Raw genomic sequence first — 229293 nt, 5'->3', positions numbered from 1 at the left:
GAAATCGACCGTCACGTCGACCTGCAGCCCGGGATGGCGCAGCGCGAGCGCGGCGAGCAGATTGGGCAGGATGCGGGCGGCGAAGCTGTCGGCGGCGCCGATCCTGAGCGGCCCCAGATCCGGCAGCGCGCCCTTGGAGCGGCGCTGGACATGTTCGGCATGGGTCAGCAGCCGTTCGACATCGGTGTAGATCGCCGCCCCGAGCGCGGTCCGGACCGGCCGGTAGCCCGATCGGTCGAACAGGTCGCCGCCGAGGATCCGCTCCAGCTCCTTGACGCGCAGGCTGACGGTCGGTTGCGACAGGTTGAGATGCTGGGCCGCGGCGCGAAAGCCGCCGAGCCGGGCGACCCAGTAGAAGGCTTCGGCCTGCCCGAACGAGTAGCGCATTCCAACATGATAGTGGATCGCTATCATGTTTCAATGAGAACTCATTTTCACGCTGGCGAGGGCGGTGTTAGCGTTTTGGTCATGAGGCCGGGCGAGGCATCCGGATCGGGTGTCGCGACGCGACGGAGGGAGCCGACCATGACGGAATTCACGTTGGATCGCCGCAAGTTCCTCGCCGGCGGCGCGGCCGGCGGCCTCGCCGCCCTGCTGCCGATCGATCTGCTGCACGCCCAGCCGAACAACGGCAAGACGCTCACCGTCGTGCTGCCGAGCAATCCGATCACGGTCGATCCGATCAACCAGCTTAATCATGATGCCATGGTGCTCGGGCAGACGGTGTTCGAGAACCTGGTCGAGTACGACATCGACGGCGTCCTGAAGCCGCAGCTCGCCAAGGCGCTGCCGACCATCTCGGCCGACAAGAAGACCTACGTCTTCGAACTGCGCGACGACGTCACGTTCCAGAACGGCAAGAAGATGACTGCCGAGGACGTGAAATACAGCTTCGACTATCTGCTCGATGCCAACAACAAGGCGGCGCGGCGCTCGCTGTTCACGCGCATCACCAAGGTCACGGTGCTGGAGCCCTACCGGGTCCAGTTCGACCTGTCCGAGCCCTATGGGCCGTGGCTCTACTTCCTGACCAAGTATATGGGCATCTTCCCCGTAGGCTCCCGGCAAGAGCACGGCGACGCCTATTTCAAGTCGAGCCCGAAGGGCGTGGGCACCGGTTTCGGCATCTTCGAGGACTGGAAGCCCAACGATTCCATCACCTTCGTCAAGAATCCGAACTACTGGCGCAAGGGCCTGCCGCATTGGGACCGGCTGGTCGTCAAGATGATCCCCGAGGATGCGACCCGGGTCGCCTATCTGCTCACCGGCCAGGTCGACGTGATCTCCGCGCCGCCGCCACGCGAGTTCAACAAGCTGAAGACCCTGCCGGGCGTGACCGGCGCCTCGCGTCCGACGCTCGGCGGCGCGCTTCTGATGTACACCAACACCCTGAAGCCGCCGCTCGACGACGTGAACTTCCGCAAGGCGATCTCTTGCGCGATCGACCGCAAGACCATCGGCGACAAGGTCTATTACGGCCTGCTCGATCCGTCCTCGGTGCCCGCACCGCCGCGCGGCTGGTGGTACAACGCCGAGGCCGACAAGGAGCTCGGCTACGACCTCGAGCGCGCCAAGGCCTATCTGGCCAAGTCGAAATATCCGACCGGCGCGGAGATCGACCTGTCCATCCAGGCCGAGCCCTACCTGCTCGACACCAAGGATGCGGCCATCTTCGTGCAGGCCCAACTCGCCAAGATCGGCATCAAGGTCAATCTGAAGGTCTACGAATTCTCGGTTCTGATCCAGCAGGCGATCCGCGGCGAGCACCAGATGGCCCTGCAGGTGTTCATGTCGCCGGGCGAGCCGAGCTACATCCTGCAGGTCTGCCTGACGCCCGACCAGGTCCTGTCCAAGAGCACCGGCTACAACAATCCGGAGCTCAACGGCCTGCTCGCCAAGGCCTTCGCGGAGACCGACCAGGACAAGCTCAAGGAAATCTACGGCGCGATCCAGACGATCGTCGCCCGCGATGCGCCGATCGGGGTGCTCGGCTATGTCCACGCCGCCAATCTGTGGCGGCCGTCGGTCGAGAACTTCAAGGTCAACCAGGGCCTGACCATTTCGGTCGGCGAGGTGAAGGTCTGACCGGCGCGATGGCCCTCCTTCGTGCCGTCGCCGGCCGCATCCTGGCCTCGCTCGGGACGCTCCTGATCGTCGGCCTCGCCCTCTTCGTGCTGACCCGGTCCGGCCCCAGTTCGCCGGCCCGGATCGTGCTCGGGGTCGATGCGACGGGCGACCAGATCCGCGATTTCGAGCGGACCAACGGTCTCGACCGGTCGCTCCTCGCCCAGTATGGCGATTGGCTGGCCCAGGTGGGGCGCGGCGAATTCGGCCGCTCCTTCGTGACCGGCCGGGACGTGGCGGCGGAGATCGTCAATGCGCTGCCGGTGACGCTGTCGATCGTGCTGACCGCCTTTGCGATCGCGGTCCTGTTCGGGGTCGCGCTCGGCACCGTGGCGGCACTGCGGCCGGGCGGGGTGGTCGACCGGCTGACCCGCTTCGGCACCGTGATCGGTCTGTCGATCCCGGCCTTCTGGCTCTCGATCCTGATGATCCGTGTCTTCGCCGTCGACCTGCGCTGGCTGCCGCCCGGCGGCTATGCGCCACTTTCGGCCGGGCTCGGCACCCATCTCCAGTTCGTCGTCATGCCGGCCCTGTCGCTCGCCGTCTATTACGTCGCGGTGCTCGCCCGCATGACCCAGGCGAGCCTGCAGGAGACCCTGCGCAGCGATTATGTCCGCACGGCCCGGGCCATGGGCCTGCCGCGCCGCAAGGTCGTCGTCTACGCGCTCGTCAACGCGCTGCCGCCCGTCGTCAATCTCGCCGCCCTGTCGTTCGGCTACATGTTCGGTTGGGCGCTGATCATCGAACAGGTCTTCAACGTGCCCGGTCTGTCGCGCGCCCTCCTCAACGCCATTTCGCAGCGCGATTTCCTGCTGCTGCAGGGCATCGTCTTCCTGTTCACGGCCGTCTTCATCCTCGCCAACCTGGCCGCCGACCTCATCAACCGCCTGCTCGATCCCCGCCAGAGGACCGCCGCATGACGAAGCTCCGCCAGGCGCTCGCGATCGTCGACTGGTCCGGCTGGCTCGGCGCCGTCATCGTGGTCGCCATGGTCGGCGCCGCCATCCTGGCGCCGTGGATCGCGCCCTTCGACCCGGTCGCGGTCAATATCGAGGACCGGCTGACCGCCCCCGACGCAGTGCATTGGCTCGGCACCGACCAGGCCGGCCGCGATGTCTTCAGCCGCATCGTCTACGGCGCGCGCGCCTCGCTTGCCGTCGGCATCGGCGCGGTGCTGATCGGCGGGCTGATCGGCGTCTCGGCCGGCATCTTCGCCGCCTACAAGGGCGGCCTCGCCGAACTGGCGGTGATGCGCATCGTCGACGCCGTCGCGTCGATCCCGCTCCTGGTCTGGGCGATCGCCATCGTCGGCGTGCTCGGCGTCGGGCCGGTCCAGGTCGGGCCGCTCCTCTTGCCCAACGAGGCCAAGATCATTCTGCTGGTCGGCTGCCTGTTCTCGCCGGTCTTCGCCCGCGTCACCCATGCGGTCGCCAAGCGGGTGGTGACGGCCGATTTCGTCAAGGCGCGCTGGCTGCAGGGCGCCGGCCACTGGACGATCGTCACCGGCGACGTGCTGCCGAACTGCCTGTCGCCGATCATCGTCCAGGCGACGCTGTTGGTCGCGATCGGCATCGTCGTGGAGGCCTCGGTCAGCTTCGTCGGGCTCGGCGTGCAACCGCCCGCGGCGAGTTGGGGCACCATGCTGTCGGATGCGCGCAACGCGATCTATTCGGGCGAATGGTGGCTGCCGGTGTTTCCGGGTCTCGCCATCTCGATCACGGTGATCGGCTTCAACCTCCTCGGCGATGCGGTGCGCGACCTGTTTGATCCGCGCAGCGAGGCAAGGACCCTGGTGGCATGACCGCGCCCCTGCTCGACATCCAGGATCTGCGGGTCGGCTTCCGGGCCGGCGGGCGGCGCATGATCGAGGCCGTGCGCGGCGTCAGCCTGGCGGTTCGGCCCGGCGAGGCGGTCGGCATCGTCGGCGAGAGCGGCTCGGGCAAGAGCCTCGGCATGCTGGCGGTGATGCGGCTCCTGGCCGGCGGCGCCCGCATCACCGGCGGCCGCATCCTGTTCGACGGCGAGGATCTCGCCGCCGCGCCGGAACGCCGGATGGCGGCGCTGCGCGGTCGCGACATCGCCATGGTGTTCCAGGACCCGCAAAGCTCGCTCAACCCGGCGCTCAGCATCGGCCGCCAGATCGTCGACGTGGTCGTCGCACACCAGGCCGTGTCGCGCTCCCGGGCGGCCGAGATCGCCGTCGATGCGCTCGAGCGCGTCGGCATCCGCGACGCCTCCGCGCGGCTCGGCGCCTTTCCGCACGAATTCTCCGGCGGCATGCGCCAGCGCGTGCTGATCGCCATGGCGATCGCCTGCCGGCCGCGCCTGCTGATCGCCGACGAGCCGACCACCGCGCTCGATGTCACCGTGCAGGCCCAGATCGTCGACCTGATCGCCGAGCTCCGGCGCGATCTCGGGCTGGCGGTCGTGTTCATCTCGCACAATCTGCAGCTGGTCGCCGAGATCGTCGACCGGGTCGTGGTCATGTATGGCGGCAAGCTGGTCGAGGATGCCGATATCTTCGCGATCGAGGACGCGCCGCGCCATCCCTATACGCGGCTGCTCAAGGCCTGCGTGCCGACCCTGACGGCCCCGCCCGGGCCGCTCTTCGCCATCGAGGGCGCGCCGCCGCGGCTCGGCGCCATGCCGCCCGGCTGCCCCTTCGCCCCGCGCTGCCCGCGCGCTCTGCCCCGCTGCGCCGCCGAGATGCCGCCGTTGGAGGCCGAATTGCCGCCGCCGACGGCCAAGGACGGGCGCCGACTCGCCTGCTGGAACCCGCAATGAGCGCGCCGATCCTCAGCCTGTCCGGCGTGACCAAGAGCTATCCGCGCGGCGGCATGCTCGGCTCCCTGTTCGGCGCGCGCGAGCCGGTGCTGGCGCTCGACGACGTGTCGCTCGACGTGATGGCCGGCGACGTTGTCGGCATCGTCGGCGAAAGCGGCTCGGGCAAGTCGACGCTGGCGCAGCTCGCCGTCGGGCTGACCCGGCCGACGGCCGGCACGATCCGGCTCGGCGGCGAGGATCTCGGGCTCCTGATGCGCGACCATGCCGGTCCCTGGCGGCGTCGCATCCAGATGGCGTTCCAGGATTCCTCCAGCGCGCTCAATCCGCGCAAGTCGGTCGGCCGCTGCCTCGACGAGACGCTGGCGCTGGCCGGCGTCGACAGGGCGGCGAGGACCGGGGAGGCGGCGGCGCTACTCGGCCGGGTCGGTCTCGGCGCCGAGATGCTGCCGCGCCTGCCGCACGAGCTGTCCGGCGGCCAGCGCCAGCGCGTCGGCCTCGCCCGCGCCCTGGCCATGAAACCCGACGTGCTGATCGCCGACGAGCCGGTCTCCGCGCTCGACGTGTCGCTGCAGGCCCAGGTGATCAACCTGCTCGGCCGGCTGACCGGCGAACTCGGCCTGACGCTGCTCTTCATCAGCCACGACCTCGCCCTCGTCCGCGCCCTGTGCCGCCGCGTGATCGTCATGCGCAAGGGCCGGATCGTCGAGGAGGGGCCGTGCCTGCAGGTGCTCGAAGCCCCCCGCCACGACTATACGCGGCTGCTCCTGTCCGCGGTGCCCAAGGGCATCGAGGGACGGCGCCGGCCGCCGGACCGAACCTCGAACCCCGAGTTCCCCCGCCCATGAGCCAGCCCCAACCCAGCGCGCACCGCTACCGGATCGGCATCGATATCGGCGGCACCTTCACGGATGTGGTGGTCGCCCGCGACGACGGCCTGATCGAGACCCGCAAGGTGCCGTCGACCCCCGACGACTACAGCCGCGGCATCGCGGTGGCGCTGGCGCGCCTGATCGACGATCTGGCCACCACGCCGGACCGGATCGTCGGCATCGTCCATGCGACCACGGTCGCCACCAACGCCATCCTGGAGTTCAAGGGCGCCCGCACCGGCCTCCTGACCACGGCCGGATTCCGCGATGTGCTGGAGATGCGCCGCCTGCGCATCCCCGTGCTCTACGACCTGCAATATGACAAGCCGAAGCCGCTCGTGCCGCGTCATCTGCGGCTCGAAGTGCCGGAGCGCATGGCGGCGGACGGCAGCGTCCGCGTGCCGCTCGACCGGGCCGCCGTGCTGGCCGCCGCGGAGCGGTTCCGCGCGGAAGGCGTCGAGGCGGTCGCGGTCAGCTTCCTGCACGCGCACACCAACCCGGCCCACGAGATCGAGGCCGAGGCGATCCTGCGCGAGGCACTCGGCGCCGGCGTCTATCTCTGCCGCGGCTCGGAAATTCTCCCCGAAATCCGCGAATACGAGCGTACCAGCACGGTGGTGGTGAACGCCTATATCGGGCCGGTGGTGCACAACTACGCGGTCGCCCTGACGGCCCGGCTGGCCTCGATCGGCATCCATTGCCCGATCGAGATGATGCATTCCGGCGGCGGCATCATGCGGCTGGAATCGGCGGTCCGGCGCGCGGCTTCGCTGGTCGAATCCGGACCGGCGGCGGGCGTCGTCGCCTGCGCCCGGCTCGGCTCGCGCAACGCGGAAAGCCTGATCAGCTTCGACATGGGCGGCACCACCGCCAAGGCGGCGCTGATCGAGGACGGCGAGCCGGCGCGCACGACCGAATACGAGGTCGGCGCGGGCATCAACCTCTCCTCCAAGCTGGTCAAGGGCGGCGGCTATCCGATCAAGATGCCGTTCATCGACGTGTCGGAGATCGGCGCCGGCGGCGGCAGCCTGGTCCGGCTCGACCGCATGAACCAGGTGACCGTCGGTCCGCAGAGCGCGGGCGCCTATCCGGGCCCGGTCTGCTACGGGCTCGGCGGCCGCGAGGCGACGCTGACCGACGCCTTCGTCACGCTCGGCTACATAAACGACGTGGCGCTGGCCGGCGGCAGCTTCCCGATCGATGCGGAGGCCGGCCGGGCCGCACTCGCTGACCAGATCGCCCGGCCGCTCGGGCTCGATCTCGTCCGCACGGCGCGCGGCGTCCTGACCCTGGCGGTGACCACCATGACCCGGGCCGTCAAGGCGGTCTCGACCTATCGCGGCCGCGATCCGCGTCAGGCGACGCTGGTCGCCTTCGGCGGCAACGGGCCGGTGGTCGCCACCGAGGTGGCGCGCGCGCTCGGCATCCGCCGCGTGATCGTGCCGCGCGCCGCCGGCGTGTTCAGCGCGCTCGGCCTGCTGCGCTCCGATGTCGAGCAGGAATTCGTCCGCCCCTCCGGCCGCCGGCCGGGCGAGATGGATGCGGCGGGGCTTGCCGACCTCTTCGCAACGCTCGCCGCCGATGCCGAACGGCAACTCCGGGCCGAGGGCTACGACCTGACCGGCGCGGTCGTCCGCCGCTTCGCCGATCTGCGCTACGTCGGGCAGGCCTACGAACTGACCGTGCCGGCCGACCATCTCGATCTCGCCGGCCTCGCCGAACGGTTCCACCAGGAGCACGAGCGCACCTACGGTCATCGCTCGATGCGCGACCCGGTCCATCTGGTCAACGCCCGGCTGATGATCCGCCTGCCGCTGCGCGCGGCTCGCGGCTGGTTCGCCGCGCCCGGCCCCGTCGCGCATGCCGACCGGCGCATCGCCTTCGCGGATCCGGGCGGCGGGGCGGGGGCCTCGGAGCCGGGCCTCGTCGCCGTGATCGGCCGTTCCGATCTCGACGAGGCGCCGCGCGCCGGTCCCTTCGTGGTCGAGGATTATGACTGCACCTGCGTCGTGGCGCCCGGGCAGACCGCCCGGCTCGACGCGGTCGGCAATATCGAGATCGCCCTGGAGGCCGCATGAGTGCCGCATCGATCGACCCGATCACCCTGGAGGTGATCCGCAACGCGCTCGCCTCGACCGCCGACGAGATGGCGCTGATCGTGATGCGCAGCGCCTATTCGCCCGTGGTGCGCGACATCATGGATTATTCGACCGCGCTCTGCGATGCGCAGGGCCGCGTCATCGCGCAAGGTTTGACCCTGCCGATCCAGCTCTGCTCCTTCCCGCGCATCATGCGCTACGTGCAGGAGCGCTTCGGCGCGGATCTCCATCCCGGCGACATCCTGATCGCCAACGATCCCTACGGCTCCGGCGGCCAGCATCTGCCCGACATCTACATCCTGAAGCCGATCTTCGTCGACGGTGCGCTGGCCGGCTTCGCCGCAACGGTCGCCCACCACACCGACATCGGCGGCATCGTGCCCGGCTCGGTCGCGATCTATGCGACTGAGATCCAGCAGGAAGGCCTGCGCCTGCCGCTGGTCAAGATCTACGAGAAGGGCCGGCCCGTCGACGCGGTCATGCGCATCCTGGAGGCCAATACGCGCTCGCCGGTCGAGGTGCTCGGCGACATCCGCGCCCAGATCGCCGCCTGCCACGTCGCCGAGGAGGGGCTGACGGCGCTGGTCCGACGCTACGGCGCGGGCCCGCTCGCCGCCTATATCGAGGCTCTGCACGACCACGCCGAGGCGCTGATGCGCGAAACCATCCGCGCCCTGCCGGACGGGGTCTATCGCGCCGTCGACTATATCGACGGCTTCGGCGAGACGCCCGTGCCGCTGCCGATCGCCGTCACCGTGACGGTGGCGGGCGACCGGCTCGACATCGACTTCACCGGCACCGCCGACCAGGTCGCGGCGGCCATCAACTGCCCGATCTCGCTGCCGGAATCGGCGAGCTTCTGCGCGGTGCGCTGCCTGTCGCGCCAGGACATCCCGAATTGCGAGGGCTACCTGCGTCCGATCACGGTCAGCGCGCCGGAGGGCTGCCTGGTCAATCCGCGCTACCCGGCCGCCTGCGGCGCGCGCGGCGTGGTCGGCTACCGGGTCTTCGACGCGATCATGCAGGCGCTGGCGCAGGTGGTGCCCGAGCGGGCGATCGGCGGATCGGAGGGCGGGCCCTATCTGCTCGCCGCCGGCGGCATCCATCACGGCCGGCCCTATGTGCTGAACGAGATGGTGGTCGGCACCTGGGGGGCGCGCGCCGGCAAGGACGGCATCGAGGGCATCTCGAACCCGGCGGCGAACATCTCCAACCAGCCGGTCGAAATGATCGAGACCGACATGCCGGTCGAGGTGCTGGGCTACGGACTGGTGGCGGATTCCGGCGGGCCGGGCGAGTTCCGCGGCGGTCTCGCCTTCGTGCGCGAATTCCGCTTCCTGGCCGATACCCGCTTCACGCTGCGCGGCGACCGGCGCGACCATCCGCCCTACGGGCTGGAGGGCGGCGCGGCGGGTGCGCCCTCGGCCCATATCCTGGTCCGCCCCGACGGCGGCGAACGCAGCCTGCCGACCATGCCGATGGAGAGCTTTCCGGCGCGCGCCGGCGATATCTTCCGCCTCGTCGGGGCCGGTGGCGGCGGCTATGGCGATCCCTTGCGGCGTGCGCCCGAGCGCGTCGCCGACGACCTGCGCGAGGGCAAGGTCTCGCGTGCCGGGGCCGAACGGGACTACGGTGTCGTCTTCTGCGCCGACGGCGCGACGGTCGATCCGGCCGCCACCCGCGCCCGGCGCGACCAACTGGCCGGGAGCCGCGCGTGACCCCATCGGTATCCGACACCATGATCGGCGCGGCTGCGCTCAACCGTGACCTCGTCGATGTCGCCGGCGGCCGGACCCGGCTGGAGACGCCGGCGGCCGTGCTCGACCTCGACCTGTTCGAGGCCAACATGGCGCGCATGGGCGCGGCCTGCGCGGCGGCGGGCGTGGCGCTTCGGCCGCATGCCAAGTCGCACAAATGCGCCGAAATCGCCCGCCGCCAGATCGCCGCCGGCGCGCTCGGTGTCTGCTGCGCCAAGCCCGGCGAACTGCTCGCCTTGCACGCGGCCGGCATCGACGACCTGCTCCTGTCCGCTCCGGTCGCCAGTGCCCGCAAGATCGATGCGCTCGCCCGTGCGGCAGCGGCCGGCGCCCGCATCGACCTCGTCGTCGAGCGGCCGGACCTCGCCCAGGCTTATGCCGCAGCGGCCCGCCGCCACGGCACTCGCTTCGGCGCGCTGGTCGACCTCGATACCGGGCTGAAGCGCAGCGGCGTCGCCGATCCGGCGGCCGCGGTAGCGATCGCGACCGCGATCGCCGCGGAGGACACGCTGGTCTACCGCGGCGTGCAGGCCTATCACGGCCGGATGCAGCATATCGACGGCTTCGCCGAACGGCGCGCGGTCGGCACGGACGTGAACGGCGTGCTGGCGGCGCTGATCGAGGCGCTGGCCGCGGCCGGCTTCGCGCCGCCCATCGTCAGCGGCGGCGGCACGGGAAGTTTCGCCATCGACGGGGCGGCCGGCATCCTGACCGAGATCCAGGCCGGGTCCTATGTGTTCATGGACGAGGGCTATGCCTCGGTCGACAGCACCGGCGCGGGCCGTTCGGATTTCGCGCCGGCCCTGCGCATCGCCGTGACGGTGATCGGCCATTCCTCCGCCGGCTTCGCCATCACGGACGGCGGCAGCAAGAGCTTCGCGCTCGACGGGCCGGCGCCGCGCGTGTTCCTCGACGGCCGCGAGATCGGCCGGATCGAATGGTGCGGCGACGAGTTCGGCCGCATCCTGCCGGCGAACAGCGGCGCGCCGCTTGCCGTCGGCACCGTGGTCGAGTGCACCGTCCCGCATTGCGACCCGACCATCAACCTGCACGACTGGCTGCATGTCTGCCAGGGCGACCGGCTCGTCGCGCAGTGGCCGGTCGAGGCGCGCGGCCGCTCGGACTGACATCTCTTGGTCAGACATCGTCAGGCGTAGACCGGCAGGGCACGCAGGCGCGGCACGGCGAAATCGACGAAAGCGCGCACCTTGGCGGCGACGAGCCGCGCCTCGGGATAGATCAGGTGGACAGGCAGGGGCGGCGGCTCGAAACTCTCCAGGAGCAAAGTCAGCCGGCCGTCGCGAAGGGCGTCGGCGATCTGATAGGAGAGCACGGCGGTCACCCCTCGGCCGTCGATGGCCGACTCGATGGCGGCCTCCGCGCCGTTCACCGTCAGCCGGGGCTGAACCGGGACCGTGATCGCGCCGGCCGGCGTCGCGAAGCTCCATCCCCGGGCGTCGTGGATCTGCCCGAAATGGATCACCGGGAGCGCGGCGAGATCCTCGGGATGACGGATCGGCGGATGCGCGGCCAGAAAGGCCGGGCTGGCGCAGAGCACGCGGCGGATATGTCCGATCCGCGTCGTGATCAGGCTCGAATCCGGCAGATGCCCGATCCGGATCGCGGCATCGACGCCTTCGTCGATCAGATTGACGACCCGGTCGAGCAGCATCAGCCGGCCCTGCACGGTCGGATGCAGGTCCAGGAAGGCATCCAGGACCGGCCGCACGTGGCGGCGCCCGAACACCAGAGGACCCGTCACGGTCAGCACGCCGCGCGGAACCGCCCGCTCGCCGGCGGCCAGAGCCGTGGCTTCGTCGAAATCCGCCAGGATCCGCCGGCAGCTGTCGAGGAAGCGTTCGCCGGCTTCGGTCGGGCCTGAACTGCGCGTGGTCCGCCGGATGAGACGGGCGCCGACCTCCTCCTCCAGAAAGGCGATGGCCCGCGTCACCGCGGCCGGAGATCGGCCGAGACGGCGCGCCGCGGCGGCCAATCCGCCGTCGTCGACCGTTCGCACAAAGGCCCGCATGGCATCGATCCGGTCCATCGGAACTCCATTATTGCAGAATTCGGTGCGTCATCTTCCATATTATGCCCATTCTACGCAATACCGGTCCGAACTATCTCTGGGCCACGGGCGTCCCGCCGGACCCCGATATCCCTGGAGACCTGCCATGAATGCCGTTGTCCCCCTCGATCCCCAGTCCGCCGACGGCAAGGTCGCCGATCTGCTGGGCGCCGTTGCCAAGAGCCTCGGTGCTGTGCCGAACCTGTTCCGCGTCGCCGCGCAGTCGCCGGCCGCGCTCGAGGGTCTGCTCGCGCTGTCGACGGCCCTGCGCACCGGCCGGCTGTCCGGCCGCACCCGCGAGGCGCTCGCCCTGACGGTCGCGGAACTGAACGGCTGCGACTACTGCCTGTCCGCGCATGCGCTGCTCGGCAAGGGAGCCGGCTTGACCGATACCGACATCGACGCGGCCCGTCACGGCCGGTCCTCCGATGCCGAACGGCAGGCCGCGCTCGACCTCGCTGCCGCGGTGGTGCGGACGCGTGGCCGCGTCGCCGAAGCCGACCTGTCGCGTGCCCGTCAGGCCGGGCTGGATGACGGCCGCATCGTCGAGATCGTCGCTCAGGTCGCGCTCAACACCTTCACCAACTACCTGAACCTGGTCGCCCGCACCGAGATCGACTTCCCGGTCGTGAAGACGCTGCCCCGGCAGGCGGCCTGATCCCCCGATCCGCCGCCGCATCCGGCAAGGCCGCTCCGGCGGCGGATCGCAACAGCGGAGGATGCTCCATGATCCCGTCAACCTGCGATGTGGCCTTCACCCCGTCGGTCAAGGCCGAACAGGCGCGCCGCGGCTCGCGCCGGCACTATGCGGACTACGAGGCGCGCGGCGGCTTCGAGGCCGATCTGTCGAGCTTTCCGTGCGCCTTCCTGGAGCGGATCGACACCGCCTTCCTCGGCACCGTCAACGCCGACGGCCAGCCCTATATTCAGCATCGCGGCGGGCCGCGCGGCTTCATCCGCATCCTCGACGATGCGACCTTGGCCTTCGCCGAACGGCGCGGGAACCGGCAATATATCTCGACCGGCAATCTCGCCGACAATCCGAAGGCCTTCCTGTTCCTGATCGACTACGAGACGCGTTCGCGCATCAAGGTCTGGGGGCGGGCGCGCTTCACCGACGACATCGCCGCGCATGCGCAGGCGCTCGGCATCGATCCGGACGATTTGGATATCGAACGGGTCCTGATCTTCGAGGTCGTCGCCTGGGAGGCGAATTGCCCGAAGTATATTCCCCGCAAGCTGGACGCCGGGGCGGTGATGACCGCCGTCGAGGCGCTGCGGGCGCGGATCGGCACGCTGGAGGCGGAGAACCGGCACCTGGCCAGCCTGCTGGCGCTGCAATCGTGATCCGGGCGCGCGCTTACCGGGCGCCCGGCGACGGTCAGTGGGCGGGCGCCTGGAGGGTCGCCAGGACATAGGCGAGATAGACGGCCACCAGCAGGCCGCCCCGCCAGCGGTCGAGCATGTTGGAGCGGGGCGGAAAGACGAGCGCCAGCGAGACCATGCCGAGCCCGAGCGGGATCGCGGCCGATGCCGGCGATACGGTGATCGGGGCGATGCCGGCCGCCACACCGACGACGAACAGCCCGTTGAAGATGTTGCTGCCGAGGATCGTGCCGAGGCCGACCTCGTCATGCCCGCGCAGGCGGGAGATGATCGCCGTGGCCAGTTCGGGGACGGAGGTGCCGATGGCCACGATGGTGGCCCCGATGACGAACTCGCTGAGACCGAAGGTCGCCGCGATGCCTGTCGCCCCGTAGACGATCAACCGGCCGGCCAGGATCAGAAGGCCGAGACCGACGGCGCTTTCGACGACCGCGCGTCCAAGCTTGGTTTCGCCAAGGACCTGCGGGGCGGCGGATCGTGCCTTGCGCACTTCGAACAGGACGGCGACCAGCCAGGCGAAGAAGGCGAGCAGCAGGAAGGCGGCGTCGAGGCGCGAGAGCGTGCCGTCATAAAGCAGGGCGCCGATCAGCACCGACACGGTCAGCGCCGCCGGAAAATCCCGCTTGAGGACCGATCGGTCGACCCGCAGGGGTGCGATCAGAATGGCGAGCGCGAGGATCAGGGCGACGTTCACGACATTGCTGCCGAGGGCGTCGCCCAGTGAGATCTCCGGCGTCCCGTCCAGGGCTGAGGCGATGGCGACCGTCAGTTCCGGGCTCGATGTGGCAAAGGCCGCGATGGTCGCCGCCACGATGCCCGGCGGGATGCGCGCCGCGATCGAGAGCCCGACCGTGCCGCGCACGAACAGTTCGCCTCCCAGGCCGGCGCAGATCAATCCCGCCAGCAGAGCACCGTAAGTGAGCATCGTTCCTCCTGATCTGTCCTTCGGCGCCGGACCCGTCCGGCTGGAAAAGGAAAGCGCGCCTGCGGCCGCCGATCACGCGATGACCCGCCCGGATTGGCGCATCGCGTGCCGATCGGGCCGGCGGCGGACCTCTCCCGGTCGAACCGGCCTTGGGGCGGATGCGGGATGCGTGGCCCGGCCGGCCGGCGGCACGTCCGTGTTCCGGGCGGTCTGCGCGCTCAACTGTCGGCCTTTGCTTCGGCGGTCGGGTCCGCGTCCTCGGACCCGTCGCGGGTCGGGCCGAGATAGCGGCCGAAGATCCAGCCCTGGCGTGTGCCGCCCGCCTCCTGCACGAAGGCCCAGGTGCCGCGCCGGCGAAGCACCATCACCTCCGCCCCGCGATCGAAGCGCAGCAGGACCTGGCCCCGGAGGCTCGGCGCGGTCCGCAGCGCGACCCGGTCGGCGGTCACGGAGTGTGCGCCTTGACGGCCGCCGCCGTCGTTCTCGGCTGCGGCGGGGCGGCGCTCGGCCGTTGCGACGGCGACCGGTCGGTGCGCCATGCGCCAGGGACCCGGCACATAGTCCGGATCCACCTCGACGGTGCTCCAGTCGAAGCCGGACAGTTCGGTTTCCGCGGCGCGCGGGGGCGGCGGGTCGGCCGTCTGCAGGGCGGATGCCAATCCGGCGACCAGTCCGATCGCGCAAAGCGCGCGCAACCATCCCCAATCCATGCCGCCCGCCTCCTCGCAATGCCGGCCCGGACGCCTGAGCCGACCGGCCGTCGATCATCCGTTCCGCCCATCCAGGCGGACGCCGATTCTGTGGTCGCCATGGTGGCATGGTGCCCGTCAGGAATCAGTCATGAACTTGCCGACGGCCGGCCGCGAGGCGCATCGCGGTTTCCAGGAACGCCCCTGAGCGAAAGTCGGCCGGAAAGCGAAAATACGGGATTTCCCTGGCGGGAGACTGGCGCTAGCATGCCGGCACGATGCAGCGATACTCAATATATTCACTGGTACGCAACGCGCTGACCCACCATGAGGAGTGGCAGCGCGCGTGGCGCAGCCCGCCGCTGAAGCCGTGCTACCAGATCGTCATCGTCGGCGCCGGCGGTCACGGTCTGTCGACCGCCTACCATCTCGCCAAGGAACATGGGCTGACCGATGTCGCCGTGCTCGAAAAGGGCTGGCTCGGCGGCGGCAACACGGCGCGCAATACCCACACGATCCGCTCGAACTACATCCGCGACGTCAGCATCCGCTTCCACGATGTCTCGGTGAAGCTCTACGAGCAGATGTCGCGCGAACTGAACTTCAACATCCTGTTCAGCCAGCGCAGCATGATCGACCTGATCCAGAGCTTCGGCAAGCTGCGCGACCTGCGCCGGCGCTCGCTCGCCATGGCACTGCACGGGCCGCGATATCAGCTGATCTCGGTCGACGAGCTGCAGCGGCGCATTCCCGCCATGGGCTCGCTCGACCGCGTCCGCCTGCCGCCGCTCGCCGGCATGGTGCATCCGGAAGCCGCCATGGCGCGGCATGATGCGGTCGCGTGGTCCTATGCGCGCGCCGCCGATGCGCGCGGCGTCGAGATCCACCAGCATACCGAGGTGACCGGCTTCACCCGCGGCCCCGACGGCGCCGTCACCGGGGTCGAGACCAACCGCGGCACGGTCCGCGCCGACATCGTTGCGCTCGCCACCGCCGGCAGCACCAGCGACGTGGCCCGGCGTGCAGGCCTGTCGCTGCCGCTGGTCACCCGCAACCTCCAGGCCTTCGTGTCCGAGCCGGTCAAGCCGCTGATCGACGTGATCGTCAACTGCCCGGATGTCGGCCTCTATCTGATGCAGTCCGACAAGGGCGAGATCGTCATCGGCGGCGGCACGGATCCCTATCCGTCCTATCGGCAGGGCAGCCACTTCGCCACCTTCGAGGACACGGTGGCCTCGCTGGTCGAGCTGTTCCCGCGCTTCAAGGCCTTGAAGATGCTGCGCCAATGGGGCGGGGCGATCGAGTTCGCCTATGACGCCAGCCCGATCATCTCGAAGACCGACCTGCCCGGGCTCCTGGTCAGCACCGGCTGGTATGGCGGCTTCAAGTCGATCCCGGTCGGCGGCCTGACCTTCGCGCATCTGATCGCCACCGGCACCCCCCATCCGCTGGCCGAAGCCTTCGGGCTCGACCGCTTCACCGGCCTGAAGTTCCTGCTCGAGGCGGGAACCGTGGCGCAACGCTGATCCGGAGGCCGGCCGATGCTGCTCATCCCCTGTCCCTGGTGCGGCCCGCGGCCGGAGGGCGAATTCGTCAATCTCGGCGAGGCCGTGCCGCCGCGCCCCGCCGACCCTGCAGCGCTCGCCGACGGCGAGTGGGTCGACACGCTGGTCATGCGCGCCAATCTGCGCGGGCCGCATGCCGAGCGCTGGTGGCACCAGCGCAGCTGCGGGCGCATCTTCGCCATCGAGCGTGACACGCTGACCCACGCCCTCCACCCGCTCGATCCGGAGGCCCGCCCGTGACGGCGACGCGCCTTCCCGCCGGCGGGCTGATCGACCGTTCGCGTCCGATCGCCTTCCGCTTCGACGGCATGGCCCTGTCCGGCTATGCGGGCGATACGCTCGCCGCCGCGCTGCTTGCCAGCGATGTCGCCGTGGTCGGCCGGAGCTTCAAGCTGCACCGGCCGCGCGGCGTCTTCGGCGCCGGCATCGACGATCCCAACACCACCGTCAGCCGACTCGCCCCGCGCCCCGCCACCAACCTGCGCGCCACCACCACGCCGATCGAGGAAGGCGCCGCGTATCGCAGCGTCGGCACCTGGCCGAATGCGCGCCGCGATCTCGGCGCGGTCGCGGGTGCCTTCGGCCGCCTGCTGCCGGCCGGCTTCTACTACAAGACCTTCATGGCGCCGAACTGGCACCTGTTCGAGCCCTTCATCCGCGCCGCAGCCGGGCTCGGCCGCGTGCCGGAAGACGCCTGGGAGCCGGTCTCGGAAAGCCGCTTCGGGGATTGCGACCTGCTCGTGGTCGGCGCCGGCCCGGCCGGCCTCGCCGCGGCGCTGGCCGGTGCGCGCGCCGGGCTCCGCACCATCCTGGCCGACGACGGCGAGTGGCCCGGCGGCAGGCTCCTGGACGAAGGCCCGGCGGCGCGCGCCTGGATCGACGCGACGGTCGCGGAACTCGACAGCCTCCACACTCTGCGCCGGATGCCGCGATCGACCGTCTGGGGCCATCACGAGCAGGGCTTCGTCTCGCTCCTGGAGCGCGCGCCGGCCGACGCGCCGGATCTCGACTTCCGCCACTGGAAGCTGCGCGCCGGCGCGATCGTGGTCGCCGCCGGCGCCTTCGAGCGGTCGATCGCCTTCGCCGACAACGATCGCCCCGGCGTGATGCTGGCCTCGGCCGCAGCGCACTATCTCGGCCGATACGCGGTGCGGCCGGGCGCCGACGTCCTGGTCTTCGCCAACAACGATGCCGGCTACGGCCCGGCCTTCGCCCTGGCCGCGGCCGGTGCGAAGGTCCGCATCGCGGACGCACGCGACACGATCGACGCGACGCTCGCCCGCTCGGCGGCTTCGGCGGGGATCGATCTCAGAGCCGGCAGCGCGGTCGAACGCGCGCTCGGACGATCCCGCGTCGCCGGCGCCATCCTGAAGGGACCGGGCGGCCGGATCGAGCAGGTCGCCTGCGATCTGATCGCGGTTGCCGGTGGCTGGAATCCGGCCTTCCATCTTGCCTCGCACTCCCGGCGCGTGCGCTCGGTCTGGAACGAGGCGCTGGCGACCTTCACGGCCGGGGACTGCCCCTCCGACATCGTCGTCGTCGGCGCCGCGCGCGGCAGCTTCGCGACGGAAGATTGCGTGCGCGAGGGCTGGCAGGCCGCGGCCGCCATCGCCGCCGGTCTCGGCCGCACGGCCGGCCCCGTCGCCCCGCCGGAGGGCATGGAGGCGCCGGTGGCGCGTGCGGTCGCACCGCTGTTCTTGGTGCCGCCGGCGAAGCCCGGCGCCAAGCTGTTCGTCGATCTCGCCAACGACGTGACCACGGCCGATCTCGGCCTCGCTCTGCGCGAGGGCTACCGGTCGATCGAACTGGTCAAGCGCTACACCACCGCCGGCATGGGCATCGACCAGGGCAAGACCGGCAATGTCTCGGTCATCGCCGTGGTCGGCGCCCTGACCGGGGCGGCGCCCGGCGATGTCGGCACCACCACCTTCCGCCCGCCCTATGCGCCGGTCGAGTTCGGCGCCATCGCGGGCGCACGCGCCGAGGCGCGGCTCTATCCCTGGCGCAACACGCCGCTCGCCGACTGGCATCTCGCCGCCGGCGCGGTCATGTACGAGGCCGGCCTGCGCTGGCAGCGGCCGGGCTACTATCCGCGCGCCGGGGAGGACTACCGCGCTGCCGCCGCGCGCGAGGCCCGCGTGGTGCGCGAGGCGGTCGGCGTCTATGACGGCACCCCGCTCGGCCGCTTCCGCCTCAAGGGCCCGGACGTGCCGGCCCTGCTCGATCTCGTCTATGTCAACGACTTCGCCAGCCTCGCGCCCGGCCGCGGCCGCTACGGCATCATGCTGACCGACGACGGGCTGATCCTCGACGACGGCGTCACGTTCCGGCTCGACGAAACCCACTGGCTGCTGCATTCCTCGACCGGCGCGGCCGACCGGGTGCATCTGCATCTCGAACAGATCCTGCAGGTTCACCGGCCGGACTGGCGCGTGTCGCTGATCCCGGTCCCCTCGCAATGGGCCAATGCCACGCTGTGCGGGCCGCGCGCCCGCGACGTGCTGGCCGCCCTGCAGCCGGATTTCGACATCGCCCCCGCCGCGCTGCCCTTCATGGCGACCGTCGAGGGCCGCGTCGGCGGGCTGCCGGTGCGCGTCTGCCGGGTCAGTTGGACCGGCGAACTGAGTTTCGAGCTGAACACCCCGGCCCGCCACGCCGTCGAACTCTGGCAGCGGATCATGGCCGCGGGGGCGCCTTTCGGCATCACGCCGGTCGGCTCGGAGGCGAACCACATCCTGCGCGTCGAGGCCGGCTACATCTCGACCGGCCACGAGGTCGACGGCACCGCGGACGTGATCGATCTCGGCCTCGGCGGCATGGTCTCGAAACGCAAGACGGACTTCATCGGCAAGCGCTCGATGGAGCTGCGCCGCCGGCTCGATCCGGAGCGCTTCGAACTGGTCGGGCTGCTGCCGGCCGATCCGGCCCGGCTGGTGCCGGAGGGCGCGCCGCTGACGCCCGGCGGCGCGAAGACCGACCAGGAGGGTTTCGTCTCCGCCTGCGTCGCGAGCGTCGCGCTCGGCCGCGTCGTCGGGCTCGGGCTCCTGAAGCGCGGGCGCGCGCGGCTCGGCGAGACGGTTCATGTCCGCGTCCGCGACGAGATCGTGCCGCTGACGGTTGTGCCGCCTGTGTTCCACGATGCCGACCGGGCGAGGGTCAAGTCATGAACGGCCTGCGTTATCCGGTCACGATCGAACGCCTGCCGCCGCTGGCCGTCTTCGAGGCGCGCGGGCCGGAGGCCGAACTGTCCGCGGCGGTTGCGGCGGCCGGTCTGCCCTGGCCGGCGGCGCTGCATGAATACACGCTCGGCGCGGACGGGCTCGACCTCGTCCGCCTGGGCCCGACGCGCTGTCTGGTGATCGGCCCGTCGCAGGCGCAGGCCGCCGGCGTCGCGCGCCTCGCCGCTGCCTTCGACGACCAGCCGACCGCCGACGCGGTCGATGTCTCCGACATGCTGACCGGCCTCGCGGTGACCGGGTCGGGCGCCGAGGACGTGCTGCGCCAGGGCGCGCCGCTCGATCTGGATGCGACCCGGTTTCCGGCCCGCCGGATGACCGGAACCGAGCTCTGGGGCGTGACGGTCCTTCTCGGTCGCCTGCCCCTGCCGGCCGGCGGGTTCCGCATTCTGGTCGACATCGCCTTCGCGGCCTTCATCGAGGAATGGCTGTCGGTCGCCTCCGGCGCGCCGTCGGTCCACCGACCCGGGACCATGGCGCGGCCGCCGGCCCGCCTCCGGCCCAGCCCCTGAGCCTGCCCCCGAGCGTGAAGGACCCCGGCATGCGCGCGATCGACATGCACTCCCACTATTACGGCGGCCTGGTCGACGACCTCCTGAAGCGCGACCGCCGGCCCTTCGTGTCGCGCAACGCGGCCGGCCGGCTGGTGCTCAACGCCATGACCGCCTCGACCGAGATGTCGGACGGCTATACCGACATCCCCGCGCGCCTCGCCTGGATGGACCGGAACCGTATCGCCAAGCAGCTGATGACCTTTCCGGGCGCGCTCGGCGTCGATGTCATGCCGGCGGCCGAGATCGCACCGGCGATCCTGTCCTACAACGATCACCTGGCCGGGCTCTGCGCCGGCTCCGGCGGGCGCTTCGCGGGCCTCGCCGGCCTGCCGCTCGACGACATGGCTGAGGCCGCCGCTGAGATGCGCCGCATCCGGCACGAGCTGCGCCTGCCGGGCGTGATCCTGCCGGGGAACTATTTCCTGTCGATCGAGGCCGTCCGCCGCCTCGCGCCGGTCTTCGATGCGGCCGCCGGGACCGGCGCGCTGGTCATGATCCATCCGGGCCTGATGCCCGGCGAGGCGCCGCCGGAACCCTATCCGGACACCAGCGTCTACCGCGCCTCCGTCCTGAACCTGCAGGCGAGCCTCGCCCAGATGGGCATGACGGTGCTGGCCGGCAAGCTCGCCGAGGCCTGGCCGTCGATCACCTTCCATCTGGTCAATCTCGGCGGCACGCTGCCCTTCGTGCTGGAGCGCCTGGAGGCCGTCGCGCTGTCGCGCCCGCCGCACGAACCCTTCCCGCGCGAGAGCCTGCGTGGCATGGTCTACGATTGCGCGTCGCTCGGCCCGCGCGCGCTGGAACTGGCCGTCCGCACCTTCGGCGCCGACCGCGTCATGCTCGGCACCGACTACCCGATCTTCTCGCCCGACCAGGTCGCCGACACGGTCGAGGCCGCCCATCTGACTGACGCCGAGAAGGACATGATCCTCGCCGGCACGGCGTCCCGCATCCTCGATCGCTTGCGCTGACGGCCGAAGCGCCGGCATGTCGATCATCGCCCGCGGTTCGGATGGCCGCGGTCACCCCCGCCAGGCCCCGGCATCGGCCGGATCGAACCGTTCGATCGGGTCGGCCGTCCGGCATCGGCCGGGACGGGCCTCCCGCGGGACCTCGAGCGTGGCGATTGGGGGATTTTCGAAACGAACCGGAAACGAAACCTCTGCTTTCGAAAAAAGTTGAACCGGTTGTCAGATTCTCCTTGCATTGCTGCGGCGCACCATTACATTAGCGCTTGTCAGGGCCTTGCCCTGGCAGCCCTCCTTGGGCGTTTCCTCCCTAGACTTGGGCCGCTGACCTCCGTCAGCGGCCTTTTTTCTTGTGCAGTGCACGGTTTCGAATTTGGCGCTGCACCCGGCCCTGCGCGAAGGTCAACGTCGTCTGGAGCCCATGGCAGCCGCCGGGTCGACGATCCTGCCGGCGCGGTCACCGATTTGCGGTTCGCAGCGTCGGCGTCTTGATCAGCACGGTCGTCCGGTTTTCGGGATCGTGGCGGGCGATGGTCACCGACGGGGCCTTGGGGGCCGCGATGCGCTTCAGGCATTCGGCCGGGATATAGGGCCAGGTCGAGCGGCCGCAGCGGTCGTCGAGGCGGGCCTGCTTGATGCCGCGGGTCGGCGCTTCGATCGGCATCGGCTCGGCAGCCGGGGCGGGGCTCGCGGCCGGGGTTGCCGGTACCGGGTCGGCCGCCGTGCGGGTGATGGCCATGCCGACGGCGGCACCGGCGAGAAGCGAGACGAGGGCAATGGCGGCAAAGCGGGCGGCGGACATCGGCGAGGCTCCTGGACTCCGTCGCGAGGCGGTCCGGCTCAGGACCTTCGGGAGCGTGGCTCTTGCCCCCGTCGCGACGTGACCCTTATGCCCAACCGGCATTTCCGGCTGACCACGCGGCACGCGAATCGTGTTTCGTTTCGTTTTCGCCGCGCGCGCGGCACGAAACACAAAGGACGCCGCGTTTCAGAACGCGGCGTCCTCGAAATCCATCATGGTGCGGGCCCCGGCCATGATCTGCGCCGACAGGGCGCCGGTGCGCGGCAGGATGCGCTCCATGAAGAAGCGCGCGGTCGCCACCTTGGCGCGATAGTAGCCGTCCGGATCGGTCTCGCCCAGATGCGGCAGGCTGACCTCGGCGGTTCGCGCCCACAGATAGGCGAGGGCGGTCAGGCCGAACAGGTGCAGATATTCGCTCGCCGCGGCGCCGGCCTCCTCCGGCCGGGACAGGCCGCGCCGGGCGATGGTGGCGGTCGCCTGCTGCAGCCGGCCGAAGGCCTTGGCGAGCGGGCCGACGAAGGCGGCGAGCTCCGGATCGGCAGCGTGGGCGTCGATATAGTCGGCGACCGGGTGGAAAAAGCGGCGCAGATAGCGGCCGGCATGGGCCGGCATCTTGCGGCCGACCAGATCCAGCGCCTGGATGCCGTTGGTGCCCTCGTAGATCTGCGCGATCCGGGCATCGCGGACATGCTGCTCCTGGCCGTGCTCGCGGATATAGCCGTGACCGCCGAAGACCTGGACGCCGAGATTGGTCGTCTCGAAACCGAGATCGGTGAGCAAGGCCTTGACGACCGGTGTGACCAACTGGACGAAATCGTCCGCCGCCCGGCGTTCCGACGGGTCGGGGTGGTGCCTGGCATCGTCGAGTGCGCGCGCGGCCCACAGCGCCAGCGCGCGGCAGCCCTCGACATGGGCGCGCGCCGTCAGGAGCATGCGCCGCACGTCGGGATGCACCAGGATCGGGTCGGCCGGCCGCTCGGGCGCCTTGGCGCCGGCGAGCGAACGGCCCTGCAGACGGTCGCGCGCATAGGCGACGGCATTCTGGTAGGAGACCTCGCCGAGCCCGAGCCCCTGCACGCCGACCGCCAGCCGTTCGGCATTCATCATGGCGAACATGGCGCGCATGCCCTTGTGCGGCTCGCCGACCAGCCAGCCGGTGGCGCCGTCGAAATTCATCAGGCAGGTCGACGAGGCGCGGATGCCCATCTTGTGCTCGATCGACCCGCAGGCGACCGCGTTGCGCAGGCCCGGACGCCCGTCCTCGGCCGGCAGGTATTTCGGCACCACGAACAGGCTGATCCCGGCCGTGCCCTTCGGCGCACCGGGCAGGCGCGCCAGCACCAGGTGGACGATATTCTCGGTCAGGTCGTGCTCGCCGGCCGAGATGAAGATCTTGGTGCCGAAGAGCGCATGGGAGCCGTCCTCGCGCGGTTCCGCGGAGGTCCGGATCAGGCCGAGATCGGTGCCGCAATGCGGCTCGGTCAGGCACATGGTGCCCGACCAGGTGCCGTCGACCAGCTTCGGCAGGTAGCGCGCCTTGATCTCTTCGGAGGCATATCCGTGCAGGGCCACATAGGCGCCGTGGCTCAGGCCCGGATAGGTGCCGAAGGAGAGATTGGCCGAGCACATCATCTCCTGGAACAGGGTCGCGACGGTCGCCGGCGCGCCCTGGCCGCCATAGGCCGGATCGCAGGCGAGCGAGGTCCAGCCGCCGTCGCGGAAGAGGCGATAGGCCTCGGCGAAGCCGTCGGGGGTGGCGACCGTGCCGTTCTCGAACCGGCAGCCCTCTTCGTCGCCGGACCGGTTGAGCGGGAACAGCACCGTCTCGCAGAGCCGCGCCGCCTCGTCCAGTATGGCGTCGGTCAAGGTGCGGTCGAAGGTCTCCAGGCCGGGCAGCGCGGCGAGGCCGTCGCCGTCCATCAGTTCGTAGAGCACGAAGCGCATGTCGCGCAGCGGCGCCTTGTAGATCGGCATCGCGGGTCCCTTCCGTCAGTTCCGGAGCGGCTTGCCGGTCTCCAGCATGTGTTCGACGCGGGCCAGCGTGCCCGGCGTCCTGAGCAGGCGCATGAAGACGCGGCGCTCCAGGGCGAGCACGTCGTCCTCGCCGAGCGGCTGCAGGAGGTCGGTCTCGCCGCCGGACAGCACCTCCGCGAGCCCTCCGGCGACCACGATGTCATGCGGCGTCGCCTTGCCGAGCCGGGCGAACTGGGCGACCGCCATCTCCATCGCCGTGCGGCCGGTGGGGCCGGGCAGGATGTAGTCCGGCGGCACCGGCGTGGCGAAATCCTCGGCGAGCCGCAGCGCCATCGCCTTGGCGTCGGCGAGCAGGCGGTAGCGGTTCATGGTGATGCCGTCGCGCGGCCTGAGATAAAGCAGGTCGCCGGCGTCGGCCGCGGACTTCGAGACGGTCGCGGTGGAGACGATCTCGAACACCTTCATCGGCCCGGGCATCGGCCCGCGCGGCTGCTTCGGCGTCGCCTGCCAGCGGGCCAGCATCTCCTTGCAGCCGCCCCAGCCCGGCACCACGCCCACGCCGGCCTCGACGAGGCCCATATAGGTCTCGGCATGGGCCTGGACGGCGTGGCAATGCAGTAGGATCTCGCAGCCGCCGCCGAGCGCCATGCCGGAGGGCGCGCCGACGACCGGGAAGGGCGCATATTTCAACGCCTTGAAGGCCTCCTGTCCGGCCGCGACCAGCTTTTCGATCTCGCCCCAGGCCGCGATGTTGGCGGCGAACAGGGCGAGGCCGAGATTGGCGCCGACCGAGAAGTTGCTGCCCTCGTTGTAGATGACCAGGGCGCGGAACCGCTCGGCTACCACCGGCACGGCCTGGACGATCAGGTCCATCACGTCCGGATCGAGCGTGTTCATCTTGGCGGTGAATTCCAGGCAGGCGACGCCGTCGCCGACATCCCAGAGCGCGGCCGAGCCGTTCTTCAGGACCGGTTCGCCGGCGCGCTTCACGTCGGCCAGCATGATCACGCCGGCGGGGCGGGCCAGGTCGCGATACTGCCCGTCGAGCCCGAGCACCTGGCGGATGCCGCCCTCGACCCGGTAGAAGCTGCGGCCGGCGGCGATCCTCAGGATCGGGGCGACCGGCAGCCCGTCCTCCGCGATCAGGGCCGCGAAGCGGTCGACGCCGATGCGGTCGATCAGCTCGAACGGGCCTTCCTTCCAGTTGTAGCCGAGCCGCATGGCCTCGTCGATCGCGTCGACCTCGTCGGAGGCGTCGCCGACGAGAAGCGCCGCATAGGCGAGCGTCGAAGCCATCACGGCGCGGGCGTAACGGCCGTGCTGGCCGGGATGGCGCATCAGCGCTTCCATCGAGCGGCCGGCTTCCTCGATCGCCGGCACGCGCGCGGGCCGTTCGGGTCGGTAATCGCCGGTGGCGAGGTCGACCGCCTCCTTGACCTTGCCGCGCTCGCGGTTGAGCCGGTAGAAGCCGCCCTTGCCCTTGCGGCCGGTATAGCCGGCGCGGATCATCGCCTCGACAGTGGCGACCGGGCGGTTGACCCTATGGAACAGGTCGTCGGGGGCGAGCGCGCCGGCCATCGAGCCGATGACATGCGGCATCAGGTCGAGGCCGACGAGATCGATCAGGGCGAAGATGCCGGTCTTCGGAATGCCGAAGGGCCGGCCGATCAGCGCGTCGGCATCCTCGACCGCAAGCCCGCGCTCGGCCGCCTCGGCGACCCCGACGGCGAGCCAGAAGATGCCGAGCCGGTTGGCGATGAAGCCCGGACGGTCCTTGCAGCGGACCACGCTCTTGCCGAGCACCAGGTCGGCGAAGGCGGTGACGGCGTCGAGCGCGTCGGGGCGGGTATCGGCCCCGCCGACCACTTCGAGCAGGCGCATGTAGCGCGGCGGGTTGAAGAAATGGGTGATGACGAAGTCGCGCCGGAAGGCGGCCGACTGGCTCTCGACCAGGCGCGCCAGCGGGATCGTCGAGGTGTTCGAGGAGACGAGGCTGGTCGGCTTGCGCAGCGCGTCGATCCGCTCGTAGAGCGCCTGCTTCACGTCGAGCCGCTCGACCACGGCCTCGATGATCAGGTCGCAATCGGCGATCAGGCCGAGATCGTCGTCGATATTGCCGGCCGTCACCAGCTTGGCCGCGGCCTTGGACATGAACGGCGCCGGCTCGGTCTTCAGCATGCGGTCGATGGCGCCGCGCGCGATGGCGCTGCGGTCATCCCCATCCTTGGCGACGATGTCGAGCAGGACCACCGGCAGACCGGCATTGGCGACATGGGCGGCGATCGACGCGCCCATGACGCCGGCGCCGATCACGGCGACACGGCGGATGTCCTCGATCATCACAGCGCCTCCAGGACCGTGGCGATGCCCTGGCCGCCGCCGACGCATTGGGTGGCGAGCGCATAGCGGCCGCCCTCGCGCTTCATGAGCGCCGCCGCCTTGCCGACGATGCGCGCACCGGTCGCCCCGAGCGGATGGCCGAGCGCGATGGCCCCGCCGTCGATATTGACCTTGTGCGTCTCCAGGCCGAGATCGGCGATGCAGGCGAGCGCCTGGCTGGCGAAGGCTTCGTTGAGCTCGACCACGTCCATGTCGCGCACCGTCAGGCCGGCGCGCTGCAGCGCCTTGCGGGTCGCCTCTACCGGCCCCATGCCCATGATCTCGGGCGCGCAACCCGACACCGCGACCGCGCGGATCGCCGCCAATGGGGTCAGCCCGTGCCGGAGGGCGAAATCCTCCGTGGTGACCAGCACGGCGGCGGCGCCGTCGGTCAGCGGCGAGGAGGTGCCGGCGGTGACCGAACCGCTCTGGTCGAAGGCCGGCTTCAGGGCGGCGAGCGTGTCCGGCGTCGTCTCCGGGCGGATACAGCCGTCCTCGGCGATCTGGCCGTCGCGCGTGTCGATCGCCGCGATCTCGTCGTCGAAGCGGCCGGCGGCCTGGGCCTGGCCGGCGCGGCGGTGCGACAGGACCGCGAAGGTCTCCTGCATGGCGCGCGGGATCTGCCAGCGGCGGGCGACATTCTCGGCCGTCTCGCCCATGCTCATGTAGAGGCCGGGCACATCGCGGGCGAGCGCCGGGTTGGGCATCGGGTTGAAGCCCATGATCGGCACGCGCGACATGCTCTCCACGCCGCCGCAGACGAAAGCCTCGCCGGCGCCGAGCGCGATCGCGCCGGCCGCGGAATGGACCGACTGCATCGACGAGCCGCAGAAGCGGTTGATGGTCGCGCCGGCGACCGAGACCGGCAGGCCGGCCATCACGGCAACGATGCGGGCGATGTTCAGCCCCTGCTCGGCCTCCGGGAAGGCGCAGCCGACCAGCACGTCCTCGACCGCGTCGGCCGGAATGCCGGTCCGCTCGATCAGCGCGCGGATCACCGCCGCCATCAGGTCGTCGGCGCGCACGGAGGCGAGCGCCCCGCGCCGGGCCGGCGTGAAGGGCGACCGCACATAGCCGGCGATCACTGCTCTCGTCATGTCCTGGTCTCCCCGCGGCCGGGCGCTGCGTCGCGACGGCCGTCTGTCTCAACCCCGCCGCCGGCGGCCAGACGGGCATCCGCCTTGGCCTGTTCCTCGGCGACCAGTTCCTTCTTGGAGAGCTTGCCGATCATGGTCTTCGGCAGGCTCGCCCGGATTTCGATCTCGCGCGGCAGTTCGATGCGCGAGAGATAGTCGGTCAGGAATTCGGCCAGTTCGGCGGGCGTCGCCGCAGCGCCGTCCTTCAGCTTGACGAAGGCCTTCGGGGCCTGGCCGCGATAGCCGTCGGGGATGCCGATCGCGATCGCCTCGGCGACGGCGGGATGCTGGTAGAGCGCCTCTTCGATGGCGCGCGGATAGACGTTGAACCCCGAACACAGGATCACGTCCTTGATGCGGTCGACGATGAAGGTGTAGCCGTCCTCGTCCATGTAGCCGATGTCGCCGGTCCTGAGCGCCCGGCCGTGGAACACGTCCTTGGTCTCGTCGGGTCGCTGCCAGTAGCCGGCCATCACCTGCGGGCCGATCACGCAGATCTCGCCCTTCTCGCCGACCGGCAGCGGCCGGCCGTCCTCCGGCGCGCGGATCTCGATCCGGGTGCCTTCCAGCGGCAGGCCGATCGAGCCGGGCTTGCCGGGCAGGTCGAGCGGGTTGACGGCGACCACCGGCGAGGCCTCGGTCAGGCCGTAACCCTCGACCAGCCGGCAGCCGGACAGGTGCTCGAATTCGCGCATCACCTCGGCGGGCAGCGGCGCGCCGCCGGAGATGCAGTAGCGCAGGCTGCCGAAATCGACATGGCCCTTGGCGGCGGCGGCGTTCAGGGCCGTGTAGATGGTCGGCACGCCGGGGAACAGCGTCGGCTTCTTCTTGCGGATCGTGGCGATGACTTGGGCGAGGTCGAAGCGCGGCAGGAGGATCATCTCGCAGCCGATCCGGACCGCCAGCAGCATGCCGACCGCCATCGCGAAGCAATGGAACAGCGGCAGCGCCATCAGCATCCGCTCCTCGCCGGGCCGGGCCCCGGGCACGACGCGGCGCAGCTGCTCGGTCTGCGCGGACAGATTGGCGTGGGTCAGCATGGCGCCCTTCGGGACGCCCGTGGTACCGCCCGTATATTGCAGCACCGCGACATCCGCACCCGGATCGATGGTCACCGGCGCGGCGCCGGGCGAGGCGATCAGCCGCTCGAACGGGACGTGGTCGGCATCCTGCGGCGGATGCGCGATCTCCTTGCGCTTGACGATCGGGAACAGCAGGCGCTGCGGAAAGGGCAAGGCGGCGGCCAGCCGGCAGACGACGATCTTTTCCAGCCCGCCCGGTCCGAGCAGGGCGGCGACCTTAGGATAGATCAGGTTCAGGTCGACCGTCACCATGATGGTGGTGCCCGAATCGACGACCTGGTGCTTCAGCTCGCGCTCGACATAGAGCGGATTGAAATTGACCACCGTGCCGCCGGCCTTGAGGACCGCGAAATAGCAGACGACCGAGTAGGGGGTGTTGGGCAGGCACAAGCCGACGCGCACGCCGCGCCGGACGCCCAGAGCCTGGAAGCCGCGCGTGGCCCGGTCGACCAGCGCGCCGATTTCCGCGAAACTCCAGCGCCGGCCGAGAAAATCCACCGCCGGCCGCGGCCCGAACCGGGCGACCGCCTCGTCAAGAGCCGCCTGCACCGGACCGGGTTCGATGCCGAGATCGTCGAACCCCCGTCCCGCGCCGGATTGCATGCCGCCTCCCTCGTTCATGGTCCCAAGTCCGCCGTCTGCCGGGCGGTTCACCTGACCATGGAACGTGAGCCCCGTCCGGGCAAGACCTTTGACCGGTTGACGTTTCGTCATCTGGGGACGGAGGCGCCCGTGATGCGGGCAGAGGGGCATGGCGGCGCCCGCGCCGGGCGCCCCGCAAGCCGTCTCAGTGCTCGGCGGCCGCCAGCACGGCCTCGACGCGGATTTCCTCGGTCAGGCGGGCCTTGAGGGCGGAGAATTCCGGGCTGGTCTTCACCGTGTAATGGCGCGGATGCGGCAGGTCGACCTTGATGTCGGCCTTGATGCGGCCGGGGCGGGCGCTCATCACGATGACGCGCGAGGCGAGGAAGATCGCCTCCTCGATGTCGTGGGTGACGAACATCACGGTTTTCTGCTCGCGCTCCCAAATGCCGAGCAGCAATTCCTGCATCAGCCCGCGGGTCTGGTTGTCGAGCGCGCCGAAGGGCTCGTCCAGGAGCAGGATCTCCGGATCGTTGGCGAGCGCGCGGGCGATGGCCGTGCGCTGCTGCATGCCGCCCGACAGTTGCTTCGGATAGTGGTGCTCGAAGCCGCGCAGGCCGACCTTCTCGACATATTCGGCGACGATTCGGGCCTGCTCGGTCTTGGCGACGCGCTTCTCCTCCAGCCCGAAGGCGATGTTCTCGGCGACCGTCAGCCACGGGAACAGCGTGTAGGACTGGAACACCATGCCGCGATCGGGGCCCGGCCGGGTGACGGCGCGGCCGTCGAGCAGCACGCGGCCCGAGGTCGGATGGTCGAGGCCCGCCACGATCCGCAGCAGGGTCGACTTGCCGCAACCCGACGGTCCGAGCACGGTGATGAAGTCGTTCGGCGCCACCGCCAGGGTCGTCGGCTGCAGGGCGGTGACCGGCTTGCCGCCGCGCACGCCGGGGAAGACGCGCCCGACGCCCTCGATGCTGAGCTTGCTCATGCGAATTTCCACGGGAAGAGGGTGCGGTTGACCGCCTTGAACAGGAAGTCGGACACCAGCCCAATCAGGCCGATCACGATGATGCCGAAGATGATCTGGCCGGTGGCGAGCAGCGACTGGCTGTCGACGATCATGTGGCCGATGCCCGAGGACGAGCCGATCAGCTCGGCCACGATCACGTAGGTCCAGGCCCAGCCGAGCACCAGCCGCAGGATCTCGGCGATCTCGGGCGCATTGGCGGGCATCATGACGCGCCGGACGATGCCGGCATCGCGGGCGCCGAGCGTATAGGCGGCCTCGACCAGGTCGCGCCGGGTCGAGCCGACCGCGACGGCGACCATCAGGACGATCTGGAACACCGAGCCGATGAAGATGACCAGGAGCTTCTGCAGCTCGCCGATGCCGGCCCACAGGATCAGGAGCGGGATGAAGGCCGAGGCCGGAAGGTAGCGGGCGAAGGAGACGAAGGGCTCGAAGAAGGCCTCGACCGGCTTGTAGGCACCCATCAGGATGCCGAGCGGCACGGCGACCAGCGCGGCCAGGATGAAGCCGCCGACGACCCGCCAGATGGTCATGCCGATATCGGTCATGAAGCCGAACTTGGCGATCAGGGTCCAGCCGTCGTTCACCATGGTCAGCGGATCGGCCAGGAAGGTCTTCGAGACGAAACCGCCGAAGGTCGCGAAGGACCAGCCGGCGACGAAGACGACGAAGAAGGCGATGCCGAGCACGATCCGGAGCCAGGGGGAGACGGGTTCGAGCGGTCTCATTCAGCACCCATGGTGGAGGCGGGAGGGGGCGGTTCGGACGAACGGCCCGGGTTCGGGAAAGCACGGCGGCCCGGCTCGGGCGGCCGTATTTGGTCAGGTGTCCGCGGCCAGAATGTCGCGCGCCAGTGCCGCCCAGGGTGCGGGCGACCAGGCCGCCCGTGCCGCTCCGGAGGTCGATGGCAGGACATGCACGACGGCGCCGGCGATCCGCCCCGTCTGCCGCCCGTAGATGAGCCGTTCGGACGGACAATCGAGTGCGGCGGCGGCCGCGCGCTTGCCGTTGAAGGCCAGCCGGGCCGGCGCGGCCTCCCCGATGGCCTCGACGAGGCCCGCCACGTCGAAGTCGCCGGCCCGGATACTGGCATCGGGGCCGGCGGTGGTCTTGCAGAGGTCGGTCAGGCCGATGCCGTACCGCCAGACCGTCTCGAACCGAAGCGGGTCGAAATCCGGCGGCACCAGGCCGAGGCCGGCCAGCATCGGCCAGAAGCGGTTGCCCGGGCCGGCATAGTAGGCGCCGGCCGCGGCCGATCGCGTGCCCGGGCGGGTGCCGCAGAACACGACCTTCAGGCCGGGCCGCAGCACATCGGCGAGCACCGCCACCGGATCGACCCTGCCCGTATCACTGGATGAAGCGGGTATCGATGATCGTCTTGATGTCCGGCTTGGACTTGATGATACCGACTTCGAGCAGCAGGTTGGCAGCTTCTTCCGAGAAGGTCAGGATGTCGCCGGAGAAGAACTTCTGGTTGGCGGCCTTGTCCTGCCAGCGCAGGTATTTGGCAGACGAGGCGAACTGGTCGCCGGTCTGCTTCACGTCCGCGCCCATGATTTCATAGGACTTGGCCGGCTCCTTCTCGATCATGGCGACCGCTTCGAAGTAGCTGTCTGCCAGCGCCTTGGCGACCTTCTGGTTGTCGTCCAGGAATTTCGGCGTGCAGCCGAAGGTGTCCATGATCATCGGATAGTCGAGCGTGGTGGCGATGATCTTGCCGGCGTCGGGCTTGCCGCGGACACTGGAGAGATAGGGCTCGTAGGTCATCGCGGCATCGTTCTGGCCGGCCAGGAAGGCCTGCGCGGCCGGGCCAGGCTCGAGATTGACGACGGTCACGTCTTTTACACTGAGGCCGTTCTTCTTGAGGAACCAGGCCAGCGTGAAATAGGGCGCGGTGCCGGGGGCGGACGCGGCGACGGTCTTGCCCTTGAGCTCCTTGATCGAGCCGATCGCATTGCGCACGACCATGCCGTCGGCGCCGTAGGACTTGTCGAGCTGGAAGATCTGCTTGGCGGCGACGCCGGCGGCGTTCCACACGATCCAGGTCTCGACCGTGGTGGCGGCGCACTGGATCGCCCCGGAGGCGAGCGCCAGATGGCGGTCCTTCTGCGGGATCTTGGTCAGCGTGACATCGAGGCCGTTCTTCTTGAAGATGCCGGCCTCCTTGGCCAGCGTCAGCGGCGCGAAGCCGGTCCAGCCGCTGAAGCCGATCGCCACCTTGGTCTCCTGGGCGGAAACGGGTGCGGCGGGACCGAGAAGGGCGGCGCCGAGAGCGGCGACGGCCGAGAAGGCGAGCGCGAATTTCATGGGGGAACCTCCCGAGAGGAATGGCTGCCCGGATATCACCACGCCGTGATGCGTCCTGTCAAATGTATAGACATAATCATCCTGCCCGGATTGCAGGCAGGATGCGCGGGACGGCAGATCTGTCCACAGGTGCGACAGCGCGAACGGACCCGCCGCCCCGGTCGCCCGTCAGCCGTTGGCGGCGTTGACGATGCCGGCGGAGAGCTCCGGCCGCTTGTTGAGGGTCTGGAACACGACGCAATAGCGCTCGGTCAGCTTCAGGAGCGTGTCGATCTTCTCCTGCGGCGCGTCGGTATCGACCTCGAAGGTGAGCCGGATCGCCTCGAAGCCGACCGGGGCGTCCTTGGCGACGCCGAGCGTGCCGCGGAAATCGAGATCGCCCTCGGCGACCACCTGCGCGGAGCGCAGCGGGATTTCGAGCGCGGTGGCGACCGCCTTCAGCGTCACGCCGGCGCAGGCGACCAGCGCCTCCAGGAGCATGTCGCCGGAGCACAGCTCCTGGCCGGAGCCGCCGGTCGCCGGATGCAGTCCGGCGATGGCCAGCGCGCGGCCGGTCTCGACCTTGCAGGCGAGATGCTGGTCGTCGACCGAGCCCCGCGCCTTCAGGGTGATGCGGGCATCGCCCGGCTCGGACTTGTAGCGGTCCTTGATCGGGGCCTGCATGGCCCTCAGTTCGTTGGCGTCCATGGTTTCCTCCTCGGGTTCTCAAATGGCGGCGGCCGGCGCGATCTCCTCGCCGCGCGGGCGCGTCGACAGGGTGTCGTCGAGCGAGCGCAGGATGCGCCGCTTGGCCTCTTCGAATTCGGGCGCCAGCCGGTCGCGCGGGCGGGGCAGGGCGACGCGCGTCTCCGCGGCGATGCGGCCGGGCTTCGGCTGCATCACCACGATCCGGTCGGCCAGCACCAGCGCCTCCTCGATGTCGTGGGTGACCAGCACCATGGTCGGCCGGCTTTCCGCCCAGAGGTCCAGGAGATGGTCCTGCAGGTCGGCGCGCGTGAAGGCGTCGAGCGCCGAGAAGGGCTCGTCGAGCAGGAGCACGCTCGGCCGGGCGACCAGCGCGCGGGCAATGGCGACGCGCTGCGCCTGGCCGCCGGACAGTTCGCGCGGCCAGCGCCGGGCGTAGTCGGCGAGGCCGACCTTGGCCAGCACGGCGGCGATCCGGGCCTCGCGCTCGGCACGCGGCAGATGGACGATGCCGAAGCCGACATTGTCGGCGACATCGAGCCAGGGCAGCAGGCGCGGCTCCTGGAAGATGATGCCGACGGCAGGATGCGGCTCGGCGATCGCCGCGCCGTCGACCAGAATGCGGCCTTCGCTCGCCCGGTCGAGCCCGGAGACGAGGCGCAGCAGCGTGCTCTTGCCGCAGCCCGAGCCGCCGACCACGGCCAGAATCTCGCCAGCCTCCAGGGTCAGCCCGATCCGCTCCAGTGCGCGCGTGCCGTTGGGATAGACCCGGCCGACGCCGTCGATGGTCAGCATGGCTCAGTCCTCCCGGCGGAAATTGTCCTGCCAGCGCAGGAAGGGGGCGGAGCCGGCGGCGACCAGGCCGTCGGTGATCTTGCCGAGAATGGCGAAGCACAGGATGGCGGCGACGATCTGGTCCGGCTTGCCGAGCTGCTGGCCATCGACCAGGAGATAGCCGAGCCCCTCCGAGGCGCCCATGAATTCGGCCGCCACGACGAACATCCAGCCGAGGCCGAGGCCCGAGCGCAGCGCCAGCACATAGGCGGGCAGGATCGCGGGCAGCAGGATGCGCCGGACCAGCGCCGGCCCGGTGAGGCGGAACACGCGCCCGACCTCGACGATCTTGCGGTCGACCGACAGGATCGCGCCCATCACGCCGAGATAGACGGGGAAGAACACGCCGACCGCGATCAGCGCGACCTTGGATTCCTCGAAGATGCCGAGCCAGAGGATGAACAGCGGCACCCAGGCGATCGACGGGATCGAGCGCAGGCCCTGCAGCGTCGGGTCGATCAGCCGGCGCACCAGCGTCGAATAGCCCGCGATCGCGCCGGCGAGCGTGCCCGCCGCCACGCCGAGGCCGAAGCCGGCCGCAACCCGCAGGCTGGTCACGGCGACGTGGCGGGAGAGTTCGCCGGAGGCGGCCAATTCCCAGAGCGTGGCGAAGACGCGCGACGGCGGCGGCATCAGCCGGCCGGTGGCGAAGCCGAACCGGACCGCGGCCTCCCAGCCGATGGCGAGCAGGATCGGCAGGATCAAGCCGATCACGAAGCGTGGCGCCGGTATGAGGCGCGGTCCGCCGTCGCTCGCCGGCGCCACCGTGGTCTCCACCGCACTCATTCCCGCTCCCCCCTCGCGAGCGCGGGGCGCGCCTCCCGGTCCTCCCCGGCAGGCACGCCCCGCAGCATGATTCCGACGTTTCCGGACTTACTGACCGAACTGGCCGAAGCGTTCGTCGATCAGGTCGGCGACGACCTTCTTCACATCCACATCGGCCTTTATGACGCCCGCCTCCTGAAGGGCAAGCCCCGCGGCGAGGATCGAGTCGCGCTGCGGCGCGCCGATGCGCGAATGGGTCAGTTCCGTACGCTCCAGCTGTTTGGCGATCACTGCGTCGGGCAGCTTGGTGGCGGCCACCAGGCTGGCGGTCAGGGTCGCCTTGTCGGCGAGTGCGATGGCGCGCGCCTTCTCATAGGCCGCGAGCACGCGGGCGACGATCTGCGGATGGGCCTGGGCGAAGTCCTCGCGGGTGTTGAGGATGCCCCAGGTGTTGGCTTCCGGCTTGCGGAAGAACAGCTTCGCGCCGGCTTCGACCTCCGCGGAGGCCATGATCGGGTCGAGGCCCGCCCAGGCGTCGACATCGCCGCGCAGCAGCGCCAGCTTGCCGTCGGCATGCTGCAGCAGGACGAGCTTCACGTCCTTCTCGGTCAGGCCGGCTTCGGCGAGCGCGCGGACCAGGAAGATGTGCGGGTCGGTGCCGCGGGTGACGGCGACGGCCTTGCCCTTGAGGTCGGCCGGCTTGGCGATCGTGCTGTCGGCGCGGGCGACCAGGGCGGTCCATTCCGGGCGCGAATAGACGTAGATGGATTTCACCGGATTGCCGTTGATCCGGGCCAGGAGCGCGGCGGCGCCGGCGGTCGAGCCGAAATCGAGCGAGCCGGCATTGAGGAATTCCAGCGCCTTGTTGGATCCGGCCGACTGCACCCAGCGGATCGCGATGCCGTCCTTCTCGAATTCCTGCTCCAGGATCTTCTTGTCCTTGAGGATCAGCGAGACCGGGTTGTAGGTCGCCCAGTCGATCCGGATCTCCTTCGGCGCATCGGCCGCGGCGGCCGGGCCGGCGGTGGCGAGGCCGAGGGCCAGGGCGACGCCGAGAAGGGCGCGGCGGGTGAGGGTCATGGTCGTTCGCTCCCGAAACTGTGAGGGCGCGATCCTCACCGGCCGGAAGCGTTCCGTCGAGGCAAACGGCTACTGGCGTCAGGGCCGGCGTTGGAAAATTCCACCGCGACCGGCCGTCCGCACGAAACGGAGCCGGCGTCAGGGGATTTCGACGCAAAATCCGGACGCCGCAGAGCGGGTGCCCGGAATGCGTTTGCGTCTCGGCGCGGGCGCGGCCGGCCCGGCTCAGAGCTTTTCGAGCACCGCCTCGAAGGTCATCAGGACCGGGTTGTCGCCGCGGACATAGCGTCCTTCGGCGAGTGCGCCGGTATAGTCGATCAGTGCCACATCGATCGCCGCCACCGGTCGTCCATCCGGACCCGGCGCGACCTGGCCATCGACCACGAAGACTTCCGTGGCGAAGTTGTCGACCCGGCCGCCGCCCTCGAAGCGAGCGCCGATCGTGGAGGCGACGCCGCCGCGGATGCGTGCCCGCGCCCAGCCGCGCGCGCCGGCGAGGGTCTCGAAGGTCGTTGCGACATCCTCGTGCGGACGGATGCGGATCGCGATCGCGGGCGTCCCCGTCGCCGTGGGCGGCGGTTCGACCGAAACCGGGCCGAAGATCTGGAAATTGGTCTCCGGATCGTGCTCGGCGACGAAGGCGGCACCGGCAAGGCAGAGCGCGCGCGCCCGGATCGGTTCGGCGACCACGGTCTCCTGCGGGATGACATGGCCGCCGGTCAGCGTGCCGTCGACCGTCCAGAAGCCGTGGCAATGGAACCAGGGCTCGCCGTCCTTGGTCCCGAAGGTCATCCGGCCGAGCGACAGCGGCGTCGCACCGGCCGGCCGGCGGAACTCGGAATAGAAGGCGGCGTGCTTCGGCGTCTCGGACAGGGCCGGGATGACATAGGTGAACGGCCCGAAGGCGCCGCCCTCCAGGTCGACCGTGGCACTTGAGAAGCCGGCGCCCTGGACGGCGCGGCGCACGCCCTCGAGCAGGTTGACGCCGGGCTCCAGCGTGAAGGCGATCTCGGTGCCGAGGCAATCGACGGCCAGCACGCGCGGCTCCGGAGCCGGGCCGGGCTGGACGATGCGGCGGGGCGTGGTCTCCGGTGCGCTCACGACTTCGTCTCCGGGGCCTTCGGGGCCGCCTGGTCATGCGCCGAGGCGGCCTTCGGCATCAGGCCGCGGGCGGCGAGCTCATCCTTGACCATGCGCTTCGGCACCTTGCCGTAGCCGGATTTCGGCAGTGCGTCCCAGAAGAAGAAGCGCTTCGGCATCTTGTACTTGGACACCTTGGCGGCGAGGAAGTCGGCGATCTCGGCCTCGCCGACGCTCATGCCCGGGCGGGCGACGCAGACCGCATAGCCGATTTCGCCCCAGAGCGGATCGGGCACGCCGACGATCGCCACCTCGGCGATGGCCGGATGGGTCAGGAGCTTCTCCTCGATCTCGCGCGGATAGATGTTCGAGCCGCCCGAGATGAACATGTCGGAGGCCCGTCCGGTGATGTAGACGAAGCCTTCGCGGTCCATGTGGCCGAGGTCGCCGGTGCGGAACCAGCCGTTTCGGAAGGCCTTCGCATTGGCGTCCGGATTGTCGTAGTAGCCCGGGAACACGGCCGGCCCGATGACGCAGATCTCGCCGGTCTCGAAGGGCTCCAGTTCCTTGCCGTCGTCGTCCTGGATCGAGACCTGCATGCCGGTGCGCTCGAAGCCGCAGGTGCCGATGCGCGCGGTCGGGCCGTCCTCCTCCTCGTGCAGGGCCGGCGGCAGCACGGTGATGTTGCCGGTGACCTCGCCGAGGCCGAAATACTGCACGATCACCTTGCCGAGCTTCCGGAGCGCGGTCTTCTGGTCCTCGCGATACATCGGCGCGCCGGCATAGATGACGTAGCGCAGCGAGGAATGGTCGTGCGTGTCGACCGCCGGATGCTCGACCAGCATCTTGAGGATGGTCGGCACGGTGAAGAGGTTGGTCACCCGGTACTTCGCGATCAGCCGGTAGGCCTCGTCGATGTCGAAGCGCTCGGTCGGCAGCAGGATGGTCGGTACGGCGCGGTTCGCCTGGACCAGCTGGTGCACGCCGGCGCCGTGGCTGAGCGGGGCGACGACCAGCGAGGCGTCGGCCTCGGTCGTGCCGGGGATCAGGTCGCAGAGATGGTTGGTGATGACGAAGGCCATCTGGCCGTGGGTCAGCACCGAGGCCTTGGAGCGGCCCGTCGTGCCGGAGGTGAAGAAGAACCAGCAGGGATCGTCATACTCGACGACCGCGTCCTTGACGACCGTGCCGGCATGGGCGGCGATCTCGTCGGCCGCGGCGCAGTCGCCGAGCGTGCCGGGGCCGAGCCGCATGGTGAAGGTCAGGCCACGCGGGCGCATATGGGCCTCGACGGCGGCGGCATGCTCGGGGAAGTCGCCGTGGCACAGGAAGGCCTTGGCGCCGGCATAGTCGGCCAGATCGGCGACCTCGGCGGCCATCAGGCGGAAGTTGGTCGGCACCCAGACGGCGCCGAGCCGGAAGGTCGCGAACATCGAGAAGAACATCTCCTCGCAATTCTTGGAATGCACGAGGATGCGATCGCCCTTGCCGATGCCGCGCGCGGCGAGCGCGGCCGCGAAGGCCGACACACTGGCCTCGATCTCGGCCCAGCTCCAGCTGCGGTCGGCCCAGACGAAGCCGGGCCGGTCGGGGAAGCGGCGGGCATTCTGGACCAGGATGTGGGCGAGGTTCATCACCCGGCGGGACGAGGGCGCGACGCCCCCGCGCGGAGCCGTTGCAGTCACGGGATCGGTTCCTCTCCAAGGACATGCCGGCGGCTCGTCTCGGCCGCCGGTCGGTTCGGGTGGTTTCGAAAGTGCGATCGTCTCAACGTGCAGAGGTCGGGCGGCTCACTTCAGCCGTTCGAGGATCGACACATAGTTGGCGACCGCCGCGCCGCCCATATTGAAGACGCCGGCCAGCGCCGCGCCGTCGAGCTGCATCTCGCCGGCCTCGCCCATCAGCTGCATCGCCGCCATGACGTGCTGCGAGACGCCGGTCGCGCCGATCGGATGGCCGCGCGACTTGAGGCCGCCGGAGAGATTGACCGGCAGCCGGCCGCCGCGGCTGGTCTGGCCCTCGCGGGCCACGCGCCAGCCCTCGCCGGGCGCGGCGAGGCCCATCGCCTCGTATTCGATCATCTCGGCGACGGTGAAGCAGTCATGGGTCTCGACCAGATCGAGATCGTCGATCGAGATTCCGGCATCCTCGCGCGCCTTGGTCCAGGCGCGGCGGGCGCCCTCGAAGGCGATCGGATCGCGGCGCGACAGCGGCAGGAAGTCGTTGACCTGCCGGCGCGCCCGGAAGCCGACCGCGCGGGCGAGGCTCATCGCGGTCTCCTCGTCGGCGATCACCAGGGCTGCGGCGCCGTCGGAGACCAGCGAGCAGTCCGTCCGGCGCAGCGGGCCGGCGACGCGCGGGTTCTTGTCGGACACGGTGTTGCAGAAGTCGAAGCCGAAATCCTTGCGCATATGGGCGAGCGGATTGGCCAGGCCATGGCGGTGGTTCTTGGCCGCGATCATGGCGAGTTCCTCGGAGCGATCGCCGTGACGCTGGAAATAGTGCTGCGCGATGCGCCCGAAGATGCCGGCGAAGCCGGCGTCGACCTCAGCCTCCTCCTTGCGGTAGCAGGCGGTCAGCAGGATGTCGCCGACCTCCGCGGTCGGGGTGGCGGTCATCTTCTCGGCACCGATGACCAGGGCGATCCGGCCGCGGCCGCTCTCGACGAAATCGAGCGCCGAATAGAGCGCGGCCGAGCCGGTCGCGCAGGCATTCTCCAGATGCGTCGCGGGCGTATAGGCCAGCTCCGGCACGTTCATCGCCACCAACGCGGCTTCGAAGCCCTGGCGGGCGAAGCCGTTGTTGTAGACGCCGACCGTGATCGCATCGACATCGGCCGGGGTGACGCCGGCATGGACCAGCGCATCGGCGGCGACGCGGCCGATCAGGCTCTCGACATCCGGATCTTCCAGCTTGCCGAAGGGGGAGTGGGCCCAGCCCACGATGGCGGCACGGCTCATGGTCATCTCCTCTCGCCGACTTTGCGGCGTTGTGCCCCGGCCGTCGCCGGAGCCCTGTCATCCTGGGAAAGGCCGGTTTCGGCGATGCGCGCTTCGACGCGGCGCACCTCCTCCCGGAGCAGTTCGGCAAGCTGGGCCTGTCGGTCCGGCTGCATGCGGCTCTCGATGGCGGCGAGCGACAGGCACGCATTCGGCCGGCCGCGCTCGTCGCGCACGACCATGCCCATGCCCCAGGAGCCGGGGAACAGCAGGCCGCGATTGAGCCCGTAGCCGAGCTGGCGCGCTTCGGCGACGAGATCACGCATCAGCGGCCGGTTGAGCATCGGATAGCGGGCCGCGAGAAGTGCGTCGTTGGCCTCGAACGAGGCTTCGATCTCGGCATCCGGCATCGCCGCCGCGAGCGTGATGCCGCCGGCGCCGCAGCCGATCGGATGACGGTCGCCGGCGGCGAGCACATGCGAGCGGATCGGGAAGTCGCCGTCCTCGCGCTGCAGGCAGACGACCGACCAGTCGCGCCGGACCTGCAGGAAGGCGGCGTCGCCGGTCTCGCGGGCAAGCCGGGTGACGCTGTCAGCGGCGAGCCGGTGCAGGCCGAAGCGGTCGGCCGCCACCGTGCCGAGCACATAGGCCTCGGGGCCGAGAAAATAGCGCCGCGTGATCGGGTCCTGTTCGGCGAGGCCGGCCTCGATCAGGGCGAGCAGGATGCGCCGGCAGGTCGGCTTGGCGAGACCCGATGCCTCGACCAGTTCCGACAGCCCGGCGCCGCGATTGCGGGTGGCGGCGAGCTGGCGCAGCAGGCCGACGGCGCGGCCGATGCTCTGCGTGCCGGACGGCTCGCCGCTCTCCGCACGGGACGGATCGAAACGGTCCGCGTCGCTGCGCGCCGTGGCGCGGGGCAGCGTGCCGGAAATTTCCGTCTCGATCAATTCCACCATGTGGACCCAGCCAATCGCCGATTTGTCGTTGACAAGTGGGATATACCCGGCCATTCGTCAACCTGAAAAACGATTTGATCAATCAGTTCCACATTGTGGACTGATTGGCAATCCGGAGGCGGGTCGGGAGCTCGACCTTCGGTCCCCAGGGAGGAACTTGCGATGTCCGGAATCACCCGCCGCAGCTTCACGGTCGGCGCCGCCGCCCTCGGCGTTACGACCTTCAACATCGGCCGTGCCCGCGCGGCCGAGTTCAGCTACAAGTTCGCCAACAACCTCGCCCTGTCGCATCCGCTGAACAAGCGCGCGGCCGAGGCGGCGGCGAAGATCAAGGAAGAGACCGGCGGCCGCTTCGAGCTGCAGATCTTCCCGTCCAGCCAGCTCGGCTCCGACACCGACACGCTCGGCCAGATCCGCTCCGGCGCGGTCGACTTCTTCACCCTGTCGGGCCTGATCCTGTCGACCTTCGTCCCGGCCGCCTCGATCAACGGCGTCGGTTTCGCCTTCAAGGACTACGACACCGTTTGGAAGGCGATGGACGGCAAGCTCGGCGACTTCATCCGCGCCGAGATCGCCAAGTCGCGCACGATCTTCGCCTTCGACAAGCAGTGGGACAACGGCTTCCGCCAGACCACGACCTCGACCAAGCCGATCACCTCGCCGGCGGATCTCGCCAACCTGAAGATCCGGGTGCCCCCGGCGCCGCTGTGGACCTCGATGTTCAAGGCCTTCGGCTCCGCGCCGGCGACCATCAACTTCAACGAAGTCTACAGCGCCCTGCAGTCCAAGGTCGTCGACGCGCAGGAGAACCCGCTCGCCATCATCGAGACCGCCAAGCTCTACGAAGTGCAGGGCTATTGCTCGATGACCAATCACATGTGGGACGGCTTCCACTTCCTCGCCAACCGGGCGAGCTGGGAAGCCCTGCCGAAGGACATCCAGGCCGTGGTGTCGAAGCACATCAACGCCGCGGCGATCGCCGAGCGCGCCGATGTCGCCGACCTGACCAAGGGCCTGCAGGAGACGCTGGCCTCCAAGGGCATGAAGTTCAACACCGTCGACCAGGGCCCGTTCCGCGACAAGCTGAAGGCGGCCGGCTTCTATTCCGAATGGAAGGGCAAGTACGGCGATGCGGCCTGGGCGGTGCTGGAAGGCGCCGTCGGCTCGCTCGGCTGATCCACGATGGGTGCCGTCTCCGAATTCGCGCCCCCGCACGCCTCGCGGGTGGTGAGGCCGGATTCCGCTCTGGCGACGGCCGAGCGGATTCTCGGTGCTCTGGTCGAGATCCCGGCGGCGGTACTGGTCGTCGCCGAGATCGTCGTCCTGTTCTCCGGCATCGTTGCCCGCTACGTGCTGCACCAGCCGCTGGTCTGGTCGGACGAACTGGCCTCGATCCTGTTCCTCTGGCTCGCCATGCTGGGGGCCGCCGTGGCGCTCCGGCGCGGCGAGCACATGCGCATGACCGCGCTCGTCGCCCGGCTGCCGCCGGCGGCGCGCGGCTTCGTCGACGCGCTCGCCGTCACGGCGGGCCTCGCCTTCCTGGTGCTGATCATCATCCCGGCCTATCACTGGGCCTATGAGGAGAGCTTCATCACCACGCCGGCGATGGAGATCGCCAATGCCTGGCGGGCGGCGGCCTTCCCGGTCGGCGTCGTGCTGATGATCGTCTTCTCGCTTCTGCGCCTGGCGCTCCGCGCGAGCCTCGCCTCCGCGCTCGGCGCGGCGCTCCTGACGGCCGCCGTGGTGGCGGCCTTCTGGTTTGCCGGTCCGACCCTGAAGCCGCTCGGCAACTGGAATCTGGTCATCTTCTTCGTCGGCGTGGTCGGCATCTGCGTCTTCTCGGGCGTGCCGATCGTGTTCTCCTTCGCGCTCGCCACGCTCGGCTATCTGGCGCTGACCACCCGCGTGCCGCTCGGCACGCTGGTCGGCCGGATGGACGAGGGCATGAGCCATCTGATCCTCCTGGCCGTGCCGCTCTTCGTCTTCCTCGGCCTCCTGATCGAAATGGCCGGCATGGCCAAGGCGATGGTGCGCTTCCTGGCGAGCCTGCTCGGCCATGTCCGCGGCGGCCTGTCCTATGTGCTGATCGGGGCGATGTATCTGGTCTCCGGCATCTCCGGCTCGAAGGCCGCCGACATGGCGGCGGTTGCCCCGGCGCTGTTTCCGGAGATGAAGGCGCGCGGCGCCAAGCCGGGCGATCTGGTCGCACTGCTCTCCGCCACCGGCGCGCAGACCGAGACCATCCCGCCCTCGATCGTGCTGATCACCATCGGCTCGGTCACCGGCGTCTCGATTGCGGCGCTGTTCACCGGCGGCCTGCTGCCCGGCGTCGTCCTGGCGGTCGGGCTGTGCTTCGTGGTCGCGCGGCGCTACCGTACCGACGACCTGTCGCATGTCCGCCGCGCCACCGGCGGCGAGATCCTCAAGGCCTTCCTGATCGCCTTCCCGGCGCTGGCGCTGCCCTTCGTGATCCGCGCCGCGGTGGTCGAGGGCGTCGCCACCGCCACCGAAGTCTCGACCATCGGCATCGTCTATTCGCTCGTCGTCGGTCTGGTCTTCTACCGGCAGATCGACTGGCGGCGCATGGGGACCATCCTGGTCGAGACGGCGGCCCTGTCGGGCGCGATCCTGATCATCATCGGCGCGGCCTCCGCGATGGCCTGGGGGCTGACCCAGTCGGGCTTCTCGCGCACGCTCGCCCAGGCGATGACGCAATTGCCCGGCGGTGCCTTCGGCTTCATGACGGTGTCGGTGGTCGCCTTCATCATCCTCGGCTCGGTGCTCGAAGGCATCCCGGCCATCGTGCTGTTCGGGCCGCTCCTGTTCCCGATCGCGCGCGCGGTCGGCATCCACGAGGTCCACTACGCCATGGTGGTCGTGCTCGCGATGGGGCTCGGCCTGTTCGCTCCGCCCTTCGGCGTCGGCTACTACGCCGCCTGCGCCATCGGCAAGGTCAACCCGGACGAGGGCATCGGGCCGATCTGGGCCTACATGCTGGCGCTGCTGGTCGGCCTGATCGTGGTCGCGGCCGTGCCGTGGATCTCGATCGGCTTCCTGTGAGCCGGGCATGGCCGTGCCGATGTCGCCCGTGGCGGGCTGCGATTGCAGCCTTCGAGCCGCCGCGCCGGTCCCGGTCCCGGCCGTATGCGGGCGAGAGTCCGGTTCGTCCCCGCGTGAGCGCGTCGCGCGGGGACGAATTCCAGGACCGTGCCGGCGTCCGGAACCGGTGCGTCCGGCATCCGCCCGCCGGCAAAGGCTCACTTCAGGTTCATGCAGTTGGCATAGTAGGTGACCGTCGCGGGCCAGTCGGAGAAGATGCCGACGATGCCGATATCCTTGGACAGAACGTCAAGCAGTTCGTAGATATAGCCGTCGTTGTCGACGATCTTGTTGATCGTTTTGTAGTAGTAGCCGCCGCCCTTCTGCAGCGGCCCGGAACGCTCCAGCGACCAGGTGATGATGTTGAGGCCGGCGGCCTTGGCTTCCTTGGCATAGGCCGACGGAACGATCTTGCCGTTCTCGACGGTGACCAGAAGGGGCAGCGAAGGGGCGATGTAGTTGACGCCCATCGCCTTCAGTTCCTTCATGGACGGCTTGAAGGTGGCCGCGTCGTTGGAATCGAAGCCCTTGACGGTCTCGTCGCGCTCGTCGAGGAACACAGCCTGCTTGCCGAAGTCCGGTTCCGCCTTGATCCAGTAGAGGATGTCGGCGAGGTTGAAGGACTGCGCGAACACATCCGAGGCCGGCACGCCGGCGGCCTTATATTCGTCGATCATCGCCTGGGCATAGTGCTCCTGCGTCCAGCCGTCATACGGCATGGTCACCGACGGGCTCTTCAGCTCCGGGGTGAACTTCAGGCCTTGCGCCTTGACGAGGGCGATATATTCCGCGTGAGTCATCAGATCGCCGCCGGCCGCCGCATAGAGATCGGTGCGCCAGTTGGCCGTTCCCTTCATATAGGCTTCGACGGTCGTCGCCTTGGTGTTGGCGGCGTCCATCTTGCCGGTCAGGGTCTTGAATTCGGCCAGCGTGATGTCCGAGGTGCGGCATTCGGCCGAGGCCGGCTTGTCGCCTTCGGCCGGGACGAAGCCTTTCGTGCATTTCTTGGCGAGGTCGCTGCCGAGGATATTCGTGGTCGTGTGCAGGTCGTTCTGCGCGTGACGGCAGACGAGCTTCTTGTCCTTGGTGAAGGTCACGTCGCATTCCTGGATGCCGACGCCCATGCGCCAGGCGGCCTTGTAGGACTGGACCGTGTGCTCGGGGAACTGAAGCGGTGCGCCGCGATGGGCGATCGAGAAGAGCTTGCGCTCCTGCGTCTTGCCGGCACAGGCTTCGAGACGGGCCTTCAGTTCCGGATTGCGGACCTGGTCGATCAGGAAATAGGGCCGAACGCCAACTTCCACGTCGGCAGCGGACGCCGGACCGGCGAGCATGCCAAGGGCGGCGAGCGAAAGGGCGGCGGCGGCGGCCGACGGAAACGATTTGCGCATGGAGTGACTCCGCAAGGGGTTGCGCCGGTCCGTTACCGCGCCCGGATCACGCTCGTGTTGCGGTCCTGTAAACGTTCCGCTTCAGTCCGGCTTTCCCGGCCTGACCCGGGGTTGGCCAGGGCCGCGGCCCGATGTCGCCGCCGCGACGACGCACCTTCCCGCATTCTTCCTCTTCTTGCCCGCGAGGCCTGACTGATGAAACTCCGAAATCGCGTCGCCATCGTGTTCGGGGCCGGCTCGTCCGGTCCCGGCTGGGGCAACGGCAAGGCGGCTGCGGTCGCCTATGCGCGCGAGGGCGCGCGGGTCGCCTGTATCGACGTGGCCGAGGCGGCGGCGGCCGAGACGGCCGAGATCATCCGCTCGGAAGGCGGCCAGGCCATCGCGCTGGCCGCGGACGTGACCGACCTCGCCTCCGTGGAGGCGACTGCGGCGGCCACGGCGGAACGCTTCGGCAGCATCGACATCCTGCACAACAATGTCGGCGTGGTCGTCCATGGCGGGCCGACCGAACTCGACGAGGAGACCTTCCGGCGCAATCTCGACGTGAATGTCGGCTCCGTCTACCGCACCGCCAAGGCGGTGCTGCCGCATTTCCTCGCCCGCGGCTCGGGCGTGATCGTCAACATCTCCTCGCTCGCCGCCATCCGCTGGACCGGCTATCCCTATTTCGCCTACTACGCCGCCAAGGGTGCGGTGAACCAGGCCACCGTCGGGCTCGCCATGCAGTATGCCCGGCACGGCATCCGGGCCAATGCAATCATGCCCGGCCTGATCGATACACCATTGATCTACAAGCAGATTTCGTCCCAGTACGGGAGCGTCGAGGAAATGGTCGAGGCGCGCAACCGGCTGGTTCCGCTCGGCCATATGGGCACCGCCTGGGATGTCGCGGCGGCGGCCGTGTTCCTGGCCTCCGACGATGCGCGCTTCATCACCGGCGTGCTGCTGCCGGTCGACGGCGGCCAAAGCTGCGGCGTGTCGGCCTGAGACGGGCCCGTCCTTTTCACGACCGTCATTTCCCTGACCTGACGCGTCAGATCAGCGTCAGTGCAGCCGAGTAGTGTGCTCTCCAACGGCAAGACGATGCCGCCGGATGGAGATTGCCCTGATGCAGAAATTTCTTCTTTCCGCTGCCGCCTTCGCGTTTGTCGCGACCGCGTCGGGCGTCGCCATGGCCGGCCCGGCCTGCACCAAGGAACCGCGCGACAAGTGGCTTTCGGAAGAGGCCATGAAGACCAAGGTCGCGGAACTCGGCTTCAAGGTGAAGACGTTCAAGATCTCCGGTCCCTGCTATGAAATCTACGGCTGGAACAAGGACGGCAGGAAGGCCGAGGTCTACTTCAACCCGACCAATGGCGAGATCGTGAAGGCTGAGATCGGCGGCTGACGCCGTCGAGCGGCTGCCTCGGCCCGGGTTCCGTCCAACCCGGTCGATGCGGTCGGGCGGGGCCGGCACGTCCGCAAGATCCGCCGGCTCCCCGATTCGGATGGGTTGCCGAATGAGGCACAAGACCCATCCGAATACGAGCGTCCTGCCGGCCGTCCCCGGTGGGACGCTCGGCCCGTATGGCCGAACGCCTGCGCGATCCGCGACGCGCTCCGGCATCGGGCCGCACCGTCGCCAGCCTTCGATGCCGAAGGCCTTGCCGCCCCGCAATCAGAACAAGGACCTCGGCCGCCATGTCGCTTGACCGGGAAGGCTTTGTCGCGCCTCGGACCCTGATGGTCTGGGATCCGGTCGTCCGCCTGTTTCACTGGACGGTGGTCGCCGGCTGCGCGGTGAACAGTTTCGTTTTCGAGGACGGCAAGACGGCGCATCGCTATGTCGGCTATGTCGTCGCCGCGGCGCTGGCGATCCGCATTCTGTGGGGCTTCGTCGGCACCGCGCATGCGCGTTTTGCCGATTTCGTGCCCGGCCCGACACGCCTGATCGACTATCTCAAAGCCATGCTGGCCGGCCGGGAGCCGCGCCATGTCGGCCACAACCCGGCCGCCGCAGTGATGATCCTGACCCTGATGGCGCTGCTCGCCGCGGTCTCGGTGACCGGTTGGATGCTGACGCTCGACGCCTATTTCGGCGAGGAATGGCTGGAGGACCTGCACGAGTTGATCGCCGACGCAATCCTGGGCCTTGCGGTGATCCACGTCCTGGCGGCGATCTATGAGAGCATGCGGCACCGAGAGAATCTGATTCTCGCCATGATCACCGGCCGAAAGCGTCTATGAGAGCCCTGCTGATCGAGGACAACGACCGGCTGGCCGCCCATGTGGCGGCCGGTCTTGCGTCGGCGGGCTTCGCGGTCGATCGCGCCGGCTCGGCCGCCGAGGCCGACGCGATGCTGGATCCGGCGGCCCACGACATCGTGCTGCTCGACCTCGGCCTGCCGGACGGCGACGGCCTTGCGTGGCTGAAGCGCCGGCGTGCCGGCGGACTGGCCCTGCCGGTGATCGCCGTCACCGCCCGCGGCCAGCTCGGCGACCGCGTGCAGGGCCTCGACAGCGGCGCCGACGACTATCTGGTCAAGCCCTTCGAGATGGCGGAACTCACCGCCCGCTGCCGCGCCCTGCTGCGCCGGCCCGGCGCCACGCTCGGCACGGTGCTGACCGCCGGCGCCGTCAGCCTCGATACCGCGGCCCGCGAGGCGAGCGTCGGCGGACGCGCCATCGACATGCCGCGCCGGGAGATCGACTGTCTGGAGGTGCTGCTGCGCCGCGCCGGTCAGGTGGTGCCGCGCTCGGCGCTGGAAGAGCGGCTCTACGCCTTCGACGACGAGGTGACGCCGAACGCCCTGGAGGCGGTCATCTCGCGCCTGCGCCGACGTCTGGCGGATGCCCGGTCGGGGCTCGACATCCACACCGTCCGCGGCATCGGCTATCTGGCCCGCGAGAAGGCGCCGGACCGGGAGGGGCGATGACGCTCGCCGGCCTGGTCACCCGACGCCTGACCCTGGCGGTCGCACTCGCCTTCGCGGTGCAGATCGTGCTGGTCGGCTGGGAATACGGCAGCGATATCGAGGAACTCGCGAAGGCATCGGCCGAACGCGAGATCGCCGCGATCACCAAGCGGCTGACGGTCGGCAAGGATCGGCTCTCCTTCGAGATGCCGCCGGATTTCGAGGAGCGCTACGAGCGGTTCCCCAAGTCCTACGGTCTGCAGATCATCGACAGCGAAGGCGAAGTCCTCCTGGAGCGCAACGCCGCGCTGTTCGTCGGCGAACCGCACGATCCGAAGTCGCGCCTCGATCTCGCCTGGAAGGTCGAGCCGGGTCCCGATCACGTCGTGCGCATCATGGCGCGGCGGGTGGAAGGCGGTCCGGAACCCTACGTGGTCCGCTTCGTCGCGGTGGACGACCCGGCGAGACTGTACTGGTCGGTCCTGTTCCACGAGACGATCGACCACGTCATCCTGCCCATGGTCCCGCTCGGCCTCGTGCTGATCCTGGTCGGTGCCGCTGTCGTGCGCCGCAGCCTGACGCCGCTCAGCGCAGCGGCCGAGGCGGCTCGGCGGGTCGATCCGGCGCGCACGCGCTTCCGTATCGGCAGCAACGGACTGCCGGCGGAGGTCGCCAGCCTGGTCGAAGCCGTCGACCGCCTGCTCGGCCGCCTCGACGACATGGTTGCCGCACGCGGCGCCTTCGCCGGCATGGTGGCGCACGAACTGCGCACGCCGCTCACTCTCCTGAAGCTCGATCTCGACCGATTGACGGGGCCGGATGCCGAGCGGGCCCAGCAGGACGTTCAATCCATGGCGCGGCTGGTCGACCAGCTGCTCGGCATGGCGCGGCTCGAAACCATGCCGGCCGACCGGATGCCGAGGATCGACCTTGCGGAAATCGCCCGCGACGTGGTTGCCCGCCTCGCTCCGATCGCGATCGAGGCCGGGCGCGAACTGGCCTTCGCCGACCAGGGCGGCGCGATGGCGCTCGGCGAGGCGGAGGCGATCTCGGCGGCCCTGCGCAATCTCGTCGAGAATGCCCTCCGGGTCACGCCGGCTGGCGGGACCGTGCTGGTCGAGGCCGGTCCGGGGCCGGAGCTTCTGGTCGCCGACGAAGGCCCCGGACTGCCGGCCGAAGGGGTCGCCACGCTGTTCGAGCGCTGGCGCCAGGGCGACACAACGACGCGCGGCCGGGCCGGTCTCGGCCTCGCCATCGTGGCGCGTACCATGGAGATCCATGGCGGGCGGGTGACCTGCGGCAACGGGCTGGAGACCGGCGCCTGGTTCCGGCTCGCGTTTCGGGCGGAATGAGCGCGCAGAGGTCGCGAGGCCCGCGGGCGCTCGCCTTCGAGGCCGATCCGTAGCTTCCCTGAGTTCGGTCTTGACAGTTTCGTGAAACGGCGTTGTGATCGTTCGTATACGAATGATCGGGCGGGCGACGGCTCCTGCCGGCATTCCGGGAGGGCGCGGATGTTCTGGCAGCCGACCTCGTTGCAGGAAGCGGTCCGCCTTCTCGCGGACGAAGGCGGCATGCTGGTTGCCGGCGGGACGGATGTCTTTCCGGCCCTGGTCGACCGGCCGGCGCCGGCATCCCTGATCGATCTCACCCGTTGCGCCGAACTGCAAGGCATCGCATTCGGGGCTGATACCATCCGGATCGGCGCGGGAAGCCGCTGGAGCGAGATCGCCCGAGCGTCCTTGCCGCGTGGGTTCGCGGCCCTGCAGGCGGCCGCACGCGAGGTCGGCTCGATCCAGATTCAGAATTCCGGCACCATCGGCGGCAATCTGTGCAATGCCTCGCCGGCCGCCGACGGCGTGCCGCCGCTGCTGGCGCTCGATGCTTCGGTCGAGCTCTCCGGCCCGAACGGTGTGCGCCGCCTGTCCATCGGCGATTTCGTGCTCGGCAACCGCCGCACCGCGCGGGCGCGCGACGAGATCCTGTCGGCCGTATTGATCCCGCGCACACTGGAGGCGGGCGGGTCCGCCTTCCTGAAGCTCGGCGCGCGGCGCTACATGGTCATTTCCATCGTCATGGTCGCGGTCGTGCTGGCGCCCGGCCCGGACGGCCGCATCGCCGCCGCGCGGGTCGCAGTCGGGGCCGCCTCGGCGGCCGCAATGCGGCTCGGCGGGCTCGAGGCGCGCCTGATCGGCATGGATCCGGTCGGCCATGTTCCGGCCGATCTGGTCGCGGCGGCCGATCTCAACGGGCTGTCGCCGATCGACGACGTGCGCGCCAGCGCCGCGTACCGCCTCGACGCCGCCCGCGAACTGGTCGGCCGCGCCATCCTGCAGGCCTGGGAGGCCGCCCGTGCTTGATCAGCCCGCCGCCCTCGCCCTGACGCTCAACGGCGAGCCCTGCCGCATCGCCGCCGATCCGGGCGCGCGGCTCTCCGCCGTGCTGCGCGACCAGGTCGGTTGCGAGGGCACCAAGATCGGCTGCAATGCCGGCGATTGCGGCGCCTGCACGGTCCTCGTCGACGGCGAACCGGTCTGTGCCTGCCTGACCGCCTTCGGCCAGGTGGCCGGCCGCGCGGTGGTGACGGTCGAGGGCATCGAGGCCGGCACGCGCTCGGGCGCGGCGCTGAAGGCCGCGATGCTGGCGAGGGGCGCGGCCCAATGCGGCATCTGCACGCCCGGCATGCTGGTCGCCGCCGCCGCCTATTTGGACCGGACTCCGGTGCCCGATGCAGACGGCGTACGCGACGCGCTCGGCGGCGTGCTCTGTCGCTGTACCGGCTACGGCAAGATCGTCGAGGCGGTGCTGGCCGCCGCCAGGCCGGAAAGCGCGGAGCCGACCGCGTTCGACGGCGGCATCGTCGGCCGGCGCGTGCCGCGGCTCGACGGCGCGCCGAAGGTCGACGGCACCGAGCGCTACGGCGCGGATGGCTGGCCGGCCGGCACGCTGCTCCTGCGCGCGATCCGCTCGCCGCACCATCGCGCCCGCTTCACGCTCGGCGATCTCGACGCTTGGCGTGCGGCGCATCCGGGCGTCGTTGCCGTGCTGACCGCCGTCGACGTGCCCGGCCGCAATCTCTATGGCGTGATCCCGGCTTTTGCCGACCAGCCGGTCTTCGCCACCGGCGAGGTCCGCTTCCGCGGCGAGGCGGTCGCGGCCGTGGTCGGCGACCGGGCGGCGATCGAGGCGCTCGATCTTGCCGGCTTTCCGGTCGCCTGGGAGCCTCTCGACGCGCTGATCGGCCTCGATGCCGCGCTCGCCGAGGGCGCGGCCCTGGTCCAGGCCAACCGGCCCGGCAATGTGCTGGTGCGCGGGCGCGTCGCCAAGGGCGATGTCGCGGCCGGGCTGGCCACGGCCGATCTGACCGTCTCCGGAAGCTTCACGACCGGTTTCGTCGAGCATGCCTATATCGAGCCGGAGGCCGGATTCGCCCGCCGGGTCGGCGACCGCATCGAGATCGCCGCCTGCACCCAGGCGCCCTATATGGACCGCGACGATGTCGCGCTGATCCTCGGCATCGCGCCCGAACAGGTGCGCATCCTGCCGACTGCGGTCGGCGGCGGCTTCGGTTCCAAGCTCGATCTCTCGGTGCAGCCCTTCATCGCGGTCGCGGCCTGGCGGCTCGGCCGGCCGGTCGGCATGGTCTATTCCCGCCCGGAATCGATCATGACCACCACCAAGCGCCATCCGGGCCGGCTCGCCGTGACGGTCGGCGCGACCCGCGACGGGCGACTGACCGCGATCGACTTTTCGGGCGATTTCGACACCGGCGCCTATGCGTCCTGGGGGCCGACGGTCGCCAACCGCGTGCCCGTGCATGCCTCCGGCCCCTATTTCGTGCCGGCCTACCGGGCCGAGGCGCGGGCGATCCTGACCCATTCGGTGCCGGCCGGCGCCTTCCGCGGATTCGGCGTGCCGCAGATGGCGGTGGCGCAGGAGCAGCTGTTCGACGATCTCGCGCTCGGCCTCGGCCTCGACCCGCTCGAGTTCCGCATCCTCAACGCGCTGACCGCCAAAACGCCGACCGCGACCGGCCAGGTGCTCGGCGCCGGCGCCGGCATGCGCGCCTGCCTGGAGGCGCTGCGGCCCGATTGGGCACGGGCGCGCGCGGCGGCCGAGGCCTTCAATGCGGCGGCGACCGGCACGCTGCGGCGCGGCGCGGGCGTCGCCGGCATGTGGTACGGCTGCGGCAACACCTCGATGTCGAACCCCTCGACCATCCGCATCGGCCTCAAGCCGGACGGCCGCATCGCGCTGCATCAGGGCGCGGTCGATATCGGCCAGGGCTCCAACACGGTGATCGCCCAGATCGCCGCGGAGGCGCTCGGCGTCGACTTGGCGGCGCTCGACCTCGTCTCCGCCGACACCGACCTGACGCCCGATTGCGGCAAGACCTCGGCCTCGCGCCAGACCTTCGTCACCGGGAAGGCGGCCGAACAGGCCGGCCGGGCTCTGCGCGCCGCGATCCTGCGCCTCGCCAATGCCGGGCCGGAAGCCGCCATCGTGTGCGGCGCCGGCCGGGTGACTGTCGAAGACGGCGAGGCGCGGCGCGAGATCGATCTCGCCGGTCTCGCCGTCGACCGCCACGGCTACGTGCTGGCGGCGGAGGAAACCTTCGACCCGCCGACCAGCCCGCTCGACGCGAACGGGCAGGGCGACCCCTATGCGGTCTACGGCTTCGGCGCCCATCTCGCCGAGATCGAGATCGACGTGGCGCTCGGCACCGTCCGGGTGCTGCATGTCACCGCCGCCCATGATGTCGGCCGCGCGGTCAACCCGCTGCTGATCGAGGGCCAGGTCGAGGGCGGCATCGCGCAAGGCATCGGCCTCGCCCTGATGGAGGAGTTCGTCCCCGGGCGCGGCGAGAACCTGCACGACTACCTGATCCCGACCGTCGGCGACGTGCCGCCGGTGACCACCATACTGATCGAGGACGGCGCCCCGGCCGGTCCCTACGGCGCCAAGGGCGTCGGCGAGCAGGCGCTGATCCCGACCGCGCCGGCGATCCTGAACGCCATCCACCACGCGACCGGCCTGCGCGTCACCCGCGTGCCGGCGACACCCGACCGCATCCGGGCCGGTCTCGCCCGTCTGGGAGGGGAAGCATGAGCGTCGTGGCGAGCGAGACCGCCGAGACGGCCGGCGGCAAGGCGGCGGCGGCGGGCGAGGCGGGCAAGATCCGCTGCGACGCCTGTCCGGTGATGTGCATCATCAAGGACGGCATGACCGGCGCCTGCGACCGCTACGCCAATGCGGCCGGCGAGCTGATCCGCGTCGATCCCCATGTCCTGATCGACCGGACCCTGTCGGCCGGCGGGGAGTTCGTGCCCTTCCTCGGCCGCGAGGCGGAGTGGGACGGGCGCCTGCTCGGCGAGGCGACGACCTTCGTCACCGCCATCGGCGCCGGCACCACCTATCCGGACTACAAGCCCGCGCCGTTCATCGTCGCCTCCGAGGTCGACGGCGTCGACATGGTCACGGTCGTGACCGAGGGCATCTTCAGCTATTGCGGCGTCAAGGTGAAGATCGACACCGACCGCTGGCTCGGCCCCGAACAGGCGATGGTCCGCGCCGACGGCGAGGCGATCGGCCATGTCACCACCGGCGAATACGGCTCTCAGATGCTGTCGCTCGGCGGCGTCCACCACCTGACCGGCGGCTCCAAGCGCGAGGGCAAGGTCACCTGCGACGCGCTCCTGACGCTGAGCAATGGCTTGCCTGTCGAGCTCGCCATCGACGGCGGTTCGACCGTGATCGTGGAGGCCGGCAAGGCGCCGATCGTCAACGGCGTGCCGGAGACGCGCATGCGGGTCGGCTGCGGCTCGGCCACGATCGGCATGTTCGCCAAGCAATGGCTCGGCCTCGCGGACGAGGTGGTGGTGGTCGACGACCACATCACCGGCGTCCTGTCCGAGCATCAGGCCGGCAAGCTGCTCGGCATCCCCGATACCGGCATCCGCATGAAGGGCCGGCGTTCGACGCCCGGGCGCTATTTTCAGGTCGCCGAGCCCGGCACCGGCTGGGGCGGCACCAATCTCGACGATCCGCTCGCGATCCTCGGCGCCTTCGACCCGAAGAAGGGCGCGCGGCCCGGCCTGACCCTGTTCATGGTCTCGACCACCGGCGAGCATGCCGCCTATTTCGTGCTCGACGAGGCGCTGCGCCCGATCGAGCACGCGATCCCGGCCCCGCTCGCCGCCGTCGCCGAGCGCATCGCGGAGAATTGCGAGCCGGCCCTGTCGACGGTCCTGTTCATGGGCGGTGCCGGCGGCTCGCTGCGCTCCGGCGTCACCGAGAATCCGGTCCGCCTGACCCATTCGGTCAAGCAGGCGCTGACCCGCGTCACCTGCGGCGGGGCGCCGGCCTATGTCTGGCCCGGCGGCGGCATCACCTTCATGGTCGACGTGACCCGGATGCCGTCGAATGCCTTCGGCTACGTGCCGACGCCGGCCCTGGTCGCGCCGATCGAATTCACCATGACGCTCGCCGACTATCAGGCACTCGGCGGCCACATGGACCATGTCCGCCGCCTGGCGCAAGCCGACACGCCGCAAGGCCGTCGCCTGGTCGCGCCGATCTCCGACAATCCCTGGCCGTTCGGGCCGTCGGGCGGCGGGGGCACTTCATGAGCGCCGTCTCCGCGATCCGACAGCCTGCGTCGCATCCGCCCGCAACGGCGTCCCGTCCGCGGATGGTCGCGCGGCTGCTGCCGGACGGGCGTCGGCTGCATCTGCAGGACGGGCCGATCGATCTCGTGATCGGCGCGGACGGCGCGCGCGAGGCGGTCGCTGCGGCCTACCGGGCGTCGGCGGCGCGCTTCGAAGGCCTCCTCGACGAACTTTGCGCCGAACTCGCTCTCCTCCGCGCCGCGGCCGCGCCGGACCGGCCGCCGGACGGCGTCGTGGCGCGGCGCATGTGGGCGGCGGTACTGCCGCATGCGGCGCATGCCTTCATCACCCCGATGGCGGCGGTGGCCGGCGCGGTGGCCGAGGAAATCCTCGCCGCCATGACGGCCGCGGCCCCGCTCGACCGCGCCCATGTCAACAATGGCGGCGACATCGCCCTGCATCTGGCGCCGGGCACGCACCTCGCCGCCGGCCTGATCGACCGCCCCGATCGCCCGACCCTGGTCGGATCGGCGACCATCCGGGCGGCGGATCCGGCGCGCGGCATCGCCACCTCCGGCTGGCGCGGGCGCTCCTTCTCGCTCGGCATCTCCGATGCGGTCACCATCCTGGCCGGCACGGCGGCGGCGGCGGATGCGGCCGCGACCGTCGTGGCCAATGCGGTCGACCTGCCCGGCCACGGCGCGATCGCCCGCCGCCGGGCCCGCGACCTGCAGCCCGACAGCGATCTCGGCGACCGGCTGGTGACGGTCGCGGTCGGACCTCTCGAAGCGGCCGAGATCGAGCGGGCGCTGGCGGCCGGACGGCGGGAGGCCGACCGGCTGATCGGCGACGGGCTGATCGTCGGGGCGGCGCTGCAGCTGGCCGGACGGGTGCGGGTGGCGGGCGAATTCGGCGTCCTGCCGGCGCAGGATGCCGGGCATGCGCCGGTGACGGCCATTCCGGGGATTGACAAAATGCTGTCGGGACATGCCGTCTGGACCGGACGGCGCCCTAGTGGTCAATTCAATCTGACATTTGCGTCCCGCAAATGTCAGATTGAATTGACCACGTCGTCAAAGAGTTAGTGGTTTGGATTCACGAGACGGATGGGTACCATCCGTCTCGATCAAACCACTAGGCCCGTGGAGGAAGGACCCCGATGACCGGGATCGAATTGCGCAAGCGTGTGCTGACCGTGGAAGAGATTTTCCACGAGGGCGGACCGGTGGCGGCAGAACCGCCGAAGCGTGCCGCCGCCCTGTCGGTGATCCGCAACCCCTTCGCCGGGCGCTATCACGAGGACATCGCCTTCTTCATGGAGGTGCTGAACCCGCTCGGCATCGACATGGCCGAGCGGCTGGTCGCGGCACTGGGCGGCGATCCGAAGGCGATCCAGGGCTATGGCAAGGGTGCCATCGTCGGCCAGGCCGGCGAGCTGGAGCATGGCGCGCTGTGGCACGTGCCGGGCGGCTATGCCATGCGGGCGGTGCTCGGCGACGCCAAGGCGATCGTGCCGTCGACCAAGAAGGTCGGCGGCCCCGGCACGCGGCTCGACATTCCGGTCACGCATATCAACGCCTCCTATGTGCGCAGCCATTTCGACGCCATGGAGGTCGGTCTGGCCGACGGCCCGCGCGCCGACGAACTGGTGCTCGCGCTGGTCATGACCACCGGCGCACGGGTCCATGCCCGCGTCGGCGGCCTCAAGGCCTCCGACATCAAGGGCGAGGACGGCCTCCGATGAGCGCGAAGATCCGCAAGCTGGTGGTCCAGCTCGACGAGACGCTGACCGAGATGGGCCGGGACGTCTCGCCGCCGGTTCGCCGCGCGGTGGCGGCGGCGGTGATCGAGAATCCCTTTGCGGGCGTCTATCAGGAGGATCTGTCCGAGCTGATCGCCATCGGCGAGGAGCTCGGCGGGCTGCTGGCGGCGCGGTGCGTCGCCGCGCTCGGCATTCCGGGCGACCAGGCGGAGGGTTACGGCAAGGCCGCCTGCGTCGGCGAGGACGGCGAACTGGAACATGCCGCGGCCCTGCTGCATCCGAAGATGGGCACGCCGGTGCGCAAGGTGCTCGGCAAGGGCGCCGCACTGATCCCCTCGTCGAAGAAGCGCGGCGGGCCGGGCACGGTGCTGGACGTGCCGCTCGGCCACAAGGACGCCGCCTATGTGCGCAGCCATTTCGACGGCGTCGAGATCCGCATCGCCGACGCGCCGCGCGCCCGCGAGATCGTCGTCGCCGTGGCGGTGACCGACGGCGGCCGGCCGCTGCCGCGGGTCGGCGGCCTGACCAAACACGAGATCAAGGGCGAGGACGGCCTGCGTTGACGCGCCTATGGGCGTGACGACACGGGGCGTTCGGCGCCTGGACGGACCGGGATCAGTCAACAGGGAGTGCTCGATCATGCAGACGGGAATCGGACGCAGAATGGTCCTCGCGGGCGCCCTCGGCGGTGCCTTCATGGCCGCCACCGCCTCCTTTGCGGCGGCGCAGACGATCAAGATCGGCGAGATCAACAGCTATTCGGGTCTGCCGGCCTTCACCGAGCCCTATCGCAAGGGCTGGCAGCTCGCCGTCGAGGAGATCAACGCCGCCGGCGGCGTGCTCGGCAAGAAGTTCGAGGTCGTCTCCAAGGACGACGGCGGCAAGCCCGCCGACGCCGTGACGGCCGCCAACGAACTGGTCTCCTCCGACCAGGTGGTCATGCTGACCGGCACCTTCTTCTCCCATATCGGCCTGGCCGTCTCCGACTTCGCCAAGCAGAAGAAGGTGCTGTTCCTGGCCGCCGAGCCGCTGACCGACGCGGTGACGCTGGCCAAGGGCCACAAATACGTCCTGCGCCTGCGTCCGCAGAACTATGCGCAGGCGGCGATGCTGGCCGAGGAGGCCGCCAAGCTGCCGGCCAAGAAATGGGCCACCATCGCGCCCAACTACGAATACGGCCAGTCCGCCGTCGCGGTCTTCAAGGACCTCCTGTCCAAGAAGCGTCCGGACATCCAGTGGGTTGCCGAGCAGTGGCCGACCCAGGGCAAGATCGAGGCCGGCGCCGTCGTGCAGGCGATCGCCGCCGCCGAGCCGGAGGCGATCCTCAACGTCACCTTCGGTCCGGACCTGGTCAAGCTGGTGCGCGAGGGCAATACCCGCGGCCTGTTCGAGAAGCGCGCCGTGGTCAGCTTCCTCACCGGTGAGCCTGAATATATCGACCCGCTCAAGGACGAGACCCCGGCCGGCTGGATCGTCACCGGCTATCCCTGGTACGACGTGAAGATGCCCGAGCATGCGGCCTTCCTGAAGGCCTATCAGGCCAAGTACAACGACTATCCGCGCCTCGGCTCCCTGGTCGGCTACATGACCATGAAATCCGCCGCCGCGATCATCGCCAAGGCCGGCTCGACCGATACCGACAAGATGGTCGCCGCCGCCAAGGGCCTCGAGGTTCCGAGCCCCTTCGGCAAGATCGTCTTCCGCGCCTCCGACGGGCAGTCGACCCTCGGTGCCTTCGTCGGCAAGACGGCGGTCAAGGACGGCAAGGGCGTCATGGTCGACAGCGTCTATCGCGACGGCGCCGCCTACATGCCGAGCGAGGACATGGTCAAGGCGCTGCGCCCGGCCGACTGAGCCTGCCCGAACCCGATCGGGGCCGGCCATCGGGCCGGTCCCTGTTACCCCGCCGATCCAAGCCTTGTCAGACGCCCGCCGCGGGCGCCATCGGGAGACGTATGCGTTGGCCTTCCTGATCGTCCAGGCCCTGACCGGGCTCGCCAGCGCCGCTTCGCTGTTCCTGATCGCCAGCGGGCTGTCGATCATCTTCGGCGTCACCCGCATCGTGAATTTCGCCCATGGCGCCTTCACGATGATCGGCGCCTATCTGGCCTATAGCCTGACCGAACGGCTCGGCGGCGCCTTCGGCTTCTGGTTCGGGCTGTTCGCCGCCGCCGTCGCCGTGGCGGCGATCGGCGCGGCGACCGAGATCCTGCTCTTGCGCCGCATCTACAAGGCGCCGGAGCTGTTCCAGCTGCTCGCCACCTTCGGCGTCACGCTGATGGTGCAGGATCTGGTCATTCTCGGCTGGGGTCCGGAAGACCTGCTCGGCCGCCGCGCGCCCGGCTTCACCGGTGCGGTCACCATTCTCGGCCAGCGCGTGCCGGCCTACGACCTGTTCCTGGTCGCCGCCGGCCCGGTTGTGCTCGGCGGGCTCTGGCTCCTGTTCAACCGCACCCGCTGGGGCATCCTGGTGCGCGCCGCGACCCAGGACCGCGACATGGTCGCCGCCCTCGGCGTCGACCAGAAATGGCTGTTCACCTCGGTCTTCGCCCTCGGCGTCTTCCTGGCCGGGCTCGGCGGCGCGCTGCAGATCCCGCGCGAGGCGGTCAGCCACTCGATGGATCTCCGCGTCATCGTCGAGGTCTTCGTGGTCGTCGTGATCGGCGGGCTCGGCAGCGTGCCGGGCGCCTTCCTGGCCGCCGTGATCGTCTCGGAGATCAACGCCTTCGGCATCCTGATCTTCCCGAAGATCTCGATCGTGGTGGTGTTCCTGGTCATGGCCGTGGTGCTGGTGGTCAGGCCTTTCGGCCTGTTCGGCCGGCCGGAGGCGGCGCGGCGCACGACGCCCGGCGCGACCATCCGGCCCTGGCAGCCGCTGGGCAGCACGAGTCGGATCGCGGTCGCGCTCCTGGTCTGCGCACTGGCGGCGGCACCGGCCTTCGCCGGCCCCTACCTGCTCTCGGTCGGGGCCGAAATCCTGCTCTTTGTCGTGTTCGCGGCCAGCCTGCAGTTCCTGATGTCGGTCGGCGGGCTCGCCTCTTTCGGACACGCCGCCTATTTCGGGCTCGGCTCCTACGGCTCGGCACTGGCTGTGAAATGGCTCGGCGCGCCGATGGAGGCCGCCATCCTGGCCGGCCCGGTCCTGGCCGGGCTCGGCGGCATCCTGTTCGGCTGGTTCTGCGTTCGCCTGTCGGGCGTCTATTTCGCCATGCTGACGCTTGCCTTCGCGCAGATCGCCTGGTCGATCGCCTTCCAGTGGGTGGCGGTGACGGGCGGCGACAACGGCATCCTCGGCGTCTGGCCATCGGCCTGGGCGTCGAAGCCGGCGGCCTTCTACTGGCTGTCGCTTGCCGTGGCGACCGTCTCGGTCGCGGCCCTGCGCATCATCGCCTTCTCGCCCTTCGGCTACCGGCTGCGCGCCGTGCGTGATTCGACGCTGCGCGCCGAGGCGATCGGCATCGACCGCCTGTCGACGCAATGGATCGCCTTCGCGGTCGCCGGCGCGGTGGCGGGGCTCGCCGGCGCGCTCTACGCCTTCCTGAAGGGCAACGTCTTCCCCGACGCGCTGGCCATCCCGACCTCCGTCGACGGGCTGGTCATGGTGCTGCTCGGCGGGCTGGAGACGGTGTCGGGCGCGGCGATCGGGGCGGTCGCCTTCAAGGCGCTGTCGATCTGGCTGATGAGCCAGACCGACTATTCCAAGCTCGTGCTCGGCGCGATCATCGTGGTGCTGGTCGTCTTCCTGCCCAAGGGTCTCGGCGGCCTCGCCGATCTCGTCCGCCCGGCCGGCGCACGCCGCGACGGCACTTCCGGATCGTCAACCACGGAGGCCGCGCGATGACGGTGGTGGTCGATGTCGAAGGCATCCACAAATCCTATGGCGGCGTGCATGCGGTGCGCGGCGTCAGCTTCCGGCTCGCGGCCGGCGAGATGCTGGCGCTGATCGGCCCGAACGGCGCCGGCAAGAGCACCTGCTTCAACATGCTGCACGGCCAGATCAAGCCCGATCGCGGCCGGATCACCATCCTGGGGCGCGACACGACCCGGCTCGACCCGCGCCGCATCTGGGCGCTCGGCGTCGGCCGCACCTTCCAGATCACCGCCACCTTCGGCTCGATGACGGTGATCGAGAATGTCCAGGTGGCGCTGGTCTCCGCCGATGCCGCGCTGGCCTGGCGCCCCGGCGCGCTCGGGGCCTTGAAGCGGAGCGAGGCGGAGCGGCTCCTCGCGCTGGTCGGCCTCGCCGATCAGGCCGGGCGGCCCGGCGGCGAACTCGCCTATGGCGACCTGAAGCGGCTGGAATTGGCGGTCGCGCTCTCCAACGACCCCAAGGTTCTGCTGATGGACGAGCCGACCGCCGGCATGGCGCCGGCCGAGCGCATCGACCTGATGCGGCTGACGGCCGAGATCGCGCGCGAGCGCGGGCTGGGCGTCCTCTTCACCGAGCATGACATGGACGTGGTCTTCGAACATGCCGACCGGATCATGGTGCTCGACCGCGGCAGCTTGATCGCCGAGGGCTCCCCGGCCGCCGTGCGGCACGATCCCAAGGTGCGCGAGGTCTATCTCGGCGGCGGCTCGACCTTCTCGGCCGAAACCGAGGCTGCGGCCCCGGCTGCGGGAGGCGAGGCATGAGCGTGCTCTCCGTCGCCGATCTGGACGCCTGGTACGGCCCGGCGCAGATCCTCGATCACGTCGCGCTGGACCTCGGCCGCGGCGAGGTGGTCGCGCTGCTCGGCCGCAACGGGGCCGGCAAGTCGACCACCTTCCGCGCCCTGGTCGGGCTGGTGCCGCGCCGCTCCGGCCGCATCGGCTTCGAGGGGCAGGAGATCGGCCGCATGGCGACCCACGAGATCGCCCGCCTCGGCCTCGGCTTCGTGCCCGAGGACCGGCGCATCTTCACCGATTTGACGGTGGAGGAGAATCTCGAGGTCGGCCGCCGGCCGGCGCGGCCGGGCCTGACGCCCTGGACGCCGGAACGGCTGTTCGCGCTGTTCCCCAATCTCGGCGAGATGCGCCGCCGGCCGGGCGGCCGGATGAGCGGCGGCGAACAGCAGATGCTGACCATCGCCCGCACCCTGATGGGCAATCCCACCGCGGTCCTGCTCGACGAACCCTCCGAGGGGCTTGCCCCGCGCATCGTCGAGGACATGGCCGCCGCCATCGTGCGCCTCAAGCACGAGGGCCTGTCGATCCTGGTTTCCGAGCAGAATCTCCATTTCGCCCGGCTGATCTCCGACCGCGCCTATATCATCGAACGCGGCCGCATCCGCTTCGGCGGCACCATGGCGGAGCTGGAGGCGCGCCCGGACATCCGCGACGCCTATCTGGCGGTGTAGCGGATTGACCAAAACTGAGGAGTCCGACATAGGATTCCATTTGAGGGCACCATGACAGGCTTTTGCGCCCACGCACCGGGGGGCGCTGGCCCGGATTTCTCACCGGTCTCCGGCGACCGCCAATGTTTTCGGCTTGTTCGGCAAGTTTGCGCGCCGGGCCGTGGCGCGAGTTGCGCGGATCGATCGGGATTGATGGGGACGGCGGTGTTGTGGTCCCGGTGGGCCGGAGGGCGTTGCTGCGGGTGGTTTCGCGCCGCAGTGATCGCGTGTCATGCGGGTGAGGCGCGGGCGGCGGCGTGGATGCGTGTCGCAGCGAGGCGCCAGGCGTTGGCGGCCGGCGCGGTGGAGGCCCTGGCGATCTTGATCCTGCGGGCGGAGATGCGGACGAGGGCGCCGATCTTGAGGAGCCTCAGACGGATCGTGCCGCAGGTGGCGGTGGCGAGTTCGGTATGGGCGAGGCCGATGCGGCGCAGGGTGGCGACGAGCACATAGGCCATGGAGGCGAACCACAGGCGCAGCTGGTTGGCGCGCATGGTCGCGGTCGATCTGCGGTCGGCGAAGAGGTTGGCCTGACACTCCTTGATCCGGTTCTCCATCTCGCCCCGGGCGCAGTAGATGTCCTCGTAGAGGGGCCGCGCCATGGCGTCGTCGTCGGCGAGGGAGGTGACGAGGAAACGCGGATTGGCCTCGCCGCGGGTCCATTCGGCCTTGGCGATCACCCGGCGCTGGCGCGACCAGCTGTCCTTGGTGGTCCACAGGAAGTCGCGGAACACGTGGGCGGGTGCGCCGCCGCGGGTCTGCGACAGCCGGCGGGCCTCGTCGAGAGCCCCGGCGATACGCGCCTCGAGCCGGGCGTTGCGGGCGAGCCCGAAGACGTAGTCGACGCGGTTCTGCTCGCACCACAGCATCAGCGTCTCGCGGGCGAAGCCGGAATCGGCCCGCAGCAGGATGCTCACCCGCGGCCAGCGGGCGCGAATCCCGGCCACGATCCGGGCGATCTCGGTCTCTGCACCGGCGCTGGCGTTGATGTTGGAGCGGCGCAGCTTGGCGGCGAGAAGATGCCGGCCGCAGAAGACGTAGAGGGGCAGATAGCAGTAGCCGTCGTAGTGGCCGTGGAAGAAGCGCCCCTCCTGGTGCCCGTGCAGAGGGCCGTCGGTGGCGTCGAGATAGAGCACGATCCGGCGCGGCGGCTGATTGCCGAAGGCATCGAGGAAGAGATCGACCAACAGGGCCTCGATCGCCGCACCGTCATGGCGAATCTTGTGGTAGCGCGTGTCCAACCCGCCGGCCGGCGCATGCTCGAGGCGGTTGGGCGTGCTCTTGCCCGCCAACGGCTTCGGGCCGCTCCCTGTCACCCCCGACGCGCCGCCGATCGGCTTGCCCAGGACGGCGCCGAGCACGGGGTCGCGGCGTAGATCGTCGTGGTCGATCAGGTCCTCGTATCCCAGCGCCGGACCGAAGACCCGCTGCCCGACGATGCTCGTCAGCGAATGCTCGACCAGGTTCGGATCGCGGCTGTCGCGGAAGCTGGCCGCGAAGCTCTCGACGAGCCGGATCGCCCGGTCCGTCGCCCCAAGCAGCAGCGCTCCGGCGTCCGATGTCACCAGCCCGCCGTCGAAGGCGGCGACCACGGCCCGACCGCTCGCTCTTCCGAAATCCATCTCGTCCGAGCTACACTGCGTGGACATCGGGGAGCAACCTCCCGATGGTTCTAACTTGTTCTCGCAAAATAAGTTTTACCTCAATCGAGGCCCCGATGCAGCCGGACCGGTGAGAAATCCGGGCTAGCGGGGGTCCGGCAATGAGGCCCCCGGGGGCTGGCCGCCGACATTGAAATTTCCCGACGTATCAGTTGGACACCGCCACAATGCGTCCGTTACGGCGCGCGTAGAGCTGCGGTGAAAGCAGGTTGAAGCCGTCGTCGATCGTCAACTTGATCAGACGGCGCGCAACCTCTTCATTTTTCGAGGCGCCGGCTTCGTCGAAAATGAACAGTTGATCCCTGCGCGGGATCGCAAAAAGCACGTCGCCCGGGAAACGGTCCGCGATCGATGTCCAGAACTCGTCCAACAGCAGGAGACTCGGCGAGAGCATGGTGTTGCCATTGACGTAATAGAGAATCCCGACGCCTAAACTGCGGTCAGCAATGAGATGGGGGAGCCACTTCCGGACATTCTCTAATGACACGACCCTCAAGTCTCTCAGGGGTTTATGAGGGTCCTTGGCATCCAGGGGCGACATGGAGTCGGGCTTATCGGCCATGTAGACGACGAACAGATCGGCACCAATCGGTTCATGGAGCACACTCAGTCCCAACCGCTTGGTTTCTTCCACATAGCCGCGCGTGCGAATGATCGCCACGATACTGTCGTCTTTGATCGGCGCCTTCTGGCAGGTCAGAATCGCCCTTACAAACCGTGCGATCGCCTCATCCGCATTCTCATCGGGGTAAGCTGAAAGATAACCAAAGAGGTTGGTGACGTCAGACACGCACGTCTCACCGTTGACCACGGCGGTGAACTTTGCGCGATCGTTTGGATCGGCGAGGACCTTGCCGATGCCTTGTGTCGCCATGGACGACACCATCACAGCCGCTCGCAACTCGCCCACATCCTTGAACGCGCGGCCTTTTGCCAGTGCTGAGGCCAACCACGCAATCATGGAGCTTAGAAGTCCCGCGACAAACAACCTCCGCCGTGCGATCTGCATCAAGCGTCTCCGAGTGATTGCGCGATCCTATTCTGCCTCCAGTTGATGTACCAGAGCGAGGGCGAGGAGGGCGGTGCGCAGCTTAGCAGGCTGTTGAAAAAGCAACTGCAGGCATCGTTCGGCAGGAACGCATTCCCTGATGAAGCGATACTGGGAACCAAGTTTCGTCTGACGAGCGAAATCCCGTTCCAGTTTGCGCGCCAAATGGAAAACAGTCCGGCCTGAAAGCCTTTTTCAACAACCTGTTAGGCCCCCGACGCGCGCCGCGCCGTTGTCGCCACGGCTTCGGCGGTCCAGCCACCGAAAGGGCGGCGGTGCCCCCGCGGTGGCGGTATGATCCCCGCGACGACGGGGCTGTGGCGGCCGGCGCGCCGAGCGGCTAACCTCCGGGCGACAGACAAGAAGACTCGCGGAGGAATGCCCCATGAGCGATCCGGCGGAGGCTGTTCCGGAGGCAGCCGCCGAGGCGGCGACGCCGGCCTATCGGCTCGACGACCAGGTCGGTTTCGTGCTCCGGCAGGTCAGCCAGCGGCATACCACGATCTTCGCCGAGCGCATGATCGAAGGCCTGACGCCAACCCAGTGGGCCGCCATGGCCAAGCTCGCCGAAAAGGGGCCGCTGTCGCAGAACCTGCTCGGCCGGCACACGGCCATGGATGCGGCGACCATCAAGGGCGTCGTCGACCGTCTCGCCGCCCGCGGCCTGGTTAGAGGCGAGCCCGACCCGGGCGATGCCCGCCGCCTGGTCATCGGCCTGACCGAGGACGGCCGCCGCCTCGCCGAGCGCGCTGCCCCGGTCGCCACCGCCATCACCGAGGAGACGCTGGCGCACCTGACCGCACAGGAGCGCAAGACCCTGCTGCGCCTGCTCGTGAAGATGTTGTAGAAGCTTGCCGAATTGGAGTCCGGCCCGCTGCGTGCCGTGTCCCGCGCCCATTTTGCGAGCCGTCTTTCATGTCCTCTATCGATCCTGCCGCCCGTCCCGTCCTGGTCATCCTGCGCGCCGGAGACCGATCCCTGCATCCCGGCTGGCTCGAGGGCGCCCCGCCCGAGACGCGCAATTGGGACCTGCATCTGAGCTATTTCGGCGACAGGCCGGACCCGTTTCCGGATCGCCCTGCCGATGTGACGGTCTCCTTCGATAAGGGCAGCAAGGCGACCGGCACGGTCGCGTGCCTCGCCGGTCTCGGCGCTCGCCTCGACCGCTACCGCTTCATCTGGCTGCCCGACGACGATCTCGCCGCCGACCTGCCGACCCTCAACCGCTTCTTCGCGATCGTCGCCGAATACGATCTCGACATCGCCCAGCCGGCGCTCGGCCCGGGGTCCTTCGTCAACCACCGCATCACCAGCCAGCGCCCCGAATACCGCCTGCGCTTCACCGACTTCGCCGAGATCATGGCGCTCGGCCTGTCGCAGCGCGCCTTCCGCATCTGCCGGCCCTATTTCGACCGCAGCGTCTCGTCCTGGGGCCTCGATTTCCTGTTCCCGAAGCTGATCGGCTATCCGGACCGCAAGATCGCCATCGTCGACGAGACCCCGGTCGTCCACACCCGCCCCGGCGGCAAGGGCCCGAACATCGCCCTGGTCCGCGGCGAGGGCGTCACGCCGGGCGAGGAACTCCGCCGGATCGAACAGGATTTCGGCATCGTCCGCAGCCGCAAGAACCTCGCCGCCATCCCGCAAGGCGGCGGCGCCCCGATCGTCTTCGCGCGGGCCAAGGCCTGATCCGGCCCGGATCGGGGGCGGTCGATCCCGCTTCGACCGTCACCGCCGCTTCGGCTTTGGCTGGGCGTCGCGCCAGGCGGTTTCGAGGGCGAGGGCGAGCTCGGCTTCGGTCAGGTGGGCGAGGGTCGCGGTGGTCCAGCCCATGCGGCCCCAGCCGCCCGGGACCGGCGCGAAGGCCTCGGGGGCGACCAGGCATTTGAGGGCCTGGTCTTCCGGCGTGAACTTGAAATTGGCCGTCAGGGCGTCGGGGTGAAGCGTCACGTAGATGCGCGCGACGCGGAAGGCGCGCCGGTCGACATGCGGGGCCTCCACCGTGCCGGGCAGTGCCAGTGCGAGGCGCCGCAGGTCTTCGCCCGTTGCCATGCCGGACCCTCCGCATTGGCCCCATGGAGGCGATCGGGACGCCCGGATGGCGTCCGTCTCAGGCTCCAGCGGTGCTCGCGCCCGAACGGCGCAAGCGTCCTGCGTTAGAGCAGGGTCCGAATAGAGCGACCCGCTCTGATCGGAGAAGGCTTGCGCAAACAAATACATGCAGAGCATCATCCGACCCCTTCAGATCGGATGATGCTCTGCACGGCTGGCTTCGCCGCTCAGCCGTGCACCACCTCGGGCACCAGCGTGGCCGGCGGGGTGTTGCGGCTGCGGCCGGCGCGGACGAGGCCGTCGATGACCACCATGCCGATGCCGGGCAGGTCGCCGAGCTGGACGGCTTCCAGGAGGCTCTTGCCGGCGGAATGCTGCGGCCGGTCGAGGAACACGAAATCGGCGGTGCGGCCGACCTCGATGATGCCGCAGTCGAGCTTGCGCATGCGCGCGGTGTTGCCGGTCGCAAAGCAGAAGGCGAGTTCGGCGGGCACGTCGCCGAGCGCGGACAGCATCGAGACCATGCGCAAGATGCCGAGCGGCTGTACGCCCGAGCCGGCCGGCCCGTCCGTTCCGAGGATGACGCGCTCCAGCTGGCCCATGTCGCGGGCGGTGCGCAGCGTGTAGAGCGCCGAGCGCTCGTTGCCGTTATGGACCAGTTCGAGGCCGCGGCGGCAGCCTTCGCAGATGCAGCGGATCTGGTCGTCCGGCAGCGCGGTATGGCCGCCGTTGATGTGGCCGACGATGTCGGCATCGCATTCCAGCACCACGTCCTTGTCGATCAGGCCGGAGCCCGGGATCGACGGGCCGCCGGTGTGGATGGTGCTTTGGATGCCGTATTTGCGCGCCCACTCGACCATCTTGCGGCCGGTCGGGCCGTCCTTGACGCCGCCGAGGCCGATCTCGCCGAGGAGCGAGACGCCGGCATCGGCGAGATCCTTGAAATCGGCCTCGGTCATGCCGTGCTCGATCACCGGCGCGCCGGCATGCAGCTTCACGCCGCCCGGGCGAAAGGACGAGTAGATGCGCTGCGCGGTGATCGCCATGGCCTTCAGGCCGACAATGTCGCGCGGCCGGCCGGGCATGTGCACCTCGCCGGCCGAGATCATGGTGGTGACGCCGCCATGCATCGAACTGTCGATCCAGTTGAGCTGGCTCTGGCGCGGCGTCCAGTCGCCGGCGACCGGATGCACATGGCTGTCGATCAGACCCGGCGCGACCGGCGAGCCATGCGCGTCGATGACCGTGGTCGCGCCGTCGGTGTCGCAGTCCTTGGCGCGGCCGATCGCCGTGATGCGACCGTTTGTCGCAACGATCGTGTCGGCATCAAGGATCGGTTCTTCCAAACGGCCCGACAGGAGCATGCCGATATTGCGGATGACCAGCTTGGTAGGACCGGATGGTCCCCCGGGTGCGTCATGTGCCAAAGCGTCCTCCCGACGAAAGTCTGTCCAGGCTCTACCGAACTTGCCCTTCGGCGGTGCAGCACGTATCTGCACGCATCGACAGGGCGCGAAACCCGCGCTATATCGTTAGTATACGAACGAATTCGCGACCCGCAAGCGGCCCCTTGCGGGCTGTGCGCACGGAGCCGAAAGATGAGCGCCTTCAACGAAGAACAGGTCCTCTCCGTCCACCATTGGACCGACACTCTGTTCTCGTTCACCACCACGCGCAACCCTTCCTTCCGGTTCCGCAACGGCGAGTTCACGATGATCGGCATTCCGGTCAACGGCAAGCCGCTGATGCGGGCCTATTCGGTTGTCAGCCCGAACTATTCCGACACGCTGGAATTCTTTTCCATCAAGGTGCCGAACGGTCCGCTGACCTCGCGCCTGCGCGATCTTTCGGTCGGCGACCAGATCCTGGTCAGCCGCAAGGCGACCGGCACGCTGGTGATCGACAACCTGCTGCCGGGCAAGAACCTCTATCTGCTCGGCACCGGCACTGGGCTGGCGCCGTTCATGAGCATCATCCGCGATCCGGATACCTACGAGCGCTTCGAGAAGGTCGTGCTGGTGCACGGCTGCCGGCAGGTCGCCGAGCTCGCCTATGGCGAGACGATCACGCAGGATCTGCCGAACGACGAGCTGATCGGCGAATTCGTCAGCCAGCAGCTGGTCTACTATCCGACCGTTACGCGCGAACCGTTCCGCAACCGCGGCCGGATCACCGACCTGCTCGCCTCCGGCAAGCTCGGCGAGGATGTCGGCCTGCCGCCCCTGTCGCTCGAGAACGATCGCGTCATGCTGTGCGGCAGCCCGGAGATGATCACCGACGCCCGCACCATGCTGACCGGCCTCGGTTTCGTCGAAGGCAACCAGGGCGAAGCCGGCCACTATGTGATCGAGAAGGCCTTCGTCGAGAAGTGACGGAGGCGGTCCGGGCGGCCCGACCGGCGACGCCCGGACTTGCAATCACCCGGAGATCCGACACCCTGATATCCGATCTTGGCGCCGCCGACGGGACAAGACGGTCCGGATCGGCGGCGTTTTGCGTTCTGCCGCAGGCTCGGACGGGCGATCCGGCCTATCCTCTCGCCTCCGGCCCGCCCCGATCCTCGACCCCGTCTTCCGGCGCCTGGCTCGCCCAGGCGCCGCCCTCGCGCGGCGCGGGTAGGGTGGCGGGGTCGATCTCCAGCAGATGGACCTTGGCGATCATCTGTGCGGAGACCGGGGCGGTCAGGAACAGGAACAGCGCGATCGCCAACTCGTGCCAGGACGGATCGGCCCGCACCAGGCCGGAGTCCAGCATCGAGGCGATCAGGATCGCGCCGAGGCCGACCGTGGCGGCGAGCGTCGGGGCATGCAGGCGGCGCAGCGGGTCGCGGAGCCTGGCGAGCGCGGTGGATCCGAGCAGCAGGAAGGCGCCCCCGACGAGGATCAGGGCGGCGGCGAACGCTTCGGCGACGAGGGTCATCGGCATCCTCCGCTCATTCGATGATGTTGCCGCGCAGCAGGTAGCGGCAGAAGGCGACCGTGGTCAGGAAGCCGACCATGGCGAACAGGAGCGCGGCCTCGAAATAGAGCTTGGTGCCGTAGGCGAGGCCGAGCAGCAGCACCAGCGCGATGGCGTTCACCGTCATGGTGTCGAGCGCCAGGATGCGGTCGGCCGCGCCGGGACCGCGGATCAGGCGCCAGAGATTGAGCCCGAGCCCGAGCCCGGCGGCGGCGGCGGCGATCAGGGCGGCGGTCGCGATCATGGGAAGATCTCCAGGAGCCGGCGCTCGTAGCGCGTCTTGATGGCGGCGACGGTCGCGTCCGGATCGTCGGTGTGGAAGACATGGACCAGCAATGAGCGGCCGTCGGCGGAGAGGTCGGCGCTGAGCGTGCCGGGCGTCATGGTGATGGTCGAGGCGAGCAGCGCGATCGCCTCCGGGGCGGTCACGGCGAGCGGCACGGTGACGAAGCGGGATTTGAGCTCGCCCTCCGGCCGGGTCAGGATCAGACGCGCCACCTCGACATTCGAGACCAGGATGTCCCACAGCACGATCAGCCCATAGGCGGCGAGGCCGGGCAGGTTGGCGAGGCGCGGCCGGTCCGGCCACCAGCTCCGGGTGAAGGGCGGCAGGACGAGGCCGAGGACGACGCCGAGCAGGACCGTGCCGGCCGTGAGCCGGTTCTCCAGGAGGATCCAGAAGCAGGCTACCGCGAGGGACAGCAGCGGATGGGGGATCAGCCGCGCGATCATCGGGCCGTCTCCCGGCCGCGTCCGCCCGGCTCGCCGAGCACGGCCTCGACGGTGCCGGCGCGGTCGGCCATCTGGCGTGCGGTCGCACCGAGGTGACCGGTGATCGGGCCGGCCAGAACGGTCAGCCCTGCGAGGGCCGCCACCAGAAGCGCGACGGTAGCGAGCCCGGTCCGGCCGGGCGGTTCGACCCGGGCCGGGCCGGTTGCGGCGGGCTCGACGCCCTCCGCCCCGGCGGTCTTCCAGAAGAGGGTGCTGCCCGCGCGTGCGAAACCGATCATGACCGGCAGGCCGGACCCGATCAGCAGGCTCCAGATCGCCACCCGATGCGGATCGCCGGCGGTCGCCTGCAGGATCATCACCTTGCCGAGGAAGCCGGACAGCGGCGGCAGGCCGGTGAAGCCGATCGCCGCCAGGAGAAACAGGAGCGCCGGCCCGGTGCCGAGCGGCGGGCCGCCGGGAACCAGCCGGTCGGCGAGGCTGCCGCGCGCGGCGGCGACAAGGCCGGCGAGCAGGAACAGCGCGGCGCCGGCGAGCGTCGAATGGACCGCATAGTAGAGGACGGCGGTGCCGGCGGCGACCCCGGACCCGGTCATGGTGCCCGCGGAATCCACGGCGCTCGCGGCGCCCATGACGGCCAGCGCGACCAGCAGGCCGCCCATCGACCAGACCACCCCGTAGGCGACGAGTTCGGCGAGCCGGCGGGCGGCCAGCGCGCCGATGGCTCCGATCGCCAGCCCCAGCAGGCCCGCGGCGGTGAGCCAGGGGGCGGCGAGATCCGGGAAGGCGAGGCCGTGGACGCGGATCAGCGCATAGATGCCGACCTTGGTCATGACCATGAACAGGGCCGCGGCCGGCGCGCTCGCGGCCGGATAGGCGGCCGGCAGCCACCAGTGCAGCGGCACGGCGGCGGCCTTCAGCGCGAACACCATGGCGAGCAGCGCGGCGCCGACCGTCAGCAGGGCGCGGTCCCCGGCCGGCACCTGGGTCGCCTTGACGGCGAGATCGGCGATGTTGAGCGTCCCGGTGACCGCATAGAGGAGCCCGACCGCGAACAGGAACAGGGTCGAGGCGACCAGGTTCAGAGCGACATATTGGAAGCCGGCTTTCATCCGCTCCGCGCCGCCGCCATGCAGCATCAGCCCGTAGGAGGCGATCAGCATCACTTCGAAGAACACGAACAGGTTGAACACGTCGCCGGTCAGGAAGGCGCCGGCGAGGCCCATCAGCTGGAACTGGAACAGCGGGTGGAAATGCCGTCCGCGCGCGTCCCAGCCGGCCGCGGCATGGACCACCACCACGCTCGCCAGCACCCCCGTGAGCACCAGCATGGTGGCGGCGAGCCGGTCGAGCACCAGCACGATGCCGAAGGGCGCCGGCCAGTCGCCGAGCCGGTAGGTGCGCGGCGTGCCGTCGCCGGCGAGGCCGTAGAGCATCGCGGCGAGCGCCAGGAACAGGAGCGTCGCGCCGATCGAGGCGATGCGCTGGGCGCGCAGGTCGTAGCCGAGCGCCAGGATCAGGAACGGCGCCACCAGGGCCGGCAGCAGGATGGGCAGCACGATCAGGCCGGTCATGCGCGGCCCTCCGGCGCGGCGGAGCGGGCAAGGGCAGGGGTAGAGGCGGGGGCGGGGGGCTCCCGGAAGAAGCGGTTCGCCTGTTCGCTCGCCGCAACGGGCTCCGGCGCCGAAACGGGTGCCTCGTCGGCAAGGTCGTCGTCGTCGTCGGCATCGCCGCGATCGAGATCGACGGCATCGGAGCCGGTCTCCAGGAAGCCGCGCAGGGCGAGCACGACGATCAGCGCGGTCATGCCGAAGGAGATCACGATCGCGGTCAGTACCAGGGCCTGCGGCAGGGGGTCGACCGGGTCCGGCACCGTGCCGACGATCGGCGCACGGTTGGCCGCGAGCCGCCCCATGGCGAACAGGAACAGGTTGACCGCATAGGACAGGAAGGTCAGCCCGACGATGACCGGGAAGGTCGAGCCGCGCAGCATCATGGTGAGGCCGGTGGCGGTGGTCAGGCCGATGGCGGCGGCGACGAGGATCTCCATGTCAGTGCCCGCCCTCTTCCGTAGCGGCTTCGGCGATCGCCGCCCGCACCGGCCGCCGGTCTTCCGCACGCGCCTCGATCCGGGCGATCCGCGACAATGCCAGCAGCACCACGCCGACCACGGTCAGGAACACGCCGAGATCGAATCCCATCGCCGAGGCGAGCTCGATGTCGCCGACCAGCGGCAGGTGGAAATGCCCGAAGGATGAGGTCAGGAACGGGGCGCCGAAGGCGAGCGCGGCGAGGCCGGTGGCGCCCGCGATCAGCACGCCGGCGCCGATCAGCGCATGGGCGTCGATTGTCATCCGGCCGGCCGTCCAGGCATAGCCGTTGGCCATGGACTGCATCAGGACCGCGATCGCCACGACGAGGCCGGCGACGAAGCCGCCGCCCGGCAGGTTGTGGCCGCGCAGGAAGATGAACAGCCCGGTCGCCAGCGCGAGCGGCAGCAGGACGCGCGTCGCCATGGCGAGCAGCAGCGGGTGCCGGTCGCCGCCGGCCGGCCGCCGGCGCATCCGGTCGAGCCGGCGTGCCGCCCGGCCGCGCAAGGCGGTGTCGAGCAGGGCGACCACGACCAGCGCGGCGATGCCGAGCACGATGATCTCGCCGAAGGTATCGAAGCCGCGGAAGTCGACCAGGATCACGTTGACGACGTTGGTGCCGCCGCCGAGCGGTTTGGATTGCGCCAGGTGAAAGGCCGCGATGCTCGCGCCGTCGCGCGTCATGACCGCATAGGCGAGGCCGGCGACCGCGATCCCGCCGAGGCCGGCCAGCGCGGCGTCGCGCATTGGGCGTAGCCGGCTCGTTTCCGCCGGGGAGGTCTTGGGCAGGAGATTGAGCGCCAGCAGGAGCAGGAGACCGGCGACGACCTCGACGGCGATCTGGGTCAGGGCCAGGTCCGGCGCGGAGAAGCGCAGGAACAGAAGCGAGACGCCCAGGCCGGCAACGGCGGTCAGGATCAGCGCCAGCAGGCGGTTGCGATGCAGCAGCGGAACCGCCAGCGTCGCGACGGCGAGGACGAGCACGCCGGCGATAGTCGCCGGATCGGCGGCCATCAGCGGGCGCGTCCCGGCGGCATGTCCGGCCCCGGCGAAGGCCGCAGCGCCGACCACCAGAATGGCGAGAAAGGTCGCCGACAGGGCGCGCTGCAGGGTGCCGGTATGGATCCGGTCGGTGGCGAAGCGCGCCGCGCGGATGGCCAGCGCCAGGATGGCCTCGAACAGGGCCTTGGCGTCGGGGATCGGATCGCGCGGCCAAAACCGGTCGACCCACCCGGCAAGCATATGGCGCGCAAAGCCGCCCACGAAGGCGACGAGGCTCAGCAGCAGCGCCGCCGTGACGCCATGCCAGAGCGCGAGATGGACCTCCGGTGCCGGCCCCTGGGGACCGATCACCGCGGCGGCGGTCGCGGCGACCAGATCGCCGGCGATGGCCTGCGGCAGCAGGCCGACCGCGACCGACAGGACGACCAGCAGGGCGGCGGGCAGCCACATGCCGGCCGGCGGATCGTGCGGATGGGCGCCCGGCGCCAGGCGGGAGCGGCCATAGAAGGTCGCAAGGACGAAGCGCAGCGCATAGGCGACCGAATAGAGCGCGGCCAGCGTCGCCAGCGCCGCGACGATCCAGGGATTGCCGAGATAGGTCGTGTCGGCGGCGGCCTCCAGCATCATCTCCTTGGAGAGGAAGCCGTTGAGAAGCGGTACGCCGGCCATGGCGGCGGCCGCGACCGTGCCGATCGCCGCCGTCACCGGCATCAGCCGGGCGAGGCCGCCGAGGCGGCGGATGTCGCGCGTGCCGGTCTCGTGGTCGACGATGCCGGCGGTCATGAACAGCGCGGCCTTGAAGGCGGCGTGGTTGAAGATGTGGAACACGGCGGCGACCACGGCCGCGCGCGTGCCGAGGCCGATCAGGAAGGTGATCAGGCCGAGATGGCTGACGGTCGAATAGGCGAGGATCGCCTTCAGGTCGTCCTTGGCGAGCGCGATCCGCGCCGCGATCGCCATGGTGGCGAGGCCGGTGCCGGACACCACCAGGAACCAGGCCTCGGTGCCGGCGAAGAGCGGCCACAGCCGCAGCATCAGGAACAGGCCGGCCTTCACCATGGTGGCCGAATGCAGATAGGCCGAGACCGGGGTCGGCGCCGCCATGGCATGCGGCAGCCAGAAATGGACCGGGAACTGGGCCGACTTGGTGAAGGCGCCGGCCAGCACCAGGGCGAGGATCGGGCCGAACAGCGGCGAGGCGCGGACCTGATCGGTGCGCGTCAGAATCTCGGACAGTTCGTAGCTGCCCGCGGCCTGCCCGAGCAGCAGCATGCCGGCGATGAGCGCCAACCCGCCGCTGCCGGTGACGATCAGCGCCATGCGGGCGCCCTGCCGCCCTTCCGGCCGATGGTGCCAGAAGCCGATCAGCAGGAAGGAGGTCAGGCTGGTCAGCTCCCAGAAGATGGCGAGCAGCAGGATGTTGTCCGACAGGACGACCCCGAGCATCGCGCCCTGGAATAGAAGCAGAAAGCAGAAGAAGCGGCCCGGATCGTCGTCGCGGCCGAGATAGAAGGCGGCGTAGACGATGATCAGCAGGCCGATCGTCAGGATGATGCCGGCGAAGAACAGCCCGAGCCCGTCGATGCGGAAGGTGAAGCCGAGGCCGATCTCCGGCAGCCAGGCGCCGCCGCCGGCGACCGGCGTTCCGGCCAACACCGCGGGCGCCTGGGCGAGCAGCAGGAACAGGCTGGCGGCGGTCACCGCGAAGGTCACCGCCGCTGACCGCGACCGGCCCGAGGGGGCGGCGAGCAGCGGCAGGACGGCACCGAGAATCGGCAGCAGGGCGATCAGCACAACCGTCATCCGCACCCTGCCATGTCCACCCCGCATCGCTGATCTGTCTGAGGCGAATATGGGGCAGGCGGACCGCGGTTTGAAGCGCCGACTTCAGGAAACGTGACGATGGCGGGTTTTTGCGCGCCGGCGTTCGGTCTCGGCCCACCAGTCGACGAGAATGTCCATGCGGCCGTCGAGCAGGGTTCCGAGCCCGCCCGTGAAGGCCAGCCAGCCGCCGATCTGGCTGCGCTTGACCGAGGTCAGCACCGGCAATCCGGCCTCGACCGCGGCGGCGAATTCGGCGCGGAACCCGCCGCCGGCAATCTCCTGCTTGGAGAATTTGGAGATCACCACCAGGTCGACCTGCGCCGCGACCGCTCGGCGGATGCCGGTCGAGGCGGCCGCAAGCGCGCTGCCGTCGAGCGTGCAGGAGGCCGCGCCCGGGCCGAGCCGCTGCTTGAGCGGGCGGATGTCGCCGGTCATCAGGTCGATCAGGTCGACCTGGCCGGGCTCGGTCGCCGGCCCGGGCGGCAATTGCGCGATTCCGCCGACCCGCCGTCCGGCTTCGGCCAGGCCGCGCGCGAAGTCGACCATCAGCCGGTCGATGGCGATGCCGTCCTCGTAGACCAGGGCGGCGAGGTCGAAGGCGTTGAGGCGGGTGGCGAAGTCGGGATCGGCGGCGGCGACGGACATGGACGGGGCTCCTCGCGGGTCCGGCAGGCCTGTGTCGGAAACCCGACAGGGCGCCGCCGGACCGCGGCGCCCGGGTGGGGCGTGGCAAGTTCCGGGCCGCAATGCCCTGGAATGCCATCGGGATTTGGTCGGATGGCCAAGCCGATCCGTTCCCGCTAGGATATAGCATGAGGCGGACCGTCCGGTCGCGCCCGCCGATCGGGAGAATGTCAGGATGAAGCTGTCCGCCCGCAACGTGCTCAAGGGCAAGGTCGTCGCCGTCACCACCGGCGCGACCACCACGGTGGTCAAGATCGAGATCGCCGCCGGCATGATCATCTCCTCCTCGATCACCAACGAGGCGGCCAAGGATCTCGGCCTGGAGATCGGCAGCGAGGCCCATGCGGTGATCAAGTCGTCCGACGTGATCATCGCCGTGCCATGATCGCCCTGGCGGCGATCGAGCGCCTGCTCGCCGAGGATGCGCCCTCGGGCGATCTGACCACGACCGCGCTCGGCATCGGCGATGCGCCGGCCCGCATGGCGTTCCGCGCCCGGGACGCCATGGTGCCGGCCGGTCTCGACATCGCCGTCCGGCTGGTCCAGGCGGCCGGCGGAACGGCCCGGCTGCATGGCCGCGACGGCACGCCGGCCAAGCCCGGGGACCTGCTCCTCACGGCCTCCGGCACGGCGGCCGCCCTGCACCGGGCGTGGAAATCCGCCCAGACCCTGGTCGAAATCGCCTCCGGCATCGCCAGCGCCACCGCCGCCGTGGCACAGGCCGCCGCGGCGGTCGACCCGAAGGTGCGCGTCGCCTGCACGCGCAAGACCGTGCCGGGCGCGCGGTTCCTGTCGCAGCTGGCCGTGCGCGCCGGCGGCGGCATCCTGCACCGGCACGGGCTGTCGGAGACCATCCTGGTCTTCGCCGAGCATCGCGCCTTCCTGCCGGATCTCGATCTCGCCGGCCTCGCGGCCCGGCTGCGGGCGGCTGAGCCTGAGAAGTCAATCGCCGTCGAGGTGCACGATGTCGACGCCGCCATCGCCGCCGCAGCGGCCGGATTCGATACGGTGCAGCTCGAGAAATTCGCCCCCGAGGCCGTCGCCGCGGTTGCCGCCGCCTATGCGGGCCTGGCGCGGGCGCCGTTGATCGCCGCCGCCGGCGGCATCTCGCCCGACAATGCCGCCGCCTATGTGGCCGCGGGCGCCGGGCTGCTGGTCACGTCCTGGCCCTATACGGCACGCCCGCGGGACGTGGCCGTGACGCTCGGCCCGGCCTGATCTCGGTCCCGCGACCCGTCGCGATGCGACAGGCCTCCGGACGACTACGCAGGCCGGCCCGGCCGGCATGGCGCTTGCGAAATTCCCCCCGAGAGGCGGCCGGGCGGTCCGGTCGCGTCGGACATCCGACACGCCGGTGTCGGAACGGGGGCCTGCCATGTTCGCCCACCACTATGCCTGCCTGCGCGCTGCCCAGTGGCCGCCTCGCGACGAGGCGACCGCCTTCGACACCCATGTGCTGGCCTGCATCCTGGCGACCGGCCTGGCCGAAGCCGAGGCCGAGGGCATCGCGGTGACCACGGCGACCGGGCTCGATGCGGGCGCGCTGGTCGACATCCTGACCGCCTGGTTCCCGCTGATGCCGCGCACGCCCTTCGCGCTCGATGCGGCGCCGAACCCGGCCGCCGACATGGAGGAGGGGATGGTGCGCGACCTGCTGCTCGAACACCGCGCCCGCCCGGCCGCCCCGCACGGCGGTGCCTTCGCGGGCGGCGTCGACATGTCCGACGGCGTCGCCCTGGCCGCCGGGACCGGATCGCCACCGGACGGCCGGCTGTCGGCCTGGCTGGCCGCAGCGATCGCCCGGCGGGCGATGAAGGACGACCATCTCTGGCAGGATCTCGGCCTGTTCGAACGGCCGGAGCTCGGCCGGCTGATCGCGCGCCATTTCCCCGCCCTGCATGCCGGCAACACCCAAAACATGCGCTGGAAGAAGTACTTCTACCGCCGCCTGTGCGAGGCCGAGGGCTTCGTGCTGTGCACCGCGCCGAGCTGCGCCGTCTGCACCGATTTCGCCGACTGCTTCGGCGCCGAGGACGGCATGAGCCGCATCGCGCAGGTCCGCCGCGAGGTCGCTCGGGCGGCCTGAGCGGTTGTGCGGTTTCCGGCCGTCCGGCGGGGTGGCCAGGGCGGCCGATCCTTCACTATGCTCCGTCCTCGACGAACCTCGCCGGCCACGACGGTGGCTTCGGCCGGGTACGGCGGTGGAGGACGGGCCCATGAACGACAATGCCACGGTGCATACCGCCTTCGGGCGCGAGGATTTCGCCGCCTTCGCGGCGGCCGACCGGCCCGGCCCGATCCACATGCTGAACCTGGTCCGCCTGAAGGCGCGCGCCGAATATCCGGACGGCCGCGTCGCCACCGGGCGGGAGGCCTATGCGGCCTATGGGCGCGAGAGCCGGCCGGTCTTCGAGCGGCTCGGCGGGCGCATCGTCTGGCGCGGCCGGCCGGAATTCATGCTGATCGGCCCGAAATCCGAAGCCTGGGACCTCGCCTTCATCGCCGAATATCCGAGCGTCGGCGCCTTCGTGGCGATGATCCGCGATCCCGTCTATCGCGCCGCGATGGTGCACCGCCAGGCCGGCGTCGCCGACAGCCGGCTCCTGCGCCACAGCCCGCTCGATCCGGGCGCCGATTTCGCCGATCCGTGAGCGTTTGAACGCACATCCGGCCTCAGTCGTCGTCCGGCTGCAAAGGCTTCCGAAGCCAGTCGAAGGCTTCGAGGATGTCGGTCGCCTGGGAGTCCAGTGAAGCGTGGTAGTTGTGGGAATGCGGGAACGGGATGGCGGGCTCGCCGACCTGGAAACCGAGAAAATTCAGGGCGGCGACGTAGCGGTCCAGCGGGCCGTAGCCGAAGATCAGATCGTGATGGTCCCAGACGACGGTCGCCCCGTCCGCGAAGGAATGCAGCCAGAGGGAGCACCGGCTGTCCTGTTGCAGGAAACTGCCAAATCGGAACAGGAAATCGCGGACCTGCCCGGCGTCGAGCGGTTCGCTTTCGTAGCGCCCCGGTTCGCCCTCGCCGCGCGGCGTGACCAGGACATAGAGAAAGCAGCAAGGCGCGGCGATCTGCTCGGCCAGGGCCATGAAGATGGCTGGATCGCTGCGCGGGACCGTCGCCACGATGCGGTCGTTGCCGTCGGTCGTTGTTTCCCGCCGGTAGACCGCGGGATATGTCAGGGGCTCCCAGCTGTCCCCGACGAGGTGATGCAGTTTGTGCAGCATGGCTTCCGGACCCCGGAGATCGTTGATCGTGCGCAACCTCCGATTACATCAAGTCGACCGACATGGCGACGTCCGGGCGCTGGTTCGACGTCATGGCCCGTGTCGCAATCCCGACCTTGTCGCATTGAACACAAACAGACAAATCACTTAGTATAATAAAATCAATAGCCTAAGACATGGCACGGCTCGTGCAAAAACCCCCTCAGTCATTCCTGCGAGGGGACATGCCATGATCCAGCTGACCGACAGCGCCATTGCCGCCGTGAAGACCGCGATCTCCCGTTCCGCCCAGCCGGCGGAGGGCCTGCGCATCATGGTCCAGGCCGGCGGATGCGCCGGCTTCAAATACATGATGGGGCTCGAGACCACGACGCGCGACGGCGACGCGGTGATCGACCAGGGCGGCGTCAAGCTGTTCGTCGATACCGGCTCGCAGCCGCATGTCTCCGGCATGACGGTCGATTTCGTCACCGGCCTGGAGAGTTCCGGCTTCGTCTTCAACAACCCGAACGCCGCCTCGAAGTGCTCCTGCGGGAAGTCCTTCGGCTGACGCCGCCCGGCCCGGCGGTTGCAGCCGGGCCTTCTTCCAACGACGCGCCGTGCGGAGCCGCCCATGTGGGACTATACCGACAAGGTCAAGGACTACTTCTTCAACCCCAAGAATGCCGGCGTGCTGGCCGGCGCCAACGCGGTCGGCGAGGTCGGCGCGATCTCCTGCGGCGATGCGCTCAAGCTGATGCTGAAGGTGAACCCGGCGACCGAAGTCATCGAGGAGGCCCGCTTCCAGACCTTCGGCTGCGGCTCGGCGATCGCCTCCTCGTCGGCGCTGACCGAGATCGTCACCGGCAAGACCATCGGCGAGGCCCTGGCGCTGACCAACCAGGACATCGCCGACTTCCTCGGCGGCCTGCCGCCGGAGAAGATGCACTGCTCGGTGATGGGCTACGAGGCGCTGCAGGCCGCCGTCGCCAACTATCGCGGCGAGGAGTGGCATGACGACCACGAGGAGGGCGCGCTCGTCTGCAAGTGCTTCGGCGTCGACGAGGGCGTGATCGAGCGGGCGATCCGGGTCAACAAGCTGACCACGCCCGAGCAGGTCACCTTCTACACCAAGGCCGGCGGCGGCTGCCTGACCTGCTTCGAGGGCATCGAGCAGGTGCTCGCCCGGGTCAACGACAGCATGGTCGAGGACGGGCTGATCACCGCGGAGGCCGCCTACCGGATCGGCTCGGTCGATCCGCGCGCGATGAAGGCCAAGGCCCAGCCGAAGCAACTGCGCCAGCCCAAGGTCGACATCGACCGCGTCATGGCGGCCCGGCCGTTGGCCGGTGCGGCGGCGGCTCCCGCCCCGGCTCGCATGGCGGCGCCCGCGCCGCGCAGCCCGGCGGTCTCGCCGCTGGCGCCGTCGCGGCCTGCCGCGCCGAAGCTGACCACACTGCAGAAGATCAAGGCGATCGAGGCCGCCATCGAGGGGCTGCGGCCGTACCTGAAGGCCGACGGCGGCGATTGCGAGCTGGTCGATGTCGACGGCGATACCGTCCAGGTCAAGCTGTCGGGTGCCTGCGTCGGCTGCCAGATGGCCTCGGTGACCATTTCGGGCGTGCGCGAAAAGCTGATCGAGAAGCTCGGCATCCCGCTCAAGGTGGTGCCGGTCTGACGCGCTCAGATCCTGCGGTTCCGCAACTCGCTCGTTCCGTTCGGGGCCGCGGCCGGTCCCGCCCCGTCCTTCGTTCTCGTGGGGAAGCGTCGTCATGAAACCCGTCTATCTCGACAACAACGCCACGACCCGGGTCGACCCGCAGGTGGTCGCCGCCATGCTGCCCTACTTCACCGAGCAATTCGGCAATCCCTCCTCCATGCACGCCTTCGGGGCGGAGGTCGGCGGCGCGGTGAAGCGGGCGCGCAAGCAGCTGCAGAGCCTGATCGGCGCCGAGTTCGACCACGAGATCGTGTTCACCTCCGGCGGCACCGAGAGCGACAATGCCGCCATCCTGTCGGCGCTCGAAGCCATGCCGGAGCGCACCGAGATGATCACCTCGGCGGTCGAGCATCCGGCCATCCTGGCGCTCGCCGCCCATCTGGAGAAGACGCGCGGCATCAAGGTCCACATCATCCCGGTCGACGCCAAGGGCCGGCTCGACCGCGACGCCTACCGGGCGGCGCTGTCGACCCGGGTCGCGATCGTCTCGATCATGTGGGCCAACAACGAGACCGGCACCCTGTTTCCGGTCGTCGAACTCGCCGAGGAGGCGAAGGCGGTCGGGGCGCTGTTCCATACCGACGCCGTGCAGGCGGTCGGCAAGATCCCGATCGATCTGAAGTCGACCGCCATCGACATGCTGTCGCTGTCCGGACACAAGCTGCACGGCCCGAAGGGCATCGGCGCGCTCTATGTCCGGCGCGGCGTGCGCTTCCGCTCGCAGATCAAGGGCGGCCAGCAGGAGCGCGGCCGGCGCGGCGGCACCGAGAACACGCCCGGCATCGTCGGCCTCGGCAAGGCGGCTGAGCTCGCCGAACAAGCCATGCATGACGAGGTCACCCGGGTCCGCGGCTTGCGCGACCGGCTGGAGAAGGGCCTCCTGCAGCGCATCCCCAACACCTTCGTCACCGGGGATGTCGACAACCGGCTGCCCAACACCTGCAACATCGCCTGCGAGTTCATCGAGGGCGAGGCGATCCTGCTGCTCCTGAACCGGGCCGGCATTGCGGCCTCGTCCGGCTCGGCCTGCACCTCCGGTTCGCTCGAACCGAGCCATGTGCTGCGCGCCATGAGCGTGCCCTACACGGCCGCCCACGGCGCGACCCGCTTTTCCTTCTCGCGCGAGAACAACGACGAGGATGTCGACCGTGTGATCGAGGCCATGCCGCCGATCATCGAGAAGCTGCGCGACCTGTCGCCCTTCTGGCAGGGCGCCGGCGAGGCCCCGGCTGCCTTCAAGCCGGTCTACGCGTGACGGCGGCGGGACGCGGGGGCGAGCCGATGACCGCGGCGCGGCGCATCCACCTCAACGACACGACGCTGCGCGACGGCGAGCAGTCGCCCGGCGTCGCCTTCTCGGTCGCCGAGAAGGTCGCCATCGCGGCGGCGCTCGCCGAAGCCGGCGTCGACGAGATCGAGGTCGGCACGCCGGCCATGGGGGCGGCGGAGATCGAGGCGATCCGGGCGGTCGCCGGCTTGGCGCCGCCCGTCCGGCTGATGGCCTGGTGCCGGATGACGGAGGCCGACCTGCGTGCCGCCCGCAGTTGCGGCGTGCCCTTCGTCAATCTCTCCATCCCGATGTCGGACCTGCAGCTGTCCGCCAAGCTCGGCATCGGCCGGGAGGAGGCGCTGGCCCGCATCCGCCGCATGGTGCCGATGGCGCTTGATGCCGGTTTCGCGGTCGCGGTCGGCGGCGAGGATGCCTCGCGCGCCGATCCCGACCACCTGAAGCGCGTCGCCGAGACGGCGGCGATGGCCGGGGCCTTCCGCCTGCGCCTCGCCGACACGGTCGGCATCCTCGATCCCTTCGCGACCGCGCGGCTGGTCGGCGACATGGTCGCGGCATCCGATCTGGCGATCGAGTTCCACGGCCATGACGATCTCGGGCTCGCCACCGCCAACAGTCTGGCGGCGGTCCGGGCCGGCGCGAGCCATGTCTCGGTGACCGTCTGCGGCCTCGGCGAAAGGGCCGGCAATGCGGCGCTGGAGGAGGTCGCGGTCGGTGTCGCCCGGCTCGGCCTCGGCGTCTCGGGCGTGGCGCTGCCGGCCCTGACGGGCCTCGCCGAACGGGTCGCGCGCGCCGCCCGCCGGCCGATCGCGGCCGGCAAGGCGATCGTCGGGCGGGATGTCTTCACCCACGAATCCGGCATCCATGTCGCCGCCCTGCTCGGCGCGCGCGAGACCTATCAGGGGCTCGACCCGGCGCTGATCGGGCGCGACCACCGCTTCGTGGTCGGCAAGCATTCCGGCCAGGCGGCGCTCGCCCATGTGCTGGCCGAACGCGGCCTGACGCTCGATCCGGCGGTCGCGCCGGTGCTGCTCGCGCTGGTCCGCCACCGGGCCGAAGCGGTCAAGGGGACCGTCCCGCCGGACGACTTGGAGAGGCTGCTGGTCGAGGCGGCCGATTTTCTGGATCGGGAGCCCGGTCCGGATGCCCGCCTCGCCCATTGAAGGGAACGCCTCGGAGGAGGAGGAGGCCATGGCCGAACTCGTCGTCGCCGGTCCATCGACCGCTCTGCCGGTGCAGCCGGCACGCCCATCGCTCCTGGCCTCGATCCGCGAGGATGTCGCCTGCGTCCGGGCGCGCGACCCGGCCGCGCGCGGGACGCTCGAAATCGTGCTGACCTATCCGGGCGTCCACGCCATCGTCTGGCATCGCCTGGCGCATCGGCTCTGGCGGGGCGGATTCCGCTTCTCCGGACGGTTCCTGTCGTGGCTCGGCCGCTTCCTGACCAATGTCGACATCCATCCCGGCGCGGCGATCGGCCGGCGCTTCTTCATCGACCACGGCGCCGGCGTGGTGATCGGCGAGACGGCCGAGATCGGCGACGACGTGACCATCTATCACGGCGTCACGCTCGGCGGCGTCTCCTGGTCGGGCGGCAAGCGCCATCCGACGCTGGAGGACGGCGTGCTGGTCGGGGCGGGCGCCAAGATCCTCGGCCCGATCACGGTCGGTGCGGGCGCCCGGGTCGGCGCCAATTCGGTCGTCATCGAGGACGTGCCGCCCTCGATGACGGTGGTCGGCATTCCGGGCCGCGTGGTCAGGCCCGCCGCCAGTCGGCGCCGGCTCGGCGACGGCCGCATCGACCTCGAACATCACCTGATGCCCGATCCGGTCGGGGAGGCGGTCGCCGCCCTGGTCGACCGGATCGACTTCCTGGAGGTTCGCCTCGCCCATCTGCAGCGCCGCCTGGAGCCGGGCGGCGGCGAGCCCCGAGGCTGCGAGACCCGTGCCGGCGAGACCCGCCCCGACATCCAACCGGAGTGACCCCGATGAGCTGTTCCCTGGACGATCGCCCGATCGACGTGACCGACATCCTCGCCCGCCTGAAGCGGCTCTCCGCCGCCGAGGACTTCTTCCTGGCACTGGGCGTCACCTTCGACCCGAAGGTGCTGCAGGTCGCGCGGCTGCATATCCTGAAGCGGATGGGCGAATATCTCGCCGGCGAGGATTTCGACGGACTGCCGGATAGCGTCGTCGCCGCCCGCGCCAAGGCGGTGCTGCAGCGGGCCTATGCGGATTTCGAAAGCTCCTCGCCGCTGCGCCAGCGCGTCTTCCAGGTGCTCAAGGACCACGACCCGGACCGTCCGGTCCCGCCCAAGACCGCCTTCGTCGCCCTCGACGACATCATGGCGCCGCTGCCGAAAGGGTGATGCGCGGCGCGCGATCCGCCGGCCTCAATGCGTCAGGATGCGGCTCAGGAACAGGCTGGCGCGGTCGGATTTGGGGGCGGCGAAGAAGTCCGCCGGCGGGGCGATCTCGACGATGCGGCCTTCGTCCATGAACACCATGCGGTCGGCGACCTTGCGGGCGAAGCCCATTTCGTGGGTGACGACGATCATGGTCATGCCGGTGCCGGCCAGATCGATCATCACGTCGAGAACCTCCTTGATCATTTCCGGATCGAGCGCGGAGGTCGGCTCGTCGAACAGCATCACCTTCGGCTCCATGCACAGAGAGCGGGCGATGGCCACGCGCTGCTGCTGGCCGCCAGACAGGCGGGCCGGATACTTGTCGGCCTGCTCCGGGATGCGGACGCGCTCGAGATAGTGCATGGCGCGCGCCTCCGCCTCCTTGCGCGGGGTACCGCGGGCGCGGCGCTGGGCGAGCACGCAATTCTCCAGGACGGTCAGGTGCGGGAACAGGTTGAACTGCTGGAACACCATGCCGACTTCGCGCCGGATCGCGGCGATGTTGCGGGTGTCCTCGTCGAGTTCGATGCCGTCGATGACAATGCGGCCCTCGTCATGCTCTTCGAGCCGGTTGATGCAGCGGATCAGCGTCGACTTGCCCGAGCCGGACGGCCCGCAGATCACGATCCGCTCCCCGGTCGCGACCGCGAGGTCGATATCCTTCAGCACGTGGAACCGGCCGAACCACTTGTTCACGCCGGTCATGGTGATCATCGGCGCGGCAGTCATCGGTCCACTCCCAGAAATTCGTCGTCGCTCATCGGTATGCCCGTATGGCAGAGCGTATCGCCACGCCGCACCATCGGCATGGTCCGGACCGCCATCACCATGCCGGCTTCGGCGAAGCGGACCTCGACCGGCGGGCGGGCGAGATCGTCGGTCGGCCAGACCCGCGCCACCAACTGGCCGGCTTCCACTATGTCGCCCGGCGCCACCACCGTCTCGGCCAGCCCGTCGATCGGCGCCATCACATGGTCGCGGCGCGAGGGCGTGTGCCGGAAGGACGTGCGGGTGGCGATCGCGGTGCCATGCAGCACGCCGGCATGGCGCAGCAGGTTGAGGGTGCCGGCCTCGCCGATCGCCTGGGCGGCGCGGTCGAGGCGAGCACCGCCGCCGAGTTCGGTCGCCACCATCGGCACGCCGTGCCGCTCGCAGGCTCCGGACAGCGACCCCGACGAGGCAGTGGCGGCGACGACGGCCGTCACCGGCGCGCCGAAGGCATGGGCGGCAGCCAGTTTGCGGGCCCGGAAGGCGCGCGGCCCCATGGCGTAGACATAGCCGCAGGGCGTGTAGATCGATTGCGTGCCGCCGGAATGCAGGTCGATGGCGATATCGATCTCGGGCAGCAGGCCTTCGACGAAGGCGGCGATCAGCGCGGTCGGCCCCTCGCTGCCGCCCGGAAAGGCGCGGTTGAGATTCTGCCGGTCGATCGGCGATGTGCGCGCGCGCGCCTCCACGGCCGGCCAGTTGAGGGCCGGCATCACGATCAGCCGGCCGGCGAGATCGCCGGGCTCAAGGCGCGCCGCCAGGCTGCGGGCGATGACCAGGCCTTCGTACTCGTCGCCGTGGACGCCGGCGGTGACCAGCGCGGTCGGGCCGTCGCCGCCGACGATGGCGACGATCGGCACCGGAATGACCCCGTAGGCATGGACATCGTCCGACCAGACCAGTTCGATATGGCCGATCCGCTTGCCGGGGGCCTTGAGGTCGATGGAGGCGGTGGGAGCCATCGGGGCGGTCATCCGGCCGCCCGGGCGCGAGCCTCGAGGCGGGCGAACAGCCGCGACAGGCTCCAGCAGACGGCGAAGTAGAGGAAGCCGACGAAGAGGAACACTTCGAACACCCGTTGCGTCGCGATCTGGACGTCCTGCGCCACGAAGGTCAATTCCTGCACGGACACCAGCGAGACGAGCGACGAATCCTTGATCATCTGGATGAACTGGTTGGCGAGCGGCGGCAGCACGTTGCGCAGCGCCTGCGGCAGGATCACGTCCCAGAGGATCTGGAACCGCGTCAGGCCCAGGCTTTCGCCGGCTTCGATCTGGCTGCGCGGCACGGATTCGATCCCGGCGCGCACGATCTCGGCGACATAGGCGCCGGTGAAGATGGCCAGGCACAGAAGGCCGACGATGATGTTCTCGATGATCTTCGGCGGCCCGAACAGGACGGCGCAGGTCGCCTGCAGCCAGTCCGGCGCGCGGGCGAGCGCGGCGCGGATGCCGAGCCCGGGCAGGATCTGGTTCGCGACGAAGAAGGCCACCACGAAGACCAACACCAGCGGCGGGATGTTGCGGATCACCATCACGTAGAGGCCGGAGACCAGCCGCGGGAACAGCCGCCGGCTGTTGCGCGCGACGCCCATCGGCACGCCGATCAGGGTCGCCAGCACCAGGCCCCAGACGGCGAGCCGCAGCGTGGCGAAAAGGCCGTCCAGGAGCGCGTTGGGCTGCCAGTGGCCGGTCGCGGGATCGACCTTGATCAGGTAGCTGGCGACCACGCTCCAATTCCAGCGGTAGAACATCACCGCTTCGGTCCGATAGACGAACCAGCCGAGCGCGGCGAGGACCGCCGCCAGGAGGGCGGTGTCGATCCAGGTCCAGCGGCGGCGGCGCGCGGGCGGCGGCGGCCGGGACGGGGCGGCTGACATGGCGTTCACCGGCAGGTCACCTGAAGGGCGGGCATCGGAGACGGTCTTCCCGGGTCCGGGCGGTCATGGCGACGGCGCTGTCGGGAGGAGGTGTGGGAGAGGATAAACCGGCTGTCCGACCGCTTGCGGGCTGAGCGGCCGGACAGCCGGCTCTTGCCGAGGGGGGGCCCCCGGCAATCCGGTCGCAGCGGGTCCCGTCGTGGCGACGGGCCGGCTGGGATCACTGGGCGAGTTGGCCGGCCCAGTCGCGCGTCTTGAACCAATAGTCGTGGCGGCTCTGCAGCCAGCCGGATTCCCGGTTGAACGTGACCCAGGAATTCAGGAAGGCGAGCGTGTCGACATCGCCCCGACGGATCGCGAAGCCTTCCGTCGAGGAGGTGAAGTAGTCGTTGAGCGGCTTGACCAGCCGATCCGGATTCTGGATCACCGCGAAGGTCGGCGCCGGCTCCGAAGACCCCATCGCATGGGCGTTGCCGTTGACGACCTCCTGAATGGCGACCGCGGTATCGTCGAACTGGCGCACCGTCGCCTTCGGGAAGGCGCGCTCCATTTCCCCGCAGATCACCGTCCCGCGGCGGCAGGCGAAGGTCACGTCGGCCCGGTTATAGTCGGTCGGCCACTTCATGCCTTCGGTGAGCTTCTTGTTCGCCGCGATGCCGGTGCCGGAGCGCGAGTAGGGAACGGTGAAATTGACCTGCAGGGCGCGCTTCGGCGTCATGCTGAGTCCACCGATGATCACGTCGAAGCGGCTCGACAGCAAGGCCGGGATGATCCCATCCCAGGCGGTCGGCACCAATTCGAGTTCCACTTCCAGATCCTTGGCGAGCTTCGTCGCCACGTCGATCTCGAAGCCGATCCAGTTGCCCTGCTTGTCGCGCATCGCCCAGGGGACGAAGCTGGCCATGCCGACTTGCAGCTTGCCGCGCTGCTTGATCTGGTCGATCAGCGGCGTCGAAGCCTGCTGGGCGGAGGCACCCGAGGGCGCGAGTGTGGCTGCCGCGAAGGCGAGGCCCAGCGTGACGGCGATGGTCTTCAGAATACGCATGCGACAGTCTCCCCGTTGATCGTGCGGATGCGAGTTTCCCCGGATCATCCCGCCGCCACCCGGCGCTCCAGCCAGGCGACCAGGCCCGAGAGCGTCAGCGTCACGACGAGATAGAGTGCGGCCACTGTGAGCCAGATTTCGAAGGCAAGGAAGGTATCCGAGACGATCGTCCGTCCCTGGGTGGTCAGATCGAAAATGGCGATCACGCTGACGATCGAGGAATGCTTGACGAGATTGACCAGCACGCCCGCGAGCGGCGGCAGCATCAGCGGCACCGCCTGCGGCAGGACGATGTCGCGATAGGTGTCGAAGCCGCCGAGCCCCAGGCTGCGGGCGGCTTCCCACTGCCCCTTGCGCACCGACAGGATGCCGGCGCGCACGATCTCGGAGGCGAAGGCGCCCTGATAGAGCGCAAGACAGAGCACGCCCGACCAGAAGCGATTGATGCCGAGGATCTGGGCGATGATGAAGTAGAAGATCAGCATCTGCACCAAGATCGGCGTGTTGCGCACCACCTCGACATAGGCGGTCGAGACGATCCCGGCCATGATGCCGCCGGACAGCCGCATCAACCCGACGACAAGGCCGAGCACGAGCGCGATCGCCATGGCGATGGCCGAGATCTGCAGGGTGACGAGGAGCCCCTGGATCAGCGGCCCCCAGATGATCTCGCCGTCGACCACGCGCCAGAGATAGCGCTGCACGCGGAACCATTGCCAACGGTAGCCCATCGATTGGGCACCGTGCACGGCGATCCAGACAAGGCCGGCGCCGAGCAGGGTGAAGACCAGAAGGTCGAAGCTCTGCCGCCGATACCAGACCGGCCGCCGCGGCCCCGGCGGCAGTCGAACCGTTCTGACTTCGCTGCCCGCCCCGCCTGCCATGTCAGAGCCTCACCGTGACCGGACCTGCCGGGGCCGAGCAGCATAGCAGCGCGAAGCCCGGTTCGGGCATGTCGAGCGGTTCTTCGAGATAGGTGACCAGCCCGTCGACGGCGGCCCGGCAGGTGCCGCAAATGCCGTTCCGGCAGGAATAGGCCGGGGCGAGCCCGTTGGCCTCGGCGAAGTCGAGCAGCGTCCGGCAGGCCGGGTCCCAGACGATGGAGCGTCCGGCGGGTTCGAAGGTCACTGTCGGCTGGATGCCGGGGCGCGGGGCGGCGCCGGCCGGAGCGGGCGCCGGTGCCGGGGCCGCCGACGGGGCGGCGATGGGTGCGGAAACGCCCGGCGAGGCGATGCCGGCGGCCGGCCGGGGCGCGGCGGCGGGGCCGAAGGTCTCGGTGCGGATGCGCTCGGGGCGCAGGCCGAGACTGTCGAGCAGGGCCGCGGTCGCGTCGAGAAAGGATTGCGGCCCGCACAGATAGGCCTCGTAGTCGCCGATCGGCAGCCAGGCGGTGAGATGGGCGGCCGTCAGCGGGGCGGCGCCGTCCGAGAGGCGCCGCACCTGCAGGTTCGGCGCCGTCGCCGCGAGACTCGCCAGTTCGTCGGCGAAGATCGCCTCGCCCGGAGCACGCGCGATATGGACCAGAAGGGCCGCTCGGGCGGGATCGGCGGCCAGCGCATGCGCCATGGCGAGGAGCGGCGTCAGGCCGATATCCTCGGCGATCAGGATGACCGGGCGGCGAGAGGCACGATCGAGCACGAAGCGGCCTTTCGGGCCGCTCGCCTGGAGGCAGGCGCCGATGACGGCCTGTTCGTGCATGTGGCCCGACCCGAGGGCCGTCGGACCCTCGCGCCGGACGCTGATGCGGTAGTGCGACCGGTCGGCCGGATCACCCGACAGACTGTAGTTGCGCGGCACCGGTCGTCCGTCCGGCCCTGCCAGACGAAAGGTCAGGAACTGGCCCGGCTCGAAGGCCGGCAGCGGCGAACCGTCGGCGGCGGCAAGGCTGAGCGAGACGACGCGTTCGCCTTCCAGGCGGCGCGCCGTCACCGTCAGGTCGCGGAAGCCGGTCGCTTCGCCCGCCATGCCTCAGGCCCCCACCGGTTCCGCCGCGCGGGCCGGCGCGGCGGTCTCGGCGGCGATGCGTGCGGCGACCAGTTTGCGGAAGCGCAGGGCGCCCGCGTCGAGGGCGAGATCCAGATGCGGCGTCTTCTTGTTGGCCATGCCGATCTGCACGGCCTCCAGGACGTCCTTGTCCTCCGTGAACGCGCCGTAGGCACCGCGGTTCATGGATTCGGAGATCTCTTGGTTTTCAGGGTCTGTATTGCGGTGTTGGAACCAATAGTAGTGGCTGTGGCTCTCGTCGACCGGGGTCATGAAGTTGTACGAGATGTTGATATAGGTCTTCTCGTGCAGCGGGGCGTCCGGTCCGCCATGGCCGGCCGGGGCGAAGATCGACTTGTTGATGGCGATCGACGGCACGACGCATTCGTAATGCTGCTTGCGGTCGGCATTGCCTTCGAACTTGACCAGCGGCTTGTAGTAGGCCGGCGGCTCGGTATCCATCATCCATCGCCAGACCACGACGCCGGTCTCAGTCACGTCGGTCCTGAGCGGCGTGGAATCGGTCTTCGCGCCGGCGAACGAGCTCAGATGCACCCAGGCGACATGCGAGGGATCAAGCAGGTTGTCGGTGATGTAGAGATAGTTGCAGGCGATGGCCATGTCGCCGCCCGCGGTCCGGCCCCAGGTCGGGTCGTCATAGTGGGGGATGTCGATCAGCTTGGCCGGATCGGCGCGTTCCGCAGCGCCGGTCCAGATCCAGACGAAGCCGTAGCGTTCGAGCGTCGGATAGGAGCGGACGCGCGCGCCGCTCGGGATGCGCTCCTGGGTCGGCGTCGCCACGCAGCCGCCGCCGGCGTCGAAGGTCATGCCGTGATAGCCGCAGACAACCCGGTCGCCCTCGCGGCGGCCCATCGACAGGGGCAGCTTGCGGTGCGGACAGGCATCCTCCAGTGCCGCAACCGTGCCGTCGGCCTTGCGGAACAGCACGATGGCGTCGCCAAGGATGCGCACCGGCGTCAAGGCCTCGCCGATGTCGCGCGACCAGCCCGCCACATACCAGCAGTCCCTCAGGAACATTGCGATCTCCGGCTCTGCGCCCCGGTTGTGGGGTCGTGTTGATACCAACTTGCGTCGGCGCTCACGTGTTGATTGACGGTATAGTTTTTGATCGACAGGCAATCTGGCATGTGGTTTGATTTCTTGTCAAATTCCAATGACGAGGTGAACCGATGCCGGTTTGCGACAATGAGGTCGACCGGGCGGCCGGCAATCTGCTCATCGCCTGTGCGGCGGCGCGGGCCGGTGAAAGCCTTGTGATTCTTCACGAAAGTGCGCAGTACGGCTATTTCGGCGCCGGTCTCGCACCGGCTGTTGCGGCGGCCGCCGAACGGCTCGGCCTCGTCGTGTCGTCGGTCGAGGTCGCGTTCGACCCCGACGCAAGCCAGCTTCCCGATGCCGTGCATGAGGCGGTCGCGCGGGCCGACCACGCCCTGTTCCTGGCCCGCCTCGGCGACCAGCTCCGCTTCAAGGCCATGCCGGCCGGCAGCCGGCCGATCGTCGCCTATGTGCTCGACGAGACCGCGTTCGCCTCGCCCTTCGGCACGGCCGACCATCGGGCGATGGTCGCGCTGTCGGCCGCGATCGACCGGCACCTGGCCGGGGCCCGCGAAATCCGGGTGACCTGTCCGCTCGGCACCGATCTCGCCGGGGCCATCGCGCCGGAGCGGGCCGCGGCACCTTACGACACCTCGATCAAGCGCTTCCCGCAGTCGGTCCACCGGCCGGTCGATGCGACCGGCTTCTCCGGCCGGGTGGCGGTTGCCCACATGCTGTGCGGCACCGGCTCGCGCTACTACCAGCCCTACGGCATTCCGCTCGCCTCTCCCGTCGTCGCCGAGATCGGCGGCGGGCGGATCCGCGGCTGGTCCGGCCGGGCCGAGGAGGTTGCGCGGGTCGAGGCGCATGTCGCGTCGGTGGCCGACCGTTTCGGCATCGACGGTGCCGCGGTGCATTCCTGGCATGCCGGCATCCATCCCGGCTGCGCCTATCCGGGTTCGGCCCACGATCACTACGAGCGCTGGAGCGGATCGGCCTTCGGCAATCCGCGCATCCTGCATTTCCACACCTGCGGCCACTATGCGCCGGGCGAGATTTGCTGGAACATCATCGACCCGACCGTCGCGGTCGACGGCGTGCCGGTCTGGCGGGACGGCCGTCTCGACATCGCTGCCGTCCCGGGGGCGGCGGCGATCCTGGCCGAGCATCCGGATGTGGCGGCGCTGTTTGCGGCGCCCGAACGGCGCATCGGACTGGACGCGGCAGCATGAGCACGGCCGAGGTGACGATGACGGATGCGGAAACCGGCGAGGAGGGGCCGCCCGGATGGGAGGGGCCGGCGACCAGCGTCAATGCCGCCGTCGGCCGCACCTTGCGCGAACTGCGCGAACTCAAGGGCATCACCGCACGCGACCTGGCGCAGCGCGCCGGCGTCTCGGCCGCGATGGTCTCGCGCATCGAGACCGGCCAGGTCTCGCCGTCGCTGAGCGTGCTGGAAATGATCGCCGGCGCTCTGGAGGTGCCGATCGCCGGCCTGTTCCGCGATACCGGCTCGGCGGTCGCCGATTTCACGCTGGTGCGGGGCGGGGAGGGGCTGCGCTCGCGACGCATTCTCGGCGAGCACGAGCATGAATTCGTGATGCTCGGATTCCACCGCCGCCGCGACCTGCAGTTCGAAAGCGTCATCGTCACGATCGAGCGCAACGAGGCGGCCGCACCGCCGACCTATACCGGCCACGGCTGCGTTTTCATCTATGTTCTCGAGGGCGAGGCGATCTATCGTTACGGCAATCAGGAAATGCGGCTCGGCGCCGGCGATTCCGTTTGCCTGGACGCGGAGATCCGCTACGGCATCCAGAAGGTGCTGAGCCCCAAATTGCGCTTCCTCTCCGTTCAGGCGGAGCGGCGATGACCGGATCCCGATCGATCGACCGGGCCGGCAAGCTCACAGACGTTTCGCCGCAACGAGACCCGGCCGGTGCCGGGCGGCCGGCGGGCCCACCTTTCCAGCCACATCCGAACGGGCGGAGTGAACCATGAAGCGACGCGACCTTGCGAAATCCCTTGTTCTGGCCGGTGCCGCCGCAGCGCTGGCCCCCGCCGCGGTCCAAGCCCAGGCGGCCCCGCCGCCGCCCATGCCGACCGGCAACAACCGGCTCGCCGACGTCCTGAAGCGGGGATCGCTGCGCGTCGGCACCACCGGCGACTTCAATCCGATGTCGTTCCGCGATCCGGGCTCGAACACCTATACGGGCTTCGACATCGAGGCCATGACCCTGTTCGCCAAGGATCTCGGCGTCACCGTCGAATGGGTGCAGACCGACTGGGCGACGCTGGTCGCCGGCATTGCGGCCAACCGCTACGACATCTTCTCCGGCGCGTCGGTGGCCATGGGCCGCGCGCGCGTCGCCGCCTTCTCGCTGCCCTACCTGGAGGCCGGCACCGTGCCGCTCGCCAAGAAGGCCAATGCCGGCCGCTTCGCGACCTGGGAATCGATCAACGCGGAAGGCGTGCGGGTCGCCGTCAGCCTCGGCACCGTGTTCCACGATCAGGCCAAGGCGCATTTCCCGAAGGCCACCATCGCGGCCGTGCAGACCCCGGCGACCGGCTACCAGGAAGTCCTGGCCGACCGGGCCGACGTGACCATCACCAGCAATGTCGAGGCCTCGACGCTGATCAAGCGCTTCGACCAGCTGGCGATCCTGGTCAAGGGCGCGGAGATGCGCAACCGCCGGCCCTTCGCCTATGTGGTGCCGCAGGACGACGTGACCTGGCTCAACACCATCAACACCTGGGTCTCGCTGAAGCGCATCGAGGGCTATTTCGCCGCCCTCGAAGCCAAGTGGCTGCCGGCCGGTTGAGCAGGATGGCCAGTCTTCGCCGTATCGCCGCCGGGCTTGCGCTCGGCGGCGCCGTTCTGGCCCTCGGCGGCTGCGCCGGGGGCAGCTACAGCTGGGGCTGGCATTCGGTCTCGCCCTTCGACCCGCGCGGTCTCGCCAATCTGACCTTCCTGGCCGCCGGCGTCTGGGCGACGCTGGCGATCTCGGCTGTTTCGATCGCCATCGCGGTGGTGATCGGGCTTCTGGTCGGTCTGTGCGCGCTGTCGCCGACCAAGGCGCTGCGCCATTTCAACCGGGTCTATGTCGAGACCTTCCGGGCGATCCCGCTGTTGGTCCTGTTGCTCTGGGTCTATTACGGCCTGCCCGTGGTCGCCGGCATCCAGTTCGGCGTCTTCACCGCCGGCGTGATCACGCTGGCGCTGTCGGACAGCGCCTTCGAGGCCGAGATCTTCCGGGCCGGCATCCAGGGCGTGCCGCAGGGCCAATGGGAGGCGGGCCGCAGCATTGGCCTGACGCCCTGGCAGGTGATGCGCCTCGTCGTCCTGCCGCAGGCCATCCGCCGCATCCTGCCGGCGCTCGGCAATCAGTTCATCTACGTGCTGAAGATGTCGTCGCTGGTCTCGGTGGTCGGCTATCAGGAACTGACCCGGCGGGCCAACGAACTGACCCTGATCGAGTATCGGCCGCTGGAGATCTACACCATCCTGGTGATCGAATACCTGATCCTGATCGCCGTCGTCTCCTGGGCCGTGCGGCGCCTGGAGCGGAAACTCGCCGGCGGCGAGGCGCGTTGAGCAGGTCTGCTGCTCACACCGAGCGGCAGAAGCCGAAGAAGTCCTTCGCGAGATCGTCGACGGCGAGGGCCAACAAGTCCTCGCCGTGCTGGCGTGTCGCGAGCGAGGCGTCGGAGACCACGCGGCCGTCGGGGAAGCGGCGGCGGAAATCGGCGGCGTCGTAGTAGTTGTCGCCGCCATGCAGGATCATGTCGGCGAGCGGCGGCGGCGCCGGGCGATCGGTCTCGGCGATGTGGTCGGGATGGCTCGCCAGCGTCAGGGCGATCTCCGACGGGGTGACGTGATAGCCCTCGGCCGCGCCGTAGAGCGCCTTGCGCAGGGCGTCGACGCCGTCGAGTTCCCACCAGCTGCGCACGCGGCAATGGACCGGGCAGGGCTCGGTCACGCCCGCGAAGGAGCGCGCGGCGTAGAATTCCTGGATGGCGGCGCGCAAGGGCGCCAGATTGCCGCCGTGGCCGTTCAGGAAATAGATCCGCGTAAAGCCGGTCGCCGCCAGCGAGGCGACCAGGTCCTGGATCAGGGCGGCGAGCGTCGAGGGCCGGAGCGAGATCGAGCCGGCAAAGCCCAGATGGAATTGCGACATGCCATAGGCGAGCGTCGGCGCGACGATCACACCGTCGCGCGCGCCGAAGCGCCGGGCGATCGCCTCGGGGCAGAGATGGTCGGTGCCGATCAGCCCGTCCGGCCCGTGCTGCTCGGTCGCCCCGATCGGGATCACGATGCCGGGGCGCTCGGCCAGATAGGCGGCGACGGCCGGCGAGGTCATCAGTTCCAGGCGCATCGCGGATCCTTCCGGGCAGGGGCGAACCGTGTCGCCGATCCGCTCATGAAACCAAGATGTTCCATGAATCGTCCAGGCTGCCAAGCCGGCTCGGACGCGCGCATGCCGGACATGCTCTCGACGGCCCGCGCAAATTCGTACAAGCGGGGCGGCTCGGCCGGTGACAGACTGCGGGCCGGCCAGAAGGGGATCGTCGATGCGTCTCTATCAGCTTCCCGTTTCGCTCTACAGCTTCAAGGTCCGGCTCGGGCTGGCCCTGATGGGCGTCGGCCTCGAACTCGTCGAACCGCCCGGCGGTAGCTACCGGTCGGCCGAATATCGCGCTATCAATCCGGCCGGCACCATCCCGGCGCTGGTCGACGGGGACTTCTGGCTGGCCGAATCCGACGCCATCCTCGGCCATGTCGAAGCGCTCGGTCTGGGTCACCGGATCACCCCGGCCGATCCACGCCGGGCCGCGCGCGCCGTGATGCTGTCGCGCTGGCACGACCTGCGGCTCGAGCCTGCGCTGCGCCGGCTGTTCCCCCATGTCGGGTCCGCGACCCGCGACGCGGCAGTCGTCGCCGAGGCCGACAGGCTGATGGCCGAGGCCTTCGCGCTGATCGACACCGCCGTGTCGCCCGACGGGCCCTTCGTGACCGGTCCGACGCCGACCGTCGCCGATTGCGGCTACGCCGCGACGCTGGTCTGGTTCGATGCCCTGAGGGGGCCTCTCGGGCTGTCGGCCGCGCCCGGACCGCGTCTCGCCCGGGCGTCGGCGGCCTTGCGGATCGAGCCGTGGCTCGATGCCGAATTCGCGCGCTATCCGGCCCTGGTCGCGGCCTGGGTGGACGGCAAGCTGGCCGGCTGATCCTGCGGCGCGGGACCCGGCGGCCGGTCAGGCGGCGGTGGCCTCGCGCAGGCGCGCCGTGGCGGCCGGATCGACCCGGCCCTCGGCGGTGAGTGCGACCCGATAGACCGCCTCCGCGCGACCCGCGGCGATCCAGCCCTCGCGCACGTCATGGGCGACGCGTTCGGGCTCGCGCTCCTCCGGCCGGCCGTAGCCGCCGCCGCCGCCGCTGATCGACACCATGGCCTCGTCGGGACCGATCACCACCTCGGCGCAGGCCGGCACCGGTTCGAGCGTACCGTCGGCGCGGCGGCGATACTGCGCCGAGGGCGCCCCGGCATGGCCGCCGCGCGCACCGGTGGCGGCATTGACGTTGCCGTCGCTGACATAGGCGACCGTCATGGCGCAGCCGACCGGCGAGAATTCCGAATAGGCGCCGAGCGCGCCGCGGAACCGGCCGGCGCCCTCCGAATCCGGGATCAGCCGGCGCGTGCGCACGAAGAGCGGGTGGCGAAGTTCGTCGACCTCGATGGAATCCTGGTAGCACATGCCGGCATTGCCGACATGCAGGATGGTCAGCCAGCCGTCGGTCCAGGGCGTGCCGGCCCCGCCGGTGCAGCCGAGATAGACCTCGTTGACGAAGGGCTTGCCGTCATGGACACCCGAGACGACGCCGCAGGAGGGCGGGATCAGCGCGCCGGTCTCCGCCTGGCCGAGCCCGTCGGCGAGATCGGCGATCGCCGCCTGCACCGCATTGGCGACCCGGTCGGCGATGTTGGTGGTCGCGACCGAACAGGAGGTCGGGTGGCGCGGGCGGCCGACCACGCAGCCGTCGCGCAGGTGGATGCGGATGCGCCGGAAGCTGCCCTCGTTCTTCGGCACGGTATGGTCGATCGAATTGAAGATGCCGATCATCGGCGTCGACAGCGCGCAGGCCTCCGACAGGTTGAGCCCGTTTGGCAGGCAGTCCGGATTGTCGCGCATGTCGACCTCGATCAGCGCCTCCGCCGGCTTGACCTCGACGGTCGCCGTGATCGTCACGCCCTCCGCGGGCGTGCCCGGGAAGGCGTCATGCGTGGAGCTGCGCGTGACGCGGCCGGCCGGCAGGGCGCGGATCACGTCGACCATGCGGCTTTCCGAATAGTCGAACCATTGCTGCGCATAGGCGTCGAGCCGGTCCCAGCCGATCTCGCGGCCGAGCGCCATGATCTCGCGCTCGCCGACGCGCGCCGCGCCGAGCGTCGCCAGGTAGTCGCCCCACCATTGTTCGGGCACGCGGATGCGCATCCGGCACATCCGGATCACGTCCATGACATGCTGGTAGTCCGTCTGCACCTTCACGGCCGGGAAGATCAGCGCGCCTTCCGCATAAACGTCCGTGGCGGCGCCCATATAGGTCGTCGGCAGCGAATTGCCGCAATCGGCCTGGTGCGCCTTGGCCAGCACGGTGAAGCGGTGCCGCCCGTCGTCGTCGATGACCGGCACCAGGATCGAATGATCCGCCGGATGCGTGCAGCCGTGATAGGGCGAATTGTGCAGGAAAGCGTCGCCGCGCTTCAGGACTGGGTGGTTGTCGGTCATCGCGCGGGTCATGATCTCCGGCCCGCGCAGGACGTGGTTGGGCAGGCTCTCGGCGGTGGCGAGCAGTTCGTGCTGCGCGGTCAGCACCACGCAGGAGAAGTCGCGCGCGATGGTCAGGATGCCCGACCGGCCGGTCCGGTGCAGCGTGTTGGCCATCTTGCGCGCGATGCCCTCGAAGCGGGCAGTCAGCACGGCGAGCTTGGAGCCGTCGAGCGGCGCGCCGGACCTGTCTGCTGCATCCGTCACGGGGAAGCCTCCCTGGCGTCTCGGTTCATGGGAAGCGCGGCGCGACCGCTGAAGCCGCGCCGCGTCGATTCAGTTGCAGATCAGGGCGACCGGCGTGCCGTAGCCGGCCTCGCCCGGCGCGCTGCCCTGGAAGGTGCCGCGCCGTCCGCACTGGTACTTGACCTGGAAGTCCTTCTTGCACCCATAGGCGGGGTCGCCGAGCACCTTGTAGGAGACCTTGTAGTCGCAGAAGAGCCGGCCATTGCAGCGGGCCGCGACATCGCGCGTGGCATTGCCGGGGGCGACCCCGCAGGAGGCGCCGTAGGTGGCGCTGATCACGCGGATCACATTCTGATCCGGATCGTTGCCCATCGCGGAGGCGGTCCCGACGAGGCCGTGCGTGCCGAAGATGACGGCCGCAGCCGTCGCGAGAGATCGCAGCAACATATTCTATTTCCTATATAAATGAGTGCGGACTGCGCGCCATCTGAACGCGCCGCGCCGCGAATGTCCATGGATGCCGAGACCTGGACACACCGGTCCGGGCCTCAAAGCGCGATGACGAGATTGCCGGACCCGTCGCGATGGGCGTGGGCGCCGGGATCCAACACGATCGAGGTGAAATCGGATTCGATGATCGCCGGGCCGGCGATGACGGCATCCGGCGGAATCGATTCCAGCCGCCAGACCTCCGCCTCGACGCGGGCCTCGGTGCCGAGGAAGCGGACCGCGCGCGCGGGCAGGCGGGCCGGGCGGTCGGTCGCGGCGAGCCGGCCGGGCTGGCCGGTGCCGATCCGGCAGCGCACCTCGGCGTTCCAGCCGACCGCCTCGATCTCGGCGCCGGGGTCGCTGACGGCGAAGATGTCCTGGTGCAGGCGGTGGAAATCCGCCACCAGGGCGTCGAGATCGGCCTCGGTCTCGAAGCGTGGCCGGGCGAGCGGCACCTCGATCTCCCAGGCCTGGTCGGCATAGCGGGCTTCCGACGACCAGTGGATTTCGACCGCGCTGGCGCCCGCGCCGGGGCCGGCCGCGAAGGCGTCGCAGGCGGCCTCGAGGTCAGCCAGCGTGCGGTTGACGCCATCGCGGTCGAAGCGGCCGCTCAGCGTGTGGAACATCGCCTGCTGGTGCGCGGTCAGGTCCGAGATCAGCGCGCCGGAGGCCGACAGGGCCGCGCCGGCTTCCGTCACCACCACCCGCCGGCAGCCGAGCCGCCGGGCGATCGCGACGCAGTTCAGGCCGGCCGCGCCGCCGCCGGCGACGAAGGTCGCCTCGGCCGGGTCGATGCCCTGGTTGACGGTGATGTCCATGATCGCCTGGACCATGTGCTCGGTCGCCAGCGCCACGATCGCCTCCGCGGCCGCGTCGACCGAGAGCCCGAGCGGATCGGCCACGTCGCGCCGGATCGCGTCGGCTGCGGCGGGCTCGTCGAGCGCCATCTTGCCGCCGAGGAAGAAGCCGGCATCGATGAAGCCGAGCGTTACGGCCGCATCGGTCAGCGTCGGCCGCGTGCCGCCGCGGCCGTAGCAGGCCGGGCCGGGCCGCGCGCCGGCGCTGATCGGGCCGACATGCAGCAGGCCGCCGGCATCGACCCAGGCGATCGAGCCGCCGCCGGCGCCGATGCTCTTCACGTCGACCGAGGGCATGCCGGTCATGGCGCTGCGGAACGGCTGGCCGAGCCAGATCTCCCGGCTGCGCGGGATGCGGCCGCGCCGCACCAGCGACACGTCGAAGGTGGTGCCGCCGCTGTCGCCGACGATCAGCGTTTCCTCGGCCGTCCCGCCCGCATAGGCCTTGGCGGCGACCGGCGCCATGCTGGGACCGGAATTGATCAGGTGTACCGGCGCCTCGGCGACGCTCGCCGCATCCATCACGCCGCCCTGCGAGGTGACGACCAGAACGCGGCCCTTGAAGCCGGCATCGCGCAGCCGGCTCTCCAGCCCGCGCATATAGGCGCCCATGACCGGCTTCAGCGAGGCGTCGATGGCGGTGGAGGAGGCGCGGCGATATTCGCGGATCGACGGGTTGATGCGGTGCGACAGGGTATAGGGGATGCCGGGCAGGTGGCGCTCGATCAGCGCGCCGACCGCCGTCTCGTGGGCCGGATTGACCACCGACCAGAGCAGGCAGACCGCGACCGCCTCGGCCCCGGCCGCCCGGACCCGCTCCAGGATGGCGACGACCGCGGCCTCGTCGAGCGGCGTGCGCACGCGGCCGTCGGCCATGATCCGCTCGGGCACCTCGAAGGTCAGCGCGCGCGGCACATAGGGTTCGGGGTAGGGGACGGTGAAGTTGAACGGCTCGATCCGGCCGCCCTCGCGGAAGACCAGCGTGTCGGGGTGGCCCTCGGTGGTCAGGAAGGCGGTGCGCGCCGTGTTGCCGGTGACGATGGCGTTGATGGCGTGGGTGGTGCCGTGGACCAGTACGTCGCCGCGCGCCAGATAGCTGGCGAGCGTCTCGCCGGCCGCCGCCGCCGCCAGGGCCAGGCTGTCGATCAGGCCGGCGACCGGGTCGGTCGGCGTGGTCGAGGCCTTGAACATGGCGAGGCGTCCGTCCTCGCTCGCCACCATGAGGTCGGTGAAGGTGCCGCCGGTATCGACGGCGAAGCGCAAGCCCATGGTGCTGTCCGGACGTCTCGGCGGGCCTTGCGGCCTTGCGGGGGGAGGGGAGGGCCGCGCCGCAGGACGCGCGCGGCCGGGCGGCTAGCTCGTGACGCGCTGGTTGCGCCCGTAGACCAGCAGCATGGAGATGATGACCACGCCGTAGATGATCTGCCGGCCGGCCTCGGGCATCTGCATGATCGACAGCACGCTGTTCAGGAGCACGATCAGGATCACGCCCACCACGGTGCCGAGATACTTGCCGCGGCCGCCGAGGATGTTGGTGCCGCCGATCACCACCGCGGCGATCGCCGGCAGCACATAGGCGTCGCCCATGCCCTGGTAGGCCTTGGTCGAGTAGCCGGCGAGCAGCACCCCGGCGAGCCCGGCGAGCATGCCGCAGGCCGCAAAGGCGGTGATGATCACCCCGCGGGTATGCATGCCGGCCAGATAGGCGGCCGCCTCGCGGTTGCCGATGGCGTAGATGGTGCGGCCGAACACCGTGCGCTTCAGCACGATCGCGATCACCATGGAGACGCCGAGCCAGACGAAGATCGCCATCGGGATGCCGGCGATGCGCTCGGCGGCGAGGAACCGCATCAGGTCGGTGGCTGCCGTCTGCGGCGCGAAGCCACCGGTATGGGCGACCATCAGACCGCGCATCACGGCGTTGACGCCAAGAGTAAAGATCATCGACGGCACGCGCAGATAGGCGACGCCGAGGCCGTTGATCACGCCGACCGTCAGGCCGACGGCGAGGCCGGTCGGGATCGCCCAGGCGCCGCCGACGGTGGTCGCCATCATGGCGGCGGCGGCCAGCGTCCAGGCGACCGAGAGATCGATATGGCCGATCAGGATGACCAGCATCATGCCGGCCGCGACCACGCCCAGGAAGGCGCCGATCTGCAGCTGCTGCAGGAGATAGTTCGGCGACAGGAGCGTCATCGTGCCCTGGGTCGCCAGCGTGTAGCCCGTGCCGATCATCAGGAGCACAACGATGAAGGCCGACGCGATGACGATCGGCTTGTCGTCGGCGGCCAGCGCGAAGCGCCGGGGCTTGAGGGTGGCGGCGGTCATCGGAACAGCTCCAGCCGGTTCTTGATCCGCAGCACGCGCAGGCCGCCGAGGCTGACCGCCGCCAGGAGGATCAGGCCCTCGACCAGCGACTGCATCAGCGGCGGGATGTCGAAGATGCGGAAATTGAAGGAGATGACGCGCAGGATCAGCGCCCCGAACAGCGAGCCGATCGCCGAGCCCGACCCGCCGAGCAGCGAGGTGCCGCCGAGCACGACGGCGGCGATCGAGTTCAGCGTATAGGCACCGGCCTGCGGAATGTCGGCATTGCCCGAGGAGGTCTGGATCGCCAGGAACAGGCCGCCGATCGCGGCGAAGACGCCGGCCAGCGTGAAGGCGGCGAGCTTGGCCTGGTTGACCGGCAGGCCGGACATGAAGGCCGCGCCCTCCGCCGAGCCGACCGCATAGACCGTGCGCCCGATCACGGTGCGCCGGAACGGCACCCAGACGATCAGCACGACCAGGACCAGGAGCACGAAAGCCACCGGAATGCCGGCGATCGGCTGGAACCAGGCCGCCTTGCCGTCGTCGAACAGATGGTAGGTCTCGGCGAAATCGCCGAGCCCGTTGGTCAGCGCCCAGGACAGGTCCTCGTCGACCTTGCCGCCCGGCTTCGGCCGCAGAAACAGCGCGATGCCGATCGCGATCGCGCCTGTGGCGAGCGTGGTGATGATCGGCTGGATGCGGCCATAGACCACGATGCAGCCGTTCATGAAGCCGAAGGCGGCGCCGGCGGCGATGCAGGCGGTCATGCCGAGGAAGATCTGGATCGGCGAGCCGACGACCAGATGGCTGGCGAGGCAGTTGACCATGGTCATCACCGCGCCGACCGAGAGGTCGAGGCCGCCGAGCAGCACCGGCAGGGTCTGCGCCATGGCGACCATCACCAGCGCGAAGGCCTCGTCGGCGTTCTGGACGAAGACCTGCGGTGAGAAGCCCTTCGGATGGGCCATGTTGTAGACGAGGTAGAAGGCGGCGAAGAGGGCGATGGCGCTGGCCAGCCCGGCATTCTGCCTGAGGCGGATCAGCCAGTCCGGGGTCGATCCGGTCATCCGTGAACTCCGTGTCCGGACCGCGCGGCGGCGCCCGCATCGATGTTGAGGGCGCTGGCGATCAGGGCCTGCTCGGTGATCCCGTCGCCTTCCAGTTCGACCTTGATGGCGCCGTCATACATGACGGCGACGCGGTCGCAGCAGCCGATCAGTTCGTCATAGTCGGTCGAATAGAACAGGATCGCCGCGCCCTTGTCGGCGAGCTGGCGCAGGAGCGCATAGATCTCCTGCTTGGTGCCCACGTCGATGCCGCGGGTCGGATCGTTGAGCAGGATCACGCGCGGGTTGGTCATCAGCCACTTGGCGATGACGACCTTCTGCTGGTTGCCGCCCGACAGCGTCGCGACGGCATCACCCGGATGCCCGATCTTGATCTGCAGCCGCTTGATCGCATCCGTGATGGCGATCTCCTCCTTGGTCCGGTCGATGAACGGGCCGGTCGAAAGCGCGTCGAGCGAGGCGGAACACAGATTCTCTGCGATCGACATGGGCAGCATCAGGCCCTCGGTCTTGCGGTCTTCCGGGATCAGCGCGATGCGCCGCGACGGCGCCTTGGCCTGGGCCGGCGAACCCGGCAGGGCCGGCTTGCCGTCGAGCGTGACCTCGCCGGTGACGCCCTTCAGAACGCCGAACAGGGCGAGCAGCAATTCCTTCTGGCCCTGGCCGTCCAGCCCGCCGAGCCCGACGATCTCGCCCTTGCCGATCGACAGGTCGACGGCGCGCAGCCGGTTCTCCCAGGTGAGGTTCTTCACCGAGAACAGCGGCGCGGGCCGCTCGCGCTTCACCTTGGGCGGATATTGCGCGCTGATCTCGCGGCCGATCATCAGCTCGACGATCTCGCCATGGCCGTAGCGGCCCATCGGGAAGGTCTCGATATGGCGCCCGTTGCGGAACACGGAGGCGCGGTCGGCCAGTTCCTCGATCTCGTGCATGCGGTGCGAGATGTAGAGGATCGACAGGCCCTCGCGCCGCAGCCGCTTCAGCACCTCGTAGATGGTGGCGACGTCGGAATTGGTCAGCGCCGAGGTGGCCTCGTCGAGGATCAGCAGTTGCGGCTTCTTGCCGAGCGCCTTGGCGATCTCGACCATCTGCCGGCGCGACAGCGGCAGGTCGCGCACGTTGAGCAGCGGGTTCACGTCCTCGCAGCCGATCGAGGCGAGCAGTTCCTCGGCGCGCCGGCGCTGCGCCTTGGCGTCGATCAACCCGAAACGGGTCGGCGGTCCGACGATCGAGATGTTGTCCGCGACCGAGAGGTCGGGCATCAGCGACAGTTCCTGGAACACGCAGACCACACCGGCCGCATTGGCCTCGGCGGGGCTGAGGAAGCGCCGCGGCGTGCCGGTCAGCGTCATGCTGCCGGTGTCGGGCTGCACGACGCCCGACATGATCTTGATCAGGGTGGACTTGCCGGCGCCGTTCTCGCCCAGAATGGCGTGGATCGAGCCGGACGAGCAGGAGAAGTCGACGTCCTCGAGCGCCCGCACGCCGCCATAGCGTTTGGAGATCTTGGACAGGGACAGGAGCGGCTGGGCGTTCCGGTCGGTCATGAGCCTGGTGGGTCCGTCGGCAGGATGACAACAAAAACCGCGGCGGGCGCTGTCGACGCCCGGCTCCACGAAACGGAAGTCACGGTCTGGAATGCACGAAACGGAAGAGCGGTGGCCCGGCCGGACCGGGCCACCGTCAGACGATCAGTTGGTGTTCTTCTCGTCCTTGGCCATGATCTCGGTGGCCGTGATGTTCGTGTCGCAGGGCTTGAACTCGTTCACCGTGAAGAAGTTGTCGGTGAGGTTCGACCAGTAGTTCACGCCGTCCTTCAGCTCGGTGTAGGTCGACGCCGGGATCGGAACGGAGATCAGCTGCGGCATCGGGTTGCCTTCGAGGGCCGAGAGGGCGGCCTTCATGGCGATGGCGACGAGGCCCGGCGACTGGCCGATGGAAATGCCCTTCAGGCCGTCCTTGCCGTGCTGGGCGAGCAGCTTGCGGAAGCCGTTCTCGGATTCGCCGGCGATCGGAACCCAGGGATGCTTGCCGTCGATCATGGCGCGCACGACGCCGGTCGAACCGCCCTGGACGATGATGCCTTCGAACTTTCCGTGCGCCGCGATGGCGTCCGCGGTCACCTTCTGGGCGGTGCCGTCGTCCCAGTTGCCGACCACTTCGATGATCTCGAAGTTGGCGTCCTTCTTCATGACTTCCTGGAAGCCGACATGGCGGTCGCGGTCGACCGAGTTGCCGGGCAGGCCGCGCACTTCGAGGATCTTGCCGGTCTTCTTGGCGCCGAGCTGCTCGCGCAGCCAGCGGCCGTACATCTTGCCCATCTCGAGCTGGTCTTCGTTGACCATCATCACCTTGTCGGTGTCGAGCACGTTGTCGAACGGCACGACGACGACATTGTTCTTGTCGGCGAGGCGGATGACGCGGTCGAACCCTTCGGGCGACACGGCGATCGTGACGATCGCGTCATAGCCCTGGTTGATGAAGTCCTCCATCGCGCCGAGCTGGGCGGCGACGTCGGTGCCGGTCGAAATGACCTTGAATTCCTTGATCTTTTCCTTGACGCCGGCCTGTTCGGCATAGGCCTTGGCGGTCTTGATCATCTGGATTCGCCAAGTGTTGCCGACGAAGCCGTTGACGATCGCGACGCGGTACGGGCCGGCCTTCTTGTCCCACTGGAGATACTTGGTCTTGTCGTTCCAGGGCTTGAAGCAGGCCGGATTGGCGCCCGGACCCGAAACCACCTTCGGGCCGGCCATGGCGGCGGAAGACGCGAATGCAAGGCCGGCGACGACCATCGCCGACACGCTGAGCGTGCGAAACATGGAACTCCTCCCTATGATTCAACCCCTTAACGAGGTTGTCTCGCGATGCCCGATGGCCGGACCGATCGCGTTGGCAGCGATTTCATCGGAGTTTTCCGGACTGCGCAACACAAAAATTCGACCTTCGTCTAGAGACGCGCGATCCTGACGTCGACGAAAGGAAGCGCTGCCATCCAGCGGTTTTGTCTGAGAATATGTTGCACGCCGAGCGCGTATGGCGGTTCGAAACACCCGGCAGGGCGGCAAGGCGGGCGAGGCGTGGCATGCCGGGCGGGACGCCGGTCCCGGAGAATCCGGATCGGGATCGAAAGCCGGGACGGCCGGCCGAAATGTCGGTAGGGTCGTGCCCGTGACGCTGCGGCGACGCGAGGCGATTTTCGGCTGCGCGCTGCGGTCGCGTTGCCGGCCGGTGTCGGCGGATGCAATCCGGTTTCCAGGAATGCGGGCCGGCATCCAAGGATGCCGGCAGGGCATCTTGCACTTCATAATATGGCATGCCATCAACCGGCTGGCCGTCCTGCGATCCGATTGCGGGGCCGCGACCCGCTCCCTTTGCCACCGGGCTCCCGCCATGCCATCAAGCGACGTTCGCACTGCCGCCAGGACCGCCGGACCGGATTCGCTCCGCGTCGACCGGCCGGCCAAGACGTTGCGCGAACTCACCCTGGTGAAGATGCGCGAGGCCATCCTGACGCAGCATTTCCGGCCGGGCGACCGGCTGGTCGAACGCGAATTGTGCGAACAGCTCGGCGTCAGCCGGACCATCGTGCGCGAGGTTCTGCGCCACCTGGAGACCGAGGGCCTAGTCACGACGCTGCAGGCGCGCGGTCCGATCGTCTCGCGCACCACGGCCGCCGAGGCGCTCCAGATCTACGAGATCCGCGGTGCCCTCGAAGGCATCGCGGCGCGCGCCTGCGCCGAACTCGGCGACGCGGCGGTCGCGGCCGATCTGGATGCCGCCATCGGCCGCATTCGGGCGGCCTATCGCGGCAAGGACATGGCCGGCGTTCTGGAGGCAACGTCCGAATTCTACGGCACGCTCTTTTCTGCCGCCGGCAAGGACATCGCCTGGAGCATCGTCAGTTCGCTGACCGTGCGCATCAACCACCTGCGCTCGATGACCATAAAGACCCCCGGCCGCGACCAGCAGGGACCGGAGCAGATGCAGCGCATCGTCGATGCGATCCGCGCCGGCGACGGTGCGGCGGCCGAGACCGCAGCCCTGCAGCATGTCCGCGCGGCGTCCGACATTGCCCGCCGGTTGCTGGCGGCCGACGACGCCGTCTGATCGCAAGCGCGCCGTCGACCGTTGCGTTTCCTGCCAATTGAGGAAAGTTTCCTGCGAATGCTAGGGTGCAACCCGTCACGGCCTCATCCGTGACGAGGAGGCGACCTTGACCCAGAACCCGCATGCCGTTCGCGAGCCCAAGGAAAACAACCTGGAAATGGCCATCGGCCATGAGGTTCGTGCGGCGCGCCGGCAGCTCGGCATCACGGTCGCCGATCTGGCCGCAGCGACGGGCCTGTCCATCGGCATGCTGTCGAAGATCGAGAACGGCAATATCTCGCCGTCGCTGACCACCCTTCAATCGCTCTCGCGCGCGCTCGGCGTGCCGATTACGGCCTTCTTCCGCCGCTACGAGGAGCCGCGCAACGCGGTCTTCGTGAAGTCCGGCGAAGGCGTCGAACTGGAGCGGCGCGGCACCCGGGCCGGCCACCAGTACCGCCTGCTCGGCCATATCGACAACAATTCGAGCGGCGTGATGGTCGAGCCCTATCTGATCACGCTGTCGCAGGATTCCGATACCTTCCCGACCTTCCAGCATGCGGGCCTGGAATTCCTGCACATGCTCGAAGGCGAGGTGGTCTATCGCCACGGTGACCAGCTGTTCCATATGCAGCCCGGCGACAGCCTGTTCTTCGATGCCGACGCGCCCCACGGACCCGAACAACTGGTCAAGCTGCCGGCCCAATATCTCTCGATCATCTCCTATCCGAAGAGTGGCACCGAACCCGGCTGACGGGGCGGCCGGCGGCCAGACGGTCCGCCCGCGATCGCCGAGCCGCCGACTGGGGCCTGAACCGGACGCGCGATCCGGGCCGCCGAGCCACACCCCGGCTGCACAAAAGACGGGCATTGTGAACACGCATTGGGAAGAAACTTTTATTCTTTTCAGTTGCGCGCGCCTTGGCGCTGGCCTATCGTTGGGGCCAGTCGATATTGCGAGGGATCACCATGTGCGGGATCGTCGGGCTCTTCCTGAAGGACAAGTCGCTGGAGCCGGAACTCGGGCGGCTATTGTCGGACATGCTGATCACCATGACCGATCGCGGGCCGGACTCGGCCGGCATCGCCATCTATGGCGCCGAGGCCCCCGGCTTCGCCAAGATCACGGTCCAGTCGCCCGACCCGGCACGTGACTTCCCCGGCCTCGACGCGCGCCTCGCCGCGGTGACCGGCGTGACGGTCGATCTCGCCGTCAAGGATACACACGCGGTCCTGACCGTGCCTGAAGCGAGCCTGGACGCGGTGCGTGCGGCGCTCGTGACCGTCGCGCCGACCGTTCGCGTGATGGGGGCCGGCGCCAGCGTCGAGATCTTCAAGGAGGTCGGCCTGCCCCGGCAGGTGGTCGAGCGTTTCGGCATCGCCGCCATGGCCGGCAGCCACGGCATCGGCCATACCCGGATGGCGACCGAATCCGCCGTCACCACGCTCGGCGCGCATCCCTTCTCGACCGGTCCGGACCAGTGCCTGGTCCATAACGGCTCGCTCTCCAACCACAACAATCTGCGCCGCGAGCTGAAGCGCGTCGGCGTCGCCTTCGAGACCGAGAACGATTCCGAGGTCGCCGCCGCCTATCTGACGGCGGCCATGCGCGGCGGCAAGGATCTCGGCAAGGCGCTGGAAGGCGCGCTCGCCGATCTGGACGGCTTCTTCACCTTCGTGGTCGGCACCCGGTCCGGCTTCGGCGTGCTGCGTGATCCAATCGCCTGCAAGCCGGCCGTGATGGCCGAGACCGACCGCTACGTCGCCTTCGGCTCGGAATACCGCGCCCTCGTCAACCTGCCCGGCATCGAGGAGGCCCGCATCTGGGAGCCCGAGCCGGCCACCGTCTATTTCTGGGACCACGCCAAGGCCGCCTGACCGCGCGGGACCCGTCCGGTCCCGCCCTGTCGTTCCGCCGCCCGCACCCGCCTCCAGGACGCCAGCCATGCCCGTCTTCGATCTCGCGGTCGCCCCGTTGCGCGACCTCAATGCCGCCCTGCACGCCGTCGGCGCCGGTGCCAACGACACCCATTTCGAGGTGGTCAATCCGCGCGGCCATCATGCCGTTGCGGTCGGGGCCGACGCCCCGGTGACGATCGCGGTGCGCGGGTCGGTCGGCTACTACTGCGCCGGCATGAATGCGGAGGCCGCCATCACCATCCACGGCTCCGCGGGTCCGGGCGTTGCCGAGAACATGATGTCCGGCACCGTGGTGGTCGAGGGCGACGCCTCGCAATATGCCGGCGCCACCGGCCGCGGCGGCCTCCTGGTCATCAAGGGCAATGCCGCCTCGCGCTGCGGCATCTCGATGAAGGGCATCGACATCGTCGTCCACGGCAATATCGGCCACATGTCGGCCTTCATGGCGCAATCGGGCAATCTGGTCGTGCTCGGCGATGCCGGCGAGGCGCTCGGCGACAGCCTCTACGAGGCGCGCCTGTTCGTGCGCGGCAGCGTCAAGAGCCTCGGCGCCGACTGCATCGAGAAGGAGATGCGCCCGGAGCATCACGCCATCCTGGCCGATCTCCTGGCCCGGGCCGGGGTCGAGGGCGTCGCGCCGAGCGAGTTCAAGCGCTACGGCTCCGCCCGCAAGCTCTACAATTTCAACATCGACAATGTCGACGCGTACTGAGCGAGGCGCGCCATGAGCTACCAGAACCCGCCGACCCCGCCGCGCAAGTCCGCCACCTTCGACGACTACACGCTGGCCGAAATCCGCCGCGCCGCCGCCACCGGCATCTACGACATCCGCGGCGGCGGCACCAAGCGCAAGGTGCCGCATTTCGACGATCTCCTGTTCCTCGGCGCCTCGATCTCGCGCTATCCGCTCGAAGGCTACCGGGAGCGTTGCGACACCGCCGTCACGCTCGGCACCCGCTTCGCCCGCAAGCCGATCCAGCTCAAGATCCCGATCACCATCGCGGGCATGAGCTTCGGCTCGCTCTCGGCCAACGCCAAGGAGGCGCTCGGCCGCGGCGCCACGCTGTCCGGCACCTCGACTACCACCGGCGACGGCGGCATGACCGAGGAAGAGCGCGGTCATTCCAGCATCCTGGTCTACCAGTACCTGCCGTCGCGCTACGGCATGAACCCGCGCGACCTGCGCCGCGCCGACGCGATCGAGGTCGTGGTCGGGCAGGGTGCCAAGCCGGGCGGCGGCGGCATGCTGCTCGGCCAGAAGATCTCCGACCGCGTCGCCGAGATGCGCACCCTGCCCAAGGGCATCGACCAGCGTTCGGCCTGTCGGCATCCCGACTGGACCGGCCCGGACGACCTGGAGATCAAGATCCTCGAACTGCGCGAGATCACCGACTGGGAGAAGCCGATCTACGTCAAGGTCGGCGGCGCCAGGCCCTATTACGACACCGCGCTCGCCGTGAAGGCCGGTGCCGACGTGGTTGTGCTCGACGGCATGCAGGGCGGCACCGCGGCGACCCAGGACGTGTTCATCGAACATGTCGGCCAGCCGACGCTCGCCTGCATCCGCCCGGCCGTGCGCGCGCTGCAGGATCTCGGCATGCACCGCAAGGTACAGCTGATCGTCTCCGGCGGCATCCGCTCCGGCGCGGACGTGGCCAAGGCGCTGGCGCTCGGCGCCGACGCGGTCTCGATCGGCACCGCTGCGCTGGTGGCGATCGGCGACAACGATCCGAAGTGGGAGGACGAGTACCGCAGGCTCGGCACCACGGCGGGCGCCTATGACGACTGGCACGAGGGCAAGGACCCGGCCGGCATCACGACGCAGGACCCGGATCTCGCGGCCCGGCTCGATCCGGTCGCGGCTGGCCGCCGGCTCGCCAACTATCTGAAGGTCATGACCCTGGAGGCGCAGACCATCGCGCGCGCCTGCGGCCACAACCATGTGCACAATCTCGAACCCGAGGATCTGTGCGCCCTGACCATCGAGGCGGCGGCCATGGCCGGCGTTCCGCTGGCCGGGACGGAATGGATCCCCGGCAAGTCCGGCTTCTGAACGATGCCGGCCGCCGCGCGGCGGCCGTCACGGAATTTGCATCCGGCTCCGCCGTCGGGCGCAGGGCCGACGCGTCGAGACGAGGCTACCGCCCGGGGGTGTGCGGGCCGACAAGAGGGACGTCATGGCACAGGATCTGGCCGCCTTCGCCGCCGAGCGCGGTGTCAAGTATTTCATGATCTCCTACACGGACCTGTTCGGCGCCCAGCGCGCCAAGCTGGTGCCGCGCCAGGCGATCGCCGACATGCAGGCCGAGGGCGCCGGCTTTGCCGGCTTCGCCACCTGGCTCGACCTGACGCCGGCCCATCCGGATCTGTTCGCGATCCCCGATCCGGCCTCGGTCATCCAGCTGCCCTGGAAGCCCGAAGTCGCCTGGGTGGCGGCCGATCTCTCCATGGAGGGCGAGCCGGTCGCGCAGGCGCCGCGCATCGTGCTGAAGCGGCAGGTCGAGGCCGCCCGGGCCGCCGGCTACCGCGTCAAGACCGGCGTCGAGGCCGAGTTCTTCCTGATCACGCCGGACGGGTCGGCCATCTCGGATGCCGCCGACATGGCCGAGAAGCCCTGCTACGACCAGCAGGCCCTGCTGCGCCGCTACGACGTGATCGCCGAGATCTGCGATGCCATGCTGGCGCTCGGCTGGAAGCCCTACCAGAACGACCACGAGGACGCGAACGGCCAGTTCGAGATGAACTGGGAGTATGACGACGCGCTCGCCACCGCCGACAAGCATTCCTTCTTCAAGTTCATGGTCCGCTCGATCGCCGAGAAGCACGGCCTGCGCGCGACCTTCATGCCCAAGCCGTTCAAGGGGCTGACCGGCAACGGCTGCCACTGCCACATCTCGGTCTGGGACCTGGCCGGCCAGGTCAACGCCTTTGCCGACAAGGCGATGCCGTTCGGCTTGTCGGCGGCCGGCAAGGCCTTCCTCGGCGGCATCATGAAGCATGCCTCCGCGCTCGCCGCGATCACCAATCCGACGGTCAATTCCTACAAGCGAATCAATGCGCCGCGCACCATCTCGGGCGCGACCTGGTCGCCCAACACCGTGACCTGGACCGGCAACAACCGCACCCACATGGTGCGCGTGCCCGGCCCCGGCCGCTTCGAATTGCGCCTGCCCGACGGCGCCGTGAACCCCTATCTGCTGCAGGCGATCATCATCGCCGCCGGCCTCGAGGGCCTCGCCACCTCGGCCGATCCGGGGCCGCACTCCGACATCGACATGTATGCCGAGGGCCACAAGGTGACGGGGGCGCCGAAGCTGCCCTTGAACCTGCTCGATGCGCTGCGCGAGTTCGAGAAGGACCCGTCGCTGCAGGCCGCGCTCGGCACCGAATTCTCGGCTGCCTATCTGAAACTGAAGCACGGCGAATGGCAGTCCTACTGCAGCCATTTCACCGCCTGGGAGCGCGAGACGACGCTCGACGTGTGAGGTCGGGCCGGAACCGGGCCGGGCGGCAAGCCCGGCTCGGTATCGAACGGGGCATCGGAGCCGGGCCGGCGGCGGGCCGGTGCTACTCGCCATGCCGGCTTCGGATGATGCTGCGAGATTGAGTCCAGCGTCAGCGTTCAAAAGAATGCGTCACGAGGGACCACGCTCGACGTCGTGTTCGAGTCATGTCTTGTTTTTGTGCTTTCCAATATTGCCCTTCGAGGGGCGATCATTTTCAAGCGATACCATGGAATTTCAGGGAGACGCGTGAGCGGAAGCCGTTCCGGCCGAAAGGCTGGTGCGGCCGCAACGCGTTGCTTTCATAAAGGCTTCAGTTCGACGAAAAATCTTGCGGTCGTCTTTCTGATGGCCCCTTGACGTTCAGAATTTTGGCATACCATAATCCGTATGACGAGATGATGGTAGGTCGACAGAATGGCACTCGTGATCAGGAAGACGCTGCTTCAGGTCGAAACGACGCTGGTCGAGGGCGGTCGGACGGCCCCGCGGCCGCTGGTGCTCTATGCGGCCCTGGCGGTGATCAAGAATCCCTGGGCCGGCCAGGGTTTCGTCGAGGATCTGAAGCCGGCGATCCATGCGGCGGCGCCGGTTCTCGGCAAGCTCCTGACCGACATGATCCTCGGCGCGGTCGGTTCGGGCGCGGCGGTGGAGGGGTACGGCAAGGCGGCGCTGGTCGGCCTCGACGGCGAGATCGAGCATGCCTCGGCGCTGATCCACACGCTCCGCTTCGGCAATCACTACCGCCAGGCGGTCGGCGCCAAGTCCTATCTGTCCTTCACCAACACGCGCGGTCCGGCCAATGCACCGCTGATGATCCCGCTGATGGACAAGGCCGACGAGGGCCGCCGCTCCCACTATCTGACCATCCAGACCGCCATTCCGGATGCCCCGGCCGCCGACGAGATCGTCGTCGCGCTCGGCGCCTCGGTCGGCGGGCGCCCGCACCACCGCATCGGCGACCGCTATCAGGACCTGAAGGATCTCGGGAATGATCTGGACAACCCCGCAGCGGTCTAGGACGCCATCCGGCGCGGCCTATTGGGAGACCGGGCGGGGCGAGCCGCTGGTCCTGATCCATGGCGTCGGGCTGCGGCTCGAAGCCTGGCTGCCCCAGATCGCGGCCTTGCGGCAGACCCATCGCGTCATCGCGCTCGACATGCCGGGCCATGGCGACAGTGCGCCGATCGCGCCGGGCTCGGCGCTGCCGGCCTTCGTCACCTGGCTCGGCCGCACGCTCGACGAGATCGGGCTCGACCGCGTCAACCTGGCCGGCCACTCCATGGGGGCCCTGATCGCGGGTGGCGCGGCCGCCACCTTCGGCGACCGGATCGCCCGGGTCGCCTTGGTCAACGGCGTGCATCGCCGCGATCCGGCGGCGAGCGCGGCCGTACTGGCACGCGCCCGGCTGATCGCCGCCGAGGGGATCGATGTCGATGGTCCGCTGCAGCGCTGGTTCGGCGACGATCCGGCGGTCGCCGAGGCGCGCCGGCAGACGCGGGACTGGCTCGCCGGCGTCGATCCGGCCGCCTATGCCACCGCCTATTCGGCCTTCGCGTCGGGCGACGCGGTCTATGCCGACGCTTGGCCCCGGGTCGCCTGTCCGGCCCTGTTCCTGACGGGGCGTGAGGATCCGAACTCCACGCCCGCCATGGCCGAGGCGATGGCGGCTGCGGCGCCGCGCGGCGCGGCGGTGATCGTCCCGGGCCACCGGCACATGGTCACGCTGACCGCGCCGGACACCGTCAATGCCGTGCTGGCCGACTGGCTGAAACGCTGAGGCATCCGATGAACGGACCCGGTCTCGATCCCCGCCAGCTGCGCAACGCCTTCGGCGCCTTCATGACCGGGGTGACGGTCGTCACCAGCCACGACGCGGACGGCCGCCCGGTCGGCTTCACGGCCAATTCCTTCGCCTCGGTGTCTCTCGATCCGCCACTGCTGCTCGTCTGCATCGCCCGCTCGTCGCGCAACTACGCCGTCTTCACGGGTGCCTCCGGCTTCGCCGTCAACGTGCTGGCCGAGACCCAGAAGGAGGTTTCCAACACCTTCGCGCGCCCGGTCGAGGACCGCTTCGCGTCGGTCGACTGGATGACGGGGCCGAACGGCGCGCCGGTCTTCCCCGGCGCCGCCGCATGGTTCGACTGCACGGCCGAACGGGTCATCGAGGCGGGCGACCATGCCATCCTGATCGGCCGGGTCGAGGCCTTCGAGAATGCGGGGCTGAACGGCCTCGGCTATGCGCGCGGCGGCTATTTCACCGCCGCGATGGAGGCCAAGGCCTCGGGCGCGGCGGGCGAGGGCGTGGTCGAGGCGGCGGCTGTCGCCGAGCGCGGCGGGGCCGTGCTGCTCGTCGAGGATGCGGCCGGCCGGCTCGGACTGCCGCGCTGCACCGTCGTCGAGGGCACCGCGCCGCGCCGGATCGTCGATCTGATCCAGGGCGGGATCGGGCTCGCCGCCACGGTCGGCTTCCTGTTTTCGGTCTACCAGGACCGCGCCGCCGGGCGCCAGCATGTCGTCTATCGCGTCGCGCTCGGGGAGGGCGTGCCGGCGCGCGGCCGCCTCTTCGGCCTCGACCGCCTGCCTTTCGACCGGCTCGACACCGCCCAGACGGCCGACATCCTGCGTCGCTACGCGGCCGAGAGCGCACTCGGCAATTTCGGCCTTTATGTCGGCAATGAAACCGCCGGGCGGGTCCACCCGCTGTCTCGGGAGGCGTGACGCGATGAAATTCTCGCTCTTCGTCCACATGGAACGGCTTGATGCGTCTGAGAGCCACGCGCAGCTCTACGAGGAGTTCTGCCGCCTGTGCGAGATCGCCGACCAGGGCGGCATGACCGCCATCTGGACCGGCGAACACCACGGCATGGAATTCACCATCGCCCCGAACCCCTTCATCAATCTCGCCGATCTGGCGCGGCGGACGAAGACTGTGCGGCTCGGTACGTCCACCGTGATCGCCCCCTTCTGGCACCCGATCAAGCTCGCCGGCGAAGCCGCGATGACCGACATCATCACCGGCGGCCGGCTCGATGTCGGCATCGCCCGCGGCGCCTACACGTTCGAATACGAGCGCCTGATGCCCGGTCTCGATGCCTGGCAGGCCGGGCAGCGGATGCGCGAACTGGTGCCGGCCATCAAGGGCCTCTGGGCCGGCGACTACGCCCATGACGGCGAATTCTGGCAGTTCCCGTCGACCACCTCGGCACCGAAGCCGATCCAGCAGCCGCATCCGCCGCTCTGGATCGCCGCGCGCGACCCCAACAGCCACGAATTCGCGGTGGCCAACGGCTGCAACGTCAAGGTCACGCCGCTGTGGAACGGCGACGACGAAGTCGCCGGCCTGATGGGCAAGTTCAATGCCGCCTGCGCCAAATACCCGGAAGAGCCGCGGCCGAAGATCATGCTGCTGACGCACGGCTATGTCGGTACCGATGCGGACGACATCGCGCAGGCGGTCCGCGAGATGAGCGTCTACTACAACTACTTCTTCGCCTGGTTCAAGAACCAGCGCCCGATCCGGCAAGGCCTGATCGAGACCCTGACCGAGGCCGATCTGGCGGCGAACCCGCAGGTCTCGCCCGAGGTCATGCGCCGCAACCTGCCGGTCGGCACCGCCGACGAGGTGATCGAGCGGCTGAAGCGCTACGAGGCGCTCGGCTACGACGAATTCTCGCTGTGGATCGATACCGGCATGAGCTTCGAGCGCAAGCGCGCCTCGCTGGAGCGTTTCATCGCCGATGTCATGCCGGCCTTCGCGGAGTGACCCCCATGCAAGCCTTCGACGCCTATCTGGACGGTCACTTCGAGCCCGGCGAGGCCCGGTTCGAAAGTCTCGATCCGGCCACCGGCCTGCCCTGGGCGACCATGCCCGAGGCCCGGGCCGGCGATGTCGACCGCGCGGTTGTCGCCGCCGAGCGGGCGCTCACCGAGGGGCCGTGGGCGACCATGACCGCGTCCCAGCGCGGCCGGCTCCTCTATCGTCTCGCCGATCTGGTCGCCGCCCATGCCGGCGAACTGGCCGAGCTGGAGACCCGCGACACCGGCAAGATCATCCGCGAGACCTCCGCGCAGATCGCCTATGTGGCGGAATATTACCGCTACTATGCCGGCCTTGCCGACAAGATCGAAGGCAGCGTGCTGCCGATCGACAAGCCCGACATGGAGGTTTGGCTTCGGCGCGAGCCGATCGGGGTGGTCGCCGCGATCGTGCCGTGGAACAGCCAATTGTTCCTGGCTGCGGTCAAGATCGGCCCGGCGCTCGCCGCCGGCTGCACCCTGGTGGTCAAGGCCTCCGAGGACGGACCGGCGCCTCTGCTGGCCTTTGCCCGGCTCGTCCACGAGGCTGGCTTCCCTGCGGGCGTGGTCAATGTCATCACCGGCTTCGGCCATACTTGCGGGGCGGCGCTGGCCAGCCATCCCAAGGTCGCCCATATCGCCTTCACGGGCGGCCCGGCGACCGCGCGCCACATCGTGCGCCATTCGGCCGAAAACCTCGCCTCGACCTCGCTGGAACTCGGCGGCAAGTCGCCTTTCATCGTCTTTGCCGATGCCGATCTCGACAGCGCCGCCAACGCCCAGGTGGCCGGCATCTTTGCCGCCACCGGCCAGAGCTGCGTCGCCGGCTCCCGGCTCGTGGTTGAGCGCTCGGTCAAGGACCGCTTCCTAGCCCTCCTGAAGGACCGGGCGGAAGCCGTCCGGATCGGCGGCCCGCTCGACATGGCGACCGAGGTCGGCCCGCTGTGCACGGCGCGCCAGCGCCAGCATATCGAGGCCCTGGTCGCCCGCTCGGTCGCGGCCGGCGCGCGGCTCGTCGCCGGCGGCAGCACACCGGTCGGGGAAGGTTTCTACTATCCGCCGACTATCCTCGACTGCGACGGCACCGACGCGCCGGCGCTCGCCGAGGAATTCTTCGGGCCTGTCCTGTCGGTGGTCTCCTTCGAGACCGAGGCCGAGGCGCTCAGGATCGCCAACGACACGCTCTACGGCCTCGCCGCCGGGCTCTTCACCCAGAACCTGACCCGGGCGCACCGCATGATGCGCGGGCTCCGGACCGGCATCGTCTGGGTCAACACCTACCGCGCCGTCTCGCCGATCGCCCCGTTCGGCGGCACCAAGCTCTCCGGCCACGGCCGCGAGGGCGGGCTCGCCGCCGCGCTCGACTACACCCGCACCAAGTCGATCTGGCTCAGGACCTCGGACGCGCCGATCCCCGACCCCTTCGTGATGCGCTGAGGCGGCCGCGCGCCGCCCGTCGCGTCATCCCGGCAGGACCGCCTGCCCAAAGACAAGAAGATTTGCCGCGGAATCGATGAGGCAGGCCGCCGACTGCGTCCCGTCGGATGCGGGGCGGCCCGGAATGCACGCAGCAAAGGATTGAGGGACATGAGGAACGTGATCGCTTGCGCGGCCTTTGCCGCTGCCGTCGGGCTCGCCGCGCCCGCACTCGCCGCCGACATGGTGTTCGTCAGCTGGGGCGGCACCACCCAGGACGCCCAGAAGGCGGCCTGGGCCGAGAAGGCCGGCCTTTCGGTCCTGCAGGACGGCCCGACCGACTACGGCAAGATCAAGGCCATGGTCGAGGCCGGCAAGGTCGCCTGGGACGTGGTCGACGTGGAAGGCGACTATGCCGTCCAGGCGGGTGATGCGGGGGTGCTCGAAAAGCTCGACTTCTCGGTGATCGACAAGTCGAAGCTCGATCCGCGCTTCGTGACCGACTACTCGGTCGGCAGCTTCTATTATTCCTTCGTGATCGGCTGCAATCAGGATGCCGTCAAGGCCTGTCCGAAGACCTGGGCCGATCTGTTCGACACGGCCAAGTTCCCCGGCAAGCGCGCCTTCTACAAGTGGTCGGCGCCCGGCGTGATCGAGGCGGCCCTGCTCGCCGACGGCGTCGCCGCCGACAAGCTCTACCCGCTCGATCTCGACCGGGCCTTCAAGAAGCTCGACACGATCAAGAAGGACATCGTCTGGTGGACCGGCGGCGCCCAGTCGCAGCAGCTGCTGGCCTCCGCCGAGGCGCCGTTCGGCTCCTTCTGGAACGGCCGGCTGACCGCGCTGGAGAAGACCGGCGTGAAAGTCTCGGTGTCGTGGGACGGCAACATCACCGCGGCGGACTCGCTGGTCGTGCCGAAGGGCTCGAAGAACAAGGCGGCCGCGATGAAGTTCATCGCCTACGCGTCGTCGGCCAAGGCGCAGGCCGAGTTTGCCGCGGCGTCGGGCTATGCGCCGACCAATCTCGGCTCGCCGGCCCTGATGGACCCGGCGCTCGCCAAGACCCTGCCGGACCAGCAGACCGCCAAGCAGATCAATGCCGACATGACCTACTGGGCCAAGAACCGCGATGCCATCGGCACGCGCTGGTACGCCTGGCAGGCGAAGTAAGCGGGCAGGCGAAGTAAGCGGGTAGGCCAGATGACTGGGGCAGGCCGGGCGACGGGCCTCGCCGACTGAACCGACGGGGCAGGGGAGCGACCGGGACATGGCGGGCGTGACACGGCAGGCGGCAGCGATCGAGGGGGGGACGGGCCTGGCGCCCGGCCGGCCCCGGCGGCTGCCCGCCGGGCCTTTCGCCCTCGTCGTGCCGGGGCTCCTGCTGCTCGTCGTCTTCTTTGCCCTGCCGGTCCTGGCGCTCCTGCTGCGCAGCGTGCTGGAGCCGGAACCCGGCCTCGCCAACTATGCGGCGCTGATCGGGTCCGGCACCTACCTGAAGATCTTCTTCAACACCTTCCTGGTCTCCGCCGTGGTGACGCTGGTCAGCCTGGCGATCGGCTTCCCGGTCGCCTGGACGCTGGCGATCCTGCCGCCCCGGATCGCCCAGCCGATCTTCGGCGTGCTGATCCTGTCCATGTGGACCAACCTCCTGACCCGCACCTATGCGTGGATGGTCCTGCTGCAGCGGACCGGCGTCATCAACAAGAGCCTGATCGGGCTCGGGCTGATCGACGCGCCGCTGCCGATGGTCAACAACCTCACCGGCGTCACCATCGGCATGACCTACATCATGCTGCCTTTCGTGGTGCTGCCGCTCTACGGCGTCATCCGCCGGATCGACCCGGCCATCCTGCAGGCGGCGGCGCTGTGCGGCGCCTCGCGCTTCCAGGCGTTGCGCCTCGTGCTCATCCCGCTTGTCGCGCCCGGCATGGCGGCCGGGGCGCTGATGGTCTTCGTCATGTCGCTCGGCTATTTCGTCACGCCGGCGCTGCTCGGCGGCACCGCCAACATGATGCTCGCCGAACTGATCGCGCAGTTCGTCCAGTCGCTGGTCAACTGGGGCATGGGCGGGGCGGCCGCGCTGGTGCTGCTCGTGGTCACGCTCGCCCTCTATGCGCTGCAGCTGCGCCTGTTCGGCACGGCCGGTCTGGGAGGGCGCTGACATGCTCCTGCAATTCGACCGGCTCGGCTGGTGGCGCTGGGTGCTGGTCGGCATCACCGGGCTGACCGTCGTCTACCTCCTGATGCCGATCCTGTTCATCGCGGCGCTCTCCTTCGGCTCCTCGCAATGGCTGATCTTCCCGCCGCCGGCCTGGACGACGCGCTGGTACGGGGAGCTCTTCGCCGATCCGCGCTGGCTCGAATCCGCGTGGGTCAGCTTCGTGATCGCCTGCGTGGTCGCGGTTCTGGCCGTCGCGATCGGTCTCGCCGTCGCCTACGGACTGGTGCGCGGGACGTTCCGGGGCCGGGAGGCGCTGAAGGCCTTCTTCCTGACGCCGATGATCCTGCCGGTGGTCATCCTGGCCGTCGCCCTCTATGCGCTGTTCCTGCGCATCGGCCTCAACGGCACCACGACCGGCTTCGTCATCGCCCATCTGGTCGTCGCGCTGCCCTTCGCGGTCCTGACCATCACGTCGGCGCTGGAAGGCTTCGACAAGGCGATCGAGGATGCGGCGATCCTGTGCGGCGCCTCGCCGCTGGAGGCGGTCGTCCGCGTGACGCTGCCGGGCATCGCCCATGGCCTGTTTTCGGCGGCGGTGTTTTCGTTCCTCGCCTCCTGGGACGAGGTCGTCCTGGCCATCTTCATGGCGAGCCCGACCCTGCAGACCCTGCCGGTCAAGATCTGGGCGACGCTCCGGCAGGATCTGACGCCGGTCATCGCGGCCGCCTCCACGCTGCTGATCGGGCTGACCATCCTGCTCATGCTTCTCGTCGCCGTCATCCGCAGAGGGAGCCGGTCGTGACCCCATCCGCCATCCGCAAGGGACCCCGATCGTGACCGCTCCCTATCTGGAGATCGACGGCATCCGTCGCGAATACGGGCCCGTGGTCGCCGTCGAGGCGGTCCGGCTGGAGATCCGGCGCGGGGAGTTCATGACCTTCCTCGGACCGTCCGGATCGGGCAAGAGCACCACACTCTACATCCTCGCCGGGCTCGACGTGCCGACCGCTGGCGACATCCGCCTGGAGGGCCGCTCGCTTCTGTCGACGCCGCCGCAGCATCGGCAGATCGGCATGGTGTTCCAGCGCTACACGCTGTTCCCGCATCTGAGCGTGGCCGAGAACGTCGCCTTCCCGCTGGTCGTGCGCCGCCGGCCGCGCGCGGAGATCGACGCCAAGGTGAAGGCCATGCTGCGTCTCGTGCGGCTCGAAGGCTTCGAGGATCGCAAGCCGGCGCAGATGTCCGGCGGCCAGCAGCAACGCGTGGCGCTCGCCCGGGCGCTGGTCTACGACCCGCCGGTGCTGCTGATGGACGAGCCGCTGTCGGCGCTCGACAAGAAGCTGCGCGAGGAGATCCAGTTCGAGATCCGCCGCATCCACCAGGAGACCGGCGTCACCATCCTCTACGTGACGCACGACCAGGAGGAGGCGCTGCGCCTGTCCGACCGGATCGCGGTCTTCTCTAAGGGCGTGATCGACCAGGTCGGCACCGGCGAGGAGCTCTATGCCCATCCGACGACCCGCTTCGTCGCCGGCTTCATCGGCGACAGCGACTTCCTGACCGCGACCGTGACGGCCGCCGGGAAGGGGCGTGCCGACCTGAAGCTCGGCGAGGACGTGATCGTGCGCGGCGTGCCGATCCATGGCGATCCCGGACGGACGGGCGTGAAGGCCAGCCTGATGCTGCGGCCGGAACGCATCGATGTGGCGACGGCGCCGTCATCCGCCATGGACGGAGACCGCGCCGCGTTGCCGGCCACCGTCGAGGACATCACCTTCCTGGGTGCCTCGATCCATCTCGCCGCCCGCACCGCTTGGGGAGAGCCGGTCGCCGTGCGCCTGCCCTTCGGGCATCCGGCCGCATCGGGTCTCGCCCGCGGCCAGTCGATCCGCCTCGGCTTCGAGCCGGCCGAGGCGCATTGCTTTCTCTGAGCTTGCCCGAAACGGCGGACGGCGCCGCGGCGGATCGCCGGGCGCCGGCGCAGGACACCGACCCGGCGGCTTCAGGCGGCCGGTCCCTCGCCGTCATAGGCCTGCCGGTAGAGGTCCGCGAATTCCTCCGAGGTCGGGATGCGCGGGTTGTTGCCCGGCGTGCCGGAGGCAAGGCCCTGGCGGACCATCTCGGGGATCAGCGCCATGTAGCGCTCGCGCGGGACGCCATAGTCGGCCAGGGTCGGCACCTTCAGGCGCCGGTTGAGCGCCGCGAAGGCCTCCGGCAGCAGGGCGGCGGCGGTGGCGTCGTCGGCGGGCGGATCGGCGAAGCCGAGGGCGCGCGCGGCGGCGGCATAACGGTCGGGCGCGGCGTCGAGCGAGAAGCGGGTCACCAGCGGCAGCACCATGGCGTTGGAAAGCCCGTGCGGCACGTGGAAGAAGGCGCCGATCGGCCGGCTCATGCCATGAATCAGGGCCGTCGAGGTGTTGGAGACGGCGAGGCCGGCATGGGTGGCGCCGAGCATCATGGCTTCGCGCGCGGCGCGATCGTCGCCCTGCTCGGCCGCCCGCACCAGATGGCCGCCGATTAGCTTCAGGGCCGAAAGCGCCAGGGCATCGGCATGCGGACTGCGGTTGCGGTTGATCAGCGCCTCGAGCGCGTGGGTGAGAGCATCGATGCCGGTATCGGCGGTGACCCGGAACGGGCAGGTCAGCGTCAGTTCGTAGTCGGCGATGGCGGCGGCCGGCAGCGCGGCGGTGCCGAGGATCAGCATCTTCTCCTCGGCCGCCGTGTCGGTGACGACGGCGGCGCGCGTCACCTCCGCGCCGGTGCCGGCCGTGGTCGGCAGGGCGACGACCGGCATGACCGGTTCGTCGACGATGCGCGGCACCTTCAGGGCGCGCGGGGCCTCGCCGGTCGAGGCCACGATGGCGGCCGCCTTGGCGGTGTCGATGGCGCTGCCGCCGCCGAGCGCGACGACCACGTCGTGGTTTCCCTCCGCGATCCGGGCCGCGACCGCCAGGACCGAGACGTCGGTCGGGTCCTCGACCACGTCGGCGAAGACCGCGCCGGGCATGCCGGCTTCAGTCAGGATGCGCAGGATCTCGTCGGCCATGCCGAGCCGCGCCATGACCGGATCGGCGACGACCAGCGGCCGGCCGACGCCGAGGCTCTTCAGGACGCCCGGCAGGCGCGTGCGGCTGCCGCCGCCGACCAGGATTTCGCGCGGCGTGAGAATGCGGTTGATCATGGCTGAGGGTCCGGATGGGCCGCGGTCGGGCGCGCGGGGGCCCCGCGCAGCCGGGTCAATGCGGCAGGATCTTCGACAGGAAGGCGCGCGCGCGGTCGGTCTGCGGCGCCGCGAAGAAGGTCTCGGACGTCGCGCTTTCGACGATCTCGCCGCCATCCATGAACACGATCCGGTCCGCCACCTTGCGGGCGAAGCCCATCTCGTGCGTCACCACCACCATGGTCATGCCCTCCTGGGCGAGCGAGACCATGACGTCCAGCACCTCGTTGATCATCTCCGGGTCGAGCGCGGAGGTCGGCTCGTCGAACAGCATCGCGACCGGATCCATCGCCAGCGCCCGCGCGATGGCGACGCGCTGCTGCTGGCCGCCGGACAACTGGCCCGGATACTTGCCGGCCTGACCGGCGATGCCGACCCGTTCGAGCAGTTGGTTGGCCTTGGCGATCGCGGCCTCGCGGCTGCGGCCGAGCACCTTCTCCTGGCCGATGCAGAGATTTTCCAGGATGGTCATGTGCGAGAAGAGTTCGAAGCTCTGGAACACCATGCCGACGCGGGCGCGCAGGGCCGGCAGGTCGGCCTTCGGCGTGGTGACCTCCGCCCCCGCGACCAGGATGCGTCCGTCGCTGACCGCCTCCAATGCGTTGATGCACTTGATCAGGGTCGACTTGCCCGAGCCGGACGGCCCGCAGACGACTACGACCTCGCCCTTGCCGACCGTGAGGCTGCAGTTCTTCAGGACCTGGAAGGTCGGGCTGTACCACTTGTTGACCGACTGAAGCTCGATCATCGGTGTCGCGTCGCTCATCCTGCCGCCTCCCTCAGAGCCCGGTCATGGCGGATTGGCCATAGGCCTTGCCGAGGCGCGCCTCGATGCGCCGTTGCACGAATTCCCACGCGGTCGTCATGATCAGATAGTAGATCGCCGCCACGACGAAGAGTTCGAGCACCAGGAACTTCTCCTGGATCAGCACCTGGGTGCGCCGGAGCAGTTCCTCCATCGAGATGATCGAGGCGATCGACGTGGTCTTGAGGACGCTGTTGACCGAATTGCCGAGCGGCGGAATGATCAGCCGGAGCGCCTGCGGCATGATCACGTAGCGCATGATCTGGGTCTCGCGCATGCCGATGGCGCGGGCGGCATTGACCTGGCCGCGCGGCACCGAGGTGATGCCGGCGCGGACGATCTCGGAGAGATAGGCGGCCTCGCACAGCGCGAGCCCGAGCAGGGTCGACTGGATCACCGACAGCTTGATGCCGAGCTGGGGCAGGCCGGTATAGATGATGATCAGCTGGACCAGCAGCGGCGTGCCCCGGAACAGCCAGATATAGAGGGATGCCGCCGTCGACAGGACCCGGAAACGCGACATGCGCAGGACCGCGATGACGAAGCCGAGGATCAACCCGGCCGTCATCGAGAAGGCCGTCAGCCCGAGCGTGACCAGAGCACCTTCGAACAGGTAGGTGTTCGTCAGATACTCGAAGAATCCCTGCCAGTTCCAGGCTTTCACGCACGGCTCCCGTCGCGAAGAGAAAAGAATGCCGCTGCCACCGCACGCGGCAGCGGCGGGCTCAGCCCTGCGGCAGGACGCTCAGGTCGCCCGGCGCGGGGGTGACGCCGTAGCGCTTCATCAGGGCGTCGAACCAGCCGTCCGCCTTCATCTCCTTGAGCGCGCCGGAGACCGCCTCGGCGATCTCCTTCTTCTCCATGGAGAGCGAGCCCGGCGTGGCGTACATGCCGGACAGGGCGTGGGCGAATTCGCCGCGATCCTGGTACTGCTTGGCGACCGGATCGATCGATACCGCGGCATCGACCTGGCCGGCGCGCAGCGCCTGGTAGACCGTGGCGTAGCCGTCGAACAGCTTGATGTTCATCTCGGCGAGGCCGCGCGCCTTGAACTCCTTGTTGAGCTCCTTGATCTTGGCCTCCGCGTAGCCGCCGATGTCGGAGGAGACCGTGAGGCCGGCCAGATCGTCGACCTTGGTGATCGGCTTGGCCGGCTTCATCTGGGTCGAGATGCTGATCGCCAGGCTCTCATAGGGGATCATCAGCAGGATCTTGCGGCGTTCGGCGGTGACGAACAGGCCGGCATTGATCACGTCCCAGCGCCCGCCCTTCAGACCCGGCACCATGGTGGCGTATTCGGTCCGGATATATTCGGACTTCAGGCACAGGCGCTTGGCGATCTCGGCGCCGAGCTCGATGCGCAGGCCCTTCAGCGTGCCGTCCGGATCCGCATAGGCCATCGGCGGCAGCGTCGGGCTGGTCGCCATGGTCAGCGTGCCCGGCGTGACCAGCAGCGCGTCCGCGATCTTCGGCTTGCAATCCTGCGCCTGGACCGCGCCGGCGGCCCAGAGCAGGGCGGTCGCGCCCAGGAGAGCCGAAAGACCCTGGCGAGCCATCCGCACGATCTGGCGGTCCGTGTTCCTGCCGTCCTGACGCATTCCGCTCTCCGTTCGGTCATCCGTAATATGGCATACCGTAACATGGGACCCTCGACCGTCAAGGATGCTTCTCGCGTCAGGCTGAGGGAAAAACCTGATCAATCGCCCATTCGGCGGGCAGGTCGCGGGGGCCGGAGGCGGCGTGGGATCGCCGCGCGGTGGCGGAAACGCCGTTCCGGCCGGCTTGCCGGCGGGCCGGACACGGCCATCATTGCGGTCCGGCCCGGGAACCGAAGCCGTGTCGCGCGGCTCCTGCATGACGGCCGGCCTGAGCGCGCATAGCTGAACGGGAGCGGAAGCGGCCGCCCCGCATGGGGCAGGGACGAGCCGTATTTGGGCGGAGGTGGATGGTCGCGCGATGCTGCGCCCGGCGGCAGCCGTCAGCGGCGATAGCCGGGGATGCGGGCGAGCAGGGCGCGCAGCGGTTCGTCGGTCCAGGCGCGGGTCATGAAGTCGTTGTGGACGATCCCGTCCGGGCCGGCCAGGAAGGCGAGCGTGCCGGGCTTGAAGCTTGCCGGCAGGGACGCGGCGGGCTTCAGGCCGCGCCGGACGAGGCTCGCCGCGAGCTCCCGGTTGCCTTCCGCCGAAGACCTGGCATGGGTCGAGACGAAGAACGTCGCCGGCCCGCGCCGGGCGACGAAGCCCTCGAACTTGTCGAGATCGCCGTAGAGCGCGTCGAACAGTAGCACGCCGCGGATGCGCTCTTCGGCGCCGCCATGGTGCAGCACGTAGGCGGCCGGATGGTAGCCGCCCGAATAGGCCGCGACGACGACCGGACGGCCGGCGAGCCCCGCGGTGCATTTCGGGCTGCACAGGTCGATCGCAGCCCGCTCCGCCTCCTTCAGGAAGGCGGCGAAGAAGCCCGGGCGCCAGAAATTGCCGGCGCTCGAATCCGGCGCGTCATGGGCGAATTGCGGCACCACCAGGATGGCGTTCAGCCCGGAACGCTCGACTTGGTCGATGATGCGCTGGCGATCGATCACGTCGCGCTCTAGGAGCGAGCGGTTGCCGTGGAAATAGACGACCATCACCGAGGGTCGGCGCGGATCGAAGCCCTTCGGCAGCGCGATCAGCACGCGGCGGTCCGAATAGGTCTCGTGCTCCCAGCGGATCGTCCCGGCCGGCGCGGTATGGCCGAGCCGGTCGCCGTCGGCCACGTCCATGAACGGCTTGTCCTTGCCGGGAATGTCGCCGCGATAGGGAAAGGGCGAGGTCTCGAACGGCCGGATGACCAGCCGGGTGGCGGGCAGGGGCAGCCTGCCGTAGTTCGATGTCGCGGCCGGCGCCGTGGCCGCCGCTGCGACCGGCTTGCGCTGCGGGACCGGCGCGCCCTGCGCGTCCGCCGAGGAGACGGCGGCCAGGAGGGCGGCGAGGCCGATGCCCAGGAACCTGGCACGCCGGCTCACGGCCGAAGCTGCGGCCAGCCGGGGCGGGGCCGGTCCGCGATCGGGATCGTTGTCGGCGGTATCCGTCCATGCGGACGGGGTGGTCTGGGTCATGGCGCGCAGGCCTCGAAGCGGTCGGGCCGCTCCGGCGGGAGCGACCTCAGCGGAGAACCGGAACAGGCCCTCCGGGCTACAACGCCCGGGCCGGCCGATCCGATCCGGACGAGGCCAAGGGTAGCAGCACCGCGAAGAAGGCGGGTATCGCGAGCAGATACGCCCCTCCGGCGACCTCGAGCACAGTGGAGAGCCCGAAGGCGGTCGCGATCACCGGCACAGCCGCGGCGCCAAGCACCGAGAAGCAGCCGTTGATGCCCCAAGCCCACAGGAACATGTGGTCCTTGCCGAGCCGGCCGAGCGAGGTCATCGCCACCGGCATCGGCATGCCCATCAGGAAGGCCGGCGGCATGATCAGCGCGAAGCAGGCGACCAGGCGCAGCGCGTAGGGCCAGGCGCCGATGGCGTCGAGCACCTTGTCGAGATGCAGCCCGTAGAGGATCAGGATCGCCCCGATCGCCAGGAACACGAAGGGCATGATCGCCTTGGCGCGGCCGAGCACGTGCTCGGAGACGTAGCTGCCGAGGCCGGAGAAGACCAGCATGCCGGTGATCAGGATCGAGGCCGAGACGGTGGCGTTGGAGAGCGCCAGCACGAAATGGGCGATCAGTCCGACCTCGACCATGATGTAGCCAGCGCCGAGGCAGGCGAAGTAGAGAATGGTCAGGCTCTTGCCGGGATAGCGCGAGAAGATGGTGCGCCAGCCGAAGACGAGTGGGATCAGCACCAGCGTCGAGGCGGCGACCGCCGCCATGCCGAGCGTCGCCCAGAGCAGCAGATAGCCCCATTCGTCCTGGACCAGCTCCAGCCGGTCGAGCACGCCGGGCAGGTCGGCGAACTTCACGTAAGCGGCGAAATAGGGCGTGTCGTTGGTCAGCGGCCGCGTGTCGAAGACATAGTCGGCGGCGAGCGCCGAGAAGCCGCCATGGATCAGCCGGTGCCAGGCGAGCCGGCCCATGCTGGTCGCCGGCAGCACGTCGGGGGCGGCATCGCCGTCGAGCGGCTCGGCCTCCGGCGCCGGCGCGGATCCGTCCGCCGACGGTGCGGGGGCCTTCGGATCCTTCGCCTTGGCCTCCTCGCCGAAGAGCTGCGCGCGGTATTGCGTGAGCAGGTTCGGAACCGAGGCGGGATCGAACACGAAGCCGGGCGAATAGACCTCGTCGAACGACATCGCCTTGGTGTGGGCGCGCAATTTGGCGACCTCGGCCTCGGTGAAGCCGCCGCGCTTGTAGAGCACGGTCGCGGTCGACAGATAGGTTGAGACGGCGAAGAAACGGTCCTCGAAGGCGCCGCCGTCGATCTCGCCGGCCGCCGCCACCATGGTGGCATAGAGCTTCAGGACCGATTTCGGCGGCTCCTCCTTGTTCCATAGCGTCACCGACAGGATGCCGTCCTTTTCGAGCGCGCGCATGTAGTTGGCCATGGCCTCGCGCGTGTAGGCAAACTTCTCGGTGATGGCGAAGCCGCCCGGGCTCGACAGGCCGGCCGAGTCGGCGAGGCTCAGGTCGATGATGTCGTAGCGCTCGCGGGTGGAGGCGAGGTAGATGCGGCCGTCATGGTCGATCACCCGGAGATTGGGCTTCGACAGGATGTCGCCGGTGAAATCCTTCAGCTCCTTCACCGTCCGGAAGGCCTCCAGCACCGTCGGATTGCCCTCCGCCACCGTCACCCGCTTCGAGCCGGACTTCAGCGCCACCGAGGTCGAGATGCCGCCGCCGAACTGGACCACGAAGGTCTCCGGCCTGTCCTTCAGGAGATAGGGATAGAACATCGGCAGATAGCGGTAATAGGCGGTCTCCTGGGCGGGCAGGTCGCGGATGATGCCGTTCGGGCCCTCGCCGTCGATATAGAGGCCGAGATAGGCGTTGGACGGCATCTTGGGCAGGTTGAAGGCCGCATTGTCCGACAGGCCGGGCGCGAAATGCAGATAGGACGAGGCGTAGACCTGCAGGTCGCCGAAGGGCGAGACGATCCGGGTCACCTGCCGGTTGTCGGGAAACTTGCGCGCATAGGCGACGCCCTTGTAGTCGGAGACGGCGAGCTTCGGCACGCCGGTCGTCGCCGGCAGCCAGACATGCACCGCCGCCGCGGCGAGGCCGGCGACCACCGCGACCATCATCGGGGCGGTCTGGCGCACGGCCCGGAACCACAGCACGGCGCCGACGAACCAGAGCGCGAGCGGCACCAGGATCAGGTCCTCCGGCGTCACGACATAGAGCGCGCCGAGGAACAAGAGGCCGCACAGGCCCGAGCCGGTCAGGTCGGCGAAATAGACCCGGTTGAAGAAGGTCGAGGCGCGCAGGAAGACGGTGCCGAGAAACACCGCGCCGCACAGGAAGGGCAGCAGGTAGAGCCCGAGATTGCCGGCAAGCTTCCACTTCTGCGCCGGGTCGGAGACCAGGAAGATGGCGTTGAACGGGATCTGCTGGGCGCCCAGGTTGGCGGCGACCATGACCGGGCCGAACAGGATCACCGAGCCGGCCGCGACGCCCTTCCAGTGACGCTCGAACCAGTCCTTGGCGACGCACATCACCGCGCTGGTCAGGCCGAAGCCGAGCATGGCGAGGCTGACCACAAGCGAACCGAAATGCGCCCAGCTGCCGACCGAGAAGACGCGCATGATGCCGATCTGCAGCGCGATGACCGCCCCGGCGATCAGGCCGACCGAGAGATAGAGATCGAGCCGCGCCCGGGTGTCGGCGTGGAAGGCATCGTTCGGCGAAGGCATGCGGCGTTCCGGCTTTCATGAAAAGGCCGGGCGGAACCCGCGGGGTCCGTCCGGCGCAAGAGGCGGAAAAGGTTGTGGTCCGAAGCGCCGGCTGCCGCCGCCCGGCCGGGCGGCGGTGGGCCGGACGATGTCGTCAGTTGTTGTGGGTGCCGACGATCTTGTCGCCCTCGAGCTTGGTGAAGGGCACGAAGGGCACGATCTTGCCGTTGTAGATGTCCGAGCGGGCGACCTGGATGGCGCCGTCGGCGGCCTGCTCCTTGGTCACCTTGAGGATGCGCTGCGCGCCGGGCGGGCCGACCGGGATGACCATGACGCCGCCCGGCTTCAACTGCTGCAGCAGCGGCGGGGGAATGTGGTCGATGCCGCAGGTAACGATGATCTTGTCGAACGGTCCGGCCTCCTCCCAGCCGTAGTAGCCGTCGGCATTCTTGGAGGTGATGCCCTTGAACTCGCCGTAACCGCGCTCGATCAGCGCGTCGTAGATGCCGCGGGTGCGCTCGGCGAGCGGCTTGATGATCTCGATCGTCCAGACCTTGTCGGTCAGATAGGCCAGATAGGCCGACTGGTAGCCGGAGCCGGTGCCGATCTCGAGCACCTTCTCGCCCCACTTCACATCGATCGAGGTGGTCATCTTGCCGACGACATGCGGCCCCGAGATGGTCACGCCGAAGCCGATGTCCAGGAAGGCGTGCTCGTAGGCGCGGCCGAGATTCTGCTTGAGGACGAATTCCTCGCGCGGGGTCATCAGGAAGGCGCGCTTGTTGCGGGCGTCGAGCACGTCCTTGTTGGCGACCATGACCTGGAACCGGTCCCAGCGCTGGCCGAGATATTTGGCGTCCTCGGCCCGGTTTTCGGCCATCCACTTGACGAACTTCTCGCGCCCGTCCATCGGCGGCATCACGTCCTGGCCGAACGGCGTCGGCAGGGCCGCGGCGAAGGCCGGCGCGAATCCGAGGCCGGCCGCCGAGGCCGCCGCCGCACCGAGCAGGAAATCACGTCTTCTCAAGGCAATTCCCCCATGCGAAACCCGGCCCCGTTCTTCGGGCCTGGTGTCTGATTGTTAAAGAAGTGTGATCGAGAGCCGCCCGGACAACAAGAGACGGCCGCTGCATTGCGCTGCGTTCCACTCACGCTGGCGCAACGGCGCCACACTGGCCGAGACGGGCGACCGCGTGCACCACTGTGGGTTATATCGCCCGAATGACGGCAATTCGGGCATTGACCGGGACGACCTGAGCGATCTTGCTTTTGCAATGCAATAAGACGTTGCCGTGGGATGCGTCGCGTGACGGGCTTTGCAGCCGTCTGGTGAAACATTTCCGGTTCATGTTCGGTTGGAGGCGGTCGTTCATGGGGCGCGATCTCGAAGTCATCGCGCCATTCGCGCCGCCAAATATTGTCCCAGAGAACCGAATCGAAATGACTTAGTCGGACGAAATGGTCAATCGATCCAAAATATAGGGTCCCTTTGTTCTGCGGTTTAAAGTTTAAATCGGTATGTTAGTAGAGATACGGTGAAGTAATTAAAAATTGAAAAATGGCGTACACCTATATTTATGCTGATATATGAATTGATCGGTGCATTGACAGGATTGTCAATGACGTCAAGAGTTGGCGTATCAATATGAATTATACGATCGGGTGTCGGTGATGAGTATTGGCGACCAGATGTCGTCGCGTCCGATCTCGGGTGGTGAGTTCGTGCCGGCTGCCGGCGTCAGACTGGCGACCGAAAACGTTTCGGCAGCCGAAAATTCGGGCATTGGCGTTCGATACCGCTGGACGCCCGAGTGGGTGGTTGCGACCACGCTGATCGTGGATTTCTGCTTCGTTGCTGCGGCCATCGAGATGACCTCGCTGGTGACTGTCCTCGTCCCCTGGGGGGCGTCGTCCGACGCCATCGGCAATCTGGTGGTTGGGACGACCTTCGCGGTGGTCTTCATCGGCATCCTGGCGTTGCGCGGCGGATACAAGCTGGATGTGCTGCGCCATCGTCGCCATCAGATCCGGCTGGTCGCCGGCGTCGTGTGCATCTCATTCTTCCTGATGGGGTGGGGCGCCTTCCTCTCCAAGACGACGGCAAACTTCTCCCGGCTCGAACTCAGCGTGTTCTTCGCGATCAGTCTGATCGGGCTGACGGCGCTGCATTGGTGGATCGCGGGGCTGCTGAACGCGAAACTGGCCGCCGGAGAACTGTCCCTTCGCCGTGCAGTGGTGATCGCCGACGCTCGACAGCGCAGCGGCGAGAGGTTTCAACAACTCCTGCGCCGCAATGGCATCGAGGTGGTCGACCTGATCGAGGTGCTGCCCGGCAATCTCCGCCAGGCGGACTTCTCGGCGGCCTGCCGCAGGGCCGTGGAGCGGGCTCAGGGCGCGCTGACCAGAACCCAGGTCGACGGCGTCTTCCTGTTTCTGTGCTGGAACGATCGGCGCGCCGTCGACGAAATGCAGGCTGCACTGTCGGGACTGCCGATCCCGGTGCATCTCTTTGCCGACCTCGAAACCGAGCGCGTGCTCCGGCGTCCGCATATCTCGCTCGGCGGCATGCAGGGCTACGAACTGCAGCGCGCGCCGCTCGATCTGGTCGATCGAGCGATGAAGCGCTGTTTCGATATCGTGGTGTCGGCGACGGCCCTGGTTCTGCTCGCGCCGCTGATGGCGTTGATCGCGCTCGCCATCCGGATCGAGGGCGGTGGCACGATCATCTTCCGGCAGAAGCGCAAGGGTTTCGGCGGCCGGCCTTTCTCGATCTACAAGTTCCGGACGATGACCTGCACCGAGGATGGTGCGGTGGTCAATCAGGCGACGCGCGACGATCCGCGCATCACCCGGATCGGCGCCCTGCTGCGCAAGACCAGCGCGGATGAACTGCCGCAGTTCATGAACGTCCTCCTCGGGCAGATGTCCGTCTGCGGGCCGCGACCGCATGCCATTGCGCATGACAATCTCTACGACCGGATCATCGCCCGCTATGCCTTCCGTCATCACGTCAAGCCCGGGATCACCGGCTGGGCGCAGGTGAACGGCTACCGTGGCGAGACCCGTGACGTGGCCAAGATGGAGGCGCGGGTCGAGCACGACATTTGGTACGTCAACAATTGGTCGATCTGGCTGGATGTCCGCATTCTGGTGCGGACCTTCCTGTCGGGCTGGCTGAGTTCGAATGCCTACTGAAAGGGGCCTCGGATCCGGGGCGCAAGCGCGCCCAAGGGACGAGACCCCGATAGAGACGCGTCGAAGCAAGGAGGTGGCGACCGTGTTGGCAGCAGCGTTCAAGAAGCTGATCCACCGTCCGATCGTCTATCCGTCAGCGCCGGCGGGGCGGGTCCTCTACGCCGTCGGCGACATTCACGGTCGCGCCGATCTGCTCCGATCCACGCTCGATCGGATCGACCGGGACTATGCGGCACGGTCCCACATCGGCGAGAAGACGGAGGTCTTCCTCGGCGACTATGTCGATCGCGGGCCCGCGTCCGCAGCCGTCATCGAAACGCTGATCGAGCGCGCGTCGCGGACCGCTGCCGTCTTCGTGCGCGGCAATCACGAGCAGGTCATGCTGTCCTATCTGGCGCGGCGGGCGCCATTGGAGGGTTGGGCGACGCTCGGCGGCCTGTCGACACTTCAATCCTATGGCATAGCCGTCCGGGACCGGGAGCCGGCCGACATGTGGGATGCAGCCTGGCGCGCGATTCCGGCCGATCACAAGAAGTTCCTATCGGAGACCCGCTCCCATTGCCGGATCGGCGAGTATCTCTTCGTCCATGCCGGCATGAGACCGGGAATCGAAATCGAAAATCAGGTTGAAGACGACCTGTACTGGATTCGGGGCGAGTTTCTCGGTTGCGATGATGACTTCGGCTCCATCGTTGTCCATGGGCATACCCCGGTTCCCTGTCCGGACATGCTTCACAATCGCATCAACATCGATACCGGAGCCTTCATTACCAACAGGCTGACCGCCATCCGAATAGACCCGTCGGGGGTCTGCGTCGTGGACTGAGGCCTCCGTCGAAACGATCGAAGCCCGAACGGGCGGTGCCCTGGGCTCTTGATCAATCCCCGTATTGGCATCCGAGTCGAATGTGAATATCAGTATTGTTGAATGCGTGTGAAATATAAATATGAAGAATCATTATGTCAATCATCGATCTGAAATCAAATTCATGATTCTGTATTGAATCGTGTGTGCCTTATGGGCAACTTTACAGAGATTCAAGCATCGACGCGGAGGCATTACATTTGAGAAATCATTTGTCTGCTGGTAGGATGGCGCAAACTGGTATTGGAGAATATTGCCGATGACTCTTGCGACGAGCCTGTTTCTGCGCGGGGCCTCGGTCGCCGTCATGGTGGGCGGCCTGCTCGGCTGCAGCATGTTGCCTGCGGCCGGGCCGGGCGACGGCGCTATCGACGGCGGTGCCGCCACGAGCGTCAGGAGCGCCGAGCCGGTTGCTCTCAAATATGCCCTGGTCGATATCGGTTCTGACATTCTCGACTATCTGACCGATCCGGGGCCGGGGTCGCTGCGGGGCAGCTTCGGCGTCGGTCGCGGACCGTCGCCCTCCCTTCAGATCGGCGTCGGCGATGCCATTCAGGTGTCGATCTTCGAATCGTCGTCCGGTGGCCTGTTCGTTCCGAACGACGCCGGCGCCCGCCCCGGCAACTTCGTGACGCTTCCGCAGCAGACCGTGGACAAGGCCGGGTCGATCGCGGTCCCCTATGCCGGCCAGGTCAAGGTCGTGGGGCGGACGCTCGCGGACGTTCAGCGCGAGATCGAGCAGAAGCTCTCCAATCGAGCGATCGAACCTCAGGCGGTCGTGGCCTTGGTCAGCCAGAATTCGAACGAAGTCACCGTGGTGGGTGACGTGGGGGCGTCCAAGAAACTGACGCTCAATGCCGGCGGCGACCGCATCCTCGACGTGATCGCCAAGGCCAGCGGTATCGTGCATCCGGGTTACGAGACCTATGTAACTCTGCAGAGGCGCGGCAAGAGAGCGACGGTCTACTTCAATTCCCTCATCGAAAAGCCTTCCGAGAACATCTATGCCGTGCCAGGCGATACGATCTACGTCTATCGCGAACAGCGCGCCTTCCTTGCCTTCGGCGCCACCGGACTGAGCGGCCAGTTCAAGTTCGAGCAGGAGCGCGTGAATCTGTCCGACGCGGTCGGCAAAGCCGGCGGTCTGATGGATGATCGTGCGGATCCGGGTCAGGTCTTCGTCTACCGCGCGGAAGATCGCGCGGCGCTGGAGAAAATGAAGGTCGATCTGACACCCTTTGACGTGGCGCAGAAAAAGATTCCGACGGTCTATCGGACGAATTTCCGCGATCCGTCTTCATTCTTCGCTGCGCAGAAGTTTCCGATCCGGGATGGTGACATCGTTTATGTATCGAATGCCGATCAGATTGAGGTGATGAAGTTCATTACGTTTGTGACGGGCGTGACGGGCGGAGCGGCGAAGGTCGGAACCGACGCTGTTTCGGTCAGGCACTCCGTGAAAACGCTCAGCAAGTGACACGATCAGGGTGCAGTTGAGGATTTGCAGTCCAGGAGTGCTGCCTGACCGGTCGGTATTTGGGAGATTGCGATGTTGAAGTCTTTGATCACGTGCGCGCTCGCGATCGGCATTGCCGGTCTGTCGGTCTCGGGGGGCGAGGCGCAGGCACAGTCGGCGGGTGCGGCTGGCGGCAATGCCTGCGTGAGCGGTTCGGCCCGCGCCCCGGAAGCGGCGATCCAGGACTTCGTGTCGAGTCCGGAGGCGCTTCTTGCGCAGTATCCCGAAGGCGGCCGCGCCTTGACCCTGGCGGTGCGCTCCATCCTGACCAGCGACGTGACGGCGGCCGAAGCGATGGCGAGCCTGGCCAAAAGCGCGAGCCCGAGCCAGAAGGCCGCCCTCGGCGCCGGCAGTTCGCAGGCCGTTCAGGCCTGCGTGCGCAACCGCCCGGATCTGGCCGTCAAGCTGCAGGCCGTGATGGGGCAGGTTGCCGACGGTCAGTTCATGGCGGCCTTTCTGTCCGCCGCCGGCGGCGTCGATTCTGCCTCGATCTCGGCTGGCGGCGGGGTCGGTGGCGCGACCGGAGAGGGCGGCAACAGCGCCGGCACTGACGGCGGCTCGGGAAGCAACCGAACGGCTGCCGACGTCTCCGAGGGCAGCACAACGGCCACGCCCAGCACGAGCGCTTCGCTCGCAGGCGGTTCCATCGCTTCCGACGCCCTTTCGGTCAGCCCGACCCGCTGATCGATGTCAGTTGCGCTGTCTGTCGTCGTATTGGCAGGCTGACGAGGTGAGTTCCGAATGTTGAAGCCTGTCGGATCCAGTATTGCGCCTCCGGGGATGCCCGAGGACTTGCACCAGCCGGCCGGCGCGATGCTGCAGGTCGACCAGGTGTTGGCGGCGGTCCGCCGACAATACAGGATCATTCTGTTCTTCGGACTTCTGGGCGCGATCATCGGGATGGGCCATGCGCTGACGGCGGTGCCGTGGTATTCGGCGTCGACTTTGCTCCTGATCGACGGCCGCAAGGGCAATGATCCCGATCCGACGGCTTCGATCGCCGAATTGCAGTTCGATACCGGCGCGATCGACAGTCAGGTCGAGGTCCTGAAGTCCGAGCGGATCATTGCGGCGGTCATCGCCAAGGCCGGGCTCGCCGACGATCCGGGCTTCCAGCGGGCCACCGGCTCTCTGTTCGGCTCCATGATCGGGGCGGTCCGGCAGGCGTTGGACGTGCGGCGTTGGTTCGGTTCCGAAGCCCGGAGCGATGCCGAGGCGCGCTTTGCCAAGGAACGCCAGCTGATCTCGACCTTGGCCGGCAACCTGACGGTCAAGCGCGTCGCCCGGACCTATGTGCTCTCCATCGAGTTTTCCTGGCCTGAGGCGTCCCGCGCGGCGGAAATCTCGCGCGCCTTCGCCGACGCCTATCTCGATGATCAGCTGGAATCCAAGTTCGACGCGACACGACGCGCCACCGAATGGCTGTTCGCCCGCATCCAGGAGCTGAAGACCCGGGCGCTGGAGACCGACATGGCGGTGCAGCGCTTCAAGTCCGACAACGGGCTGGTGAAATCGGGCGCGTCCGGGCAATTGGTCGGCGAACAGCAGCTCAGCGAGTTGAACAGTCAATTGGTGATTGCCCGCGGTGACACCGCGCGCGCCGAGGCCCGGTATCAAAGGATCAAGTCGATCATCGATTCCGGCCAGGCCGATGCCGCCGTGTCGGAGGCCCTTGGCAATCCTGTCATCATCGATCTGCGCAACAAATACCTGAAGGCGTCGAAGACGGAGGCCGAACTCTCGGCCCGGTTGGGGCGCAGTCACATCCAGGTCATCTCCCTGCGCGCGGAGATGCGCGAATACGAGCGGCTGATCTTCGATGAACTCGGTCGCATTGCAGAGAGCTACAAGAGCGAACAGGAGATTTCCAGATCGCGCGAAAAGGCGCTGGAGGAAAACCTGTCCAGTCTGGTCGGCGTGAATGCCGGGACCAACGAGACACTGGTCGGGCTGCGCGAACTGGAGCGCGAAGCCGACACCTACAAGAACCTCTACCAGACCTTCCTGCTGCGATATCAGGAGGCGGTCCAGAAGCAATCCTTCCCGATCACCGAGGCGCGCGTGATCACGGCGGCGTCGCGGCCTCTGGCGCCGTCCCATCCGAAGAAGAGTCTCGTCGTTGCCTTCGTGACCATCCTGGGTCTCGGGCTCGGCTTCGGCATCGGTGCGGTCCGCGAGTTTCGCGACCGTGTCTTTCGAACGGGACGACAGGTCCGCGACGAACTCGGCCTTGAGTTCTTGGGCTTCCTGCCGGCGGTCAGCGCTTCGCAACTGCGCAGCATGCATCCGGTTTCCATGGGCGCAGCGTCGGGTCCGTACCCGCCTGTCATATCCCAAGGCGTGATGCGCTACTCGGTCGGCTCGCCGCTGTCGGGATTTGCTGAAGTCCTGCGCTCCGCCAAGGTTGCCGCCGACATCACGCTTGGAAGTCATCGACCGAAGATCATCGGGCTCGTCTCGGTGCTGCCGAACGAAGGCAAGTCCACGATCGCCAAGAACCTCGCCTCCTTGGTGGCGCATCTGGGCGCCCATACCCTGGTGATCGATGCCGACTTGCGCAATCCCGGATTGTCCAGGGCGACGGCACCTGATGCCGCCCGGGGCCTGGTCGAGGTGCTGATGGACGGAGTGCCGTTTCGGGAGTTGCTGCTGCGCGAGGGTGAGACCGGCCTCGACCTGTTGCCGGCGGTCGGACGGCGCAATCTCTCGCATACCGGCGAGCTGATCTCGTCCGCCGCCATGCAGGCGCTGCTGCAGGATGCCGGCCAGGACTACGACTATATCTTCGTCGACCTGCCGCCGGTCGGGCCGATCGTGGACGTGCGCGCCGCCGCGAGACTGTTCGATGCCTTCGTATTCGTCGTCGAATGGGGACGAACGGCGCGTCATGTCGTCCGTTCGACGCTCGAGCACGAACAGTCCGTCTATGAGAAGACGCTCGGTGTCGTCCTCAACAAGGCAAATTTGGCGGGCGTCCGACTCTATGAGGATTACGGATCGCGTGATTATTATTATGGAAAATACAAAAAATACTATCGTGACCGTTGATGTCTGGTTCCGTCCTGCTCGGTAAGATGATTGCCTTGTGGGTTGCCGGTGCGGTGGCGTGGCAGGCGAGCGACATGCTCGTCAAGACGCTGCGCGCCACGCCCGAACTCGATCTGGCAGCGCGGATCGAGGGTGGCGCCGCGATCGACCAGGCCTATCTGGACCGGTTCGACGCCACCTATCCCGAGGCGCGGTTGGACGGCATCTGCGATGCGCGGATCCGGCGCGCCCGCGTGTCCATTGCTCTGGCGCGGCTCGATCTCGCCGTCACGGGCGACGATCTGGAGCGGGTCGATGCGGCCCGGGCCGCGGTCCTCGACCAGACCCGGCGGCTGATCGCCTGCGTGCCGACGGACGGCAATGCCTGGCTGCGTCTGGCCATGGTGGAGATCGCGGACGGAGGCCTGACCCCGGCCGTGTCGGCCTCCTTCGCCCATGCCGACCGGCTGGCACCCTTCGAGGGCTGGGTCCTGCGCGGCCGGTTGCCCTTCTACGCGGATCTTGCCGCGCGTGGGGTCGAGGCCTTCCGGGAACCGGCGCGCAGGGATTTCGCTCTCCTGGTCGAGTTCGGCACGAACCCGGCGGGCGTGGTCGCCGTCGTGCAACGCTGGCCCGGCCTGTTCAGGAATTTCTATCTCGATCGCCTCGGAAGCATGACCGCCCGCGAGCGCCGCCGTCATTATGCCGCCGCGGACCGGGTTGGTCTGGACATCGGCCAGCCCCGGCAGCCGGCCGAAACCGTTCCGTTCCTCGACCCGCCCGGCGTCGGCAGGAGGCGTCCGTGACGCGGCCCGTTCCGGCTTCCGCAGGAGCCCGCTGTGTCGCCGCTGCGCAGGCCGGTCCGAGGCCGGCTGCTGCGCCCGCGGTCGCGGCCGGCCAGCGGTTGCTCGAGTGGCTCTTCTTCGCGTCCGTCATCCTGGCCGTGATGCCGTTCGGAGCCGTCCATACGGTACCGCTCGGCCTGTCGGCGCTCTGCACCTGCCTGATCCTGGTTCTTTCGCTTGGCCGACCGGTATCGAATCCGGCCGTCGGGCGCCTGCTCCTCGACGCCGCGCTGGTTGCCGCCGTATTGGTCGGACTGCTGGTACTGCAGCGCATCCCGGCACAGAGTCTGCTGGCAGTCGATCCGGCCGGGAACCGCCTGTCCCAGGACTTCGGAGTGGTCAGGCCGACCATTTCCATCAATTCCGAGGCGACGGCCTGGAGCCTCGTCCCGCTTGTCGCGCCGATCCTGTCTTTCGTGGCTGCGCTCATCGTGTTCGGCAGTGATCGCGCGGCGTTTCGCTTGGCCCGATTTCTGAGGGTCTTCGGTCTTTCGGTCGTTGTATTCGGCTTGGCTCAGTTTCTGCTCGTGCCGAACACGATCCTGATCTTCGAGAAATGGACCTATCTGGGTTCGCTGACGGCGACCTTCGTCAACCGCAACAGTGCGGCGACCTTTCTGGGTCTCGTTGCGCTGATATGGTTCGGGCAGTTCCTGGGCACGACGCGCAAACTGGACTGGGGCGATCTCGCCGAGCGGACCTGCTCGTTCCAATGGCGCGGGGATGATGCCGTGGCGGACACGCTGCGGGCTGCCTGTGCGGCGATGCTCAGTCTGGTCGCCTTGTTCCTGAGCGCATCGCGTGGCGGCCTGATCGCCACCGCGATCGGCTTTCTGGTCGTCTTCGCCGTCATGGGAGTGCGGACCCAAAACAGGGATGTTGGCCCGAATTGGCGGTCGATCGTCGGCTACGGTTCGATCGTGACAGGCTTCATTCTGTTCGGCGGGCTGGCCCTGCAACGGTTGAACGAGCATGGCGCCGACGACAGTCGCTTCTGCACATACTGGTCCACCTTGTCGGCGGTCGGCGACAATTGGCTCTTCGGCACCGGCTTCGGGACCTTTGCGGACATCTTCCCGCTCTACCGCGATGTCGCCTGCGCCGGTATCGAGGGGGTCTGGGACCGGGCGCACAACAGCTATCTGGAGGCGACGCTCGGCTTGGGGGTGTCGTTCCTGGCGATCCTCCTGCTCGTGCTCTGGCGACTGGTTTCGATGTTTCGTCGAGGGGTCGGCTGGCGTCACCGGCAAAGGCATCTGGTCGCCACGGGTCTCGGTGCGCTGGTCCTGGTCGCCACCCACGCCGGTGTTGATTTCTCCATCCAGATTCATGGCGTCGCCATGTATGCGGCCTCGATCCTGGCTATGGCGAGCGTCGTCGCGCTCGGTCGTGGAGAGTCCTCATGCGGTACGGAAAGTAAAAACAAAAGCGATGTGCCAGGAAAATAGTCGAAATGCATAGAATTTGTGAGACTGTGGGGTGCGGTTTTGCGAGATAGTGCGGCTGGCCATCGCTGGTACGTGGTTCATACTTTGCCGAACAGGGAATCGCTGGCATGCATGCATATGGGCCGGCAGGGCTGGGCAACCTTCCTGCCATTGGTCGAGAGGACCCGCCGCCATGCCCGCCGGATCGAAACCGTGCGCGTGGCCCTGTTCCCGCGCTATCTCTTCGTCAGCCTCGATGTGACCCGCGATCGCTGGCGGGCCGTCAACGGCACGACCGGCGTGGCGTCGCTGGTGATGGCCCGTGACCGCCCATCGCCGGTTCCGGACGGGTTGGTGGAAACGCTTGCCGCCGCGGTTCGTCCTGACGGCGTCATAGAACCCGACTACGGCTACCAGCCTGGTGATCGCGTCCGGCTGATCGCGGGACCGATGGCCGGCAGCGTCGGCGAACTCCTGAGCCTCGACGCCAAAGGGCGCGTCGAAGTGTTGTTGGATCTGCTCAACGGCAACACGGTCCGTGCCCGCGTGGCGCGAACCGTGCTGCAGCCTGCCGGCTAGTGGTTCGATCGACACGGATGACTGCCATCCGTCTCGTGACTCGGAGCCACTGACTTCTTGACCACCAGTCTCGCCTCCGGGGCGTGACGGAGTCTCGGCAAGCCGAAAGAGGGGGTGAAACGTCGTTTCACCCCGATGGCGGTAGCATGGGAAGATCGGCTGCGTTGGCTTTCATCTTTCGGTCTTTCCTCGATCGGCATCCGGTCGCAGGCCCGGGCGACGGCAGGATGGCTGCGGGGCCCGTTGCTGCGTGGCGCCGCGGTCCGGGATGGGGCTCGCCCGTGAGGCGCGATTCTCTGTCGGCGGGGCCGGAGCCGGAGGCGGACGCCAACCCGTGTCGGGCGGGCGGCCCCCGAACCGGTCGGATCACGCGACCACGCGCAGCCGGATCGGCCGGGGCGATCGATCGACCCGGAGCCGCTCCGCTGCGGAGGCCGCCGCAGGCCCCGGCCGAATGGACCGCGCACAATCGGCGGGCGGCCGTCTGGGGCGTTTTCGGGCGGGGAGGGCGGCTTCTCTCGATTGCCCTTGCGATGCTCGCGCTCTGGGCGTCTGCCGCCGCGTCGGAGGAATTCACCATCCGGGTCGCGCCGCCGTCCGATCCGGGAGCGATCGGCCGCGCCCTGGCGGCCGCACGCGAACACCGGCGGACCCGGCCCGAGGATGCGGTCACCCTGCTCCTGCAACCCGGCACCTACCGGGTCAAGGCGCCGATCGTCCTCGGACCCGGCGATTCCGGCGTGCCCGGCGGGCCGTTGACACTGCGCGGCGCAGCCGGCGGGGGAACGGTGCTCTCCGGTGCCGTGCCGCTCGGGTCGACGCGGGTGCAGCCGTCCTGGATGCATGGCGCCGCGCCGGGCGCGGGTGCAGAGGACTTCAGTGCCGCCGCGGAGGCCGGCTACGCCTTTTTCGCGGGCGACCGGCGCCTTATGCCCACGCGCATGCCGACCGTCGGCTACGATCGGCGGGCGCTGCAGACCGTCGGCGCGGCCGGCGACAAGGTCGCGATCCGGCTCCGGCCGGACGAGTTCGAGCGACTGGCAGGGCAGCCGAACCTCTGGGTCAGCGGCTATCTGGCCTATGACTGGCTGCGCGAGGTGCTCCCGGTCACGGGCTCCGATCCCGAGACGAAGAGCCTGATCGTCGATCGGCTGCGCGAGTTCCCGCCCCGCGCGATCGGGCGGATCGCGGTCTACAATGCCGACCTGGGGCCGGGAGCCCCGGGGGCCGTCGTGCTGGATCGCGGACCGAGGGGGCCGAGCATCCGGCTGGGCGCATCCGGTCAGGATGTGGAGGTCATCGTATCGCGCGGCGTGGTCGTCCTGAAGGACGCCCGATGGATCCGGCTTGCGAACCTCGCCATTGAGCGGTCATTCGGGCCGGCGCTCGCCGTCGACGGCAGCCGCAACGTGTCCGTCGAGGACTGCTACGTCGGACAGACGATCGGCACCGGCCTGCGAATCGACGGCGGCGAGGATGTGGCCGTGCGGCGCTGCGTCGTGGCGGACACGACTGGAACCGGCGTGACGGTTTCGGGCGGCGACCGCCCGTCATTGACGGAAAGCCGCCATCGGATCGAGGACACCGTCGTAGCCTGGTTCGGTCAGGTCAGGCTCGCGCCCGGGCTTTCGCTGTCCGGCGTCGGGGCGACGGTCTCCGGCTGCCTGATCGTCCACGGTCCCCATTGGGGCATCCAGGTTGTCGGCAACGAGCACTCCGTGGCGGGCAACGAGTTCGCCGATCTGGTGCGGGAGACGGACGACGCCGGCGTGATCTATATGGGGCGGGATTGGACCCAGCGCGGCAACAGGATCGCGGACAATTTCATCCATGATTTCGGCCCAATTGACCGGACGGATCCGGCCAGCGTGTTCGGGATCTATCTGGACGATCAGTTCAGCGGTGTCGAAATCATCGGCAACGTGATCGCCGGCGGACGCTATGGCGTGCTGGTCGGCGGCGGGCGGGACAACCACGTCGTCGGCAACCTCTTCGTCGCACCGCGCGAAGCCGGCATCTTCATGGACGATCGCGGACTGGCTTGGCAACAGGCCTACGGCAAGCCCGATAGCGTGCTGATGAAGAAGCTGCACGCGGTCGACATCCAGTCGCCGACATGGCGGGCGCGCTATCCCGCGCTGGCGGCCTTCCCCGGCGACCGCCCCGGAGCGCCGGTCGGCAACGCGTTCGAGGACAATCTTGCCGTCGATGCGCCAGTCGCCAAGGCCTGGCGTGCGTCCACGGTACCGTTCCTGCGGGAGACGGGGTCGCGCACGGTTTCGCCCTCCGGCCTTTCGGCGTGGTCGGCCCAGGCGATCGGCGCGCTTGCCGCAAGCCTCCGGCCGGGCGCTCCGCCGGCGCCACCCGCGGACCGTCGCAGCGCCCTCGCGGGGCTGGCCTATTTCGACCGGGCGGAGAGCGGCGGCCCGTGACGGCGTCCCGGTCCGGCCGGCTGTGCGTCATCCGCGGCCTCGAATGACGGCCCCCTCACGCCCGGCGCTTTGGCGGCGGCTGGCGGCCGGCCTTTCGGCTCCGGTCGGAGCGTCGGCCGAGGCCGCACGGGCCCATGAGCGTCACCGCCGCATCGTGCTGAGCGCGCTGGCATCGGCGGTCGGCCGGGCGATCTCGATCGCCGCCGCCCTCATCTCCGTGCCGCTGACGCTGCACTATCTGGGTGCGGAGCGCTACGGCATGTGGATGATCATGAGTTCGTTCGTCGCCATTCTGGGGTTCGCCGACCTCGGCGTCGGCAATGGCGTACTCACCATGGTCGCCCGCCTCAACGGCAAGGACAGTTTCGACGGCATCCGGACCGTCGTGTCGAGTGCCGTTGCGATCCTCGTGATTCTCGCCGGGGTCCTGGCCGGCGCGTTCGTGCTCGCCTATCCGCGGATCGACTGGTTCCGTCTGTTCAACGTCTCGACCGATCTGGCGCGTTCGGAGGCCGGCCCTGCCGTCGCCGTCTTCGCCGCCTGCTTTCTGGCCGCCTTTCCCCTCTCGATCGTTCAGAAGGTCCAAACGGGACTGCAACAAGGCTTCACCGTGAGCCTGTGGCAGTCCGGCGGCAATCTTCTCGGTCTGGCGGCGGTGTTGGCGGTGGTCCGTCTCGAGGGCGGGCTTCCCTGGCTCGTCGCCGCCCTGTTCGGCATTCCGCAGGTCGCCGTGGCCGGCAACGCGGTGTGGTTCTTCCTGTTTCGGCGGCCCGATCTGCGCCCGTCCCTGCGGCGGGTGCAGGGGGCGGTGATGGCAGGCGTGCTCTCGACCGGCTTCCTGTTTCTGGTTCTTCAGTCGGTGGTCGCCGTCACCTACAGCTCGGATTCGCTGATCATCGCCCATTTGCTCGGGCCGGCGGCCGTGGCCGATTTCGCGGTACCGGAGAAACTGTTCGCGGCCCTGTCGGCGGTTCTGGGCATGATCACGGCGCCCCTGTGGCCGGCCTTCGGCGAAGCCATCGCGCGCGGCGATCGCGCCTGGGCAAGCCGGATGCTGAGACGATCGATCCTTGCCAACGTCTGCATCGCGCTTACGGGCTCGCTGGTCCTGGTCGTCACCGGGCCATGGATCATCGAGGCCTGGGTCGGCCGCGCGGTGGCGCCGTCCCTGCTTCTGCTGGTCGGCTTCGCGGTCTGGAAGGTTTGCGAGGCGGCCGGAGCGCCGATCGCGATGCTGTTGAACGGCGCCCACAGGGTCGGACCGCAGATTGTCTTCGCATCCACGACGGCCGTCGTGGCCATTCTGCTCAAGGTTGCCCTGATCGGCCAGTTCGGCGTGTCCGGGGCGATCTGGGCAACCTCCGCCGCCTTTCTCGTCTTCGCGCTCCTGCCCTTGGGGCTGGTCGCCAGTAGGGTGCTTCGTGACTGACAATCCTCGCCAAGAATTCGTCAGGCCGCATGCCGATCTTCTCCCGAGGATCCTGCGTCGCCTGCTCCGGACCCCCGAACGGTTCGCACAACATTTCGAGCGCAAGATAAAGCTGGCATCGTGCGTCGCCGAGGACGGTGCGGTCCTCTATCCGGCGTGCATCATCGCCAACAATCGAGCGCGGGACAACATCCGGATCGGCCGTCAGAGCCGAATTCTGGCTCGTCTGGAGACCATGGGGCATGGCGGCGACATCCAGATCGGCGCGTATTGCTTCATCGGCGAGCGGACGAACATATGGTCGGCCAATTCGATCGTCATCGGCGATCGCGTTCTGATTTCGCACGATGTCAATATTCACGACAGCAATTCGCATTCCTTCTCGGCCCGGGCGAGGCATCAGCATTTCCTGGACATTTTCTCCAATGGTCATCCGCCGATCCTGACCGACGTGCCCTCGGCGCCGATCGCCATCGGCAACGACGCCTGGATCGGGTTCGGGGCCACGGTCTTGAAGGGCGTCACGATCGGTGAGGGAGCCGTCGTCGCAGCGCGGAGTGTCGTCACCAAGGATGTGGCACCCTATACGGTCGTTGCCGGGTTTCCGGCGAAAGTCATTCGCCATCTCGATCGAGATATTAACGAAGAAATTGAAGTAATAAGCGATATAAATAAGGTTACATGATGTGTATATGGAATTCAAATTTTTGGTGGCGGTTGTTGCCGTGACTTCGGTGGATGGAAGGTCGTTCGTAGCGTGAAAGCTCTTGTCACCGGCGCCTATGGCTTCATCGGGCGCCATGTCGCCCGGCGTCTTGCCGAGACGGGATACCGCGTCGCCGGCGTCGGCCATGGCGTCTGGGCGCTCGGCGAGTGGCGCCGCTGGGGCCTGGAGGCGTGGCATGGCGTCGACGTGACGCTCGATACCCTGGCGACCTATGGCGGCGAGCCGGATGTGATCATCCACTGCGCTGGGTCGGGGTCGGTCGCCTACTCCATGTCGCATCCGCGTCAGGACTTCGAACGCTCGGTGCTGACGACCTTGGCCGTGTTGGAATATCAGCGCCTGTATGTGCCGGCGGCACGTCTCGTCGTTCCGTCCAGCGCCGGCGTCTACGGACTGGCAGAGACGCTGCCGATCCGGGTCGATGCGCCGCGCAATCCCGTGTCTCCCTACGGCACCAACAAGGTCATCGTCGAGGACATGGCCCGCTCCTATGCCCGGCACTTTTCACTGAACGTCGCGGCGGTGCGTCTGTTCTCGATCTACGGGATCGGGCTGCGCAAGCAGTTGCTGTGGGACGCCAGCCTGAAGTTCAGCCGCGGCGAGATCGATTTCGCCGGAACCGGCGAAGAGACACGCGATTGGCTGCATGTCGAGGACGCCGCCCGGTTGATCGGCGCGGCCGCGCAGGCGGCCGGCCGACACTGTCCGGTCTTCAACGGCGGGACCGGCGTCGCGACGTCCAACCGCACGGTTCTGGAAATTCTCGCCCGCGCGCTGCGGCCGGGTCTCTTGCCGCGCTTTTCCGGGCAGGCCCGACCGGGCGATCCGCAGCATTACCAGGCGGACATCGCCTCGACCCGGGATCTCGCGTGGAGCCCTTCGCGGGATCTGCCTACCGAGGTCGCCGCCTACGCGGAATGGTACGCGCGGGGGGCGGAATGATCCGGGTGGCCTTCATCGTCAACGCCACCGATGCGGGCTGGCTCGGCGGCGTGAACTACATCGCCAATTTGTGTCAGGCGGTCATGAGCCTGCCCGACCGGCGCATCGAGCCGGTCGTGTTCGCCGCCCCCCAAACCCCGCAGGTGCTCCTGGAAGGGTTCCGGGGCATCGGGATCGTCAGGACGTCCTTCGTCGCCCGCCGCCATCCGGTTCGCCTGCTGGGCAAGGCGGTCGAACGGGCGGCCGGTCGCAACCTGGTGCTGGAAACCTATCTGCGCGCGCAGGGCGTCGCCGTCCTGTCGCACAGCCCGCCGCTCGGGCCGCGCGCCGGTTTGCCGGCGATCACCTGGATCCCGGATTTCCAGTATCTGCATCTGCCGGATCTGTTTCCTCCGTCCGAGATCCGTCGGCGGGAGATCGGCTATCGGCAGAATGTCCGGCAATCGAGGCTCGTCGTCTTGAGCAGTTCGAGCGCACAGAGTGATCTGTCGCGCTTCGAGCCGGCCGCGTTGGCCCGCAGTCGCGTCCTCAGATTCGTATCCGGGTTCGGCAGTCCGGGGGAGGAACGCGCCGAGTTCATCCTCAGGGCGCGATACGGCATCGACCGGCCGTATTTCTATCTGCCGAACCAGTTCTGGAAGCACAAGAATCATGCGGTTGTCGTGGAGGCGCTCGCGCGCCTTCGGGCGCGCGGCATGCCGAGGCTGGTCATCTCGACGGGCTTGATGCGCGATTTCCGCGCGCCGGACCATGCAGAGGCGGTCATGGCGCGGGCCGTCGAGCTTGGCGTCGCCGACGACTTCCGCGCGCTCGGCGTCGTTCCCTTTCCCGATGTTGCCGCTCTCTACCGGCACGCCGTCGCGGTCATCAACCCGTCCTTGTTCGAAGGCTGGAGCACCTCGGTGGAGGAGGCCAAGTCGATGGGCAAGAGCGTCATCCTGTCCGACATTCCGGTGCATCGGGAACAGGCGCCGGACCGCGGCCATTACTTCCCACCTCACGATGCGGACGCCTTGGCGGCGGCAATGTCGGACGTCGCCGAAACGGCTTCACCGGACAGCGATGCGCTGTTCCGAGCGGAAGCGGAGCGGCTGCGGCCGGAACGCTTCGCGGCGTTCGGCCGTGCCTACCAGGACATCGTTCTGGAGGCCGCGGGAGTGTCGCTGGCTGCCGATGCGGTCACCGCCGCCGCGACGTCTCGATCGCCGATATCCGAACCTTAGGCGGATCGATCGGCGACCGGTCGGACGAAGCGATGGCCCGCCGCCCGGGCGGCGTCGCCCGGCGAAGCGCCGATGCGCCCCTTCAACGCCAAGAGCAGAGCCGTTCTCCTTATGCCGCCTCGCGTCTTCTATTTCGCCCCCGTATCCAGCGACCGGCTGAACGGCCTTCACGGCACGTTTCTGGATGTTCCGGCCGTGCGCAACAAGGTGCTCGGCGTCTGCTCCGCCCTCAAGGCCGCCGGCCGGGATGCGATCGTCGTCAGTTCCGTCGTCCCCGGGCCGCTCCGGCGCCTGTTCTCCCGAGCCGAGGATTGTCACGATCATCCCGTGCCGATGATGGTCGTCCCCGTGGCCGGACGCTTCGTGGTCAAGCGGATGACGGCGGGGCTCGCCCTGCTGCTGTTCACGCTGCGGACGGTGCGGCGCGGCGACCGGGTCGTCCTCTACAATTTCTTCCCCGAATATGTGTTCGCCGCCCTCGTTTTGCGGCTGGCCGGCAACCCGGCGATCCTCGACATCGAGGACGGCCCCATCGCGCAGGACAAGGACCTGATCTCCCGGGTGACCAGGATCGCCTATCCGATTCTGGACCGGCTCTGTGCCCGGCGTCGGCTGACGGTTTCCCACCAGCTCGCGCGCCGGATGGGCTTCGACACCTATATGGCGATCTACGGCGTGGCCGATTACTTCGACGTCCCGGAGCCGGCCGGCGATCGCTTCTTCGGCGAGGAACTCCATGTCTCCTTCGGCGGCAACATCATGCCGGGCACCGGGAGCGATCTCTTTGCGGCGACCGTTCGCCTGATTGTCCGAGACCATCCCGAGGCGGCCCTGCATTTCCATCTGACCGGCCATTACGACGCGGCCCTGTTCGCGGATCTGGCGCGAGAGGTCAACGGCGTCGGGCGTCTGCGCCTGTCGCTGCACGGCCTCGTCCCGGCGGCGACCTATCGGGCGCTGGTCGGACTGTCCGCCGTCGGCCTGTGCCTCAAGCTGCCGAGCCACAGCGTCGGCCAGACCACGTTTCCCTCCAAGGTTGTCGAGATCGCCGCCACCGGGATGCTGCTGCTGAGCACGGATGTGAGCGACATGCGCATGGTGTTCGACGACGAGACCGCGGTGATCCTCGAAACCGAAGCGGCGGAAGAACTGGCAGCGCGCCTGGTCTGGATCGAAGGCAACCGGCAGGCGGCGGCGACCCGGGCCGCGGCTGGGCGGCAGCGCGTCAAGGAACGGTTGTCATCGGCCGCCGTCGGGGCGGGGCTCGGAGCGTTCCTGTTTGACTAGGTGGAGGATCATCTTCTGGGAGCCGACGGCTTCACCCCACAAGGCCGACGTGATCCGGGCCTTGCGGCAGTGCCGGACAGTCGCATCGTGCCTGGCCGTGGCGCACGCGGATATCGCGCCGGAACGGCAAAGGCTCGGCTGGGCTTTGGATGCGGACAGCCGGGCCCTGTTCACGGTCGCACCGACACCCGAACTGGTGGCGGCTCTGGTCGTGGACGCCCCGCCGGATACCGTGCATGTCTTTTCCGGCATCCGGCACAATCCGACCAACGAATTGGCGCTGCGCCTGGTTCTGGCCGGCGGGCTTCGCTTCGCGATCATGTCAGAGCCGCGCGCCTCCGAAGGGTTGGCCGGCCTGGCTCGGCTGGCCCAGTCCCTTCTGACCGAGGGGGCCATCCGTCGACAGGTGGCCTTCGTCCTGGCGATCGGGCGCAATGGACCGCCGTGGTTCCGCCGTGCGGCCTATCGGTCCGACCGGATCTTCCCCTTCGGCTACTTCGTCCAGGCGCCGGCCCCGTTGTCGGGCCGCGCCTTCGACGGCTGCCTGCGCGTCGCCTTTCTCGGCCGGCTGACCCGCGCCAAGGGGATCCACCTTTTCCTTGAGGCCGTTTCGCGTCTCGAAGGCGCCTTGCCGATGTCCGTGACGGTCGCCGGCTCCGGCCCGGAGGCGGCAGCGGTTCAGCGCGCCGAAGCCGAGGCGCGAGTCCCGTTCCGGTTTCTTGGTGCCGTCCCGATGGCCGAGATTCCGGGCATTCTCGCCGACCAGGATGTCCTGGTCGTCCCATCGACAACCACCGACGACGGGTGGGGGGTGGTCGTCGGCGAGGCGCTGATGGCCGGTGCGGCGGTGGTGGCGACCGGCCAGGTCGGCGCGTCGTCCTGCCTTGGTCGTCCGGGCAACGGGAGTCTCGTGCCCGCGCCGACCGCGGCGGCCCTCGCGCGGGCGCTTGCCGACCTGGCCGCATCATCGGAGCGTCTGGATGCGGCGTCGCGTGCGGCACGGACCCAATGGGCGCTCGCTCATCTGACCGGGGCGGCCGGTGCGCGCCAGATGCTGGCCATCCTCGACCATGTATTCGCGGGCGCTGCGGCACCTCCGGCATTCCCCCCGACGACGTGATGGACGTCCAAGCCGATGCTCGATGTCGCCATGCTCCTGCTGACGCCGTTGATCCAGATCGGCGCCTCCTACTATGTCTCGGTCGCGATCCTGCTTTCGGTCGCCGAGATCGTGCGGTGGTTCCGCCCGTTGATCAGCGGGCTGCAATGGGCCTTGCCGGCGATCGTCCTCTTCGCCGTGATCCTGATGACGAATGTGGCGCAGTTCACCGGCAGCTGGGGCTCCGACCTGCTGCGCGCCGGCCGCGAGGGGCTGATCTTTGTGCTTCTGGTCGCCGGCATTCGGGAGTTCACCCGAAGACCGCCAATTGCCGACCCGACCCGCCTGTTGAACGTGATCGCGGGAATTCTGTCCGGCTTGCTCGTGCTCTGCTTGGCCCAGAGGATATTCTACCAGAGCGGCGTCTATTTCGGGATACCGGTCGACTACTTTGCGGTCGAATCGAAGACGCTTCCGACCGAAGCGGCCTTCGAGGCGGCCTTGACCTATGGCGGCCGGTTCGGAGGTTTGCGCCCGAACGCGACCTTCCGCGAGCCCTCCTATCTGGCCTTCGTGCTGATCTCATTCGCCATCATGGTCGTTCCATTGATGGGGACCATGCGGAAGGCGCGGTGGATGCTGGCGATGATCTTCGTGACCGGCGCCGTCAGCCATTCCGTTGCGTTCATCGCCGCCTTCCTGCTGGTCGTCATCGTGCCCGCCATGGCGAACCGGCGCCATGCCGTGACTCTGGCATCGGGTGGACTTGCGCTTGTCGTCCTCGGTCCGCTGCTCGGACTGGATATCCTGGGCTACCTGCTCGATCGCTTCTCCGGAACCGGAGGCCTGCAGGCGGACCTATCGACCGAGGCCCGGATCGTCGTTCCTTTCCAGGTGCTCGCGGGCTTCATCGTCGAGCATCCTTTCGGCGTGGCGGTCAGCCGGTTCGAAGATGCCTTGATCCCGCTGATGCCCGGCGGAATGGTGCCGTCGGAAATCGCCCATAACGGGCTCTTCAACGCGCTCTTCCTCTACGGCCTGCCGGGGGCCGCGATGCTGATCGTCTATCTTCGCAGTGCCGGAACCCTGCCGCTCGGTCTCTACCTGCTTACGTCGGCCAATTTCAACGGCGCACTCTTTGCGCCCGACAAATTCGCCATGATCCTGCTCGCCGTCGCGGTCTCCGAATCCATGAGGCGGGCGGCCGCCGCCCGCCAGTAGCGATTTCGCGTCAGGCCTGCCGCCCCCTGATGTCTGGAGCCGAGCGCAGCATCGGCTTCCGAACGGGTTTCCGGACGCCGGCCGCTCCTGCGTTTCAGAGATCCGATCTGCTCCCATGAAGCGTGACAGCCGAACCGGATCTCGAGGGCATCCAATGATGTTTCGAAGGCCGATACTCCGATGAGATCCAGCAATGAACCCATGATGTGCCGCGAACAAATCAACGCCCTGACGAGCGTTCGATTCTTCGCCGCCCTGCTGGTGTTGAATTTTCATTTCGGCGCCGGATTTCTTGTGCGTATCGGCGCGCCGGAGCCGGTCGTGAACCTGTTCCACAATGGATACCTCGGCGTCAGCCTGTTCTTCGTTCTGTCCGGCTATATCCTGAGCTACGCGCATCGACGGAGCCGGCTGACGCTTCGCGACCTCGGCGGCTATGGCCTCGCACGATTTGCGCGGATCTATCCCGTCTACGCACTGGCGCTTCTGCTCGCGCTGCCGGTTCTGAAAGTGCCGCTTTCCGCGATCGACGGCACCTATGTCCTGCTCATGATCCAGGCCTGGGCACCGCCGGAAAGCGCGCGCGGCTTCACATGGATCATGCAGGCCTGGACGTTGTCGGTTGAGGCGTTCTTCTATCTTCTGTTCCCGTTGCTGATGGTCGCATTCCGGGAAATCACGCCGCGGGCGAACCTGATCGTGTCGGTTTCGTGCGCGCTGGCAATCGTGGCGCTCGGCCTGCCGAACGTGTCCCCCGGCGTCATGACGATCCCGTTTGTCGGCAGCCACACGGCCGTCTGGCTGCCTGTGTTTCGACTGCCCGAATTCGTGTTGGGCATGGCGCTCTATCGGCTGGGTTGCGACTATCCGAAGATGCCGCTGTGGCTCGGTCGTTCCTTGCCCCAGCTGCTCATCGTCGCCTCCGCGCTGGTCTTCCTGTCGCTGGCCACGAACGTCCACGAGAAAGCCGTCGTCACCCTTCTGGCCGGCCTTCTGATCCTGAGCCTGACCAGCCGCGAGGGCGTCGTTTCGCAGGTGTTTGCCAGTCGAAGTCTCGTCCTGCTGGGCGGCGCCAGTTACGCGATGTATATCCTGCAAGGACCCGTTCGCGAAATCTGTCGCTCGATCATCCCGGCCCCCTGGGATCAGTTCGTCAGTCCTGTCGCGACCATCGCCGGATCGGTCGTCGTCTTCATCGTCTACGAGCAGCCCATCCGGCGCCTCATCCTGAGACGCGCTGCGGGACGGCCGTCGGCCCCGGAAACGGCATCCGGGCCAGCGTCGCCGCAGGCCGACATGCGGGCGCAACGATGAGGCGGCTCAGGATCATCAAGAGCGTCAATCCGGCCGACGGAGGCCCGATCGAGGCGATCCGGCAGCAGGCTCCGTTCCATGCGGCCGCCGGTGTCGAGGAGCATGTCGTGTCGCTGGATGCGCCGGATGCGCCCTGGGTGGCGGGATTTCCGATCCCGTTGACGGCCTGCGGGGATGCCGAGGGCGTCGCGCCGGGCTGGGCGCGCAAGCTGCCTTGGCGCCGATACGGCTATCGTCCCGCCTTCGTCTCCTGGCTGAAGCGTCACGTGCGCGACTACGATGTCGTCGTCGTTCACGGCCTGTGGAACTATTCGACCCTGGGCGCGCGGCTGGCCCTGGTTGAATCCGGCGTTCCCTTTCTGGTCTTCACCCACGGCATGCTGGATCCGTGGTTCAGCCGGACCTATCCGGCTAAGTCTCTGTTGAAACAGGTCTTCTGGTGGTTCAACGAGGGCGTTCTACTCAACACCGCGAGCCGGGTCCTCTTTACGTCGGAGGAGGAGAAGGTCTGCGCGCGTGGGGTCTTCCGCCCCTACGCGGTGCGGGAACGGGTCGTCGGCTACGGCGCAGCGGATCCGCCGGACGATCGCGATCAGCAGACGGCCGCGTTTCGGGATCGCGTTCCCGGGCTGACGCGGCCCTATCTCCTCTATCTCAGCCGCATTCATCCCAAGAAGGGATGCGATCTCCTCATCGAGGCCTTCGCGGCCGGATGCGCCGAACACGATCTCGACCTCGTGATGGCCGGCCCGGCGGAGGAAGAGACGCGACGGGCGCTGCAGGCGCGTGCGCAGGCGCTCGGCATTTCTTCGCGCGTGCATTGGCCCGGAATGCTTCGCGACGCCGCCAAATGGGGAGCCTACCGGAATGCGACCGCCTTCGTGCTGCCCTCGCACCAGGAGAATTTCGGCATCGTGGTGGCCGAAGCCATGGCCTGCGGCCGACCGGTCCTGATCACCGACAAGGTCAATATCTGGCGCGAAGTCGTCGCGAGCGGAGGGGGCCTGGCCGAGACCGATGACCTGGCCGGCATCACGCGGTTGCTGGCCCGGTTTCTGGCGCTCTCGCCGGATGCGCGTGCGGAGATGGGGCGCTCGGCCCGTGCCGGCTTTCTGGCCGCGTTCGAGATCGGAAACGCCGTCCGCACCCTCAACGATGTCTGCCGCGAAGTCGTCTCCGAGCATGCCGCCCGTAGGACACGGGCCATGAACGGTGCGGTGAGCCTGCCGCCCGGCGGCTGAGGCACACCCGGCGGTCGAAGCCCGCTTGGTGGTCGAAGCCCACTTGGCGGCCGAAGCCCACATGGCGGCCGAAGGCCGCCCGGATTCCCGAGACCTCGAAGATGCCCCTTCCGGTCGCTGAAGAGTGCGGCCTGAACCTGCACGAGAGCTGAACAACCGATATGCCAGCCCGCATCACCATCGTGTTCCTCACCTTCAATTCGAGCCGGACGATCGCCACCACGGTGAGCGCCGCCAGACGGCTCAGCGACGACATCCATTGCGTCGACTCGTTCAGTTCCGATGCCACCCTGGACATCGTTCGGGCTCTGGGCTGCCGGGTCCTTCAGCATGAGTTCATCGACTACGGGTCCCAGCGGAACTGGGCGATCGAGAACATTCCGTCCCCGGGCGGATGGCAGCTTCATCTCGATTCCGATGAAGAGCTGACCCCCGCACTGATCGACGAGATCATGGCCATCGATCTGGAGACGGTGGCCTTCGACGGCTTCATGCTGCGGCGGCAGACCGCCTTCATGGGCAAGGTGTTGCGGTGGGGCGGCGTCGCGACCACGTGGCACTATCGGCTGTTCCGGACCGGCTTCGGGCGGTGCGAAAACCGGCGCTACGATCAGCATTTCGTGCCTTCGGGCCGGACCGGCTTTCTCAAGGGACGGATGATCGATCACAATATCGAGACGATCACCGAGTGGACCGCGCGCCACAACCGCTGGGCCACAATGGAGGCGGAAGAAATCGCGGCCGAGCGGCGTTCGGCTGCCGATCAGCTGCGGCCCGCAGCCTTTGGCCTGCCCAGCCAACGCAAGCGCTACATGAAGATGAAATACTATGCGCTGCCGCTGTTCTGGCGGGCGGGATTCTATTTCGTCTATCGATTCTTGTTTCATCTTGCTTTTCTGGATGGGATCCCCGGCGTCATATATTGCGTATTGCAAAGCTTCTGGTTCCGCTTCCTGGTCGACGTGAAGATCTACGAGATCGAGAAGCCGCCTCCGCTGCCGTCGCCCGCCCGCCCGTCTCTCGGTCCCCATGGTGCCGCCCCGATCGGCGCGCCGATCGAGACGAACGGCCTGACCTGAGGCGGCGGGGCCTCCGATCCTGTCGGCGGAGCAGCGGCCGCGCTGTCGGTCCCGGCGCATCGCTACCGGTCTCTTGCGTCGGCGCGGCGATCAAGGGCGCGGGCTCCATTCCGGCACCGTCGGTGCCGCAGGCGATCACCGTCAGCCGCAATCCTTGGAGAAGAGCATGCCGTGCAAACGCATTCAGGTCATCGGCGGCGCCGGCTTCCTCGGCTCGCATCGTGTCGAGCGACTGCCCGGCCGCGGTGACTTCTGCACGGGGGCCCGGCGGGGGATCGAGCGCCTGACCGGTCATCGGCGTTTGGCACCGATGCGATACGACATGTGCTGTCCGCGCGCCGTTGCGGGAGGCGGGGCATGGTGATGCCCCTGGATGCCTCGCGCAGCCGCCCCCTCGAGGGCGGACCGAGCTTTCCGCTTCGCCATCGTCTCCGGCGGCTGATCTGGGGGCTGGTTTGGGGGTGTTGCGGGATCTGGACCCCGAGCCCCTGTCACGCCTGGCGCCGGCTGCTGCTGCGCCTGTTCGGCGCGCGGCTGGCGGCGACCGCGAAGGTCTATCCCGGTGTCCGGGTCTGGGATCCGAAGAATCTGACGATGGAGAGTTTCAGCTGCCTCGGCCGGGATGTGAACTGCTACGCGATGGCCCCCGTCACCATCCGCAGCTACGGCGTGGTCTCCCAGGGCGCGCATCTGTGTGCCGGCACCCATGACGTGGACGATGCGAACTTCCAGCTCCAGGTCCGGCCGATCGTGATCGGCGAGAGGGCCTGGATCGCCGCGGAGGCGTTCGTCGGTCCCGGCGTGATGGTCGGGGACGGGGCGGTGCTCGGCGCGCGCGCGGTCCTGATGAAGGACCTCGCCGCCTGGTCGGTCGCCGTCGGCAATCCGGCCCGCGTCATTCGCCAGCGCCGTCGCATCGGGTAGCGGATGGCCGCCTGCCGGCCCGGCGGCGCTGTCCGTTGCGCAAGGTGGAGTCCGCCGGCCGCCACCCGTTGCCGTCCAGGTCCCGCGACCGCAGCATGGGGTGCCGCCGGTCGGGAAGGGCGCGATCGCCGGGGCGCGGTGGCAGCCATGCCGGTATGGGCCTGCCGGGCATCCGTGCGCCGGAGGCGCCCGGCCATCCACCCATGCACGGAGTTCCTGACAGGCTCCCGGCGCGCCGGCGGGTCATGGACTGGACGCGGCCGTTCGATGGCTTATGGTCGGTGGCTCCCTGTCGGTCTGGATCCCGTTGGCATGATGGCGTATCTCTGGATTCTATTCACGATCGTCGCCTCGGGCGGCCAGACGTTGCGCAATGCCTTGCAGCGCGATCTGATCGCTGAAGTCGGCACGGTCGGGGCAACCCATGTGCGCTTCCTCTACGGGCTTCCGTTCGGCTGTCTGTTCCTGCTGATCATCTCGACCGTGAGCGGAACCGCATTGCCGGTGCCGACCGGTGGATTCTGGCTCTGGACGCTCGGCGGCGCATTGGCCCAGATCCTGGCGACCGGGCTGATGCTTCAGGCGATGAAGTCGAAATCCTTCCTGGTCACGATCGCCTACACCAAGACGGAACCGGTCCAGGTCGCCATTTTCGGGATCCTGTTCCTGTCGGAAGTGCCGAGCCCGATGCTCGCCGGCGCCATCGTGGTGGCGACCGCCGGCGTGATGATTATGAGCTGGCCCAAGGCGTCGGCCGACGGGGCGGCGCGCGACTGGACGCCCGCGATTCTCGGCACGGTCTCGGGCGGATTGTTCGGCCTGGCCGCGGTTTGTTTCAAAGGCGGGATCCAATCGCTCGGTCTGCCGAACTTTCTGGTCGCCGCCTCGGCCACGCTGGCCGCGGGGCTCGGCCTGCAGACCCTGATCCTGACCGGCTATCTGATCGCCACCGATCGCGCCGCGCTGATCAAGCTGTTCCGCGCCTGGCGGCCCTCGGTCCTGGCCGGCTTCCTCGGCGCCTTCGCGTCGCAATGCTGGTTTGCGGCCTTCGCGCTCGAACCGGTCGCCCATGTGCGCACGCTCGGTCTGGTCGAGATCCTGTTCTCGCTCGCCGTCTCGCACCGGCTGATGAGCCAGATCACCAGCCCGCGCGAAGGCTTCGGCATTGCCCTCCTGGTCGTCGGCGTGCTGGTGGTGCTCAACGCCTGAGCCGGCAGCGGCCGGACCTTTCGATCCGGCCGCTCCGACGTCGGTGCGTGACGGCCGGGCGCCGGATCACGGCGCCAGGCGGATGCCCTCGGCTTCGGCCTGGCCGACCAGCGCCCGGGCGTCCTCGGGCAGCAGCACCCGCTCGGCGACCATCGCCGAGGCCGCCGCGCGCATGGCGGCGACATAGGCGTCCTTGGTCGGGAAGCGCTCCTCCATCGAGAGGCGTGGGTCGTGGGCGTCGAGCCGTTCCTGCCGGGTGCGGGCGAAGGGGATGAAGCTGCCGTTGAAATTGCAGAAGCCATCCTCGAAGCGGCCGGCGCGGAACAGGTTCCAAGCCGTGTAGGTGCCGATCGGCACGCGCTGGAAGATCGAACGCAGCCCGCCGAGATCGCTGCCGTCGGCATCGGCCTGCGGCACCAGCACGCCGTAGCTGCGCGGCGAGGCGGTCGGCGGTTCGCGGGTGATCACCCCGGACTGCTCGCCGGCACGGAAATCCGGCCCGAAGTCGAGCGCATGCAGCGGGTTGCCCTGGCCGATGAAGCGGACGGCCGGACGCTTGACGTTGCCGTAGGCGTTGGCCGGGATGGCCGGGAAGCGGACCTGATCGATCGCCACCAGGGTGCCGTCGGCGATGCGCGGCGTGATCGAGGCCGGCGGCTCGGCGCCGTCGCGGACCCAGCCGGTCAGCGCGGTCAAGAGCGCCCGCATCGAATAGGTGTGCGGGTTCGGGTTGGACTGCTGCTGGCATAGACCGAACGGTTCGGCGGTCGGCAGCGGCAGGCCGGCGGCGCCGTGCTGGGTCGAGGCGAAGATGAAGGTGCGCACGCTGGCCGGATCGGCCACGTCGCGGGTCCCCATCGGATCGGTCAGGCCGAGCGATTGCCGGCCCTCCCAGACCTCCAGCGAGGTCGCGGTATGGAACAGCTTCGGGCAGGTGCCGGTCTCCTGGCAGCGGTCGAGCAGGCCCTGCCGGCGGCCGGTGATCGGGTCGTGCATCCGGGCATACGAGAAGGGGAACTCGTAGGCCGGATAGAGATGGTCGACCTGCTGGCCCCAGGCACGACCGGGCTGCGAGAAGCGCACGTTGAGCGGCATCAGGCCGCCGCCGATATGCGGCATGGCGCCGTCGAAGACCTGCGTCCCGGCCTCGTCGCGGTTGAAGCCGAGATAGAGGAAGGAGCGGATGAAGCGGCCCGATTGCGAGGCGCCGATCACGATGGCGCGGTTGTCGGCCCGGTAGACCGGGTTCGCCGTGCCGGCATCGTCCTTGGCCGCACGCTTGGCGAAGCTGCCGAAATCACGGATCGCCGCATAGCCGAGACCCATCACGAGCGGGTCCTTGGCGCGATAGATCAGTTCGTAGAGGCGACCGGGCTGGAAGCCGGTCGGCAGGCAGATCTGCGTATCCGACGGCTTCGCCTCGCCCCCGTTCGGGCAGGCGCCGAAGGACCATTCGGTGTTCGGAATGACGATGCGCGGTTCCTGCTCCTTGGCCCGCACGGTCAGGCTCGGCAGGAAGCCGTCGGCGAGCGGCTTGCGATTGTCGGTCTCCACCGTCGGATAGCTGCGGTGGGTCATGGTGGTGAACCAGCCGCTCGACAGGTTCTGCACGAAGGTCGGTGCGGACGGGGCGAATTCGGAGCGGACGACCCCGGTCACGGGCGAGCCGTCCGGATGACGCGCGACCGGCACGTCGAGCATCAGTCGGCCGGCACCGGGCAGCATGTCGGCCTGCCAGCCCAGCCAGACCATCGAATAGCCCTGCTGCATCAAAAGGAGATCGCCGGGCTTGGCGAGCGCGTTGAGCTCGGCCTCGTTGCCGCCGGCGCCGATATGGAAGTAGTTGAAGGCGAGCTTGCGGCCCCGGTTGAGGACCTCCAGCAGCAGGATGCCGTTGCCCTTGGCGCGATCGGCCGGGCGCAGGATGTCGATGTCGGTGACATACTCGACCTGGCCGCGGGCATTGCGCGGCGCCAGGCCGATATCCTGGATGACCGCATTGGCCGGATCGAGCGGATCGACCTCGCCGAAGGCCTTGCCGGTCACCCGCTCATAGGCGCCGACCGTGCCGAAGCTCTTGCCGCCGAAAGCCGGCTCGACCTTCGCAATCTCGATGCGGGTGATCTTCGCGTCCGCCGCCTGCGGCGCGACCACCGTCGCAAGCGCCGCCATCACCGGGGCGGCCATCGCCGCCCGGACCCATTCCGCCATGGATGCCTCCTCCTGACATCGGGACGGCACCGCTTGTTGTGGTGCTCGCCGAGGTTGGCAGCAGGCCATGGTGAGAATGCAAAGTCAATCATTGTGTATACGTGATGGGCCGTTCTGTGTCCCGTCTGGGGCGAGTCAGGACTGCTGAGGCCCGACCGGCCGACGGTTCGCGCTTCAGAAGCCGTGCGACTTTGCCGGTCCAGCGACGGCCGTGACGCTTCTCGACCGGTCTCGACGCCTTGCCGAACAGGCGCGTGCCGCCGTCGCGCCGCGCGATAAGCAGCGTGCGGGTGTGGAATTCCTCGACGCCGGGACGGTGCGCGATCGACAGCAGGGTGGTGCCTTCCAGCTCCTCCAGGAACAGGGACAGCATCGCGGTCTGGCTGTGGTCGTCGAGCGCCGAGGTCGCCTCGTCCATGAAGATCCATTTCGGCCGGTGCAGCAGCACCCGGGCGAAGGCGACGCGTTGCTGCTGGCCGAGCGACAGGGACTTGTCCCAACGGTCCTCCTGGTCCAGCCGGTCGACGAACTCGCCGAGTTGGCAGCGTTCCATCGCGGCGGCGATCTCCTCGTCGGTGAAGCGGTCCGGCCCGCTCGGATAGCACAGGGCCTGGCGTAGGCTGCCGAGCGGCATGTAGGGACGCTGCGGCATGAACATCTGGTCTTCGGCCGGCGGCACCTGGACGGTCCCCGACCCCCACGGCCAGAGTCCCGCGACCGCGCGGAACAGCGTGCTCTTGCCGGACCCGGACTCGCCGGTGATCAGCACGCGCTCGCCCGGCGCGATCTCGGCGCTCATCTCGTCGATCACCGTCCGCCCGTCGATCAGCGACAGCGCGACATCGGTGAAGACCAGCTTGCCGTCCGGATGGGTCTCGACCGTCAGCGTTTCCTGGCTGCCGATATCCTCCTCCAGGTCCTTCAGCGTGTCGCGGAAGGTGGTGACGCGCGCGACCGCGGAGCGCCAGTCGGCGATGCGCGGGAACTGGTCGACGAAATAGCGCAGCGCGGTCTGCACCTGCGTGAAGGCACCGACGACCATCATCAGGCTGCCGAAGCTCAAGTCGCCGGAGAAGTAGCCCGGCGCGGCCGCGACGACCGGCACCACCATGGCGAGCCAGCCGTAGCCGGAGGTGATCCAGGTCAGCCGCGACAGCGCGCCCGAGAGCCGGCGCATCGCCGACAGCACCAGTCCGAGCGAGCCGTCCAGGTTGCGCCGCTCGTCGGCCTCGCCGCCATGCAGCGCGACGCCCTCGGCATTCTCGCTGACCCGGACCAGCGCGAAGCGGAAATCGGCCTCGCGGGCATAGCGCTCGGTGTTCAGGGCGATCAGCGGTCGGCCGACCAGCCAGGTCAGGCCCGAGCCGAGGCCGGCATAGAGGATGGCGACCCAGACCATGTAGCCGGGGATCTGCCAGGTCTCGCCGCCGATATTGAAGGTGACGTTGGTCGACAGCCCCCAGAGCACGCCCGTGAAGGTGAACAGGAGCAGGGTCGACTGCAGCAGGCCGACGCCGAGTTCGGTCGTGAAGTCGGCGAACAGGCGGGTGTCCTCCTGCAGGCGCTGATCGGCCGCAGCGCCGCGCTCGCCGGCGAAGCCGAGCCAATAGGCGTGGCGTGGCTTCAGCCAGCGATCCAGCAGCATGGCGCTCAGGCGGGCGCGGATGCGCATCTTGAGCATCTCCTGCAGCCAGGTCTGGGCGACGACGAGGCACAAAAGCAGGCCGGCGATCCGCAGGAAGGCGGCGAGCTGCGTCCAGAAGCCGGCCAGGTCCTTCTTCTGGATGGCGTCGAAGAACTGGCCGTTCCAGGTGTTGAGCAGGACCTGCCCGACCATGTTGCCGATCAGGATCGCGACGAGGGCACCCATCAGCACCACGATGCCGGCGCCCTTGCCGCTGCCGACCATGTCTCGGATCAGAACGCCGAGTTGCACCAGCATCGGCCGTTCGAGGCGCGGCGGCAGGGCCGCCTTGTCGTCCTCGGGCTCGACGGCAGGGGCGGATACGCCGGTATCGGTGCTGGTCATGTGGCCTCGCTTTCGCTTGCCAACAACGACGCGAAGCCATCCGGGGTTCCGTGGGGAACCGACTTTCCGGCAGCGGTTACGAACCCATCCGGGGCAACGGATTCGGTCGCCGCGACGGGCCGGAGGCGTGGCTTCGGCGCCGGAATTGTTGTGGGCGGCCCGGGGCGCTACCGGTGCCGCGCGATCGCGTCGAGGACCCGCGAACCGTCAGGCCGCAGCGGTCGCGCGAGCGGGTGCCTGAAAGGCTGTTCGGGGGTGGCGGCGGCGGACCGGGCGGCCCGGGCGTCAGAAGCCGCCGCCGGTGCGGAAGCCGTCATTGCCGCCGGACGGGCGGTCAGTGCCGCCGCGCGGACCGTCGCCCATGCCGCCGGGCATCGGGAAGCGCGGCCCGCCACCGCCGTGGCCCCCGCCGTAGTCGGTGTGGCGCGGACGCGTGGTGTAGCCCTCGGTCAGCACCCGCCAGAGGTCCGGGCTCGACAGCGCGCCGCCGATCAGGCCGCCGATCATCTCGCCGATGATGCGCTCGTTGCCGAATGCGACCTGCGGCTGGTCCCAGCCACGCCGGCGGAAGTCCTCACGCACGGTCTCCAGTTCGCCGCGGCGCCCGGCCATCTCGCGGGCACGGGCGCGCGTCTCGGCGATCTCGGCGTCGCATTTGCGGATCGCGTCGGCAAGTTCGGCGATGCGCCGGACGAGGCGATCGTCCTTGGCATCCGGGGTGCGGGCGGCGGCGGCGAGCAGGTCGCGGATGTCGTCCTGGGCGAGTTCGCCGGCGATCAGGTCGAGCGCCTCGGCATAGCCGCCCTTGTCGGAGCCGCTGCGGGCCAGCTCGAGCTCCTGGTCGAGCGCGGCCAGGTGGTCGCGGGCGAGCTTGGCGGCGGCGGCAATGCGGTCGCGCGCCGCAAGGGCGGCCGCCCGGCGCTCGTCGAGCGGGCCGACGCCGGCGGCTTCCAGCTTGCTGCGCTCGACGGCGTCGAGCGCCGCGCGCGCGGCCTCGACCTCGGCCTTGCGCCGTTCCGCATGCTCGGCCAGCCGGGCCGGAATCTCGATCAGCATGGCATAGTTCGGCCGGGCATCCTGGTAGCCGACCAGGGCCGCGACCTTGCGGTCGAAGAAGCGCGCGACATTGCCGGCCCGGTAGGTCGCGGTGCCGAAGCCGTTCCGCCAGAGATACATGAACAGCGGATCGCCCTCGTAGGGCGCCCCCTTGGTAACGCGGTCCGCAGTCGCCGTCGCGGCCTTCTTGGCCGCCTCGTCGGCGATGCGCTCGGCCTCGGCGAGGCGGTCCCGCGCGGCCTGCCAATCGGCATCGTGTCCGCTGGCATCGGCGGTGTGCCGGGCGAGCGCGGCGATCTCGTCCTCGATGGCGTCGAGATCGGTCTCCGCGGCGCGCTGGTCGGCATCCAGGCGTGCGGCCTCCGCGGTCGCCGCATCGCGCCGTGCGGAGAGATCGGAGAGCGCCTTGCGGGCGGTCTCCATCAGCTGAAGGGCGCGCCGTTCCGCCGAATCGAGCCGCGTGTCGAGCGCCTGCGCGGCGATCGCGTCGAGCCGCAGCCTGGCCAGCGCCCGGTACGCATCGGTCTGCTCGGAGCGCAGCCGCTGCGCCTCGGCGGTGGCGGAGGCCAGCACCGCGTCCAGGCGACCTTCCCCCGCGCGGGCCTCGGTGATGGCACTGTCGAAGGCGGCGAGCGTATCGCGTCCGGAAATCATGGGGTCACCAGCCGGATGTGATGGTGCCGCCGAGGACCGTCACGGTCCAGGTCGGCTCCAGGGTGCCGCGGGTCTTCTGCCCGATCACCGCATGTTGGATGATGCCGTCATCGGCCTTGTCGCGGCGGACATCCTCGAACACCTGCGGGCTGACGCGGATGCCGAACCGGTCGACCACGGTGGTCTTCTGGTCCTCCTCGCTGGTGATCGGCAGCTTGAGCACCGACCCGTCCGGCGCCAGGGCCTCGACGATCAGATAGTAGTTGCGCCCGCCGGTGGCGCGCGGCACCCGCCAGATGCCGGATTGCTCGCCAGGGCGCGAGACGATGCGCAGGCTGTATTCGCGGCGCAAGTCGCCGAGCAGGGTGTTCATGCTGGCGACCGCCTGGCGCGCGGCGGCGGCCTCCTTGCGTTCGAGCGCACTGCGGCCGTCGGCCAGGATCGCGCCGGCGCGGCTGCGCGCCTCGGCGACCCGCGCCTCGGCCTGGACGGCCTGATAGGCCCGGTCGAGCTCGCCCGGCAGGGTCTGGGTGATCTCGATGCGCGCCTGTTCGGCGGCGCGTTCCGAGGCGCCGACCCAGAAATAGCTGTAGGCGCCCCAGCCCAGCGCCACCACCAGCGCCACCGTGCCGGCCTGGCGCAGGATGCGGCCGCGGTCGATCCAGACCAGTGCGAGCGAACGCGCCAGCCCGGGTGGCGGCGGGGTATAGACGAAGCGCGCGGCGGCGAGCGAGCGCACGCCGTCGATCAGCACCCGGTCGGTGACCTCGATGCCCTGGCTGCGATAGATCTCGCGCAGCCGCTCGACCAGCTGGCTCTCGCGCGCCTCCTGGTCGAGCTCGCGCGCCACCAGGGCATCCTGATGGCGCAGCGTGTCGACGACATCCATCGCCATCATGATGTCGTCGAGCTTCGCCTCCTGCGCCGGGGCGGGCGCGGAACCGGGCTCGGCCGAGGCATTGGGCGGTGCCGGCACGAGGGCCGGCGCGGCCGCCGGGCTTGCGTCAGACATTGAAGCTCTGCTGGCCTTCCGCGATCAACTGGGCGATCCGACGCTTGCCGTCCTCGACCGCATCGCGGATCTCGGCGGAGTTCTGGGTCGACAGCTTGCGCATCTCGTCGATGATCACCGTCGACTTCTCCTGGAAGTTGACGATCGAGTCGACCAGTTTCTTGACCGCGTCGGCGCGGACCGTCGGGCCGTAGCCGGCCTTGACGGCCTCCTCCTGGATCTTGCCGCCGATCTCGGCCAGCACCTCGATCGACTTGGAGACGCCCTCCTTCATGGCGTTCAGGCTCTCGGTCGATTCATGCAGGCCGAACATGCCGGTGAACGAGGCCTTGAGCGCGGTCAGGACCGAATCGTTGGTCGAGAAGAAGCTGACCGCCTGCTGGTAGACCCGTTCCTTGGCGTTGGTCGTCTGCATCAGACGCGCCATGATGACCTCGGAGGTGTTGTAGCCGATGGTCAGGTTGTCGGAGAGATCCTTGGCGATCTGGTAGCGCTTGTCCTCGTCCTGGGTACGGCGCAGTTCCTCGTCGCGGACCAGTTCGAGCTTGGCCTTCTCGGCGATGTCGCCGGTGAATTCGGCCACCACCTTGGAGGCGGCGTCGAGCTTCGCCTTGGCGGCGGCGAGGCGCTCCTCGGCCTTCTTGAGGATCTCGAGCGCCATCACTTCCGACTGCTTCAGCGCGCCGCGGAAGTCCCGGTAGGCCTCCAGGATGATCGCCTCGCGCTCGATCTGGTTGCGCGTCTCCTTGGTGACCTCGAGATAGACCGCGCGAATTTTGTCGAAGCGGTCGGCGATGTCGCCGCGCGACAGCTTCATCCAGACATTGGTGGCGCGTTCGAAGACGTTGATCTTGCCGTCGGAGATCTGATCGACCATCGCCTTGGCGTCGTCGCGGATCGAATTGAAGCCGTCGGTGATCAGCTTGTAGCGCTCGCCGACCGTCATGCCGGCGACCTGCTCGCGCACGACCTCGTTGAAGACCGAGTTCTGGCCGAGGGTGCGCGCGATGACGACGATCTTGTCCTTGTCGAGGTCGGCGATCTTCTCCAGGAGTGCGATCACCGGGGCGTCCTCGGTGCGGCTCGGCGCGACGCCCATCTTCTTCAGCCCGCTGACGGCGCGGTCGAGATACTGCATCGGGGTCTTCACGACGACATCGGACACGAGTTCAACTCCCTTTCGCGCTGCGCCAACCGGGGCGCGCGGAGACATGTAGTGTCCGACGATGGATACTCCAGGGCAATGGCGGCTGGAAGACGCGGCGAATGCGCATGGGACAAGGGGCGGCCCGGCGGACCGCCCCTCTCAGCGATGAAAGTCGGCAGGTGGCGCCGGCCGGTCAGCCCTTCAGGGCCGCGGCATGCTCGGCGATCCAATCTTCGAGCGCGCGCGGCTTGTGGCCGGTCAGCAGCGCCACATAGTTGGTGGTCGCGCCCGTCCAGCCCTCGCGGACGGGGTAGAAGATCGAGGCCAGGAAGGCGGCATAGCCGGGCGTGACGCCGGCGCCGGTCAGCATGGCGATGAAGGCCTCGTCGGTTGACGCCTGGTAGGCGATCGGCCGGCCGAGATCAGCGCCGCGGCCTCCGCATAACCGATCGCGCGCGGACCCGTGAGCGGATAGGCGGCGCCGTCATGGGCGGTGGTGGTCAGCACGGCGGCCGCCACGTCGGCGATGTCGCGGGTGTCGATGAAGGCGCTCTGGCCCTCTCCGGCCGGCACGGCAATCACGCCGGCATGGACGCCATGGCCCCAGAAGTTCAGGAAATTGTCCTGGAACCAGTTCGGCCGCAGGATGACATAGGGCGTGCCGGACGCGATCAGGAACAGTTCGACCTGGCGATAGGGGATCTCGTCGACGGCATCGACGCCCCAGGCGGTCATCAGCACGACCTTGACCTTGCGCTCCGCCGCGGCGGCGATGATCGGCTTCAGGGCGGCGATCACGTCTTCCGTCCCGGTCGGCGCCAGAACGAAGGCGCGGTCGACGCCGTCGAGGGCGGCCGCGAAGGTGGCCGGATTGCCGTAGTCGAAGGCGACGCCTTCCGCGCCCTCGACGGCCTGGCCGCCGCGCGAAGCCGCCTTGACGCTCTCGCCCTTGGCGAGCAGCGCCTTGACCAGAGACTTGCCGATGGTGCCGGTGGCGCCGAGGACCAGGATCTTTCCGCTCATTGCATTCCCCTTGATATGGTTTCGATTGGAAACCAAGCGTCGATGGATTATGCAGATAGCGAGAACGCATCCTGCTGTGAAGAACGCACTTTGCGGTTAGGTGGTCACCTGCCGGTAACCGCCCCGCCGCCGGAGGTCCCGCGATGGACTATGCCTACGATGTCTACAAGAAGAACTGCCCGACCCGGCTGGTGCTGGACCGTCTCGCCGACAAATGGGCGCTGCTTATCCTGATCCGCCTCGGCGAGAAGCCGATCCGCTTCAATCAACTGCGCCGGGAGATCGAGGGCGTGTCGCAGAAGGTCCTGTCGGAAACGCTGCGCAGCCTGGAACGCGACGGCCTGGTCGACCGCGCCGTATTCGCGACCGTGCCGGTGACGGTCGAGTATTCGATCACACCCCTCGGTCGGACCCTGGTCGAGACCGCACAGGCCCTGACCCGCTGGGCAGAGGCCAATGTCGAAGCGATCGTGGCTGCGCAGGCGGCCTACGACGCCCGCACCGGCGCTGCGGCGTGACCGGCCTTGACGGTCCGTCCGCGGCGTAGCCGGGGGCGGCTACTCGGCCGCGGCGCGCGGGGCTTGGCGCAGCCAGGGGCGGCCGGCCAGCGGCTTCGTCGCGGCGTCGGCGGCGGGCTGGTAGAAGAACGGCACCAGCGGCAGGCGGCCCTCGGCGAGCGCCTTGCGGGTCGGCTCATTGACCACCTCGAAGGCGGTGAAGCCGGAGCGCTGCATGAAGGGGACGAGGTCGATCAGCACGTCACCGGTTGCCCGCAATTCGCCGGCGTAGCCGTGCCGCTCGCGCAGGATGCGGGCATGCGAGAAGCCGCGGCCGTCGTTGAATTTCGGGAAGCGGACGACGATGACGGGGAAGCGGTCGAGATCGGCGGCGATGTCGTCGAGATTGTCGGCGGGCTCGACGAGCAGGCCGACGGCCGCATTGGAGGCGGCGAGCGCGTCGCGTTCGGCGAGGTAGCGCGCCTTGCCGATGACGACGCCGCCGGCAGCCGGCAGCGGCGCGTCGGCGGCGAGGACCGGCCAGTCCTGGGCCTGGAAACGGCCGTCCCGGAATACATCGCTCATGCCCGTTCCCTCAGATACCGCTGCCATCGGCCTCAAGGCCGAAATGGATACCGCATTCGATCTTCTCTGTCCCGCGCCAGCGCCCGGCGCGGTCGTCCTCGCCCTCCGCCACACGGGTCGTGCAGGGCATGCAGCCGACCGACCGGTAGCCCTGTTCGACCAGCGGATGCGGCGGCAGGTCGTGGGCGGTCGCATAGGCGGCGAGATCGGCCGGCATCCAGGCGGCCAGCGGGTTGACCTTGACCCGGGTGCCTTCGGTCTCGAAGACCGGGATCGCCGTGCGCGTGGCGGCCTGGAACCGCTTGCGGCCCGAAATCCAGGCGTCGAACCCGTCGATCCCGACGGCCAGCGGCTCGACTTTCCGGATCTTGCAGCAGAGATCGGGGTTGCTCGCCCACAGGATGCCGTCCGGATCGGCGGCGGCGAGGCGCGCCGGATCGGGCGTCAGGGTGCGCACGTCAGTCAGGCCGAGCCGCGCGACCAGCCGGTCGCGGTAGCGCAGCGTCTCGCCGAACAGCTTGTCGGTGTCGACGAACAGGATCGGCGTGTGCCGGTCGACCTGGGCGACCAGATGCAGCATCACCGCCGCCTCGGTGCCGAAGGAGGAGACCAGCGCGATCCGGCCCGGAAACAGGGTGTGGATCGCGATGTCGAGCAGCGCCGTGGTCGGCAGGCCGCCATAGAGCGCGTCGAGCGCGGCGGCGTCGGGGAGCAGCGTCGCGCCCGCGACGCCGCCCTCCGCAAGGCTGAGGTCAGGCCGCCCCATAGAGGGCCTCCTTGAAGGGCTGCAGGCCAAGCCGGCGATAGGCCTCCAGGAAGGTCTCGTCGGGCGAATGGCGCCGGGCCACATAGGTGTCGACGATCGTCTCGATGGCGTCGACGACCTCGGCGGTCGAGAAGCCGCGGCCGGTGATGTCGCCGATCGACGCCGTCTCGTCGGCCGAGCCGCCGAGCGTCAGCTGGTAGAATTCCTCGCCCTTGCGGTCGACGCCCAGGATGCCGATGTGGCCGACATGGTGGTGCCCGCAGGCATTGATGCAGCCGGAGATCTTGATCTGCAGCGGGCCGATCTCGGCCTGCCGGTCGGGCGCGCCGAGCCGCTCGGAGATGCGCTGCGCCACCGGGATGGAGCGCGCATTGGCGAGGCTGCAATAGTCGAGGCCCGGGCAGGCGATGATGTCGGAGGCCAGCCCGACATTGGCGGTGGCGAGGTCGGCGGCGACGAGGCCGTCATGGACCGCCTTCAGGTCGTCGCGCCGGACATGGGCGAGGATCAGGTTCTGCACATGGCTGACCCGGATCTCGCCGAAGGCGTACCGGTCGGCGAGATCGGCGACCGCCTCCATCTGCTCGGAGGTGGCGTCGCCCGGAATGCCGCCGACCGGCTTCAGCGAGACGGTCAGCGAGGCGTAGCCGGGCTGCTTGTGCGCGTGGACATTGGCGCGCACCCAAGCCCGGAAGGCCGGATCGGCCGCCTCGGCGGCGGCCTGCGCGGTGCTTTCGGCCGGCAGGGTGTCGAATGTCGGCGGGGCGAAATAGGCGGCGATCCGCTCGATGTCGCCATGCGGCAGCTTGAGCGCGCCGTCGCGGATGCGCTCGAACTCCTCCTCGACCTGCTCGCGCACGGTCTCCAGGCCCGCCTCGTGCATCAGGATCTTGATGCGCGCCTTATACTTGTTGTCGCGCCGGCCATAGAGGTTGTAGACGCGCAGGATCGCCTCGCAATAGGCGAGCAGGTCCTCCTCGGGCAGGAAGTCGCGCAGGTGCCAGGCCGTGAACGGCGTCCGGCCGAGGCCGCCGCCGATGAACACCTCGAAGCCGATCCGGCCCGCGTCGTCGCGGACGATCTGCAGGCCGATGTCGTGCACCCGGATCGCCGCACGGTCATGGGCGGCGCCCGAGATGGCGACCTTGAACTTGCGCGGCAGGAACGAGAATTCCGGATGCAGGCTCGACCACTGGCGCAGGATTTCGGCATAGGGGCGCGGGTCGGCGATCTCGTCGGCGGCGGCGCCGGCGAACTGGTCCGCGGTCACGTTGCGGATGCAGTTGCCCGAGGTCTGGATCGCGTGCATCTCGACCGCGGCGAGCTCGGTCAGGATGTCCGGGATGTCCTTCAGCGCCGGCCAGTTGAACTGCAGGTTCTGGCGCGTGGTGAAATGGCCGAAGCCGCGATCGTACTTGCGGCCGATCGCCGCCAGCGTGCGCAACTGGCGGGAATTGAGCGTGCCGTAGGGGATCGCGATGCGCAGCATGTAGGCGTGCAGCTGCAGATAGACGCCGTTCATCAGGCGCAGCGGACGGAACTGCTCCTCGGTCAGCTCGCCGGCCATGCGGCGCTGCACCTGGTCGCGGAACTGGTCGACGCGGGCCTGGACGAACTGCTGGTCGAACTCGTCGTAACGGTACATGGCGGCGATCCTGTCGTCAGGCGATCTTGGGCTGGTTGTCGTTCGCCTTGGGCGTGGCCGGGCGCTCGTCCGCGAAGGCGCCGGCGACGGTCGGCCCCGCCGCGCGGATGCGCTCGCGCAGCGATTTCGGCACGATCCCGCCGGCGGTAACCTCGACCTCGACCGCATAGGGCTCGACGACGTTGAGTTCGCTGACGGCGGGATTGGACTTGGCCAGCGCGGCCTCGACGAAGGCCTTGTCGTCGGCGACGGCGGCGCGGTTCACGTCCTCGACCCAGGCCAGATCCCCGGTCAGCCAGACGACGCGGCCGTCGGTGAGGCGGTTGGCGGTGATGACCTGACTGGGCACGGGCGGGGACCTTTCGAGCGGCGGATCCCGGCGGATCCTGGTCCCGTTGATATACGCGCTGCAGCAAATCCCGGCGCCGTCAGGAATTCCTTTTTCTTTTCCAAGTCTAGAAAATCATTTCGGGCGATCGCCCGGATGCGCCAAGCCATTCGGGCGCGGTTGGCGGCCGACGGACGAAAACCGGCGCGCGATCGGTCGATCGTCGCGCCGGGCGGGCGTTGCATGGAATGAATTTGCGCCAACCCGCCGCAATCGAGCCGGCCGCTTCGCGCCCGCGGGATCGAAATGCTCCGGCGGGCGCGCTTCGGGAAAAGTCTACTTCAGCGTCTGCAGGATGGAGACGTAGTTGGCGACCGCGGCGCCGCCCATGTTGAAGATGCCGGCCAGTTCGGCCCCGGGGACCTGCATGTCGCCGGCCTCGCCGGTCAGCTGCATCGAGGTCATGACATGCATCGAGACGCCCGTGGCGCCGATCGGATGGCCCTTGGACTTCAGGCCGCCGGAGGGGTTGACCGGCAGCCTGCCCTCCTTGGTGGTCCAGCCTTCGAGAATGGCGCGCGCGCCCTGGCCCTCAGGGACGAGGCCCATCGCCTCGTATTCGATCAGTTCGGCGACCGTGAAGCAGTCGTGCGTCTCGACGAAATCGAGATCCGACAGGGTGACGCCGGCGGATGCGAGCGCCCGGGCCCAGGCGACCGAGCAGCCCTCGAACTTCAGGATGTCGCGCTTCGACATGGGCAGGAAGTCCTGCGCATGGGCGAGGCCGCGGAAGGCGACGGCCTTCTTCATGCCGAGGGCGGTGGTCATGTCGGTCAGCACCAGCGCGGCGGCGCCGTCGGAGACCAGCGAGCAGTCGGTCCGCTTCAGCGGGCCGGCGACGAAGGGATTCTTGTCGCTCTCGGTGCGGCAGAAGTCGAAGCCGAGATCCTTGCGCATCTGCGCATAGGGGTTGGCGACGCCGTTCTTGTGGTTCTTGGCCGCGATCGCGGCGAGCGCGTCGGACTGGTCGCCCCAGCGCTGGAAGTAGCCGTCCGCGATCTGGCCGAACACGCCGGCGAACCCGCCCTGCGTGGCGCCGTCCTCGGGCAGGTAGGAGGCCTTGAGCAGGATGTTGCCGATCTCCGGCCCGGGCGTCCGCGTCATCTGCTCGACGCCGACGACGAGCACGAAGCGGGCGGTGCCGGCACGGATCGCCTTGACGCCCTGGTGGACGGCGGCCGAGCCGGTCGCGCAGGCATTCTCGACCCGGGTCGTGGGCTTGAAGCGGAAGGCGTCGTCGGCCTGCAGCACCAGCGAGGCTGTGAAGTCCTGCGCCGAGAAGCCGCCGTTGAAATGACCAAGCACGATCTCGTCGATGTCGCCGGCCTCGAGCCCGGCATCGGCGACCGCCTGGGTGGCGACGCGGCCGATCAGCCCCTCGACGGTCTCGGCATCCTGTTTCCCGAACGGCGTATGGGCCCAGCCCACGATGGCAGCGGTCATGGTCGTCTCCTCGGCGATTTTCTTCGTCGCGGCGCAGCATAGCCGGCCGTGCGACAGCGCGGAACAGGCCCGAACGGCGGATCGGGTCTGCACCGCGTGCGACGCCCGCCGGCCGGGGTTCAGAAGGCCAGCCGCAGGGCGCCGCCGTCGACCGGGATGGTGACGCCGTTGACATAGGAGGCCGGCCCCGAGGCCAGGAAGGCGATGACGGCGGCGGCCTCGTCGGGCTCGCCGAAGCGGCCGGCCGGGATGTTCTGCGCGATGAAGGCCGCGCGCGCTGCCTCGGTCGGGTGCAGCCTTTCCATGATCTGCGGGCTCTTGATCCGGCCCGGCGCGACGCAGTTGACCGTGACGCCCTCGGCGGCGAAGCGCGCGGCCATCGATTTCGACCAGCTCTCCAGCGCCGCCTTGGCGGGCGAGGCGGCATTGACGGCCTTGATGATCACCGCGCCGGAGACGTTGACGACGCGGCCCCACCCGTGCCCGGCCATCAGGGGGGCGAGGCGATGGGTCAGGCGGCGGGCGGCGTCGAAATTGAGCGCGAAGGCCTCCTCCCAGGCGGTCTCGTCGTCGAGAGCGGCGAGCGGACGGGAGCCGCCGGCATTGTTGACCAGGATGTCGACCCGGCCGAAGGCGTCGAGCGCCCGGTCGGCGAGCGTGCCGGCCGTCTCGGGGCGGGCGAGGTCGCCGGTCAGGACCAGGGGTTGCGTGCCGCCGTCGCGGACGATGTCCGCGGCGAGATCGTCCAGCACGGCGACATTGCGGCCGGCCACCGCCAGTTTGGCGCCGGCTCGGGCGAGCATCAGCGCCGTCGCCCGGCCGATGCCGGTGGTCGCGCCGGTGACCAGGGCGACCCGGCCGTCGATCTGCAAATCCATGATTTCGGTCTCCTCCACGCCGCCGCGGCAGCGGTTCAGTCCCGCGCCGGCCGCGCGTCGCGTGCGAGCAGATAGACGGCGAGCGCCGCCGTCAGGGCGACCGCGAAGCCGCCGAACAGGATCGCGAAGGTCGCGGCGGGCGGGGTGCCGGCCGCCGCGAAATGCCCGACCAATATGCCCGAGACCGGCTGCAGCAGACCGGCGCCGCCGATCATGCAGGCATTCATCAGGCTGAGACCGCGGCCGAGCACATGTTCGGGCAGGAAGGCGCGGGCATGGGCCATCGCCACACCGTAGGTCATGCCGAAGGCGCCGATCGCCGCAAAGGCGATCGTGGCGCCGATCACGCCGACTTCCGGACGCAGCGCCAGCACGGCCAGCGCCGCCACGGTTACGGCCGAACCGCTGGCCACCACCCATTTGCGGGTGCCGAACAGACGGTCGAGCGGGCCGTAGACGAAGCTGCCCAGGATCATGGCGAAGCCCATCACCATCACCGCATTGCCGCGGTCGAGCGGACCCAGGCCGTGCACTTCCGAGAAATAGGGCCCGATCCACAGGCCGCGCACCGCCGCCAGGATCGGATAGCCGGTCAACGCGAGCGGTATCATCGGCCAGAGTTCCCGGATGCGCAGCACCTCGCCCATGGCGAAGGGGTTGCCGGTCGCCTTGGCGGCACCTGCAGGGGGCGGCGGATCGCGCAGCAATAGTGCGACCGCCGCCGCGCCGGCCAGCGTCAGCACAGCGACCGACAGCATCGCATTTCGCCAGCCGATCGCCGCGACCGTGGCGGCGAAGGGCGTCGCCGCGAAGATGTTGCCGAGCGAGCCGACGCCGACGATGGCCGACGACAGGGTCGCGAAGCGCGCCGCGCCGGCCGTCCGGCCGATCACGAACAGCGCGCCCATGAAGACCGGCGCGCAGCCGATGCCGATCAGCGCCATGCCGGCGACCGGATGCCAGGGTCGGGAGGCGACACCGAACAAGGCGCTGCCGGCGACGGCGGCCAGCATCAGCACCGATACGGTCACGCGCGGCCCGATCCGATCGAATGCCATGCCGATCGGCACCTGCGCCAGCGCGAAGGCGGCGAAGAAGGCGCCGGAGACGAGCCCCAGGTCGGCCGGATCGAGACCGATGTCGCGCGCCAGTTCGGGCGCGATCACGGCCAGGAAGGCACGAAAGAACTGGCTGAGCAGATAGGCGGCGACCAGAACCGCGTAGGTGACGACCAAGGCGAACTCCCGGGGCGCGGCCTCCCGTGCCGGGTCCGGACGGACCCATCGCGGTGACGCTGCCCTTATCATGTGAGGCTTGAACGAAGTCCCGTTCGCACGGGTCCCGCCCGGCAGGGCTGCCCAAGATAGAGGCATTCCGCTCGCTGACCAGTCATCGCCGCGCCGGGCCGCTCCGTCCGTTCGGCAGAGCTCCGTGGCGGCGATCGGCCCGTGGGATGCATTTCCCTTACGTCAACTGTTGCCGCCAACGCTCTGACTTTGCGGCAGAAAGCGGGATGGCCCGGCAAATGGCCGGCCGCTTTCTCTTCGCGTGGGCGCACCAGTGCCGTTTGCGGCATTTTCGATACGCTGCCGCTTCGCCGCGCCGGTCGCGACGCTTGCGGTTTTGCCCACGGACCCGCTTGCGATAGGAAGGGAGTTCGAACTGGCCGGAGTCTCCCCATGTCCCAGCGCTTCCGTATCCTCGGCCGATCCACGGTTTATAGCGGCTTCACCACGCTCGAGGTTGCCGACCTGGAAGTGACGTTCCGGTCGGGCGAAGTGCGCCGGATTCGCCGGGAAATCGAGACCCATGGCTCCGGGGCGGCGATCCTGCCGTTCGATCCGGTCCGTCGCGTCGCCGTGATGGTGCGCCAGCTGCGCGTGCCGATCGCGGTGGCGGGCGAGGACGACGCCTATCCGCTGGAGGCGATCGCCGGCCTGCTCGATGTCGAGGGGGAGGGGCCCGAAGCGACCGCCCGGCGCGAGGCCGAGGAGGAGGCCGGCCTGTCGGTGTTCGACATGCTTCCGGTGGCGGCGACCTACTCGACCCCGGGCATCTCAACCGAGAAACTGCATCTGTTCCTGGCCGAGATCGATATCCACCAGGCCCGCACCGGCGCCGGCGGTGGCGCGGCCGAGGAGCACGAGGACATCGAGGTCGTCGTCATCCCGCTGGCCGAACTTGCCGAACGCGCCGACCGGGGCGAACTTCAGGATCTGAAGACCTTCGCGCTGGTCCAGTCGCTGCGGCTCGCCCGTCCGGCGCTGTTTGCCGATATCGAGTGAGCCGCCGGCCGCGTCGGGACGGCCGGCCGGTGACCGCGACAGAGGCCGCGGCAGCCGATCCCCGACGCCGCCGCCGCGATCCGGCATGTCCCGTCAGCGAATGTAGCGGATGCTCGGATGATACGGGTTGGCGTGCCAGTGGCACCGGATTTCCCGGTGGTACGGCCCTTCGCCCGGATAGGCGTGGAAGTGGCAATTGTCGCCGTTGTTCGGCTGCGCCGGGCGGGCATAGACCCGCGGCGGCGGCCGGTCGGGCGGGATCGCCCCGGGCGGCACATAGCCGGGCGGGCCGTAATAATAGGGGCTGCCGTAGCCGTAGGGGTAGTAGGACCGCCGGTAGCGGTAGGTCGTGACGGTATCCTCGTCATCGTCGTCATAGACCGGCGATCCGGGCGCTGGCCGGCGCTCGGCCATGCGCGGTGCCGGGCCGTAGGTGCCGGTACCCGCGCGCGGATCGATCGGATAGCCGTAGGGATCGACGCGACGCCCGCCGGCGTCGCCCGCCCGGTCCTCCGGATGCGGCGCGACTGCCGTGCGGCGGGCCGCCGCCGTGGGGGGGCGGGGGGGGGGGGCCCCCCCCCCGGCCCCCGGGAGGCGGCGCCACGGCCGTGCGCCGGCCGCCGGCGTTGGGATCGCGGCGGGTGGCCTCGGTCGTCTTGCGCGGCGCCGGCTTGCCCGCCGCCTTGCGTTCGACCGGCTTGGCATCGTCGGGCCGGCGGACCGGTTCCGGCGTCGTGGTGGTGGCCGCCGTTTCGGCGTCGGAGCGCGGCGGCTTGGCGGGCACGATCTCGTCGGCCTTGGCATCCTCGGCCCGGGCGGGACCCGGCACGCGGTCGGTCGCAGGCCGGGTTCCGACACCGGCCGTCTCAGGCTTCGGCTCCGTCGTCGATTTCGGTTCGGTCGCCGAGACGGCCGGCTTGCCCGAGGCCGGGCTCTGGTCGCCGCCCTTGGAGAGGTCGATGACGCGGACATTGGAGCCGTCGCCGGATGGCGCCGCGCTGGCGCCCGCGGCTCCCGACGGCGTCCCGACCGTCTGGCCGCCGCTGGTTTCCTGGCGTTTCGGATCCGGACGCGGGCCTTCGCCGCGCGGCGTGCCCTTGCCGGAGATATAGGGCAGGCTGCCGCCGGACGTGCTCGGCCCGGACGCCTCCTGCGCCATGGCGGTCGCCGCCGCGAGGGAACCGGCGAGAAGAGTCGAGGCAAGCAGCAGGTTTTGTGCGCGACGCATGACGGATCCCGGTCACTGGCAGGAAGGCCTCGGTAGCGAGGCAACCGCCAGGAAGGTGAAGGCGGATAAGGGCGACACGGTGACTGCGCGATGACGCGCTCCGGACCCCAACGCGGCACTGTCCGGGCGGTTCCGCCGCAGGCGGCCCGGTCACCATCGCCGATGCGCCGTCAATTTTCCGTTGCTGTGAGGTTGTCCTGCGCTCGGCGGCCGCAGACCGCGGCGACGGTCCCTCTCCCGGTTGCCGGTGGACATGCTAGAGGAGGGGCGGCCGGGGTCGGGCGGCCGGCACAGCGACGCAGGCGCTCCACGAGGGCGCGGATCAAGGGGGAAGGAACCATGCGGCTCAAGGACAAGATTGCGATCGTGACCGGTGCGGCCTCCGGCTTCGGCCGCGGCATCGCCGAACGCTTCGCCGCGGAGGGCGCCCGGGTGGTGGTCGCCGACATCAACGAGGATGGCGCCAAGGCGGTCGCGGCGGCGATCGGCGCGGGCGCCGTGGCGGTCGCCTGCGATGTCGCGCGCCGCGCCGACGTGGAGGCGATGGTGGCCGCCGCCGAGCGGCTCGGCGGTCTCGACATTGTCGTCAACAATGCCGGCGCCACCCATCGCAACGGCCCGATGCTCGACGTGACCGAGGAGATGTTCGACCGCATCTTCGCCGTCAACGTGAAGTCGGTCTTCCTTTCGGCCCGCGCCGCCGTCCCGGTCATGCAGAAGCGCGGCGGCGGCGTGATCATCAACACCGCCTCGACGGCCGGCCTGCGCCCGCGGCCCGGCCTGACCTGGTACAACGCCTCCAAGGGCGCCGTGATCACCGCGACCAAGTCGATGGCGGTCGAGCTGGCGCCGATGAAGATCCGTGTCAACTGCCTCTGCCCGGTCGCCGGCGAGACCGCCATGCTGGCCGATTTCATGGGCACCGACACGCCCGAGATGCGCGCGAAATTCGTCGCCTCGATCCCGCTCGGCCGCCTGTCGACCCCGCGCGACATCGCCAATGCGGCCCTGTTCCTGGCCAGCGACGAGGCCGATTTCGTGACCGGCGTCGCGCTCGAGGTCGACGGCGGGCGCTGCATCTGACGGCCGCGCCGCGGCCCGGCTCCGCTGGCGGCAGCGGGCCGGTCGGACGAAGATGGCGCGGAGCCGAAGCCCCGCGCCCCCTTCATGTCCGTGGCGCCGGTCGGATCACCAGCGATCGACGATGCGGACCACGCGCCGGCTGTGCGGCTCGACCAGGAGCCGGCGGCCGTGCGGGTCGGCGACCCAGCTGTAGCCGGCATAGCCGTAGCGCGGCGGCACCGGCGTCAGCATGACCGTATGCGGCAGGACCGTGCCGACCATGACCGGCCGGTCGAGCATGACCGGGGACGGATCGTAGCCGACGGGTGAGCCGGTCCAGGTCGGACGGCGGCGCTGCAGGCCGTCGTCCTCGTCGTCGCGCCAGTCGGCCCGCTCGCGCCAGCCGTCCGGGCGGGCCGGCACGATGGTGCGCTCGGTCACGGTGCGCTCGTGGACGACCACGCCGCCCCGGCCGGGATCGTAGAGCCGCGGCGGCGGCGGAGGCCGCCGGACGACGACCTGGGCTTCGAAATCCGGCCCGATGCCGCGCGGCGGCACCGGGGAACGCCAAGTCTGCTCGGTATAGTCGCCGCCGTCGGGTTCGCCATAATAGGTATCTGCCGCAGAGGCGGCGCTCGTCAGCGCAAGCCCGGCGGTCAAGGCCAGTACACTCCTCAACATGACACACTCCCTCGATTGTTGAAGCCGGCGCGCTCGGTATCGAGACCCTGCGCGCCTTGCCCCCAATCGGCGCCGCCCCGCGGCCGGTTCCCCCGCCGCCGGAAGGGCCGCCGCCAGCCCGCACCCTCGAAAGTCGGCGCGGATTCTGTCCCGTTCGCGGCCGAACCACGGCGCTCCCACGGAGAGCTCCGCGCATTCCGGCGACAGTTAATGCTTTGGGTGAGGAGGGGGCAGACTGAGGGAGCCCGTGCCAGGGCGGCCCCCGCGGACACCATGCCGCGCCGTACGCCAGTCTCGGACCGATCCGACCTCCCGAAAATGAAAGACCGGCCAGATCGGCCGGTCGCATCGGTCACGGGCGGAACGGTGGCCAAACGGTCCGGCTATTTGAAATCCTGCATCTGCATGAGGTCCGCGCTGCCCGCCACCGCCTGCGCCTTCACGACGCCGACTTCGAACTGGCGGACCGGCACCACGACGGAGCGTCCGGCCACCGTCGTCTCCAGTTGAGCCGGTATGGCGTCCCTGTCAGCATTGCGCGCGACATAGACCGCCAGCACCTGTCCGGCGCCGCCTGCAGCGTCCTGAATGCCGACGCCGCTCACACCGGACACTGCCATCAGCCGGGCTTCGTGCTGCCGGAGCGCGGCTTTCGCCTCTCTGATTCCAACCATGGCTTGCCTCTTGCCGCAGTGCGGCAGCATTGTTGATCGTTCGGAATGGGCACGCAACAGCAAACTGTCAGCGCAGGATATCGATATCCAACGCAGACAACACATCGCTTGTGGTTTGATCAAGGCGGACGGTATCCATCCGCCTCGTGAATTTGAACCAACTACTCTTTGAATACATTGTCCATTTAATCTGACATTTGCGGGATGCAAATGTTAGATTCTGGACCTATATATCAGTGCGACTCAACTTGAGATTGTGTTAGCCTAGGCCCTCGGTAGGGAGGAGACCATGGGAACAGTTGCACAGGCAGTCGAGAGGCTGGCAGATGCGGCCGAAAAGTTGCTGTTCGAAACGGAGCGCCTGCGCCGTGACATCATGCGACTTCGGCAACGTATTGAACCGTTCGATGGTGAGCGCGCTATCCCTGAACCGATCAAAGTCGAGTTTGGTAAGCGTTGGACGGCTGCCGAAGCGTTGGACATGATCGGCGCAGCCCGAAAGGCAATCGCAGGACACGAGATCGATTTAGGCGCCATCCGTTCGTTGATGGACACGATAGAGAAAGACGCTTATTCACGCGAAGAGCTGAAGCCGTGGCTTAAGCCTTAGAAAAACATTCTGAATGAAAGCGACATCACCTGCGAGCCGAGCGATCTGCGCGCGCAGGAATCCTATATTAATCCTCGCGTTGTCCATGCTGCTTCGCCGCATAAGCTGCGACCAATAGCTCCTTGACCTTCACGTCGTCCGACCTGACACGCACGTTCACGATGGCGGCCTGTTAGTAACAAGAAGCACGGTACAGTGGCCGGGTTTTCCGCATTCCGAACGAGAAGGCAGCGCCACGCCTCTATAAGTCACGCCATGCCACGCCACACCTGCCGCCTCGGCAGTCATGAGAATACGCCGCCTCGCTCCGCTGCGCCCCCGCCCGCAGGCGGCGACGGTGCTTCGTCGTTGCCGTCTTCAGCGTCTCGGTAAATCTGTGCGTCTCGTTGATCATCAGGGCTCGGTTCGTCCGGCGGTTCGGCAAGTTTGTTTCGGACGCGCCACCCAGATCGGCCTTCGGCCTTGAACTCATCTGAACTTGAAAGCATGGCGCTCAAATTGTTCAGTGGCGGGTTGCCGGCAATCACGACACCTTGTGACAGGACAAACTCCAAGATTTCGCGTGTCGGTACGGGCGCCAAGCTCCGCCCCACAAACTCCTTTGCTAAAGCCAATGCGCGCGCACGCTCCGGTGACTGCACCCGTCTCATTTGGACAGTTTGACGGTGCGACTGCGCGGGCGCCTCGACAATCGTGGCGGGCTCGCTGGCCTTAGCACCCACATAGAGCGCCATTATTTTGCGTAATTCGCGGAGCCGCACGAAGCGGATGTCACGATCGAGTTCGCCTTCAAGTTCGGCGATTTCCGCCGCCAACGCTGCCATGAAATTCTGGCCCATAGGTCCCTCCCATCAAGGATGAGGGACGATACCACTTGTTGTCACATATTGGTAGCGTCGCCACGCCACGACCTATTGATCATTTCGTGCGGGCGGTTTATGAGTTCAAAAGCCCATATGCAAACGGCCCGAATCGAGGGGTAGCCGCCCCAAGATCGAGCCGTTTGATGGGATACCTTCCGGCGGGTTTGAACTCCCGACGCCGGCCGGCGGATAGGCACGGCGAGTAGCAATGCCTTTCTACGCATATAGCATCGCCGTGCCATCCGATCAACACGGGGTCTCCAAAAGGAGGCCTACCAATGTCGGCACATCGTGCTTGTCATTGGGTCCGTGAACACATGCGCGTGTCCAAGTTCGGACTCGTGCATATGGTCACGGGCTATTGGCGCTGTTGCGATAGTAACAGCTAGACGCTTTCAGTTCCGCCGGGCTTGCATTTGTGTCCCGGCGGGACTTCGTCACTCTCATTAAGTGTCGACCGTCGCGGGAGTACATCCCGCGGCGGCCTTTTTGCTTTTAGAATTCGATATTTTTGGCAACTTCTTTCGGCCTTACGCGGGCGAATCGTTGAGGGCTTCGCCGAAATCTATATCTACCCCGAACGGCGGTCCGGTGTTCCGGTCGCCGGCCATGCGATCGATCCTTATGGCGCAGATGGCCTTCGACACACGCGAATCGGTCGTTCATGAGGCCCGTCACCTTCATGACACGGCGATTGAAGCGCCACGTCATCTCGTCCAGATGTCGCTGCAGATGCTTCGCCGAAACCCAATTATGAATGCCGATGATCTGGCGCTTCAGGAGCGAGCACACGCTTTCAATGCCGTTCGTGTGGATCGTGTAGTCTCGCACATACTCACCTAGCGAATGGTTGTCCGTGTAGTGGCAGAAGTTCGTGCGGAGGCTAAGAAAGGCTCGGTCCTGATCGGGCATGAACGAAGAGCCGCGCTTCAAATTCGTCCCCACGGCGCCCTTGATCGTCGCGCCTGTTTGGTCCGCGATGTGTACAAGTCTCCCGGGGCCACGCAGTGTGCCATAGGTCGTCTCCAGCATGGCGTTCACGTCGAGAACTTCGGCAATGCTGTAGTCGGAGTTCTGCCCGAACTTCCGCTCCTTGGTGCCGCGTCGCGACGTGCAGCTATTGATAGCGGCTAAAGCCGGTCCCGCAGGGCGTACCAGGTCATGGCCAGGACCAGGGACGGGTGGCGCAGGAGGCGGCCGCCGGGGAAGCGGCGGGCGGGGAGGGCGGCCAACACGTCGAAGCGGGCGGTGTCGCCGGCGATCGCCTCGGCGATCAGGCGGCCGGCGAAGGTGGCGAGGCTGACGCCCTGGCCGGAATAGCCGGCGGCCGTATAGAGGCCTGGCTTCAGGCGTCGGATGAAGGGCAGCCGCGACATGGTCACCGCGAGCGTCCCGCCCCAGGCGAAATCGATCGCCGCATCAGCCAGTTGGGGATAGACCTTCAACATATGCGAACGCACGAATGTCTTCAGATCCTGGGGGAAGTCGCGCCGGTAGGTCTCGCCGCCGCCGAACACCATCCTGCCGGCCGCATCGAGCCGCCAGTAGTGCACGACGAAGCGGCTGTCGGAGACCGCCTCGCGGCCCGGGATCAGGCGATCCGCGCGCGCGCCGAGCGGCTCGGTCGCCAGCACATAGTTGTGGATCGGCATGACATGGGCGTCGGTCTCCGCCTCCAGCCCGGCGAGATAGCCGTTGCAGGCGACCAGCACGACGTCGGCCGTCACGGTGCCGGTCGGCGTCACGATGCGCGGGCGCGCGCCCGGTTCGATCCGCAGCGCCGGCGTCGCCTCGTGCAGGGTGGCGCCGGCGGTCTCGGCGGCGCGGGCGAGGCCGAGCGCGAAGTCGAGCGGCTGCAGATGGCCGGCGGTCGCGTCGCGGGTGCCGCCGAAATAGACCCCGGTCCCGATCGCCGCCGCCAGCGCCGCCGCATCGAGTTCTGTGACGCCGTCGAGGCCGTAGTCGCGGCGGAGCCTGTCGGCCTGGCGCCACATCGGCTCGACATAGCGGCGCTTGTGGGCGGCATGGATCAGGCCGTCGCGCCAGTCGCAGGCGATGGCGTGGCGCGCGATCAGGTCTTTCACCGTCGCCTTGGCGGCTTCGCCGAGGTCGAACAGGGCGCGGGCCCGGTCGCGGCCGAACCAGGCTTCGAGCGTATCGACATCCTGGCGCTGGCCGGAATGGAGCTGGCCGCCATTGCGCCCCGACGCGCCCCAGCCGATCCGGTTGGCCTCCAGGAGCACGACCCGGCGTCCGGCCTCGGCCAGATGCAGCGCGGCGGAGAGGCCGGTATAGCCGCCGCCGATGATGCAGACATCGGCATTGCGGTCGCCGTCGAGCGCCGGGCGGTCGCGGGGATCGCGAGCGGTGGCGGCATAGAGCGACGGGGCATGCGGCGACGCGCGCGACGCTTGCGGGTGCGCGGTCATCCGAGGCTCCCGGTCCGCGCCGGCATCATCCGAACACGCCGCGCCGCTTCAGCTCCTCGTAGGTGAGGTCGAGGGTCTGGCGGGCGAGGCGGACCAGGTCGTCGGCCTCCGCATGGGTCAGCGTCAGCGGCGGCGCGATGATCAGGCTGTCGCGCACGGCACGCATGACCAGGCCGTTCTGGAACGCGAAATCGCGCGCGATCGAGCCGACCGCGCCGGTCGGCGTGAAGCGGTTGGAGATGTTCTTGGGGTCGGGCACCAGTTCCAGCGCGCCGATCAGCCCGACCATGCGCGTCTCGCCGACGATCGGATGGTCGGCGAGCGCCGCCCAGCGGGCCTGCAGATAGGGGCCGATATCGTTGGCGACGCGCTCGACCAGGCCCTCGCGCTGGATGATGTCGAGATTGGCCAGAGCCGCGGCCGCGCAGGTCGGGTGACCCGAATAGGTATAGCCGTGGTAGAATTCCTCGCCGAGATTGACGAGCACGTCGGCGACCTTGTCGGAGACCATGACGCCGCCGAGCGGCAGGTAGCCGGAGGTGACGCCCTTGGCGATGGTCATCAGGTCCGGCTCGATGCCGAAATAGTCCGAGCCGAACCAGCGGCCGGTGCGGCCGAAGCCGCAGATGACCTCGTCGGCGACCAGCAGGATGTCGTATTTCCGGCAGATGCGCTGGATTTCCGGCCAGTAGCTGGCCGGCGGGATGATCACGCCGCCGGCACCCTGGATCGGCTCGCCGATGAAGGCGGCAACATTCTCGGGGCCGAGCGTGCGGATCATCCGTTCGAGATCGGCCGCCGCCTGCAGCCCGAAGGCGTCGGGCGCCATGCCGTGGCCCTCGCCGAACCAGTAGGGCTGGCGGATATGGACGATGCCGGGGATCGGCAGGCCGCCCTGGGCATGCATCGGCTTCATGCCGCCGAGCGAGGCGCCGGCCATGGTCGAGCCGTGATAGGCATTGTGCCGGGCGATCACGATCTGCCGGTTCGGCTGGCCCTTCAGCGCCCAATAGTGGCGCACCATGCGCAGCACAGTGTCGTTGGCCTCGGAACCCGACGAGGTGAAGAAGACCTTGTTGATATGGGCCGGCGCGATCGCGGCGAGGCGTTCGGCGAGGCGGACCGCCGGCGCGTTGGTGGTCTTGAAGAAGGAATTGTAGAAGGCGAGCTCGCCCATCTGGGCATGGACCGCGTCGGCGATCTCCTGGCGGCCGTGGCCGACATTGGTGCACCACAGCCCGGCCATGCCGTCGAGCAGCCGGTTGCCTTCGGAATCCCACAGCCAGACGCCGTCACCCTTGACGATGACTCGCGCCCCCTCCTCGGCCAGGGCCTTGTGGTCGGTGAACGGGTGCAGGTAGTGGCGGGCGTCGGCGGCGCGCAGGTCCGCGGTCGGATAGAGGTTCGACTGGAGCATGGCATCCTCGGGCCGGTCTCGGCGGAAGGGCGGCGGGGCGGATCACGACAGCTGGAGCGGGGGCGGGCCGGCGGCGCAGGACCGGGATGACCCGGCTGGCGCGGCGGCGCTTCCCCCCGCGTCCGGCATCACACGTTCAGGAGCAGGTATTCGCGCTCCCAGGGGCTGATCACGCGCATGAAGGTCTCGAACTCGGCCTGCTTGATCGCCCGGTAGGTGGCGACGAAGGCCTTGCCGAAGATGTCGGTCAGCTCCTCGCATTCCTCGAACAGCGCGACCGCCTCGAGCAGCCCGCGCGGCAGGCCGAAATCGAGCGCATAGGCCGAGCCCTCGATCGGTTCCTCCGGCGACAGGCCGTCGATCAGGCCGAGATAGCCGCAGGCGAGCGAGGCCGCCATGGCCAGATAGGGGTTGGCGTCCGACGACGGCACCCGGTTCTCGACCCGGCGGGCGATCGGCGAGGAGTTCGGCACGCGCAGGCCGACGGTACGGTTGTCGTAGCCCCAGTGGACGTTGACCGGCGCGGACGACTTGCGCATCAGCCGCCGGTAGGAATTCACGTAGGGCGCCAGCATGCACATGACATGCGGCAGGTAGCGCTGCTGGCCGGCGATGAAGGAGAAGAACTCCCGGGTCGGCTGGCCGTCAGGATTGGAGAAGATGTTGCTGCCGTCCTCGAGGTCCACCACCGACTGGTGGATATGCATGGCCGAGCCGGGTTCGTTGGCGATCGGCTTGGCCATGAAGGTGGCATACATGTTGTGGCGCAGCGCCGCCTCGCGGATCGTGCGCTTGAACAGGAAGACCTGGTCGGCGAGCGCGATCGGGTCGCCGTGCAGGAGGTTGATCTCCATCTGGGCGGCCCCCTCCTCGTGGATGAGGGTGTCGATCTCCAGTCCCTGCGCTTCCGAATAGTCGTAGATGTCGTCGAACAGGTCGTCGAATTCGTTGACCGCCGCGATCGAATAGGATTGCCGGCCGGTCTCCGAGCGGCCCGAGCGGCCGGTCGGCGGCTTCAGCGGATAGTCCGGATCCTGGTTGCGTTCGACGAGATAGAACTCGATCTCCGGCGCCACGATCGGCTTCCAGCCCTTGTGCTCGTAGAGCTCGACGACCCGGCGCAACAGCTGGCGCGGCGCGATCTCGACCGGGCGGCCGTCGCGATGGAAGGCGTCGTGGATCACCTGCGCGGTCGGGTCGGAGGCCCAGGGCACGACCGAGAGGGTCGAATAGTCCGGCGTCAGGATGATGTCGCTGTCGGCCGGATCGACCGTGAAGGTCTCGTCGTCGTCCGGATAGTCGCCCGTGATGGTCTGCAGGAAGATCGAACCGGGGATGGCCATGGTCGGCCCGTCGACGAACTTCTGCACCGGCATCATCTTGCCGCGCGCCACGCCGGACATGTCCGGCACGACGCATTCGATGTCGTCGAGACCGCGCGCCTCGAGCCAGGCAGCCGCCTCCGACGCGGAGCCGACGCCGCGCACCGCCTCGTGCGCCTTGACCGATTTCTTCTTCTTCGCCATGGGTCCGTCCGAAAATGTGATCACATTTTTGCAGGCACCGTCCCGTCCGTCAACCACGATGGCGATCGAGCCCGAACCGGCTTCAATCGACCAGGCTTGCGGCGCCGATCTCGTTCATGCCGTCGAGGATGTCGGCACGGATCGCCGCCCTGAGACCGGCCTCGTCGCGCGCCGCGATCGCCTCTATGGCGCGTTCGTGCTGGTCGATCAGGATGGCGGTGCCGAAGCGACCATAGACGAGCCGCATGAAGGGACCGAAACGCAGCCAGACGCTTTCGATCAGCGGCACCAGCACCTCGGAGCGGGCGGCGCCGTAGATCTCGAAATGGAAGCGGTGGTTGGAGGCCATGTAGTCCTCCACGTCGCCGGTCTCCAGCGCGCGCTCGATGTCGTCGTCGGCCGCGCGGATACGCGCCAGCCGGGCGGCATCGATATGCGGCAGGGCGCGCGCGGCGGCCTCGGGTTCGAGCAGGGAGCGGGCGGCGACGACCTCGTCGAAGCGGGCACGCGTCATGTCGGGGACCGAGACGCGGCGGTTGGGGTGGATGACCAGGCCGCCCTCGGCCGAGATGCGCCGGATCGCCTCGCGCACCGGCATCGGCGAGACCCCGAGCGTCGCCGCCAGCCCGCGCAAGGTCACGGCGCGGCCGGGCACGATCCGGCCGGTCACGATCGCCGTCTTCAGGGCGTCATAGACCTGGTCGTGGATCGGCGCGGGCGGCGGGGCACCGTCCTGCGCGCTGCCCGCCGCAGCCGTCCGCACCGGCCGGGCGCGACCGGGACGCTCGATTTCGAGGGGGGCGGCGGTTCGGCTTCGCGACGGCATTTTCGACCGGGATCGCGCGTTGACAGGGTCGACCCACTGTGATCACATTTTCGCCCGGATGCAACGCCGCCGCTGCCGCCCGATCGGAGCGCCTTCGGGCCGAATCGTTCCGTCGGGCCTGCAGTGGGACGGGCCGTGGGGTGACGGGGGGGTAATGGGGCGTATCGAGATCGGGCCGGCGGCGGGCGATGCCCTCGACGCCATCGAATCCGGCGAGGTCGAGCGCTTCCTCGAAGCCCATCCGGAGACGGAGGCGGTCGAGTTCCTGGTCACGGAATCGAACGGCGTGCTGCGCGGCAAGTGGGCGCCGGCGGCGACCATAGCCAAGGCCTTCGCGGACGGCATCAATTTTCCCTTTTCCATGTACGGGCTGGACGTCTGGGGCCGCGAGGTCATGGAGACCGGGCTGCATGTCACCACCGGCGACCGGGACGGCTATTGCCGGGCGGTCCCGGGCAGCCTGCGCCCGGTGCCCTGGGCGGCGCGGCCGACCGCGCAGGTGCTCCTGACCATGCATGCCGACACCGGCGAGGCGTTTCTGGGCGATCCGCGTCACGCGCTGGTGCGCGTCGTCGAGCGCATGAAGGCGGCCGGCTACACGCCGTGCTGCGCGGTGGAACTGGAATTCTACCTGCTCGACCCGAAGGCGCCGCCGATGGCCGACGGCATGCCGGCGCCGGTCTACCGGGCGACCGCGGGCCCGACGCCGCAGAACATGTATGCCATGTCGGACCTGTCCGACTTCTCGTCCTTCTTCTCGGACATCTGGGCCTACGGCAAGGCGCAGGGCCTGCCGATCGACACCATGGTGTCGGAGGCCGCACCCGGTCAGTTCGAAGTCAATCTGAAGCACCGGGCCGATGCGGTCGCGGCGGCCGACGACGCGGTGATGCTGAAGCGGCTGGTCTGCGAGGTCGCGCGCCGCCACGGCCTGAAGGCGACCTTCATGCCGAAGCCGTTCATGGATGTCGCCGGCAGCGGCCTGCATCTGCATGTCAGCCTGCTCGACCGCTTCGGCCACAATGTCTTCTCCGACCCGATGATCGGCGAGCGGCGGCTCGGCCAGGCGATCGCCGGCCTGCTCGAGACCATGCAGGCTTCGACGCTGCTGTTCGTCTCGTCCTGGAACGGCTTCCGGCGCCTGCAGCCCGGCTCCTACGCGCCGACGACGGCCTCCTGGGGCCACAACAACCGGTCGGTCGGCGTGCGCGTGCCGGCCAGTTCCGATGCGGCGCGGCGGCTGGAACACCGCATCGCCGGGGCGGATGCCAACCCGTATCTGGTCACGGCCGCGGTCCTGGCCGGCATGCTGGAAGGGATCGAGCGCGAATTGACGCCACCGCCGCCGGTCGTCCGCAACGCCTATGAGGAGCCGGTGCCGGCCCTGCCGGCCAGCATGGCCGAGGCCATCACGCTGTTCGAACGCTCCGATTTCGTGCGCCGGATGCTCGGCGTCGAATACCGCAGCCTGATCGCCCATCTGAAGCGCGCCGAGGCGGAGGCCTTCGCGCGCGAAATCACCCCGCTCGAACGTCTGACCTATCTCTGATCGTGCCGCAGCGGCACTCTTGTACCGCTGTTCGGACGCGATAGGCTGGTCGTCGGAAGTCCCGGAATGATGGTCAAATCGCGAGGTTGGAACATGAAATACCATCCTAGGCTGCTCGGCCTGGTCGGCTTTGCCATCGCTGCCGTGCTGTCCGGCGGCGCCCAGGCACAGACCAAGCAGGTCAACATCTACAACTGGTCCGACTATATCGACCCGACCATCCTGGAGGATTTCACCAAGGAGACCGGGATCAAGGTCAAATACGACGTTTTCGACTCCAACGACATCCTGGAAACCAAGCTCCTTGCCGGCAAGACCGGCTACGACGTGGTGGTGCCGTCGGCGCACTTCCTCGGCCGGCAGATCCAGGCGGGCGTGTTCCAGAAGCTCGACAAGTCGAAGCTGCCCAACCTGAACAACATGTGGCCGGTCGTCTCCGAGCGCCTCGCCAAGTATGATCCCGGCAACGACTATGCCGTGAACTACATGTGGGGCACCACCGGCATCGGCTACAACGTCAAGAAGATCAAGGAGCGGATGCCCGACGCCCCGCTCGACAGCTGGTCGCTGGTGCTCGATCCGGCCAATGCCGCCAAGTTCAAGGACTGCGGCATCATGATGCTCGATGCCTCGGACGAGATCGTCCCGGCCGTGCTCAACTATCTCGGCCTCGATCCGAACACGCGCAATCCGGATGACTTCAAGAAGGCCGCTGAGCACTTCAAGAAGATTCGTCCCTTCGTGCGCAAGTTCCATTCCTCCGAATATATCAACGCGCTCGCCAACGGCGATGTCTGCCTGGTGGTCGGCTGGTCCGGTGACATCAAGCAGGCCGGCGACCGCGCCGAGGAGAAGAACGCGAAGATCAAGGACGAGAAGAAGAAGGTCGAGATCGGCTACTCCATCCCCAAGGGAGGCGCCGCGATGTGGTTCGACAACTTCTCGCTGCCGAAGGACGCCAAGAATATCGACGAGGCCCATGCCTTCATCAATTACATGATGAAGCCCGAGGTGATCGCCAAGGCGTCGAACTTCATCAAATATCCGAACGGCAACCTGGCGTCGCAGAAGCTGATCGACCCGGCCGTGTTCAACGACAAGAACATCTACCCGCCGGATGACGTGATGGCGAAGCTCTATCAGATCCAGTCCTACGACCCGAAGACGCAGCGCGTCTTGACCGATACTTGGCGCGACATGAAGCGCAAGTGATCCCCGAAGGCCCGGCAGTCGACCTGCCGGGCCTTTTCGTTTCTGGCCCTTCCTTCCATTCGGGTGTCCCTCATGTCGACCAAGACGCTCGGTCCCGTCCGACGCAAGTTCCAGCCCTGGACCGATCCGACGGCCAAGCCGCTGATCGAGTTCCGCAATGTGATCAAGCGGTTCGGTGACTTCACGGCCGTTAATGACGTGAGCCTGGGCATCTACGAGCGCGAGTTCTTCGCGCTGCTCGGGCCGTCCGGCTGCGGCAAGACCACCTTGATGCGGATGGTCGCCGGCTTTGACGATCCGACCACCGGCGACGTGCTGCTGGCCGGACAGTCGGTCAAAGGCCTGCCGCCCTACAGCCGGCCGGTCAACATGATGTTCCAGAGCTACGCGCTCTTCCCGCACATGTCGGTCGAGAAGAACATCGCCTTCGGCCTGGAGATGGACCGGATGCCCAAGGGCGAGATCGCCGCCCGGGTCGAAGAGATGCTGAAGCTGGTCAAGCTGGAATCCTTCGCCAAGCGCAAGCCACACCAATTGTCCGGCGGCCAGCGCCAGCGCGTCGCGCTTGCCCGTTCGCTCGCCAAGAAGCCGAAGGTGCTGCTGCTCGACGAGCCGCTCGGCGCGCTCGATCGCAAGCTGCGCGAGGAGACCCAGTTCGAGCTGATGGACCTCCAGATGACGCTCGGCATGACCTTCCTGATCGTGACCCACGACCAGGAGGAGGCCATGACGGTCGCCGACCGGATCGCCGTGATGGACCACGGCAAGCTGATCCAGGTCGCGACCCCATCGGAGATCTACGAGCAGCCGATCTCGCGCTACGTGGCCGACTTCATCGGCGACGTGAACATTATCGAGGGCCGCGTGGAAAGCGCCGCGCCGCTCGTTACGATCGTCTCCGAGGCCGCCGGCACCCGCGTCGAGGTCAACTCGGACACCCCGGTCAATGCCGGCGACACGGTCTATTTCGCGATCCGTCCGGAGAAGATCGCCATCTCGCCCGACGTGCCGGCCGAGACCGGCATCAACGCCCTTTCCGGCACGGTCTTCGACATCGGCTATCTCGGCGACGTGTCGGTGTTCCATGTCCGTCTCGACGGCGGACGGACCATCCGGGCGACCGTCGCCAACCGCCATCGCCTGATCGACCGGCCGATCTCCTGGGACGACCGGGTCTGGCTGACCTGGGGCCGGGATTCCGGCGTCGTGCTGACGCGCTGAGGGAGGCTCGCCCGATGTCCCGTTCCCGTCCCGCGCTCGGTCGCATTGCCGTGGTCGCCGTGCCCTATGTCTGGCTGGCGATCTTCTTCCTGGCGCCCTTCGCGATCGTCTTCAAGATCTCGCTGTCGCAGACCGCGATCGCCATGCCGCCCTATGTGCCGATCTTCGATCCGATCGCCGAGGGGCTGGCCGCGACCTGGCAGCGCCTGTCTGAATTCTCGTTTGCCAACTACCAGCGCCTGATCGGCGACCTGAAGGGGGCGCCGCTGCTGCTGGTCGCGCTCTACGGCGTCGCCGTGGCGGCGGTCGCCGCGGCGTTGGCCCGGGTGGTCGAGGCGCTGGTCGATGCGGTGCCGCGCAGCTTCGGGTCGCTCGTCGTGCTGGTCGCCGCGCTGCCGGCGATCGCAGTGGCGGCGGGACGGCTGCTGCCCTCCATCGGCCTGATCGCCGGCGAACCCGGCCTCGGCGCGTTGCTGGCGGCGGCCGGTGTGGCCGAGCCGCCGGCCTGGCTGACATCGGATTTCGGCATCTTCGGCCTCGCCGTGGCGGTCTCGCTGCCCTTCGCCTATCTGGGCGCCCGGCTGGAGGCGCGTGCGCTCACCTTCGTGCTGCTGGCCGGCATTGCGATGTCGGAACGCATCTCGGTGCTCGGTCTCCTCGACGGGGCCGGCATCTATCTCGAAGCCTATCTGACCAGCCTGTGGATCGCCGGCAGCGCCACCTTCATGACGCTGCTGGTCGGCTATCCGATCGCCTACGGCATGGCGCGCGCGCCGAAATCGATGCGGCCGACCCTCCTCATGCTGGTCATCCTGCCCTTCTGGACCTCGTTCCTGATCCGCGTCTATGCCTGGATCGGCATCCTCTCCAACGAGGGCCTGCTCAATTCGCTCCTGATGTGGGCCGGCGTGATCGACGAGCCGCTGATCATCCTGTCGACCTCCAAGGCGGTCTATCTGGGCATCGTCTATTCCTACCTGCCCTTCATGGTGCTGCCGCTCTATTCGGCCCTGGAGAAGCTCGACGACACGCTCCTCGAGGCGGCCCAGGATCTCGGCTGCACGCCGTTCCAGGCCTTCTGGCGGGTAACCTTCCCGCTGTCGCTGCCCGGCGTCGTTGCCGGGTCGGCGCTGGTCTTCATCCCCGCGGTCGGCGAATTCGTCATCCCGGATCTGCTCGGCGGGTCCGACGTGCAGATGATCGGCAAGACCCTCTGGGAGGAGTTCTTCGCCAACCGCGACTGGCCGGTCGCCTCGGCGGTGGCGATCGCGCTCCTGATCATCCTGGTGGTGCCGATCGTCTTCTTCCAGAACGCGCAGGCGCGCTCGCAGGAGGCTGGCCGATGAAGAAATTCTCGCTCTTCAACGCGGTCTCGCTGACGCTCGGCTTCGCGTTCCTGTACCTGCCGATCCTGATCCTGGTGATCTACTCCTTCAATGAGGGGCGCAGCGTCGGCATCTGGGTCGGCTGGTCGACCAAGTGGTACGCGGCGGCCTTCGAGAACGAGCAGCTGATGGAAGCCGCCTGGGTGACCATCCGCATCGCGCTGATCTCGGCATCCTGCGCGACCGTGCTCGGCACGCTGGCCGCCATCGTGCTCGCCCGCTTCGGCCGCTTCCCCGGCCGCATGCTGTTCTCCGGCATGGTCTTCGCGCCGCTGGTCATGCCGGAGATCATCCTCGGCCTGTCCTTCCTGCTGCTGTTCGTCGCCGTCGACTTCGACCGCGGCTTCTGGACCATCATGCTCGCGCACGTCACCTTCACGATGTGCTTCGTCGCCGTGGTGGTGCAGTCGCGGCTGGTCACCTTCGACCACAGCCTCGAGGAGGCGGCCATGGATCTCGGCTGCCGGCCGGTCGGGGTCTTCTTCCGGATCACCCTGCCGATCATCCTGCCGGCGGTGGTGTCGGGCTGGATGCTGGCCTTCACGCTGTCGCTCGACGACCTCGTCATCGCCAGCTTCAACACCGGTCCGGGCGCCACGACCCTGCCGATGAAGATCTATTCGGATGTCCGTCTCGGTGTTAAGCCGGAGATCAATGCCGTCTGCACCATCATGATCGGCGTGGTCACCGTGGCGGTGATCATCGCCTCGATCCTGACCCGGCGCAGCGAGGCGGAACGTGAACGGGCCGAACGGTTGGCGGCCGCGGGGTGAGGGAATCATGGGAATCGTTCGTATCGACACATCGCCGCTCGCCCGGGTTGCCGACCCGATCGATCCCGCCAAGGTGCTGTCCGGCGCGCCGGTCACCGGCACGCGGCCGGCGACCGAGGACGATGCGCGCGGCTTCTATACGGGCGTATGGGAATCCGCGCCCGGCAAGTGGTCGGTCGACTATGCCGAGGACGAGCTCTGCGTGATCCTGGTCGGCCGCCTGCGCCTGACTTCGGACGCCGGTCATGCGGAGGAATTCTCCGCCGGCCAGAGCTTCGTCATCCCGCGCGGCTTCCGCGGCACCTGGGAGACGATCGAACCTGTGCGCAAGGTCTACGCGATCCTGACCGCGTAGGCCTCCCAACGTGCCGATCTCCCGACCCCGGCGGCCCGGGGGCGGGGGCTGCCGTGCTCCGGCTTATCGGCCGCGAGTTTGGCCGCGCTCGGCTCAGCCCTTGGTCAGGACCGCGACCGCCTCGACATGGTGCGACCAGAGGAACTGGTCGACCGGCTGGACCGGCCCGAGCCGCCAGCCGGCATCGATCAGGTAGCGCGCATCGCGGGCCAGCGTGGCCGGATTGCACGAGACCGCGACGATGATCGGGACGGCGGATTTCGCCAGCTCCTTGGCCTGCGGGGCGGCGCCGTCGCGTGGCGGGTCGAACACCACCGCGTCGTATTTGGCCAGTTCCTTGGCCATCAGCGGCCGGCGATAGAGATCGCGGGTCTCGATCGAGATCGGCTTCAGGCCCTGGGCGTGGCGCGCGGCGCGCGACAGGGCGTCGAGCGCGCGGGCTTCCGATTCGACGGCATGGACATGGGCGCCCCGCGCCAGCCGCAGCGTGAAGGTGCCCGAGCCGGCGAAGAGATCGGCGACCCGCTTGGCCTTGCCGACCGCCTCGACCACCCGGTTGGACAGCGCCTCCTCGGCGCTCGCCACCGCCTGCACGAAGGCGCCGGCCGGGATCGCCACCGCGACGCCGCCGAAGCGCATCTGCGGCGGGCGGGCCTCGACCAGCGTCTCCCCGTCGATCGAGAAGCGCGCGAAGCCGAGCGACAGCACCGCGGTGATCACGTCCTGGCGGCGGGCCGCCGGCAGGCGCGCCTCGGCGACCGCCACGTCGAGGCCGGTCTCCGTGTCGATCACCGTGAAGATCGCCCCCTTGGCGGGGACGGACAGCATGTCGGCGATCCGGATCAGCTTCGGCATGGCGTCGACGATGGCCGGGGTGACCACCAGACAGCCGGCCGCCGGCGCCACGGTGTGCGACAGGCGCTCGCGGAAGCCGACAGCGAAGCGCCCGTCCGGGCCGCGCTGCACGGCGATCACCGCGCGGCGGCGGCTGCGCGGCGCGACCGCCACGGTCGGCAGCACGGTCGCCTCGATGCCGCGATCGGCGAAGGCGGCGGCGACCGTCTGGCGCTTGAATTCGAGATAGGCGGGTTCGGCCCAGTGCTGCAGGCTGCAGCCGCCGCACAGGCCGAAATGCGGGCAGGGCGGCGTCACCCGGTCCGGGCTCGGCGTGACGATCTCGATCACGCGCGCCCGCTCGCCGGCCTGTTCGATCCGCACCACCTCGCCCGGCAGCGACATCGGCACGAAGATGCGTCCGGCCTTGCTGTCGGCGACGCCGTCGCCCTTGTGGCCGATCTCCGCGACCGTGACCGTTTCGATGCCGTCCTGTGCGTGCAAAACCCTGTCCTCGCTGGTGGCCGGACCGCCAAGAAGGCCGCCCGTGCCCGGCCGTTCCGGCCGGACCTCGCGGTCGACCGGCAGGCCGGACCTCCAAGTGGACCGGCGCGCAATTTTCTTCAAGACGCCGTCGCCCGAAGCGCTACCTTTCCGGCCATGGATGCGATCAATCAAAGCCGGGCCCTCGGCGACCTCGACGGTGCGGAAAGCGCCCGCTTCTTTGTCGCGGGCCGGTTCGACGCGCTCGAATGCATGACCGCGACCTTCACGACCCATGCCTATGTGCCGCATCGCCACGAGACCTACGCGATCGGGGCGATCGAGGCCGGCTGCGAAACCTGGACCGCCCGCGGCATCCGCCACTATGCCGGGCCGGGCGAATTCGCCTTCAACGATCCGGAAGTCGTCCATGACGGCGCCCCGCTCGCCGAGGGCTACAGCTACCGCATGATCTATCCCTCAATCCCGACCCTGCGCCGCCTCGCCGCCGATCTGGCCGGCGGACGGGACCGCGGCACGCCGTGCTTCCCGCAGGCCGCCGTGCGCGATCCCGAGGGCGCGGCGCTCTATGCCGAGGCGCATCGCCGGCTGCAGGCCGGCGCCGACCCGTTCGGCGCCGAGGAACTGATGACGCGCGCGCTCGCCCGCTGCCTGGCGCGCCATGCCGACATCCCGGTCGCGGTGCTCGGCCGCGAGCCCGGCCCGGTCGCCCGGGTGCGGGCGCGGCTGGAAGCCGACCCGGCCGCCGAGCACTGCCTTACGGATCTTGCGGCCATTGCCGGCCTGACGCCGCACCGGCTGATCCGCGCCTTCCGGCGCGAGACCGGCCTGACCCCGCATGCCTATCTGGTCGATCGCCGCGTTGCGGCGGCGCGCGATCGGCTGCGCGGCGGCGAGCGGCCGGCCGAGGTCGCCGCCGCCACCGGCTTCGCGGACCAGGCCCATCTGACGCGCGCCTTCAAGGCGCGGATGGGCGTCACCCCGGGTGCCTATCGCACCGCCTTCCAGGCCTGAGACCGGCCTTTCGAACGAGTTCCGCCATGACCGCCGACACCCTTGCCGAGGCCCGCGCAGGTCTCCGCGATATTCTGCCGCCGCTCCTCGCCGCCGTTCCGATCGGGCTCCTGTTCGGGGCGCTGGCGGTCGGCCGGGGCCTGCATCCGGCCGAGGTGGCGCTGATGTCGGCCCTGGTCTTCGCCGGCGGCGCGCAGTTCGCCGTGCTCGATCTCTGGGCCGCCCCGGTCCCGATCGGCGCCGTCGCCTTCTCGACCGGCCTGATCAATGCCCGCCATCTCCTGATGGGCGCCTCGCTGGCCCCGAAGATTGCCGGCTTCCCGCGTCTCGTGCGCTTCATCGGCATCGGCGTGATGGCCGACGAGAACTGGGCGCTGGCCGAACGGCGCGCGCGCGAACGGCCGCTGACGCCGGCCTATTGGATCGGCATGGCGGTGCCCTTCTGGGTGAACTGGGTCCTGTTCACGACACTGGGCGCCCTGGCGGGGTCGTTTCTCGGCGACCCGAAGCGGATCGGGGCGGATTTCGCCTTCACGGCCCTGTTCATCGGCCTGGTCGCCGGCTTCCGTGCCGCGCCGCGGGCCGGCGCCGTGATCGCCGCCAGCGCGGCGGCGGCGGCCCTCGCCCATCTCGCCGTTGGCAGCCCCTGGCATGTCGTCTCCGGCGCGTCTGCCGGGATCGCCGCTGCCGTCCTGCTCGCGCCCGCCGCACCGGCGCCGGTCGGCAATCCGGCACAAGCCGGTGCAACGGAGGTGCGCCCGTGATCGTCGAAGGGCAGACCCTTGCCGCCATCCTGGCCATGGTGGCCGTCACCTATGCAACCCGCATCGGCGGTGTCTTGATCGCCGACCGCCTGATGCTCGGGCCACGGCTCAAGGCGGCCTTCGACGCCATCCCGCTCGCCGTCCTGACCGCGGTGATCGCCCCGATGGCCCTGGCGACCGGGCCGGCCGAAACCCTGGCGGCGATCGTGACGGCCCTGGCGGCCCTGCGGCTGCCGCTGATCGGCACGGTCGCGGTCGGCGCGGCCGCGGTGGTCCTGTTCCGCGCGGTCCTGGGATGACGCGGATTGCAATCGCTCTGAAATCAGGGGTTGTCGACGCCTGCTCCGGCTGAGTATCGTTCCGACACCGTCGCCCATGTCCGGCCGGCGGGGGATGGGCCAGTCATGGGCTTCTGTCGCGTATCCGCCGCCGCGCTATTGGTCGCCCTTCTCGTCGCCGGGCCGACCCGGGCCGGCGACGGCAAGGCGACGCCGCTCGACTGTGCCGCCCTGGGACCCGCCTTCGTGTCCCTGCCGTCGACCGAAAGCTGCCTCGCCGTGGTCGGCACCGCCCGGCTCGACGCGCAAGGTCACACAGGCGGCCGCGTCCTGACCGCGCGTTCCGGACCCGAGGAGCGGCTCTGGCGGATCGAGGGCACCGGTCCGCCGCCCGGCCGTTTCGCGCTGACGGCGCGGGCCGGTCTCGACATCGACCTGCGCTCGGCGAGCGAATTCGGCACGCTGCGGACGGTGACCTCGCTGGCCGTCGAGCGCGCGTCCGGCGGCACGGGCGGCGACGTGCCGGCGGTCTATCTCGATGCGGCCTATATCGAAATCGGCATGTTCACGGTCGGGCGACGGCAATCCTTCTTCGACTATATCGGCACCAGCGACCGCTGGTATGCGCTCAATCCGACCACGAACCGGCCCTGGCCGGACGCGAAGGTCGATCTTCTGGCCATCACGCGCAAGATCGAGGGCTCGCTCGCCGTCACCGCCAGCCTGGAATGGGCCGCCTCGGGCTACCGAGGCCGCAACGGCATCGGCATCTTCGACGAACTGATCCTGGCCGACATGCCGAATGCGCTGCGCACCCGGGCGCGCGACGGCCTCGTCGGCACCGATCCCGACTGGCCCGATCTGGTCTTCTCGGCCGTCCTCACCGAGAGCTGGGGCTCGGTGCAGGTCATGTCCGCCCTGCACCGACTGGAGAACGACCGGCACCGCAGCTATCTCGGCTTCTCGCCTCCGGGCACGACGATCGGTTGGGGCAGCGCCACCGGGGCGGGGGCGACCGTCAACCTGCCGATGCTCGGCGAGGGCGATCGCGCCAGCCTCCAGGTGGTGCGCACGAGCGGGGCGACGGCCTATGCGGCGGCGAGCCTCGATGCCCTCGGCAATTTCGGCGCCGATGCGCTGTTCGGCTGGTCCGGCCGATTGAACGAGGTGCCCGACGGAGCCCTGAAGCCGACCAAGGCGCTGTCGATCGCCGCCGGCTACCGTCACGTCTTCTCGCCGCATTGGGAACTCGCCGTGACCGGCGGGCATATTCTGGTGAACGGCTACCGGGCGCGCGACTTCGCGCTGACCGACCTCGGCGGCGACCTCCTCTGGCGGCCGCTGCCGGGCTTCATGCTGGGCGCGGCCCTCGAATGGCGGCGGGTCGACTTCACGACGGCGACCCGAGACGCCTTCAGCGGCAGGCCCGGGCCGGGCGAATACAATCCCTGGCGCCGCCGGCTGCGCGACGCTCAATCGATCACCGCGACCGTCAGAGCGGAGCGGACCTTCTGAGCGTATCGGGCTTCTCGGCGGCGACGAGATATTCGCGATTGCCGTCGCCGCCCTCGATCGGCGAGGCGATGCGGCCGATCAGGCGCCAGCCCTGCGTCTCGAGGAAGGTCTCGATGCCGCAGGCGGCCGCCTCGGCCGCATCGGCGTCGCGCACGATGCCGCCCTTGCCGAGCCCCTCGCGACCGACCTCGAATTGCGGCTTGATCAGCGCCACCAGCACCGCACCGGGACGGGCGAGGGCGAGGGCCGGCGGCAGGGCCAGGGTGAGCGAGATGAAGCTCACGTCGGCGGTGACGAATTCCGGCGGCTCGGGCACGTCGACCAGCGTCAGGTCGCGGGCATTGAGGCCCTCGACGGCGCCGACGCGCGGATCCGCGGCGAGCGTCCGGTCGAGCTGGCCGTGGCCGACATCGATCGCCGTCACGGACCGTGCGCCGCGTTCGAGCAGCACCTGGGTGAAGCCGCCGGTCGAGGCGCCGATGTCGAGGCAGGCCCGGCCGGCGGGAGAGAGCCCGAAGGTGTCGAGCGCAGCGATCAGCTTCAGGGCGCCGCGCGAGACATAGCGGGCGGCGGGATCGGCGGCGACGATCGGCGCATTGCCGGGCACCAGGGCTCCGGGCTTGGTTTCAACCGTCCCGGCGACCGCGACCACGCCGCGCTGGATGGCGTCGCGCGCCCGCGCCCGGGTCGCGTAGAAGCCGCGCGCGACCAGTAGCTGATCGAGGCGGATGCGATCGGGGCCGCCCGGTCCGGTGCCGGCGATTTCGGAGCTCGTGTCCCGCACTCAGAAACAACCCGCCAGCGCGCCCATGGCGGCATCGAAATAGACGCCCAGGCCCCAGCGCGCCCATAGCCAGAGGCTCGCGCCGAGGGCTGCCACGAGCAGCGGCGTCGCTATCAGGGCAACCTTGAGGTCGTTCGATGACATGGCCGGATGATAGCGCCGAAAGCATCCGGCGGAAAGCAGGACGGTCCGCATGGGTGATGCGGTCAACTACGCGCCAGCAGCTGACGCAGCTTGGAGAGCGCCTTGTCGGTCGCCTCCTGGTAGTTGATCGCGCCGACGAAGCGCTGCTGCGCGTTCATCAGGTAGACGGTCGCGGTATGGTCCATCAGATAGGTCTGCCCGGCGGGGACCCGGCGGGCATAGACCCGGTAAGCCTTGACGATCTCGGCGACCTGCTCGGGCGTGCCGGTGAGGCCGCGGATGCGCGGATCGAAGGCCTCCAGATACTCCTTGAGCTTTTCGGAGGTGTCGCGCTCGGGATCGACGCTGACGAAGACCACCTGCAGCCGGTCTGCGTCCGGACCGAGCGTCTTCAGCCACAGCGTCGCCTCGGTCAGCGTCGTCGGGCAGACATCCGGGCAGAAGGTGTAGCCGAAGAACATCGCCGAAGGCTTGCCCTTCAGGTCGTCGCGCGTCACCACGCGGCCGTTCTGGTCCTTGAGCGTGAAGGGGCCACCGACCGTATCGGTCGGGGCGATCAGGTCGCCCAGGTCGCTGACGCGCGGCTTGAGGCTCTGCCAAGCGAAGAGGCCGCCCAGTCCGAGGGCGGCAACGACGACGGCGCCCCAGAGCGCCACGCGGATGGTTCTGATCGACATGGCAAATTCCCGATCCGGTCGTGCGGGCGGCACCGATGGTGCTAGGCCCTGCGCATGGCTTCCACGCCCGCCGTGTCCCGGCCGAGCGCCTCGAAGACGCGCGTGACAATACCGGGCGCGTCGAGCCCGGCAGCGGCATACATGCGCTCCGGGCTGTCATGGTCAAGGAAACTGTCGGGCAGCATCATCGGACGCACCTTGAGCCCGCCGTCGAGCAGGCCTTCCTCGGCCAGCGCCTGCAGCACATGGCTGCCGAAGCCGCCGATCGAGCCCTCCTCGACCGTGACCAGCACGGCGTGCTCGCGGGCCAGCCGGCGCAACAGGTCGCGGTCGAGCGGCTTCATGAAGCGGGCGTCCGCAACGGTCGTCGACAGGCCGAAGCCGTCGAGCGTCTCGGCGGCCTCCAGGGCGGCCTTCAGCCGGGTACCGAGCGACAGGATGGCGACCGTCGAGCCCTCGCGCAGGATGCGCCCGCGCCCGATTTCGAGCGGCACGCCCTCCGCCGGCATCTCGACGCCGACGCCTTCGCCGCGCGGATAGCGGAAGGCCGAGGGGCCGTCGTCGATCGCGGCGGCGGTCGCCACCATGTGGACGAGTTCGGCCTCGTCGGCGGCGGCCATGATCACGAAATGCGGCAGGCAGCCCAGGAAGGCGAGGTCGTAGGCGCCGGCATGGGTCGGCCCGTCGGCCCCGACCAGCCCGGCCCGATCGATCGGGAAGCGCACCGGAAGGCGCTGGATCGCCACGTCATGGACGACCTGGTCGTAGCCGCGCTGCAGGAAGGTCGAATAGATCGCGCAGAAGGGCTTGTAGCCCTCGGCGGCGAGGCCCGCTGCGAAGGTGACGGCATGCTGCTCGGCGATGCCGACATCGAACACGCGTTTCGGGAAGGCCTCGGCGAAGAGATCGAGACCGGTCCCGTTCGGCATCGCGGCCGTGATGCCGACCACGCGATCGTCCTTGCGGCCCTCGGCGATCAGGCTCTCGCCGAAGACGCGCGTATAGCTCGGTGCATTGGCCTTCGGCTTGGCCTGCTTGCCGGTGACCACGTCGAACTTGTTGACACCGTGATACTTGTCCGCCGCCTCCTCGGCTGGGGCGTAACCCTTGCCCTTCTGGGTGACGACATGGACCAGGATCGGGCCCTTCTGCGCGTCGCGGACATTCTTCAGGACCGGCAGCAGGTGGTCGAGATTGTGCCCGTCGATCGGGCCGACATAGTAGAAGCCAAGTTCCTCGAACAGCGTGCCGCCCATCACCATGCCGCGGGCGAATTCCTCCGCCCGCTTGGCGCCGACCTCGACGAATTTCGGCAGGTGGCGGACGATGCCCTTGCCGATGTCGCGCAGCGTCAGGAAGGTGCGGGTCGAGACCAGCCGCGCCAGATAGGCGCTCATCGCCCCGGTCGGCGGGGCGATCGACATGTCGTTGTCGTTGAGCACGACGATCATGCGCGAGCCGAGCGCGCCGGCATTGTTCATCGCCTCGTAGGCCATGCCGGCCGACATCGAGCCGTCGCCGATCACCGCCACCACATTGTTGTCGGCGCCCTTCAGGTCGCGCCCGACCGCGAAGCCGAGCGCGGCCGAGATCGAGGTCGAGGAATGCGCCGCGCCGAACGGATCGTAGGGGCTCTCCTCGCGCTTGGTGAAGCCGGACAGGCCGCCCGGCTGGCGCAGGGTGCGGATGCGGTCGCGCCGGCCGGTCAGGATCTTGTGCGGGTAACACTGGTGGCCGACATCCCAGATCAGGATGTCGCGCGGGGTCTCGAAAACGTGATGCAGCGCCACGGTCAGTTCGACCACGCCGAGCCCGGCGCCGAGATGGCCGCCGGTCACCGAGACGGCGTCGATGGTTTCCTGGCGCACTTCCTGTGCGACCTGCTGCAACTGGCTCTCGGGAAGCCGGCGCAGGTCAGCGGGCGTGCGGATGGTGTCGAGCAGAGGCGTATTCGAGGCCGCGGTCAATGTCTTGCGCCTGCCTGGTTCTGAGGCCGTCCGGGCGGAGGGACGGGGGACGGCGCTCCTGGAGTCATGACCCCATATAGGGCGCCGCCGACCCGGGAACGAGCGTTCCTCCATACAGGAGCGACCCCGGCCGCGCAAATCAGACCAGTGTCGCAAGCCGCGGCCGGATCATTCCACGTCGAGGGGTTCAAGACCGGCCGGCTTGCCGTCGGCGCCGAGGCGGATCTTCTCGACGCGGGCTTCCGCCGCCGACAGGAGCCGGCTGCAATGCGCCTTCAACGCCTCGCCGCGCTCATAGGCGGCGATCGATTCCTCGAGCGGTACGTCGCCGCGTTCGAGCTTGGTGACGAGCCCCTCCAGTTCGGCCAGCGCCTGTTCGAAGGACAGGCTCTGCACGGCGACGGCGCCCTTGGCGGCGTCCTTGGCGGCAGCGATCTCGGCAGCGGCTTTGGTCACGAAGGTCTCTCCGGCTCGCGCAGTCCAGCCGCGGCTGGAACCCTGCGCCAGGCTCCTCGTCAGAGCGCGAGAGGGAACCCGCCCGGGCGCGCGGTGTCAATGGCGGGATGGGATGCCTTGTCTTTTCTGCTATCCTCGCCCCATGAGAACCGCTGATCCCCATGGTCGGGAGGTCGATCGATGAGCGTGACCGCCGAACAGCACGACGAGACGATGCGGGCAGACGACTTCATCGCCTGGGCGGCCGGGCGGTTCGAAGATACCCGCTACGAACTTCTGGACGGCATGCCGGTTGCCATGGCGGGCGGCACGTCGCTGCATGAGACGATCGCCGGGAACATCTTCGGCGAACTGTTCCAGAAACTGCGCGGCTCGCCCTGCCGGGCCTATCGCGATCTTCTTCTGCGCAGTCCCGTCAACGACCGCTTCGCGGTCTATCCGGATGTCTATGTCCGCTGCGGGCCGCCGCTTTCCGACGAGGCCCTGTCGGTGGATGACGCCTCGATCGTCATCGAAATCCTGTCGCCTTCGACAATGCATCTCGACCGCGGATACAAGCTTCAGGAATACCGCCGGATGCCGAGCATCCGGCAATATCTGATCGTGCATTCGCGCGAATTGCGGATCGAGAATTGGCAGCGGGCTACGGAAGAGCCCTGGCCCGCCGAGCCGGAGATCCTGGCAGGCCGGGCGGGCCTCGTGACGCTGCCGTCCCTCGGCCTCTCGCTGGCCCTTGCCGACCTCTATGCCGGCACCGGCACCGCCACCCTCTGATCCCTTACGCCCGCATCAGCGTCATGACATGGGCGGCGACCGAGCGGGCGAGGCCTTCGAGGTCGTAGCCGCCTTCGAGGATCGAGACGACGCGGTCCTGGCAGCAGTCGTTGGCGATATCCATCAGCTTGGCGGTGACCCAGGCATAGTCGGCCTCGACCAGGTTGATGGACCCAAGCGGGTCGCGGTGATGGGCGTCGAAGCCGGCCGAGATCAGGATCAGGTCGGGGCGGAAGTCGGCGATTCGGGGCAGGATCGCCACCTCCATCGCCTCGCGGAATTCCGCGCCGCCGTCGCCGGCGCTGAGCGGGGCGTTGACGATGTTGCCGACACCGGTTTCGTTCGGCGCGCCGGTGCCCGGATAGAGCGGCATCTGGTGGGTCGAGGTATACATGACCGACTTGTCGGACCAGAAGATGTCCTGCGTGCCGTTGCCGTGATGCACGTCGAAATCCATGATCGCGACGCGTTCCACGCCGTGCTTCTTCTGCGCCCAGCGCGCCGCCACCGCGATATTGTTGAACAGGCAGAAGCCCATGGCGCGATCCTTCTCGGCATGGTGGCCGGGCGGACGGATGGCGCAGAAGGCGTTCTTGACCTTGCCGGCGAAGACTTCGTCGACCGCCGCCGTCACCCCGCCGAGCCCGCGCATCGAGGCCTGCCAGGAGCCCGGCGACATCACCGTGTCGGCGTCGATCCGCGTCAGGCCCTCGCTCGGCGCGCCGGCCTCGATATCGGCGACGAAGGCCTCCGGATGGGCCAAAGCGGCCATTTCGGGGGCTCCGAGCGGCGCCAGTTCCCGCTCCAGCGCCTGGAAGCGCTCATGCTCGAGGATCCGGTCGATGGCCCGGATGCGGTCCGGCCGCTCCGGATGACCGAGCGGCGTGACGTGGTCGAGAAAGCTCGGATGGTGGATCAGCAGCGTGGACATCGCCTGTTCGGTCCTCCCCTTCGGTGCGTCGCCGCACCCGGCCGGCCCGGACTTGAGGTCCCCCGGCGCTTGATCATCCCGTCTGTCGACGCCCGGCCACGGCCCTGCAGCGCCAGTCTCGGCGCATAGGACGCCGCCCGGTCCCGCCCTGTCAATGCAGGCGCGGGGCCTGGCATGCCAGATCGTCGCAGTCTTCAGTCTGTGCCTTCGGGGCCGATCCTGGCGTGATCGAAATCAATTGCCGACTAGGCTCTTGGTCGTAGTCCGCTCCATTCGCGGCGATCGGCGCGGCCGCCACAACGGCTATCCGCGGGGCGCCGCGGCCCGCCCGAGCCTGTCCCGGATCGCCTCACCGAGCCCATCCGCGGGGATCGGGGCGACCGCGATGGTCGGTGCGCCGCTGGCGTCGAGCTGGCGCAACGCCCGGAACAGCCCGGCCGCCGCCTCGGCCAGGTCGCCGGCGGGGCTCAGATTGACCAGCGCGATCGCCTGCTCCTGGCCGGGCAGGGGATCCGGCCCGAAGGCGAGCAGGGCCTCACCCGGCCGCACTTCGGATGCGTCGAGCCGGACGCGGGCATTCGGCGCGTAGTGCGAGAGCAGCAGCCCCGGGGCCAGCGGTCGTGCAGGATCGGAACCGCCGGCATCATCCGGGTCCAACGCCCGCCCGATGGCGGCCTCGATCGCCGCCCGCGGGACGCCACCGGGGCGGAGCAGGCGGACATGGCCGTCGAGACAGGCGACGATGGTCGATTCCACCCCGACCGGCGTCCGCCCGCCGTCGATCACCACGGCAACGCGGTCGCCGAGCTCGGCCACCACGTCCTCGGCCGCGGTCGGGCTGATGCGGCCGGACCGGTTGGCGCTGGGGGCGGCGATGGGGCGGCCGAAGCGGCGGATCAGGTCGCGCGCCACCGTCGTCGCCGGCACGCGCAGGGCGACGCTGTCGAGGCCGGCGGTGCACAGATCGGCGATCGTGCTGTCGGGCCGCTTCGGCACCACCAGGGTCAGCGGTCCGGGCCAAAAGGCCTCGGCGAGGCGCCGCGCGTCCGCCCCAAAGCGGCCGTGCCGCTCGGCCTCGGCGAGATCGGCGACATGGGCGATCAGCGGGTTGAAGCTCGGCCGGCCCTTGGCGGCATAGATGCCGGCAACCGCGCGCCCGTCGGTCGCGTCGGCGGCGAGGCCGTAGACGGTCTCGGTCGGCAGCCCGACCAGGCGCCCGGCGGCGAGTGCGGCAAGCGCGGCGTCAAGGCCGGTGGGATCGGCGGCAACGACCTGCATGGCGGATCCGATTTCGTCCGAAGTCACGATTGACCTCGCCGGCCGGCTCCCTATCGTGCGGGCGGCCGGCGGGCCGAGCCGATAGAGAGCGGGCCGCCGGCCGTCAAGCGCCGTCATTCGGCACGCAGCCGACGGAAGCCGACAAGAACGAAGCCCGAGGAGACTCTCATGCCCTACCGCGCCCCGGTCGAGGACATTCTGTTCACGCTCGAACATGTCGCCGGCCTCGGCCCGGCCCTGGAGGCCGGCAAGCTCGGCGATCTCTCGGCCGATCTGGTGCGCGCCATCGTCGAGGAGGCCGGGCGCTTTGCCGGCGAGCGCGTCGCGCCGCTGCTGCGTGCCGGCGATGTCCATCCCTCCCGCCTGAAGGATGGCGTCGTCACCACGCCGCCGGGCTGGCGCGAACTCTATCGCGACTGGTGCGAGGGCGGCTGGAATGCGCTCAGTGGCCCGGTCGAATATGGCGGCCAGGGCCTGCCGGCGATGCTGTCGGTCGTCGCCCAGGAGATGTGGAATTCGGGCAGCATGGCCTTCGCGGTCGGCCCGACGCTGACGATCGGCGCCGTCGAGGCGCTCGCCGCCCATGGCTCGGAGGCGCTCAAGGCGACCTACCTGCCGAAGCTGGTCTCGGGCGAATGGACCGGCACCATGAACCTGACCGAGCCGCAGGCGGGTTCCGATCTCGGCGCGCTCAAGGCCCGGGCCGAGCGCCAGGCCGATGGCACCTATCGCATCTTCGGCCAGAAGATCTTCATCACCTACGGCGAGCATGATCTCACCGACAACATCATCCATCTCGTCCTGGCGCGGCTGCCGGATGCGCCGGCGGGAACCCGCGGCATCTCCCTGTTCCTGGTGCCGAAAATCCTGGTCGAGGCCGACGGTTCGCTCGGCGCACACAACGACCTGCGCTGCGCCGGGCTGGAGCACAAGCTCGGCCTGCACGGTTCGCCGACCTGCGTGATGAGCTACGGTGACGGGGAGGGGGCGGTCGGCTATCTGGTCGGCCAGGAGAATCGCGGCCTCGCCTGCATGTTCACGATGATGAACAATGCCCGCCTGATGATCGGCATCCAGGGCGTGGCGGTCGCCGAGGCCGCGCACCAGCACGCGCTCGCCTATGCGCAGGAGCGCCGGCAGGGCCGGGCACCGGGCTGGACCGGCGAGGGCATGAGCCCGATCGTGCTGCATCCGGACGTGAAGCGCATGCTGGCGACCCAGAAGGCGCTGACCGGCGCCGCGCGCGCACTCTGCTACGCCTGCGCCCACGCCCTCGACATGGCCCATGCGGCGGAGGGCGACGACAAGGTCTTCTGGACCGAGCGCGCCAGCCTGATCACCCCGCTGGCCAAGGCCTTCTCGACCGATATCGGCGTCGAGGCGGCCTCGCTCGGCATCCAGATTCATGGCGGCATGGGCTTCATCGAGGAGACCGGCGCGGCACAGTTCCTGCGCGATGCGCGCATCGCGCCGATCTACGAGGGCACCAACGGCATCCAGGCGATCGACCTGGTCACCCGCAAGCTGCCGCTGTCGTCGGGCCGCGCCTGGCGGGTCTATCTCGGTGAACTGTCGGCCGACGCCCATGAGGCGCGCGCCATCAACCGGCCGGAATTCGGCCGGATCGGCGAGGCCGTCGCCGATGCCCTGCGCCATGCCGAGACCGCCGCCTTGTGGATGGAGGAGACCGCGCCGCGCGATCCCGCCGCCGTTCTGGCCGTCGCGACGCCCTTCCTGCGCCTGATGAGCCTCGCGGCCGGCGGCGGCTATCTGGCGCGCGGCGCGGTCGCCGCCGCCAAGGCCGGGCGCGACGACGCCCCGGCGCGGGCGGCATTGGCCCGCTTCTATGCCGAGCATCTCCTCTGCGAGACTTCTGCCCTGGCCCATCAGGTGATGACCTCGTCGGATGCGGTCGCCACCGTCGATCTGGCTCTCGCCATGTGACGCGCCGTTGATCCGCGTCAAGGCTGCGGGCCGCGCGGAGTGCTTTCTATCGGCGATCCGAACGACATTGCCGGAGCCTCCGATGGTCAACGTGCTCGAAACCCTCGTCACCCGCTGGCGCGACTATCAGGCCAGTCGCGCCGCCGTCGCCGAACTGATGGAACTCGATCCGAACGAGGCCTCCCGGATGGCCGCCGACTACGGCCTGTCGGTCGACGACCTGACCGACCTCGTGCAGCACGCCGATTCCGCCAAGCTGATGGAGCGGATGATGCTGGCGCGCGGGCTCGATCCGGAGGAGGTTCGCACGGACCTGCCGGCCGTGCTCGCCGACATGGCGGTTCTGTGCAGCCGCTGCTTGGCCAAGGGCCGCTGCGAGCACGAACTCGCGGCCGGTACGGCGGTCCAGCACGCCGACGAGTTCTGCCCGAATTCCATGACCATGCGGGCTCTGGCCCGATAGGGATGATCCGATCCGAAGGGCTCGGATGATCCCGCGCCCGCTTCTGTCCGAGCGTGCCTTGTCCGAATTCCGTGCCGATCGCCCTGATCGGATGGGCGCCGATGTCCGGTCGATGCGGGGCGGTGCCTCCGGCCCGGCGTCGCCCGGCGGGCCGTTCGAAATGCCACCGCACGGCAACGGCTCCGTTTTCGCCATGATCGGCCGGTAACGGTTTTTCCGTTGTCATGGGCCAATCTGAGATCATGCTGACGAGACGGACTTTTCTGAAGACGGCGGCGGCCGGTGGCATGGCCTTCGTCGGTCTCGGCGGCTACGCGTTCGGGCTGGAACCGCAGGTTCTGCTCAATGTCACGCGCTACGATCTCGCCCTGCCGCGCTGGCGCGGCGCCAAGCCGCTGACGGTCGCGTTGGTCGCCGACATCCATGCCGTCGACCCGTGGATGTCGACCCGTCGCATCGCCGAGATCGTCGAGGCGACCAACCGGCTGAAGCCGGATCTGGTGCTGCTGCTCGGCGACTATGTCGGCACCATGCGCTTCAGCCACGGGCCCCTGCTGCCGTCTGTCTGGGCGCCGATCCTCGGCGATCTCGCCGCCCCGCTCGGCACCTACGCCATCCTCGGCAATCACGACTGGTGGTGGTCGGGCGGCCCGACGCCGATCCGTTCGGCGCTGGAGCGCAGCCGCATTCCCGTGCTCGTCAACGATGCGGTGCGGATCGAGCGCGACGGCCATCGTTTCTGGCTGAGCGGTACCGACAGCATGGTGGCGCTGCACGGGCCGCGCGGCTTCATCGGCAAGCACGATCTCGGCCGGGCGCTCGGCCGCGTCACCGACGATGCGCCGGTGATCCATATGGCGCACGAGCCCGATCTGTTCGTCTCGATGCCGGAGCGCGTCGCTCTGACGGTGTCGGGCCACACCCATGGCGGGCAGGTGCGTGTCCCCTTCGTCGGTGCGGTCGTCGTCCCGTCGGCCTATGGCCGGCGCTTCGCCTATGGCCATATCGTCGAAGGCGGCCGGCATCTGGTCGTTTCCGGCGGCCTCGGCTGTTCCGGCCTGCCGGTCCGGTTCATGGCGCCGCCCGAGATCGTGTTGCTGACGATCCACAGTGACGGCATAACGCCGCAGACCCCAGGCCTCAGTTCATAAGTTGGCTAGATTCAAGGCGGGATGCTCTTTTCATGAGCACGTTTTTCATGAACACTCCATGACAGTGACGTCGAGTTGCCGCATTTTCCGGGCCAAACTGATTGGGCCGTAAGAATTCGCACGCGGCGTTGCTGTCCGGCGTAAATGAAGCGCGCCGGGTCGCGGCTTTCCAAACCGGCACGGGACAGTGCTGCAAGTCGAAAATCCGAGGATGAAAATGTCTGCCAAGGACAATCAGGGCAAGGAAACGCAGTTCAGCCAGGGAATCCCGCCCAAGCGTGAATCCGTGACGCTCGACAAGCAGTACAAGTCGATCGGCATTTCGGCAGTCAGCGCGGCGGCCAGCGTCAAGCCGGTCAAGGGCAAGAAGCTCAACAGCAACCAGATGGGATGAGGCGGCGCGTGCGCCGGAGGTCGGGTTCCGGCCGCTCATGGGCTTCTGGCGACGACCGTTTCGACGGCTGGCGCTGGACCATGCGATGCGGCCGGTCTAGACCGGCGCGATGCTGACCGTCTATTCCTGCCGGGGTGCCGGCCTTCTTCGCCATGCCGATCCGCAGTCCGGCGAAATGCCCGACGATGCCGTCTGGTTCGACCTGGTCGAGCCGACCGTCGAGGAGGATCGCCTGGTCGAGCGGATCATGGGCGTCGCCATTCCGACTCGCGAGGACATGCGCGAGATCGAAGCGTCCAGCCGCCTCTATCAGGAGGACGGCGCCAGCTACATGACGGCGACCATCCTGTGCCAGGCCGATTCCGGCCAGCCGCGCACGACGGAGGTCACCTTCATCCTCGCCGGCTCCCGCATCGCGACGGTGCGCTATGAGGAGTCGCGGCCCTTCTCCCAGTTCCAGGTCCGCGCCGGCAAGCCCGGCGCCGGGGTCGACGATGCGCATTCGATCCTGCTCGGACTGCTCGATGCGATCATCGATCGCATCGCGGACGTACTGGAGCGGGTCGGTGCGGAGGTCGAGCAGATTTCCGGCCAGGTCTTCACCGCCGAGATCGGCCAGAGAAGCGAGCGCGACAAGGACTACGGCCGCGTCATCCGCTCCATCGGCCAGCAGGGCAACCTGATCGCGAAGATCCAGGAGAGCCTCGTCTCGCTGTCCCGGCTCGCCGGCTTCTTTGCCGAGGAGGCCGGGCGCAACGGCGGCAAGAAGGACGAGAAGGCCCATACCAAGACGATCGCGCAGGACATTCGCTCGCTGAGCGAACATGCCGTCGCGCTCGACAACAAGGTCACCTTCCTGCTCGATGCCACGCTCGGCCTGGTCAGCCTGCAGCAGAACACGATCGTGAAGATCTTCTCGATCCTGGCCGTCGTTTTCATGCCGCCGACGCTGATCGCGTCGATCTACGGCATGAATTTCCACGCCATGCCCGAACTCGACCAGCCCTGGGGCTATCCGATGGCGCTCGGGTTGATGCTGGTATCCGTCGCGGTCACCTACGCCGTATTCAAGTGGCGCAGCTGGCTTTGAGCGTCATCCGATCTGAAAGGAACGGATGGCGCCCAAGAGGGTTTCGCTTGCGCGAGCGTTCTCCGATCGGAGCGGTCGCCCTGAACGGTCCCTGCTCTGGCCGAGGCGCCGGCGACCGCCGCCCGAGCTTCCCGCAGGGTCAGGGATAGAGCCGCGTGGTCGTCCAGCCGTCGCCGGCGCGCTCGAACACCAGGCGGTCGTGCAGGCGGAACGGACGGTCGTGCCAGAATTCGAAGCCGGTCGGCACGATCCGGAAACCCGACCAGTGCGGCGGGCGGGGGATGTCGCCGAGGCCGAACTTCAGGCCATACTCGGCGACCGCCTTCTCCAGGGCGAAGCGGCTTTCCAGCGGCCGCGACTGCTGCGACGCCCAGGCGCCGATCCGACTGCCCCGCGGGCGCGAGGCATAGTAGTCGTCGGCCTCGGCATCCGACACGATCTCGACCGTACCGCGCACGCGCACCTGCCGACGCAGCGACTTCCAATGGAACAGCAGCGCCGCCTTGCGGCTCGCCAGGATCTCGCGGCCCTTCCGGCTCTCGAAATTCGTATAGAAGACGAAGCCCTGCTGGTCGAAGCCCTTGAGCAGGACCATGCGCACGTTGGGCATGCCGGTCTCGTCCACGGTGGCCACGGCCATCGCGTTGGGATCGTTCGGCTCCCTGCCCTCGGCATCGCGAAGCCATTCGCCGAAAAGGCGGAATGGTTCCGTCGCTGCGGAAAAGTCACCGGTCGTTAACTCAGACGGAGGATTGTCGGAGAGGTTTTCGGTCATCGCGTTCTTGGAGGGTTTCTTGGCCGGGCGTGTTGCGTTCTATACCCGGGTCGGGTCTCCGCGCCAATGCGCCCCGGCATTGCTGATCTGCTCCGCCTTTGCCCTCGGCGCCTGCAGCGCCGCTCCGTCGTCCGCCGATCTCACCGGTTCGATCCCCACCGCCGCCGCCACCACTGCCGCTCCCGTGCCGCCCGGGCCCGCCGCCAAGGCGCCGGATGCCGGCGCGAAGCCGAGCGACTGGGAGGCCGTGCGCCGCTCCGTGGCTCGCGCCGAGGCGTCCGCCGGGGCGGAGGTCGCCAAGGACAAGGCCAAGACCAAGGAGAAGGCCCGAATCGAATGGGCCAATGCGGAGACCGGCAACTCGGGCACCATCTCCGACGTGATCGCCTCCGGACGTGCCGGCGGCGCGTGCAAGGGTTTCAACACCACGGTCTCCTCGGTCGACGGCGTCAGGCTGTACCGCGGTCAGTTGTGCCGACGCGCCTCGGGCTGGGAACTGACCAGCGTGGAACCGGCGGATTCCGGGCGGATGTAACGCGCCGCAACTGGCAATCCGTGCGCATCGCCCCCACATAGCCGTTCATGGTATAGTCCTGCAGGTCAAAACGGCGGCTTGCGGGGACGGTGCTGGCACCGCAGACCTTCCCCCGGCCGGCAGGGGACATGCCGACCGGGCCATGCCTCAGGGGGTTCGAGACGACGATGCGTGATCCGTACGACGTGCTGGGAGTATCCCGCTCGGCGAGTGAAGACGAAGTCAAGAAGGCCTTCCGGCGTCTGGCCAAGAAGCATCATCCCGACCAGAACAAGGACGACCCGCGCGCCAAGGATTCCTTTGCGGAGGTCAATTCCGCCTATGAGATTCTTGGCGACAAGGCCAAGCGGGCGCAGTTCGACCGGGGCGAGATCGATGCCGAGGGCAAGCCGAAATTCTCCGGTTTCGAGGGCTTCGGCAATCGCGGCGGGTTCGAGGGCTATTCGCGCCGTTCGGGCGGCGGGGGCGGCGGCCAGGGCATCTTCGACGACTTCATGACCGACATTCTCGGCCGCGCCATGGGCGGCGAGAGCCGTCGCGGGGGCGGTGGCGGATTCCGGCGCACGGCCGGCGGCGGAATCGGCGGCGATTTCGACGGGGATCGCGGCGGGCCGTATCGCGGCGAGGACGTGGCGGTGACGCTGGAGGTGGCGCTGGAGGACCTGGTTTCCGGCGAGAAGGTGCGCGTCACCCTGCCGACCGGCAAGACGCTCGACGTGTCGCTGCCCGACGGCGTCACGGACGGCTACCGGATGCGTCTCAAAGGACAGGGCCAGACGAGCGGCCTGGGCGGACCGGCCGGCGACGCCATGCTGACGGTCACCTTCCAGAAACATCCGCAGTTCCGCGTCGAGGGCTTCGACCTGCGCACCGACCTGCCGGTCTCGCTTGAGGATGCGGTCCTTGGCGGGCGCGTGCGGGTGCAGACCCTGGAGGCGCCGGTCGACCTGACCATCCCGCCGCGCACCAGCGGCGGCAAGGCGATGCGCCTGAAGGGGCGCGGCCTGCCGAAGAAGGGCGGCGAGCGGGGCGATCTCTACGTGACGCCGCGAATCGTTCTGCCGGACGGCGGCGATGCCGAACTCGAGGGTTTCCTGCGCGCGCGCCGGGCGCGCTGAGCGCCCCGGACGCCTTTGCGTCGCCCCCCGCCGGGTCTCGGCCAAAGGTGCGGCCTGCCGTAGGGGCGGCAAGGCATTGCGATGGATTTGCCCGGTGCCGAGGGCTATCGCCCGCCATGGTTTCGCCGGGTCGGCCGATCATTCTGGCAGCGTTCATGTTCGATGCGCTAAGGTTCCGGCAAGTGTGATGGGGGACGGTTTGCCGTCCCGCTAATCCCCACCAGGGACTTCGACGAAGATGAAAAGAACCCTTCTAGTCGCGATGGCGCTGATCATGGTCGCAACCTCTCTCGTCTCCGCCCAGCCGCGCCCGGGCGGCGGACGGCCGCCATGGGGTGATGTCTGCTGCGGCGGCCCGTGCTGCTCCAAGCCCGCCAAGCCGGGACGCTGAACCGACCATGACGCTGGGGCCGACCGATATCCGCAGCACTGCCCCGGCGGCCCCGCGCCGCCGGGCGGTCAAGCTGCATCCGGCGACGGTCTTCGGCATCGGCGTCTTCGCTCTGGCCGGCTGGGGCGTCGCGATCTGGGAACGCTTCGTCGAACTGCCGCAGGCCACCAATGCGCAGCGCGTCTCGGTCGCGCTGAAGCTGGTCGATCGCTTCTCGGACGGCGAGGCGCAGCGCGCCTATGTCAAGCTCAGCGACGATCTGAAGCCCTGGTGGGACATGATCCAGGACCAGCAGCGCAAGATCATGGCCGCCACGGTGGAGAGCGAGCGCGAGGCGCTGATCGCCAGCCGCGACGAACTCCTGCTCGCCTTCATCCGCGACCACAATCTCGCCGCTCCGATCGACCAACTGGTCGACAGCTTCGAGCCCTTCGACCGCTGCCTGACCGTGCAGGCCTGCGACGAGGATGTGATCCGGCGCTCGATTTCGATCGACGTGAAGCGGCTCTACCGCACCTTCAAACCCTATATCCAGGCCCGCCGCGACGCCCCGAAACCGGAGGAGCGCGACAAGGATTTCGGCAAGGGCCTCGAGTCGCTGTTCTTCCGTTTCCTGAGCTGACGCCTAATCGGCCGTTGCGAAGCGTGTGCGGCCGCGTTCCAGGCCGTCGGCGATCTCCATCACCAGCTTGCGGCGGACGGCTTCGGGGAAGCTGGTCGTCTCGTCGACCGTGACGATGAAGGCGCCGGGGCCGCCGATCACGTCGCGGCGGAAATGCTCGGTCAGGGGCTCGCCGGCGACGCGGCGGACTTGGCCGCCCGGCCGCGCGATGACCAGGCCGTTGATGGTCACGCCCTGGGCGACCGCGTCGTCGCGCGCCGCCCGGATGTCGCGGCCGCCGATATTGGGGCCGTCGGCGGAGACGTCGACCACCTTCTGGCGGCCCTCGATCGCGTTGGTCTCGATCATCCGGACCGAGAAGTCGATCGCGTTGGAGATCGAATTGTAGCCGAAAGCGGCGCGCGGGCGCGTCACGAGCTTGCCGGCGAAATCTGCGGCGGCGGCCGGATCGCCGATCACCTGCCAGTCGACGATGACATGCTGGGAGGCCGGCCCGCCCCATTCGATATAGGCGACCGCGATCTTGCCGATGAGGCCCGAGCGGATCGCCCGCTGCACCTCCGGCGAAGTCAGCGCATCCGCATAGCCCTTGCGCTGCAGGGCGAGTTCGTCGGCGTCGATCGAGCCGGATCCGTCGGCGGCCAGCACCAGTTCGAGATCGACCTCCTCGGCCGCCACGCCGGGGGCGCAGACGGCGAGCGCGGACGCCAGAAGGGTTGCGACGGCGAGGGCTCGGGCGATCATGGTGGTCCTCCGCATCGGTCTCAGATCGGAGGATCGGTCGGAACGCCGCGCCCGGCAAGATGAACCGTGCGGCAGTCTGTTGGGGATCCGGGCGAAACCGCCCGGACCTTCATGTCCGAATCCGGCGGCACGCACCGTGCCGCCGTGAGCCGGAAAGTCTCAGCCGCGCAGGCCCTGGCGGCGGACCCAGTCCTCGCCGTCGTTGAGGGCGCCTTCGAGGCGGTCGAACAGTTCGTTGAGTTCGGCCTCGGAGATGATCATCGGCGGGCACAGGCCGAGCGTGTCGCCCATGGCGCGCAGGATGGCGCCGCGGTTCTGCAGGAAGGTGTTGACCTGCGCGCCGACGCCGAGCTTCGGGTCGAACGGCTTCTTGGTCGCCTTGTCGGCGACCAGTTCGATGCCGCCGATCAGGCCCTTGGAGCGGCCGTTGCCGACGAGCGGATGGTCTTCCAGGCGCCGGATGCGCTCGGCAAACAGCGGCGCCATCGCGCGGACCCGGCCGACCACGTCGCGCTTCTTGTAGATCTCGATCGCCTTGACGCCGAGCGCGCAGCCGAGCGGGTGGCCGCCATAGGTGTAGCCATGGCCGAAGGTGCCGATCTTGGCCGACTGGCTGTCGAGCGCGTCGATCATGAACTGCGGCAGCAGCACCGCGGAGAGCGGCGCATAGGAGGCGGTCATCTGCTTGGCGACCGAGATGGTGTGCGGCGTGTAGCCCATGGTCTCGCAGCCGAACCAGTTGCCGGTCCGGCCGAAGCCGCAGATCACCTCGTCGGAGATGCACAGGATGTCGTGCGCGGCCAGGATCGGCTGGATCGCGGCGAAATAGGCGTCCGGCGGCACGATCACGCCGCCCGCGCCCATGACCGGCTCGGCGATGAAGGCCGCGATCGTCTCCGGCCCCTCGCGCTCGATCAGCGCCTGCAGGCTGGCGGCCAGCCGCGCGACGAACTCGGCCTCGGTCTCGCCCTCCTGGCCGAAGCGATAATATTGCGGGCAGTCGGTATGGACGACGCGGGCGACCGGCAGGTCGAAGTCGATATGGTTGTTCGGCAGGCCGGTCAGCGAGGCGGTCATCACGGTGACGCCGTGATAGGCCTTGACGCGGCTGATGATCTTCTTCTTGTCCGGCTTGCCGCGGGCATTGTTGTAGTACCAGGCGAGCTTGATCTGGGTGTCGTTGGCCTCCGAGCCGGACGAGGCGAACAGAACCTTGGAGATCGGGATCGGCGCGATCTCCTTCAGCGCCTCGGCGAGTTCGATCGCCGGCTCGTAGCCCTTGGCGCCGAAGAGGTGGTAGTAGGGCAGCTTGCGCAACTGCTCGATGCCGGCCTCGATCATCTCCTCGTCGGAGAAGCCGAGCCCCGCGCACCAGAGGCCGGAGAGACCCTCGATATACTCCTTGCCCTGCGAATCCGTGATCCAGACGCCGTGGCCCTTCTCGACGACCAGCGGACCGATCTCGCGGATGCGGTGCTGCGGCGTATAGGGATGGACCAGGGCCTCGATATCGCGGACCTGCATGTTGGTGAGCTGGGTCATTCTGGTCTCTCGTCTGATGTGGCGGCCGGGCCGCCCGTTGCCCCGCGGTCCCACGGCGCGGAAGGCGGGACCATAGCCGATCCGACCCCGTCCCGGCAGGTCTCCGTTGACGCTGCGGCCGGCGGCATGCCTGCCATACCGCAGCGCTCAGGGGGAGCGGGCAGGGGGCGAGGTCGGCAGGCCGGAGCCGGCAGGGCAGGCCGGTCAGGACGAGACGCGGATGCGCAGCAACTGGGCGGCGATGTCCTGGTAGGCGGCCTTCAGGGCGGCATCGTCGGCCGCGTCGTAGAAGGCCTTGCGGGTCTTGCCGGTCTGGTCGGTGATGGTCGAGGCGCAATCCTGCAGCAGCGTCTTGGCCCAGGTGCCGGACGCGCCGGAGAGGTCGAAGCCGATCGTGTAGACGACGGTCGTCTCCTTATCCATCGCCTGGCAGGCGGCCAGCGCGGCCTGCGTCGAGACCGCGTTCGGCTCGATCTGGGTCAGCTTGCCCTTCTGGCTGTAGGAGGTGTTGTAGAGCCCGTCGGTCATCAGGATGGCGACCTTCTTGACCCCCTTGGTGCCGGTGGCCGAGGCGGCGGCGCCGGTCCAGACATCGCTCCATTTCGACGACAGCAGATAGCGCGCCCAGATCGTGCCGAGATGGCCGGCCGTGGTGCCGCCCGCCTTCAGGGCGGCGATATCGGAGAGCAGCGTCGCCGCGTCGTTGGTCATCGGCCTGACCGCCAGGCTCGGGCAGGAGGCCGAGGCCGAAGTGCCGACCGGGGAGGCCGCCCCGCTGGCATCCGAGGCATCGATCGCGCCGGCCGCGTCATAGCGCTCGGTCACGCAGGCCGCGCTCTTGCCGCCGGTGACCGTGCCCGCATAGGCCCCGGCATTGACCGAGGCCGCGAAGGGCACCAGCCCGATCCGCACGATGTCCTTGGTGCCACCGCCGGACGGCAGCATGGTGTTGACGAAATCGGTCGCGGCGGATTTGAGCGAGGTGAGCTTGGCGACCGAGCCGCCCTTCGGCTTGTCGCCCATCGAACCGGTCACGTCGAGCATCATGGCGATCTCGAACTTCGTCCCGTCGACGACGGAGGAGGACTGCGTGCCGATGTCGAGCTGGTCGACCGAGACCAAGCCCATGAAGGCGGTCGGCATGCGCGCCGAGACCGAGAGCGTGACCGTCTTGGTCTTGGCGTCGGCCGATAGGGTGAAATCCGAACTGGCGACGGGCGCCGTCAGGGCGGTGCGGAAATTGGCGTCGAACATGTCGCGCGCCAGCTTGGTCAGCGCGGTCGTGTCGGTCGTGCCGGTCGACAGCGCCTTGGCGGCGGCCAGTGCGGCGGCGTCGAGCGCGCCCTGGAGGTCGCCGCGCGCCGCCATCGCCCGGCCGTAGTCGACCGCGAAGCCGGCGCAGACCAGGACGACCGAGGCGACCACGCCGAAGATCGGCGCGATGCCCGCGGTCCGGTCGGCCGCGAGCGGCCGGAAATGCCGTGTGATTGAAGTCAACATGCCTGCAACCCGAAATCCCATCGGGTCGCGGCTAGCAAGGCCGGTGCCAGCGCCGCATCAGTTCGGTGCGGGCCGTAAAGCCTTGATGGGACAGACTTTCATCTGCCGGAAGAGAGGGCTGCAGCCGGGCGCTCTTGGCGCAGGCCGGGATCCTTGGACCGGAACGGCGCCGAGGGGCGGGCGGGCCCTGAGGCCCGTGTCCCATTTCGAGACGAAGCCGGTCCGCCGGGCGGGGCCGGTCTCCTGAGGGTTCAGGCCGTCTTGATCTTGCTTTTGATGAAGTTGAACGAAGTGTTAAGCGTCGTGCCGAGCGCCGTCGCGCCCGCGATGATCGCGATCGCGATCAGCGAGGCGATCAAACCGTACTCGATCGCCGTAGCGCCTGATTCATCACGCAAAAAACTCTTGAACCGAGACATCGTTGCACCTCCTCAAGGGGCTTGGATGGACGGACCCTAGCGCCTCAAAGGTTAACGCGGCTCGAAACCTGAGGGCCGGCCGTCAGGCTCGTTGCCGGCTGGTTAATTCAAAATGACGTCAAAGTCAGAATGTCCGGGGTCGGATGCGTACGGACCCGCTGCACGCCCGATACCCTCTGGACAGGGGCTTGGCGGTTCGCGATTCTCCCGGGCAACGCGGGCGTCAGTCCCGCCCGGAGGAACGACATGTTGGGAACGATGCAGCACTGGCCGCTGCTGTGCAGCAAGGTCATCGACCATGCGGCGACTCAGCACCCCCACCGCAAGATCGTCAGCCGATCCTGCGAGGGCCCGATCCATGAGACCAACTACGGCGAACTGCGCGGTCGCGCCCTGAAGGTGGCGCAGCGCCTCGTCCGCGACGGAATCGGTCTCGGCGACCGCTGCGCCACGCTGGCCTGGAACACCTGGCGGCATCTGGAGGTCTGGTACGGCCTGCTCGGTATCGGCGCGGTCTATCACACGGTCAATCCGCGGCTCTTCCCCGACCAGATCGTCTGGATCGTCAACGACGCCGAGGACCGGGTCCTGTTCGTCGACCTGACCTTCGTGCCCCTGGTCGAGGCCTTGATCGCGCGCATGCCGGCGATCGAGAAGGTCGTCGTGCTGACCGACGCGGCCCATATGCCGGCGACGACCATTCCGAATGCGGTCGCCTACGAGGACTGGATCGCGGAGGTCGACGGCGATTTCCACTGGCTGGAGTTCGACGAGAACACCGCCGCGGGCATGTGCTACACCTCCGGCACGACCGGAAACCCGAAGGGCGTGATCTATTCGCACCGCTCCAACGTGCTGCATGCCTGGATGGCCGCGACGCCCGACATGATGGGCCTCGGCGCAGCCGATGTGGTCATGCCGGTCGTGCCGATGTTCCACGCCAATTGCTGGTCGCTCGCCTTCACGGCCCCGCTGACCGGCGCCGGTCTCGTCATGCCCGGCCCGAAGCTCGACGGCGCCTCGATCCACGAACTGACCGAGCGTTTCGGCGTGACCTTCTCGGCGGCGGTGCCGACCGTCTGGCTGATGCTGCTGCAGCATCTCGAGGGGACCGGCTCCAAGCTCGGCACCCTGCGCCGCGTGGTCATCGGCGGATCGGCCTGTCCGCGCGCGATCACCGAGAAATTCCTGAAGAACTACGGCGTCGAGGTCCGTCACGCCTGGGGCATGACCGAGATGAGCCCGCTCGGCTCGATCTGCACCCCGAAACCCGAGACCCGCCCGGCCGACGACGAAGCCTGGCTCGACCTGCAGGTCAAGCAGGGCGTGCCGCCCTTCGGCGTGGAGATGAAGATCACCGACGACGAGAACCGCCCCCTGCCGCATGACGGCAAGGCCTTCGGACGGCTCAAGGTGCGCGGCCCGGCCGTCGCCGCGTCCTATTTCCACGGCGTCGGCATGGAGCATTTCGATTCTGAGCAATGGTTCGACACCGGCGACGTGGCGACCATCGACCCCCACGGCTACATGCAGATCACCGACCGGGCCAAGGACGTGATCAAGTCCGGCGGCGAATGGATCTCGTCGATCGACCTCGAAAACCTTGCGGTCGGCCATCCGGACGTGGCCGAGGCGGCGGTGATCGGCGTCGCCCATCCGAAATGGGACGAGCGGCCGCTCTTGATCATCGTGCCGAAGAAGGATCGCGAGCCGACCCGCGAGGCGATCCTCGACTTCATGGCCGGCAAGATCGCCAAGTGGTGGATGCCGGACGATGTCGTGGTCGTGCCGGAAATCCCCCATACGGCGACCGGCAAGATCCAGAAGACCGCCCTGCGCGACCGCTTCCGCGACTATCGCCTGCCGACCGCCTGAGCGGCCTCGCCTGATCCCGTGGCCCGTCCGGCAGGATCGCGCGGCGGCATGCAGTATGGCGTGCCGCCGGCCCGTCCGGTGGCCAGTCGGCCCGGCTGCCCCGGGTTGCGGCCGCTGCAGGGCTCGTCCCCGGTCTCGATTCCTTTACGGGACGTTCACGCTGCGATCATACTCGCCATGGTCGTATGGTGCAGGTGCGGCCATGGCCGTTCGCTGCAGGTGCGTTCCGATGACCGATCTTTCGACCCCATTCCCGATGGGGGCCATGCCGGAGGCGGCGACATCCGACACCGCGCCGACGGACGGAGAGGGCGTTCGGGCGGCCTTCGACGGCGAGACGCCGGGCATTTCCAGCATCGCCTTCGCGGGCGGGCTCTACACGGTCCTGACGCTCGGCCTCTACCGCTTCTGGTATGCGACCGATCTCCGCCGCCAGCTCTGGCACCGGTCGAGCCTCGGCGGAACGCCGTTCGAATATGTCGGCACCGTCAGGGAGATCTTCGTCGGCTTCCTGGTCATGCTGACCCTGCTGGCGCCGATCTATGCGCTTTTCTATCTGTCGGAAATCTATCCGGACGATGAGATCGGCCAATGGGCCGGTCTCGGTTTCCTGGTCTCGATCTTCTTCTTCTCGGGCTTCGCCACCTACCGGGCGCGCCGCTACCGGCTGTCGCGCACGCTGTGGCGCGGGGTCCGCTTCGGCCAGACCGGCTCGGCGGTGGTCTATGCGCTGCGGAACTTCGGTTGGCTGATTCTGTCGGTCGTCACGCTCGGCCTTGCCGTGCCCTTCTGGCGGGCAAGCCAGGAGCGGATGCGCATCAACAACAGCTGGTATGGCGACCGTCGCTTCGCCTCGACGGCGGCGGGTCTTGTCATGCTGCCGCGGTTCCTGGTCTATCTGCTGCCGGTGCTTGGCCCGCTCGCCGTCGCGATCGCCAATGTCTTCCTCACCCACCCCTATGAATTCTTGGCCGCCCAAGTGAGGTTCATGTCGATGGGTGGTCAGCCGGACCCCAGCCTCGTGCACGCTTTCCAAGGCGTGGTCTGGACCATCCTCTGGGCCTGCGTCGGCGCCTTCCTGCTCTGGCCCTTCTACCGGACCGGCGAATTGCGCCGCTTCATCGGCCGCGTTCGGCTCGGCGAGACCCGCTTCCGCAGCGACATCACCGCCTGGGCGGTCTACAAGTCCCATATCGCGTTCGCGTTTACGGTCTGCTTGAGCGGCGCGATCGGCGGGTTGCTCATGGCGGCGCTGCTCAGCAACCGCTACGGCCGGGTCGACACCCACGACACGCGGACCCTCGTCCTCACGATCGTCGGCTATGCCCTGGCCTATTGGCTGTTCGGGGCGCTGCGGCTCGTGATGCTGACGGCGCCGGTCTGGGGCAAGCTGGTCGGGTCGGTCACCGTCGAGGGTATCGGGCATCTCGATACGGTGGCGGCGCGGCGCGACCGGTCCTCGGCGACCGGCGACGACTATGCGGGCGGCTACGATGTGGGAGCCCTCTGATGCGCATCGAAGGCCACGGCACATTCTATGACGGCCGCAGCAGCCGGCCGGTTCCGGTCGCCTTCGCGCTCGACTTGGCCCGGCTGGGCATCGCCGACATGGCCGGCGCCGAACTGGCAGCATGGCCGGTGGCGAGCCTGCGCCGGGCCGATGCCGGGGCCGGCCGCATCCGGATCGCGTGCGACGGCGAGGATGCGCGGCTCGACGTGACCGACCCGGGCACGGTCCAGGCATTGACCGCCGCGTTGCGGGCGACCCCGGCCGTCGGCAGCGACTGGCGCGGGATCGTGAGGGTCGGCGGCTGGATGCTGGCGGCGGTCGCCTCGATCGCCGCCCTGGTCGTCTTCGGCATTCCGCTGCTCGCCGATCGGCTGACGCCCCTGATCCCGGTCTCGGCCGAACTGAAACTCGGCGAGGCCGCCAAGCCGCAGATCCTGGGCACGCTGTCGGGCGGCAAGACGCCGAAGCTGTGCCGCGCGCAGGACGGCGTCGTCGCGCTGGCGCGGCTGACCGACCCGCTGGTCGCGGCCGCCGGCGCGCCCCTCCCGGTCACCATCGAGGTGGTCGACATCCGCATGCCCAACGCCTTCGCGCTGCCGGGCGGATCGGTCATCCTGACGCGCGGTCTGATCGAGAAGGTGGCGCGGCCGGAGGAACTGGCCGGCGTCTTCGCCCACGAACTCGGCCATGTCGTCCATCGCGACGGCATGCGCGGCCTCCTGAAGAGCGCCGGTCTGTCGATCGTCTTCGGTCTGGTCATCGGCGACTTCACCGGATCGAGCGTCGCGGTGCTGGTCGGCCGGACGCTGATCGATGCCAGCTATTCGCGCGAGACGGAAAGCATGGCGGACGCCTTCGCGATCGAGCTGATGACCCGAATCGGTCGCGACCCGGCCGCCCTCGGCTCCGCCCTGGATGCGATCGGCAAGGACGGGCCGGAACTCGACGGCTTTCTCTCCTGGCTCTCGACCCATCCGGTCACGGCGGAGCGCACGAACCGGCTGCGCGCGGCCGGCGGCGGCACCGCCGCGGCCGGGCCGATCCTCGCCGCGGCCGACTGGGCGGCCCTGAAGGCGATCTGCCGATGATGACGGCGCGTCGCGGCACCAGAAGGCTCGCCCGCGCGCGACCGGCATGCTATTCGGCCTGACGGCAGCAAGCCGACGGGACCGCCATGCTCTATCGCCCGATCCAGCGCAGGTCTGAGGCCGCCGAATGGGGCCGCCGCTTCGGCGCCCTGTCGCTGCCGGTGCTCGTCCTGACCATTCTCGGCCATCGCTTCTACGGGATGAGCACCGAGCATGCCTTCGCGCTGGTGGCGGTCTCGGTCGGGTTCGGCCTGCTCGGCATCCTCCTGTCGGTCGTCGGGATCGCGGTCGTCTGGGAGCGTGGCCATCTCGGCGGCGGCAGCGCGGTGCGCGGCCTGATCTACGGGTTGATCGCCATGGCTCCGGCCGGATTCGGGCTCTGGGGCGTCTACACCTATCCGCGCTTCACCGACATCAGCACCGACATCGCCGACCCGCCACTCTACCGCAACGCCGCCTTCGTGCGCGTCGGCCGGTTCAACACCGCGCGCCCTCCGGATACCGAGACGCTCGCGCGCCAGCGGGCGGCCTATCCGGACATCGTCACGCGCCGCTTCACGATCGGCTCGGACCAGCTCTATCTCGCCGCGCGCAAGGTGGTCGAGCGGCTCGGCTGGCGAATCAGCGAGGATCTCGCGCCCAAGGACGAGACCGACCGGGCCCGGATCGAAGCCGTCGCGCGCACCCTCCTGTTCGGCTTCGAGGACGACGTGGTGGTGCGCATCTATTCGGATCCGTCCGGCTCGCGCATCGACCTGCGCTCCTCGTCGCGCTGGGGCGATCACGATCTCGGCGCCAATGCCCGCCGCATCCGCGATTTCTTCACCGAGCTCGATGCCGCCGTGGTCGAGGCCTACGGACAATAGGCCGAAGGGGCCCGGTCCCGGGCCGGTCGTCGGGTCCGGCAGCCGTCCCGATCGGCGCCGGCCGGCAACGTCAGGCCAGCCGGTAGCGGCCGTCGATGGCGGGCGGTCCGTCCGAGGCGATCACCCCCCGGGCGACCAGATCTTCGAGATGCGCCAGGACCGACAGGCCGGCCGCGCCATGCAGACGCGGGTCGACCTCGGCATAGATCACCCGCACCATGGCCGGGATGGTCCCATCGCCGGCCGTCACCCGATCGAGCACGGCCTTCTCGCGGCCGAGGCGGTGGGCCTTGAGGTCGGCCAGGAAGGTCCCCGGCTCGCGCACCGGACCGCCATGGCCGGGCCAGTAGAGGCCGTCCGACCGCGCCATCATGCGATCGAGCGAGGCCATGTAGTCCGACATGGCGCCGTCCGGAGGGGCGACGATCGAGGTCGACCAGGCCATGACGTGGTCGCCGGAGAACACGGCATCCTCTTCCGGCAGCGCGAAGGCCAGATGATTGGCGCAGTGGCCGGGCGTCGCGATCGCCTCGAGGGTCCAGCCGTCGCCTTCGATCCGGTCGCCGTCGCCGACGCGCCGATCGAAGCGGAAATCGTGGTCGCCCGAGGCGTCGAGCGGATTGACTTCGCCGAGCGCCAGCGGCCGGGAGGGGCGGTGCGGCCCCTCCGCCAGGATCGGCGCGCCGGTCGCGGCGGCGATGGCTGCGGCGGCCGGCGAATGGTCGCGATGGGTGTGGGTGATGACGATCGCGGCCACGTCGGCACGGCCGATCGCGGCCATCAGGAGCGCGATGTGGTCGGGGTCGTCCGGGCCAGGATCGATCACCGCCAGCGCGCGTTCGCCGACCAGCCAGCTGTTGGTGCCGGCGAAGGTGAACGGGCCGGGATTGCGCGCCGTGATCCGCCGGACCAGCGGCGAGACGCGGACGGGCTCGCCGTAGCGCGGGTCGAAGTCCTTGTCGAAGCGCGGTCCGGCCATGGTTATTTCCTCGGTCGCCGTCGGGATCAGCGCCGGTCGTAGTGACGCAGCTTCTGGTCCATCTCGCTGAGGAAGCCCTGAACCTCCTCGCGGTTGATATTGGCGATGATGCGGATCTCGGTCGTGATCTCGGTCGACAGCCGCTTCATGCTTTCGCGCAACTGAGTCAGCGTGGAGACGATGACGCGGTCGAGTTCGCCGATGCGGGCATTCTGCGTATCGAAGAACTGGCGCGCCGAGTCGGTCGAGCGGGCGACCGCATCGGTGGCGCCCTTGGCCTGATCGGTCGCCGCCGTGATGGTGGCCAGGCCGCGGGCGACATAGGAAAGCGCGTCGCGGGCCGAGTGCACCGATGCGGTGAGCGGATCGGCCGCGGCCTCGACCGCGGTCGCCATGCGCGACAGGGCCGCCGATGTGGTCGCGATGGCGTCGCCCGCCTTGGCCATCTCGCCGCTCTGGTGGGAGATGGCGCCCGAGGCGCCGTCGAGCCGGCCGGCCAGCTTCTCGATCTCGCCGCCGAACTGGCCGATGGTCTGCGAAAGCTGCCGGCTTGCGGTATCGGCGGTCTCGGCGATCACCTTCACGCCCGCGGCAATGCCGCCGGTCAGGCTGTCGCCGCTCTTGACCAGCGTCTCGCCGGAACGCCGTACGGCATCCTGGATCTCGTCGCCGGCCTTGCGCAGCAGCTCGGTCAGGCCCAGGACCTTGGCCTCCAGGTCGGCGGTGGCCTGGCGGCTGAACGCATCGTTGGTGCGCTGCAGGCCCTCGGCGGTATCGACCAGGCCCTGACGGATGGATTCCAGCGAGCCGATCGTGGTCGCCTCGACGCTGGCCGGGATCTTGCCGAGCATGTCGGACAGGTCGGCGAACCGGTTCCGCAGCACGTCGGAGGCTTCGCCGGTCGCTTCCGAGACGGCCGCCGGGATGCGCACCAGCACGGCGTCGAGCGCGTCGAGCTGTTCTTCGATGCTGGCATTGCGCTTGACCATCAGCTGGTCGAGACGGTCGGCCGCCTCGTCGAGGCGGACCGCCGCGCGGGCGATGCCGACGCCGAGCGTCCGGTCGATCTCGCGCACCGTGTCGTTCATGGTGCCGAGGGCCTGGATCGAATCGCGCAGCGTGCCGGTCAGCGAATCCATCTGGGTGGCGACGGCCGACTTCCAGATCTGGCCGAAGGCATCGGACATGCGATCCGGCTGGCGGGCGAGATCGGCCGATGCGATTTCCAGCCGCGAACCGAGCCGGTCGACCTGGCCGCCGAGCCCTTCCACCGCCGTCGTGATGTGGCCGCCGGCTTCGCGCGAGGTCGCCAGCAGATGGCTGCCGCAGGTGTCGATCGTCTTGGCGAGCGCCGCGACGCGCTTGTCGAGCTCTTCGGTCGTGCGCTCCATCTCGCGGCGGGTATGGGCATCGATGCCCTCGACCGTCCGTCCGACGGTGCCGGCAATGGTCGCGAGGGTCCCGGTCGTCGTCTCGGCGACCACGGTGGGCAGGCTCGCCAGCGTGCTTTCGACCGCCTCGAGCTTCTCGGCCAGCCGCAGGACGTGGCCTTCCACGGTCGCGCCGAACTGGCCGGCGCTGCGGTTGAGCTGATCGCTGGCCCGGTCCATGGCGGTGCCGAAACCGGATTCGGTCCGGCTGACCGCTTCGGTCACGTTGCGGATGGCGGCGATGACGGCGTTGAGGGTTTCGGCGGCGGCATCGGTCTGCGCCGCGAAGGTCCGTCCGGTGGCTGCCGCGCTGTCGGCAATGGCGCCGACGCCGCTGGTCGCGCCCGCCGTGAGCGTGTCGCCCGCCCGGCGCAGTTCCTCGCCGGCGCTGCGGGCCGAGGTGAGGATTTCGCCGGCCGCCGTCTCGAGCAGTCCGGAAAGCGTGCGCACCCGCCCGTCGAGTTCGTTCGCCGAGGTTTCGGCAAAGCCGCGCAGGCCGTCCTGCATGCTTTCCACGGTCCGCGCCAGACCGAGGTCGATAGTCGCCAGCGAGCGGGTCGCGGCGGATTCGACCGTCGCCGGCAGGCTGCCGAGCAGGCGCTCCAGGGGTTCGATGCGCTGGGCGATCGAGGCCGCGCCGCTGTCGAGACGGTCGCTGAACCGGGTCGTCGACATGTCGAGGCGCGCCGAGGCGCCGTCGAGCCACGAGACGAGATGGCCTTGCGCGGTCTTCAGCGTCTGATTGAGCTCGCTGCCGGCCTGGCGCAGATCGGCGCCGGCGGTCTGCGCGGAGCCGACCATCTCGGAGGCGGCGGCCTCGATCAGGCCGGCGAGGGTCCGGACCCGCCCGTCGAGTTCGCCCGCAGCCGCGTCGGCGAAGCCGCGCAGGCCGGTCTCGATCGCCGCCACGCTGCGGCCGAGGCCGGCGTCGATGGTGGCGAAGACGCGATCCGCCGCGCCGCCGACCGAATCCGGCAGGCGGGCGAGGACATCCTCCAGCGGCGCGAGCCGTGCGGCGATGGCGTCCGAGCCGCCGTCGAGGCGGCTGCCGATCTGTTCGGCGGCCAGTTCGATGCGCAGGGCCGCAGTCTCGACGGTGCCGACGAAGCCGCGCTGGGCGCCCTGCAGGCTGTTGCCGAGATCGCTGCCGGCCTGGCGCAGATCGGCGCCGGCCGTGCGCGCCGAGCCGACCATCTCGGAGGCGGCGGCTTCGAGCAGTCCGGCGAGGGTCCGGACCCGCCCGTCGAGTTCGCCCGCGGCCGCGTCGGCGAAGCCGCGCAGGCCGGTCTCGATCGTCGCGATGCTGCGGCCGAGGCCGGCATCGATGGTGGCGAAGACGCGATCCGCCGCGCCGCCGACCGAATCCGGCAGGCGGGCGAGGACATCCTCCAGCGGCCCGAGCCGTGCGGCGATGGCCTCCGAGCCGCCGTCGAGGCGGCTGCCGATCTGTTCGGCGGCCAGTTCGATGCGCAGGGCCGCGGTTTCGATATTGCCGACGAAGTCGCGCTGGGCACCCTGCAGGCTGCTGCCGAGATCGCTGCCGGCCTGCCGGAGGTCCGCGCCGGCGGTGCGCGCCGAGCCGACCATCTCGGAGGCGGCGGTTTCGATCAGGCCGGCGAGCGTCCGGACCCGTCCGTCGAGTTCGCCCGCGGCCGCATCGGCGAAGCTGCGCAGGCCGGTCTCGATCGTCGCGACGCTGCGGCCGAGGCCGGCGTCGATGGTGGCAAGCGACCGTTCGGCCGCCGCCCCGACCGAATCGGGCAGGCGGGCGAGCACGTCTTCGAGCGGGACCAGGCGCGCCACGATGGCATCGGCCCCGCGGTCGAGGCGGTTGCCGACCTGATCGGCGGCCTGGTCGAGCCGCAGCGCGGCCCCGTCGAGCCCGCCGACGAAATTCTGCTGAGCGGTCTGCAGACCGGCACCGACCGCCTCGCCGGCCCGGGTCAATTCGCCGCCCGCCGACTTGGCCGAACTGACCAGTTCCGATGCGGCGGCCTCGAGCAGGGTCGCCAGCGTCCGCACCCGGTTGTCGAGTTCCGCGGTGACGGCCGCTGCCGAATTGCGTAGGCCCGCATCGATCGTGCCGACGGCCCGTTCCAGACCGGACGCGATGCTGGCGAGAGCCCGTTCGGCCGATATCCCGACCGTTTCCGGCAGACGCTCCAGCACGGCCTCGATCGGCGCCAGGCGGCTCGCGAGAGCCTCCGAGCCGCCGTCGAGGCGCGTCTGCACGAGCTGGCTGGACTGGTCGAGCCGCCCGGCGGCGCCCTCCAGCGCGGATACGAAGCGGCGCTCGGCATCCGCAAGCGCCGCGGTCTGTGCGCTCAGCGCCGCCACGGAGGCCCGGTTCGCCTCGGCCATGCTGGCCATGTCGGCGCCGAGCGCCGATTTCCAGATCGCCACGAAGCTCTCGCCGGCCCGTTCTGCCATCTCGACGCCGGCCAGCGCGACGGCCGAACGGGTCTCCGCCAACGCCGTCGCGATCGGCTCGAAACGGGCGCCGACGCTGTGGCCGATGCTGGCGCCGATCAGGTCCGGCAGCCGCTCGGTGCGGGCGGCCAGAACGGTCTCGACCTGGCTGCCGATCGCGGCGGCCATCTCGTCGCGCAGGCGCTTCAACTGACTGTCGAAGGCATCGGACGCACGCAACTGGCGCCGCGCGACCGCTTCCGGCGGAACATGCGTCGAAAGGGCCTGCACGGCCGCAGCCAGGGCGGCCGCGGCGGCTTCGTCGCCGGCCGTGTCGCGCCGCGTCAGGATGGTCAGAACCCCATAGCCGAGAAGACCGCCGAGGGCCGGCACCACGACGGCGAGGCCCGCCGCCGATCCGGCCACGGCCAGACCGGCCAGGCTGATGGCGAGGCCGATCGCGGCAACGATCTCGGCGAGACCCTGGCGGCGGGCCGGAAGCCCGGGCGCTCCGGCCGCGAAGACCCGGTAGGGATCGGCATAGTTGACGATCCGGCCATCCGGCTCGACCTCGAGGGCCGCGCGGTAGCGGCTCCAGGCCGCGGCCCAGGCGGTCGGCGCAAACAGCGATTCGGCACGGTCCAGCCGGTCGGGGCCGTCCGGCATCTGAGCGATGCCGCGGCGCAAGGCCTCCAGCGGGCGGCGGATCCGCCGGGCGCCGTCGGTCTGGCCGATTGCGGCCGCCGCGCCGGCGATGAGAACGATCGCGGCCAGTCCGGTAAGAGCGAAGCCACGTCCTGCGACAAACTCCGTCGCCATGCCCCAGACTTCGCTACCCGTCGCCATCGCCCGCTCAGCCCCCTGCGGTTCCGTATCCAAACCCCTTCCGGGGACGGACAGTTCATTAACCGATCGACCCGACCCGGGCCACAACGAAGTGTCTGGAAGCCGGTTGCCGGTTGTGGGTTCGGCCGTTGCGGCGCGGCCGGCGCGCCGCGGTCGCCCGCCGACGGTCCGTGCCGATTGCATCCTCAAATTGCGGCGTCACGCCGGACCGTCAGCGCGGAGACTGCTTCAGTCGGCCGCGGATCGCACCGAGAAGGCCGGGCTTCTCGCTTTTTGCCGGTCCGGTCCACGAGATCCGGCTTTGGGTCAATTCTTCCTCGAAGTCCGCATCGGGCGACGGCGTACCGGTCGGGGCCGTCGGCCTGCGGGTCGCGGTCGTCTGCGGCGGCCGGGTCGGTGACGTCGCCCGCGCCGGTGCGGGCGGCACCGGTACGGAGGCCGCCGCGTTGAGGGCGTCCAGGTCCATGGCGGGCCGCGGATCCGGCGCCATGATCTCGGCGGCGATCGCCTCTTCGTCGATCTCGATCACCGGCCGGCTCTGGCGCATCGACATGCGCGCCGGGGTCGGTGCTGTCGGCGCGGCGGGCGGAGTCGCCCGGGCGAGCGGGGGCGGGGGCGGGGGCGGAGGGACCGGCGCCTTGGCCTCGGCCGGGGCCGGGCGCGGGGTCGGCTCGACCAACCGGGGACGGGCCGATGCCGCGCGGTTCGCAGGCGGCTGCAGCGTCGGGGCTGGGCGCAGGGATGCCGGGGCGGGCGGCCTCGCGGCCGGCGCCTTGGGAGCCGGCGAGGGGGCCCCGGGATTGTGAGCGGCCGGCGGTTGTGCGGCCGGGCGCGGCCTTGCCGGCAGCGGGGCGGGGGTCGGCGCCGGCGGGCGGGCCGGGCGGACCGGTGCCGCGGGGCGAGCGGCCGCGGCCGGCGCCGGCGGTGCGACGGGTGCCGGAGGCGGGGCCGGCTGTGGCGCCGGCGGCGGCGCGGAAAGGTGGACCGGGGGGGCTGCCGGGAGCCGGCCGGCCCGGGCCCGGGGGGGGGCGCCCGC

206 protein-coding genes and 2 pseudogenes (1 of these 208 only partly in view) are annotated in these 229293 nt (G+C 68.9%); 113 read left to right on the top strand and 95 right to left on the bottom strand.

Annotated elements, in window-relative coordinates; genetic code table 11:
* Positions 1-387 carry the 5' portion of a LysR family transcriptional regulator gene (locus tag KL771_RS04025; RefSeq protein WP_261967274.1) on the bottom strand. 501 nt of this gene lie to the left of the window's left edge, so only the first 387 of its 888 coding nucleotides appear in the window; its start codon is at positions 385-387; the stop codon falls past the left edge of the window.
* 138 nt (positions 388-525) lie between these two features.
* Here KL771_RS04025 and KL771_RS04020 point away from each other — a divergent pair, with 138 nt between their 5' ends.
* From KL771_RS04020 to KL771_RS03985, 8 genes are read left to right on the top strand one after another with little or no spacing between them, the layout of a single operon-like run.
* Complete coding sequence (locus KL771_RS04020) at positions 526-2085, top strand: ABC transporter substrate-binding protein (RefSeq protein ID WP_261967273.1); 1560 nt, start codon at positions 526-528, stop codon at positions 2083-2085.
* 8 nt (positions 2086-2093) lie between these two features.
* The gene (locus KL771_RS04015) at positions 2094-3044 is read left to right on the top strand and encodes an ABC transporter permease (protein ID WP_261967272.1); all 951 of its coding nucleotides are present in this window, start codon (positions 2094-2096) and stop codon (positions 3042-3044) included.
* Positions 3041-3925 carry an ABC transporter permease gene (locus KL771_RS04010; RefSeq protein WP_261967271.1) on the top strand — a complete coding sequence of 295 codons (885 nt, stop codon included), beginning with the start codon at positions 3041-3043 and terminating at the stop codon, positions 3923-3925. Before KL771_RS04015 ends, KL771_RS04010 begins: the two co-directional genes overlap by 4 nt.
* Positions 3922-4908: an ABC transporter ATP-binding protein gene (locus tag KL771_RS04005; RefSeq protein WP_261967270.1), complete on the top strand. Its 987-nt coding sequence runs from the start codon at positions 3922-3924 to the stop codon at positions 4906-4908. Before KL771_RS04010 ends, KL771_RS04005 begins: the two co-directional genes overlap by 4 nt.
* Positions 4905-5753 (top strand): ATP-binding cassette domain-containing protein, encoded by an 849-nt coding sequence (locus KL771_RS04000; RefSeq protein WP_261967269.1) that lies wholly within the window; start codon positions 4905-4907, stop codon positions 5751-5753. Before KL771_RS04005 ends, KL771_RS04000 begins: the two co-directional genes overlap by 4 nt.
* Entirely contained in the window at positions 5750-7855 is a 2106-nt protein-coding gene (locus tag KL771_RS03995; RefSeq protein WP_261967268.1) for a hydantoinase/oxoprolinase family protein, read from the top strand. The genes KL771_RS04000 and KL771_RS03995 overlap by 4 nt, the downstream gene beginning before the upstream one ends.
* On the top strand, positions 7852-9594 hold the full coding sequence (locus tag KL771_RS03990) for a hydantoinase B/oxoprolinase family protein (protein WP_261967267.1): 1743 nt from the start codon (positions 7852-7854) through the stop codon (positions 9592-9594). Before KL771_RS03995 ends, KL771_RS03990 begins: the two co-directional genes overlap by 4 nt.
* A complete protein-coding gene (locus KL771_RS03985; protein WP_261967266.1) occupies positions 9591-10760 on the top strand; it encodes an alanine racemase in 1170 nt (389 codons plus the stop codon). The genes KL771_RS03990 and KL771_RS03985 overlap by 4 nt, the downstream gene beginning before the upstream one ends.
* 20 nt (positions 10761-10780) lie before the next feature.
* Here the strand turns inward: KL771_RS03985 and KL771_RS03980 are convergent, their stop codons facing one another.
* A complete protein-coding gene (locus tag KL771_RS03980) occupies positions 10781-11680 on the bottom strand; it encodes a LysR family transcriptional regulator (RefSeq protein ID WP_261967265.1) in 900 nt (299 codons plus the stop codon).
* 127 nt (positions 11681-11807) lie between these two features.
* On the opposite strand from KL771_RS03980, the gene KL771_RS03975 reads away from it, so the two are divergent.
* Complete coding sequence (locus KL771_RS03975; protein ID WP_261967264.1) at positions 11808-12359, top strand: carboxymuconolactone decarboxylase family protein; 552 nt, start codon at positions 11808-11810, stop codon at positions 12357-12359.
* 68 nt (positions 12360-12427) lie between these two features.
* Positions 12428-13048: a pyridoxamine 5'-phosphate oxidase family protein gene (locus KL771_RS03970; RefSeq protein ID WP_261967263.1), complete on the top strand. Its 621-nt coding sequence runs from the start codon at positions 12428-12430 to the stop codon at positions 13046-13048.
* A gap of 34 nt (positions 13049-13082) precedes the next feature.
* Here the strand turns inward: KL771_RS03970 and KL771_RS03965 are convergent, their stop codons facing one another.
* On the bottom strand, positions 13083-14012 hold the full coding sequence (locus tag KL771_RS03965) for a calcium/sodium antiporter (protein WP_261967262.1): 930 nt from the start codon (positions 14010-14012) through the stop codon (positions 13083-13085).
* A gap of 218 nt (positions 14013-14230) precedes the next feature.
* Positions 14231-14722: an SH3 domain-containing protein gene (locus KL771_RS03960; RefSeq protein ID WP_261967261.1), complete on the bottom strand. Its 492-nt coding sequence runs from the start codon at positions 14720-14722 to the stop codon at positions 14231-14233.
* Between the two features lie 257 nt (positions 14723-14979).
* Here KL771_RS03960 and KL771_RS03955 point away from each other — a divergent pair, with 257 nt between their 5' ends.
* The 5 genes from KL771_RS03955 to KL771_RS03935 are packed head-to-tail and all read left to right on the top strand — an operon-like array spanning position 14980 to position 21027.
* Complete coding sequence (locus KL771_RS03955) at positions 14980-16227, top strand: FAD-dependent oxidoreductase (RefSeq protein WP_261967260.1); 1248 nt, start codon at positions 14980-14982, stop codon at positions 16225-16227.
* Positions 16228-16242: 15 nt separating this feature from the next.
* Complete coding sequence (locus KL771_RS03950) at positions 16243-16506, top strand: sarcosine oxidase subunit delta (RefSeq protein WP_261967259.1); 264 nt, start codon at positions 16243-16245, stop codon at positions 16504-16506.
* Entirely contained in the window at positions 16503-19433 is a 2931-nt protein-coding gene (locus KL771_RS03945; protein WP_261967258.1) for a 2Fe-2S iron-sulfur cluster-binding protein, read from the top strand. Before KL771_RS03950 ends, KL771_RS03945 begins: the two co-directional genes overlap by 4 nt.
* Positions 19430-20014 (top strand): hypothetical protein, encoded by a 585-nt coding sequence (locus KL771_RS03940; RefSeq protein ID WP_261967257.1) that lies wholly within the window; start codon positions 19430-19432, stop codon positions 20012-20014. Before KL771_RS03945 ends, KL771_RS03940 begins: the two co-directional genes overlap by 4 nt.
* A gap of 29 nt (positions 20015-20043) precedes the next feature.
* Positions 20044-21027, top strand: coding sequence for an amidohydrolase family protein (locus tag KL771_RS03935; protein WP_261967256.1), 984 nt, complete (start codon positions 20044-20046; stop codon positions 21025-21027).
* Between the two features lie 454 nt (positions 21028-21481).
* Here the strand turns inward: KL771_RS03935 and KL771_RS03930 are convergent, their stop codons facing one another.
* From KL771_RS03930 to KL771_RS03850, 17 genes are all read right to left on the bottom strand, one after another.
* Positions 21482-21826, bottom strand: a complete 345-nt coding sequence (locus KL771_RS03930) for a hypothetical protein (protein WP_261967255.1) — start codon at positions 21824-21826, stop codon at positions 21482-21484.
* A gap of 186 nt (positions 21827-22012) precedes the next feature.
* The gene (locus KL771_RS03925) at positions 22013-23800 is read right to left on the bottom strand and encodes an acyl-CoA dehydrogenase C-terminal domain-containing protein (RefSeq protein ID WP_261967254.1); all 1788 of its coding nucleotides are present in this window, start codon (positions 23798-23800) and stop codon (positions 22013-22015) included.
* A 15-nt stretch (positions 23801-23815) separates the two neighbouring features.
* Positions 23816-26140 (bottom strand): 3-hydroxyacyl-CoA dehydrogenase/enoyl-CoA hydratase family protein, encoded by a 2325-nt coding sequence (locus tag KL771_RS03920; RefSeq protein WP_261967253.1) that lies wholly within the window; start codon positions 26138-26140, stop codon positions 23816-23818.
* The gene (locus KL771_RS03915) at positions 26140-27276 is read right to left on the bottom strand and encodes a thiolase family protein (RefSeq protein WP_261967252.1); all 1137 of its coding nucleotides are present in this window, start codon (positions 27274-27276) and stop codon (positions 26140-26142) included. Before KL771_RS03915 ends, KL771_RS03920 begins: the two co-directional genes overlap by 1 nt.
* On the bottom strand, positions 27273-29018 hold the full coding sequence (locus KL771_RS03910) for a long-chain-fatty-acid--CoA ligase (protein ID WP_261967251.1): 1746 nt from the start codon (positions 29016-29018) through the stop codon (positions 27273-27275). The genes KL771_RS03915 and KL771_RS03910 overlap by 4 nt, the downstream gene beginning before the upstream one ends.
* A 166-nt stretch (positions 29019-29184) precedes the next feature.
* Positions 29185-29970 (bottom strand): ABC transporter ATP-binding protein, encoded by a 786-nt coding sequence (locus KL771_RS03905; RefSeq protein WP_140939844.1) that lies wholly within the window; start codon positions 29968-29970, stop codon positions 29185-29187.
* Entirely contained in the window at positions 29967-30740 is a 774-nt protein-coding gene (locus KL771_RS03900) for an ABC transporter permease (RefSeq protein WP_261967250.1), read from the bottom strand. The genes KL771_RS03905 and KL771_RS03900 overlap by 4 nt, the downstream gene beginning before the upstream one ends.
* Before the next feature lie 93 nt (positions 30741-30833).
* The gene (locus KL771_RS03895; protein ID WP_261967249.1) at positions 30834-31340 is read right to left on the bottom strand and encodes a mismatch-specific DNA-glycosylase; all 507 of its coding nucleotides are present in this window, start codon (positions 31338-31340) and stop codon (positions 30834-30836) included.
* A 19-nt stretch (positions 31341-31359) separates the two neighbouring features.
* Positions 31360-32319, bottom strand: a complete 960-nt coding sequence (locus tag KL771_RS03890; RefSeq protein ID WP_261967248.1) for an ABC transporter substrate-binding protein — start codon at positions 32317-32319, stop codon at positions 31360-31362.
* A 168-nt stretch (positions 32320-32487) separates the two neighbouring features.
* Positions 32488-33006, bottom strand: a complete 519-nt coding sequence (locus tag KL771_RS03885; protein WP_261967247.1) for an OsmC family protein — start codon at positions 33004-33006, stop codon at positions 32488-32490.
* An 18-nt stretch (positions 33007-33024) separates the two neighbouring features.
* On the bottom strand, positions 33025-33798 hold the full coding sequence (locus KL771_RS03880) for an ABC transporter ATP-binding protein (RefSeq protein WP_261967246.1): 774 nt from the start codon (positions 33796-33798) through the stop codon (positions 33025-33027).
* 3 nt (positions 33799-33801) lie between these two features.
* Positions 33802-34623 (bottom strand): ABC transporter permease, encoded by an 822-nt coding sequence (locus KL771_RS03875; RefSeq protein ID WP_261967245.1) that lies wholly within the window; start codon positions 34621-34623, stop codon positions 33802-33804.
* An 87-nt stretch (positions 34624-34710) separates the two neighbouring features.
* The gene (locus KL771_RS03870; RefSeq protein WP_261967244.1) at positions 34711-35682 is read right to left on the bottom strand and encodes an aliphatic sulfonate ABC transporter substrate-binding protein; all 972 of its coding nucleotides are present in this window, start codon (positions 35680-35682) and stop codon (positions 34711-34713) included.
* A gap of 225 nt (positions 35683-35907) precedes the next feature.
* Positions 35908-36783 carry a DUF296 domain-containing protein gene (locus tag KL771_RS03865; RefSeq protein WP_261967243.1) on the bottom strand — a complete coding sequence of 292 codons (876 nt, stop codon included), beginning with the start codon at positions 36781-36783 and terminating at the stop codon, positions 35908-35910.
* The gene (locus tag KL771_RS03860; RefSeq protein ID WP_390866536.1) at positions 36780-38396 is read right to left on the bottom strand and encodes an acyl-CoA synthetase; all 1617 of its coding nucleotides are present in this window, start codon (positions 38394-38396) and stop codon (positions 36780-36782) included. The genes KL771_RS03865 and KL771_RS03860 overlap by 4 nt, the downstream gene beginning before the upstream one ends.
* Positions 38397-38552: 156 nt before the next feature.
* Entirely contained in the window at positions 38553-39722 is a 1170-nt protein-coding gene (locus KL771_RS03855; protein ID WP_261967241.1) for an acetyl-CoA acetyltransferase, read from the bottom strand.
* Between the two features lie 2 nt (positions 39723-39724).
* Positions 39725-40657: an IclR family transcriptional regulator gene (locus KL771_RS03850; RefSeq protein WP_261967240.1), complete on the bottom strand. Its 933-nt coding sequence runs from the start codon at positions 40655-40657 to the stop codon at positions 39725-39727.
* A 162-nt stretch (positions 40658-40819) separates the two neighbouring features.
* Here KL771_RS03850 and KL771_RS03845 point away from each other — a divergent pair, with 162 nt between their 5' ends.
* Together KL771_RS03845 and KL771_RS03840 are read left to right on the top strand one after the other, a co-directional pair.
* Entirely contained in the window at positions 40820-41833 is a 1014-nt protein-coding gene (locus KL771_RS03845) for a TRAP transporter substrate-binding protein (RefSeq protein ID WP_261967239.1), read from the top strand.
* A 6-nt stretch (positions 41834-41839) separates the two neighbouring features.
* Entirely contained in the window at positions 41840-43717 is a 1878-nt protein-coding gene (locus KL771_RS03840) for a TRAP transporter large permease (RefSeq protein ID WP_261967238.1), read from the top strand.
* 197 nt (positions 43718-43914) lie between these two features.
* Here KL771_RS03840 and KL771_RS03835 read toward each other — a convergent pair whose 3' ends face one another.
* The gene (locus KL771_RS03835; RefSeq protein ID WP_261967237.1) at positions 43915-45147 is read right to left on the bottom strand and encodes a glycerophosphodiester phosphodiesterase family protein; all 1233 of its coding nucleotides are present in this window, start codon (positions 45145-45147) and stop codon (positions 43915-43917) included.
* Positions 45148-45342: 195 nt separating this feature from the next.
* Here KL771_RS03835 and KL771_RS03830 point away from each other — a divergent pair, with 195 nt between their 5' ends.
* The 15 genes from KL771_RS03830 (at position 45343) to KL771_RS03760 (ending at position 61747) form a co-directional block, all read left to right on the top strand.
* Complete coding sequence (locus KL771_RS03830; protein ID WP_054358141.1) at positions 45343-46134, top strand: SDR family NAD(P)-dependent oxidoreductase; 792 nt, start codon at positions 45343-45345, stop codon at positions 46132-46134.
* 121 nt (positions 46135-46255) lie between these two features.
* The gene (locus tag KL771_RS03825; protein WP_261967236.1) at positions 46256-46534 is read left to right on the top strand and encodes a PepSY domain-containing protein; all 279 of its coding nucleotides are present in this window, start codon (positions 46256-46258) and stop codon (positions 46532-46534) included.
* Positions 46535-46827: 293 nt separating this feature from the next.
* Positions 46828-47373 (top strand): cytochrome b/b6 domain-containing protein, encoded by a 546-nt coding sequence (locus KL771_RS03820; RefSeq protein WP_261967235.1) that lies wholly within the window; start codon positions 46828-46830, stop codon positions 47371-47373.
* Positions 47370-48062: a response regulator gene (locus KL771_RS03815; RefSeq protein ID WP_261967234.1), complete on the top strand. Its 693-nt coding sequence runs from the start codon at positions 47370-47372 to the stop codon at positions 48060-48062. Before KL771_RS03820 ends, KL771_RS03815 begins: the two co-directional genes overlap by 4 nt.
* Positions 48059-49393 (top strand): sensor histidine kinase, encoded by a 1335-nt coding sequence (locus tag KL771_RS03810; RefSeq protein WP_261967233.1) that lies wholly within the window; start codon positions 48059-48061, stop codon positions 49391-49393. The genes KL771_RS03815 and KL771_RS03810 overlap by 4 nt, the downstream gene beginning before the upstream one ends.
* 159 nt (positions 49394-49552) lie before the next feature.
* Positions 49553-50398, top strand: coding sequence for an FAD binding domain-containing protein (locus KL771_RS03805; protein WP_261967232.1), 846 nt, complete (start codon positions 49553-49555; stop codon positions 50396-50398).
* On the top strand, positions 50391-53147 hold the full coding sequence (locus KL771_RS03800) for a molybdopterin-dependent oxidoreductase (protein WP_261967231.1): 2757 nt from the start codon (positions 50391-50393) through the stop codon (positions 53145-53147). The genes KL771_RS03805 and KL771_RS03800 overlap by 8 nt, the downstream gene beginning before the upstream one ends.
* Entirely contained in the window at positions 53144-54667 is a 1524-nt protein-coding gene (locus KL771_RS03795; RefSeq protein ID WP_390866523.1) for a 6-hydroxynicotinate reductase, read from the top strand. The genes KL771_RS03800 and KL771_RS03795 overlap by 4 nt, the downstream gene beginning before the upstream one ends.
* A gap of 62 nt (positions 54668-54729) precedes the next feature.
* Positions 54730-55731 (top strand): UPF0280 family protein, encoded by a 1002-nt coding sequence (locus tag KL771_RS03790; protein WP_261967628.1) that lies wholly within the window; start codon positions 54730-54732, stop codon positions 55729-55731.
* Between the two features lie 74 nt (positions 55732-55805).
* Entirely contained in the window at positions 55806-56390 is a 585-nt protein-coding gene (locus KL771_RS03785) for an amino acid synthesis family protein (RefSeq protein ID WP_261967230.1), read from the top strand.
* A complete protein-coding gene (locus KL771_RS03780; RefSeq protein ID WP_261967229.1) occupies positions 56387-56971 on the top strand; it encodes an amino acid synthesis family protein in 585 nt (194 codons plus the stop codon). The genes KL771_RS03785 and KL771_RS03780 overlap by 4 nt, the downstream gene beginning before the upstream one ends.
* 100 nt (positions 56972-57071) lie before the next feature.
* A complete protein-coding gene (locus KL771_RS03775; RefSeq protein WP_390866522.1) occupies positions 57072-58262 on the top strand; it encodes an ABC transporter substrate-binding protein in 1191 nt (396 codons plus the stop codon).
* Between the two features lie 106 nt (positions 58263-58368).
* On the top strand, positions 58369-60249 hold the full coding sequence (locus KL771_RS03770) for an ABC transporter permease (RefSeq protein WP_261967228.1): 1881 nt from the start codon (positions 58369-58371) through the stop codon (positions 60247-60249).
* On the top strand, positions 60246-61043 hold the full coding sequence (locus KL771_RS03765) for an ABC transporter ATP-binding protein (RefSeq protein ID WP_261967227.1): 798 nt from the start codon (positions 60246-60248) through the stop codon (positions 61041-61043). The genes KL771_RS03770 and KL771_RS03765 overlap by 4 nt, the downstream gene beginning before the upstream one ends.
* Positions 61040-61747 (top strand): ABC transporter ATP-binding protein, encoded by a 708-nt coding sequence (locus KL771_RS03760; protein WP_261967226.1) that lies wholly within the window; start codon positions 61040-61042, stop codon positions 61745-61747. The genes KL771_RS03765 and KL771_RS03760 overlap by 4 nt, the downstream gene beginning before the upstream one ends.
* A gap of 269 nt (positions 61748-62016) precedes the next feature.
* On the opposite strand, the gene KL771_RS03755 is transcribed toward KL771_RS03760, so the two are convergent.
* Positions 62017-63435 carry an IS1380 family transposase gene (locus KL771_RS03755; RefSeq protein ID WP_261967225.1) on the bottom strand — a complete coding sequence of 473 codons (1419 nt, stop codon included), beginning with the start codon at positions 63433-63435 and terminating at the stop codon, positions 62017-62019.
* Positions 63436-63595: 160 nt separating this feature from the next.
* Positions 63596-64456, bottom strand: coding sequence for a DUF1444 family protein (locus KL771_RS03750; RefSeq protein WP_261967224.1), 861 nt, complete (start codon positions 64454-64456; stop codon positions 63596-63598).
* 424 nt (positions 64457-64880) lie between these two features.
* Here KL771_RS03750 and KL771_RS03745 point away from each other — a divergent pair, with 424 nt between their 5' ends.
* Together KL771_RS03745 and KL771_RS03740 are read left to right on the top strand one after the other, a co-directional pair.
* Positions 64881-65342 carry a MarR family winged helix-turn-helix transcriptional regulator gene (locus KL771_RS03745; RefSeq protein ID WP_261967223.1) on the top strand — a complete coding sequence of 154 codons (462 nt, stop codon included), beginning with the start codon at positions 64881-64883 and terminating at the stop codon, positions 65340-65342.
* Between the two features lie 68 nt (positions 65343-65410).
* Entirely contained in the window at positions 65411-66184 is a 774-nt protein-coding gene (locus tag KL771_RS03740) for a DUF707 domain-containing protein (RefSeq protein WP_261967222.1), read from the top strand.
* A 39-nt stretch (positions 66185-66223) separates the two neighbouring features.
* On the opposite strand, the gene KL771_RS03735 is transcribed toward KL771_RS03740, so the two are convergent.
* Both KL771_RS03735 and KL771_RS03730 read right to left on the bottom strand, forming a co-directional pair.
* Positions 66224-66547, bottom strand: a complete 324-nt coding sequence (locus KL771_RS03735; protein ID WP_261967221.1) for an MmcQ/YjbR family DNA-binding protein — start codon at positions 66545-66547, stop codon at positions 66224-66226.
* Positions 66548-66774: 227 nt separating this feature from the next.
* Positions 66775-67974 carry an amidohydrolase family protein gene (locus tag KL771_RS03730; RefSeq protein ID WP_261967220.1) on the bottom strand — a complete coding sequence of 400 codons (1200 nt, stop codon included), beginning with the start codon at positions 67972-67974 and terminating at the stop codon, positions 66775-66777.
* 171 nt (positions 67975-68145) lie between these two features.
* On the opposite strand from KL771_RS03730, the gene KL771_RS03725 reads away from it, so the two are divergent.
* Positions 68146-68919: a ferredoxin--NADP reductase gene (locus KL771_RS03725; RefSeq protein ID WP_261967219.1), complete on the top strand. Its 774-nt coding sequence runs from the start codon at positions 68146-68148 to the stop codon at positions 68917-68919.
* Between the two features lie 157 nt (positions 68920-69076).
* Here KL771_RS03725 and KL771_RS03720 read toward each other — a convergent pair whose 3' ends face one another.
* The 7 genes and pseudogenes from KL771_RS03720 to KL771_RS03690 form a co-directional block, all read right to left on the bottom strand.
* On the bottom strand, positions 69077-69466 hold the full coding sequence (locus KL771_RS03720; RefSeq protein ID WP_261967218.1) for a cation:proton antiporter: 390 nt from the start codon (positions 69464-69466) through the stop codon (positions 69077-69079).
* A 13-nt stretch (positions 69467-69479) separates the two neighbouring features.
* Positions 69480-69749: a K+/H+ antiporter subunit F gene (locus tag KL771_RS03715; protein ID WP_261967217.1), complete on the bottom strand. Its 270-nt coding sequence runs from the start codon at positions 69747-69749 to the stop codon at positions 69480-69482.
* Positions 69746-70237: a Na+/H+ antiporter subunit E gene (locus tag KL771_RS03710; RefSeq protein ID WP_261967216.1), complete on the bottom strand. Its 492-nt coding sequence runs from the start codon at positions 70235-70237 to the stop codon at positions 69746-69748. The genes KL771_RS03715 and KL771_RS03710 overlap by 4 nt, the downstream gene beginning before the upstream one ends.
* Complete coding sequence (locus KL771_RS03705) at positions 70234-71808, bottom strand: monovalent cation/H+ antiporter subunit D (RefSeq protein ID WP_261967215.1); 1575 nt, start codon at positions 71806-71808, stop codon at positions 70234-70236. Before KL771_RS03705 ends, KL771_RS03710 begins: the two co-directional genes overlap by 4 nt.
* Before the next feature lie 167 nt (positions 71809-71975).
* Positions 71976-72284: pseudogene (locus KL771_RS03700) on the bottom strand (Na+/H+ antiporter subunit C); the annotation flags it as partial.
* A 1-nt stretch (position 72285) separates the two neighbouring features.
* Complete coding sequence (locus KL771_RS03695) at positions 72286-75129, bottom strand: monovalent cation/H+ antiporter subunit A (protein ID WP_261967626.1); 2844 nt, start codon at positions 75127-75129, stop codon at positions 72286-72288.
* An 84-nt stretch (positions 75130-75213) separates the two neighbouring features.
* Positions 75214-75795 (bottom strand): DUF2478 domain-containing protein, encoded by a 582-nt coding sequence (locus KL771_RS03690; RefSeq protein ID WP_261967214.1) that lies wholly within the window; start codon positions 75793-75795, stop codon positions 75214-75216.
* Between the two features lie 214 nt (positions 75796-76009).
* Between KL771_RS03690 and KL771_RS03685 the strand changes: the two genes are divergently transcribed.
* The 4 genes from KL771_RS03685 (at position 76010) to KL771_RS03670 (ending at position 78485) form a co-directional block, all read left to right on the top strand.
* The gene (locus KL771_RS03685; RefSeq protein WP_054358112.1) at positions 76010-76219 is read left to right on the top strand and encodes a TOBE domain-containing protein; all 210 of its coding nucleotides are present in this window, start codon (positions 76010-76012) and stop codon (positions 76217-76219) included.
* Positions 76216-77052 (top strand): ModD protein, encoded by an 837-nt coding sequence (gene modD, locus KL771_RS03680; RefSeq protein WP_261967213.1) that lies wholly within the window; start codon positions 76216-76218, stop codon positions 77050-77052. Before KL771_RS03685 ends, modD begins: the two co-directional genes overlap by 4 nt.
* A 157-nt stretch (positions 77053-77209) precedes the next feature.
* The gene (locus KL771_RS03675; protein WP_261967212.1) at positions 77210-77920 is read left to right on the top strand and encodes a nitrogen fixation protein NifQ; all 711 of its coding nucleotides are present in this window, start codon (positions 77210-77212) and stop codon (positions 77918-77920) included.
* 130 nt (positions 77921-78050) lie between these two features.
* Positions 78051-78485 carry a DUF1330 domain-containing protein gene (locus KL771_RS03670; RefSeq protein ID WP_261967211.1) on the top strand — a complete coding sequence of 145 codons (435 nt, stop codon included), beginning with the start codon at positions 78051-78053 and terminating at the stop codon, positions 78483-78485.
* A gap of 22 nt (positions 78486-78507) precedes the next feature.
* Here the strand turns inward: KL771_RS03670 and KL771_RS03665 are convergent, their stop codons facing one another.
* On the bottom strand, positions 78508-79059 hold the full coding sequence (locus KL771_RS03665) for a hypothetical protein (protein ID WP_261967210.1): 552 nt from the start codon (positions 79057-79059) through the stop codon (positions 78508-78510).
* Positions 79060-79288: 229 nt separating this feature from the next.
* On the opposite strand from KL771_RS03665, the gene KL771_RS03660 reads away from it, so the two are divergent.
* From KL771_RS03660 to nifW, 6 genes are all read left to right on the top strand, one after another.
* On the top strand, positions 79289-79609 hold the full coding sequence (locus tag KL771_RS03660) for a HesB/IscA family protein (protein WP_054358109.1): 321 nt from the start codon (positions 79289-79291) through the stop codon (positions 79607-79609).
* 63 nt (positions 79610-79672) lie between these two features.
* On the top strand, positions 79673-80716 hold the full coding sequence (gene nifU, locus KL771_RS03655; protein WP_261967209.1) for a Fe-S cluster assembly protein NifU: 1044 nt from the start codon (positions 79673-79675) through the stop codon (positions 80714-80716).
* 94 nt (positions 80717-80810) lie between these two features.
* Entirely contained in the window at positions 80811-82013 is a 1203-nt protein-coding gene (gene nifS, locus KL771_RS03650; RefSeq protein WP_261967208.1) for a cysteine desulfurase NifS, read from the top strand.
* Positions 82014-82039: 26 nt separating this feature from the next.
* A complete protein-coding gene (gene nifV / locus KL771_RS03645; RefSeq protein ID WP_261967207.1) occupies positions 82040-83209 on the top strand; it encodes a homocitrate synthase in 1170 nt (389 codons plus the stop codon).
* Between the two features lie 28 nt (positions 83210-83237).
* A complete protein-coding gene (cysE, locus tag KL771_RS03640) occupies positions 83238-84029 on the top strand; it encodes a serine O-acetyltransferase (RefSeq protein WP_261967206.1) in 792 nt (263 codons plus the stop codon).
* A gap of 5 nt (positions 84030-84034) precedes the next feature.
* Entirely contained in the window at positions 84035-84415 is a 381-nt protein-coding gene (nifW, locus tag KL771_RS03635) for a nitrogenase stabilizing/protective protein NifW (RefSeq protein WP_261967205.1), read from the top strand.
* A gap of 24 nt (positions 84416-84439) precedes the next feature.
* Here nifW and KL771_RS03630 read toward each other — a convergent pair whose 3' ends face one another.
* The 7 genes from KL771_RS03630 to KL771_RS03600 form a co-directional block, all read right to left on the bottom strand.
* Positions 84440-85183 carry an amino acid ABC transporter ATP-binding protein gene (locus KL771_RS03630; RefSeq protein WP_315901474.1) on the bottom strand — a complete coding sequence of 248 codons (744 nt, stop codon included), beginning with the start codon at positions 85181-85183 and terminating at the stop codon, positions 84440-84442.
* Positions 85180-86184: a succinylglutamate desuccinylase/aspartoacylase family protein gene (locus KL771_RS03625; protein ID WP_261967204.1), complete on the bottom strand. Its 1005-nt coding sequence runs from the start codon at positions 86182-86184 to the stop codon at positions 85180-85182. Before KL771_RS03625 ends, KL771_RS03630 begins: the two co-directional genes overlap by 4 nt.
* An 8-nt stretch (positions 86185-86192) precedes the next feature.
* Complete coding sequence (locus KL771_RS03620) at positions 86193-87101, bottom strand: amino acid ABC transporter permease (RefSeq protein ID WP_261967624.1); 909 nt, start codon at positions 87099-87101, stop codon at positions 86193-86195.
* 220 nt (positions 87102-87321) lie between these two features.
* On the bottom strand, positions 87322-88146 hold the full coding sequence (locus KL771_RS03615; protein WP_261967203.1) for a transporter substrate-binding domain-containing protein: 825 nt from the start codon (positions 88144-88146) through the stop codon (positions 87322-87324).
* A gap of 44 nt (positions 88147-88190) precedes the next feature.
* The gene (locus KL771_RS03610; RefSeq protein ID WP_261967202.1) at positions 88191-89030 is read right to left on the bottom strand and encodes an amino acid ABC transporter permease; all 840 of its coding nucleotides are present in this window, start codon (positions 89028-89030) and stop codon (positions 88191-88193) included.
* Position 89031: 1 nt separating this feature from the next.
* Positions 89032-90111, bottom strand: a complete 1080-nt coding sequence (locus KL771_RS03605) for a flavin reductase family protein (RefSeq protein WP_261967201.1) — start codon at positions 90109-90111, stop codon at positions 89032-89034.
* A 3-nt stretch (positions 90112-90114) separates the two neighbouring features.
* Complete coding sequence (locus tag KL771_RS03600) at positions 90115-91167, bottom strand: aromatic ring-hydroxylating dioxygenase subunit alpha (protein ID WP_261967200.1); 1053 nt, start codon at positions 91165-91167, stop codon at positions 90115-90117.
* Positions 91168-91319: 152 nt separating this feature from the next.
* Between KL771_RS03600 and KL771_RS03595 the strand changes: the two genes are divergently transcribed.
* The 4 genes from KL771_RS03595 (at position 91320) to KL771_RS03580 (ending at position 94780) form a co-directional block, all read left to right on the top strand.
* Positions 91320-92417, top strand: a complete 1098-nt coding sequence (locus KL771_RS03595) for a hypothetical protein (protein WP_261967199.1) — start codon at positions 91320-91322, stop codon at positions 92415-92417.
* Complete coding sequence (locus KL771_RS03590) at positions 92414-93058, top strand: helix-turn-helix domain-containing protein (protein ID WP_261967198.1); 645 nt, start codon at positions 92414-92416, stop codon at positions 93056-93058. The genes KL771_RS03595 and KL771_RS03590 overlap by 4 nt, the downstream gene beginning before the upstream one ends.
* A 124-nt stretch (positions 93059-93182) precedes the next feature.
* Positions 93183-94007 (top strand): transporter substrate-binding domain-containing protein, encoded by an 825-nt coding sequence (locus KL771_RS03585; protein WP_261967197.1) that lies wholly within the window; start codon positions 93183-93185, stop codon positions 94005-94007.
* A gap of 5 nt (positions 94008-94012) precedes the next feature.
* Positions 94013-94780, top strand: a complete 768-nt coding sequence (locus KL771_RS03580; RefSeq protein ID WP_261967196.1) for an amino acid ABC transporter permease — start codon at positions 94013-94015, stop codon at positions 94778-94780.
* Between the two features lie 13 nt (positions 94781-94793).
* Here the strand turns inward: KL771_RS03580 and KL771_RS03575 are convergent, their stop codons facing one another.
* Positions 94794-95561 carry a creatininase family protein gene (locus tag KL771_RS03575; protein ID WP_261967195.1) on the bottom strand — a complete coding sequence of 256 codons (768 nt, stop codon included), beginning with the start codon at positions 95559-95561 and terminating at the stop codon, positions 94794-94796.
* Positions 95562-95757: 196 nt separating this feature from the next.
* On the opposite strand from KL771_RS03575, the gene KL771_RS03570 reads away from it, so the two are divergent.
* On the top strand, positions 95758-96411 hold the full coding sequence (locus KL771_RS03570; protein ID WP_261967194.1) for a glutathione S-transferase family protein: 654 nt from the start codon (positions 95758-95760) through the stop codon (positions 96409-96411).
* 27 nt (positions 96412-96438) lie between these two features.
* On the opposite strand, the gene KL771_RS03565 is transcribed toward KL771_RS03570, so the two are convergent.
* The 7 genes from KL771_RS03565 to KL771_RS03535 form a co-directional block, all read right to left on the bottom strand.
* Positions 96439-98217, bottom strand: a complete 1779-nt coding sequence (locus KL771_RS03565) for a hydantoinase B/oxoprolinase family protein (RefSeq protein ID WP_261967193.1) — start codon at positions 98215-98217, stop codon at positions 96439-96441.
* 69 nt (positions 98218-98286) lie between these two features.
* The gene (locus KL771_RS03560; protein WP_261967192.1) at positions 98287-98643 is read right to left on the bottom strand and encodes an SUEL-type lectin domain-containing protein; all 357 of its coding nucleotides are present in this window, start codon (positions 98641-98643) and stop codon (positions 98287-98289) included.
* Positions 98644-98744: 101 nt separating this feature from the next.
* Positions 98745-100811, bottom strand: coding sequence for a hydantoinase/oxoprolinase family protein (locus tag KL771_RS03555; protein ID WP_261967191.1), 2067 nt, complete (start codon positions 100809-100811; stop codon positions 98745-98747).
* Positions 100812-100895: 84 nt separating this feature from the next.
* Positions 100896-101870, bottom strand: a complete 975-nt coding sequence (locus KL771_RS03550; protein WP_261967190.1) for an ABC transporter permease — start codon at positions 101868-101870, stop codon at positions 100896-100898.
* The gene (locus KL771_RS03545) at positions 101867-102919 is read right to left on the bottom strand and encodes an ABC transporter permease (RefSeq protein ID WP_261967189.1); all 1053 of its coding nucleotides are present in this window, start codon (positions 102917-102919) and stop codon (positions 101867-101869) included. The genes KL771_RS03550 and KL771_RS03545 overlap by 4 nt, the downstream gene beginning before the upstream one ends.
* Complete coding sequence (locus KL771_RS03540) at positions 102916-104466, bottom strand: sugar ABC transporter ATP-binding protein (RefSeq protein WP_261967188.1); 1551 nt, start codon at positions 104464-104466, stop codon at positions 102916-102918. The genes KL771_RS03545 and KL771_RS03540 overlap by 4 nt, the downstream gene beginning before the upstream one ends.
* Positions 104467-104610: 144 nt before the next feature.
* Positions 104611-105741 carry a sugar ABC transporter substrate-binding protein gene (locus KL771_RS03535; RefSeq protein WP_261967187.1) on the bottom strand — a complete coding sequence of 377 codons (1131 nt, stop codon included), beginning with the start codon at positions 105739-105741 and terminating at the stop codon, positions 104611-104613.
* Positions 105742-106312: 571 nt separating this feature from the next.
* Between KL771_RS03535 and KL771_RS03530 the strand changes: the two genes are divergently transcribed.
* The 15 genes from KL771_RS03530 to KL771_RS03460 all read left to right on the top strand — a co-directional run bounded on the left by KL771_RS03530 (position 106313) and on the right by KL771_RS03460 (position 121737).
* A complete protein-coding gene (locus KL771_RS03530) occupies positions 106313-107029 on the top strand; it encodes a GntR family transcriptional regulator (protein WP_261967186.1) in 717 nt (238 codons plus the stop codon).
* Between the two features lie 85 nt (positions 107030-107114).
* A complete protein-coding gene (locus tag KL771_RS03525) occupies positions 107115-107762 on the top strand; it encodes a helix-turn-helix domain-containing protein (RefSeq protein WP_390866535.1) in 648 nt (215 codons plus the stop codon).
* A 215-nt stretch (positions 107763-107977) separates the two neighbouring features.
* On the top strand, positions 107978-108886 hold the full coding sequence (locus tag KL771_RS03520; protein ID WP_261967185.1) for a class II glutamine amidotransferase: 909 nt from the start codon (positions 107978-107980) through the stop codon (positions 108884-108886).
* 67 nt (positions 108887-108953) lie between these two features.
* Positions 108954-109640, top strand: a complete 687-nt coding sequence (locus KL771_RS03515) for a GXGXG domain-containing protein (RefSeq protein WP_261967184.1) — start codon at positions 108954-108956, stop codon at positions 109638-109640.
* A 12-nt stretch (positions 109641-109652) separates the two neighbouring features.
* Complete coding sequence (locus tag KL771_RS03510; RefSeq protein WP_261967183.1) at positions 109653-110981, top strand: FMN-binding glutamate synthase family protein; 1329 nt, start codon at positions 109653-109655, stop codon at positions 110979-110981.
* A gap of 124 nt (positions 110982-111105) precedes the next feature.
* Complete coding sequence (gene glnT, locus KL771_RS03505; RefSeq protein ID WP_261967182.1) at positions 111106-112413, top strand: type III glutamate--ammonia ligase; 1308 nt, start codon at positions 111106-111108, stop codon at positions 112411-112413.
* A 435-nt stretch (positions 112414-112848) separates the two neighbouring features.
* Positions 112849-113451 (top strand): amino acid synthesis family protein, encoded by a 603-nt coding sequence (locus tag KL771_RS03500; RefSeq protein WP_261967181.1) that lies wholly within the window; start codon positions 112849-112851, stop codon positions 113449-113451.
* Positions 113423-114211 (top strand): alpha/beta fold hydrolase, encoded by a 789-nt coding sequence (locus KL771_RS03495; protein ID WP_261967180.1) that lies wholly within the window; start codon positions 113423-113425, stop codon positions 114209-114211. Before KL771_RS03500 ends, KL771_RS03495 begins: the two co-directional genes overlap by 29 nt.
* A gap of 8 nt (positions 114212-114219) precedes the next feature.
* Positions 114220-115152: a flavin reductase family protein gene (locus KL771_RS03490; protein WP_261967179.1), complete on the top strand. Its 933-nt coding sequence runs from the start codon at positions 114220-114222 to the stop codon at positions 115150-115152.
* 4 nt (positions 115153-115156) lie between these two features.
* Entirely contained in the window at positions 115157-116197 is a 1041-nt protein-coding gene (locus tag KL771_RS03485) for an LLM class flavin-dependent oxidoreductase (RefSeq protein ID WP_261967178.1), read from the top strand.
* A gap of 5 nt (positions 116198-116202) precedes the next feature.
* Positions 116203-117666, top strand: a complete 1464-nt coding sequence (locus tag KL771_RS03480; RefSeq protein WP_261967177.1) for an aldehyde dehydrogenase — start codon at positions 116203-116205, stop codon at positions 117664-117666.
* Positions 117667-117816: 150 nt separating this feature from the next.
* On the top strand, positions 117817-118815 hold the full coding sequence (locus tag KL771_RS03475) for an ABC transporter substrate-binding protein (protein ID WP_261967176.1): 999 nt from the start codon (positions 117817-117819) through the stop codon (positions 118813-118815).
* A gap of 97 nt (positions 118816-118912) precedes the next feature.
* Positions 118913-119806 (top strand): ABC transporter permease, encoded by an 894-nt coding sequence (locus KL771_RS03470; protein ID WP_261967175.1) that lies wholly within the window; start codon positions 118913-118915, stop codon positions 119804-119806.
* A 1-nt stretch (position 119807) separates the two neighbouring features.
* Entirely contained in the window at positions 119808-120608 is an 801-nt protein-coding gene (locus KL771_RS03465) for an ABC transporter permease (RefSeq protein ID WP_261967174.1), read from the top strand.
* 31 nt (positions 120609-120639) lie between these two features.
* A complete protein-coding gene (locus tag KL771_RS03460) occupies positions 120640-121737 on the top strand; it encodes an ABC transporter ATP-binding protein (RefSeq protein ID WP_261967173.1) in 1098 nt (365 codons plus the stop codon).
* Between the two features lie 71 nt (positions 121738-121808).
* On the opposite strand, the gene KL771_RS03455 is transcribed toward KL771_RS03460, so the two are convergent.
* From KL771_RS03455 to KL771_RS03425, 7 genes are all read right to left on the bottom strand, one after another.
* A complete protein-coding gene (locus KL771_RS03455) occupies positions 121809-122987 on the bottom strand; it encodes an iron-containing alcohol dehydrogenase (protein ID WP_261967172.1) in 1179 nt (392 codons plus the stop codon).
* A gap of 55 nt (positions 122988-123042) precedes the next feature.
* The gene (locus KL771_RS03450; protein ID WP_261967622.1) at positions 123043-123774 is read right to left on the bottom strand and encodes an amino acid ABC transporter ATP-binding protein; all 732 of its coding nucleotides are present in this window, start codon (positions 123772-123774) and stop codon (positions 123043-123045) included.
* A 31-nt stretch (positions 123775-123805) separates the two neighbouring features.
* Complete coding sequence (locus KL771_RS03445) at positions 123806-124495, bottom strand: amino acid ABC transporter permease (RefSeq protein WP_261967171.1); 690 nt, start codon at positions 124493-124495, stop codon at positions 123806-123808.
* Positions 124496-124556: 61 nt separating this feature from the next.
* Positions 124557-125387 (bottom strand): ABC transporter substrate-binding protein, encoded by an 831-nt coding sequence (locus KL771_RS03440; RefSeq protein WP_315901481.1) that lies wholly within the window; start codon positions 125385-125387, stop codon positions 124557-124559.
* A gap of 422 nt (positions 125388-125809) precedes the next feature.
* Complete coding sequence (locus KL771_RS03435) at positions 125810-126928, bottom strand: alpha/beta hydrolase (RefSeq protein WP_261967169.1); 1119 nt, start codon at positions 126926-126928, stop codon at positions 125810-125812.
* A 76-nt stretch (positions 126929-127004) separates the two neighbouring features.
* Positions 127005-129656: a hypothetical protein gene (locus KL771_RS03430; RefSeq protein ID WP_261967168.1), complete on the bottom strand. Its 2652-nt coding sequence runs from the start codon at positions 129654-129656 to the stop codon at positions 127005-127007.
* A 133-nt stretch (positions 129657-129789) separates the two neighbouring features.
* A complete protein-coding gene (locus tag KL771_RS03425; protein WP_261967167.1) occupies positions 129790-130662 on the bottom strand; it encodes a protein-L-isoaspartate O-methyltransferase family protein in 873 nt (290 codons plus the stop codon).
* Between the two features lie 788 nt (positions 130663-131450).
* On the opposite strand from KL771_RS03425, the gene KL771_RS03420 reads away from it, so the two are divergent.
* The 21 genes from KL771_RS03420 to KL771_RS03320 all read left to right on the top strand — a co-directional run bounded on the left by KL771_RS03420 (position 131451) and on the right by KL771_RS03320 (position 157216).
* Entirely contained in the window at positions 131451-132830 is a 1380-nt protein-coding gene (locus KL771_RS03420) for an undecaprenyl-phosphate glucose phosphotransferase (RefSeq protein WP_261967166.1), read from the top strand.
* Between the two features lie 73 nt (positions 132831-132903).
* Positions 132904-133656 carry a metallophosphoesterase family protein gene (locus tag KL771_RS03415; protein WP_261967165.1) on the top strand — a complete coding sequence of 251 codons (753 nt, stop codon included), beginning with the start codon at positions 132904-132906 and terminating at the stop codon, positions 133654-133656.
* Between the two features lie 298 nt (positions 133657-133954).
* Positions 133955-135172: a polysaccharide biosynthesis/export family protein gene (locus tag KL771_RS03410; protein ID WP_261967164.1), complete on the top strand. Its 1218-nt coding sequence runs from the start codon at positions 133955-133957 to the stop codon at positions 135170-135172.
* A gap of 72 nt (positions 135173-135244) precedes the next feature.
* Complete coding sequence (locus KL771_RS03405) at positions 135245-135895, top strand: hypothetical protein (RefSeq protein WP_261967163.1); 651 nt, start codon at positions 135245-135247, stop codon at positions 135893-135895.
* 108 nt (positions 135896-136003) lie between these two features.
* The gene (locus tag KL771_RS03400) at positions 136004-138259 is read left to right on the top strand and encodes a GNVR domain-containing protein (protein WP_261967162.1); all 2256 of its coding nucleotides are present in this window, start codon (positions 136004-136006) and stop codon (positions 138257-138259) included.
* Positions 138259-139044, top strand: a complete 786-nt coding sequence (locus tag KL771_RS03395; protein WP_261967161.1) for a hypothetical protein — start codon at positions 138259-138261, stop codon at positions 139042-139044. Before KL771_RS03400 ends, KL771_RS03395 begins: the two co-directional genes overlap by 1 nt.
* Positions 139041-140531, top strand: a complete 1491-nt coding sequence (locus tag KL771_RS03390) for an O-antigen ligase family protein (RefSeq protein ID WP_261967160.1) — start codon at positions 139041-139043, stop codon at positions 140529-140531. The genes KL771_RS03395 and KL771_RS03390 overlap by 4 nt, the downstream gene beginning before the upstream one ends.
* Positions 140532-140549: 18 nt before the next feature.
* A complete protein-coding gene (gene nusG, locus KL771_RS03385; protein ID WP_315901472.1) occupies positions 140550-141089 on the top strand; it encodes a transcription termination/antitermination protein NusG in 540 nt (179 codons plus the stop codon).
* A gap of 740 nt (positions 141090-141829) precedes the next feature.
* A complete protein-coding gene (locus tag KL771_RS03380) occupies positions 141830-143521 on the top strand; it encodes a right-handed parallel beta-helix repeat-containing protein (protein WP_261967159.1) in 1692 nt (563 codons plus the stop codon).
* Between the two features lie 43 nt (positions 143522-143564).
* The gene (locus KL771_RS03375; RefSeq protein ID WP_261967158.1) at positions 143565-144950 is read left to right on the top strand and encodes a lipopolysaccharide biosynthesis protein; all 1386 of its coding nucleotides are present in this window, start codon (positions 143565-143567) and stop codon (positions 144948-144950) included.
* Positions 144943-145635: an acyltransferase gene (locus KL771_RS03370; protein WP_261967157.1), complete on the top strand. Its 693-nt coding sequence runs from the start codon at positions 144943-144945 to the stop codon at positions 145633-145635. The genes KL771_RS03375 and KL771_RS03370 overlap by 8 nt, the downstream gene beginning before the upstream one ends.
* A 72-nt stretch (positions 145636-145707) precedes the next feature.
* On the top strand, positions 145708-146619 hold the full coding sequence (locus KL771_RS03365; protein ID WP_261967156.1) for an NAD-dependent epimerase/dehydratase family protein: 912 nt from the start codon (positions 145708-145710) through the stop codon (positions 146617-146619).
* The gene (locus KL771_RS03360) at positions 146616-147842 is read left to right on the top strand and encodes a glycosyltransferase family 4 protein (RefSeq protein WP_261967155.1); all 1227 of its coding nucleotides are present in this window, start codon (positions 146616-146618) and stop codon (positions 147840-147842) included. Before KL771_RS03365 ends, KL771_RS03360 begins: the two co-directional genes overlap by 4 nt.
* 111 nt (positions 147843-147953) lie before the next feature.
* Complete coding sequence (locus tag KL771_RS03355) at positions 147954-149129, top strand: glycosyltransferase family protein (protein ID WP_261967154.1); 1176 nt, start codon at positions 147954-147956, stop codon at positions 149127-149129.
* Positions 149130-149226: 97 nt separating this feature from the next.
* Positions 149227-150249, top strand: coding sequence for a glycosyltransferase (locus KL771_RS03350; protein ID WP_261967153.1), 1023 nt, complete (start codon positions 149227-149229; stop codon positions 150247-150249).
* Positions 150250-150264: 15 nt separating this feature from the next.
* Positions 150265-151449 carry a hypothetical protein gene (locus KL771_RS03345; protein WP_261967152.1) on the top strand — a complete coding sequence of 395 codons (1185 nt, stop codon included), beginning with the start codon at positions 150265-150267 and terminating at the stop codon, positions 151447-151449.
* A 180-nt stretch (positions 151450-151629) separates the two neighbouring features.
* The gene (locus KL771_RS03340; protein ID WP_261967151.1) at positions 151630-152763 is read left to right on the top strand and encodes an acyltransferase family protein; all 1134 of its coding nucleotides are present in this window, start codon (positions 151630-151632) and stop codon (positions 152761-152763) included.
* Positions 152760-154004 carry a glycosyltransferase gene (locus tag KL771_RS03335; protein WP_261967150.1) on the top strand — a complete coding sequence of 415 codons (1245 nt, stop codon included), beginning with the start codon at positions 152760-152762 and terminating at the stop codon, positions 154002-154004. Before KL771_RS03340 ends, KL771_RS03335 begins: the two co-directional genes overlap by 4 nt.
* A 161-nt stretch (positions 154005-154165) precedes the next feature.
* Positions 154166-155083, top strand: a complete 918-nt coding sequence (locus KL771_RS03330; RefSeq protein WP_261967149.1) for a glycosyltransferase family 2 protein — start codon at positions 154166-154168, stop codon at positions 155081-155083.
* A 357-nt stretch (positions 155084-155440) separates the two neighbouring features.
* Entirely contained in the window at positions 155441-156007 is a 567-nt protein-coding gene (locus KL771_RS03325; protein ID WP_261967148.1) for a putative colanic acid biosynthesis acetyltransferase, read from the top strand.
* 312 nt (positions 156008-156319) lie between these two features.
* Entirely contained in the window at positions 156320-157216 is an 897-nt protein-coding gene (locus KL771_RS03320; protein WP_261967147.1) for an EamA family transporter, read from the top strand.
* Between the two features lie 66 nt (positions 157217-157282).
* Here KL771_RS03320 and KL771_RS03315 read toward each other — a convergent pair whose 3' ends face one another.
* From KL771_RS03315 to KL771_RS03290, 6 genes and pseudogenes are all read right to left on the bottom strand, one after another.
* On the bottom strand, positions 157283-159427 hold the full coding sequence (locus tag KL771_RS03315) for an alpha/beta hydrolase domain-containing protein (protein WP_261967146.1): 2145 nt from the start codon (positions 159425-159427) through the stop codon (positions 157283-157285).
* Between the two features lie 88 nt (positions 159428-159515).
* Positions 159516-161456, bottom strand: coding sequence for an ABC transporter ATP-binding protein/permease (locus tag KL771_RS03310; RefSeq protein WP_261967145.1), 1941 nt, complete (start codon positions 161454-161456; stop codon positions 159516-159518).
* Positions 161457-161741: 285 nt separating this feature from the next.
* Positions 161742-163166, bottom strand: coding sequence for a hypothetical protein (locus KL771_RS03305; RefSeq protein WP_261967144.1), 1425 nt, complete (start codon positions 163164-163166; stop codon positions 161742-161744).
* A gap of 4 nt (positions 163167-163170) precedes the next feature.
* A complete protein-coding gene (locus KL771_RS03300; protein WP_261967143.1) occupies positions 163171-164178 on the bottom strand; it encodes a DUF6384 family protein in 1008 nt (335 codons plus the stop codon).
* On the bottom strand, positions 164171-165343 hold the full coding sequence (locus KL771_RS03295; RefSeq protein WP_261967142.1) for a cell surface protein: 1173 nt from the start codon (positions 165341-165343) through the stop codon (positions 164171-164173). The genes KL771_RS03300 and KL771_RS03295 overlap by 8 nt, the downstream gene beginning before the upstream one ends.
* Positions 165344-165518: 175 nt before the next feature.
* Positions 165519-166348 (bottom strand): annotated as a pseudogene (locus KL771_RS03290) (SDR family oxidoreductase).
* A gap of 143 nt (positions 166349-166491) precedes the next feature.
* On the opposite strand from KL771_RS03290, the gene KL771_RS03285 reads away from it, so the two are divergent.
* Positions 166492-166866: a winged helix-turn-helix transcriptional regulator gene (locus KL771_RS03285; RefSeq protein WP_261967141.1), complete on the top strand. Its 375-nt coding sequence runs from the start codon at positions 166492-166494 to the stop codon at positions 166864-166866.
* 39 nt (positions 166867-166905) lie between these two features.
* On the opposite strand, the gene KL771_RS03280 is transcribed toward KL771_RS03285, so the two are convergent.
* From KL771_RS03280 to KL771_RS03250, 7 genes are all read right to left on the bottom strand, one after another.
* Positions 166906-167430, bottom strand: coding sequence for a DUF934 domain-containing protein (locus KL771_RS03280; protein ID WP_261967140.1), 525 nt, complete (start codon positions 167428-167430; stop codon positions 166906-166908).
* Positions 167431-167440: 10 nt separating this feature from the next.
* Positions 167441-168196, bottom strand: coding sequence for a phosphoadenylyl-sulfate reductase (locus KL771_RS03275; protein ID WP_261967139.1), 756 nt, complete (start codon positions 168194-168196; stop codon positions 167441-167443).
* The gene (locus tag KL771_RS03270) at positions 168183-169841 is read right to left on the bottom strand and encodes a nitrite/sulfite reductase (RefSeq protein WP_261967138.1); all 1659 of its coding nucleotides are present in this window, start codon (positions 169839-169841) and stop codon (positions 168183-168185) included. Before KL771_RS03270 ends, KL771_RS03275 begins: the two co-directional genes overlap by 14 nt.
* Before the next feature lie 16 nt (positions 169842-169857).
* Positions 169858-170190 carry a DUF2849 domain-containing protein gene (locus KL771_RS03265; RefSeq protein ID WP_261967137.1) on the bottom strand — a complete coding sequence of 111 codons (333 nt, stop codon included), beginning with the start codon at positions 170188-170190 and terminating at the stop codon, positions 169858-169860.
* 315 nt (positions 170191-170505) lie between these two features.
* The gene (locus KL771_RS03260; protein WP_261967136.1) at positions 170506-171672 is read right to left on the bottom strand and encodes an acetyl-CoA acetyltransferase; all 1167 of its coding nucleotides are present in this window, start codon (positions 171670-171672) and stop codon (positions 170506-170508) included.
* A gap of 119 nt (positions 171673-171791) precedes the next feature.
* On the bottom strand, positions 171792-172550 hold the full coding sequence (locus KL771_RS03255) for an SDR family NAD(P)-dependent oxidoreductase (protein WP_261967135.1): 759 nt from the start codon (positions 172548-172550) through the stop codon (positions 171792-171794).
* Between the two features lie 35 nt (positions 172551-172585).
* On the bottom strand, positions 172586-173785 hold the full coding sequence (locus KL771_RS03250) for an MFS transporter (RefSeq protein ID WP_261967134.1): 1200 nt from the start codon (positions 173783-173785) through the stop codon (positions 172586-172588).
* A gap of 444 nt (positions 173786-174229) precedes the next feature.
* Here KL771_RS03250 and KL771_RS03245 point away from each other — a divergent pair, with 444 nt between their 5' ends.
* On the top strand, positions 174230-174835 hold the full coding sequence (locus KL771_RS03245) for an NUDIX domain-containing protein (protein WP_261967133.1): 606 nt from the start codon (positions 174230-174232) through the stop codon (positions 174833-174835).
* Between the two features lie 93 nt (positions 174836-174928).
* Here the strand turns inward: KL771_RS03245 and KL771_RS28285 are convergent, their stop codons facing one another.
* Together KL771_RS28285 and KL771_RS03235 are read right to left on the bottom strand one after the other, a co-directional pair.
* On the bottom strand, positions 174929-175249 hold the full coding sequence (locus tag KL771_RS28285; RefSeq protein ID WP_315901471.1) for a hypothetical protein: 321 nt from the start codon (positions 175247-175249) through the stop codon (positions 174929-174931).
* A complete protein-coding gene (locus tag KL771_RS03235) occupies positions 175209-176063 on the bottom strand; it encodes a hypothetical protein (protein WP_261967132.1) in 855 nt (284 codons plus the stop codon). Before KL771_RS03235 ends, KL771_RS28285 begins: the two co-directional genes overlap by 41 nt.
* Before the next feature lie 339 nt (positions 176064-176402).
* On the opposite strand from KL771_RS03235, the gene KL771_RS03230 reads away from it, so the two are divergent.
* Positions 176403-177146 (top strand): glucose 1-dehydrogenase, encoded by a 744-nt coding sequence (locus tag KL771_RS03230; RefSeq protein ID WP_261967131.1) that lies wholly within the window; start codon positions 176403-176405, stop codon positions 177144-177146.
* 105 nt (positions 177147-177251) lie between these two features.
* Here the strand turns inward: KL771_RS03230 and KL771_RS03225 are convergent, their stop codons facing one another.
* Together KL771_RS03225 and KL771_RS03220 are read right to left on the bottom strand one after the other, a co-directional pair.
* Entirely contained in the window at positions 177252-177806 is a 555-nt protein-coding gene (locus tag KL771_RS03225; RefSeq protein ID WP_261967130.1) for a DUF1236 domain-containing protein, read from the bottom strand.
* 383 nt (positions 177807-178189) lie between these two features.
* Complete coding sequence (locus KL771_RS03220) at positions 178190-178603, bottom strand: hypothetical protein (protein ID WP_261967129.1); 414 nt, start codon at positions 178601-178603, stop codon at positions 178190-178192.
* Between the two features lie 166 nt (positions 178604-178769).
* Here KL771_RS03220 and KL771_RS03215 point away from each other — a divergent pair, with 166 nt between their 5' ends.
* Positions 178770-179090: a hypothetical protein gene (locus KL771_RS03215; protein ID WP_261967128.1), complete on the top strand. Its 321-nt coding sequence runs from the start codon at positions 178770-178772 to the stop codon at positions 179088-179090.
* A 284-nt stretch (positions 179091-179374) separates the two neighbouring features.
* Here the strand turns inward: KL771_RS03215 and KL771_RS03210 are convergent, their stop codons facing one another.
* The 6 genes from KL771_RS03210 to KL771_RS03185 all read right to left on the bottom strand — a co-directional run bounded on the left by KL771_RS03210 (position 179375) and on the right by KL771_RS03185 (position 186151).
* The gene (locus tag KL771_RS03210) at positions 179375-179929 is read right to left on the bottom strand and encodes a hypothetical protein (protein WP_261967127.1); all 555 of its coding nucleotides are present in this window, start codon (positions 179927-179929) and stop codon (positions 179375-179377) included.
* A gap of 519 nt (positions 179930-180448) precedes the next feature.
* Complete coding sequence (locus tag KL771_RS03205) at positions 180449-180985, bottom strand: transposase (RefSeq protein ID WP_261967620.1); 537 nt, start codon at positions 180983-180985, stop codon at positions 180449-180451.
* A 98-nt stretch (positions 180986-181083) separates the two neighbouring features.
* Positions 181084-182382: an NAD(P)/FAD-dependent oxidoreductase gene (locus tag KL771_RS03200; RefSeq protein ID WP_261967126.1), complete on the bottom strand. Its 1299-nt coding sequence runs from the start codon at positions 182380-182382 to the stop codon at positions 181084-181086.
* A gap of 25 nt (positions 182383-182407) precedes the next feature.
* On the bottom strand, positions 182408-183799 hold the full coding sequence (locus tag KL771_RS03195; RefSeq protein ID WP_261967125.1) for an aspartate aminotransferase family protein: 1392 nt from the start codon (positions 183797-183799) through the stop codon (positions 182408-182410).
* A 128-nt stretch (positions 183800-183927) separates the two neighbouring features.
* Positions 183928-185325 carry a glutamine synthetase family protein gene (locus KL771_RS03190; protein ID WP_261967124.1) on the bottom strand — a complete coding sequence of 466 codons (1398 nt, stop codon included), beginning with the start codon at positions 185323-185325 and terminating at the stop codon, positions 183928-183930.
* An 82-nt stretch (positions 185326-185407) separates the two neighbouring features.
* Positions 185408-186151 (bottom strand): GntR family transcriptional regulator, encoded by a 744-nt coding sequence (locus tag KL771_RS03185; protein WP_261967123.1) that lies wholly within the window; start codon positions 186149-186151, stop codon positions 185408-185410.
* Positions 186152-186305: 154 nt separating this feature from the next.
* Between KL771_RS03185 and KL771_RS03180 the strand changes: the two genes are divergently transcribed.
* From KL771_RS03180 to KL771_RS03155, 6 genes are all read left to right on the top strand, one after another.
* Positions 186306-187700, top strand: coding sequence for a glutamine synthetase family protein (locus KL771_RS03180; protein WP_261967122.1), 1395 nt, complete (start codon positions 186306-186308; stop codon positions 187698-187700).
* 93 nt (positions 187701-187793) lie between these two features.
* Positions 187794-188912 (top strand): polyamine ABC transporter substrate-binding protein, encoded by a 1119-nt coding sequence (locus tag KL771_RS03175; RefSeq protein WP_261967121.1) that lies wholly within the window; start codon positions 187794-187796, stop codon positions 188910-188912.
* A 72-nt stretch (positions 188913-188984) separates the two neighbouring features.
* A complete protein-coding gene (locus KL771_RS03170; protein WP_261967120.1) occupies positions 188985-190133 on the top strand; it encodes an ABC transporter ATP-binding protein in 1149 nt (382 codons plus the stop codon).
* A 434-nt stretch (positions 190134-190567) separates the two neighbouring features.
* The gene (locus tag KL771_RS03165) at positions 190568-191479 is read left to right on the top strand and encodes an ABC transporter permease (RefSeq protein ID WP_390866534.1); all 912 of its coding nucleotides are present in this window, start codon (positions 190568-190570) and stop codon (positions 191477-191479) included.
* On the top strand, positions 191476-192291 hold the full coding sequence (locus KL771_RS03160; RefSeq protein WP_261967119.1) for an ABC transporter permease: 816 nt from the start codon (positions 191476-191478) through the stop codon (positions 192289-192291). The genes KL771_RS03165 and KL771_RS03160 overlap by 4 nt, the downstream gene beginning before the upstream one ends.
* Positions 192292-192298: 7 nt before the next feature.
* Positions 192299-192646, top strand: a complete 348-nt coding sequence (locus KL771_RS03155) for a cupin domain-containing protein (RefSeq protein WP_261967118.1) — start codon at positions 192299-192301, stop codon at positions 192644-192646.
* A 93-nt stretch (positions 192647-192739) separates the two neighbouring features.
* On the opposite strand, the gene KL771_RS03150 is transcribed toward KL771_RS03155, so the two are convergent.
* Positions 192740-193984, bottom strand: coding sequence for a class I SAM-dependent RNA methyltransferase (locus KL771_RS03150; protein ID WP_261967117.1), 1245 nt, complete (start codon positions 193982-193984; stop codon positions 192740-192742).
* Positions 193985-194140: 156 nt separating this feature from the next.
* Here KL771_RS03150 and KL771_RS03145 point away from each other — a divergent pair, with 156 nt between their 5' ends.
* The 4 genes from KL771_RS03145 (at position 194141) to KL771_RS03130 (ending at position 197555) form a co-directional block, all read left to right on the top strand.
* Positions 194141-194998: an AraC family transcriptional regulator gene (locus tag KL771_RS03145; protein WP_261967116.1), complete on the top strand. Its 858-nt coding sequence runs from the start codon at positions 194141-194143 to the stop codon at positions 194996-194998.
* 26 nt (positions 194999-195024) lie between these two features.
* The gene (locus tag KL771_RS03140) at positions 195025-195762 is read left to right on the top strand and encodes an AzlC family ABC transporter permease (RefSeq protein ID WP_261967115.1); all 738 of its coding nucleotides are present in this window, start codon (positions 195025-195027) and stop codon (positions 195760-195762) included.
* Positions 195759-196061, top strand: a complete 303-nt coding sequence (locus KL771_RS03135; RefSeq protein ID WP_261967114.1) for an AzlD family protein — start codon at positions 195759-195761, stop codon at positions 196059-196061. The genes KL771_RS03140 and KL771_RS03135 overlap by 4 nt, the downstream gene beginning before the upstream one ends.
* Positions 196062-196166: 105 nt before the next feature.
* Positions 196167-197555, top strand: coding sequence for a porin (locus KL771_RS03130; RefSeq protein WP_261967113.1), 1389 nt, complete (start codon positions 196167-196169; stop codon positions 197553-197555).
* On the opposite strand, the gene KL771_RS03125 is transcribed toward KL771_RS03130, so the two are convergent.
* The 5 genes from KL771_RS03125 to KL771_RS03105 all read right to left on the bottom strand — a co-directional run bounded on the left by KL771_RS03125 (position 197533) and on the right by KL771_RS03105 (position 201583).
* On the bottom strand, positions 197533-198339 hold the full coding sequence (locus KL771_RS03125; RefSeq protein ID WP_261967112.1) for a TlyA family RNA methyltransferase: 807 nt from the start codon (positions 198337-198339) through the stop codon (positions 197533-197535). The genes KL771_RS03130 and KL771_RS03125 overlap by 23 nt on opposite strands.
* Positions 198340-198534, bottom strand: coding sequence for a hypothetical protein (locus tag KL771_RS03120; RefSeq protein ID WP_261967111.1), 195 nt, complete (start codon positions 198532-198534; stop codon positions 198340-198342).
* Positions 198535-198545: 11 nt separating this feature from the next.
* The gene (locus KL771_RS03115) at positions 198546-199160 is read right to left on the bottom strand and encodes an SCO family protein (protein ID WP_261967110.1); all 615 of its coding nucleotides are present in this window, start codon (positions 199158-199160) and stop codon (positions 198546-198548) included.
* 41 nt (positions 199161-199201) lie between these two features.
* Positions 199202-201127: a 1-deoxy-D-xylulose-5-phosphate synthase gene (gene dxs / locus KL771_RS03110; protein WP_261967109.1), complete on the bottom strand. Its 1926-nt coding sequence runs from the start codon at positions 201125-201127 to the stop codon at positions 199202-199204.
* A 168-nt stretch (positions 201128-201295) separates the two neighbouring features.
* Positions 201296-201583 carry an exodeoxyribonuclease VII small subunit gene (locus KL771_RS03105; protein WP_390866518.1) on the bottom strand — a complete coding sequence of 96 codons (288 nt, stop codon included), beginning with the start codon at positions 201581-201583 and terminating at the stop codon, positions 201296-201298.
* 180 nt (positions 201584-201763) lie between these two features.
* On the opposite strand from KL771_RS03105, the gene KL771_RS03100 reads away from it, so the two are divergent.
* Entirely contained in the window at positions 201764-202357 is a 594-nt protein-coding gene (locus tag KL771_RS03100; protein WP_261967108.1) for a Uma2 family endonuclease, read from the top strand.
* A 4-nt stretch (positions 202358-202361) separates the two neighbouring features.
* Here the strand turns inward: KL771_RS03100 and KL771_RS03095 are convergent, their stop codons facing one another.
* Both KL771_RS03095 and KL771_RS03090 read right to left on the bottom strand, forming a co-directional pair.
* Entirely contained in the window at positions 202362-203288 is a 927-nt protein-coding gene (locus KL771_RS03095; RefSeq protein WP_261967107.1) for a histone deacetylase family protein, read from the bottom strand.
* 303 nt (positions 203289-203591) lie between these two features.
* Complete coding sequence (locus tag KL771_RS03090) at positions 203592-204566, bottom strand: L-threonylcarbamoyladenylate synthase (protein ID WP_261967106.1); 975 nt, start codon at positions 204564-204566, stop codon at positions 203592-203594.
* Positions 204567-204734: 168 nt separating this feature from the next.
* Here KL771_RS03090 and KL771_RS03085 point away from each other — a divergent pair, with 168 nt between their 5' ends.
* The 5 genes from KL771_RS03085 to KL771_RS03065 all read left to right on the top strand — a co-directional run bounded on the left by KL771_RS03085 (position 204735) and on the right by KL771_RS03065 (position 209608).
* Positions 204735-206510, top strand: a complete 1776-nt coding sequence (locus KL771_RS03085; RefSeq protein ID WP_261967105.1) for an acyl-CoA dehydrogenase — start codon at positions 204735-204737, stop codon at positions 206508-206510.
* Positions 206511-206592: 82 nt separating this feature from the next.
* Positions 206593-206973, top strand: coding sequence for a DUF6455 family protein (locus KL771_RS03080; RefSeq protein ID WP_261967104.1), 381 nt, complete (start codon positions 206593-206595; stop codon positions 206971-206973).
* A 242-nt stretch (positions 206974-207215) separates the two neighbouring features.
* The gene (locus KL771_RS03075; RefSeq protein WP_261967103.1) at positions 207216-208124 is read left to right on the top strand and encodes a metallophosphoesterase; all 909 of its coding nucleotides are present in this window, start codon (positions 207216-207218) and stop codon (positions 208122-208124) included.
* Between the two features lie 217 nt (positions 208125-208341).
* Positions 208342-208518 carry a hypothetical protein gene (locus KL771_RS03070; protein WP_261967102.1) on the top strand — a complete coding sequence of 59 codons (177 nt, stop codon included), beginning with the start codon at positions 208342-208344 and terminating at the stop codon, positions 208516-208518.
* A gap of 109 nt (positions 208519-208627) precedes the next feature.
* Positions 208628-209608 (top strand): magnesium transporter CorA family protein, encoded by a 981-nt coding sequence (locus KL771_RS03065; protein WP_261967101.1) that lies wholly within the window; start codon positions 208628-208630, stop codon positions 209606-209608.
* Positions 209609-209747: 139 nt separating this feature from the next.
* Here KL771_RS03065 and pdxH read toward each other — a convergent pair whose 3' ends face one another.
* The gene (gene pdxH, locus KL771_RS03060) at positions 209748-210383 is read right to left on the bottom strand and encodes a pyridoxamine 5'-phosphate oxidase (protein ID WP_261967100.1); all 636 of its coding nucleotides are present in this window, start codon (positions 210381-210383) and stop codon (positions 209748-209750) included.
* A gap of 19 nt (positions 210384-210402) precedes the next feature.
* On the opposite strand from pdxH, the gene KL771_RS03055 reads away from it, so the two are divergent.
* The 3 genes from KL771_RS03055 (at position 210403) to KL771_RS03045 (ending at position 213049) form a co-directional block, all read left to right on the top strand.
* Positions 210403-210918, top strand: a complete 516-nt coding sequence (locus KL771_RS03055) for an RT0821/Lpp0805 family surface protein (protein ID WP_261967099.1) — start codon at positions 210403-210405, stop codon at positions 210916-210918.
* A 167-nt stretch (positions 210919-211085) separates the two neighbouring features.
* Positions 211086-212036 (top strand): DnaJ C-terminal domain-containing protein, encoded by a 951-nt coding sequence (locus KL771_RS03050; RefSeq protein ID WP_261967098.1) that lies wholly within the window; start codon positions 211086-211088, stop codon positions 212034-212036.
* A 398-nt stretch (positions 212037-212434) separates the two neighbouring features.
* Positions 212435-213049 (top strand): hypothetical protein, encoded by a 615-nt coding sequence (locus tag KL771_RS03045; RefSeq protein WP_261967097.1) that lies wholly within the window; start codon positions 212435-212437, stop codon positions 213047-213049.
* 3 nt (positions 213050-213052) lie between these two features.
* Here the strand turns inward: KL771_RS03045 and KL771_RS03040 are convergent, their stop codons facing one another.
* The 4 genes from KL771_RS03040 to KL771_RS03025 all read right to left on the bottom strand — a co-directional run bounded on the left by KL771_RS03040 (position 213053) and on the right by KL771_RS03025 (position 217254).
* The gene (locus KL771_RS03040; RefSeq protein WP_261967096.1) at positions 213053-213793 is read right to left on the bottom strand and encodes a DUF1194 domain-containing protein; all 741 of its coding nucleotides are present in this window, start codon (positions 213791-213793) and stop codon (positions 213053-213055) included.
* A gap of 159 nt (positions 213794-213952) precedes the next feature.
* The gene (locus KL771_RS03035) at positions 213953-215335 is read right to left on the bottom strand and encodes an aminotransferase (RefSeq protein ID WP_261967095.1); all 1383 of its coding nucleotides are present in this window, start codon (positions 215333-215335) and stop codon (positions 213953-213955) included.
* A 204-nt stretch (positions 215336-215539) separates the two neighbouring features.
* Positions 215540-216835 carry a pilus assembly protein TadG-related protein gene (locus KL771_RS03030; protein ID WP_261967094.1) on the bottom strand — a complete coding sequence of 432 codons (1296 nt, stop codon included), beginning with the start codon at positions 216833-216835 and terminating at the stop codon, positions 215540-215542.
* 251 nt (positions 216836-217086) lie between these two features.
* The gene (locus KL771_RS03025) at positions 217087-217254 is read right to left on the bottom strand and encodes a Flp family type IVb pilin (protein ID WP_261967093.1); all 168 of its coding nucleotides are present in this window, start codon (positions 217252-217254) and stop codon (positions 217087-217089) included.
* Between the two features lie 246 nt (positions 217255-217500).
* Here KL771_RS03025 and KL771_RS03020 point away from each other — a divergent pair, with 246 nt between their 5' ends.
* From KL771_RS03020 to KL771_RS03005, 4 genes are all read left to right on the top strand, one after another.
* Positions 217501-219129 (top strand): long-chain-fatty-acid--CoA ligase, encoded by a 1629-nt coding sequence (locus tag KL771_RS03020; RefSeq protein WP_261967092.1) that lies wholly within the window; start codon positions 217501-217503, stop codon positions 219127-219129.
* A 229-nt stretch (positions 219130-219358) separates the two neighbouring features.
* Positions 219359-220639, top strand: coding sequence for a YjgN family protein (locus tag KL771_RS03015; protein ID WP_261967091.1), 1281 nt, complete (start codon positions 219359-219361; stop codon positions 220637-220639).
* Complete coding sequence (locus KL771_RS03010) at positions 220639-221727, top strand: M48 family metallopeptidase (RefSeq protein WP_261967090.1); 1089 nt, start codon at positions 220639-220641, stop codon at positions 221725-221727. The genes KL771_RS03015 and KL771_RS03010 overlap by 1 nt, the downstream gene beginning before the upstream one ends.
* A gap of 86 nt (positions 221728-221813) precedes the next feature.
* Positions 221814-222593, top strand: coding sequence for a DUF1499 domain-containing protein (locus KL771_RS03005; protein ID WP_261967089.1), 780 nt, complete (start codon positions 221814-221816; stop codon positions 222591-222593).
* A 70-nt stretch (positions 222594-222663) separates the two neighbouring features.
* Here KL771_RS03005 and KL771_RS03000 read toward each other — a convergent pair whose 3' ends face one another.
* From KL771_RS03000 to KL771_RS02990, 3 genes are all read right to left on the bottom strand, one after another.
* Entirely contained in the window at positions 222664-223572 is a 909-nt protein-coding gene (locus KL771_RS03000) for an MBL fold metallo-hydrolase (protein ID WP_261967088.1), read from the bottom strand.
* 26 nt (positions 223573-223598) lie between these two features.
* Complete coding sequence (locus KL771_RS02995) at positions 223599-228230, bottom strand: hypothetical protein (protein ID WP_261967087.1); 4632 nt, start codon at positions 228228-228230, stop codon at positions 223599-223601.
* 238 nt (positions 228231-228468) lie between these two features.
* On the bottom strand, positions 228469-228810 hold the full coding sequence (locus KL771_RS02990; protein ID WP_261967086.1) for a hypothetical protein: 342 nt from the start codon (positions 228808-228810) through the stop codon (positions 228469-228471).
* Between the last annotated feature and the right edge of the window lie 483 nt (positions 228811-229293).

The organism is Prosthecodimorpha staleyi (assembly GCF_018729455.1).
Taxonomy (GTDB): domain Bacteria; phylum Pseudomonadota; class Alphaproteobacteria; order Rhizobiales; family Ancalomicrobiaceae; genus Prosthecodimorpha; species Prosthecodimorpha staleyi.
This window is presented reverse-complemented; position numbering and strand designations above follow the sequence as displayed.

Coding starts and splice junctions, on each gene's coding strand:
- KL771_RS04020 (WP_261967273.1), top strand. CDS start 526: ATGACGGAATTCACGTTGGATCGCCGCAAGTTCCTCGCCGGCGGCGCG.
- KL771_RS04015 (WP_261967272.1), top strand. CDS start 2,094: ATGGCCCTCCTTCGTGCCGTCGCCGGCCGCATCCTGGCCTCGCTCGGG.
- KL771_RS04010 (WP_261967271.1), top strand. CDS start 3,041: ATGACGAAGCTCCGCCAGGCGCTCGCGATCGTCGACTGGTCCGGCTGG.
- KL771_RS04005 (WP_261967270.1), top strand. CDS start 3,922: ATGACCGCGCCCCTGCTCGACATCCAGGATCTGCGGGTCGGCTTCCGG.
- KL771_RS04000 (WP_261967269.1), top strand. CDS start 4,905: ATGAGCGCGCCGATCCTCAGCCTGTCCGGCGTGACCAAGAGCTATCCG.
- KL771_RS03995 (WP_261967268.1), top strand. CDS start 5,750: ATGAGCCAGCCCCAACCCAGCGCGCACCGCTACCGGATCGGCATCGAT.
- KL771_RS03990 (WP_261967267.1), top strand. CDS start 7,852: ATGAGTGCCGCATCGATCGACCCGATCACCCTGGAGGTGATCCGCAAC.
- KL771_RS03980 (WP_261967265.1), bottom strand. CDS start 11,680: ATGGACCGGATCGATGCCATGCGGGCCTTTGTGCGAACGGTCGACGAC.
- KL771_RS03975 (WP_261967264.1), top strand. CDS start 11,808: ATGAATGCCGTTGTCCCCCTCGATCCCCAGTCCGCCGACGGCAAGGTC.
- KL771_RS03970 (WP_261967263.1), top strand. CDS start 12,428: ATGATCCCGTCAACCTGCGATGTGGCCTTCACCCCGTCGGTCAAGGCC.
- KL771_RS03965 (WP_261967262.1), bottom strand. CDS start 14,012: ATGCTCACTTACGGTGCTCTGCTGGCGGGATTGATCTGCGCCGGCCTG.
- KL771_RS03960 (WP_261967261.1), bottom strand. CDS start 14,722: ATGGATTGGGGATGGTTGCGCGCGCTTTGCGCGATCGGACTGGTCGCC.
- KL771_RS03955 (WP_261967260.1), top strand. CDS start 14,980: ATGCAGCGATACTCAATATATTCACTGGTACGCAACGCGCTGACCCAC.
- KL771_RS03950 (WP_261967259.1), top strand. CDS start 16,243: ATGCTGCTCATCCCCTGTCCCTGGTGCGGCCCGCGGCCGGAGGGCGAA.
- KL771_RS03940 (WP_261967257.1), top strand. CDS start 19,430: ATGAACGGCCTGCGTTATCCGGTCACGATCGAACGCCTGCCGCCGCTG.
- KL771_RS03935 (WP_261967256.1), top strand. CDS start 20,044: ATGCGCGCGATCGACATGCACTCCCACTATTACGGCGGCCTGGTCGAC.
- KL771_RS03930 (WP_261967255.1), bottom strand. CDS start 21,826: ATGTCCGCCGCCCGCTTTGCCGCCATTGCCCTCGTCTCGCTTCTCGCC.
- KL771_RS03925 (WP_261967254.1), bottom strand. CDS start 23,800: ATGCCGATCTACAAGGCGCCGCTGCGCGACATGCGCTTCGTGCTCTAC.
- KL771_RS03920 (WP_261967253.1), bottom strand. CDS start 26,140: ATGATCGAGGACATCCGCCGTGTCGCCGTGATCGGCGCCGGCGTCATG.
- KL771_RS03915 (WP_261967252.1), bottom strand. CDS start 27,276: ATGACGAGAGCAGTGATCGCCGGCTATGTGCGGTCGCCCTTCACGCCG.
- KL771_RS03910 (WP_261967251.1), bottom strand. CDS start 29,018: ATGAACGAGGGAGGCGGCATGCAATCCGGCGCGGGACGGGGGTTCGAC.
- KL771_RS03905 (WP_140939844.1), bottom strand. CDS start 29,970: ATGAGCAAGCTCAGCATCGAGGGCGTCGGGCGCGTCTTCCCCGGCGTG.
- KL771_RS03900 (WP_261967250.1), bottom strand. CDS start 30,740: ATGAGACCGCTCGAACCCGTCTCCCCCTGGCTCCGGATCGTGCTCGGC.
- KL771_RS03890 (WP_261967248.1), bottom strand. CDS start 32,319: ATGAAATTCGCGCTCGCCTTCTCGGCCGTCGCCGCTCTCGGCGCCGCC.
- KL771_RS03885 (WP_261967247.1), bottom strand. CDS start 33,006: ATGGACGCCAACGAACTGAGGGCCATGCAGGCCCCGATCAAGGACCGC.
- KL771_RS03880 (WP_261967246.1), bottom strand. CDS start 33,798: ATGCTGACCATCGACGGCGTCGGCCGGGTCTATCCCAACGGCACGCGC.
- KL771_RS03875 (WP_261967245.1), bottom strand. CDS start 34,623: ATGAGTGCGGTGGAGACCACGGTGGCGCCGGCGAGCGACGGCGGACCG.
- KL771_RS03870 (WP_261967244.1), bottom strand. CDS start 35,682: ATGACCCTCACCCGCCGCGCCCTTCTCGGCGTCGCCCTGGCCCTCGGC.
- KL771_RS03860 (WP_390866536.1), bottom strand. CDS start 38,396: ATGAACCTCGCCCACATCCTGGTCCAGAATGCCCGCCGCTTCCCCGAC.
- KL771_RS03855 (WP_261967241.1), bottom strand. CDS start 39,722: ATGAGCCGTGCCGCCATCGTGGGCTGGGCCCACTCCCCCTTCGGCAAG.
- KL771_RS03850 (WP_261967240.1), bottom strand. CDS start 40,657: ATGGTGGAATTGATCGAGACGGAAATTTCCGGCACGCTGCCCCGCGCC.
- KL771_RS03845 (WP_261967239.1), top strand. CDS start 40,820: ATGTCCGGAATCACCCGCCGCAGCTTCACGGTCGGCGCCGCCGCCCTC.
- KL771_RS03840 (WP_261967238.1), top strand. CDS start 41,840: ATGGGTGCCGTCTCCGAATTCGCGCCCCCGCACGCCTCGCGGGTGGTG.
- KL771_RS03835 (WP_261967237.1), bottom strand. CDS start 45,147: ATGCGCAAATCGTTTCCGTCGGCCGCCGCCGCCGCCCTTTCGCTCGCC.
- KL771_RS03830 (WP_054358141.1), top strand. CDS start 45,343: ATGAAACTCCGAAATCGCGTCGCCATCGTGTTCGGGGCCGGCTCGTCC.
- KL771_RS03825 (WP_261967236.1), top strand. CDS start 46,256: ATGCAGAAATTTCTTCTTTCCGCTGCCGCCTTCGCGTTTGTCGCGACC.
- KL771_RS03820 (WP_261967235.1), top strand. CDS start 46,828: ATGTCGCTTGACCGGGAAGGCTTTGTCGCGCCTCGGACCCTGATGGTC.
- KL771_RS03815 (WP_261967234.1), top strand. CDS start 47,370: ATGAGAGCCCTGCTGATCGAGGACAACGACCGGCTGGCCGCCCATGTG.
- KL771_RS03810 (WP_261967233.1), top strand. CDS start 48,059: ATGACGCTCGCCGGCCTGGTCACCCGACGCCTGACCCTGGCGGTCGCA.
- KL771_RS03805 (WP_261967232.1), top strand. CDS start 49,553: ATGTTCTGGCAGCCGACCTCGTTGCAGGAAGCGGTCCGCCTTCTCGCG.
- KL771_RS03795 (WP_390866523.1), top strand. CDS start 53,144: ATGAGCGTCGTGGCGAGCGAGACCGCCGAGACGGCCGGCGGCAAGGCG.
- KL771_RS03790 (WP_261967628.1), top strand. CDS start 54,730: ATGGTCGCGCGGCTGCTGCCGGACGGGCGTCGGCTGCATCTGCAGGAC.
- KL771_RS03785 (WP_261967230.1), top strand. CDS start 55,806: ATGACCGGGATCGAATTGCGCAAGCGTGTGCTGACCGTGGAAGAGATT.
- KL771_RS03780 (WP_261967229.1), top strand. CDS start 56,387: ATGAGCGCGAAGATCCGCAAGCTGGTGGTCCAGCTCGACGAGACGCTG.
- KL771_RS03775 (WP_390866522.1), top strand. CDS start 57,072: ATGGTCCTCGCGGGCGCCCTCGGCGGTGCCTTCATGGCCGCCACCGCC.
- KL771_RS03765 (WP_261967227.1), top strand. CDS start 60,246: ATGACGGTGGTGGTCGATGTCGAAGGCATCCACAAATCCTATGGCGGC.
- KL771_RS03760 (WP_261967226.1), top strand. CDS start 61,040: ATGAGCGTGCTCTCCGTCGCCGATCTGGACGCCTGGTACGGCCCGGCG.
- KL771_RS03755 (WP_261967225.1), bottom strand. CDS start 63,435: ATGTCCACGCAGTGTAGCTCGGACGAGATGGATTTCGGAAGAGCGAGC.
- KL771_RS03750 (WP_261967224.1), bottom strand. CDS start 64,456: ATGCAGATCGCACGGCGGAGGTTGTTTGTCGCGGGACTTCTAAGCTCC.
- KL771_RS03745 (WP_261967223.1), top strand. CDS start 64,881: ATGAGCGATCCGGCGGAGGCTGTTCCGGAGGCAGCCGCCGAGGCGGCG.
- KL771_RS03740 (WP_261967222.1), top strand. CDS start 65,411: ATGTCCTCTATCGATCCTGCCGCCCGTCCCGTCCTGGTCATCCTGCGC.
- KL771_RS03735 (WP_261967221.1), bottom strand. CDS start 66,547: ATGGCAACGGGCGAAGACCTGCGGCGCCTCGCACTGGCACTGCCCGGC.
- KL771_RS03725 (WP_261967219.1), top strand. CDS start 68,146: ATGAGCGCCTTCAACGAAGAACAGGTCCTCTCCGTCCACCATTGGACC.
- KL771_RS03720 (WP_261967218.1), bottom strand. CDS start 69,466: ATGACCCTCGTCGCCGAAGCGTTCGCCGCCGCCCTGATCCTCGTCGGG.
- KL771_RS03715 (WP_261967217.1), bottom strand. CDS start 69,749: ATGATCGCGACCGCCGCCCTGATCGCCGCCGCCGCCGCCGGGCTCGGG.
- KL771_RS03710 (WP_261967216.1), bottom strand. CDS start 70,237: ATGATCGCGCGGCTGATCCCCCATCCGCTGCTGTCCCTCGCGGTAGCC.
- KL771_RS03705 (WP_261967215.1), bottom strand. CDS start 71,808: ATGACCGGCCTGATCGTGCTGCCCATCCTGCTGCCGGCCCTGGTGGCG.
- KL771_RS03695 (WP_261967626.1), bottom strand. CDS start 75,129: ATGACGGTTGTGCTGATCGCCCTGCTGCCGATTCTCGGTGCCGTCCTG.
- KL771_RS03690 (WP_261967214.1), bottom strand. CDS start 75,795: ATGTCCGTCGCCGCCGCCGATCCCGACTTCGCCACCCGCCTCAACGCC.
- KL771_RS03685 (WP_054358112.1), top strand. CDS start 76,010: ATGAAGCTGTCCGCCCGCAACGTGCTCAAGGGCAAGGTCGTCGCCGTC.
- modD (WP_261967213.1), top strand. CDS start 76,216: ATGATCGCCCTGGCGGCGATCGAGCGCCTGCTCGCCGAGGATGCGCCC.
- KL771_RS03675 (WP_261967212.1), top strand. CDS start 77,210: ATGTTCGCCCACCACTATGCCTGCCTGCGCGCTGCCCAGTGGCCGCCT.
- KL771_RS03670 (WP_261967211.1), top strand. CDS start 78,051: ATGAACGACAATGCCACGGTGCATACCGCCTTCGGGCGCGAGGATTTC.
- KL771_RS03665 (WP_261967210.1), bottom strand. CDS start 79,059: ATGCTGCACAAACTGCATCACCTCGTCGGGGACAGCTGGGAGCCCCTG.
- KL771_RS03660 (WP_054358109.1), top strand. CDS start 79,289: ATGATCCAGCTGACCGACAGCGCCATTGCCGCCGTGAAGACCGCGATC.
- nifU (WP_261967209.1), top strand. CDS start 79,673: ATGTGGGACTATACCGACAAGGTCAAGGACTACTTCTTCAACCCCAAG.
- nifS (WP_261967208.1), top strand. CDS start 80,811: ATGAAACCCGTCTATCTCGACAACAACGCCACGACCCGGGTCGACCCG.
- nifV (WP_261967207.1), top strand. CDS start 82,040: ATGACCGCGGCGCGGCGCATCCACCTCAACGACACGACGCTGCGCGAC.
- cysE (WP_261967206.1), top strand. CDS start 83,238: ATGGCCGAACTCGTCGTCGCCGGTCCATCGACCGCTCTGCCGGTGCAG.
- nifW (WP_261967205.1), top strand. CDS start 84,035: ATGAGCTGTTCCCTGGACGATCGCCCGATCGACGTGACCGACATCCTC.
- KL771_RS03630 (WP_315901474.1), bottom strand. CDS start 85,183: ATGACTGCCGCGCCGATGATCACCATGACCGGCGTGAACAAGTGGTTC.
- KL771_RS03625 (WP_261967204.1), bottom strand. CDS start 86,184: ATGGCTCCCACCGCCTCCATCGACCTCAAGGCCCCCGGCAAGCGGATC.
- KL771_RS03620 (WP_261967624.1), bottom strand. CDS start 87,101: ATGTCAGCCGCCCCGTCCCGGCCGCCGCCGCCCGCGCGCCGCCGCCGC.
- KL771_RS03615 (WP_261967203.1), bottom strand. CDS start 88,146: ATGCGTATTCTGAAGACCATCGCCGTCACGCTGGGCCTCGCCTTCGCG.
- KL771_RS03610 (WP_261967202.1), bottom strand. CDS start 89,030: ATGGCAGGCGGGGCGGGCAGCGAAGTCAGAACGGTTCGACTGCCGCCG.
- KL771_RS03605 (WP_261967201.1), bottom strand. CDS start 90,111: ATGGCGGGCGAAGCGACCGGCTTCCGCGACCTGACGGTGACGGCGCGC.
- KL771_RS03600 (WP_261967200.1), bottom strand. CDS start 91,167: ATGTTCCTGAGGGACTGCTGGTATGTGGCGGGCTGGTCGCGCGACATC.
- KL771_RS03595 (WP_261967199.1), top strand. CDS start 91,320: ATGCCGGTTTGCGACAATGAGGTCGACCGGGCGGCCGGCAATCTGCTC.
- KL771_RS03590 (WP_261967198.1), top strand. CDS start 92,414: ATGAGCACGGCCGAGGTGACGATGACGGATGCGGAAACCGGCGAGGAG.
- KL771_RS03585 (WP_261967197.1), top strand. CDS start 93,183: ATGAAGCGACGCGACCTTGCGAAATCCCTTGTTCTGGCCGGTGCCGCC.
- KL771_RS03580 (WP_261967196.1), top strand. CDS start 94,013: ATGGCCAGTCTTCGCCGTATCGCCGCCGGGCTTGCGCTCGGCGGCGCC.
- KL771_RS03575 (WP_261967195.1), bottom strand. CDS start 95,561: ATGCGCCTGGAACTGATGACCTCGCCGGCCGTCGCCGCCTATCTGGCC.
- KL771_RS03570 (WP_261967194.1), top strand. CDS start 95,758: ATGCGTCTCTATCAGCTTCCCGTTTCGCTCTACAGCTTCAAGGTCCGG.
- KL771_RS03560 (WP_261967192.1), bottom strand. CDS start 98,643: ATGTTGCTGCGATCTCTCGCGACGGCTGCGGCCGTCATCTTCGGCACG.
- KL771_RS03555 (WP_261967191.1), bottom strand. CDS start 100,811: ATGGGCTTGCGCTTCGCCGTCGATACCGGCGGCACCTTCACCGACCTC.
- KL771_RS03550 (WP_261967190.1), bottom strand. CDS start 101,870: ATGACCGCCGCCACCCTCAAGCCCCGGCGCTTCGCGCTGGCCGCCGAC.
- KL771_RS03545 (WP_261967189.1), bottom strand. CDS start 102,919: ATGACCGGATCGACCCCGGACTGGCTGATCCGCCTCAGGCAGAATGCC.
- KL771_RS03540 (WP_261967188.1), bottom strand. CDS start 104,466: ATGACCGACCGGAACGCCCAGCCGCTCCTGTCCCTGTCCAAGATCTCC.
- KL771_RS03535 (WP_261967187.1), bottom strand. CDS start 105,741: ATGTTTCGCACGCTCAGCGTGTCGGCGATGGTCGTCGCCGGCCTTGCA.
- KL771_RS03530 (WP_261967186.1), top strand. CDS start 106,313: ATGCCATCAAGCGACGTTCGCACTGCCGCCAGGACCGCCGGACCGGAT.
- KL771_RS03520 (WP_261967185.1), top strand. CDS start 107,978: ATGTGCGGGATCGTCGGGCTCTTCCTGAAGGACAAGTCGCTGGAGCCG.
- KL771_RS03515 (WP_261967184.1), top strand. CDS start 108,954: ATGCCCGTCTTCGATCTCGCGGTCGCCCCGTTGCGCGACCTCAATGCC.
- KL771_RS03510 (WP_261967183.1), top strand. CDS start 109,653: ATGAGCTACCAGAACCCGCCGACCCCGCCGCGCAAGTCCGCCACCTTC.
- glnT (WP_261967182.1), top strand. CDS start 111,106: ATGGCACAGGATCTGGCCGCCTTCGCCGCCGAGCGCGGTGTCAAGTAT.
- KL771_RS03500 (WP_261967181.1), top strand. CDS start 112,849: ATGGCACTCGTGATCAGGAAGACGCTGCTTCAGGTCGAAACGACGCTG.
- KL771_RS03495 (WP_261967180.1), top strand. CDS start 113,423: ATGATCTGGACAACCCCGCAGCGGTCTAGGACGCCATCCGGCGCGGCC.
- KL771_RS03490 (WP_261967179.1), top strand. CDS start 114,220: ATGAACGGACCCGGTCTCGATCCCCGCCAGCTGCGCAACGCCTTCGGC.
- KL771_RS03485 (WP_261967178.1), top strand. CDS start 115,157: ATGAAATTCTCGCTCTTCGTCCACATGGAACGGCTTGATGCGTCTGAG.
- KL771_RS03480 (WP_261967177.1), top strand. CDS start 116,203: ATGCAAGCCTTCGACGCCTATCTGGACGGTCACTTCGAGCCCGGCGAG.
- KL771_RS03475 (WP_261967176.1), top strand. CDS start 117,817: ATGAGGAACGTGATCGCTTGCGCGGCCTTTGCCGCTGCCGTCGGGCTC.
- KL771_RS03470 (WP_261967175.1), top strand. CDS start 118,913: ATGGCGGGCGTGACACGGCAGGCGGCAGCGATCGAGGGGGGGACGGGC.
- KL771_RS03465 (WP_261967174.1), top strand. CDS start 119,808: ATGCTCCTGCAATTCGACCGGCTCGGCTGGTGGCGCTGGGTGCTGGTC.
- KL771_RS03455 (WP_261967172.1), bottom strand. CDS start 122,987: ATGATCAACCGCATTCTCACGCCGCGCGAAATCCTGGTCGGCGGCGGC.
- KL771_RS03450 (WP_261967622.1), bottom strand. CDS start 123,774: ATGATCGAGCTTCAGTCGGTCAACAAGTGGTACAGCCCGACCTTCCAG.
- KL771_RS03440 (WP_315901481.1), bottom strand. CDS start 125,387: ATGGCTCGCCAGGGTCTTTCGGCTCTCCTGGGCGCGACCGCCCTGCTC.
- KL771_RS03435 (WP_261967169.1), bottom strand. CDS start 126,928: ATGACCCAGACCACCCCGTCCGCATGGACGGATACCGCCGACAACGAT.
- KL771_RS03430 (WP_261967168.1), bottom strand. CDS start 129,656: ATGCCTTCGCCGAACGATGCCTTCCACGCCGACACCCGGGCGCGGCTC.
- KL771_RS03410 (WP_261967164.1), top strand. CDS start 133,955: ATGACTCTTGCGACGAGCCTGTTTCTGCGCGGGGCCTCGGTCGCCGTC.
- KL771_RS03405 (WP_261967163.1), top strand. CDS start 135,245: ATGTTGAAGTCTTTGATCACGTGCGCGCTCGCGATCGGCATTGCCGGT.
- KL771_RS03395 (WP_261967161.1), top strand. CDS start 138,259: ATGTCTGGTTCCGTCCTGCTCGGTAAGATGATTGCCTTGTGGGTTGCC.
- KL771_RS03375 (WP_261967158.1), top strand. CDS start 143,565: ATGACGGCCCCCTCACGCCCGGCGCTTTGGCGGCGGCTGGCGGCCGGC.
- KL771_RS03360 (WP_261967155.1), top strand. CDS start 146,616: ATGATCCGGGTGGCCTTCATCGTCAACGCCACCGATGCGGGCTGGCTC.
- KL771_RS03355 (WP_261967154.1), top strand. CDS start 147,954: ATGCCGCCTCGCGTCTTCTATTTCGCCCCCGTATCCAGCGACCGGCTG.
- KL771_RS03345 (WP_261967152.1), top strand. CDS start 150,265: ATGCTCGATGTCGCCATGCTCCTGCTGACGCCGTTGATCCAGATCGGC.
- KL771_RS03340 (WP_261967151.1), top strand. CDS start 151,630: ATGAGATCCAGCAATGAACCCATGATGTGCCGCGAACAAATCAACGCC.
- KL771_RS03335 (WP_261967150.1), top strand. CDS start 152,760: ATGAGGCGGCTCAGGATCATCAAGAGCGTCAATCCGGCCGACGGAGGC.
- KL771_RS03330 (WP_261967149.1), top strand. CDS start 154,166: ATGCCAGCCCGCATCACCATCGTGTTCCTCACCTTCAATTCGAGCCGG.
- KL771_RS03325 (WP_261967148.1), top strand. CDS start 155,441: ATGGTGATGCCCCTGGATGCCTCGCGCAGCCGCCCCCTCGAGGGCGGA.
- KL771_RS03320 (WP_261967147.1), top strand. CDS start 156,320: ATGATGGCGTATCTCTGGATTCTATTCACGATCGTCGCCTCGGGCGGC.
- KL771_RS03315 (WP_261967146.1), bottom strand. CDS start 159,427: ATGGCGGAATGGGTCCGGGCGGCGATGGCCGCCCCGGTGATGGCGGCG.
- KL771_RS03310 (WP_261967145.1), bottom strand. CDS start 161,456: ATGACCAGCACCGATACCGGCGTATCCGCCCCTGCCGTCGAGCCCGAG.
- KL771_RS03305 (WP_261967144.1), bottom strand. CDS start 163,166: ATGATTTCCGGACGCGATACGCTCGCCGCCTTCGACAGTGCCATCACC.
- KL771_RS03300 (WP_261967143.1), bottom strand. CDS start 164,178: ATGTCTGACGCAAGCCCGGCGGCCGCGCCGGCCCTCGTGCCGGCACCG.
- KL771_RS03285 (WP_261967141.1), top strand. CDS start 166,492: ATGGACTATGCCTACGATGTCTACAAGAAGAACTGCCCGACCCGGCTG.
- KL771_RS03280 (WP_261967140.1), bottom strand. CDS start 167,430: ATGAGCGATGTATTCCGGGACGGCCGTTTCCAGGCCCAGGACTGGCCG.
- KL771_RS03275 (WP_261967139.1), bottom strand. CDS start 168,196: ATGGGGCGGCCTGACCTCAGCCTTGCGGAGGGCGGCGTCGCGGGCGCG.
- KL771_RS03270 (WP_261967138.1), bottom strand. CDS start 169,841: ATGTACCGTTACGACGAGTTCGACCAGCAGTTCGTCCAGGCCCGCGTC.
- KL771_RS03260 (WP_261967136.1), bottom strand. CDS start 171,672: ATGACCGCTGCCATCGTGGGCTGGGCCCATACGCCGTTCGGGAAACAG.
- KL771_RS03255 (WP_261967135.1), bottom strand. CDS start 172,550: ATGGATTTGCAGATCGACGGCCGGGTCGCCCTGGTCACCGGCGCGACC.
- KL771_RS03245 (WP_261967133.1), top strand. CDS start 174,230: ATGTCCCAGCGCTTCCGTATCCTCGGCCGATCCACGGTTTATAGCGGC.
- KL771_RS28285 (WP_315901471.1), bottom strand. CDS start 175,249: ATGGCCGAGCGCCGGCCAGCGCCCGGATCGCCGGTCTATGACGACGAT.
- KL771_RS03235 (WP_261967132.1), bottom strand. CDS start 176,063: ATGCGTCGCGCACAAAACCTGCTGCTTGCCTCGACTCTTCTCGCCGGT.
- KL771_RS03230 (WP_261967131.1), top strand. CDS start 176,403: ATGCGGCTCAAGGACAAGATTGCGATCGTGACCGGTGCGGCCTCCGGC.
- KL771_RS03225 (WP_261967130.1), bottom strand. CDS start 177,806: ATGTTGAGGAGTGTACTGGCCTTGACCGCCGGGCTTGCGCTGACGAGC.
- KL771_RS03215 (WP_261967128.1), top strand. CDS start 178,770: ATGGGAACAGTTGCACAGGCAGTCGAGAGGCTGGCAGATGCGGCCGAA.
- KL771_RS03210 (WP_261967127.1), bottom strand. CDS start 179,929: ATGGGCCAGAATTTCATGGCAGCGTTGGCGGCGGAAATCGCCGAACTT.
- KL771_RS03205 (WP_261967620.1), bottom strand. CDS start 180,985: ATGCTGGAGACGACCTATGGCACACTGCGTGGCCCCGGGAGACTTGTA.
- KL771_RS03200 (WP_261967126.1), bottom strand. CDS start 182,382: ATGACCGCGCACCCGCAAGCGTCGCGCGCGTCGCCGCATGCCCCGTCG.
- KL771_RS03195 (WP_261967125.1), bottom strand. CDS start 183,799: ATGCTCCAGTCGAACCTCTATCCGACCGCGGACCTGCGCGCCGCCGAC.
- KL771_RS03190 (WP_261967124.1), bottom strand. CDS start 185,325: ATGGCGAAGAAGAAGAAATCGGTCAAGGCGCACGAGGCGGTGCGCGGC.
- KL771_RS03185 (WP_261967123.1), bottom strand. CDS start 186,151: ATGCCGTCGCGAAGCCGAACCGCCGCCCCCCTCGAAATCGAGCGTCCC.
- KL771_RS03180 (WP_261967122.1), top strand. CDS start 186,306: ATGGGGCGTATCGAGATCGGGCCGGCGGCGGGCGATGCCCTCGACGCC.
- KL771_RS03175 (WP_261967121.1), top strand. CDS start 187,794: ATGAAATACCATCCTAGGCTGCTCGGCCTGGTCGGCTTTGCCATCGCT.
- KL771_RS03170 (WP_261967120.1), top strand. CDS start 188,985: ATGTCGACCAAGACGCTCGGTCCCGTCCGACGCAAGTTCCAGCCCTGG.
- KL771_RS03160 (WP_261967119.1), top strand. CDS start 191,476: ATGAAGAAATTCTCGCTCTTCAACGCGGTCTCGCTGACGCTCGGCTTC.
- KL771_RS03155 (WP_261967118.1), top strand. CDS start 192,299: ATGGGAATCGTTCGTATCGACACATCGCCGCTCGCCCGGGTTGCCGAC.
- KL771_RS03145 (WP_261967116.1), top strand. CDS start 194,141: ATGGATGCGATCAATCAAAGCCGGGCCCTCGGCGACCTCGACGGTGCG.
- KL771_RS03140 (WP_261967115.1), top strand. CDS start 195,025: ATGACCGCCGACACCCTTGCCGAGGCCCGCGCAGGTCTCCGCGATATT.
- KL771_RS03130 (WP_261967113.1), top strand. CDS start 196,167: ATGGGCTTCTGTCGCGTATCCGCCGCCGCGCTATTGGTCGCCCTTCTC.
- KL771_RS03120 (WP_261967111.1), bottom strand. CDS start 198,534: ATGCGGACCGTCCTGCTTTCCGCCGGATGCTTTCGGCGCTATCATCCG.
- KL771_RS03115 (WP_261967110.1), bottom strand. CDS start 199,160: ATGTCGATCAGAACCATCCGCGTGGCGCTCTGGGGCGCCGTCGTCGTT.
- KL771_RS03100 (WP_261967108.1), top strand. CDS start 201,764: ATGAGCGTGACCGCCGAACAGCACGACGAGACGATGCGGGCAGACGAC.
- KL771_RS03095 (WP_261967107.1), bottom strand. CDS start 203,288: ATGTCCACGCTGCTGATCCACCATCCGAGCTTTCTCGACCACGTCACG.
- KL771_RS03090 (WP_261967106.1), bottom strand. CDS start 204,566: ATGCAGGTCGTTGCCGCCGATCCCACCGGCCTTGACGCCGCGCTTGCC.
- KL771_RS03085 (WP_261967105.1), top strand. CDS start 204,735: ATGCCCTACCGCGCCCCGGTCGAGGACATTCTGTTCACGCTCGAACAT.
- KL771_RS03080 (WP_261967104.1), top strand. CDS start 206,593: ATGGTCAACGTGCTCGAAACCCTCGTCACCCGCTGGCGCGACTATCAG.
- KL771_RS03075 (WP_261967103.1), top strand. CDS start 207,216: ATGCTGACGAGACGGACTTTTCTGAAGACGGCGGCGGCCGGTGGCATG.
- KL771_RS03070 (WP_261967102.1), top strand. CDS start 208,342: ATGTCTGCCAAGGACAATCAGGGCAAGGAAACGCAGTTCAGCCAGGGA.
- KL771_RS03065 (WP_261967101.1), top strand. CDS start 208,628: ATGCTGACCGTCTATTCCTGCCGGGGTGCCGGCCTTCTTCGCCATGCC.
- pdxH (WP_261967100.1), bottom strand. CDS start 210,383: ATGACCGAAAACCTCTCCGACAATCCTCCGTCTGAGTTAACGACCGGT.
- KL771_RS03050 (WP_261967098.1), top strand. CDS start 211,086: ATGCGTGATCCGTACGACGTGCTGGGAGTATCCCGCTCGGCGAGTGAA.
- KL771_RS03045 (WP_261967097.1), top strand. CDS start 212,435: ATGACGCTGGGGCCGACCGATATCCGCAGCACTGCCCCGGCGGCCCCG.
- KL771_RS03040 (WP_261967096.1), bottom strand. CDS start 213,793: ATGATCGCCCGAGCCCTCGCCGTCGCAACCCTTCTGGCGTCCGCGCTC.
- KL771_RS03035 (WP_261967095.1), bottom strand. CDS start 215,335: ATGACCCAGCTCACCAACATGCAGGTCCGCGATATCGAGGCCCTGGTC.
- KL771_RS03030 (WP_261967094.1), bottom strand. CDS start 216,835: ATGTTGACTTCAATCACACGGCATTTCCGGCCGCTCGCGGCCGACCGG.
- KL771_RS03025 (WP_261967093.1), bottom strand. CDS start 217,254: ATGTCTCGGTTCAAGAGTTTTTTGCGTGATGAATCAGGCGCTACGGCG.
- KL771_RS03020 (WP_261967092.1), top strand. CDS start 217,501: ATGTTGGGAACGATGCAGCACTGGCCGCTGCTGTGCAGCAAGGTCATC.
- KL771_RS03015 (WP_261967091.1), top strand. CDS start 219,359: ATGACCGATCTTTCGACCCCATTCCCGATGGGGGCCATGCCGGAGGCG.
- KL771_RS03010 (WP_261967090.1), top strand. CDS start 220,639: ATGCGCATCGAAGGCCACGGCACATTCTATGACGGCCGCAGCAGCCGG.
- KL771_RS03005 (WP_261967089.1), top strand. CDS start 221,814: ATGCTCTATCGCCCGATCCAGCGCAGGTCTGAGGCCGCCGAATGGGGC.
- KL771_RS03000 (WP_261967088.1), bottom strand. CDS start 223,572: ATGGCCGGACCGCGCTTCGACAAGGACTTCGACCCGCGCTACGGCGAG.
- KL771_RS02995 (WP_261967087.1), bottom strand. CDS start 228,230: ATGGCGACGGAGTTTGTCGCAGGACGTGGCTTCGCTCTTACCGGACTG.
- KL771_RS02990 (WP_261967086.1), bottom strand. CDS start 228,810: ATGTCGATGCGCCAGAGCCGGCCGGTGATCGAGATCGACGAAGAGGCG.